General features: G+C 33.9%; 208 protein-coding genes, 4 pseudogenes and 1 riboswitch (2 of these 213 only partly in view). Of the genes and pseudogenes, 72 read left to right on the forward strand and 140 right to left on the reverse strand.

Annotated elements, in window-relative coordinates; all coding sequences use genetic code 11:
* The 3 genes from ACJJVJ_RS00595 to ACJJVJ_RS00605 all read right to left on the reverse strand — a co-directional run.
* Positions 1-405, reverse strand: partial view of a Fur family transcriptional regulator gene (locus ACJJVJ_RS00595; protein ID WP_104515920.1) — the 5' portion only. The gene continues 60 nt to the left of window position 1, outside the view; the window shows 405 of its 465 coding nt (coding positions 1-405); it begins with the start codon at positions 403-405; its stop codon lies off the left edge, out of view.
* A gap of 3 nt (positions 406-408) precedes the next feature.
* Positions 409-2,610, reverse strand: coding sequence for a bifunctional (p)ppGpp synthetase/guanosine-3',5'-bis(diphosphate) 3'-pyrophosphohydrolase (locus ACJJVJ_RS00600; RefSeq protein ID WP_104515921.1), 2,202 nt, complete (start codon positions 2,608-2,610; stop codon positions 409-411).
* Positions 2,611-2,717: 107 nt separating this feature from the next.
* On the reverse strand, positions 2,718-3,443 hold the full coding sequence (locus ACJJVJ_RS00605; RefSeq protein WP_405368206.1) for a phosphodiester glycosidase family protein: 726 nt from the start codon (positions 3,441-3,443) through the stop codon (positions 2,718-2,720).
* Positions 3,444-3,589: 146 nt separating this feature from the next.
* Between ACJJVJ_RS00605 and ACJJVJ_RS00610 the strand changes: the two genes are divergently transcribed.
* Positions 3,590-6,034, forward strand: coding sequence for a zinc-dependent metalloprotease (locus ACJJVJ_RS00610; RefSeq protein WP_405368208.1), 2,445 nt, complete (start codon positions 3,590-3,592; stop codon positions 6,032-6,034).
* Between the two features lie 91 nt (positions 6,035-6,125).
* On the opposite strand, the gene ACJJVJ_RS00615 is transcribed toward ACJJVJ_RS00610, so the two are convergent.
* From ACJJVJ_RS00615 to ACJJVJ_RS00625, 3 genes are all read right to left on the reverse strand, one after another.
* Positions 6,126-7,424, reverse strand: a complete 1,299-nt coding sequence (locus ACJJVJ_RS00615; protein WP_405371220.1) for a nitrate/nitrite transporter — start codon at positions 7,422-7,424, stop codon at positions 6,126-6,128.
* Between the two features lie 77 nt (positions 7,425-7,501).
* Positions 7,502-8,062: a hypothetical protein gene (locus ACJJVJ_RS00620; RefSeq protein WP_405368210.1), complete on the reverse strand. Its 561-nt coding sequence runs from the start codon at positions 8,060-8,062 to the stop codon at positions 7,502-7,504.
* A 563-nt stretch (positions 8,063-8,625) separates the two neighbouring features.
* Positions 8,626-9,186, reverse strand: coding sequence for a DUF3244 domain-containing protein (locus ACJJVJ_RS00625; protein ID WP_170034608.1), 561 nt, complete (start codon positions 9,184-9,186; stop codon positions 8,626-8,628).
* 208 nt (positions 9,187-9,394) lie between these two features.
* On the opposite strand from ACJJVJ_RS00625, the gene ACJJVJ_RS00630 reads away from it, so the two are divergent.
* The gene (locus tag ACJJVJ_RS00630) at positions 9,395-10,264 is read left to right on the forward strand and encodes an AraC family transcriptional regulator (protein ID WP_104515927.1); all 870 of its coding nucleotides are present in this window, start codon (positions 9,395-9,397) and stop codon (positions 10,262-10,264) included.
* Between the two features lie 61 nt (positions 10,265-10,325).
* Here ACJJVJ_RS00630 and ACJJVJ_RS00635 read toward each other — a convergent pair whose 3' ends face one another.
* Positions 10,326-11,375: a hypothetical protein gene (locus ACJJVJ_RS00635; RefSeq protein ID WP_405368213.1), complete on the reverse strand. Its 1,050-nt coding sequence runs from the start codon at positions 11,373-11,375 to the stop codon at positions 10,326-10,328.
* A 223-nt stretch (positions 11,376-11,598) separates the two neighbouring features.
* On the opposite strand from ACJJVJ_RS00635, the gene ACJJVJ_RS00640 reads away from it, so the two are divergent.
* Positions 11,599-12,978, forward strand: coding sequence for an NAD-dependent succinate-semialdehyde dehydrogenase (locus tag ACJJVJ_RS00640; RefSeq protein WP_405368214.1), 1,380 nt, complete (start codon positions 11,599-11,601; stop codon positions 12,976-12,978).
* A gap of 185 nt (positions 12,979-13,163) precedes the next feature.
* Here the strand turns inward: ACJJVJ_RS00640 and ACJJVJ_RS00645 are convergent, their stop codons facing one another.
* From ACJJVJ_RS00645 to ACJJVJ_RS00700, 12 genes are all read right to left on the reverse strand, one after another.
* Positions 13,164-14,162: an NAD-dependent epimerase/dehydratase family protein gene (locus ACJJVJ_RS00645; protein ID WP_405368216.1), complete on the reverse strand. Its 999-nt coding sequence runs from the start codon at positions 14,160-14,162 to the stop codon at positions 13,164-13,166.
* A gap of 61 nt (positions 14,163-14,223) precedes the next feature.
* On the reverse strand, positions 14,224-14,793 hold the full coding sequence (locus ACJJVJ_RS00650) for a Crp/Fnr family transcriptional regulator (protein ID WP_405368218.1): 570 nt from the start codon (positions 14,791-14,793) through the stop codon (positions 14,224-14,226).
* A 268-nt stretch (positions 14,794-15,061) separates the two neighbouring features.
* A complete protein-coding gene (locus tag ACJJVJ_RS00655; protein WP_405368220.1) occupies positions 15,062-15,955 on the reverse strand; it encodes a restriction endonuclease in 894 nt (297 codons plus the stop codon).
* Positions 15,956-16,300, reverse strand: a complete 345-nt coding sequence (locus ACJJVJ_RS00660; RefSeq protein WP_405368222.1) for a hypothetical protein — start codon at positions 16,298-16,300, stop codon at positions 15,956-15,958.
* A gap of 90 nt (positions 16,301-16,390) precedes the next feature.
* Entirely contained in the window at positions 16,391-17,029 is a 639-nt protein-coding gene (locus ACJJVJ_RS00665) for a hypothetical protein (RefSeq protein WP_405368224.1), read from the reverse strand.
* 124 nt (positions 17,030-17,153) lie between these two features.
* Positions 17,154-20,795, reverse strand: coding sequence for a phosphoribosylformylglycinamidine synthase (purL, locus tag ACJJVJ_RS00670; protein WP_405368226.1), 3,642 nt, complete (start codon positions 20,793-20,795; stop codon positions 17,154-17,156).
* 117 nt (positions 20,796-20,912) lie between these two features.
* Positions 20,913-22,145, reverse strand: coding sequence for an acyloxyacyl hydrolase (locus ACJJVJ_RS00675; protein WP_405368227.1), 1,233 nt, complete (start codon positions 22,143-22,145; stop codon positions 20,913-20,915).
* Positions 22,146-22,304: 159 nt separating this feature from the next.
* Positions 22,305-22,766, reverse strand: a complete 462-nt coding sequence (locus ACJJVJ_RS00680; protein ID WP_405368229.1) for a response regulator — start codon at positions 22,764-22,766, stop codon at positions 22,305-22,307.
* A 163-nt stretch (positions 22,767-22,929) separates the two neighbouring features.
* Entirely contained in the window at positions 22,930-26,913 is a 3,984-nt protein-coding gene (locus ACJJVJ_RS00685) for a chemotaxis protein CheB (protein WP_405368231.1), read from the reverse strand.
* Between the two features lie 190 nt (positions 26,914-27,103).
* Positions 27,104-27,421, reverse strand: coding sequence for a hypothetical protein (locus ACJJVJ_RS00690; RefSeq protein ID WP_405368233.1), 318 nt, complete (start codon positions 27,419-27,421; stop codon positions 27,104-27,106).
* A 199-nt stretch (positions 27,422-27,620) separates the two neighbouring features.
* Positions 27,621-28,712, reverse strand: coding sequence for an endonuclease (locus ACJJVJ_RS00695; protein ID WP_405368235.1), 1,092 nt, complete (start codon positions 28,710-28,712; stop codon positions 27,621-27,623).
* A 60-nt stretch (positions 28,713-28,772) separates the two neighbouring features.
* On the reverse strand, positions 28,773-29,981 hold the full coding sequence (locus ACJJVJ_RS00700) for an RsmB/NOP family class I SAM-dependent RNA methyltransferase (protein ID WP_405368237.1): 1,209 nt from the start codon (positions 29,979-29,981) through the stop codon (positions 28,773-28,775).
* A 137-nt stretch (positions 29,982-30,118) separates the two neighbouring features.
* Here ACJJVJ_RS00700 and ACJJVJ_RS00705 point away from each other — a divergent pair, with 137 nt between their 5' ends.
* Positions 30,119-31,201: an oxidoreductase gene (locus tag ACJJVJ_RS00705; protein ID WP_104515938.1), complete on the forward strand. Its 1,083-nt coding sequence runs from the start codon at positions 30,119-30,121 to the stop codon at positions 31,199-31,201.
* A 311-nt stretch (positions 31,202-31,512) separates the two neighbouring features.
* Here ACJJVJ_RS00705 and ACJJVJ_RS00710 read toward each other — a convergent pair whose 3' ends face one another.
* From ACJJVJ_RS00710 to ppk1, 4 genes are all read right to left on the reverse strand, one after another.
* Positions 31,513-33,714 (reverse strand): B12-binding domain-containing radical SAM protein, encoded by a 2,202-nt coding sequence (locus tag ACJJVJ_RS00710; protein ID WP_405368239.1) that lies wholly within the window; start codon positions 33,712-33,714, stop codon positions 31,513-31,515.
* Positions 33,715-33,797: 83 nt separating this feature from the next.
* A complete protein-coding gene (locus tag ACJJVJ_RS00715) occupies positions 33,798-34,745 on the reverse strand; it encodes a tRNA-dihydrouridine synthase (RefSeq protein WP_104515940.1) in 948 nt (315 codons plus the stop codon).
* 104 nt (positions 34,746-34,849) lie between these two features.
* On the reverse strand, positions 34,850-35,731 hold the full coding sequence (locus tag ACJJVJ_RS00720) for a substrate-binding domain-containing protein (RefSeq protein ID WP_104515941.1): 882 nt from the start codon (positions 35,729-35,731) through the stop codon (positions 34,850-34,852).
* Positions 35,732-35,756: 25 nt separating this feature from the next.
* Complete coding sequence (gene ppk1, locus ACJJVJ_RS00725) at positions 35,757-37,808, reverse strand: polyphosphate kinase 1 (RefSeq protein WP_104515942.1); 2,052 nt, start codon at positions 37,806-37,808, stop codon at positions 35,757-35,759.
* A gap of 102 nt (positions 37,809-37,910) precedes the next feature.
* On the opposite strand from ppk1, the gene ACJJVJ_RS00730 reads away from it, so the two are divergent.
* Positions 37,911-38,276: a hypothetical protein gene (locus ACJJVJ_RS00730; RefSeq protein WP_405368242.1), complete on the forward strand. Its 366-nt coding sequence runs from the start codon at positions 37,911-37,913 to the stop codon at positions 38,274-38,276.
* A gap of 5 nt (positions 38,277-38,281) precedes the next feature.
* On the opposite strand, the gene ACJJVJ_RS00735 is transcribed toward ACJJVJ_RS00730, so the two are convergent.
* From ACJJVJ_RS00735 to ACJJVJ_RS00755, 5 genes are all read right to left on the reverse strand, one after another.
* The gene (locus ACJJVJ_RS00735; protein WP_405368244.1) at positions 38,282-39,148 is read right to left on the reverse strand and encodes a nucleoside phosphorylase; all 867 of its coding nucleotides are present in this window, start codon (positions 39,146-39,148) and stop codon (positions 38,282-38,284) included.
* Position 39,149: 1 nt separating this feature from the next.
* A complete protein-coding gene (locus tag ACJJVJ_RS00740) occupies positions 39,150-39,548 on the reverse strand; it encodes a Rid family detoxifying hydrolase (protein ID WP_104515945.1) in 399 nt (132 codons plus the stop codon).
* A gap of 138 nt (positions 39,549-39,686) precedes the next feature.
* Entirely contained in the window at positions 39,687-40,823 is a 1,137-nt protein-coding gene (locus tag ACJJVJ_RS00745) for a peptidylprolyl isomerase (protein ID WP_405368246.1), read from the reverse strand.
* 74 nt (positions 40,824-40,897) lie between these two features.
* Positions 40,898-41,449 carry a gliding motility-associated peptidyl-prolyl isomerase GldI gene (gene gldI / locus ACJJVJ_RS00750; RefSeq protein ID WP_104515947.1) on the reverse strand — a complete coding sequence of 184 codons (552 nt, stop codon included), beginning with the start codon at positions 41,447-41,449 and terminating at the stop codon, positions 40,898-40,900.
* Positions 41,433-42,458: a bifunctional oligoribonuclease/PAP phosphatase NrnA gene (locus ACJJVJ_RS00755; protein WP_405368248.1), complete on the reverse strand. Its 1,026-nt coding sequence runs from the start codon at positions 42,456-42,458 to the stop codon at positions 41,433-41,435. The genes gldI and ACJJVJ_RS00755 overlap by 17 nt, the downstream gene beginning before the upstream one ends.
* Positions 42,459-42,597: 139 nt before the next feature.
* Between ACJJVJ_RS00755 and ACJJVJ_RS00760 the strand changes: the two genes are divergently transcribed.
* Complete coding sequence (locus ACJJVJ_RS00760; protein WP_104515949.1) at positions 42,598-43,017, forward strand: nucleoside-diphosphate kinase; 420 nt, start codon at positions 42,598-42,600, stop codon at positions 43,015-43,017.
* A 111-nt stretch (positions 43,018-43,128) separates the two neighbouring features.
* Here the strand turns inward: ACJJVJ_RS00760 and ACJJVJ_RS00765 are convergent, their stop codons facing one another.
* From ACJJVJ_RS00765 to ACJJVJ_RS00780, 4 genes are all read right to left on the reverse strand, one after another.
* On the reverse strand, positions 43,129-43,710 hold the full coding sequence (locus ACJJVJ_RS00765) for a Maf family nucleotide pyrophosphatase (protein ID WP_405368251.1): 582 nt from the start codon (positions 43,708-43,710) through the stop codon (positions 43,129-43,131).
* 5 nt (positions 43,711-43,715) lie between these two features.
* The gene (locus ACJJVJ_RS00770) at positions 43,716-44,636 is read right to left on the reverse strand and encodes a geranylgeranylglycerol-phosphate geranylgeranyltransferase (RefSeq protein ID WP_405368253.1); all 921 of its coding nucleotides are present in this window, start codon (positions 44,634-44,636) and stop codon (positions 43,716-43,718) included.
* Positions 44,637-44,752: 116 nt separating this feature from the next.
* Positions 44,753-45,286 carry a KdsC family phosphatase gene (locus tag ACJJVJ_RS00775; protein WP_405368254.1) on the reverse strand — a complete coding sequence of 178 codons (534 nt, stop codon included), beginning with the start codon at positions 45,284-45,286 and terminating at the stop codon, positions 44,753-44,755.
* Positions 45,276-46,034, reverse strand: a complete 759-nt coding sequence (locus tag ACJJVJ_RS00780; RefSeq protein WP_405368256.1) for a Rossmann-like and DUF2520 domain-containing protein — start codon at positions 46,032-46,034, stop codon at positions 45,276-45,278. Before ACJJVJ_RS00780 ends, ACJJVJ_RS00775 begins: the two co-directional genes overlap by 11 nt.
* An 87-nt stretch (positions 46,035-46,121) precedes the next feature.
* Here ACJJVJ_RS00780 and ccsA point away from each other — a divergent pair, with 87 nt between their 5' ends.
* Entirely contained in the window at positions 46,122-49,451 is a 3,330-nt protein-coding gene (gene ccsA / locus ACJJVJ_RS00785; protein ID WP_405368258.1) for a cytochrome c biogenesis protein CcsA, read from the forward strand.
* Positions 49,452-49,489: 38 nt separating this feature from the next.
* Here ccsA and ACJJVJ_RS00790 read toward each other — a convergent pair whose 3' ends face one another.
* From ACJJVJ_RS00790 to ACJJVJ_RS00825, 8 genes are all read right to left on the reverse strand, one after another.
* Positions 49,490-50,209 (reverse strand): hypothetical protein, encoded by a 720-nt coding sequence (locus ACJJVJ_RS00790; RefSeq protein WP_405368260.1) that lies wholly within the window; start codon positions 50,207-50,209, stop codon positions 49,490-49,492.
* A gap of 29 nt (positions 50,210-50,238) precedes the next feature.
* Positions 50,239-50,736, reverse strand: a complete 498-nt coding sequence (locus ACJJVJ_RS00795) for a DUF1456 family protein (RefSeq protein WP_104515956.1) — start codon at positions 50,734-50,736, stop codon at positions 50,239-50,241.
* Positions 50,737-50,857: 121 nt separating this feature from the next.
* Entirely contained in the window at positions 50,858-51,361 is a 504-nt protein-coding gene (locus ACJJVJ_RS00800; RefSeq protein ID WP_405368262.1) for a DUF6787 family protein, read from the reverse strand.
* A 14-nt stretch (positions 51,362-51,375) separates the two neighbouring features.
* Complete coding sequence (locus tag ACJJVJ_RS00805; RefSeq protein WP_405368263.1) at positions 51,376-51,789, reverse strand: DUF6146 family protein; 414 nt, start codon at positions 51,787-51,789, stop codon at positions 51,376-51,378.
* 153 nt (positions 51,790-51,942) lie between these two features.
* On the reverse strand, positions 51,943-52,599 hold the full coding sequence (locus tag ACJJVJ_RS00810) for a DUF937 domain-containing protein (protein WP_405368264.1): 657 nt from the start codon (positions 52,597-52,599) through the stop codon (positions 51,943-51,945).
* A 394-nt stretch (positions 52,600-52,993) separates the two neighbouring features.
* Positions 52,994-53,947, reverse strand: coding sequence for a D-2-hydroxyacid dehydrogenase (locus ACJJVJ_RS00815; RefSeq protein WP_405368265.1), 954 nt, complete (start codon positions 53,945-53,947; stop codon positions 52,994-52,996).
* A 156-nt stretch (positions 53,948-54,103) separates the two neighbouring features.
* The gene (serC, locus tag ACJJVJ_RS00820) at positions 54,104-55,165 is read right to left on the reverse strand and encodes a 3-phosphoserine/phosphohydroxythreonine transaminase (RefSeq protein ID WP_405368266.1); all 1,062 of its coding nucleotides are present in this window, start codon (positions 55,163-55,165) and stop codon (positions 54,104-54,106) included.
* 75 nt (positions 55,166-55,240) lie between these two features.
* The gene (locus ACJJVJ_RS00825) at positions 55,241-56,359 is read right to left on the reverse strand and encodes an acyl-CoA reductase (RefSeq protein ID WP_405368268.1); all 1,119 of its coding nucleotides are present in this window, start codon (positions 56,357-56,359) and stop codon (positions 55,241-55,243) included.
* A 35-nt stretch (positions 56,360-56,394) separates the two neighbouring features.
* Here ACJJVJ_RS00825 and ACJJVJ_RS00830 point away from each other — a divergent pair, with 35 nt between their 5' ends.
* From ACJJVJ_RS00830 to ACJJVJ_RS00845, 4 genes are all read left to right on the forward strand, one after another.
* The gene (locus ACJJVJ_RS00830; RefSeq protein ID WP_104515965.1) at positions 56,395-56,745 is read left to right on the forward strand and encodes a 4Fe-4S dicluster domain-containing protein; all 351 of its coding nucleotides are present in this window, start codon (positions 56,395-56,397) and stop codon (positions 56,743-56,745) included.
* 124 nt (positions 56,746-56,869) lie between these two features.
* Positions 56,870-57,586 carry a DUF6503 family protein gene (locus ACJJVJ_RS00835; RefSeq protein WP_405368270.1) on the forward strand — a complete coding sequence of 239 codons (717 nt, stop codon included), beginning with the start codon at positions 56,870-56,872 and terminating at the stop codon, positions 57,584-57,586.
* A gap of 68 nt (positions 57,587-57,654) precedes the next feature.
* Positions 57,655-58,365, forward strand: coding sequence for a hypothetical protein (locus ACJJVJ_RS00840; RefSeq protein WP_405368272.1), 711 nt, complete (start codon positions 57,655-57,657; stop codon positions 58,363-58,365).
* The gene (locus ACJJVJ_RS00845) at positions 58,349-59,140 is read left to right on the forward strand and encodes a hypothetical protein (RefSeq protein ID WP_405368274.1); all 792 of its coding nucleotides are present in this window, start codon (positions 58,349-58,351) and stop codon (positions 59,138-59,140) included. Before ACJJVJ_RS00840 ends, ACJJVJ_RS00845 begins: the two co-directional genes overlap by 17 nt.
* Here ACJJVJ_RS00845 and ACJJVJ_RS00850 read toward each other — a convergent pair.
* The 5 genes from ACJJVJ_RS00850 to udk all read right to left on the reverse strand — a co-directional run bounded on the left by ACJJVJ_RS00850 (position 59,137) and on the right by udk (position 64,990).
* Positions 59,137-60,255, reverse strand: a complete 1,119-nt coding sequence (locus ACJJVJ_RS00850) for an OmpA family protein (RefSeq protein ID WP_405368276.1) — start codon at positions 60,253-60,255, stop codon at positions 59,137-59,139. The genes ACJJVJ_RS00845 and ACJJVJ_RS00850 overlap by 4 nt on opposite strands.
* Before the next feature lie 183 nt (positions 60,256-60,438).
* Positions 60,439-62,565 carry a methylmalonyl-CoA mutase gene (gene scpA, locus ACJJVJ_RS00855; RefSeq protein ID WP_405368278.1) on the reverse strand — a complete coding sequence of 709 codons (2,127 nt, stop codon included), beginning with the start codon at positions 62,563-62,565 and terminating at the stop codon, positions 60,439-60,441.
* Between the two features lie 90 nt (positions 62,566-62,655).
* Positions 62,656-64,035: a methylmalonyl-CoA mutase subunit beta gene (locus ACJJVJ_RS00860; RefSeq protein WP_405368280.1), complete on the reverse strand. Its 1,380-nt coding sequence runs from the start codon at positions 64,033-64,035 to the stop codon at positions 62,656-62,658.
* Positions 64,028-64,363, reverse strand: coding sequence for a septum formation initiator family protein (locus ACJJVJ_RS00865; protein ID WP_104515974.1), 336 nt, complete (start codon positions 64,361-64,363; stop codon positions 64,028-64,030). The genes ACJJVJ_RS00860 and ACJJVJ_RS00865 overlap by 8 nt, the downstream gene beginning before the upstream one ends.
* Before the next feature lie 18 nt (positions 64,364-64,381).
* On the reverse strand, positions 64,382-64,990 hold the full coding sequence (gene udk / locus ACJJVJ_RS00870; protein ID WP_104515975.1) for a uridine kinase: 609 nt from the start codon (positions 64,988-64,990) through the stop codon (positions 64,382-64,384).
* 172 nt (positions 64,991-65,162) lie between these two features.
* Here udk and ung point away from each other — a divergent pair, with 172 nt between their 5' ends.
* Together ung and ACJJVJ_RS00880 are read left to right on the forward strand one after the other, a co-directional pair.
* Positions 65,163-65,828 carry a uracil-DNA glycosylase gene (gene ung / locus ACJJVJ_RS00875; protein ID WP_405368283.1) on the forward strand — a complete coding sequence of 222 codons (666 nt, stop codon included), beginning with the start codon at positions 65,163-65,165 and terminating at the stop codon, positions 65,826-65,828.
* A gap of 199 nt (positions 65,829-66,027) precedes the next feature.
* On the forward strand, positions 66,028-67,095 hold the full coding sequence (locus ACJJVJ_RS00880; RefSeq protein WP_405368285.1) for a methyltransferase: 1,068 nt from the start codon (positions 66,028-66,030) through the stop codon (positions 67,093-67,095).
* A 19-nt stretch (positions 67,096-67,114) separates the two neighbouring features.
* On the opposite strand, the gene ACJJVJ_RS00885 is transcribed toward ACJJVJ_RS00880, so the two are convergent.
* Entirely contained in the window at positions 67,115-67,333 is a 219-nt protein-coding gene (locus ACJJVJ_RS00885) for a hypothetical protein (RefSeq protein ID WP_405368287.1), read from the reverse strand.
* Between the two features lie 310 nt (positions 67,334-67,643).
* Between ACJJVJ_RS00885 and ACJJVJ_RS00890 the strand changes: the two genes are divergently transcribed.
* Together ACJJVJ_RS00890 and ACJJVJ_RS00895 are read left to right on the forward strand one after the other, a co-directional pair.
* Positions 67,644-68,792 (forward strand): MFS transporter, encoded by a 1,149-nt coding sequence (locus tag ACJJVJ_RS00890; RefSeq protein WP_405368289.1) that lies wholly within the window; start codon positions 67,644-67,646, stop codon positions 68,790-68,792.
* A gap of 39 nt (positions 68,793-68,831) precedes the next feature.
* Positions 68,832-69,593, forward strand: coding sequence for a helix-turn-helix domain-containing protein (locus ACJJVJ_RS00895; protein WP_405368291.1), 762 nt, complete (start codon positions 68,832-68,834; stop codon positions 69,591-69,593).
* Between the two features lie 102 nt (positions 69,594-69,695).
* Here ACJJVJ_RS00895 and ACJJVJ_RS00900 read toward each other — a convergent pair whose 3' ends face one another.
* The gene (locus ACJJVJ_RS00900) at positions 69,696-70,559 is read right to left on the reverse strand and encodes an RNA polymerase sigma factor RpoD/SigA (protein WP_101014111.1); all 864 of its coding nucleotides are present in this window, start codon (positions 70,557-70,559) and stop codon (positions 69,696-69,698) included.
* Positions 70,560-70,888: 329 nt separating this feature from the next.
* On the opposite strand from ACJJVJ_RS00900, the gene ACJJVJ_RS00905 reads away from it, so the two are divergent.
* The 4 genes from ACJJVJ_RS00905 (at position 70,889) to ACJJVJ_RS00920 (ending at position 77,778) form a co-directional block, all read left to right on the forward strand.
* Positions 70,889-71,572 (forward strand): DUF2490 domain-containing protein, encoded by a 684-nt coding sequence (locus ACJJVJ_RS00905; RefSeq protein ID WP_405368293.1) that lies wholly within the window; start codon positions 70,889-70,891, stop codon positions 71,570-71,572.
* A gap of 216 nt (positions 71,573-71,788) precedes the next feature.
* The gene (locus tag ACJJVJ_RS00910; RefSeq protein WP_405368295.1) at positions 71,789-73,600 is read left to right on the forward strand and encodes a cytochrome-c peroxidase; all 1,812 of its coding nucleotides are present in this window, start codon (positions 71,789-71,791) and stop codon (positions 73,598-73,600) included.
* Positions 73,601-73,842: 242 nt separating this feature from the next.
* The gene (locus ACJJVJ_RS00915) at positions 73,843-76,779 is read left to right on the forward strand and encodes an alkaline phosphatase PhoX (RefSeq protein ID WP_405368296.1); all 2,937 of its coding nucleotides are present in this window, start codon (positions 73,843-73,845) and stop codon (positions 76,777-76,779) included.
* 75 nt (positions 76,780-76,854) lie between these two features.
* The gene (locus tag ACJJVJ_RS00920; RefSeq protein WP_405368298.1) at positions 76,855-77,778 is read left to right on the forward strand and encodes a leucine-rich repeat domain-containing protein; all 924 of its coding nucleotides are present in this window, start codon (positions 76,855-76,857) and stop codon (positions 77,776-77,778) included.
* Between the two features lie 75 nt (positions 77,779-77,853).
* Here ACJJVJ_RS00920 and ACJJVJ_RS00925 read toward each other — a convergent pair whose 3' ends face one another.
* From ACJJVJ_RS00925 to ACJJVJ_RS00945, 5 genes are all read right to left on the reverse strand, one after another.
* Positions 77,854-78,285: a hypothetical protein gene (locus ACJJVJ_RS00925; protein WP_405368300.1), complete on the reverse strand. Its 432-nt coding sequence runs from the start codon at positions 78,283-78,285 to the stop codon at positions 77,854-77,856.
* Positions 78,282-78,662: a MauE/DoxX family redox-associated membrane protein gene (locus ACJJVJ_RS00930; protein WP_405368302.1), complete on the reverse strand. Its 381-nt coding sequence runs from the start codon at positions 78,660-78,662 to the stop codon at positions 78,282-78,284. The genes ACJJVJ_RS00925 and ACJJVJ_RS00930 overlap by 4 nt, the downstream gene beginning before the upstream one ends.
* Entirely contained in the window at positions 78,647-79,030 is a 384-nt protein-coding gene (locus ACJJVJ_RS00935; protein WP_405368304.1) for an alkyl hydroperoxide reductase, read from the reverse strand. The genes ACJJVJ_RS00930 and ACJJVJ_RS00935 overlap by 16 nt, the downstream gene beginning before the upstream one ends.
* A 119-nt stretch (positions 79,031-79,149) precedes the next feature.
* The gene (locus tag ACJJVJ_RS00940) at positions 79,150-80,268 is read right to left on the reverse strand and encodes a GNAT family N-acetyltransferase (RefSeq protein ID WP_104515983.1); all 1,119 of its coding nucleotides are present in this window, start codon (positions 80,266-80,268) and stop codon (positions 79,150-79,152) included.
* A gap of 3 nt (positions 80,269-80,271) precedes the next feature.
* Positions 80,272-81,252, reverse strand: a complete 981-nt coding sequence (locus tag ACJJVJ_RS00945; RefSeq protein WP_170034612.1) for a transporter — start codon at positions 81,250-81,252, stop codon at positions 80,272-80,274.
* An 83-nt stretch (positions 81,253-81,335) separates the two neighbouring features.
* On the opposite strand from ACJJVJ_RS00945, the gene ACJJVJ_RS00950 reads away from it, so the two are divergent.
* From ACJJVJ_RS00950 to ACJJVJ_RS00965, 4 genes are read left to right on the forward strand one after another with little or no spacing between them, the layout of a single operon-like run.
* A complete protein-coding gene (locus tag ACJJVJ_RS00950) occupies positions 81,336-81,605 on the forward strand; it encodes a DUF4834 family protein (RefSeq protein ID WP_170034614.1) in 270 nt (89 codons plus the stop codon).
* A gap of 29 nt (positions 81,606-81,634) precedes the next feature.
* Positions 81,635-84,103, forward strand: coding sequence for a YfhO family protein (locus ACJJVJ_RS00955; RefSeq protein ID WP_405368307.1), 2,469 nt, complete (start codon positions 81,635-81,637; stop codon positions 84,101-84,103).
* A gap of 4 nt (positions 84,104-84,107) precedes the next feature.
* A complete protein-coding gene (locus tag ACJJVJ_RS00960; RefSeq protein WP_405368309.1) occupies positions 84,108-85,403 on the forward strand; it encodes a glycosyl transferase family 1 in 1,296 nt (431 codons plus the stop codon).
* Positions 85,394-86,845: a polysaccharide biosynthesis C-terminal domain-containing protein gene (locus ACJJVJ_RS00965; RefSeq protein ID WP_405368310.1), complete on the forward strand. Its 1,452-nt coding sequence runs from the start codon at positions 85,394-85,396 to the stop codon at positions 86,843-86,845. The genes ACJJVJ_RS00960 and ACJJVJ_RS00965 overlap by 10 nt, the downstream gene beginning before the upstream one ends.
* A 48-nt stretch (positions 86,846-86,893) precedes the next feature.
* Here the strand turns inward: ACJJVJ_RS00965 and ACJJVJ_RS00970 are convergent, their stop codons facing one another.
* The 13 genes from ACJJVJ_RS00970 to ACJJVJ_RS01030 all read right to left on the reverse strand — a co-directional run bounded on the left by ACJJVJ_RS00970 (position 86,894) and on the right by ACJJVJ_RS01030 (position 98,353).
* The gene (locus tag ACJJVJ_RS00970) at positions 86,894-88,123 is read right to left on the reverse strand and encodes a hypothetical protein (protein ID WP_405368312.1); all 1,230 of its coding nucleotides are present in this window, start codon (positions 88,121-88,123) and stop codon (positions 86,894-86,896) included.
* A gap of 225 nt (positions 88,124-88,348) precedes the next feature.
* Positions 88,349-88,999 (reverse strand): hypothetical protein, encoded by a 651-nt coding sequence (locus ACJJVJ_RS00975; RefSeq protein WP_405368314.1) that lies wholly within the window; start codon positions 88,997-88,999, stop codon positions 88,349-88,351.
* Between the two features lie 76 nt (positions 89,000-89,075).
* Positions 89,076-90,539: an FAD-dependent oxidoreductase gene (locus tag ACJJVJ_RS00980; protein WP_405368316.1), complete on the reverse strand. Its 1,464-nt coding sequence runs from the start codon at positions 90,537-90,539 to the stop codon at positions 89,076-89,078.
* A gap of 139 nt (positions 90,540-90,678) precedes the next feature.
* Positions 90,679-91,152, reverse strand: a complete 474-nt coding sequence (locus tag ACJJVJ_RS00985; protein WP_405368317.1) for a hypothetical protein — start codon at positions 91,150-91,152, stop codon at positions 90,679-90,681.
* A gap of 89 nt (positions 91,153-91,241) precedes the next feature.
* Entirely contained in the window at positions 91,242-91,616 is a 375-nt protein-coding gene (locus tag ACJJVJ_RS00990) for a hypothetical protein (protein WP_405368319.1), read from the reverse strand.
* A 268-nt stretch (positions 91,617-91,884) separates the two neighbouring features.
* On the reverse strand, positions 91,885-92,799 hold the full coding sequence (locus tag ACJJVJ_RS00995; RefSeq protein WP_405368320.1) for a glutaminase: 915 nt from the start codon (positions 92,797-92,799) through the stop codon (positions 91,885-91,887).
* A 334-nt stretch (positions 92,800-93,133) separates the two neighbouring features.
* Positions 93,134-93,553 carry a DNA-binding protein gene (locus ACJJVJ_RS01000; RefSeq protein WP_405368322.1) on the reverse strand — a complete coding sequence of 140 codons (420 nt, stop codon included), beginning with the start codon at positions 93,551-93,553 and terminating at the stop codon, positions 93,134-93,136.
* A gap of 148 nt (positions 93,554-93,701) precedes the next feature.
* Entirely contained in the window at positions 93,702-94,670 is a 969-nt protein-coding gene (locus ACJJVJ_RS01005; protein ID WP_405368324.1) for an alpha/beta fold hydrolase, read from the reverse strand.
* A 9-nt stretch (positions 94,671-94,679) separates the two neighbouring features.
* A complete protein-coding gene (locus tag ACJJVJ_RS01010) occupies positions 94,680-95,660 on the reverse strand; it encodes an alpha/beta fold hydrolase (RefSeq protein WP_405368325.1) in 981 nt (326 codons plus the stop codon).
* Between the two features lie 89 nt (positions 95,661-95,749).
* The gene (locus ACJJVJ_RS01015; protein ID WP_405368327.1) at positions 95,750-96,496 is read right to left on the reverse strand and encodes an SDR family NAD(P)-dependent oxidoreductase; all 747 of its coding nucleotides are present in this window, start codon (positions 96,494-96,496) and stop codon (positions 95,750-95,752) included.
* Positions 96,497-96,558: 62 nt separating this feature from the next.
* Positions 96,559-97,122, reverse strand: a complete 564-nt coding sequence (locus tag ACJJVJ_RS01020; RefSeq protein WP_405368329.1) for a TetR/AcrR family transcriptional regulator — start codon at positions 97,120-97,122, stop codon at positions 96,559-96,561.
* Between the two features lie 183 nt (positions 97,123-97,305).
* Positions 97,306-97,887 (reverse strand): hypothetical protein, encoded by a 582-nt coding sequence (locus tag ACJJVJ_RS01025; RefSeq protein ID WP_405368331.1) that lies wholly within the window; start codon positions 97,885-97,887, stop codon positions 97,306-97,308.
* 76 nt (positions 97,888-97,963) lie between these two features.
* Positions 97,964-98,353, reverse strand: coding sequence for a hypothetical protein (locus ACJJVJ_RS01030; RefSeq protein WP_405368333.1), 390 nt, complete (start codon positions 98,351-98,353; stop codon positions 97,964-97,966).
* A gap of 168 nt (positions 98,354-98,521) precedes the next feature.
* Here ACJJVJ_RS01030 and ACJJVJ_RS01035 point away from each other — a divergent pair.
* Together ACJJVJ_RS01035 and ACJJVJ_RS01040 are read left to right on the forward strand one after the other, a co-directional pair.
* Positions 98,522-98,827, forward strand: a pseudogene (locus ACJJVJ_RS01035) (transposase); the annotation flags it as partial.
* Positions 98,828-98,993: 166 nt separating this feature from the next.
* Entirely contained in the window at positions 98,994-99,638 is a 645-nt protein-coding gene (locus ACJJVJ_RS01040) for a hypothetical protein (RefSeq protein WP_405368335.1), read from the forward strand.
* Positions 99,639-99,901: 263 nt separating this feature from the next.
* On the opposite strand, the gene ACJJVJ_RS01045 is transcribed toward ACJJVJ_RS01040, so the two are convergent.
* A complete protein-coding gene (locus ACJJVJ_RS01045; RefSeq protein ID WP_405368337.1) occupies positions 99,902-100,594 on the reverse strand; it encodes a hypothetical protein in 693 nt (230 codons plus the stop codon).
* A gap of 225 nt (positions 100,595-100,819) precedes the next feature.
* Positions 100,820-101,368: a hypothetical protein gene (locus ACJJVJ_RS01050; RefSeq protein WP_405368338.1), complete on the reverse strand. Its 549-nt coding sequence runs from the start codon at positions 101,366-101,368 to the stop codon at positions 100,820-100,822.
* A 134-nt stretch (positions 101,369-101,502) separates the two neighbouring features.
* Here ACJJVJ_RS01050 and ACJJVJ_RS01055 point away from each other — a divergent pair.
* Positions 101,503-101,757 (forward strand): annotated as a pseudogene (locus ACJJVJ_RS01055) (IS110 family transposase); the annotation flags it as partial.
* 45 nt (positions 101,758-101,802) lie between these two features.
* Here ACJJVJ_RS01055 and ACJJVJ_RS01060 read toward each other — a convergent pair.
* The 4 genes from ACJJVJ_RS01060 to ACJJVJ_RS01075 all read right to left on the reverse strand — a co-directional run bounded on the left by ACJJVJ_RS01060 (position 101,803) and on the right by ACJJVJ_RS01075 (position 105,473).
* Positions 101,803-102,459: a hypothetical protein gene (locus tag ACJJVJ_RS01060; RefSeq protein WP_405368339.1), complete on the reverse strand. Its 657-nt coding sequence runs from the start codon at positions 102,457-102,459 to the stop codon at positions 101,803-101,805.
* Between the two features lie 240 nt (positions 102,460-102,699).
* Positions 102,700-103,434, reverse strand: coding sequence for a hypothetical protein (locus tag ACJJVJ_RS01065; RefSeq protein ID WP_405368340.1), 735 nt, complete (start codon positions 103,432-103,434; stop codon positions 102,700-102,702).
* Between the two features lie 152 nt (positions 103,435-103,586).
* Entirely contained in the window at positions 103,587-104,555 is a 969-nt protein-coding gene (locus ACJJVJ_RS01070; protein ID WP_405368341.1) for a hypothetical protein, read from the reverse strand.
* A gap of 534 nt (positions 104,556-105,089) precedes the next feature.
* Positions 105,090-105,473, reverse strand: a complete 384-nt coding sequence (locus tag ACJJVJ_RS01075; protein WP_405368342.1) for a hypothetical protein — start codon at positions 105,471-105,473, stop codon at positions 105,090-105,092.
* A 683-nt stretch (positions 105,474-106,156) separates the two neighbouring features.
* On the opposite strand from ACJJVJ_RS01075, the pseudogene ACJJVJ_RS01080 reads away from it, so the two are divergent.
* A pseudogene (locus tag ACJJVJ_RS01080) lies at positions 106,157-107,170 on the forward strand (IS110 family transposase).
* A gap of 18 nt (positions 107,171-107,188) precedes the next feature.
* Here ACJJVJ_RS01080 and ACJJVJ_RS01085 read toward each other — a convergent pair.
* Entirely contained in the window at positions 107,189-107,854 is a 666-nt protein-coding gene (locus ACJJVJ_RS01085; RefSeq protein ID WP_405368343.1) for a HEAT repeat domain-containing protein, read from the reverse strand.
* Positions 107,855-108,074: 220 nt separating this feature from the next.
* The gene (locus tag ACJJVJ_RS01090) at positions 108,075-109,040 is read right to left on the reverse strand and encodes a hypothetical protein (RefSeq protein ID WP_405368345.1); all 966 of its coding nucleotides are present in this window, start codon (positions 109,038-109,040) and stop codon (positions 108,075-108,077) included.
* Between the two features lie 366 nt (positions 109,041-109,406).
* Here ACJJVJ_RS01090 and ACJJVJ_RS01095 point away from each other — a divergent pair, with 366 nt between their 5' ends.
* Complete coding sequence (locus ACJJVJ_RS01095) at positions 109,407-110,378, forward strand: IS110 family transposase (RefSeq protein ID WP_405368347.1); 972 nt, start codon at positions 109,407-109,409, stop codon at positions 110,376-110,378.
* A 52-nt stretch (positions 110,379-110,430) separates the two neighbouring features.
* Here ACJJVJ_RS01095 and ACJJVJ_RS01100 read toward each other — a convergent pair whose 3' ends face one another.
* The 10 genes from ACJJVJ_RS01100 to ACJJVJ_RS01145 form a co-directional block, all read right to left on the reverse strand.
* Positions 110,431-110,850 carry a DUF3592 domain-containing protein gene (locus ACJJVJ_RS01100; RefSeq protein ID WP_405368349.1) on the reverse strand — a complete coding sequence of 140 codons (420 nt, stop codon included), beginning with the start codon at positions 110,848-110,850 and terminating at the stop codon, positions 110,431-110,433.
* Positions 110,851-111,056: 206 nt separating this feature from the next.
* Entirely contained in the window at positions 111,057-111,536 is a 480-nt protein-coding gene (locus ACJJVJ_RS01105; RefSeq protein ID WP_405368351.1) for a hypothetical protein, read from the reverse strand.
* Between the two features lie 602 nt (positions 111,537-112,138).
* Positions 112,139-112,858 carry a DUF2071 domain-containing protein gene (locus ACJJVJ_RS01110; RefSeq protein WP_405368353.1) on the reverse strand — a complete coding sequence of 240 codons (720 nt, stop codon included), beginning with the start codon at positions 112,856-112,858 and terminating at the stop codon, positions 112,139-112,141.
* Between the two features lie 226 nt (positions 112,859-113,084).
* Positions 113,085-113,846 (reverse strand): hypothetical protein, encoded by a 762-nt coding sequence (locus ACJJVJ_RS01115; protein WP_405368355.1) that lies wholly within the window; start codon positions 113,844-113,846, stop codon positions 113,085-113,087.
* Between the two features lie 190 nt (positions 113,847-114,036).
* Entirely contained in the window at positions 114,037-114,576 is a 540-nt protein-coding gene (locus tag ACJJVJ_RS01120; RefSeq protein WP_405368357.1) for a hypothetical protein, read from the reverse strand.
* A gap of 220 nt (positions 114,577-114,796) precedes the next feature.
* Positions 114,797-115,507, reverse strand: coding sequence for a class I SAM-dependent methyltransferase (locus ACJJVJ_RS01125; protein WP_405368359.1), 711 nt, complete (start codon positions 115,505-115,507; stop codon positions 114,797-114,799).
* Between the two features lie 317 nt (positions 115,508-115,824).
* Positions 115,825-117,150 carry a cryptochrome/photolyase family protein gene (locus ACJJVJ_RS01130; RefSeq protein ID WP_405368361.1) on the reverse strand — a complete coding sequence of 442 codons (1,326 nt, stop codon included), beginning with the start codon at positions 117,148-117,150 and terminating at the stop codon, positions 115,825-115,827.
* A gap of 7 nt (positions 117,151-117,157) precedes the next feature.
* Positions 117,158-117,853, reverse strand: a complete 696-nt coding sequence (locus ACJJVJ_RS01135; protein ID WP_405368363.1) for an SDR family NAD(P)-dependent oxidoreductase — start codon at positions 117,851-117,853, stop codon at positions 117,158-117,160.
* Positions 117,854-117,905: 52 nt separating this feature from the next.
* A complete protein-coding gene (locus ACJJVJ_RS01140; protein WP_405368365.1) occupies positions 117,906-118,373 on the reverse strand; it encodes a cell division inhibitor in 468 nt (155 codons plus the stop codon).
* A 258-nt stretch (positions 118,374-118,631) separates the two neighbouring features.
* Positions 118,632-119,384 carry a hypothetical protein gene (locus ACJJVJ_RS01145; protein ID WP_104514767.1) on the reverse strand — a complete coding sequence of 251 codons (753 nt, stop codon included), beginning with the start codon at positions 119,382-119,384 and terminating at the stop codon, positions 118,632-118,634.
* A 121-nt stretch (positions 119,385-119,505) separates the two neighbouring features.
* Here ACJJVJ_RS01145 and ACJJVJ_RS01150 point away from each other — a divergent pair, with 121 nt between their 5' ends.
* Positions 119,506-119,691: a CsbD family protein gene (locus tag ACJJVJ_RS01150; RefSeq protein ID WP_405368367.1), complete on the forward strand. Its 186-nt coding sequence runs from the start codon at positions 119,506-119,508 to the stop codon at positions 119,689-119,691.
* A 7-nt stretch (positions 119,692-119,698) separates the two neighbouring features.
* On the forward strand, positions 119,699-119,986 hold the full coding sequence (locus ACJJVJ_RS01155) for a 4a-hydroxytetrahydrobiopterin dehydratase (protein WP_104514769.1): 288 nt from the start codon (positions 119,699-119,701) through the stop codon (positions 119,984-119,986).
* 72 nt (positions 119,987-120,058) lie between these two features.
* On the opposite strand, the gene ACJJVJ_RS01160 is transcribed toward ACJJVJ_RS01155, so the two are convergent.
* The 7 genes from ACJJVJ_RS01160 to ACJJVJ_RS01190 form a co-directional block, all read right to left on the reverse strand.
* Complete coding sequence (locus ACJJVJ_RS01160; RefSeq protein ID WP_405368369.1) at positions 120,059-120,658, reverse strand: hypothetical protein; 600 nt, start codon at positions 120,656-120,658, stop codon at positions 120,059-120,061.
* A gap of 23 nt (positions 120,659-120,681) precedes the next feature.
* Complete coding sequence (locus ACJJVJ_RS01165; protein ID WP_405368371.1) at positions 120,682-121,005, reverse strand: translation initiation factor; 324 nt, start codon at positions 121,003-121,005, stop codon at positions 120,682-120,684.
* Positions 121,006-121,045: 40 nt separating this feature from the next.
* The gene (locus tag ACJJVJ_RS01170; RefSeq protein ID WP_104514772.1) at positions 121,046-121,597 is read right to left on the reverse strand and encodes a mechanosensitive ion channel family protein; all 552 of its coding nucleotides are present in this window, start codon (positions 121,595-121,597) and stop codon (positions 121,046-121,048) included.
* A complete protein-coding gene (locus ACJJVJ_RS01175) occupies positions 121,594-122,511 on the reverse strand; it encodes a septum formation inhibitor Maf (protein ID WP_405368373.1) in 918 nt (305 codons plus the stop codon). The genes ACJJVJ_RS01170 and ACJJVJ_RS01175 overlap by 4 nt, the downstream gene beginning before the upstream one ends.
* A 102-nt stretch (positions 122,512-122,613) precedes the next feature.
* Positions 122,614-124,614: an excinuclease ABC subunit UvrB gene (gene uvrB, locus ACJJVJ_RS01180; RefSeq protein ID WP_104514773.1), complete on the reverse strand. Its 2,001-nt coding sequence runs from the start codon at positions 124,612-124,614 to the stop codon at positions 122,614-122,616.
* A 71-nt stretch (positions 124,615-124,685) separates the two neighbouring features.
* On the reverse strand, positions 124,686-127,676 hold the full coding sequence (locus ACJJVJ_RS01185; protein WP_405368375.1) for a T9SS type B sorting domain-containing protein: 2,991 nt from the start codon (positions 127,674-127,676) through the stop codon (positions 124,686-124,688).
* 146 nt (positions 127,677-127,822) lie between these two features.
* A complete protein-coding gene (locus ACJJVJ_RS01190) occupies positions 127,823-128,884 on the reverse strand; it encodes a branched-chain amino acid aminotransferase (protein WP_405368377.1) in 1,062 nt (353 codons plus the stop codon).
* A 245-nt stretch (positions 128,885-129,129) separates the two neighbouring features.
* Here ACJJVJ_RS01190 and ACJJVJ_RS01195 point away from each other — a divergent pair, with 245 nt between their 5' ends.
* The 3 genes from ACJJVJ_RS01195 to ACJJVJ_RS01205 all read left to right on the forward strand — a co-directional run bounded on the left by ACJJVJ_RS01195 (position 129,130) and on the right by ACJJVJ_RS01205 (position 131,922).
* Positions 129,130-129,684, forward strand: coding sequence for a DUF4920 domain-containing protein (locus ACJJVJ_RS01195; RefSeq protein WP_405368379.1), 555 nt, complete (start codon positions 129,130-129,132; stop codon positions 129,682-129,684).
* Complete coding sequence (gene mnmD, locus ACJJVJ_RS01200; protein ID WP_405368380.1) at positions 129,685-130,368, forward strand: tRNA (5-methylaminomethyl-2-thiouridine)(34)-methyltransferase MnmD; 684 nt, start codon at positions 129,685-129,687, stop codon at positions 130,366-130,368.
* 96 nt (positions 130,369-130,464) lie between these two features.
* Positions 130,465-131,922 carry an aminoacyl-histidine dipeptidase gene (locus ACJJVJ_RS01205; protein ID WP_405368382.1) on the forward strand — a complete coding sequence of 486 codons (1,458 nt, stop codon included), beginning with the start codon at positions 130,465-130,467 and terminating at the stop codon, positions 131,920-131,922.
* Positions 131,923-132,092: 170 nt separating this feature from the next.
* Here the strand turns inward: ACJJVJ_RS01205 and folE are convergent, their stop codons facing one another.
* Both folE and ACJJVJ_RS01215 read right to left on the reverse strand, forming a co-directional pair.
* Positions 132,093-132,755 (reverse strand): GTP cyclohydrolase I FolE, encoded by a 663-nt coding sequence (gene folE, locus ACJJVJ_RS01210; RefSeq protein ID WP_405368384.1) that lies wholly within the window; start codon positions 132,753-132,755, stop codon positions 132,093-132,095.
* Positions 132,748-133,152 carry a MerC domain-containing protein gene (locus ACJJVJ_RS01215; RefSeq protein WP_405368385.1) on the reverse strand — a complete coding sequence of 135 codons (405 nt, stop codon included), beginning with the start codon at positions 133,150-133,152 and terminating at the stop codon, positions 132,748-132,750. The genes folE and ACJJVJ_RS01215 overlap by 8 nt, the downstream gene beginning before the upstream one ends.
* 83 nt (positions 133,153-133,235) lie before the next feature.
* Here ACJJVJ_RS01215 and ACJJVJ_RS01220 point away from each other — a divergent pair, with 83 nt between their 5' ends.
* Positions 133,236-133,616: a Fur family transcriptional regulator gene (locus ACJJVJ_RS01220; protein WP_405368387.1), complete on the forward strand. Its 381-nt coding sequence runs from the start codon at positions 133,236-133,238 to the stop codon at positions 133,614-133,616.
* 26 nt (positions 133,617-133,642) lie between these two features.
* On the opposite strand, the gene ACJJVJ_RS01225 is transcribed toward ACJJVJ_RS01220, so the two are convergent.
* The 3 genes from ACJJVJ_RS01225 to ACJJVJ_RS01235 are packed head-to-tail and all read right to left on the reverse strand — an operon-like array spanning position 133,643 to position 136,517.
* Positions 133,643-134,404, reverse strand: a complete 762-nt coding sequence (locus tag ACJJVJ_RS01225) for an ABC transporter ATP-binding protein (RefSeq protein ID WP_405368389.1) — start codon at positions 134,402-134,404, stop codon at positions 133,643-133,645.
* The gene (locus ACJJVJ_RS01230; protein ID WP_405368391.1) at positions 134,404-135,411 is read right to left on the reverse strand and encodes an iron chelate uptake ABC transporter family permease subunit; all 1,008 of its coding nucleotides are present in this window, start codon (positions 135,409-135,411) and stop codon (positions 134,404-134,406) included. The genes ACJJVJ_RS01225 and ACJJVJ_RS01230 overlap by 1 nt, the downstream gene beginning before the upstream one ends.
* Before the next feature lie 17 nt (positions 135,412-135,428).
* The gene (locus tag ACJJVJ_RS01235) at positions 135,429-136,517 is read right to left on the reverse strand and encodes an ABC transporter substrate-binding protein (RefSeq protein ID WP_405368393.1); all 1,089 of its coding nucleotides are present in this window, start codon (positions 136,515-136,517) and stop codon (positions 135,429-135,431) included.
* A gap of 189 nt (positions 136,518-136,706) precedes the next feature.
* A riboswitch (cobalamin riboswitch) is annotated at positions 136,707-136,920 on the forward strand.
* 133 nt (positions 136,921-137,053) lie between these two features.
* Here ACJJVJ_RS01235 and ACJJVJ_RS01240 point away from each other — a divergent pair.
* Complete coding sequence (locus ACJJVJ_RS01240) at positions 137,054-139,012, forward strand: TonB-dependent receptor plug domain-containing protein (protein WP_405368394.1); 1,959 nt, start codon at positions 137,054-137,056, stop codon at positions 139,010-139,012.
* A 76-nt stretch (positions 139,013-139,088) separates the two neighbouring features.
* Here ACJJVJ_RS01240 and ACJJVJ_RS01245 read toward each other — a convergent pair whose 3' ends face one another.
* Genes ACJJVJ_RS01245 through ACJJVJ_RS01255 form a run of 3 tightly spaced genes read right to left on the reverse strand, consistent with a single transcriptional unit; the run spans position 139,089 to position 142,429 of the window.
* Positions 139,089-140,036 carry an alpha/beta hydrolase gene (locus ACJJVJ_RS01245; protein ID WP_405368396.1) on the reverse strand — a complete coding sequence of 316 codons (948 nt, stop codon included), beginning with the start codon at positions 140,034-140,036 and terminating at the stop codon, positions 139,089-139,091.
* A 6-nt stretch (positions 140,037-140,042) separates the two neighbouring features.
* Entirely contained in the window at positions 140,043-140,669 is a 627-nt protein-coding gene (locus ACJJVJ_RS01250) for a response regulator (RefSeq protein ID WP_405368398.1), read from the reverse strand.
* Entirely contained in the window at positions 140,666-142,429 is a 1,764-nt protein-coding gene (locus ACJJVJ_RS01255; protein ID WP_405368400.1) for a sensor histidine kinase, read from the reverse strand. Before ACJJVJ_RS01255 ends, ACJJVJ_RS01250 begins: the two co-directional genes overlap by 4 nt.
* Positions 142,430-142,606: 177 nt before the next feature.
* Here ACJJVJ_RS01255 and ACJJVJ_RS01260 point away from each other — a divergent pair, with 177 nt between their 5' ends.
* Positions 142,607-144,628 carry a dipeptidyl-peptidase 3 family protein gene (locus ACJJVJ_RS01260; protein ID WP_405368402.1) on the forward strand — a complete coding sequence of 674 codons (2,022 nt, stop codon included), beginning with the start codon at positions 142,607-142,609 and terminating at the stop codon, positions 144,626-144,628.
* A 69-nt stretch (positions 144,629-144,697) separates the two neighbouring features.
* On the opposite strand, the gene ACJJVJ_RS01265 is transcribed toward ACJJVJ_RS01260, so the two are convergent.
* The gene (locus ACJJVJ_RS01265) at positions 144,698-144,919 is read right to left on the reverse strand and encodes a hypothetical protein (protein ID WP_317044685.1); all 222 of its coding nucleotides are present in this window, start codon (positions 144,917-144,919) and stop codon (positions 144,698-144,700) included.
* 54 nt (positions 144,920-144,973) lie between these two features.
* Here ACJJVJ_RS01265 and ACJJVJ_RS01270 point away from each other — a divergent pair, with 54 nt between their 5' ends.
* Entirely contained in the window at positions 144,974-145,366 is a 393-nt protein-coding gene (locus ACJJVJ_RS01270) for a nucleoside triphosphate pyrophosphohydrolase family protein (RefSeq protein ID WP_104514787.1), read from the forward strand.
* A 108-nt stretch (positions 145,367-145,474) separates the two neighbouring features.
* Here the strand turns inward: ACJJVJ_RS01270 and ACJJVJ_RS01275 are convergent, their stop codons facing one another.
* The 5 genes from ACJJVJ_RS01275 to clpB form a co-directional block, all read right to left on the reverse strand.
* Positions 145,475-150,211 carry a T9SS type B sorting domain-containing protein gene (locus ACJJVJ_RS01275; protein WP_405368405.1) on the reverse strand — a complete coding sequence of 1,579 codons (4,737 nt, stop codon included), beginning with the start codon at positions 150,209-150,211 and terminating at the stop codon, positions 145,475-145,477.
* Between the two features lie 118 nt (positions 150,212-150,329).
* Positions 150,330-151,040 (reverse strand): SAM-dependent methyltransferase, encoded by a 711-nt coding sequence (locus tag ACJJVJ_RS01280; RefSeq protein ID WP_405368406.1) that lies wholly within the window; start codon positions 151,038-151,040, stop codon positions 150,330-150,332.
* Between the two features lie 57 nt (positions 151,041-151,097).
* Positions 151,098-152,441 carry an exonuclease domain-containing protein gene (locus ACJJVJ_RS01285; RefSeq protein WP_405368408.1) on the reverse strand — a complete coding sequence of 448 codons (1,344 nt, stop codon included), beginning with the start codon at positions 152,439-152,441 and terminating at the stop codon, positions 151,098-151,100.
* Positions 152,442-152,546: 105 nt separating this feature from the next.
* Complete coding sequence (locus tag ACJJVJ_RS01290) at positions 152,547-154,325, reverse strand: AMP-dependent synthetase/ligase (protein WP_405368410.1); 1,779 nt, start codon at positions 154,323-154,325, stop codon at positions 152,547-152,549.
* A gap of 646 nt (positions 154,326-154,971) precedes the next feature.
* Positions 154,972-157,578, reverse strand: a complete 2,607-nt coding sequence (gene clpB, locus ACJJVJ_RS01295; protein WP_405368412.1) for an ATP-dependent chaperone ClpB — start codon at positions 157,576-157,578, stop codon at positions 154,972-154,974.
* Between the two features lie 241 nt (positions 157,579-157,819).
* On the opposite strand from clpB, the gene ytxJ reads away from it, so the two are divergent.
* The 4 genes from ytxJ to katG all read left to right on the forward strand — a co-directional run bounded on the left by ytxJ (position 157,820) and on the right by katG (position 162,847).
* On the forward strand, positions 157,820-158,218 hold the full coding sequence (gene ytxJ, locus ACJJVJ_RS01300) for a bacillithiol system redox-active protein YtxJ (RefSeq protein ID WP_405368414.1): 399 nt from the start codon (positions 157,820-157,822) through the stop codon (positions 158,216-158,218).
* 4 nt (positions 158,219-158,222) lie between these two features.
* Positions 158,223-159,050, forward strand: a complete 828-nt coding sequence (locus tag ACJJVJ_RS01305; RefSeq protein WP_104514793.1) for a M48 family metallopeptidase — start codon at positions 158,223-158,225, stop codon at positions 159,048-159,050.
* Positions 159,051-159,127: 77 nt separating this feature from the next.
* Positions 159,128-160,477 carry an MFS transporter gene (locus ACJJVJ_RS01310; protein ID WP_405368416.1) on the forward strand — a complete coding sequence of 450 codons (1,350 nt, stop codon included), beginning with the start codon at positions 159,128-159,130 and terminating at the stop codon, positions 160,475-160,477.
* A gap of 132 nt (positions 160,478-160,609) precedes the next feature.
* Positions 160,610-162,847: a catalase/peroxidase HPI gene (gene katG / locus ACJJVJ_RS01315; RefSeq protein WP_405368417.1), complete on the forward strand. Its 2,238-nt coding sequence runs from the start codon at positions 160,610-160,612 to the stop codon at positions 162,845-162,847.
* Positions 162,848-162,931: 84 nt separating this feature from the next.
* Here katG and ACJJVJ_RS01320 read toward each other — a convergent pair whose 3' ends face one another.
* The 4 genes from ACJJVJ_RS01320 to ACJJVJ_RS01335 are packed head-to-tail and all read right to left on the reverse strand — an operon-like array spanning position 162,932 to position 165,937.
* Positions 162,932-163,660, reverse strand: a complete 729-nt coding sequence (locus ACJJVJ_RS01320; RefSeq protein WP_405368419.1) for a head GIN domain-containing protein — start codon at positions 163,658-163,660, stop codon at positions 162,932-162,934.
* A 33-nt stretch (positions 163,661-163,693) separates the two neighbouring features.
* Positions 163,694-164,797 carry a hypothetical protein gene (locus ACJJVJ_RS01325; RefSeq protein WP_405368421.1) on the reverse strand — a complete coding sequence of 368 codons (1,104 nt, stop codon included), beginning with the start codon at positions 164,795-164,797 and terminating at the stop codon, positions 163,694-163,696.
* Positions 164,781-165,392: a hypothetical protein gene (locus tag ACJJVJ_RS01330; RefSeq protein ID WP_405368422.1), complete on the reverse strand. Its 612-nt coding sequence runs from the start codon at positions 165,390-165,392 to the stop codon at positions 164,781-164,783. Before ACJJVJ_RS01330 ends, ACJJVJ_RS01325 begins: the two co-directional genes overlap by 17 nt.
* On the reverse strand, positions 165,389-165,937 hold the full coding sequence (locus ACJJVJ_RS01335) for an RNA polymerase sigma factor (RefSeq protein ID WP_405368424.1): 549 nt from the start codon (positions 165,935-165,937) through the stop codon (positions 165,389-165,391). Before ACJJVJ_RS01335 ends, ACJJVJ_RS01330 begins: the two co-directional genes overlap by 4 nt.
* Before the next feature lie 274 nt (positions 165,938-166,211).
* Here ACJJVJ_RS01335 and lon point away from each other — a divergent pair, with 274 nt between their 5' ends.
* On the forward strand, positions 166,212-168,668 hold the full coding sequence (gene lon, locus ACJJVJ_RS01340) for an endopeptidase La (protein ID WP_104515193.1): 2,457 nt from the start codon (positions 166,212-166,214) through the stop codon (positions 168,666-168,668).
* A 160-nt stretch (positions 168,669-168,828) separates the two neighbouring features.
* Here lon and ACJJVJ_RS01345 read toward each other — a convergent pair whose 3' ends face one another.
* From ACJJVJ_RS01345 to ACJJVJ_RS01385, 9 genes and pseudogenes are all read right to left on the reverse strand, one after another.
* Positions 168,829-169,533 carry a hypothetical protein gene (locus ACJJVJ_RS01345; protein WP_405368426.1) on the reverse strand — a complete coding sequence of 235 codons (705 nt, stop codon included), beginning with the start codon at positions 169,531-169,533 and terminating at the stop codon, positions 168,829-168,831.
* A 98-nt stretch (positions 169,534-169,631) separates the two neighbouring features.
* Positions 169,632-170,066, reverse strand: a complete 435-nt coding sequence (locus tag ACJJVJ_RS01350) for a hypothetical protein (RefSeq protein ID WP_405368428.1) — start codon at positions 170,064-170,066, stop codon at positions 169,632-169,634.
* Between the two features lie 146 nt (positions 170,067-170,212).
* Positions 170,213-172,048, reverse strand: a complete 1,836-nt coding sequence (locus ACJJVJ_RS01355) for an ABC transporter ATP-binding protein (protein WP_405368430.1) — start codon at positions 172,046-172,048, stop codon at positions 170,213-170,215.
* Between the two features lie 87 nt (positions 172,049-172,135).
* A pseudogene (locus ACJJVJ_RS01360) lies at positions 172,136-173,035 on the reverse strand (aldo/keto reductase family oxidoreductase).
* Positions 173,036-173,131: 96 nt separating this feature from the next.
* Positions 173,132-173,740 (reverse strand): hypothetical protein, encoded by a 609-nt coding sequence (locus ACJJVJ_RS01365; RefSeq protein WP_405368432.1) that lies wholly within the window; start codon positions 173,738-173,740, stop codon positions 173,132-173,134.
* A 70-nt stretch (positions 173,741-173,810) separates the two neighbouring features.
* Complete coding sequence (locus ACJJVJ_RS01370; RefSeq protein ID WP_405368433.1) at positions 173,811-174,347, reverse strand: hypothetical protein; 537 nt, start codon at positions 174,345-174,347, stop codon at positions 173,811-173,813.
* A 121-nt stretch (positions 174,348-174,468) separates the two neighbouring features.
* Complete coding sequence (locus tag ACJJVJ_RS01375) at positions 174,469-175,188, reverse strand: 3-ketoacyl-ACP reductase (protein WP_104514806.1); 720 nt, start codon at positions 175,186-175,188, stop codon at positions 174,469-174,471.
* A gap of 260 nt (positions 175,189-175,448) precedes the next feature.
* On the reverse strand, positions 175,449-175,829 hold the full coding sequence (locus tag ACJJVJ_RS01380; RefSeq protein ID WP_104514808.1) for a DUF6122 family protein: 381 nt from the start codon (positions 175,827-175,829) through the stop codon (positions 175,449-175,451).
* A 47-nt stretch (positions 175,830-175,876) separates the two neighbouring features.
* Positions 175,877-176,398 (reverse strand): hypothetical protein, encoded by a 522-nt coding sequence (locus ACJJVJ_RS01385; protein WP_405368435.1) that lies wholly within the window; start codon positions 176,396-176,398, stop codon positions 175,877-175,879.
* A gap of 349 nt (positions 176,399-176,747) precedes the next feature.
* Here ACJJVJ_RS01385 and ACJJVJ_RS01390 point away from each other — a divergent pair, with 349 nt between their 5' ends.
* The 7 genes from ACJJVJ_RS01390 to ACJJVJ_RS01420 all read left to right on the forward strand — a co-directional run bounded on the left by ACJJVJ_RS01390 (position 176,748) and on the right by ACJJVJ_RS01420 (position 184,256).
* The gene (locus tag ACJJVJ_RS01390) at positions 176,748-178,601 is read left to right on the forward strand and encodes a tetratricopeptide repeat protein (RefSeq protein WP_405368437.1); all 1,854 of its coding nucleotides are present in this window, start codon (positions 176,748-176,750) and stop codon (positions 178,599-178,601) included.
* The gene (locus tag ACJJVJ_RS01395) at positions 178,598-179,335 is read left to right on the forward strand and encodes a LytR/AlgR family response regulator transcription factor (RefSeq protein ID WP_405368438.1); all 738 of its coding nucleotides are present in this window, start codon (positions 178,598-178,600) and stop codon (positions 179,333-179,335) included. Before ACJJVJ_RS01390 ends, ACJJVJ_RS01395 begins: the two co-directional genes overlap by 4 nt.
* Before the next feature lie 107 nt (positions 179,336-179,442).
* Entirely contained in the window at positions 179,443-179,853 is a 411-nt protein-coding gene (locus tag ACJJVJ_RS01400) for a hypothetical protein (RefSeq protein WP_405368440.1), read from the forward strand.
* A gap of 41 nt (positions 179,854-179,894) precedes the next feature.
* A complete protein-coding gene (locus ACJJVJ_RS01405) occupies positions 179,895-180,866 on the forward strand; it encodes a hypothetical protein (RefSeq protein WP_405368442.1) in 972 nt (323 codons plus the stop codon).
* A 13-nt stretch (positions 180,867-180,879) separates the two neighbouring features.
* Complete coding sequence (locus tag ACJJVJ_RS01410; RefSeq protein ID WP_405368443.1) at positions 180,880-181,536, forward strand: hypothetical protein; 657 nt, start codon at positions 180,880-180,882, stop codon at positions 181,534-181,536.
* Positions 181,537-181,588: 52 nt separating this feature from the next.
* The gene (locus ACJJVJ_RS01415; protein ID WP_405368444.1) at positions 181,589-182,761 is read left to right on the forward strand and encodes a DUF6882 domain-containing protein; all 1,173 of its coding nucleotides are present in this window, start codon (positions 181,589-181,591) and stop codon (positions 182,759-182,761) included.
* Between the two features lie 4 nt (positions 182,762-182,765).
* On the forward strand, positions 182,766-184,256 hold the full coding sequence (locus ACJJVJ_RS01420; RefSeq protein WP_405368446.1) for a M48 family metalloprotease: 1,491 nt from the start codon (positions 182,766-182,768) through the stop codon (positions 184,254-184,256).
* A gap of 137 nt (positions 184,257-184,393) precedes the next feature.
* Here the strand turns inward: ACJJVJ_RS01420 and ACJJVJ_RS01425 are convergent, their stop codons facing one another.
* Positions 184,394-185,002, reverse strand: a complete 609-nt coding sequence (locus ACJJVJ_RS01425; protein WP_405368448.1) for a hypothetical protein — start codon at positions 185,000-185,002, stop codon at positions 184,394-184,396.
* Between the two features lie 323 nt (positions 185,003-185,325).
* On the opposite strand from ACJJVJ_RS01425, the gene ACJJVJ_RS01430 reads away from it, so the two are divergent.
* The 3 genes from ACJJVJ_RS01430 (at position 185,326) to ACJJVJ_RS01440 (ending at position 188,237) form a co-directional block, all read left to right on the forward strand.
* A complete protein-coding gene (locus tag ACJJVJ_RS01430; RefSeq protein WP_104514810.1) occupies positions 185,326-186,165 on the forward strand; it encodes an oxidoreductase in 840 nt (279 codons plus the stop codon).
* 89 nt (positions 186,166-186,254) lie between these two features.
* On the forward strand, positions 186,255-187,232 hold the full coding sequence (locus ACJJVJ_RS01435) for a polysaccharide lyase family 7 protein (protein WP_405368450.1): 978 nt from the start codon (positions 186,255-186,257) through the stop codon (positions 187,230-187,232).
* Between the two features lie 843 nt (positions 187,233-188,075).
* Positions 188,076-188,237: a hypothetical protein gene (locus tag ACJJVJ_RS01440; RefSeq protein WP_405368452.1), complete on the forward strand. Its 162-nt coding sequence runs from the start codon at positions 188,076-188,078 to the stop codon at positions 188,235-188,237.
* 299 nt (positions 188,238-188,536) lie between these two features.
* Here ACJJVJ_RS01440 and dnaK read toward each other — a convergent pair whose 3' ends face one another.
* Positions 188,537-190,426: a molecular chaperone DnaK gene (gene dnaK, locus ACJJVJ_RS01445; RefSeq protein WP_104514813.1), complete on the reverse strand. Its 1,890-nt coding sequence runs from the start codon at positions 190,424-190,426 to the stop codon at positions 188,537-188,539.
* A 338-nt stretch (positions 190,427-190,764) separates the two neighbouring features.
* Here dnaK and ACJJVJ_RS01450 point away from each other — a divergent pair, with 338 nt between their 5' ends.
* The 7 genes from ACJJVJ_RS01450 (at position 190,765) to ACJJVJ_RS01480 (ending at position 200,239) form a co-directional block, all read left to right on the forward strand.
* Positions 190,765-192,213 carry an L-serine ammonia-lyase gene (locus ACJJVJ_RS01450; protein ID WP_405368454.1) on the forward strand — a complete coding sequence of 483 codons (1,449 nt, stop codon included), beginning with the start codon at positions 190,765-190,767 and terminating at the stop codon, positions 192,211-192,213.
* 87 nt (positions 192,214-192,300) lie between these two features.
* The gene (locus ACJJVJ_RS01455) at positions 192,301-195,975 is read left to right on the forward strand and encodes a metallophosphoesterase (protein WP_405368456.1); all 3,675 of its coding nucleotides are present in this window, start codon (positions 192,301-192,303) and stop codon (positions 195,973-195,975) included.
* Between the two features lie 85 nt (positions 195,976-196,060).
* Positions 196,061-196,567, forward strand: coding sequence for a PH domain-containing protein (locus ACJJVJ_RS01460; RefSeq protein WP_405368458.1), 507 nt, complete (start codon positions 196,061-196,063; stop codon positions 196,565-196,567).
* Entirely contained in the window at positions 196,560-198,128 is a 1,569-nt protein-coding gene (locus tag ACJJVJ_RS01465) for a PH domain-containing protein (RefSeq protein WP_405368460.1), read from the forward strand. Before ACJJVJ_RS01460 ends, ACJJVJ_RS01465 begins: the two co-directional genes overlap by 8 nt.
* A gap of 194 nt (positions 198,129-198,322) precedes the next feature.
* Positions 198,323-198,787, forward strand: a complete 465-nt coding sequence (locus ACJJVJ_RS01470; protein WP_405368462.1) for a MarR family winged helix-turn-helix transcriptional regulator — start codon at positions 198,323-198,325, stop codon at positions 198,785-198,787.
* A gap of 6 nt (positions 198,788-198,793) precedes the next feature.
* Positions 198,794-199,426 (forward strand): NAD(P)H-dependent oxidoreductase, encoded by a 633-nt coding sequence (locus tag ACJJVJ_RS01475; RefSeq protein WP_104514819.1) that lies wholly within the window; start codon positions 198,794-198,796, stop codon positions 199,424-199,426.
* A gap of 6 nt (positions 199,427-199,432) precedes the next feature.
* Complete coding sequence (locus ACJJVJ_RS01480) at positions 199,433-200,239, forward strand: type 1 glutamine amidotransferase domain-containing protein (RefSeq protein ID WP_405368464.1); 807 nt, start codon at positions 199,433-199,435, stop codon at positions 200,237-200,239.
* 72 nt (positions 200,240-200,311) lie between these two features.
* On the opposite strand, the gene ACJJVJ_RS01485 is transcribed toward ACJJVJ_RS01480, so the two are convergent.
* The 5 genes from ACJJVJ_RS01485 to ACJJVJ_RS01505 all read right to left on the reverse strand — a co-directional run bounded on the left by ACJJVJ_RS01485 (position 200,312) and on the right by ACJJVJ_RS01505 (position 203,796).
* Positions 200,312-200,938 (reverse strand): hypothetical protein, encoded by a 627-nt coding sequence (locus ACJJVJ_RS01485; RefSeq protein ID WP_405368466.1) that lies wholly within the window; start codon positions 200,936-200,938, stop codon positions 200,312-200,314.
* Between the two features lie 34 nt (positions 200,939-200,972).
* Positions 200,973-201,425 carry a hypothetical protein gene (locus ACJJVJ_RS01490; RefSeq protein ID WP_405368467.1) on the reverse strand — a complete coding sequence of 151 codons (453 nt, stop codon included), beginning with the start codon at positions 201,423-201,425 and terminating at the stop codon, positions 200,973-200,975.
* Positions 201,422-201,985 carry a hypothetical protein gene (locus ACJJVJ_RS01495; protein ID WP_104514822.1) on the reverse strand — a complete coding sequence of 188 codons (564 nt, stop codon included), beginning with the start codon at positions 201,983-201,985 and terminating at the stop codon, positions 201,422-201,424. Before ACJJVJ_RS01495 ends, ACJJVJ_RS01490 begins: the two co-directional genes overlap by 4 nt.
* A gap of 190 nt (positions 201,986-202,175) precedes the next feature.
* Entirely contained in the window at positions 202,176-203,258 is a 1,083-nt protein-coding gene (locus tag ACJJVJ_RS01500) for an L-dopachrome tautomerase-related protein (protein ID WP_405368469.1), read from the reverse strand.
* 25 nt (positions 203,259-203,283) lie between these two features.
* Positions 203,284-203,796 (reverse strand): VOC family protein, encoded by a 513-nt coding sequence (locus ACJJVJ_RS01505; RefSeq protein ID WP_405368471.1) that lies wholly within the window; start codon positions 203,794-203,796, stop codon positions 203,284-203,286.
* A gap of 158 nt (positions 203,797-203,954) precedes the next feature.
* Here ACJJVJ_RS01505 and ACJJVJ_RS01510 point away from each other — a divergent pair, with 158 nt between their 5' ends.
* On the forward strand, positions 203,955-204,248 hold the full coding sequence (locus ACJJVJ_RS01510) for a winged helix-turn-helix transcriptional regulator (protein WP_405371221.1): 294 nt from the start codon (positions 203,955-203,957) through the stop codon (positions 204,246-204,248).
* 189 nt (positions 204,249-204,437) lie between these two features.
* Here the strand turns inward: ACJJVJ_RS01510 and ACJJVJ_RS01515 are convergent, their stop codons facing one another.
* The 8 genes from ACJJVJ_RS01515 to ACJJVJ_RS01550 form a co-directional block, all read right to left on the reverse strand.
* Complete coding sequence (locus ACJJVJ_RS01515; protein WP_405368473.1) at positions 204,438-205,004, reverse strand: PsbP-related protein; 567 nt, start codon at positions 205,002-205,004, stop codon at positions 204,438-204,440.
* 90 nt (positions 205,005-205,094) lie between these two features.
* Entirely contained in the window at positions 205,095-206,282 is a 1,188-nt protein-coding gene (locus ACJJVJ_RS01520; protein WP_405368474.1) for an NAD(P)/FAD-dependent oxidoreductase, read from the reverse strand.
* A gap of 29 nt (positions 206,283-206,311) precedes the next feature.
* Complete coding sequence (locus tag ACJJVJ_RS01525) at positions 206,312-206,536, reverse strand: hypothetical protein (RefSeq protein ID WP_104514825.1); 225 nt, start codon at positions 206,534-206,536, stop codon at positions 206,312-206,314.
* Positions 206,537-206,593: 57 nt separating this feature from the next.
* On the reverse strand, positions 206,594-207,265 hold the full coding sequence (locus ACJJVJ_RS01530) for an RluA family pseudouridine synthase (RefSeq protein ID WP_405368476.1): 672 nt from the start codon (positions 207,263-207,265) through the stop codon (positions 206,594-206,596).
* Between the two features lie 66 nt (positions 207,266-207,331).
* Positions 207,332-207,778, reverse strand: coding sequence for an RDD family protein (locus ACJJVJ_RS01535; protein WP_405368477.1), 447 nt, complete (start codon positions 207,776-207,778; stop codon positions 207,332-207,334).
* Between the two features lie 27 nt (positions 207,779-207,805).
* Positions 207,806-208,372, reverse strand: a complete 567-nt coding sequence (locus ACJJVJ_RS01540) for an RDD family protein (RefSeq protein WP_405368479.1) — start codon at positions 208,370-208,372, stop codon at positions 207,806-207,808.
* A 186-nt stretch (positions 208,373-208,558) separates the two neighbouring features.
* Entirely contained in the window at positions 208,559-209,509 is a 951-nt protein-coding gene (locus tag ACJJVJ_RS01545; RefSeq protein WP_104514827.1) for an isopenicillin N synthase family oxygenase, read from the reverse strand.
* A 24-nt stretch (positions 209,510-209,533) separates the two neighbouring features.
* Entirely contained in the window at positions 209,534-210,292 is a 759-nt protein-coding gene (locus ACJJVJ_RS01550; RefSeq protein ID WP_405368480.1) for a phosphatase PAP2 family protein, read from the reverse strand.
* Positions 210,293-210,399: 107 nt separating this feature from the next.
* Between ACJJVJ_RS01550 and ACJJVJ_RS01555 the strand changes: the two genes are divergently transcribed.
* From ACJJVJ_RS01555 to ACJJVJ_RS01590, 8 genes are read left to right on the forward strand one after another with little or no spacing between them, the layout of a single operon-like run.
* Complete coding sequence (locus ACJJVJ_RS01555) at positions 210,400-212,400, forward strand: thiamine pyrophosphate-dependent enzyme (protein ID WP_405368481.1); 2,001 nt, start codon at positions 210,400-210,402, stop codon at positions 212,398-212,400.
* A 25-nt stretch (positions 212,401-212,425) separates the two neighbouring features.
* Positions 212,426-212,677, forward strand: coding sequence for a hypothetical protein (locus ACJJVJ_RS01560; RefSeq protein ID WP_146080369.1), 252 nt, complete (start codon positions 212,426-212,428; stop codon positions 212,675-212,677).
* A gap of 34 nt (positions 212,678-212,711) precedes the next feature.
* Positions 212,712-213,821: an NAD(P)/FAD-dependent oxidoreductase gene (locus tag ACJJVJ_RS01565; RefSeq protein ID WP_405368483.1), complete on the forward strand. Its 1,110-nt coding sequence runs from the start codon at positions 212,712-212,714 to the stop codon at positions 213,819-213,821.
* Positions 213,805-214,524: a methyltransferase domain-containing protein gene (locus ACJJVJ_RS01570; protein WP_405368485.1), complete on the forward strand. Its 720-nt coding sequence runs from the start codon at positions 213,805-213,807 to the stop codon at positions 214,522-214,524. The genes ACJJVJ_RS01565 and ACJJVJ_RS01570 overlap by 17 nt, the downstream gene beginning before the upstream one ends.
* Positions 214,525-215,577, forward strand: a complete 1,053-nt coding sequence (locus ACJJVJ_RS01575; RefSeq protein WP_405368486.1) for a type III polyketide synthase — start codon at positions 214,525-214,527, stop codon at positions 215,575-215,577.
* Positions 215,571-216,353 (forward strand): SDR family oxidoreductase, encoded by a 783-nt coding sequence (locus ACJJVJ_RS01580; protein ID WP_405368488.1) that lies wholly within the window; start codon positions 215,571-215,573, stop codon positions 216,351-216,353. Before ACJJVJ_RS01575 ends, ACJJVJ_RS01580 begins: the two co-directional genes overlap by 7 nt.
* Before the next feature lie 22 nt (positions 216,354-216,375).
* Positions 216,376-216,966 (forward strand): DUF6985 domain-containing protein, encoded by a 591-nt coding sequence (locus ACJJVJ_RS01585; RefSeq protein ID WP_405368489.1) that lies wholly within the window; start codon positions 216,376-216,378, stop codon positions 216,964-216,966.
* Positions 216,967-217,001: 35 nt separating this feature from the next.
* On the forward strand, positions 217,002-217,442 hold the full coding sequence (locus ACJJVJ_RS01590) for a 3-hydroxyacyl-ACP dehydratase FabZ family protein (RefSeq protein WP_405368491.1): 441 nt from the start codon (positions 217,002-217,004) through the stop codon (positions 217,440-217,442).
* Between the two features lie 51 nt (positions 217,443-217,493).
* Here the strand turns inward: ACJJVJ_RS01590 and ACJJVJ_RS01595 are convergent, their stop codons facing one another.
* The gene (locus ACJJVJ_RS01595) at positions 217,494-218,420 is read right to left on the reverse strand and encodes a DUF547 domain-containing protein (protein ID WP_405368492.1); all 927 of its coding nucleotides are present in this window, start codon (positions 218,418-218,420) and stop codon (positions 217,494-217,496) included.
* Positions 218,421-218,431: 11 nt separating this feature from the next.
* On the reverse strand, positions 218,432-219,697 hold the full coding sequence (locus ACJJVJ_RS01600) for a POTRA domain-containing protein (protein ID WP_405368493.1): 1,266 nt from the start codon (positions 219,695-219,697) through the stop codon (positions 218,432-218,434).
* A gap of 184 nt (positions 219,698-219,881) precedes the next feature.
* Between ACJJVJ_RS01600 and ACJJVJ_RS01605 the strand changes: the two genes are divergently transcribed.
* The 3 genes from ACJJVJ_RS01605 (at position 219,882) to ACJJVJ_RS01615 (ending at position 224,141) form a co-directional block, all read left to right on the forward strand.
* Complete coding sequence (locus ACJJVJ_RS01605; RefSeq protein ID WP_405368495.1) at positions 219,882-221,165, forward strand: beta-ketoacyl-[acyl-carrier-protein] synthase family protein; 1,284 nt, start codon at positions 219,882-219,884, stop codon at positions 221,163-221,165.
* Between the two features lie 135 nt (positions 221,166-221,300).
* Positions 221,301-221,549 (forward strand): acyl carrier protein, encoded by a 249-nt coding sequence (locus ACJJVJ_RS01610; RefSeq protein WP_104514838.1) that lies wholly within the window; start codon positions 221,301-221,303, stop codon positions 221,547-221,549.
* A gap of 27 nt (positions 221,550-221,576) precedes the next feature.
* Positions 221,577-224,141 (forward strand): phosphoenolpyruvate carboxylase, encoded by a 2,565-nt coding sequence (locus ACJJVJ_RS01615; protein ID WP_405368497.1) that lies wholly within the window; start codon positions 221,577-221,579, stop codon positions 224,139-224,141.
* Positions 224,142-224,273: 132 nt separating this feature from the next.
* Here the strand turns inward: ACJJVJ_RS01615 and ACJJVJ_RS01620 are convergent, their stop codons facing one another.
* The 4 genes from ACJJVJ_RS01620 to ACJJVJ_RS01635 form a co-directional block, all read right to left on the reverse strand.
* The gene (locus ACJJVJ_RS01620; RefSeq protein ID WP_405368499.1) at positions 224,274-224,567 is read right to left on the reverse strand and encodes a hypothetical protein; all 294 of its coding nucleotides are present in this window, start codon (positions 224,565-224,567) and stop codon (positions 224,274-224,276) included.
* A 95-nt stretch (positions 224,568-224,662) separates the two neighbouring features.
* Positions 224,663-225,643 (reverse strand): TerC family protein, encoded by a 981-nt coding sequence (locus tag ACJJVJ_RS01625; RefSeq protein WP_405368501.1) that lies wholly within the window; start codon positions 225,641-225,643, stop codon positions 224,663-224,665.
* Between the two features lie 75 nt (positions 225,644-225,718).
* The gene (locus tag ACJJVJ_RS01630) at positions 225,719-226,120 is read right to left on the reverse strand and encodes a hypothetical protein (protein WP_405368502.1); all 402 of its coding nucleotides are present in this window, start codon (positions 226,118-226,120) and stop codon (positions 225,719-225,721) included.
* Between the two features lies 1 nt (position 226,121).
* Positions 226,122-226,427: an HPF/RaiA family ribosome-associated protein gene (locus ACJJVJ_RS01635; RefSeq protein WP_104514843.1), complete on the reverse strand. Its 306-nt coding sequence runs from the start codon at positions 226,425-226,427 to the stop codon at positions 226,122-226,124.
* A gap of 233 nt (positions 226,428-226,660) precedes the next feature.
* Here ACJJVJ_RS01635 and ACJJVJ_RS01640 point away from each other — a divergent pair, with 233 nt between their 5' ends.
* Positions 226,661-227,215 carry a DUF4251 domain-containing protein gene (locus tag ACJJVJ_RS01640; RefSeq protein WP_405368503.1) on the forward strand — a complete coding sequence of 185 codons (555 nt, stop codon included), beginning with the start codon at positions 226,661-226,663 and terminating at the stop codon, positions 227,213-227,215.
* A gap of 15 nt (positions 227,216-227,230) precedes the next feature.
* Here the strand turns inward: ACJJVJ_RS01640 and ACJJVJ_RS01645 are convergent, their stop codons facing one another.
* Both ACJJVJ_RS01645 and ACJJVJ_RS01650 read right to left on the reverse strand, forming a co-directional pair.
* Positions 227,231-228,964: an efflux RND transporter periplasmic adaptor subunit gene (locus ACJJVJ_RS01645; RefSeq protein ID WP_405368504.1), complete on the reverse strand. Its 1,734-nt coding sequence runs from the start codon at positions 228,962-228,964 to the stop codon at positions 227,231-227,233.
* A 5-nt stretch (positions 228,965-228,969) separates the two neighbouring features.
* A protein-coding gene (locus tag ACJJVJ_RS01650; protein WP_405368506.1) for a heavy metal translocating P-type ATPase crosses the window boundary here: on the reverse strand, positions 228,970-230,686 show its 3' portion. It continues 788 nt past the right edge of the window; the window shows 1,717 of its 2,505 coding nt (coding positions 789-2,505); the start codon falls outside the window, past its right edge — the gene reads right to left on this strand; the stop codon is at positions 228,970-228,972.

The raw sequence follows: 230,686 nt of genomic DNA on the forward strand, positions 1-230,686 counted from the left end.
TACATTAAATACCTCTTCAATTGTCTTTTTTATCGACTCTATTCTTGGATCGCAAAATTCGATCACTTCACTAGTATCTGTAAGAATTAAATGATCGTGCTGTCTGTCAAAATATGACTTCTCATAATGAGATTGATTTTGACCAAATTGATGCCTTCTTACCAGTTTACTCTCTAATAATAATTCTATGGTATTGTAAAGAGTAGCGCGGCTTACACGGTAGTTTTGTTCTTTCATTTTACCGTATAATGACTCTACATCAAAGTGCTCTTCACTAGCATAAATCTCGTCTAGAATCGCATAACGTTCTGGTGTCTTGCGATGCTTGTTTTCACTTAGAAATTGAGTAAAAACATTCCTTACTATTTCCTGTTCTTTTTCCAGTGTGTTAATAATTTCACTCATATTTTATGATCTGGTTACCTTATCGATACCATTTATTTTATTTATGTTTTGTATAAGAGACGTAAGTAAATTCTTGTTAGGAACTACTACGGTGATTTCTCCTGTAAATATGCCATGATTACTATTAAAAGAAATGTTTCTAATATTTACATGCATACTCTCTGAGATGAGCTTGGTAATTTCTTGTACCAGTCCCATTCTATCTATACCTGTTAATTTTAACTCTGCTTTATATTCTCTTTGAGTAGAATCTATCCATTTTGCACTGATAATTCTGTAAGCAAATTTACTTTGCAAACTTATAGCATTAGGACAGTTATTCTTATGTACTTTTATCCCTTCACTTACTGTTGTGAAACCAAAAACAGAATCGCCAGGAATAGGGTTACAACACTTTGATAAGGTGTAATCTAGTGTAGCACCTTCTTTCCCAAAGACTAGAGCATCATAATTCTCTGTTACTTCTTCTTTATTAAGGTCAGGATTTTCTTTTGGTTTTCTAATCTTATTTTTAAGAAAGGAGTAAAGAGCATTGCTGCGGCTACTCGCATATTCTTTGATAGCTTTGTTATCTATCGTTCCATTTCCAACTCTGTAAAAAAGATCGTGACTGGTTTTTAACTTAAAGAAAGTAACCATCTGGTTCACACTAGTCTCATCTAGGTTGATTTTCTGAGATTTTAATTTTCTTGCTAAAATCTCTTTACCATCTGCCGCGATAAGCTTTTGATCTTCTTTAAGAGCACCTTTTATTTTTGCCCTAGCTCTTGCTGTTGTGGCATAGTCTAGCCAGTTCTTTGTAGGTTTTTGATTTTCGGACGTGATAATATCTACTTGATCACCACTCTTTAATTCATGCGATAGTGGAACTAATTTACCATTAACACGTGCACCACGAGTGTGCAAGCCTACTTCTGTGTGTATAGAAAAAGCAAAGTCTAGTGGTGTAGAATTTTTAGGTAATGACTTTAATTCTCCCTTTGGGGTAAAGACAAATATCTCTTTACTGTAAAGATTCAATTTAAATTGTTCTACAAAATCTACTGCATTGCCATCTTGATTTTCTAGAGCTTCTTGCAGTCTGTTTAACCACTCTTCTAGACCGTCTTCTTTACTACCTTGTTTATATTTATAATGTGCAGCATAACCTTTTTCGGCTATTTCATGCATGCGCTCAGATCTTATTTGTACTTCTACCCATCTTCCATCAGGTCCCATTACAGTGATGTGTAATGCCTCATAACCTGTAGATTTAGGAGAACTTATCCAGTCTCTTAATCGTACCGGATTAGGTGTAAAGTGGTCTGTAACTACAGAGTATATTTTCCATGCAAGAAACTTCTCGTTTGCACGATCACTTCTAAAAATGATACGTACCGCAAACTTATCGTACACCTCGTCAAAGGTGACTCCTTGTTTCAACATCTTACGACGTATGGAAAAAACAGATTTAGGTCTACCAGAAATACGGTATTCTAGACCTTCTCTTTGTAAACTGTCATCTATAACGTGACTAAAATCTTCTATATATGCTTTTTGTTCTTCTTTACTCTCTACTATCGATTTTTGAATATCATTAAAAACCTCTGGTTCTGTATATTTTAAACCTAGATCTTCTAATTCTGTTTTAATATTATATAAACCTAGTCTGTGAGCAATAGGAGCGTAGATGTATAAAGTCTCACTAGCTATTTTAACCTGTTTATAATCAGGCATGCTGTCCATAGTCTGCATGTTGTGCAGCCTGTCAGCTATCTTAATAATAATAACACGTATGTCATCATTAAGAGTAAGCAACATCTTACGGAAATTTTCTGCCTGTTGCGATATATCTGCATCTTTCTTAAGGTGCGCTATTTTAGTAAGTCCGTCTACTATACGTGCTATGGTCTCACCAAATAGTTGTTCAATATCAGATAACGTGTACTTTGTATCTTCTACAACGTCGTGTAGTAACGCTGCAGCGATAGCAGTGGCATCTAGACCTATCTGTTTTGCAACTATTTTTGCAACCGCAATAGGGTGAAAGATATAGGCCTCTCCAGATTTACGGCGCTGTGGTGCGTGTGCTTCCACCGCGATGTCAAAAGCCTTTCTAATCAGCTTTTTATCTTCATCGGTGAGCATTTGATAACTTATCTTTAATAGGTCTTTATAACCTTTAGCTATCTGCTTGTTTTCTTCTTTAATCTCGACATCAGTCATATATAGTAAAGTTAAGCTACTTTGTGGATATGAGCAATTATTTTATGCTTTCTAGATAGGTATTTTTATTCCGCTTTCGCGAAAGCGGAACCGACATACTATTTATCTTATTTATAAACAGCTATCAGCACACCAAAATTACCATCCATTTGTTTTATGTTGTTATCTAAGTCGTAAACTCGTGACACATATCCATCTAGATACAAAGCATTTTTACAATTTTGTTTTTTAAAAAATGTAGCCAGGTCATAAAAGTTTATTTTTTCCTTAGAAAGAGCAAAAAGCAATTTGCCATCTGGTAAAATACCTACTGCATTGCGTATATGAACATTTTTTGAACCTTCATTAAATGCGTCATGTATTTTTCCATCTATCACAAGCATGGGACCAGATTGTGTGGCATATTTTAAATCTTCTATTTGAATAGCGGTGCTGCTTTGTATAATTGCCTTACCATTTTTTTGAATCCCAAAAACTCCATTAGGTTGAAGATAAAAGTTACCAAAGGCTTTTTGAACAGTGTCGAGTGCTTTAATAATGCGACCGTTTTCAATGTACAAACCTTGCGGTGAGTGGTCTTTTAGGTACATACCGCCATTCATGGCATAATTGAGTTTTTGATCTTTAAGTTTTAAGTGCTTTTCAAGATTGGTAAAAGTGTTGATCTTGTTTCCATTATCATCTTTCCAGTAAAAGGCTAGATTTTCATTATCTGGGTCTACTGTTTTTAAATGGAATCTAGGATCTTTTATGGTTAGCTCTTCTTTTTCTTGGGCACAAGAGTGTAATAGTAGGGTAAGACTTAGAATTAAAATGAAGTAGTTCGTTTTCATATCACAAGATCGAGGTTCTAAATTTATAAGAAAAATCTGCCAAATGGTAGAGCATTTCTTAGATTTTTGTTAAGCTTTTAACATGTCAAATTATAGATGAGATTTATGCTCTATTTTGTCATCCAATTAAACTTTACCCTATACAAATGAAAAGAACTATTATTACTAGTATGTTGCTATCGCTCGTTTTATTATCGAGTAGTTGTAAAACGACTAGAGATGCTGTTGCTGCAAAAAGTAAACCATCTACCGAAAAAAGTAGTAAGAAGAAGCCTAAGTTTAAATCGTATTCTAAAGTTATTACGAGCGATGCCATTACTGATGACGGTTTATTTAAAACGCACCAAGTAGATGAAGATTTTTTCTATGAGATCCCAACTGACTTATTAGAAAAAGACATGTTATGGGTTACTCGTATTGCACAAATTCCTTCTAACTTAGGTGGTGGTTATATGAATGCCGGTAGTAAAACTAACCAGCAGGTGGTGTCATGGCAGCGTTTTCAAGATAAGATTTTACTTAAAGTCAAGTCTTATTCTGAAGTTGCACTAGATGAAACTGCGGCGATTAACAACTCGGTTAAGGTTAATAATTATGAGCCTACTATGTATGCGTTTGATATACAGGCTTTCAGTAAAGATTCTACAGCTGTAGTAGTTAATGTGACTAAGTTTTTCAATTCTGATGTGCCATCTATAAGTGGTTTAAGTCCTAGATTGAGAAAACAATATAAAGTAAGAAGCCTGGATAAGAGCAGGAGTTTTATTAATTCGGTTAAATCATTTCCAGAAAATATAGAGGTAAAGCAAGATTTTACATTCACAGCTTCAGAGCCGCCATCTAATGGATCTGTAGGTTCTATAAGTATGCAAGTAAATCAATCTATGATTTTATTGCCAGAAGTAGCAATGCAGCCTAGATTATATGATCCTAGGGTAGGTTTCTTTACGGTAGGGCAAATAGATTACTCTAGCAAGGCTCTTAAAGCAGACGAGAAAACATACATACGTAGATGGAGACTAGAACCTAAAGACCCAGAGGCTTATGCTCGTGGTGAGTTAGTAGAACCTATTAAACCTATCGTTTATTATCTAGATCCTGGTACTCCAGAGAATCTTAAGGAATATATTAAACAAGGTATTGAAGACTGGCAGAAACCATTTGAAACTGCAGGATTTAAGAATGCTATTATAGCAAAAGATGCACCTACACTTGAGGAAGATCCTGAATTTAGCCCAGAAGACATACGTTACTCTGTAGTGCGTTATGTAGCAAGTACAACGCGTAATGCGGTAGGACCATCTGTAAGTGACCCACGTAGTGGTGAGATAATAGAGAGTGATATTATATGGTACCACAACCATTTAAGATCTTATAGAAATAGATATTTACTAGAAACTGGTGCTGCAAACCCAAGTGCAAGAACACTGGATACAGATGCTAAGGAAATAGGAGAGATGATGCGCCAGGTAATAGCGCATGAAGTAGGTCACGCACTAGGTTTTCCTCATAACATGGCAGCTAGTTATGCTTATGATGTAGAAGACTATAGAGATGGTGAGTTTACTCAAAAGAACGGTATCGCAGCAAGTCTTATGGATTATGCACGTTATAATTATATCGCACAACCAGGTGATAAGAACATAAGATTTGTGCGCCAGATGGGACCTTATGATCATTATGCAGCAAACTGGGGTTATAGAGTTATACCTAACGCAACGTCTCCAGAACAAGAAACGGCAACGTTAAATAGCTGGATTATGGAAAAGGCAAACGATCCTGTGTATAAATTTGGTCGTCAGAGCAGTAGATTTGATCCACAATCACAGACTGAAGCTATAGGTAATGATCCTATTAAAGCGAGTACTTATGGTGTGAAAAACTTAAAATATGTAGCTTTAAATTTACCGCAATGGACATCACAAAAAACTGATAACTATGACGACCTGGAAGAGCTTTACAGAGAGCTTTTAGGTGTGTACTCTAGATATGTGGGGCATGTTGTGACTAATGTAGGTGGTGTAAATGAAGATCTTAAAAAACCTACACAATCAGGTGCAGTGTACAGCACAGTAGATAAGAAAACTCAAAAAGAGTCTGTAGAGTGGATTAAAAATAATGTGATAGAAACACCTACGTGGTTAGTAGATAAGAAAATCGTTCAAAACATAAATCCAGATGGATATTTTGATGTACTTAGGTCTGTACAAGTAAGACATTTAAATAGTCTTTTGAGCCATGATCGTATAGGTAGATTGATCAACTCTGAGACTGTAGATACAGATTATTACAGCGCACTAGATATGTTACAAGATGTAAGAAAAGCAGTGTTTTCTAGTTCTAAAGTAGATATTTATAAGAGAAATATTCAAAGAGCATACGTAGATAGACTGAACTATTTAATGACAGAAACGCCTAGACGTTCTACGTATAATGTAGCGCAAAGCGATGTGAGAGCGCTAGTAAGAGGAGAGCTTAAAGCATTACAGTCTACATTGCGTAGCAAAAGAAATGCTTCGTCGAGCAAGGTAAACCGTTACCACTATGAAGATTTATTAGCTCGTGTAGATTTAATTTTGAATCCTAGATAGAGATAAAAACTTATTTTATTATTTAAAAAGCAATCTGAGAAGGTTGCTTTTTTTTGTGTTCCGCTTTCGCGAAAGCGGAATAAATATCTATTTAACGAGATACTTTTTTAGTATTGATATAATGAAAAGCATAAGAGGCTATAAAACCAATGAGTGCAAATATGGAAAGCATTAAAAAAACCTTTTGAAAACCGAGTTCTCCAGGAGAATTATCTATTAAAATCCCCATGATAGGGCCCATAAATATATCTGGAGTAAATCCTACTATAGACATTAAACCTACTGCAGTACCTGTGACTGCCATAGGTATCTTACCTTCTTGTATAGCAGAGAAATATAGGGTTCTAAAGGCATAAACACCGGTTGCAACGGTGATAATGGTAAAACCAAATAGGAGCGTGGTATGAGGTTCTATCTGACCAGAAGCAAATATTAAAGCGCCTAAAATGGTTATGGCAAAGCTTATTATCATCATAAAGGAAGAACGAGTTTTATCTGCCAGTAAACCTATGATAATTCCTATAATAATACGTATACCTAAGAGGTTACTACCTATAGCAGCAGACTCTGTTTCACTATATCCCATGACCTCGTTTGCATATTGTGAGTATATGTCGGTAATTTTATAACCTGTGTAAGCACATAGAATAATGACCATTAATAACCATACCGATGGGATTTTTAATACGGCTATATAATTTTTAAGAATTTGTCTATTAGATATCTTAGGAGATCGTGCGGTATCGCTATCATTATCTTTTAAAATAATCATTAATAAAATAGCTATTAGTGCGACAATTATAGAAGTTATAATGACTACATATTGATATGCGCTTTTACGTTCTAATAGACTTGCGGTTTCTGTTCCATCTATAAAAAGAATGGAGAATATAATTATACCTAGCCAGCCGAATGCAAAGGAGACTAAACCACGACCACCATCTAGCAGTCCAAAAGCTAGTCCTTGTCTAGATGTACCACCCCAGACTCTAGTTGCTTTAATCATAGCTGCCCAGAATAAAAATATAGTGGTAAATCCCCAATATCCATAAAGTATGCTGAGTCCTAAATAGGAAGGATAAGTAGACATATAAATACCGCCTAGTGAGGTAAGGAGTAAAGAAATAGCCATGAGATAACGCGGCTGGTACTTATCTGCAAGGCTACCACCTATAAGATAGGATACAAATGCTACTATACCGTATATAGAGAAACAGGCTCCTAGTTCTAGGTTAGTGAGTTCAAAAACATCTAAGACGGTAGGCCTAAAAATACGTGCTAGTACAAAAGGAAGTATAAAGTTAGCTTCTCCTGCTAGAATGAGGAGAATGATATTAATTAATTTTTGTCCTTTACTTAAAATATGAATTCTATTTAGGGTAAATGTAATAAATAGTTATCACAGAAAATAGGGCACAAAAAAGGCTACTCATTACAAGTAGCCTTTTTTAAATGGATAATGTGTTCTTATAAAGTAAATGACTTATAAAAAGTATTTCCTGAAGATTTCATTATGATAAAGTAATCTCCTTTTTTATCTGGAGATAATTGAAATATACGCTTTAAATTAGAAGAGTTAGAAATCGCTTCTTGATGTATCAACTCATCGTTGTAATATATGTTTACATCAAGGACTTCGTCATTAGAGGCTAGTTGAGATATAAATAATTGATTTTCTCTAGCAACTGCTACAGGCTTATAAAAAGTGTTTTCTACAGAGAATTTTACAATACCATTTGTTACATTAAAAGATTTAGTAAGGATCTCACAGTCTTTATTTAATTCAATACTATAAGTACCGTTTTCTAAAGTAGTTAAATCAAACTGTTGTGTGTAATTACCGTTTTCTTTAATCTTCTCACTATATAAAGTAATATCAGCTGCATCTTTAATAGTCAGTTGATGTCCTTTTTTCACGTCGTTAAATTGTACTACAGTAACACTTTTAGGTGGTACGATAGATGTTGCGTTTGCTGCATAGCCTGTTAACACGGTTAACATAAGTGCTATAAATAATAGGTTTTTCATTGCTTTCATCTTGTTAATATTTTAATGATGATTTACATGACAAATGTAGAACAGTATGCAAGTTTAGAAAACATCGTATTTGATCTAATTATATGCTATATTAACTTTATTAAAATATCTATAACGATATAGTGTGAATATAGTGTAATTATGGAACTGAAATCCATTTTTTTTAATGTTTAAATTGATAGTTTTATTCATTATTTTCTTAGAAAAAATCTTAATTATTTACGGTAAGATTAAGGTGTGTTTCTATTTAATAATGGAGAAATAAGGAAGGTGGATAAAGTGAAAGATGAACTATTATATATATAGCTAAAAGAGCTAGCTCATTTACTATATTAATTAGAGAAAAGAGTCGAGAAGAAAAGAAGGTGGGAAAGAGAGGTGTTAAATACAAATAGATGCTCAGTGAATAAAGAAGGTACAGTAAACTATTACTTATTTTCTATATGAAGTAGGTAATTACTCTATAAGGTGGTAATAAATTTTAAACTCAAAAATATAGGCATAAAAAAAGGCTACTTAAAAAAGTAGCCTTCACCTAAAATTTTTATTATTTCCTATAAAGTAAATGTCTTATAAAATGATTTCCCAGCAGATTTCATTATAATAAAGTATTCACCTTTTTTGTCTGGAGATAATTGAAATACACGTTTTAGATCAGATGAGTCCGAAATAGCTTCTTTATGCACTAATTCATTATTATAGTAAATCAATACATCAAGAACTTCGTCATTAGAGCTTAATTGAGAAACAAATAATTGATTATTTCTTTTAGTTGCTACAGGCTTGTAAAATGTCATTTCTGTAGACAGGTTTACAATTCCGTTTTCTACATTAAAAGATCGAGTTAATACCTCACTATCTTTATTTAATTCAATAGTATAACTACCATTTTCTAGAGTAGTTAAGTCAAATTGTTTTGTATAGTTACCAGTAGACTTAATAGTCTCATTATATAAAGTAACGTTTTCTGTATCCTTAATAGTTAATTGATGACCTTTCTTTACGTTGTCAAATTGTACTACAGTAACACTTTTAGGTGGTACGATAGATGTTACGTCTGTTGCATAGCCTGTTAACGCGGTTAACATAAGTGCTATAAATAATAGGTTTTTCATTGCTTTCATCTTTTTATTATTTACTGATGATTTACATGACAAATTTAGAGCAGGAGTAAGGTTTAGAAAACAACATTTTTGTCCTAATTGTATACTATATTAACTTTATGAAAACAACTATAACGTTATAGTGTGAATATAACATAATTATAAAATTAAAAAACGATATTTGCAGTGGTATAATTGATCGTTTTAATCTAGATTTTACATGTTATATAAGAAAGCTACCTTAAAAAAAATACAACCAGAATTCGGTGGTTCTGTGTTTGTACAAAAAAGTACAACAGAAAGAGGTGAGAACAAGCCTTTCTGGCATTTTCATCCAGAGATAGAGCTGGTTTATGTAAACGAGGGAAAAGGAAAACGACATATAGGAAACCATATGTCCTATTATAATGACAGCCAGTTATTACTTATAGGCTCTATGTTACCACATATAGGTTATACAGATAGACCTAATCATGGATCTGAATTACTGGTGCAGTTTCTTCCTGATTTTCTAGGAGAAGGTTTTTTCACCGTGCCAGAAATGATGCCAATTAAACAATTATTTGAACGTGCAAAGAATGGGTTGCTATTTAAAAAGGAAACAATAGAACGATTAGGATCTCAAATACACGATTTAAACGAGGTTCATGGTTTTGAAAGAACTATTCTGTTATTGAAAATCTTACATGATCTCGCTACTACTGATGATTATGAAATATTAAATGCAGAAACCTTCACTTTTGAAACAGAGCTACAAGACAATTCTAAGACAGAAGTCATATATAAATACATCAACCAGAATTATAAAGAGCAAATACCACTAGAAGAGATAGCAAGTAAGGTAAGTATGACAGTTCCTGCTTTCTGTAGGTACTTTAAAAAGACATCTGGTAAGACCTTTACTAAAATAGTAAATGAATATAGAGTAGTGCACGCCACAAAGTTATTATCTGAATCTCAAATGAGTATAACAGATATTTGTTTTGAATGTGGTTTTAATAACTTCTCGCACTTTAATAAAATATTTAAAGAGATAACTGGTAAGAGTGCTAGTAAATACCGCAAAGAATTAAAGCAGATTTTAAATTAATAAAAAAGCATGCTCAGTCTGTAGACCGAGCATGCTAATAATCGTTTACGTTTTAATTTAATTAAGGACAGGTTTCTACAGTAACACTTATTTCTACAACATAAAAGGTGTTTTCTACAGTATCATAAACTCTTACATAGAAGATTTCTGTTTCTATACTGTTCATAAAAGGAACAGTACTATCTATTGGGTTGGTTTCCATATCAGCATCTGCCTCAGAACTGTAGTAGGTAATATCTATTAAGTTATCGTCTTCTTGTAAAATTTCATAGATACAGTTATCGTATTCACTCAAAGTCAATTCTGTAAAACCTGGTGTAGCAACATCTTCACACGCTGTAAAATTAAAGTCATAACAATCATCATTAGGTACGTTACAGTATTTGTGTATAATCAGTTCATCCAGTCCGTCAGTAAGCCTCATGGAATCTGAATCTAGAATTTCAGCTTTCCAGTTGCGGTTAAATTGTGTTTCTGTATCCACATCGCCATTTAAGCTTATGTTTACGTGTAATTGACTTTCTATCATGATAGATGTCCATGACCCTATAGCGGTTTCAGAGTAGTAACTAAAGTTCATCACTCCATTATCTACAAAGAATGAGCCGCCTAGGTAGTCGTTAGAAGAGATTTTAGAATATCCTACTTCCCAAACACATTCATCTAGTAAGCCCTGACAGTAACGTATAAGTTCTAACTCTTCTTCAATACAATTATCTATACTTTCTTTTAATTGCTCGTTAGTGGTTATGTCTATAGAGCTTCCATCTGTTAATGTAGCAGCGATAGGGTAGCTTATACTTATAGAGTTGGTACTAGGTAGAACATCTAAAAAATCACGGAAGGCTTGATTTCCTATAATAAAGGTATTAGCGATTTCAATATCGTTAGAATCGTAGGTAAATATATTGATAGGATAAATAACCTGTATACAAGATATCGTATCCTCATCAGTTTCAGGATCACTGGCAACATCTGTTAGCAATTCATATAAATCAGAGTCTACTGCTATTAAATCTTTTGATATAGAGTCGTCATAATCTTCATAAGTACAGGAAACGATACTTAATACAGTTATGAGTAAAAGGATAATTTTTTTAAGGTTTTTCATAGCTTATAATTTAGGTTACATCTTATAGTATAAAACTCATTGTAATGGTTGCGTCCCATTACACACGATTGTATAAAATGAATTCTTAAAACCATTAACGATTCACATCACCTTTGTTAATAGTCTTTTAATAGCTTGTTAATTAAAGACTATAATAAGAAGTCTTGATTTTTTATTAACGCTATTACCGCAATTCCACCCATACCTTTAAATAAAAAACAACATGAGTACTAACGTAACAACAATAAACCCAGCAACAGGAAAAGAGATTAAAACATATGAATTAATGACAGAAGAACAGACTTTAAAAGCTGTGGAAAAATGTCATGATGCTTTTACTAAGTGGAAAGCTACTCCTATAGAAGAAAGAGGTAAAATTATTCAGAAAATCGGAGAAAAATTCAAAGAACATAAAGAAGAGTTTGCACAATTAATGACCGAAGAAATGGGTAAGATTATAGCCCATGGAAATGATGAGTTAGATCTATGTGCAGCAATTTGTGAATATACCGCAGCAACAGGAGCAGAAGAACTTGCAGATGAAGAAAAGGAACTTGCCGGCGGTGGTAAAGGAATTGTTTCTTACTCACCTCTAGGTGTTATCTATGGTATACAACCTTGGAATTTTCCAGCTTATCAAGTTGTGAGATATTCTATCGTTAATTTAATGGCAGGTAACGGTATACTACTTAAGCATGCAGCAAATGTTACTGGTAGTGCATTGAAACTGAAAGAGATTTATGAAGAAGCAGGATTACCTAAAGATCTATTTACCGTACTAATTATTGATCATGATGTAAGTGAAAAAATAATTGAGCATGATCTAGTGAGAGGTGTGACCTTCACTGGTAGTGCAGGTGCTGGTCGTAAAATAGGGGAGCAAGCTGGTAAAAATATTAAGAAGACCGTATTAGAGTTAGGTAGTAACGATGCTTATATAGTATTAGAAGATGCAGACGTAGAGCTAGCTATTAAAACATGTACAGAAGGTCGTATCTATAACAACGGAGAAACCTGTGTCGCAGCAAAAAGATTTATTGTAGTAGATGCTGTGTATGATCAGTTTAAAAAAGGCTTTGTAGAAAGCATGAATAATATAAAGTTAGGTGATCCAACAGACGAGAACACGCAGTTAGGTCCTATGGCAAGAAAAGACTTGAGAGAGAAAATTCACAATCAAGTTAAAGAAAGTATAGAAAACGGCGCTGAGGTATTGTGCGGTGGTGAAATACCTGAAGGTGATGGATATTATTACCCATCTACAGTTTTAGGAAATGTAAAACCAGGACAACCAGCTTATGATGACGAGCTATTCGGTCCTGTAGCTTCACTAATTAAAGCAAAAGACCAAGATGATGCCATGCGCATAGCAAATGACAGTCGTTTTGGACTAGGTGGCGGAATATTCAGTAAAGATGAAGATAAAGCAATAGAGTTAGCTCAAAATCACTTTGACACTGGTATGGTGTTTATCAATTCATTCGGTATCGCTCAAGTTGATATGCCATTCGGTGGAGTGAAAAATTCAGGTTTTGGTAGAGAACACGGAGGATTCGGTATTAAAGAATTTGTTAATGCAAAAGGAATCAGTATTTTAAAATAATGATTGCACATCAGTAATAGAAAAAACCACTGTGAGAGCAGTGGTTTTTTTTGTGTTTATAATTTCGCTTTCGCGAAAGCGTAATCCGGTTATTTTATCACGACAGTATAGACACTATCTATTCCAGTACCTAATAGATAATTAAAACCATACCAGAAGTCTCTGTGATAATTACATTCCTAACTTTATTTCCAATCGGTTTTCAAATATTTCAAAGCATCTTCCAAAGCTTCTCTTGATGATTTTGGGTTGTAACCTAATTCTTTTCTAGATTTACTAATATCATAATCTTGTTTTAAGCCATAAAACATATCTACGTAATGTCTCATTAGTAAAGGTTCTTTTCCTGTCAACTTACTGCTAAATTCCATTAATCCAGCAACAGAATACAGTAGACATTTTGGTACTTTTTTAGGTGTTTTTAGTTTTAGTTCAGGGTATAATTCTGATGCTATTTTTACTGTTTCTTGCATCGTAGTGTGATGTTCGTTGGATAAAATATAACGTTCTCTATTTCTACCTTTTAGCATTGCTTGATAAGCACCAAAAGCAACGTCTTTTACATCCACCCAATTTAAAGTCATGTTTGTATCCACAGGAATCTCTCCATTTAAAGCTTGGTGTACTAAATTATTACTATAACTTAATTTATGAGCTTCACTTCCTATCATAGCAGAAGGCAAAATTACAACGGTTCTGATTCCGTATTTTTCACTCAATTCTAATGCTAATTTATCTGAATCATTTTTAGAGTTGTAATACCAGTTTCTTCTGTCTTTGTTATATCCATTGTCCACATTTGCTGGTAATTTTGTAAAATCCAAGCTAGCTACTGAACTTACATAAACAATGTTTTTAACACCACATTCTTTTGCCATTTCAAACACATTTTGTGTTCCTTGCATGTTGTTATTATAAATTTCCTCTTTTGGATTCTTAGCCCACATACTAAAGTTAGCAGCTACTGCGTATAAGTTGGTAACTCCTTGAAATGCTTTTTTAAGTGATGTTCTATCCATAAGATCTGCCTGTACCACTTCACAGTCTAACCCATTAAAAGGGTCAGTGTTATTTATGTTTCTTACAGTAGTTCTTACTTTTTGGTTTTCGGAAAGTAAAAGTCTAATTAGGTTGTTTCCTAAATGTCCATTTCCACCAGTTACTAATGAAATTTCTTCGCTCATAATTCTTGAATTTTGTTTAAACAAATTTCAATACCTCTCATGAGATTAAAAATAACATTTGTTAGAAAGTGATTTGTTTTCTTATACGGCTTAAAGATTGAGGTTCCATTCCTAGAAAAGAAGCGATATTATCAATAGATACATTCAAAGCTAATTTAGGAAACTGATTTACAAATTTTAGATAACGTTCTTTACCAGTTAAGGTTTGAAAATCTTTAACACGTTCTAATTTGCAACTTAAATGTTCGTTGGTTATTTCTTTGACAAAGATTGCCCAAAAATTTGTTTCCTTTTGTAAAATATCAAAATCAGGTTTCGATATTTTTAAAATTCTGGACTCGGTAATAGTTTCATAATAATCTAATGACGGTGTTTCTGTCATAAAACTATCTAAAGAGGTGAAAAAATCTTGTTCTGCTACAAGATGCTGCACAATTATCTTTCCATCAATATTTTGATATCCTTTTACAATTCCGGTGTCTAAGAAATAGATATACCGTTCCACTTTTCCTGCCTCTAATAGATTAGTTTTAGCTGAGACTTCTTCTGAAACAAAATATTTTTTGATTAGATCAATATCTTTTTGAGTTAAAAGAACTCTCGATTGTATGTAATTAATTAGATTTTCCATTTTGTTTTGTAATGGTATTTAACGGCAATAGCACAAGGTGAGTGAGTCGTTTTAGCCGGTGCATGTAGACCCTTTAGGTAATATTCTTTAAAGAAGTAAAGTTACAGAAATTAACATACATATAAGTAGCGCTATAATTTCAAATTTATGTTAGGAAATTAAAAAAGGCTCTAGAATTAATGAATCGATTCTATGAGCCTAGGATATAATTGTACATAATAAGTGAATTAGTACTGATGCTTTTAACTACGTTATTTATTGTAGTTAGTTACTCTCCTTCGAAGAAGTCATTGTCAAGTTCTTTAACCTCGTAAGTTATTTTTACTTGAACCCCAACATTATACTGATGCATTAAGTTAACTAGTTTTGAACCATCGATTAATATTATTGAATGATGAGCTTCTCTTGCTTTCTTTATTGCAGCCTCATCAAAAGTCGAAGTCGTTATAAATACTCCTTTTGTGGTATCGCCACTCATTGCTCCAATAAAATTTCTTATATCTTTTTCTCTAACTTTATTTTCTGTATACCTTTTAGCTTGAGTATATATTTTTTCAAGACCAAGTTTGTCCTCATTTATAATTCCATCAATTCCTCCATCTCCTGATTTTGAGGTTTCAATAAAATCTCCGTACCCCATTTTTTTTAATAGTATTAAAATTACCTTTTCAAAAAAATATGGGTCAATTTCTTTTAATTTATCTAGTAACTCCGTTTTTACTTCAGTTTCTATGGTAGAAAATCCGTTGTCAATTAAGTCTTGTGGAGATGAGTTGTCAACATCGATTGTTTCCATTTTTATCTCATCCTTTTTACTTTGTACCGCAGAACGATGGCTAATAAAATCTGGATCATTTTGAAGGTCTGATAATAAAAGTTTTCCGCTAATTAGGGTTTGTTTCCCTTTATCTGCTAATTGAACTACACCTCTCTTTGGGTAAGAAACAAATTTACCCATTTTCAGATAAGATTTCCCCCAAAGTATTCTATCAATCAATACATTTGCTCCCGAACTTGTCTTTTTATCTAAAAGTTCTTTTGGAAGTTCTGAATAGTAATTATCTCTAACTTTTCTGGCTAATTCTCTGCTGCTTATGACTTTAACAGTATTCAGTATTTCCAGAATTGGCATAAAAGTTTCATGATATTTTGGTAATTCCATTTAGTTTGAATATTTAGTATCTATTAAACGAGCTTCTTCCTCCAAAATGAATAATAAATATTTTTCTAATGATTTATTCCTTTTAGATTTGATGGTTTGATAAAACGAAGATCGAATAAATTTTCCTTGATTCATTTTTAACTCTTCTTTTGTGTTTAAGTCATTCCACATTTCACGCCAATAGTGTTTTATTTCATTTGGGACTCCATCTGATAAGGAGGCCATGTAAGCAGATTCAAATTGGTGTTCACATTCGATAAACCTACTTCTGGCGTCACCAGTTTCAATAAAAATTTTATTAAATAAACTGTATAGTTTACTACTATAATAAAGAGATTCTTTCAAAGTTTTTTCAAATTAGATACACACGTTTGGCTATGGTTTTATTTGCGACTAAATCCGTGAAGATTTTCAGGAGTAAGTGAGTACAAGTAATCATTCATAGCAATTCTTATGCGTTTGTATTTTTATTCGGTTCATAATTTCAAAACCCAAATACTCCTTTAGTTTCGGAAATTGATATCTATAATACGCATTCCAATAGCTTATCATTCTACTCTCTGTCTGTTGCCAATATCTAGGGTTTTCATCTCTAAATTGAGCGTAATAATCCAAAGTGTTCTCGTTTATTTTTTTGTCAATAATAGGAAGCAATTCATAGACGTATTCACCAACTAACTGAATTATGAATGGAACAGTCCAGTTTTCTGAACTAGCGGATATTAAATTCAGTCGTTTTTCTCTCAAATACCCATTGTGATGACGCAAATAAATACAATTTAAGATGTCTTTTTGTTTATCGGTCAAAGACTTTTCCAATTCTGGATTTGGTTCGTTAAAGTATAGTCTATAAGGAATTATTAGGTTTTCGTTATTAAACTTAATATTCAATTCCGATTCGTGAATCAGATTGTCAACTTTGTGAGTTTGTCCATCACGTAATCTAACTTGATTATTATCGAATGGTAATATTTTGAAAACTTCATTCAAGTCTGAATACAATTCTTTTGGAAAAGATTTTTTTAATCTTTCCTGATACTTAGACTTAATATTTCGCTTAAATATTTTTAGCATTTTGTTTTTCTCAAATAACACGCAATTAGTTACATCAGTACGAATATAAAACAAATAAGGCCAAAAAAAACGGACAAGCCCTTACTTAAAAGCGACTTATCCGTTTCTCAAAAAGCTTAAAATATTACTTTTTACCCAACCACACACGAGCATTTACAAATGCTTCTAGCCATGGTGTTACTTCGTCGTTCTTGCGGTCAGTAGGGTAGTGTGCCCAGTTCCATGAGAATGTAGATCGCTCTAGGTGTGGCATCATTACTAGGTGACGTCCATCTTCACTATTCAACATTGCTGCGTTATAGTCAGATCCATTAGGATTTGCTGGATAACCTTCATAAGCATAGGTTGCAGGGATTTGGTAATCGCTGCGGTCCATTGGCAACTGGAATTTACCTTCTCCGTGTGCTGCCCATATTCCTAGTTTGCTACCTTCTAGAGATTGTAGCATAATAGAATTGTTTTTGGCAATCTCTACACTTGTAAAGTTACACTCAAACTTACCAGAATCATTATGTAACATCTTAGGCTTTTCGTCATGGTCTGGATTGATTAATCCTAGCTCTACAAATAGCTGGCAACCATTACAAACACCTATACTCATGGTATCTGGTCTAGCAAAGAAGTTCTTTAAAGCCGTATTTGCTTTTTCATTATATAAGAATGCTCCGGCCCAACCTTTGGCACTTCCTAGTACATCACTGTTAGAGAATCCTCCTACTGCGGCTATAAATTGAACATCTTCTAGCGTTTCACGACCAGCGATAAGGTCTGTCATGTGTACGTCTACAACTTCAAATCCTGCGAGGTACATGGCACGTGCCATTTCTCTTTCAGAATTACTTCCTTTTTCACGTATTACAGCAGCTTTTACTCGTTTTTGAGGTAATTCTGGTAATTCACCTGTGAAATGTGTAGGGAATTTAAATTCTAACGGCTGGTTTTTATAGTTTGCAAAACGCTCGTCTGCTTTACCATTAAAAGATTGTTTTCTATCTAATAAGTGAGAAGTTTGATACCACTCATCTCTCAATGCATTGATATCTAGTTCTAAGTCATTAATCGTTAAAAATGGTTGATCTGTAGCTTCACCTAGGTGGTAGTATTCAACATCTGCGGCTAGTAAGGCGCTTTCTACAGAGGTGTCTGTTACTTGTAAGATAACACCTGCATTTTCTGAAAATAATACTTTTACAAGATCTTCATTTACGTTTTCTAGATCAATGTCCATTCCCACATTTTTAGAAGGGAAACACATTTCTAATAAACTAGTAATAAGTCCACCACTAGCAATATCATGTCCTGCAAGTACCTTTCCTTCTTTTATTAGATTTTGGATGGTTGTCCACGCTTTCGCGAAAGCGAAACTATCAACAATATCTGGACACTCTGTACCTATTTTATTTTGAGTTTGAGCAAAGCTAGAACCACCTAATTTATGGTCGTCACCACTCAAATTAATGTAATAAATAGGCGCTGAGGTGTTGCGCTGTAAAACAGGCTCTACTATATTACTGATGTTATCGCAAGAACCTACAGTACTTATAATCACCGTTCCAGGTGCAAGAACATCCATATCTGGATATTTTTGTTTCATAGAAAGACTGTCTTTACCTGTAGGAATATTGATGCCTAGGTCTATGGCAAATTTACTTACCGCTTCTACAGCAGCGTATAAACGAGCGTCTTCTCCAGGGTTATTGCAAGGCCACATCCAGTTGGCACTTAAACTAACACCTTTAAGCCCTTTTTCTAAAGGAGCAAAAACGAGGTTAGTTAGCGACTCTGCAATAGCGTTGCGAGAACCAGCCTCTGCATCTATTAATGCAGCAACAGGAGCGTGACCGATAGTGGTTGCTACTCCATTTTTACCGTTATAATCCATGGCCATTACACCTACGTTATTTAACGGTAGTTGCAACTCTCCACAGGTCTGTTGTTTTGCAACGCGACCAGTAACGCATCGATCTACTTTATTTGTTAACCAGTCTTTACAGGCTACGGCTTCTAGCTGTAATACTTGAGAAATGTATGTTTTAATATCACTTGCGTTATAAGTAACGGCGGCATACTTGCGTTCTATGGTTTTATCGTCCATGATAGTTTTAGGACTAGAACCGAACATATCTTCTAGAGCAAGATCCATAGGACTGCGTCCATCTTTCTCGCTGAAGGTGAATTTATTATCGCCAGTTACTTTACCGACTTTATATAATGGTGAGCGCTCACGAGCTGCTATTTCTTCTAGGATAGGAGTGTCTTTTGCATCCATAACTAGTCCCATACGTTCTTGTGACTCGTTACCTATCAACTCTTTACGAGATAGAGTAGGGTCTCCAGAAGGAAGTTTATCGGTATCGATAATACCACCAGTTTCTTCTACCAGTTCTGACAGGCAGTTTAAGTGTCCACCTGCACCATGATCATGAATAGATTTTATAGGGTTGTGCTCACTTTCTACTAGTCCACGTATGGCATTTGCAGCACGTTTTTGCATTTCTGGATTAGAACGTTGCACGGCATTTAATTCTAGACCAGAGTCTAGTGCGCCAGTGTCTGCACTACTTACGGCAGCACCACCCATTCCTATTCTATAATTATCTCCACCCATAACGATGATGTCATCGCCAGCGTCTGGAGTTTTCTTTAAAGCTTGTTCTTTTTTTCCATAACCTATACCGCCGGCTTGCATGATCACTTTATCAAAACCTAGATTTTGATCACCTTCTTGATGCTCAAATGTCAATACAGATCCTGTGATTAATGGCTGTCCAAATTTATTTCCAAAATCACTCGCACCGTTGGATGCTTTGATAAGAATATCCATAGGTGTCTGATACAACCACTTACGTGCGTCAAAACCATTTTCCCATGGGCGTTCTTCATTTAATCTAGAGTAACTAGTCATGTAAACAGCTGTACCTGCTAGAGGTAGAGAACCCTGTCCACCTGCAAGTCTATCACGTATTTCTCCTCCAGATCCTGTTGCAGCACCATTAAATGGCTCTACGGTAGTAGGGAAGTTGTGAGTTTCTGCCTTAAGAGATATTACAGAATCGAATAAACTCGTCTGATAGACATCTGGCTTGTTTGCTGTTTTAGGGGCAAATTGCTCTGCCTTAGGACCTTCTACAAATGCTACGTTATCAGAATAAGCACTTACTATATCGTTAGGGTTTTGTTTTGAAGTTTCCTTAATTAATTTAAATAAGGAAGTAGGCATCTCCTCACCATCGATAATAAAAGTACCGTTGAATATTTTATGACGACAGTGCTCAGAATTTACTTGTGAGAAACCAAATACCTCACTGTCAGTTAATTTACGATCTAGTTTTTCTGAAAGAGCTATTAGATAATCGATTTCATCGTCGCTTAATGAGAGTCCTTCTTGCATATTATACGCAGCAATGTCATCTATTTCTAGAACACCTTGTGCTTGTACATTTACATCATATTGAGACTGGTCTAGTCCATCAAATTTTTGAAGTAACATTTTATCATAAGAAGAATCTTCTTCACATTTGTGAAATTCTTCAATACGTAAAATACCCTTAATTTCCATGTTTTGGGTAATTTCTACAGCATTTGTAGACCATGGAGTAATGGTAGTCGCACGAGGTCCTGTGAAATGACCAGATAAAGTACTGGCATCTAATTTAGGAGCATCGGCAAAAAGCCATTGTAATTTAAGATCATCTTCTGCAGAGATCGGTGCTTGGGTTTGAACTGCGTAAACTGACTTGGACGGATTTCCGTAAAAATGGATCATTTGAGCGCTTTTTTGGGCTGCCGCAAAGATACTTTTTTAGTATGATAATTGTAGCTCTTCCGCTTGCGCGAAAACGTATTTATTAACGGACTTATTTACAATTTTATGATATTAATTTTATCTGATAAATTCGTAAACATACCCCAATCGCAATTCGGTAAAATCTGCCTGACCATAGTTGGCATTAATATGTGCGCCTATATAGAAATTATGATTTTTAAAATCATTGGTTCCTAATGGATAATAATTGATACCTACACGAGAATTGATAAGATGCCTCATTTTGTATCTCGTATCTAGATCGGCAAATTGCCATCCATCAGGAAATTCTCTTGGTGGATTATCCCAACCTTCATTTATAGAATAATCTATTTTATAAGCTGGTTTATAAAGATTTGCACCTATAGCTAGTTCTATGCCTACATAGTTTAGTAATAATTCTCCTTTAACATAGACGCCTATGTTGGTTGCATTAGAAAAAGCTTTTCCATCCATATCAAAAAACCGCTGATTTTTTCTAACTAGATATTCATTATCATTTATGTAATCGTAATAATGCTGGTAGAATCTATAAAAAGCTCCTATTCCTAGTTTCCAATTTCTGTTATACGTTTTACCGTATTCTGCACCTAATGTATAGACTTCTTTCTTACGATTAAAATAAGGAAGATCACTGAAAACTTGAAGTCCTGTACCTTGGTAAACAGATAGATAAGATGTTTTTATACGTGATGAAGTAGTGGATTCTAGATGTAAGACATCTTCTTTAGGTAGGTAAGTAGCATTTATGGATACTAAGAAGGAATTAAATCCATTATTGGGTAATCTGGTATGACCGTTAGAATGATGCACGACACTTAAACCTGTGCTGTAATTCCATTTTTCAGTTTTAAGTAATTGATAATTAAGTTGAGCTCTAAATGTCCAAGTTACATCAGTACTTATGGCATGATTTAAAGGATTATCTACGGCATCATATTTCTTTGTAAAGTAAGAAGTCCCTAGACCTAAATAGGTTTTTAATCTGCTATTATTGAAGCTCTTAAATTTTATAAAAGGCAAAATAGAGTAAGAGCTACCTAGAATTTCGTTATTTCCATAATTAGAATAACCTAGACTTATTCCTGTTTCTGGAAACTGTAATTTTTGATGCCACTTAATTTCAGGATGGTTTTTCTGTTGTGAAACATGAAGCCATAATTGAGATTGCACACCTCTATCAGGAAAATCTTTGTTAGATGGTAGGCTTTGACCCAAAGCGATTTCTGCACTATAGGAATACTTTTGTGCCGTAGTTAAAAAGCAAGAGATACAGAAAATTAAAAATGTCAAATGTTGTACCTGGCTCATTAAATTTATTAAAGTCGCTAAAATACATTTTAATAGAATAGGGTAGGTTGAAATTCCGCTTTCGCGAAAGCGAGATCAAAAGCAATCCATAAAAAAAGCCGCTTATTACAGCGGCTTTAAAATCTTGTTTCTTCAATAAGTATTAATTCACAATTACTCTTAAATGTTTTGTAAAGAGACTAAACTAGGGTTAATGTCTAAATCTTCAAGTTGATCGTAATGAACGATAACTTTTTGTAGTTCTTTATTTGTTAGTGGTTTTTCAATAAATCCATAAATCAAATCATTTTCAATTGCTTTAATTTTATCCTTTGACCATGTACTTGTGGTTAAGAAAACAACAATAACGTCACATCTATTTTCCTTAGGAAGTTTTGAATATTCTTTTAAGAATTCAAACCCATCCATTTTGGGCATATTAATATCTAGAAAAATAATGTTAGGTTTTAAAATGTCCTGTCCTTCAAATTTATTTTGTTTTTTTAGAAAATCTAATGCTTCTAAGCCATTAAACACTTCAAATACCTCTGCTTTAATATTTGCTTTTTCTATTATTTTTTTATTATAAAAATTAGTAGACGGACTGTCGTCGATTAGTAAAATGCAATCGATTTTTCTCATAAAATTATAGCGGCATACATTTTTTAATCATAATTAAATAATCACAATTGTTTATGCTTTTTGATTAAGCAGTCAAAAATAAACGTTTTAAAACATTTTTAATAGTTTAAATAATAGATAATATTATTTAATTTAGAATTTTTATAAGTGATACATCAATTATTTAACCGTTGTTATTTACTTTTTTAGGTAATTGAAAAATAAAGTCAGAACCTTTATTGAGTTTTGATTTCACTTTAATTATTCCATTATGATTATCTATAATTCTTTTACAGTTAGCTAAACCTATACCAGTACCTTCATATTCTTCTTGACTATGAAGTCTTTTAAATACATCAAATATAATGTCCTGGTATTTATCATCTATCCCGATGCCATTATCACTTATAGTGAACTCATAGTTATCACCAGATGATTTGTGAGAAATATGAATCAATGGTGATTTTTCACCTCTATATTTAAGACCGTTAGCAATTAAATTTTGAAATAATTGTCTTATTTGTGATTTATCGCAAACCACTTCAGGGAGTTTATCAACATTAATTACAGCTTTATTATCATCAATAGCAGTTTTTAAATCTTTTAAAACATCGTGCACAATATCATTGAAGTTTACTTTTTCAAAATTTAATGATTTGTCATCTAGTTGAGAATAAATTAATAGATCATTAGTTAATGTAATCATTCTACTAGAAGCTTGTTCTATAAAATCTAAGTATTGAAAAGCATTTTGATCTAAAATATCACTATACTCTTCTTTGAAGAGGTCGGTAAAACTTGTAATTGTTCTTAATGGTTCTTTAAGATCATGAGAAGCTAAGTAAGCAAATCTTTCTAGCTCGATATTAAGATTTTCCATTTTCTTTTGAGAAACTTTATTGCTATCTATGTTGAGAATAGTTCCTATCATTTTAATCTTACCGTTTACTTCTTTTTGAACTTGGGCATTAATTTTAAACCATTTATCTCCATTATTTTTTGTTTTAAATAAAACTTCTTGTATGAAAGGTTGTTCATTATCAATATGTTCCTGAATTTTTTCTTGAAAATCAGATTGTTGATCAGGTTCAATTAATTGAACAAATGAACTGAAAGAAGGTTCGTACGTTTTTTTTGAAACCCCTATTTCATCATAAATTACATCAGACCACCATAACTTATCCTCTTTAATGTCCATCCATTCCCATAGGCCAGAATTAGTGCTCTCTAGTGCTAGTCTATAACGTTGCTCTCCATCTCTTACTTTTTGTTCCATTCTTTTAAGCTTGGTAGTTATAATAGCTACGCCTATAATGGAATTAACATTACCTTCTTCGTCTCGCTCGTGAACTTTATCTGTGCTTAGAACCCAAATGTTCTGTTTTGTATCCTTGTGAACAATTCTATATTCTATTTGAAGTTCTTCTTCATCTTTAAGAGATTTGATTTTATCATGATGGTCAATTACAGCAGGGAGATCTTCTGGATTAATTATTTCTGAAAGCACATTTGCTCCTAGATTAATAATTTGTTGTTCATTGTATCCAGCATAATTCCATATACTAGAACTGGAATATATATTTTGATTATTTATTACATCATAAATATATAATACTGCTGGGTTTGATTTATTTAGATATGTTAAGAATGTATTTAATTTTTCTTTTTCAAAAATTGCATTTTTTAAATTATGGATATTAATAAAATTAATTACTACACCTTGAATAGTATCTTCCTGATTGCGATAAGGAAAAATCTGTAAATGAAACCAGATTTCTTCTTTGTTTTTAATTTCACATTGAAAAGGCTGCAATGTTTTTATAACCTGTGTGGAGTGTTTAATTAAATCTTCTCCTCCTATGGTACCAGAAAAGTCAGTAATAGATCTACCTATATCTTCTTGCTGTAATTTAAAATGCTCTGTTACGGATGGTGTAAATTTTCTAATATGAAATCTTCTGTCTAGAAATATTGTTCCTACATTGATGTTTTGCATCAGGTTTTCAATATCTGCATTAAGTTCAAAAAGTTCTTCATTTTTTGATTGTAACTCGGCATTTACTGTATGTAACTCTTCATTTAAAGATTGTAATTCTTCATTAGTACTTTGTAATTCTTCATTTGAGGCTAGCATTTCTTCGTTAGTAGCTTGCATTTCTTCATTTGAAGTTTCTAATTCTTCAATGGTAGATTGTAAGTTTTCACGAGTTTCATTTAAGGCTTCTTTAAGTTCTAATACCTGGTCAATGTTAGAGACTATTTGTTTTTGCTCAATTAAGGTATTATCATTTTTCTTAGGTAAATTTTGTTCTATAATTGTAACCAAGAAACAGCGATTTTTAAGAGAAACCATATCAACACTGTTCACAACTAGCTTTATGTTGATCAGTTCTTCATCTTTCAGAAATTTAATGAGTTTTTCTATCTTTTTCTCTGAATTATGGCTTATCAATCTAATCGCAGAGTTTACCGGTATATTCAACTCATCTGGTAACATTTTAAGTAGATTATTAGAATAACCTTCTTCAGGATACTGAATGTATTTTTTAAGTTTTCCTGTAGCATGTAAAATTTCAAAATTATCATCAACACAAACACTAACGGCGTTCATTTCCGCCATAATGAATTTATTAATGGATTTTGATATTTTATCATCTAGTGAATTACCAGATGTTTTATATTGAAAATTATTTTTGTCTTTAGTATTAATTCTCCAGAAATCACTTGTCTTATTCTTAAGAATGAGTCGCTCTGGTTGTATATTTTTATAGATTTTAAATTTAGAACTTGTTTCTTCAAAGTTTCTACTGAGATTCCCTAAGTTTTCTGAACTACCTAAGAATAAATAGCCATTTTGATTTAGTGCATAATGAAGGCTAGATAATACTTCTTGTTGGATATCATTCTCCATATAAATAAGCATATTTCTACAAGAAATAAGATCCATCTTATTAAACGGCGGATTATGAAGAATATCATGTTTTGAAAATATGATGCTTTTCCTAATTTTAGGAATTACATGGTATTTGTTATCTTTTTTTATGAAGTAAGACTTTAAAAAATGTAGGGGTATTTCGGCCTCAATATTTTCTCCATAAATTCCTTTTGTAGCCACCTCTAATCCACGCTGATCTAAATCTGTTGCAAATATTTTAAATGCTACATTTAAATTATTTTCATCAATATAATTTTGTAATAAAATAGCCATAGAATAAGCCTCTTCTCCTGTAGAGCAGGCAACAGTCCATATTTTTAAGGTCTTTTTAGGATTATTATTTTCAAATAGATTTGGTATTATCTTACTTTTTATAATATCAAATGCACCTTGATCTCTAAAAAATTTAGTAACACCTATTAAATATTCATTGGCAAGTAAGAATTTTTCTTCTGGATTATTATGGAGGTAATCAATATAATCTTCAACAGTTTCATTTTTAGTGATGCTTATTCTTTTTGCTGTTCTCCTCAATAAAGTAGGCTTCTTATAGGAAATAAAATCATAGTTAGTATAATTTTTTATAAGTCTTAAAATCCTACCAAGAGATTCAAGATTATTTTGATCTCCTGTTGCTTTAGGATAAGGATAGTGTGGATTTGATACAAATTGGATTAATTCATTAACCATTTCATTAGGCGGTAGAATATAATCAGCAAGTCCTTCTGAGATAGCACTTTTAGGCATACCATCAAAGCTAGAAGATTCTGGACTTTGAACAAATACAGTTCCACCCACTTCTTTAATAGACTTTGCACCTTTAGTCCCGTCAGATCCAGTGCCTGAAAGAATAATGGCCAAAGCTCTTTCTTTTTGATCTAATGCAAGTGAGTTGAAAAATATGTCAATTGAAAAATTAATACGGTTAGAAGGCTGTCTATTCGTTAATTTTAGCTGGCCATTTTTTATTTGAATGTTTTGTGACCCAGGCATTAAGTATACGTTATTTGGTAAAACAACGTCACCATCAGAGGCTTCCTTAACATTTAACTCGGTATGCCTAGAAAGTAGTTCTGGCATTAAACTTTTATAATGTGGAGATAAATGCTGCACGATTACAAATGCAAATTTGGTATGATTTGGACAATTATCTAAAAATTGTTCTAAAGCTTTAAGCCCACCTGCTGAGCTACCTATACCTACAATAAAAAAAGAATCCTCTGTTTGACTCATGCAATGAACTAAATTAATGTTTAAAGGAATAACCCCAAAAAATCAAAGTTAAGTATTCACAAAAGTAAGTTTAAATATAAACTTAAAAATATCTTTATTGCGTTTAAGTTTACATTTCTAAGTTGAAATACACAGTTGTCATTTTATTTTATGATAGAAAAATTTATTACTAGCGATAAGATTTATACACTCAAAGAGCTTTAATTTGATACTGTCTAGGAATTATTGCACCTTTTAATCTGTTATTATTAAAGCTCTTAAATTTTATAAAAGGCAAAATAGAGTAAGAGCTACCTAGAATTTCGTTATTTCCATAATTAGAATAACCTAGACTTATCCCTGTTTCCGGAAACTGTAATCTTTGATGCCACTTAATTTCAGGATGGTTTTTCTGTTGTGAAACATGAAACCAAAGTTGAGATTGTAAAGCGCGATCAGGGAACTCTTTATTAGAAGGCAGGCTTTGACCCAAAGCGATTTCTGCACCATAGGAATATTTTTGTGCCATAGTTAAAAAGCAAGATATACAGAAAATTAAAAATGTAAAACGTTGTACCAGGCTCATTAAATTTATTAAAGTCGTTAAAATACATTTTAATAGAATAAGGTTGGTTAAAATTCCGCTTTCGCGAAAGCGAGATCAAAAACAATCCATAAAAAAAGCCGCTTATTACAGCGGCTTTAAAATCTTGTTTCTTCAATAAGCATTAATTCACAATTACTTTAAAAGACTTAGATTGATCACCGTTTCTTAAGCGAACTATAAATATTCCAGTAGAATTGATTCTAAACTGGTTGTTGTCTAGTTGTAGTTTTAACTGTCTTCCAGATATATCATAAACTGATATGTTTTCAATAGCTATTCCTGCATCTTTAATATAAAATGTACCAGTAGATGGGTTAGGATATATAGAGATGTTAGATAAAAGTAGGTCTTCATTACTAGCTGTAGTAGTCCATATCATATTCACATATTGTGGATTATCTACGTATGGATTTCTATTACCTTGATATACATAAATATCATTGTTACGGTCTATTTCTTTCTGACTTACAGGATCAGCATTGTGCCATGAAAGTAAAAGATCTACGTACCACTGCTCATAATACTGACCTTGAGAACCATCTCTAGGATCGTTTAATGCTGTGGGGCTGTCCCAAGAACTGTCATTATATTCATTTTCATATCTAGTGGCAAAATAAAGCAACATTCTTGCGATGTCTCCTTTAAACTCGTCTATAGGTTCAAATACAGTTGTTGAAAAACCAGCAGTTGTATTAGGGCCTACTTTACTACCATTGCGAGATGTAAATGTCGGGCTGTTTACTTCTCCAAAAGGAAAGCTACTTCTACGTCCATTTACCTGACCATCTGTAGGTATTACATGATGTGCATCGGTACGCATAGGAGTTCTACTATTAAATCTACCTTGTGGGAAAACGTGTTCACGATTATAACAAAAACCTTCATTACTACTTACATTACCACATCTATCGGTAAAAGTAAAGTTATAAGGATCTGTCCCTGTAGGATTTTCAGAATACATATCTACTATGGTTGTAGTCTGGTCAGTTATACCTTCTCCTTGATTAGGATAATAGGTATCGTTATCAGACGTGTCGTATAAATTAAAAAGTGCACTGTAACCTTGATCTGTATGACCATTTTCTATAATGTTGCGCAACTCAGACTTTAATGGATAGCCGGTAAGGCCACTAGCGCTATTGTAATAACCTGCAGGTATTTGTGCAAAACCCACTGCAGATAGTAATAGTAATAATAGGGTAAAGTTTTTCATATATAAAAATTCTGTACGGTAATAGTATAAGGGGATAACTGTCCTCTACAGTAAAATAATTTATTTCTTTTTCATTCTAGCCATAAAGAATCCGTCAAAACCGTCTCTATGTGCATAAAGTGTTTGAGAGTCTTCTAGCTCAAAATCTGCACCAGCTTCTGACTTTAAGAAAGTGTCTACTTGCACCTCGTTTTCTGAAGGAAAAATAGAACAAGTCGCATACACCATAGTACCTCCAGATTTTACCACACGGCTATAAGATTGTAAAATCTCTTGCTGTGTCGCTTTAATTTTATCAATAAATTCTGGTTGTAATTTCCATTTTGCATCTGGATTACGTCTTAAAACACCTAGACCGCTACATGGCGCATCGATAAGAAGACCGTCCATTTTACCAGCTAGTTTCTTAATGGTTTTAGTAGATTCTAATAAACGAGTTTCTATGTTGTGCACACCTGCGCGGCGTGTACGTCTTTTAAGTTCATTTAATTTGCTTTGATAAATATCAGTAGCGATAATTTGCCCTTTATTTTCCATCATAGCCGCTAGATGAAGTGTTTTACCACCTGCACCTGCACACGCATCCATGATACGCTGACCTGGTTTAGGATCTAAATAAGATGCGATTAATTGAGAACCAGCATCTTGCACTTCAAATAAACCGTCAGTGAATAATTTTGTACGGAAAACGTTTGCTCGCTCATTAAGAATTAAAGCATCAGGAAAACGCTCGTCAGTAGTAGTCATGACTTCTTCACCTACTAGTTTTTCTTTAAGAGAGGCTACATCAGTTTTAAGAGAGTTTGCTCTCAATACTACAGACGCTTGTTTGTTAAGCGCGGTAATTTCTTGATCCCATAGACTACCTAATTCTTTTACACCCATTTCATCCATCCAGTCAGGAATAGACTCACGCATCTTGCGATTTTTTCTTACTTCGTCCAGTTTACCTCTTATACGTCTTACTGGTGTGTTGTAATACTCATCCCATGCAGGAAGATCATAACCTTTTAAAACTATCCAGACACTGGTTAGTCTCCATAGGTCTTCTTGTTTAAATGGCTCATTTACATTTGCAATAGAAGCGTATAATCTCTTGTATCTTACGATGTCGTAAGTAGTTTCTGCAATGAATCCTCTATCTCTTGAACCCCAACGTGTATCACGCTTTAGGATTTTTTGAATAGCTTGGTCAGCATACTTGCCGTCGTTGAATATATTGTGCAAAGCATCTACAGTAGCTTGCACTAAGTTATGGTGAAATCTCATTTTGCAAAAGTACAGCTATTCCTCAGTAAGTTATAGAATAGGGGCCTGTTTTTTCAATGATTTTTAATTGTTATCTCGCTTTCGCGAAAGCGGAATTTTAAATATCTTATTTATTAATTCTGACTTATTTTTACAACATGAAAAAATTACTATTTATGGCTTTGATTTTATCGATCACAGCCTGTAAAAACGATTCCCAAAAGGAAGAAATTAAAGAAGTTAAAACCTTAACACGCACAGATGTAGAACTGCAGTTAGAAACCGTTTCTAATGATTCTATAAGTGTGAGAGCGCTAGATTATGGAGATGGAGAGTACTGGTTCTCTGGTAGTAATGGGCAGTACGGTAGGATAGATGCTGCTACAAATGTGGTGACAAATTCTAGGGTTACTTTAAATGAAGATGAGAAAATAGAATTTAGATCCATCGCGGTGACACCACAATACACCTATATATTAAGTGCTGGTAATCCTGCATTAATTTATAAAATCACTCAAGCAAATGACGAGGTGAAATTAGTTTACACAGAATTTGAAGAGCGTGTTTTTTATGATAGTATGAAATTCTGGAATGATGAAGAAGGAATAGCCTTTGGTGATGCTACAGAAGACTGTCTGTCGGTTATAAAGACATTTGACGGCGGTGAGACTTGGGCAAAATGTAAATGTACTTATCTACCAGAATTCATTAAAGACGAAGCGGCATTTGCAGCAAGTAATTCTAATATCGCTATTTATGAAGATAATGTATGGCTTGCAACTGGTGGTGCAGCAGCACGTATTTTACACAGTCCAGATAGAGGTTCTACCTGGGAAGAGTATTCTACACCTATGATAGCTGGTAGTGAGATGACAGGTATTTATGCTATAGATTTTATAGATGCACAACATGGTGTTATGATAGGTGGTGACTGGAATAAGAAAGAAGATAATATGTATAACAAAGCAATTACTCGCGATGGTGGTAAAAGCTGGAAACTTATGGATAATGGTAACGGTCCAGGTTATAGCAGTGACATCATTTTTGTTCCAGAAACAGATGGTAAAGAGATTCTTGCAGTAGGTTCTCAAGGAATATGGTGGAGTGGTACAGAAGGAGATTCTTGGAAAAAACTATCTAACGAAGGCTTCTATACCGTTAAGATGATTAATAAGACTCAAGGCTACCTAGCAGGTAATAATGAAATAGCTAGTTTTACTCTTTCAGTACCAGCTATATAGTGTCGAGAGACATAATTAATCGATGAAATACATGCTTTGTGTATTTGCAAAATATTGTTAATGAATCATTTAACTTTTAATCGATGAAAATATCGTTTAAAAGTGTTTTTATTTTTCTTAAACCTAGAAGTATGTACTACTTTTAACATGGTTTAAGTAAATAAGCAAGCAGTTATAAAGACAAGTTGTTTATTAAAAATAAAGCGGTGGAGACTGCTTAAAAAAGAGAGGAGGAGTCCTCTCTTTTTTTTGCACTAAACTTAAATGATGATTTATTTTCTAATTTATTTTTTGAATAGTCCTCTATAATTTTATAGAATTAATAATCCATTGGCTCTCAAAGTTTCTATTTCTTCTCCATACCAGAAAGGCTCAAAGGCATCAAATAAATTTTCATAAGAAGCTTTTACTTGAGAAAACGTTTGTATTTTAAGACTAGGATCCCATAATTCTAGTTGATCTAGTAGCCAGTTTGCGAGGTCTTCTGGCAGTTCTATATTAAAAGATGTCGATTTATCATGAAATATGAGATCTAGATAAGTAACTTCTATACCTTTTTTTACTTTGGTAAAAGAGCCTACTAGAGGAAAAGTACCCAACCACACTATTTTAGAATTGGACTTCATGGCTTTAAAGTTTTCTTTATTGAGGCAGTCTTCAATATAAAAAGGAGCGATAGAAGTACTAGGTATTTTAAAGTCAAACCATTCTTCTAAGGATAGATCAAAACCGATACCGTGCATGTAATTAAATAGCGATTTCTTTAAACCATCACTAAATTTACTGTGGTCTATACCGGTAGAATCGGCAAATTGCACATCGTTATTTGCAAACGAGATTTCTTTTAAATGAGGTGTTACTCCATAATCTTGGGTATTCATACCTACTGGACTGTGAGCAGTAAGTGCAAACTGATGCCAGAAACCACTTTGAATAATACCTAATTCAAACAACTGTCTAGTCATTTCTAGACTGTCTATAGTTTCTTGAATAGTTTGTGTAGGATAGCCATACATGAGATAGGAGTGAACCATGATTCCAGAAGCAGTAAAATTTCTAGTTACTTGGGCTACTTGTTCTACAGTTACACCTTTGTCAATAAGTTTTAATAATCGATCTGAAGCTACTTCTAGACCTCCAGAAACAGCTATACAACCAGATGCTTTTAATAAATGACACAGATCTTGAGTAAAGTTTTTCTCAAAACGTATGTTGGTCCACCAGGTTACGGTAAGTTTTCTTTTTAGAATTTCTAATGCTACAGAGCGCATTAAAGCTGGTGGTGCAGCCTCATCCACAAAATGAAAGCCACGTTCTCCTGTTTGCTCTATTAATTGCTCCATACGATCTACAAGAACGTTTGCCGCAACCGGTTCATAAAGCGCTATGTAATCTAGTGAGATGTCACAAAACGTGCATTTACCCCAGTAACAACCATGTGCCATCGTCAGTTTATTCCAGCGTCCATCGCTCCATAAACTGTGCATAGGGTTTGCTACTTCTATTACAGATATATATTTATCTAGTAATAAATCACTGTAATCTGGTGTACCTACTTGTAACTGTTTGTAATCTGCTTGAGTGGCATTATTTTTATAAACTACGGTATCATTTTCAAGAACAAAGGTTCTTTTTAATTCAATTTCTTGACTAGGTTTTGCAGGATGATTTAATACATAATCAGTTGCCAATTCTAGAGGTAACTCACCGTCATCGAGACATATAAAATCTACAAATTCAAAAACACGTGCATCTTTTAAAGATCTTAATTCTGTATTAGGAAAACCACCACCCATGGCTATTTTAATATCAGGGAAGTGTTTTTTAATATGCTGACAGGATCTTAAACCACTGTACAAATTACCAGGAAATGGTATGGAAACTACGACCAGTTTAGGCTGCGTTTCTTTTAATTGCGCGTCTAAAATAGCAACGGTTATCTTATCTATATATGATAAAGGCTGTTGTAGCGCTTTGTATAGCTGGTCAAAGCTATTGGCACTCATCCCTAAACGCTCTGCATAGCGGCTGAAACCAAAGTTGTCATCTATACATTCTTTTATAAAATCAGAAAGGTCTTCTAGGTATAAAGTGGCTAGATGTTTTGCCTTGTCCTGTAATCCCATATTACCAAAAGCCCAGTCTAAATCATCAACCTGATCAAAACGAGATGCTTGTGGTAAGAAATTATCAAGACATATCTGTCTCGCAAAGGTGTCGTTATTTCCCTGTAAAAAGGAAATAATTTCATCAAGTGGTTGTAAATAATGATCTTTTAATGCATAAATACGCTGGCTGTTCTCGCTTAGAATATTACCATTATCTATAGCATAATCAAATAATTGCGTCATTCCTTTTTTAGAAAAAAGCTCTAAAATGACCTCTATTCCTAAATCCATTTGAAATGATGTGATCTCTTTAGTATTTAAAAATCCTTTTATATAAGCCGTTGCTGGATACGGTGTATTCAGTTGAGTAAAAGGTGGCGTGAAAAGGAGTAGATCTTTTTGCATGGATATTTATGGAATGCAAATTTAAGGTTTGTGTTTGTTCCGCTTTCGCGAAAGCGGAATTCTTATTCTAAAACTTATAAAAGTTAAGACACTGTTTTCAGGTTATCATTAACTGCTTGTTGATAGGCGCGAGGGTTATTTGCTTTTTTAATGGCTTTAAAAGCTTTTTGCGGATTGGGAAATGTCAAAGCCCAATATTCCCAAAAACCTTGCATTTTCATCTTTATAGGTGTTGGACCTTGTAAAAAGTCATCATATTGCTGGTATATGGTGTCATGGAATTCTCTAAAGATCTCCCAACGATTTTCTGGATATACTTCAGTATCTGCCTTTATCATGCTGGGTAAAAAAGGATCGGCTATGAGGCCGCGACCTATCATCCAGTGATCTATTTTAGGAAATTGTTTTTGCATCGCTCTAAAACCGGCTACACTAGTTATGTCACCGTTGTAATACAGTTTGTGTTTTGAGGTGTCCAGACATTTTTGAAACGACTCGAGATCTACACCACCTTTATATAATTGTTTACCTATGCGTGCATGGATGGCGATGTTCTTAATAGGATATTTTTCTAGAATAGGGAAGGTACCTAAAATTTCTGTAGGTTCTAAATATCCCATTCTCATTTTCATCGAGACTACAACATCTGTCTCTGCATGAACACGTTCTAAAATATGATCTATCTTTTCTGGATCACAAATAAGTCCAGATCCCATACCTTTTTTAGTCACCATAGGATAAGGGCAACCTAGATTCCAATTTAATTCTTTGTAACCTAATGATCTTATGTACTCTACAGCGATAAGAAACTCGTCTGCACTGTTAGTCATAACCTGTGGTATCAAATCTGGCACCTCGTTATTTTCTAACTGCAAGTCACGCTGGTATTTACTACTTATAACTGGCTTATTATTAAACCGGATATAAGGAGCATAAAAAGTATCGATACCACCAAAGTATTTATGTACCGCATTACGGAATCTAAACTCTGTAAAGCCTTGTAGTGGAGAAGAAAGTAGGGTAAATGACATGTGTTATAATTGCAGTGCAAAGTTAATGCTTGCGTAAGTAGAAAATATAGCTTTCTACTATTATTAAATCAGCTCGCATTGCACAACTAAGATACTTATGTTATTTATTCCTCTTCGTCTATTTTGGGTAGGTTGTAGACTAAATCTTCTAGAGCAACCTTTTTTTCTATAATGCCTACTGCGGTAAATTCTTCTATAATCTTATCTACGGTACTTTCCCATAACTGGTCATCACTAAACTCTGTACGTAACAGCCATTGCTGTACATCACCTACTTGTAGGTCGTAATGTGATGCAATAGTGCGATCTATACTAGGTATGTGTTTAAAGTCTGATGTGTAGGTATTAATGATGTGAAGCATTTTTGCAAGTGCTTCTTCTTTTTCTGAAATACATTTTTCCGTTGCAGCGATTACAAAACTAGGCCATGGTGTGGCTATAGTTTCTAGGCGTTTAAAAACACCTTGATCTACTATGGGCTGTGTCATATAACGTTCCCATAGAAATAGTTGCGCTTTATTTGCACTTAAAGCTTCTACAGCGCCATCTAGTGTATTAATTAATTCAAATTCTATGTCTTCGGTATCCCAACCATGTCTTTTGGCTAGTAGATAACTCATTAAATGAGAGCCACTTCCATAGCGACTTATGGCTATTTTACCATCTTCTAGTTGCTCTGTTCTATCTGCTTCTATATTACCAGGTGCATGCACGCCCCATAGTAGAGGAGAGGATACATATACTTGTAAAATACGCGACTTATTCCCAGCGATAATATCTTTTACGATTCCATCGGTTAGAATACAGGCTACGTCTAGTTGCTCTTCACGCAATAGTTTGCTCATGCGACCAGTTCCTTCTGGTACGTCTTGCCATTGTAGATCTATTCCCGCTTTCGCGAAAGCGTTATCCTCAATTGCTAGGTGCCATGGCAAATTAAAATGCTCTGGTACACCGCCTATTTTTATGGTTATCTTTTTTTCCATAGCTTACAAATATAGCACAGAAGCGTTAACTATGCTTTTGTTCTAGGTATTTATAAATTTCTTCTTGTGAGCGAATTTTCTTCTCCCCATCCTTGGCTTGCACCATTGGGTTGTTTTCTTGTGGCGTATGTATGCGTGCTTTTACATTATCTCTCAATTGAAGGTCTAGAATATCATCGAGCTCTGCATATATATCTGGATCATTGATAGGTGTTAACACTTCTATTCTACGATCTAGGTTACGACTCATCCAGTCTGCGCTACCAGTGTACATGATAGGATCTCCTGCATTGTGAAATTTATAAATACGACCATGTTCAAGGAATCTGTCTACTATAGAAGTGATTTCTATATTTTCACTTATACCTTTAAGTTGCGGCACGAGACTAGAGAATCCTCGTACTATAAGACGTATATGTACACCAGCCTGACTGGCCTGGTACAATAGATGAATCATGCCACGATCTTCTAGCTGATTCATTTTTGCTGTGATGTAGCCACCTTTACCGTTTTTAGAATGTTCTATTTCTTGACGTATTAGTGATTCAAAAGTACTTCTGGTAGTAAATGGGCTTATAAGCAGGCTACTGGCGCGTGGTATAATTAAATCACCTTGCAAGACTTTAAAGGTTCTTAAAAGGTCTTTAGTTATTTTTTTATCTGCGGTAAATAATCCGTGATCACAATAGTTTTTAGAAGTTTTGGCATTAAAATTACCGGTACCTATGTAAGCATATCTTTTTTTCTTATCGTTTTCTCTACGTAAGATAAGCAGCACTTTGCTATGTACTTTTATACGTGGATAACTATAAATAACACGAGCGCCGTGTTTTTCAAATATGCGTCCCCATTTGATATTGTTTTCTTCGTCAAATCTAGCTTTTGCTTCTACAAATACGGTTACTTTTTTACCGTTTTTAAGTGCTCTTAATAATGCATCTGTAAGCGCAGATTCGTTTGCAACGCGATATAAAGATATTTTTATTTCTTCTACTTGCTCATCTTGTGATGCTTGGTCTATAAATCGTTGCACATAATCAAAGGACATAAAAGGAAAATGTACGAGCTGATCTTTTTTTGCAATTACTTCAAAGTAAGAACTTTCCTTTTCTAATACTTTATGCTTTATAGTCTTTAAAGGAGCTGCCTGTAGCTCTTTGTTTTTAGTTGGGTTAGGGAAACCAAAGAAGTCATGGAAGTTATGATACGTACCGCCAGCTACCATATCTATTTTACCTAAGCCTAGACTTTTTCTTACGTTTTTCCTAACATCTTTAGGCATGCTCTCATCATAGAGCAATCTAGTAGCTTGTCCTACCTCACGTTGCGATAAAGATTTGTGAATCAAGTCTGCCAGAGTGCCGTCTATCTCTTGATCTAGATATAATTCTGCATCTCTAGATAGTTTAATAGAGTAGGTGTTTGATATTATATTTTCAGGGAAAATATCTTCAATATTAGCTTTTATGATATCATCTAAAAAGGTTATAACATGTTGATCACCTTCTTTTTTAAGTTCTATAAAACGACTAGTTTCTGATGATGGGATATTTACAATACCGTATTTTTTTTCATCCTGAAAGGTTACTAACAAATAGAGGTGTTGGTTTTCTAAAAATATATCACTGGACTTTGAAGCCTCTACGATATCGGTATGTAATATCTTTTTGAGATGTGTTTTATAATATTCATTGGCTAGCTGTAGGTGGTTGTTTTTAAGAGTTTTGAGATCTAATAAGTGGATGTTGTTATCCTTTAATTCAGGGACTATATGATCAAAGAAAATCGTACCTAACTCTTCTTGTTGAGATTTTACTTTAACCAGTAATTGCTTTACAAACTTAGAAGGACGTAACGCTAGTTTTTTTCTAATGCTTTTATCAACTCTTTTAAGCTGACGCATTTGAGAAACTCTTACTCTAAAATACTCATCTAGATTTGATGAGAAAATAGCGATAAATTTAAGACGCTCATAAAGTGGATTGCTTTTATCTGCGGCTTCTTGTAGTACGCGGTCATTAAAACTTAACCAGTTAATGTCTCTATGCTGGTAAGGATATTTTTGATGTTTCTCCATCTGTTAAAATTAAGAGGTTCTAGGAGTTTTTTTTATCAAATTAAGGTTAAAAGTTCCTAATATGTTGTAGATTTAAAAACCAATCTACAATTCACTTAAACTATGAAAAAGTACTTTCCACTTATTGTCCTTTGTTTTTTGACCATTTCATGTTCTGATGAGTCCAATGATGATATCCAAGTAGAGAGAAATATGACCTTAAATATAAATGAAGAACATAACGAACTTCTAAGTCTTGAGAGAGATCAAAGAACTCATACTATAACGAGACAGGCTAACATATTTGAAACAAGTGAAATTAATCAAACTTTAAATGCCTCAGATGAGGAAATGTCATTTTTTACTTTCAAACCACAAGATTCGTTTACAGGCGAGGAAACAGTAATCATTACCACAATTGAAACCTCAAGCGAGAATGTAAATAACAGTCGTAAGATCACTACAACATATAACTTTACTATACAGTAATAGTTTTAAGTAACAATAGAATCTAAAGTGAATTTAATTAGTTTTTCTACTAACTCTTTAGGCTTTGTAGAAAATTCTCCAGTAGCTCTATTTGCAAGAATAGCATTTAAAGATACAGCTCTATGACCTAATAACTTTGACATGGCGTATATACCAGCGGTTTCCATTTCTAGATTAGTTATTTTATGTCCTTCAAAATTGAAGTCTGCAATGTGTTGATTCAAATCCTTTTCTGCAGGTTGTAATCTTATTTTACGACTTTGTGGCCCATAAAATCCTACGTTAGTAATGGTATTTCCATTAATCATCTCTACGGTCTGAAATTTCTTTGCAAGGTCTGCATCGCAGTTTACTATGTAAGGGGTAGAGTGTAATTTTGATCGTGGAATTTGTTGGGTAACCGCTTTCGCAAAAGCGAGATCACCACCATCACTTTTATACCAGTGCATTAAACTATCAAAACCTATCCCGCGTTGTGATAATAAAAAGCTGTCTATGGGAATATCACTTTGTACGGCACCACTTGTTCCAACACGTATGATATCTAGAGATTTAAGCTCTTCTTTAACTTCTCTAGTTTTAAAATCTACATTTACTAACGCATCTAACTCGTTAAAAACGATGTCTATATTATCCGTTCCTATACCGGTAGAAACCACGCTAATGCGTCTGTTTTTATAAACACCAGTATGGGTGTGAAACTCACGTTTTCCTACTTTTAACTCTATAACGTCAAAGTATTTTGAGACTTCACTGACACGCTCTGGATCACCTACTGTGATTACTGTGTCTGCCAGTTGATGTGGTTTCAGATTTAAGTGATAGATGCTACCATCTGGATTTATGATAAGCTCTGAATTTGCTATAGGCATATTAAAAATCGTGTTTTGCGATGAGTGAAATTTCTACATTCACATATTTAGGCAGGTTTGCTACCTCTACAGTTTCTCTAGCAGGAGCTGTTTCTTCTTTAAAGTAACTTCCATAAACTTCATTAACCGTAGCAAAGTTGCCCATGTCACTTAAAAAAATACTTGTTTTAAGTACGTTTTCAAAAGTCATGTCTACCTGTTTAAGAAGGCTCTCTAGGTGTTTCATTACTAGATGAGTCTCTTCTTTAAGATCGTCTATTTTAAGTTCTCCAGTGGCAGGATCTATCGCAATCTGACCGCTAGTGTATAATGTCTTTTCAAAATCATTGCTATAATATACAGCCTGATTGTAGGGACCTATAGGCTTAGGAGCAAGGTCTGTGTAGATAATTTTTTTCATGATACTAATTTAAGACTTATTAAAGAGCTTCTTGAAACTGTATAATAAGTTTTTATTTAAGATTATGTTAAATGAAAAAGCGCGTTGTGTAAAACAACGCGCTTTCTATTAAATATGGAACTTTAAGTTCTATATGATTTATTTTGTGATCTTCATTTCAAAAACAAGATCAGTGTTAGGAGGTATAACACCACCAGCGCCACGCTCACCATAAGCAAGGTCAGATGGTATAAATGCTACTATCTCGTCACCGTAATTCATAGATAACATAGCGTCTTTAAATCCTTGAACCATACCTACAGAAGAACTGTATTGAACTGGCATAGGGGCATAAGCATTCATTTGCGCTTTTCTCTCGTTTACGTTATCATATTTTTGAGCTATCTCTAATACAGAAGAGTCAAATAAAGTACCGTCCATAAAGAAACCACTATAATCCATCATTACAGAAACGCCATCAGCTGGTTTTTCACCGCTTCCTGCTTTCTTTACATAAACCATTACATCGCTATTAGGTAATTTAGTAGCTTTAAGTTTTAGAGCAGCAAGGTCAGTTGCTTTAGCCGCTTTATTTGCAGGTGCAGCAGCTTTTCTTTCGGCAGCAATCTTTTCTGCTTCTTCTCTTTTTGCTTTTGCAGCACTTAATGCGTCTTCAAATGTTTTAACAGCATCCCATTTTCTAGCTTCTTTACCTTTACGGATTATAGATATTTTTTGCATGATCATATCTTCTACAGGCTTCTGTCCGTTTACTGGAGTAGTAGCAATAGAATCAACAACTTCAAGACCTTTTACCACTTTACCGAATACGTTATAACGCATATCCAGTCCAGGGTTTTCTTTGTGCATGATAAAGAACTGGCTACCGTTAGTATCTGGTCCAGCATTTGCCATAGAAAGGATACCTTTAGAATCGTGCTTTAAAGAATCGCTTACTTCTTGATCAAATTTGTAACCTACATCACCACTTCCAGTACCAGTAATATCTCCACCTTGTATCATAAAGTCTTTAATAACTCTATGAAAAATAAGACCATCATAAAAAGGTTTACCTTTAAGAGAATCGTTCACTAATGGGTGTTTACCTTCAGCGAGAGCGACAAAGTTAGCACTAGACACAGGAGCATCCTTGTAATACAATTCTGCAAACATGGTTCCTTTATTCGTTTGAATTTCGGCATATACACCATCCTTAACGTCTGGATATTTGTCTTCACAAGAAGATGCCATAAATACTAGGGCAAGTATTGCAAGTAGTCCGTGGATTTTTTTCATTTTACTAATTTATTTTTTTTGTTTAAAATTATTTTGGATTTTGCTTTCGCGAAAGCGGAACACTTATCCCACTTTTAGTTTTCTACATTTATACCTAATAATCTTACACGACTTTTAAAAGGTGTGTTAGGTCCTATTAGATTTTGGTCTCCATAATAGCCATAAGCTGCATAAGATGGGAAAAATACGATCATCTCCTCATTGGTTTGCATTAACTTTAACGCTTCTCTCATACCTCTAAAAACACCATATTCTTGCTCTAGGCTCTTTGTGATAGGAGATAGGTCTTCTTTATTATAAATAACCTCTCCATTTAAAGAGGTAACATCATATTCAAAAGTAACTCGATCGCCAAATTTAGGCTGGATACCGCTTACAGAATCTTTTTTAGTAAACATGTAATAAAACCCAGTTGAACCGCGCTCAAACTGTTGATCTAGATCCTTAATAATGGTTTCTATCGCTTCCTCTTCGGCAGCGTATAGTTTTTTATTAATTTCAATAGATTCTTGTATGGTAGAACTAGTCGTGTTAGTAATAGGTTTTCTAGGTTCTACTTTTTTACTACAACCGTAAAAAGAAACTAGAATAACAACTACTAAAACCGTTTTATATAACCACTTCATGGAGCTCTTTTTCATAATAGGGCAAGATACTAATTAATTTTTTCACTGTATCGTCCATAGAAAGATCAGATTTACCACCGGCTGCATTTTTGTGGCCGCCACCTTCCCAGTTATCTCGTGCTAGTTGATTCACATCAAAGTCACCCTTAGATCTTAATGATGTTTTAATGATAGACTCGCTTTTTTTCTCGATTAATATTTGTGCAAATACAATACCGTCTAGACTTAATGCATAGTTTACAAAACCTTCTGTATCACCTTTTTTAAAGTTATTGTCATCCAGTTCTTTTTGAGTAAGAGTGATAAAAGCAGTGCGGTATTTTTCTAAAATAACCATGTTATTAAGTGCAACACCTAGTAACTTCATTCTAGAAGGTGTGTTTACATCATAAATCTTGCGATTTATACCTTCACTATTAGCACCTTTATCTACCAGATTTGCAGCAACACGTAGGGTAGTAGAAGTGGTAGAACGGTATTTAAAACTACCAGTATCTGTTAATATACCTGTGTACATAGCAGTAGCCATGGCAGGAGTTATTTTTTCAGTGTCGCCTAGCATTTCTAGAAAGTGATAAATCATCTCGCAGGTAGAACTCATTGCGGTGTCACTATACATATAGGTAGCAAAATCATCTGGTTGCTGGTGATGGTCTATCATTACAAAGGTAGATTTTACCTCGCTAAGAATAGTTTCCATATTTCCTGCGCGGTGAAAAGCGTTGTGATCTAGGTTAAAAATAAGATCGGCTTCATTGATAAGAGCATCTGCTTTTTTACTTTCTTGCTCGTAATTGACAAATAAATCACTGTAATCCATCCATTTTAAGAAGGTAGGAAAATCGTTAGGACTTATCATAGTTACCTTGTGACCTAGCTGGATTAAATAACCGTAAAGCGCAGTTACAGAACCTACAGCGTCACCATCTGGATTTTTATGTGGTACAATAACAATATTTCTAGGAGAGGAAAGCTCTTTTTTCAGGCCTTCAATTTGATCTTTATTCATAGGGTAACAAAAGTAAAGTTTTCTCAGGCTTTAACAAGTATAATGGTCATTAAGCTAGAGGACAGTTTTATTTTTTATTTAGGAGGTATAATTTTATGTCAAAGTATTACTTTTGCAGCGCATTTTAAAAAATATAAAAATGGCTACTAATAGAACATTTACAATGATTAAGCCTGATGGCGTTGAAGACGGTCACACAGGTGCTATACTTGATAAGATTACAGCAAGCGGTTTTAGAATCGTTGCTTTGAAAAAAACTCAAATGACTGTTGCAGATGCACAGGCATTTTATGAAGTACACAGTGAGCGTCCATTTTATGGTGAATTAGTAGAATTCATGAGCCGTGGTCCTATAGTAGCTGCAGTTCTTGAAAAAGAAAACGCTGTTGCAGATTTCCGTACTTTGATAGGTGCTACAAATCCTGCTGATGCTGCCGAAGGTACTATCAGAAAGATGTTTGCAAAGAGTATGGGTGAAAACGCTGTTCACGGTAGTGATAGTGATGAGAACGCTGCTATAGAGAGTGCATTCCACTTCTCTGGTCGTGAAATGTTCTAAGAAACAGACTTTTTATAGTAGTTTACTACTTTAAATTATATAGAAAAGCCACTTCATAAGAAGTGGCTTTTTTTATGGGTTGTTTATTCCGCTTTCGCGAAAGCGAAACAATTAAAATTCTTTTAAAAATTTATACACTTTAGGTAAGGGCAGTCCCATGACGTTATAATAGCAACCTTCTAAACGTGTAACGGCTGCATACCCTAACCAGTCTTGTACACCATAGGCGCCAGCTTTATCAAAGGGTTTGTAATTAGTAACGTAGTAATCTATTTCTTCTTCACTAAGAGGTGCAAAATGTACCTTAGTAACATCATTAATAACATGCTGACGTTGCGATGTGGTAAAGCAAACAGATGTGTAAACTTCATGAAAATCCCCACTCATAGAGTTTAACATCTCTCTAGCATGTGTAGCACTTTTAGGCTTTTCTAATGGAGCGTCATTAAACCATACTATGGTGTCGCTGGTTATTAATAGTTCGTTTTCCTTTAAATCATTCTTAAAAGCACTAGCTTTTAGAATAGAAAGATAGTCTGTGATTTCCTGACCTTTTAAACGGTCACTGTAAACCTCGTCTACAGGTCTGGTTTCTATTTTAAAATCTAGATCTAAACCTTTTAAAAGCTCTTGTCTACGTGGTGATTGAGACGCGAGAATGATCTCTGTATCTTTAAATTTATTTGCTAGCATAGCTGTTAATTGAAGTAATAATTGATTCTAAAAATTCCTATAGATAGTATTCCTAATAGTAAAACTACCTTGAGTATAGTAGACAGTATATGAAATTCTCTTTGAGACGCAGCTGTCCATAATTTGATCATGACATACATTAACGGTCCCATGATTAAGAATATGAAATAATAGGTAGCAATTTCATTTAAGTAAATATATTCATAAACGTACCAGCCTAATAGAACTAGAATAGCTATTATGAAAATAGAGGTAAACCTTGCTGCACGAGTTCTACCTAGAGCAATGGCTAGAGTGTTTCTACCGCCAGATTTGTCTCCGTTTACATCTTCACAATCCTTAACCCATTCTCTAACTAGATTGATTAAAAATGCCATTAAGGCAAATTCTAATAAGCGTGCCATGATAAATCTAAAAGCAACTTGTGTCTCTGGAGTGATGACAGGAAACATTTCAAATACTCCAGTGATTAATAGGACCAATGCAACTAATATAGAGATGATAATATTACCTACTAGTAGAATAGATTTAAGCGAGCTCGCATAAAGGTAAAGTACAAAAGCCACTGCAATAAATACACTAGAAAGCACAGGTTTCCCTAAACTGTTTGATAGAACAAATCCACAAATAACAGCAGTAATGGTAAGAGCAAAGTATAAATTATAAGCACTCTTTTCTGAGATGCTTTTTGTTACTAGTAGTTTTTCTGGTTTATTGACTCTGTCTATTTCTACGTCATGAATATCATTAATGACATTGCCACTTGCGGTGAGTAGGGCAGTCGCTGCTATTAATAGAAGCAATTGCCACCAGTTTAAAGCAGGTACCACATTAGATGGTATAAGCATGCCGTAAATAATGACTAGTTGCGTTATAATAGTCATTAATACGTTGGGCCAGCGTATAATTTTAAGGAAAACAGTCATTTTAAATAGAAGGAAAATTTTAAAGCTATTGAGGTAAAACTAAGTGATTCCGCTCTATAGCGGAATCACGATGTCAACTTATGTATTTGTGTTTGATCTTTTAAATTCTAAGTTTATTAAGTAGACTTAACGCTTTTACCATCTTGTACGTTCCATTTACCTTGTACTTTCATGACTTGTTCTATAATATCACGTACACAACTATCGCCACCGTTTTTATGAGATATATATTGACTTACCGCTTTTACTTCAGGAATTGCGTCTTGTGGACAACAGCCCACACCAGCAAATTCTAGTGCTGGAACATCGGGCATGTCGTCACCCATGTAAACTATGTTTTCAGGCTTTAAATTATGTTTTGCAACATATTCGTGCATTTGCACCATTTTATTGCTAGCATTAAGAAAAACGTCTGTAATGCCTAGACCTACTAGTCTAGATTTTACACCTTCATTTCTACCGCCTGTAATAATACATACGTTAAATCCATTATTAAGAGCTGTTTTCATAGCATAACCATCTCTTGCATTCATGGTACGTAAAAGTTCTCCAGATTCAGAAATAAGCATGCGACCATCGGTAAGAACGCCGTCTACGTCTAGAATAAAAGTTGTGATATCGTGTAGTAATTCTTTATAGCTAGTTGCCATGTGTTTTTTGTATGGAGTTAGTAATAGATCGGTACATATCGCGATCTTCATTATCAAGCATTTCTAAATGCTTTTCTATAGTTTTTATATCATTTCTCATCGCTGGACCAGTCTGTGCCTTTTGAGGAGATAAATCGATAGCTTTAGCAAGTGTTTCTTGCATTAATGCATTTAGCAACTGTGTGTCCATGGCTGCGTCTTGCATTATTTGGTCAGCTTTAGTATAACAGTGATTTACAAAGTTATTCATATAAACAGCTGCAAGATGGAGCTTTTTACGTTGATTAGAATTGATTTGTTCTCGCTTTCGCGAAAGCGTAACAGCCACCTGCTCTAACACATCATTTACAGCCTCACTGTTAGATTCTAAACATAAAGTGATGTCCCCAAAGTTAGGTTTTCTGGTCTTACTAAAGCTTTGTGGCATATAAAAAACGCCGTGACGCTCATGTTTTTCTAAGGCTGTAATAGATACACTACCGCTGGTATGTGCTATAATGGCTTGTGAGGTAGGTAATAGGTTTGCTGTTTTATTTACGGCATCATCTGGTACTGCAAGTATAATAAGATCGCAAGCGGGCAAATTTGCTATTTGAGAAAGTAAAGGGGCTTTTATATCTGATAGCTTTTTTTGAGCTCTATTATAATATCCTACAAGAGAAATTTTATTTGATAAAGTAGCTTTTTCAAAGGCATGACATAAGTGCATTCCTACATTACCGGTTCCTATAATAATAATCTTAATCATAATGTAAAAATACGTACTTCAAAGCGACTCACAATACATGGTGTTGCGGCTTTTGTGAAGTATCTTTGCAGCCTGTAAAAAAGTCCTATGAAAGATAGATTAATTGCCTTGCTTTTTGGTACTCGTACAATGACATTTTTGCTGCTAGCATTTGCAGCAAGTATGGCGGCGGGAACATTTATAGAAAACTCCTATGATACACCTACTTCTAAGCTTTGGGTATATAATGAGTGGTGGTTTTCATTAATCATGTTTTGGTTAATGATCAATTTTATAGGGAACATAAAACGTTATGATTTATTACAGTGGAAAAAGTGGGCGACGCTTACTTTACACTTGTCATGGGTTCTTATCATTATAGGAGCAGGAATAACACGTTATATTTCTTTTGAGGGAATGATGTTGATACGTGAAGGACAAACTGCAAATACTTTTTTGAGTGACGAGACTTATTTCAGTGCTATTATTCAAGGTGAGGATGAAAACGGTAATCCTATGCAACGTAGTGTAAAAGAAGGATTATTAGTCTCGCAATATGATTATAAGACTTCTAGAGATTTTGATTTCTATGATAAGAATATAAAAGTAACTATAGACAGCATGATTTACGATGCTGTAGAGGGCTTAAAACCTGGAGATGAAAATAGCGATCGTTATTTAAAGATCGTAGAAGCTGGTGAGGGAACGAGACATGATCATTTAATTAAAGATGGAGAAGAGGCGAGTATTCACAACGTACTTTTCGGTGTGAATATAGATCCTGAGGTGGCTGCTCAAAAAGGTCTTATTAATATCACAGAAAACTGGAACGGTTATACGATACAGACTCCATATGCTGGAAATTACTTGCGCATGGCAGACCAGCTAGAAGGAGAAGTTTTTGGAGATTCTATACAAGAATTAAAATTAAGATCATTGTATTCTCTTGCTGGAATGCAATTTGTGATTCCTGAGCCTGTTACCCAAGGTGAGGTAGGAATAATTAAAAGCCCTGAACCTACTAAGGCAAAGGCACACGGTATTCTCGCTACGGTAACTAGTGGTGAAGAATCTCAAAAAATAGAATTATTAGGCGGTAAAGGGATTATATCAAATTTTAAAGACATCGATATTAATGGCCTTAAGTTATATTTAAAGTATGGCTCTATTGCGAGAGAATTACCTTTTAGTATACAATTAAATGATTTTATAGCTAGTAAACAACCAGGAACAGAAAAGTCGTACTCTGCTTTTGCAAGTGAAGTTACTGTTATAGATTCTATGGGTAAAACACCAGAACGCATTTATATGAATCACGTATTAGACAAAGAAGGTTATCGTTTTTTTCAAGCAAGTTTTGATCCAGATGAATTAGGTACACACTTATCTGTTAATCACGATTTCTGGGGTAAAACGATTACCTACATAGGTTACTTTCTTCTTTATTTAGGTCTTATGGCATTGCTATTTGATCCTAATACTAGATTTGGTGAGTTGAGAAGATTAATTAACCGTGTTAAAAAACGCAAGGCAAAACAGCTAGTAATGATTGCTATGTTGTTTTCTATAAGTATAGCTGGTGCGCAAGTACAAGAAGAAGATCATACTGGGCATAATCATGCTGCAGGAGAGCATTCTACAGCTATAGAGAGTAGAGAAGGTGTAAGTACAAATCAGGATGACGCTGTTGTTGATACCACAGAACCTGAGATAGATGTCGCAGATACTAAATTGCCACCTATACCATTAAAACTAGCAGATAGTATTATAGTGGCTAATATGGTACCACTTGTACAAGCAGAACGTTTCGGTAGAATAGTAGTACAGGATAATGGACGTATGAAGCCTATGTCTACCTTATCTAGTGAGATATTACGTAAGATTTCCAAGAGAGATTTTTATGAAGCTAAAGTAGGGGATAGCGTTGTGAGGTTAACACCAGAGCAAACGATGATAAGTATGATTCAATTTAGAGATCTATGGTTTGACGTACCGTTGATTAAATTGAATTATAAGAATGATTCTTTAAAGACCATTATAGGTGTGGATAAAAGTACCAGTTATGCTCGTGGTATGGACTTTATAAGAAGAGAAGATAATACGATAGGTAGTTATAAAATAAGCCCATATTTAGACGAAGCAAATGCAGCAGATGTGAAGTCGAGCATACATCAAGGTTTTATAGATATTAATTATGCTGTTGGGTTATTAGACCAAGTCTTAACAGGTTCTATTTTTAAAATATTTCCTAAGTATCAAGCAGAGAATAACAAGTGGTATGCTTCTGTAGATGCAGAAGAAGCAGGTTTTAATGATGAGCAAAAACGTTTTGTAAGAGATTTCCTTGGGGCGTATAGTACATTATTAATACGAGGAAAAGCAGATGGCAATTATGTAAACGCAAATGCAGCTCTCAATAGTTTGATGGAGTTTCAAAAAGTTTATGGTGTTGATATAATTCCAAGCGAGGACAAGATCGAAGCAGAGATCCTTTATAATAAGTTCAATGTCTTTAAGAGCTTGTATAAATGGTATGCATGGTTCGGTGTGATGATGTTGATTCTTTTAATAGTAGAGATCATTAAACCGATGAAAGAGATAGGATGGACTATTCAATTTCATAAATGGGTCATTTTTGGATTATTCTTAGTACATACAGCTGCGTTAATCATGAGATGGTACTTAAGTGGTCATGCACCATGGTCAGATGCTTATGAGTCGTTAATTTATGTAGCATGGGCAACGATGTCCTTTGGACTCATGTTCGGTAGAAAGAGTCATATGACTATAGCTAGTACGGCATTTGTAGTGGCCATTATTCTATGGGTAGCACAGTTGAACTGGTTAGACCCATCGATAGGTAACTTACAACCTGTTCTAGATTCTTACTGGTTAATGATACATGTTTCTATAATCGTAGGTAGTTACGGTCCGTTTGCGTTAGGAATGATTTTAGGTCTAGTGACTATGATTCTTATGATATTCTCCACAAAAAAGAATAAGAAGATTATGGATCTTAATATCAAAGAGCTTACTTATATCAATGAAATAGCTCTTACTGTAGGTCTTATCATGCTTACTATAGGTAACTTCTTAGGAGGTATGTGGGCAAACGAATCTTGGGGACGTTACTGGGGTTGGGACCCTAAGGAAACATGGGCATTGATAACTATATTTATCTATGCATTTGTATTGCACTTAAGACTTGTTCCAGGTTTAAAGAGTAGATGGACTTTTAGTTTATGGTCAGTAATAGCATTTGCTAGTGTATTGATGACTTATTTTGGTGTAAACTTCTATTTATCAGGATTACACAGTTATGCCAGTGGAGATCAAATTATCTCTTACAAATTTGCAATGATATCGTTATCAGTGATTTTAGTTCTAGCGGCTATTGCTAGATACAGAGAGAATAAAATTTACGGTAAAAAGAAATAGTAGTACAACTGCCGTTTTCATTAAAGCTCTATATAGATTTATTTATCTGTATAGAGCTTTAATTTTTTGATAGAATCTTTGCTCATGCTATAGTTTGCTATTGCTTTAATTATCATACCGCAACCTACTATAATTGCACCATAAAATATTAATGAAATATTAGTAGCTAGAGTAGTAGATATACCTATTACAGCTAATAGAAAACCTAATAAGATCATTATATTTCTCCTAGATTTCATCTTTTTAAGGATCGAGTCTAATACTTCTATAACTTTAGCTTTGTAAGAAAGAGGAATTTGAAGATCACGATCATAAACACCTGCATATAGTGCTAGAAACTCTTCTTTAGAAAACTTATCTGTATTATGATGCTCATCTTTATTCTTTAAAAAGACATCAATTATAGAGGTGAATTGATTAAGTAAATCTTCATCATTTAAATGAAGTTGTTTTCTTGAGGTTTCTAAGCTGTGCTTTTTCTGTTGTTCAAAAGTAGATTCTTCTCTCAGTCTAGCTTGCTCGTCTGCATAGAGTTCGTCTAGGAGAGAGCTTTTCTCATCAACAGATTTGTGTTTAGGCGCATTGTCATACTCTCTTATTTCTTTCCATTGATTTACATCTATGGATCGTTTTTCTAAGGTAATTTGTGCGGCATTCCAGGCGACAGGAGTATATTTTTCTTTATCTATAGTAAGAATATGAATCAATTCTCGATCAGAAAAATCGGCATATAGTTTAAGAAGTTGCTCTTGATTCATTTAATTATTATGCTGATAGTTAGATAACTTTAGTCTTTAAATGAATTCCTGTAAGCTTCTTTCTCACGTTGTGTTTTACGTTGTATCTGGAAACCTTTTAAGAATTTACGTAAATACTGATCATTTAAATATTTGAATTTAGGATGTGTTCTTTTTCTGAAGAAGGCACTCAATTCTGTTTCACTTATCACAACATCTGCCTTTTTCCAGATATAGAGTAATTCTTTAGATGTAAAATTAAAGGCAATTTTAAGTTTACGTAGGATAATGGTATTATCTAGTTCTGTCTCTGCGACAGGAATTTGACCATCTTTTTTACCTCTATGGTTAACTATAAGTCCATTAAGAAAAACAGCTAGATTTTCATCTACGACTACATCAAAGTCTTCATCTTCTTCTTTTTTGAGCCAGTTGCTTATTTCTGCTCTAGAAACAGGTTCACCACCTTTGGCATATATATCTATCATCGCATCATCACTCAAGTTTAGAGTAAATCTCAATCTTCTTAATATATCGTTGTTATCCATTTCTTTTATTTATAGACTAGTTTAAGGCTACAAAGGTACGATTATGATTGCCTTTAAGAATATTTTATTGGGTTTGTTCCACTTTTGCGTAAGCAGAAATCAATTAATAATGCTTTTACTTTTATAATTTAATACCAAATCTAGAGAGCATCTTCTTTTCAAATTTCCAGAAAAAGTCAAATTGACCAAATAACCAGCCCATTGCTACTAATAAAATTTGATAAATAGGGAAGAGTATAAGTATACGCAACGGCCAGAATAGCCATCCAGACATAGATTCTCTGCTCAAGCCTATGTATTCCATAAATGGGCCTGATAAACGTGCAGATAAGGAACCAGTAATGGCAAATACTATAAACATGGCAATTAATTCCCATCTATAAGTAACTTCCCATCTGGTTTTTAATTTTGAAAACAACCACATGGTTATTTTGTAAAATATATAGGTTAAAATTAAAGTCACGATTATGGTAAAAGCATACTCGTAGGTAATGTCTTCAAATGTGGTAGGTAAAATGCGCACGGCTATAAAATAACCACTTGCTAGTAAACCTATTATTCCTAAAAGGATGTAAATGAATTGCCAGTTTTGGGTAATCTCCCAATTCTTTTTTAGTTTTTGCATATTGCAAAAATAAGTTACTTCAACTTCTGATTATATTTTTGTTCAAAGAAAAGGAAGTAGTTGTACAGTAAATAATTCACCTCATAGCCATAATCTGTTCTACGATTGTAATCTATGGCAAATGGGTAAAGATGACTGCCATATTTTATAGGGTTTCTAGATCTAATATTATAAGTAGTAACTTTTAAAGCATTACTTATTTCCATAGCAGATTGAGAATAATAACCTCTAGGTGGTTGTGTACCTAACCAAGAATTAAATCCAGGTTCAAAAATTATAATCTCGTATTCTAGACTATCGTTTACGATACGTATTGTGTCGTTTTTTACAGAACTATTAGAAGTCAGTTTTTTATTTTTTCCTGTATCCATGGTGCTGCATCCTACGATAGCTACTATCACAAAAATGCTGTATATAAATGTTTTCATAGGATAAAAATAGAGTGCTTGTTTCCTTAAATGAAGTAAGAATGAGTTAACGATGCAACTCGTTGAGTAAACAAGTAATTACTACATTAAAGGTACAAAAAAAGCGATCACTAAGGGAGTGATCGCTTTTATAATAATAAAGAGTTGGGATTCTTATTTGAATAAACCTCCTAAAATACCACCTATACCGCCACTTTGTTTTTTATCACCACCTAGAACCATTCCAGCAACGTCGTCTATAATGCTACCATCACCGTCTGCATCTAGAATTTTTTCAATAAAGCTTTGTTCTCCTGCTGCAGCACCAGACTGACCACCTAGAACAGAACCTATAAGGTCACCTATACCATTAGATCCAGAAGCAGTTGCTTGAGATTGATTTTGTTTTGCTAGTACACCCATAACTACAGGAGCAGCCATTTTAATAATTTGACTTACAGATCCCATGTCCATACCACTAGTTTGTGATAATGCACTTTCTACCTGAGTTTGTTTTGAACCTAAAACATGATTTAATATTCCAGCACCATCAGACTCTAATTGCTCTGGGCTACCTGCACCATCACCAAAAATACCACCCAACATATCCATTACACCACCACCGCTATGACGTGGGTCGTTTAATGCATTGTTAAGAGATTCTGCACCTTCAGGAGTAGCTGCATTACGTTGCATAGCTCCTAAAATAAGAGGCATTGCTTGAGATAATAGACCAGAAGTTTGGTCTGCTGATTGTCCTGTTTTTTGAGAAAGTCCTTGTATTAAAGTTTTTCCAGTATCAGATTGTAGTAAGTCTAGTATTGATGACATAAGTAGTTGTTTATTTTAATTATAGCACAATTTACATAATTTTATTGGTAGTATTAAAAAAGGCTAGATTTTAGTTTCGCTTTCGCGAAAGCGCAATTATTACCGACCAATAACCTTAATTAATCGGTATAATGCATTTTTATGGATTCTGTCATTTTGCGATTTCTGAGTACGGCACGATCAAAATCATGCATAAACATAGAGTTTTTCTAAGTTTCTTATCCATCTTAATTAGTTTTAAGTACGCTTATCTGAGCAGTATTAAGGTATTAAAGTCACATATTGGTCAGATTTAATATATCCCACTGACTGTTTGAAGATTTAATTTTTTAATCAAAAAAAACCGCAATCGGTTAAATTGCGGTTTTAAAAAGTATGATTTATCTAAGATTTGTTATCCCAGTATCTCAATAATCTGATCAGCCAGCTCAGTTCCTATACGGTCCTGTGCTTCATTAGTTGCAGCGCCTATATGTGGACTTAATGAAAGTTTATCATTCATTAACAAGACTATTTCTGGCTGTGGTTCTTTTTCAAAAACATCTAGTGCGGCAAAAGAAATATGTTCTGTTTCCAAAGCATTAACTAGAGCAACTTCGTCTAGAACACCACCACGAGCAGCATTTACTATAGCAGCTCCTTTTTTCATAAGGCTTAATTCTTCTTCACCTATCACATAATTCTTTTGAGCAGGAACGTGAATAGTAACGAAGTCTGCAGTTTTAAGCAATTCTTGTTTTTTTACAAGAGGAATTTCTACCTGTACTGTCTGTCCATCAAAAAGATCCCAAGATACAGTAGGAGCCTTATCGGCAAAACTATCATGAGCAACTACTTTCATACCTACACCTGCTGCGATTTTTGCAACTTCTTGCCCTATGCGACCTATACCTATAATTCCTAAAGTTTTACCACGTAATTCAGAACCTTTTGCATATGCTTTCTTTAAACCTTTGAAGTTACTATCTCCTTCTAGGGGCATGTTTCTGTTTGCGTCATATAAGAACCTTACACCACCGTAAAGGTGACCAAAAACTAACTCGGCCACACTGGCGCTACTTGCCGCAGGAGTGTTAATTACTTTAAGTCCTTTTTCACGTGCATAAGCCACATCTATATTATCCATACCAACACCACCGCGTCCTATAATCTTAAGACTTGGGCAGTTGTCAATTAACTCTTTACGAGCCGTAGTTGCAGATCTTACTAAAAGTACTGCTACTTCATTTTTATTTATATATTCTTCTAATTGTCCCTGTGCGACATTAGTAGTAATTACCTCGTGACCAGCTGCGGTTAATTTATCAATTCCGCTTTGTGAGACACCGTCGTTTGCTAGTATTTTCATTTTAGTTTCTTTTGTTTCCGTTTCCTAACCTTAAAAGGGTGCAGAAACAGTTGACTTATTATATTAAACTTTGAGTCAAATTTAAGTTCTAATGAAATCTCACCCTTTAGGGTTGGAGAAAAGATTTCGTTATTAAAAATCTATGATTATTAATTCTTAAGCATTTTTTTCTAACTGCTGCATTACATCTACAAGAGTTTGTACGCTCTCTAGAGTTAATGCGTTATACATGCTTGCACGATAACCACCTACAGATCTATGACCGTTTAAACCATTGATTCCTGCTTCTTTCCACATAGAATCAAATGCTGCAGTGTGTGCGCTATCATTTAAAACAAATGTAGCATTCATAGCAGATCTGTCTTCTTTCTCTTTTACAAAACCATTGAACAACTCATTGCGATCTATTTCATTATAGATTAATGCGGCTTTCTGGTTATTTAATTTTTCTATAGCATCTATACCGCCATTTTCTTTTAACCATTCTAGTGTAAGCATACTTACATAAATAGGAAATACTGGTGGAGTATTGAACATAGAATCTTTAGAGATATGAGTTCTATAATCTAACATAGAAGGTATTTGTCTAGAGACTTTACCTAAAATATCTTCTTTTACAACGATTAAAGTAGTTCCTGCTGGACCCATATTTTTTTGAGCACCTGCATAAATCAAATCGTATTTTTCAAAATCACGTTGTCTTGAAAATATATCACTACTCATATCACAAATTAATGGAACAGACACATCTGGAGTGTACTGCATTTGAGTACCAAAAATGGTATTATTAGTCTGAAAATGGAAATAATCTACATCTTCAGGAATTACATAACCTTTAGGAATATGGTTGTAATTATCTGCTTTTGAAGAAGCTACTTCTATAACCTCACCAAACATTTTTGCTTCTTTAATAGCCTTATCTGCCCAAGTACCAGTGTTTAAGTAAGCTGCTTTTTTCTCTAAAAGGTTATAAGCAACCATTAAAAACTGCATACTTGCTCCACCACCTAAGAATAATGCTTTATAACCTTTGCCAGTTAAACCTAAGTGTTCTAGCGCTAGGGATTGAGCTTTTTCCATGACCGAAACAAAATCTTTACTACGGTGGGAAATTTCTAGGATACTTAAATCGTTGAAATTAAGAACAGCTGCCGCTGCTTTTTTAAAAACTTCTTGTGGCAGTATGCATGGTCCTGCGCTAAAATTGTGCTTAAGCATTGTGTGTCATCTTTTGAATGAATTACAAAAATGCAAAATAGAACGCCAAATTATGTTATATAATCGATAAGGTTTTTAAGATAATGTCAACAAAAATTGAATAGTATCCACACCGTCTGCATAGTCCTGTAATCCAGGTGTTTGTGTAGTACCGAATTCTACTGTCTGTGGTGCAGTCATTTTTCCTAATAAATTACTTACAGTACTGGCTGCTGGTCCAGATGCTACAACGCATTGTAACTTATCTGCATTTTCTTGAAACTCTGTCGCCAGGTCTTCTAAATTATCGTAATAACTATAGCCTAAACTAGCAATAGGAGAGGAGTAGCTGTCATTTTCTTCTTTGATTAATAAGAACTCGTTATCTAATAAATCAAACTCGCTCATTAAATAAACGGCTTTGTTGTAGTCGTAGTTATTTAGGTATTTTTCATTTTTAATAAGTTCTTTTCTAACGAACATGCCATTAAAAAACAGATCAAAATTATATCCTTTGGGCACTTTTAAATGACTCACACTTCTGCAACCTAGACCAAAATAAAGAAACACATCTTTACTAAGCGCTTCCATTTGTTCTAGTGTTTCATTTCCTGTTAAAACGGCAACACTATTTCTATTTTTACGTATGATATTAGGCTTTTTACCAAAATAATGTTCAAAGTATCGAGCTGTATTATTACTTCCGGTAGCGATTACCGCGTCATAATTTTCTAATTTACCGTTTGCATAAGAGTAGGACGTAGCCAGTTCTGGACAGTAAGAAGTTGCTATTTCTAGTAATAAAGGAGTGAGTACGTCATCATTGCTAGAATTTTTAATCATCGCATGATGGCCTGAGATAATGACACATAATACATCATGAAAACCTACTAGAGGTAAGTTACCAGCGGTAATAAGTGCTACATTTTTAGAGCTCACATTATCTAGTTGATAAGCTTGTGTCCAGTTAGTTAGGTTCTCTACAGTTAAAGCATCTGCCCATTGCTGTACAGAAAAATGTAAAGTGTCTTCTGTAAACCATGAGTTCTTACGTTCTGCTAGTTCCAGTCTTTGTTTTATGATATCTTGCCAGCTTGCACCTGAGTCTGTGAGAGACTCTAGGGTACCTTTTAGGTAAGAAGATAGTTGAGATCCCGCTTTCGCGAAAGCGGAAATACGATCATTTAACGTGGTATTTATTGACAATGTGTTCACAAGGCACTATTTTTGCACAAAAGTAAAGAAAAGCTATGGCAATCATCATAACAGACGAATGTATTAATTGTGGAGCGTGTGAACCTGAGTGTCCTAACACGGCAATTTATGAAGCAGCAGATGACTGGCGCTATGCAGATGGTACAGATTTAGATGGAAATGTTGTTTTACCTAACGGTAAAGAAGTGGATTCTAATGAGACGCAAGAACCAGTAAGTGACGAGTTTTATTATATAGTCCCAGATAAATGTACCGAGTGTGTAGGTTTTCATGAAGAGCCACAATGTGCTGCGGTATGTCCGGTAGATTGTTGTGTGCCAGATGATGACGTCGTAGAGACTAAAGAAGTGCTGTTAGAAAAGCAGGCTTTTATGCATAAAGACTAAGTTATATTTAAACGATAATTACAATTTTCAAAACTCTCAAGAGCTATCGCTTTTGGGAGTTTTTTGTATTTATGATTTTATGGAGCAACTGGTTATTAGTTATATTAGCTTAAAATTTATAGCCATGAAATATCTTTTCTCACTTTTATTTATAGGAGCTTTTTTTAATGGAGTTGCGCAAGAAATTACAGGACAGCAACTACTGGATAAAGCAATCAAAGTTCATGACCCTAGTGGAAATTGGAATAGTTTTAAAGGAAATTTACAGGTTACGATGTCTACGCCAGATAAACCAGCTCGTGTGAGTGATATTTTGATAGACTTACCTGCTCAAAAATTTAGTGTAGCCGCAACTCGTGATAGTGTCATAACTATTTATGCGGTAGATAAAGAAAATACCTCTGTAGATAAAAAGGATTTGAGATCTCCTGAAACTAAAGCGGTGAGTTCTGATAAAGACAATGAAAGAGCTGTTTTTATGAAAAACTACTATACCTATTTGTACGGTTTACCGATGAAATTAAAGGATGAAGGAACTCATATAGATCCTAAAGTAGAACGTAAAACCTTTAAAGGCAAAGAATACTTAGTAGTAAAAGCTTCTTATAATGAAGCGGTAGGAAGCGATGTGTGGTTCTTTTATTTTGATCCAATTTCTTATAAAATGGAAATCTATCAATTTTTTAGAACAGATCAAAAAGGTAATATAAAACCTGATTCTGGAGAGTACATTTTATTATCTGACAGCCACTTAATCAATGGAATACACATGCCTAAAGTACGTAAATGGTATTATAACAAAGATGATAAATTTCTAGGCGCAGACGTGATTACAAAATAATTGAACTTTTCTTTATAATGATAAGCAACCTTTTTTAGAATTCTACATCTATCTATAAACCAACCTAGATGAAGAAGTTACTTTTTCTGTTACTACCCATTATTTTAATTTCTTGCGAGGCCAGATTAGACGACGATAAGCGTGCATTTTTTAAAACTAGAATTGTTGATTCTAGTGGTTTGCCACTTGTCAACGCATCGGTAGAGGTAACGACTTATAGATCTTATGATTTCTTTTTAATTAACGGACAGAATCTAACAAAAACTTCAGAGCCTGATAGAGATTTTTTATTAGGTAAAGGAACAACCGATGAGAATGGAGCCGTTTCTTTTACCATGTTATTTGATACTGCCTATAGATATTATGTTCATATAAAAGGAGTTGATGATTCTAGTAAAATACTAGCTGTAGCAAGTGATAGTTTTAATCAAGATCTTACTCTAGATATTCCATTAATTACTATGACAGATATTGCAAATGTGGAATTAGAGTTTATAAATACATCAGGTACTACAAGTGTTTATGATGTAACCATTAATTATTTTGCGATTTATTGTGACGAATTGTACGAGAATAACTCTTTTGTAAGAGATGAAAATTGTGAGTTTGAAGATGAGATCATCGATTTGGTAAATCAAACAACAGATGATGGTTTATTTGAATTTAGAGCCTTTTATCCATCTGTTATAGATGTGAATTATAGAGATGCTGCCGGAAATGAAGTAAACGAACAATTTACCATTAACAATCCTACAGAGCGTTATGAGATTAATTACTAGAAAAATACTTATAATAGCAACTGTTTTATCAAGTTACTATTCTTATAGTCAAGAAAATACAACAGAAAAGTCTCATAGCTTACCAGATCGTGTTTTTGCAATAGATTTTTATTTGCAACGTGCTTTGCCTAGCGGCGATAACTTCATAGGTAACGGATTATCTGACGGTACTGGCTACGGAATAAGAATGCAATTTGACATTTATAAAAACATTTATGTAGGAGGTGCACTGAGTCAAGACTTTTTCAGTGTAAAAAATACAGATGTGATAGGAGAGTTTAATAGAGCAACTAAGTTCAATGCTTATCTGTTTCTAGGTTATGATTATCAATTAAATGACGACTGGAATATCACTGCAGATCTAGGTTATGGATACAGTCAAAATAAGAATAGACAAAGTACAGAACAAGGTGGTGGTAAATTTAGAGATACTGGAAATGTATTTAGAATAACGACTAGCATAGAATACAACCTATCTAGTGCTACATCCATATATTTAAGTCCCAGTTATGAATCTATTTCTTATAATATAAATAGTGCTCCAGCATTAGAAGATACTTTTGATAAAGGTAAATTTATAAATCTAGCTTTAGGTATCCGTTTTAACGTTAGAGATTATAGAAATGTACCTCTTAAAGATGCCGATAATCAAGAACTTATTGATTTGCAAAATAGAGATCGTGATGATTTAAGTATTTCAGAGAAAAGAAAACTTTATTTTTTAAAGAAAAAAGAAGCTAGAAGATTGCGACGTGAGAGAAGAAGGAGTAATTAATTACTCAACACAAACTCCACACGTCTATTTTTTGCTTGCGCATCTTCTGGCTCGTTAGGATCGATGGGTTGTGATTCTCCATAGCCTCTGTAGTTGATTCTGTGTTTTGATATTCCTTTATTGATAAGGTAATTAGCAACACTTTTTGCTCTGTCTTCAGATAGTTTTTGATTGTATGCAGCGTTTCCTAAATAGTCGGTATGACCGTTTATAGTCACTTTTAAATCAAGATGTGATTTTAAATAAGTTACTAGTTCATCTAGTTCTTGAGTAGTTTTCTCAATCAATGTTGCTTTATCAAAATCAAAAAGCACTGATTTTAAGGTGTAGATGGAATTGAGTTTAAAAGTAGATTCTTCTAATTGCATTTCTTTAACTACAGTTTTCGGCTTTTCAATCTCTATCGGTGGATCTATTCTTATTAATTGAACATGATCTATATAATAATATGCTTTTCTGATTTTGGGAATGAACCGTTGTTTCTTGATATCAGTTTGTTTATTTGATCTAAAATTACCAATAGTTAGATGACTGGCGGCTTCTGTTGCAGTAAATTCTTTTGAGAGTTCTATCCAACTCTCTTTATCATTAAGATAATCGCCATTAGATAGTTCTATTTGGAATAGTTTAGTTTTTTTATTGCGTATTCGTTTACTGCTTATATGGAACGTTCCCCATGATTTAATTTTAGAATCTGAAAATAATATTTGAACGTCTTTTAACGCCATGTCAGAATTGTCAGCGAGAGATACTTGAAAGGAAATCTTATAAGTAGATCCTACAACCAGCGGTTCTGATAACTGTCCTTGAATATATTCTCTATAATCGTCAATACCATAAAAGTAGCAACCTGCGTAGTTTTCCCCTTCAAATGGTAACTGATTTCCCTGATAATTATTTGATGCTTGTACATCTTCAAAGTCGGCACAGGCATTAAAAAGATCACTAGAGCCACTCGTGGGAACGTTCCAAAACTTTACATTTTTATTGAATTGCTCGAGATCATTTGCACAGGTTACTGTTTCCTCAAAACTTCCATTTAAAACAAGGTTTTGTGAGAAGCAAATGTTAGTTATCAAAAAAACAAATAGGACAGATGCGAGGTTAGATTTCAAGAGATAAAGGTTGGTTACTTTTATAAAGTGGATTTTGAAAAAATATTGTTTAAAGCTACTATTTAATATTCAAAGTTTAATAATGCTGGCTATAAGAATGCAAAAAGCCAAGCTTAATACTTGGCTTTTCAATAATTTGATGATCTATTGGTCTAAAAATTTCAATGTTGTTTTTAATGAGAATTATTCTTCTGGCATCAATAATCCTAAAATATCAATTGCTGCCTCACTAATTTTAGTTCCAGGGCCGAAGACTGCGGCTACTCCAGCATCAAAGAGAAACTGATAATCTTTTCTCGGTATAACGCCACCTACTACTATCATGATGTCCTCACGGCCATATTTATTAAGCTCTTCCATTACTTGCGGCACAAGTGTTTTGTGACCTGCTGCAAGAGAAGAAACACCCAAAACGTGTACATCGTTTTCTACGGCTTGTTTAGCTGCTTCTGCTGGTGTTTGAAACAATGGACCTATATCTACGTCAAAACCTACATCTGCATAACCAGTAGCGACTACTTTGGCGCCTCGATCGTGTCCGTCTTGTCCCATTTTTGCGATCATTATTCTAGGTCTACGTCCTTCGATTTTGGCAAATTGGTCTGCTAGTTGTTGCGCTTTCGCGAAAGCGGAATCATTCATAATCTCTTTCTTATATACTCCTTGTACACTTTTTATAGTCGCTCTATAACGACCGTAAACCTCTTCTAAAGCATCTGAAATTTCGCCTAGTGTAGCTCGTTCTCTTGCCGCATTTACAGCAAGTTCTAGTAAATTACCTTCTTTAGTTCTAGCGCAATTTGTCAGCGCTTTTAAAGCTTTTTCTACTTTTTGAGTGTCTCTCGTGGCTTTAATATCGGTTAACCTATCGATTTGCTCAATACGTACTGCGGCGTTATCTACCTCTAGAGTGTCTATGTTATCCTCGTCTGGGCTAGGGTATTTATTCACTCCTACAATGGTATCTATTCCAGAATCTATACGTGCTTGTTTCTTTGCAGCGGCTTCTTCTATGCGCATTTTAGGAATTCCTGCCTCTATGGCTTTGGTCATTCCACCTAGTTCTTCTACTTCTTCAATAAGTTCCCAAGCCTTATCAGCAATTTGATCTGTAAGGGATTCTACATAATAAGAACCTGCCCATGGATCTACGGTTTTTGTAATTCCTGTTTCTTCTTGTAAAAATAACTGAGTATTTCTAGCTATACGTGCACTGAAATCCGTAGGTAAAGCAATAGCCTCGTCCAGCGCATTAGTGTGTAAACTTTGTGTACCACCGAATGCAGCAGCAGATGCCTCAATAGCAGTTCTAGCCACGTTGTTAAATGGATCTTGCTCTGTAAGTGACCAACCAGATGTCTGACAGTGTGTTCTTAATGCAAGAGATTTGGCATTTTTAGGCTTAAATTGTTTGATCATTTTTGCCCAAAGCATACGTGCTGCACGCATTTTGGCAATTTCCATGAAATGATTCATTCCTATTGCCCAAAAGAAAGATAGGCGAGGAGCAAAGGTATCGATGTCCATTCCTGCAGCTAGTCCTTTGCGTACATATTCCAGACCATCGGCCAGTGTGTAGGCTAGTTCTATATCACTAGTCGCGCCTGCTTCATACATGTGGTAACCAGATATAGAAATCGAGTTGAACTTAGGCATGTGCTGACTGGTGTACTCAAAAATATCTGAGATAATTTGCATACTAGGCGTAGGCGGATAGATATAGGTATTACGTACCATGAATTCTTTAAGAATATCATTTTGTATCGTACCACTCAACAGTTTTTGATCCACACCTTGTTCCATTGCTGCAACTATGTAGAATGCCATGATAGGTAAAACCGCACCATTCATGGTCATAGAAACCGACATTTTATCTAGCGGAATAGAGTCAAAAAGGATTTTCATATCCTCAACACTATCTATGGCAACACCTGCTTTTCCTACATCACCTACCACACGATCGTGGTCACTGTCATAACCTCTATGCGTTGCTAGGTCAAAGGCTACAGAAAGCCCTTTCTGTCCTGCGGCTAGATTGCGTTTATAAAAAGCATTAGACTCTGTCGCACTAGAAAAACCAGCATACTGTCTTACTGTCCATGGACGACGCACGTACATAGTAGAGTAGGGACCACGTAGATTAGGCGCTATACCAGCTACAAAATCTAGATGTTCTAAGCCCGCAACATCTTCTTTGGTGTATTCTTTTTTTATAGAAATCCCTTCAGATGTTTCATAAACAGCGGTTTCTGATCGCTTTGTATGAAAATCGTAATTGGGTTTTATGTTGGAGATGTCTTTTCTTTTCATGATACTAGTTTTTTAAAAGTAGATCCTATTGTTTCTAAAATGTAGAATTACATCTATTCTCTAGACAACGAGTTTCTGTGATTTTATAGATCACAATTTTGCTATTTCACTCTTCTCCAGCTCTTCAGTAATACGCTTGGTAATAATGGGCTGTATTAAAGTCTTGCGAGGTTCTATCTTTCTAAAAGGTAATATTTCGTACTCTTTTTGTAAAGGTAATGCCGCATTAGGATGCTTATTTGCTCCTATAAGAACACGCTTTCCTGTGTTGAAATCTTCTTGCTCTTGTTGTGCACTTTCCTTGATCTTACGCTGTATAGTGCCATCAAAAAGGGACTGTGTAAAACCACCTGCGTTCTCGATATCTTTAAAAATGTCAAGTGCTTTTTCTACCAGTTGCTTGGTAATGGTATCAATGTAGTAAGAACCGTCAGCTGCATTTCCTATTTGATTAAGATAAGCCTCATCTTTTAGAATTCTCAACTGATTGCGTGCTATGCGATCTCCAAATTCATTTTCTTTATTAAAAAATGTATCATATGGAATGTTGCATAAAGTGTCTGCACCACCTAAAATTGCGCTCATACACTCGGTAGTTGTGCGCAGCATGTTCACATTATAATCCATTAAGGATTTATTGCGCAGGCTAGGAGTTGCCGTAATATAACAACCTAAATCGATTGAGTAAACATCTCCCAAAGTTTTGGTTAAAATGCGATAGGCACGATATTTTGCGATTTCAAAAAAGTAATTACTACCTATAACCGTGTCTATGTTGATTCTTTTTCCCGCTTTCGCGAAAGCGGATAACGTACCACCTTCATTTAAATGATTTAAATACTCGTTAAGATGAGCTGTAAAATAAGCTAATTCTTGAGTAATGGTAGCACCAGCTTGTTGATAGGTAGATGTGTTAATAGTGATATTTGAGAAATAGCCATCAAACTTATCAAGAAATGAATCTAAGTTTTTATAATCATGATTTTTATTCTTAAACCAGTTTCCATCACTCGCTAATTGATGAATGATATCTATGTGAATATAAGCATGCGGTGCAATTTGATGAATGGATTTTATATAATCCAGATCAAAAAATTGAGTGTGAATCTGTACACCTACTTTAGGTAGATCTTTAAACAATAGAGTAGGATCTATGCTAGGATTAGGAATGATAAATATAATTCCTTCACCACCACGGTTTAAAATGTCTAGTGCTTTTTTATTTGCAGCTGCAGCATTACCAGCATATACTTTTTGAGATATATACCAGTCATTAGTCTGTGTAGAACGATTAGTGATATTAATATCTGGCGCACTCTCGCTATGATAAAAAGGCTTTATATGAATACCTTCTCTGGTAGCGGTAATAAGAGTTTCATTATAGTCTGCACCTTTAAGGTCCATCTGGATTTTCTGTTTCCACAGAGCTTCAGAAACAGCATCAAAATCTTTAAAAAGTTCTTTACTCATTTTCTTCAGTTTTTACAGAATCTGCGTGTTGAATGATGAATACTTCTTCATTTTCGCGCTTCATTAAATAACGTTCTCTAGCATATTTTTCTAGCCCCAAGCTATCTTGTAGTGAAGCTATTTTTGCCTTATCACGGGCAATACCTTTCCTATAGAAATCGGCATTTTCTTGTTTTTCGGCAAGTTGCTTGTCTATCTCTCTATGAGATGTCATCCATGCATTTGCATCTAGAAAACATATCCAGATGGCAAAGAAGATGGTGATGAGTGTGTATTTATTACTAAAAAACCTCCACCACGGATTAGCTTTTAATTTTTTTAATCCCATAAGTGGAAATTTAAGAAATTATCCTAGCTTTTGATCGATAATAGTACGCAAGATTTTAACACCTACGGTATTAAATCTATTTGTAGGTATAATCACGTCTGCATAGGCTTTAGTGATTTCTATAAACTGTTGGTGCATAGGTTTTAACGTCGTTTGGTAACGTTCTAAGACTTCATTAAGATCACGACCACGGTCTGCAATATCACGTTTTAATCTTCTAATCAATCGCTCATCGCTATCACAGTCTATGTATACTTTTATATCAAATAACTTGCGTATGCGCGGCATGGTAAGTATAAGAATACCTTCTACGATAACTACTTTACTAGGTGCTGTTTTTATGGTCTCACCAGTACGATTGTGCTCCACAAAGCTATAAACCGGTTGGTCTATAGTATTACCTTTTTTTAATTCTAGCAGGTGTTTTTCTAAAAGATCAAAGTCTATGCTTTCTGGATGATCAAAGTTGATTTGTGTGCGTTCTTCATATGTAAGATCGCTAGTATCTTTATAATAAGAATCTTGAGATATTACGGTTACTTCGTGATCAGGGTATTCATGTACCATTTGTTCTACCACTGTAGTTTTACCGCTACCTGTTCCACCGGCAATTCCTAATATAAGCATGAGATATTTTTGTTTTTGCAAAAGTACGGATTTAGGTTTGAGTTTCTAGCTTTTGATTTGTGCAGCTGTTGTTTTAGTTTCTTCTTTATGATCTATACTAAATGGAAAGTAATTGAATAGCACAGGTATAATTTATATTAGGTATTTCTAACTTTACAAAAAAAAAGAATTCATGAAAATGCAAATGGAGTCCACATGGAAAGAGGTATTGCTAGACGATTTAAGTCAACCTTATTATGAAGAATTGAAAAGCTTTGTTAGTGAGGCTTATAAGCGATATACTTGCTACCCACCAGAGGACAAAATTTTTGCCGCTCTTAATCGTACTCCGTTTGATAAGATAAAAGTGGTTATCATAGGTCAAGACCCATATCATGGTACTGGACAAGGAAATGGTCTTTGCTTTTCAGTTTCTGATGGGGTAAAACACCCACCTAGTTTGATCAATATTTTTAAGGAAATAGCAACAGATTTAGATAAGCCATATCCAGATTCTGGTAATCTAGAACGCTGGGCAGATCAAGGTGTGTTGCTTTTAAATGCAGTGCTTACTGTAGAAGAAGGTAAGGCTGGAAGCCACCAAAAAAAGGGTTGGGAGAAATTTACAGATGCTATTATAAAAAAAATATCTCAAGAAAGTAAAGATGTCGTGTTTCTATTATGGGGTGGATTTGCTAAAGGAAAAGCAAAACTCATAGATAAGAATGCGCATCTTATACTAGAAAGCGGTCATCCATCACCGTTAAGTGCAAACCGTGGGTACTGGTTTGGGAATAGACACTTTTCAAAGACTAATGAATATTTAAAAGAAAAAGGAATGGAACCAATTATATGGTAAAATCTTGTGCCCTAATTAATAGTAAATAGACTTTTATAAAGATCTTGTCCTACAGCTAGGAGAAACCACTATACAAGTTTTTAATAGACTACTTTTATCCTCATACATACGACTGAATAACAAAGTAATTTTTTACTCTTTTAATATGAGTTTCTTTGTTTTTTAAATGGTGTAAAACTTTAAAAATCAAAACTATATAATGATTAAAGATATTCAATTAAACAAGCCAGAAGCTATAGATGTAACAGAAAGACCTGCATTTTATAATGCAGATTCTAATCTAGTTACTACCATGAACAACTTAGAAGAAGGCAAAGTAGTTTTAATAAGGTCATTTTATAGTAACGGTTTACATTTACTTAAGGAATTGCATACGCATCTTAAAAAGAAGTTACCTAATAAAACATACCAAGAACAGCAAGTATATCGCGATACCTATCGTAAATTATCTAACCTTATTTTATTAGAAATAGTAGATAATAAGTTAGAAGTTGCAAAGGCGCCATCCATAGGTTGGTTAGAAAAACTGTACCCTGAGATTCAAAATTTTCATCTTACTTTACCACAAGTTCAAGGACTTAACAGTTCATGGCAGTGGTATAAAAAAGGAATTTCTATACCTGTATTGCGCAACAAAATACATCCTTTTTATGGTGTTTATTTTCCAACAAGATTTGAGCATCTAGAAGTTTTTGATAATTACTTAAAACGTTATGAAGGTCCTAAAAAAGCTGCTATAGATGTAGGAGTAGGCTCTGGAGTTTTATCATTACAAATGGTAAAGCACGGTTTTCAAAAAGTATATGGTACAGATGTTAATCCTAACGCTATAGTAGGTCTTACGGAGTTTATGGGAGAGACTAAACTATCACGTAAGATAGAATTAGACTACGCACCGCTTTTTGGTAAATTTGATATACCTGTAGAACTTATTGTTTTTAATCCGCCGTGGTTACCGGCAGATAAAGATGTCGATGGTATAGATGAAGCTATTTATTATCCTGAAGAAATGTTTCCAGCGTTTTTTGAGGCCGCAAAAGAACGTCTATTACCAGATGGTAAATTGGTTATTATATTTTCTAACCTGGCTCAAATTACTAATGTTACAACCGAGCATCCTATAGAGAATGAAATAGCAAATAATGATAGATTTGAACTAGAGAGAACTTTTAAAAAGAGAGTTAACTCTGCGTCAGAAAAAACAAAACGTAATCCACACTGGAGAGATTTAGAAGAAGTAGAGCTTTGGGAGCTGAAGCTTAAATAAATTCTCAAATTTTAAAAGGCTATTTAATCTTGCGTTGTTCATCTTCAGTGCGAGTAAAATACCAATAGATTACATAAAATATACTAAAAACGCCTGCTATAAATGCCCATAGTAGGCTTCTATTTCTGGTCCAAGAACAAACAACTGCCATAGAAGAGAAAATGGCTGTACCTGTAGATATTCCTGTAGAATAGTTAGTTGTTATGGTTTCTTGTATAGTTGTAAGTAACAATGTCATAATTATTTATTTTCTTTTTTATAGAAATGAAGTTACATCTTCGTGTTTAGATCGCTGATAGGGGACATGAGTCATTTCTATGGCAGCCTTATTTAAATATATTTCAATGGTTCCTATTAGAGCGAACTTATCAAGTTTTTGGTTTTAAAATTATAAATATAATCAAGATGGTTAAATGATTTAAGTTTTCGCAATAGCGATATATAAAGTACTGTTTTTAATTCAAGGAATATTTTATAGTTTCCATTTTTGCATAACATTTTAGAAAAAGGGAACAACAGTTGCTAATTAAAAGTTTGAATTTTGTAAAATGAATAATATATCTAAATTAGGAATTTTCACCATTCTTCTAGTCAGTAGCTTAACCATTATGGTAGGTACTGCTATAGCTCCATCTTTATCTGGAATTATTAAAAACACAGATTTTAGTTTTTCACCGAGTTGGTTAATTACATTACCATCCTTAGGAGTAGTAGTATTTGCACCGTTTATAGGCGGTATTTTAAAGAAAATAGGCAAATTCAATCTACTGACCATGGGATTAATACCGTATGCTGTATTAGGTGTAATAGGAGCATTTATAAAGAACGATTATTTGTTGATAGTTGATAGATTTCTTTTAGGAGGTGCAACGGTAATGGTACAAGTGTCCGTAACTGCATTTATTGCAGAGCTGTTTACTGGAGAAACACGGCTTAAAATGATTTCTTGGCAAGTGATGTCTATAGAGTTAGGTGGTGTTGTATTTCTTGCTTTAGGAGGTATTCTAGGTGAGATAAATTGGCAATTTCCGTTTTATATCTATCTATTAGGTTTAGTCTGTTTTTTACTAGTTACAAAGTTTTTACCTAAGTCCAAAGAAGTAACAGAAACAGAAGTGGATGAGAAAGTTACTAAAACCCAAAATAAACTAGAAGTAAACGTCATACTAATAGCCACGTTACTTGCGATGATGTTGTTTTTTATAGGTTTTGTAACGATACCATTATACTTACCTAAATTTTTCAATTTTGATCAATCAGAGACAGGTTATTTAATGGCTTTTATTTCTTTTCTAGCTATAATCACAGCTAGTCAAATGCCTAAAATGGTACGCGCTTTAGGAGATGGTAAGACGGTAGCTCTAGGATTTATCTTTTTCATGTTGGGATACTTAACTCTTTCTGGTGCGTTAAGCACACCTGTTTTAATTATTGCAGCATTATTGATAGGTATAGGTTTTGGTTTTACCATTCCATTATTAAGCAATATGATAATAGATGCAAGTGATAAAAGCAATCAAGGAAAAAATTTAAGTTTACTATCGATGGCGATATTTGGAGGACAGTTTTTATCCACGTTTATTGAATTCATCTCTGATGATTATAAATCGATTTATGGAATTACTGCAGCTCTTGCGTTTATGATAGCAGTGGTACTTTATAACCTTTTTCAGAAAATCGCCAAGAATAGATTGTAAAAGTTTTCTGCTTATTTTTGACTTATAGGTTGAGAGCAAATGAATAGCATACAACAGAAGAATAAATTTCAAATCATAGAAAATTTTAATATAGGGACTAGCATTCTATCTGACAACTCAATGGGGATTTATATCAAGTTGATCTCAAATCAAGAGATGGATATTCATTTTAAACCTTTAAATGAAACTTTCAAAAGTGAAGCTTTTAATGAGAACTCTGGTATTCTCATTAATTTTAAGCGTGATTTAATAGAGGAAGATGATATAGAGTATGCGCTAGATGTCATGTACCTTTTTAACAAATACCCACAATTTAAGCTTACTGCGATAGATGAAGTTTTAAAAGTAAAAAATCTCACAAACTTACTTAAGGAAGAATATAATAGAGATGGAGCATCTTATATTATGATTAAAACCTTGCTCAAAGTACTGATTTTACATTTTATACGTTATCAAAACAATGAATTTTTAAAACAAGACTTAAATCAAAAGCGTGTTTTCCAATTTCTAGAATTAATGGAAACACATTATCTAAATGAACAAAACCCAGATTATTATGCGGTGCGTTTAGGTATAAGTCTAAAACGATTAAATCAAATACTTCAAGAAAAACTGAGTTTAACAGCTAGGCAAGTTATACAACAACGTCTCATTACTGAGGCTAAAAGACTGTTGATCAAAGGAGAATTATCTATTAAGGAGATCTCTTACTTGCTTTCCTTTGAGTCTATAGGTAGTTTTTCAAGATTTTTTAAGAAGAATGTAGGTCATAGCCCTACTGCATTTAAAAGCGATAATTAAGCTGTGGAGAGTTGGTTATCTCGAGGTAAGAAGTAAATAATATTTCATAAAAAAAGCACCACTGTAAAGTGGTGCTTTTGATACTTATTCTAAGATAGAGGACTATCCTAAATATGATTTAAGGATCTTACTTCTTGAATTCTGACGTAATCTTTTGATACCTTTTTCTTTAATCTGGCGCACGCGCTCACGAGTTAAATCAAAAGTTTCACCGATTTCTTCCAGACTCATAGGTTGTTGATTACCGATACCGAAGTAAAGAGAAATCACGTCTGCTTCTTTTTGAGAAAGAGTTTCTAACGCACGAGTAATCTCTAGAGTAAGAGATTCATGCATTAATTCTCTATCAGGGTTAGGCGACTCACCACTACGTACCACGTCGTAAAGGTTAGAAGTTTCACCTTCTTTAAGAGGCGCATCCATCGATACGTGACGACCTGCATTCTTAAGAGATTGTTTCACATCACTTACCGTCATGTCCAGTTCTTTTGCAAGTTCTTCTGGAGATGGAGGACGCTCATGCAATTGCTCAAGATGAGAAAAAGCCTTATTAATCTTGTTAATGGATCCAATCTTATTTAATGGAAGACGCACGATACGTGACTGCTCTGCTAGTGCTTGTAAGATGGACTGTCTAATCCACCATACCGCGTAGGAGATGAATTTAAAACCACGAGTCTCATCAAATCTTTTTGCAGCCTTTACGAGTCCGGCATTACCTTCATTAATAAGATCTGGAAGCTTAAGCCCTTGATTTTGATACTGTTTTGCAACAGAAACCACAAAACGTAAATTTGCAGTGGTCAACTTCTCAAGAGCTCTCTGATCACCTTTCTTAATGCGCTGTGCTAGTTCTACTTCTTCCTCTGCAGTGATTAGATCAATTTTAGAGATATCTTGTAGGTACTTATCAAGCGATTTTGATTCACGGTTTGTAACCTGTTTGGTGATTTTGAGTTGTCTCATTTAGATAATAAAGATTAAAAAATTAATGACCTGACAGCTTTTGTCAGATGTTAATAGTATAGCAAAAATCATACCAAAAGCGTTTTTTATGACACCTTATCAGGCTAGTAATACTGTGACTTGTGCTACAATTTATTAGTCGTCACAAGTACATTTTTGTTACACTATTTATAGCTAGCTAGTAGTAAAATGTTGGGTTAATTGATCTTACTACTAGTGTAATAAGGAGGTGTGGAGATATGTTGTTTAAAAAATAAAGTATACTATTTGTTAAAATAGTCGTGATTTAATAAGTAAAATTATATTTTGTCCTAACTCAAAAAACTTTTATGAAATTATCATACGTCATTCTATTTTTTATTTTGTCATGTTTTTACTGTCAGTCACAGATAGGAGTTAGTGAAACCGGTTTATGGTCGCAGTACATTTATAAAAAAGCATTTAATGAAAAGTGGGCTATAGCTGGTGATTTTCAATACCGCACTTATGAAGTAGGTAACGATTTCCAGCAGTTTATCGCTCGAGCAGCAATTTCTTATCAGCCTGAAAACACGGCGATAGATTTTCAAGCTGGTTATGGTTATTTTACAGGACAGCCATTTGGCATAAGCGATACTTCTACGACAGAGCATAGATTACATCAAGATCTTTGGTTTTCTAGTAAGGTAAGTAACCGTTTTGAACTTAAACATCGCTTGAGAATAGAAGAACGTTTCATTGAAAATCAAGATTTTAGATCAAGATTGCGTTATACTTTATTTCTTAATGTTCCACTTAATAATAAAACCATAGTTGACAACACCTTTTACATTGCCTTATGGAATGAGATTTTCATTAATGGACAGACAGATACCGGTACTGGAACTGTAGAATATTTTGATAGAAACTGGACATTTGCTGGTTTGGGTTATAAATTAAACTCAGCTCTTAAATTTCAAGCAGGTTATATGCGAGAAGTAACGCCAGGAATAAGTAAGGGACAGGTAGTTCTTACCGTATTTCATAGTTTGTAATATATTATTTTTATGAATAGGTGTTCCGCTTTCGCGAAAGCGCAATTAACAACATCCTAGTGCTTGTAATATTTAATTTCATATCATTCCATAACGAATGAAATGTCGAATAATAATTGTCATTAAAATGAAGTTCATTAACATAAAATAGATATAATACTACCTTAACATACTCATGATGGTGTGGTCGTAGGTTTGGACTTCAAATACTAGTCCATGCGTTTTTTTACTTTTCTCTTATTATTTCTATTGGTTTTAAATACTGTTTCTTGTGATACAGATAATAATTATTCCATACCTAGAAAAGAGCTAAAACAAGATTTAGAGAAATTTAAAGTCGCAACTCAAAAATTACAAAAGGTGGCTCGTGCATACCAATTGCAGCAAGTAAATAAAGATAGTTTAAAACATACAGTCACCTCTACCAGGCTAGCTTATAAGCGTATAGAATTTATAGTAGCTTATAAATTCCCAGGTTATGCAAAATCACATTTTAATGGAGCACCTTTATTACAAGTAGATAAATCTGGCACAAGGGCAAACATAGTCCCTCCAGAAGGGTTGCAGGTATTAGACGAGCTTTCTTTTTCTAATGAGGCATTTGATAAACGTACTGAAATCTCTAGTCTTGCAACTAAATTGAATGCGAGTTATTCCATTATATATAAAGATTTACATACTGTTAACTTCAGTATAACAGATTATTGGAATGCTACTCGATTAGATCTGATACGCATATTCACTTTGGGAGTTACAGGATTTGATACTCCTGGTAGTTTAAATGGTATACGAGAAGCGAGAGAGTCTCTAGATGCTATACATAATAATTTAAAAGAGGCAGGGATTAAACATCATGATTTTCAAGATATAGACGCGCGACTTAAAGAATCGATTGAATTTTTATCAAATCAGAATGACTTCAACTCATTTGATAGACTTAGTTTTCTTACCAATTATATAGAACCTTTATATAAGGAGACTGCATTAATAGGTGAGAAGTATGGTTGGAATCTCAAGTTGTATAATTCGCCGTGGAATCCCAATAGTACTTCCATTTTTGCAGCAGATTTTATGGATCCATATTTTTTTACTGAACTTACAGCATCACAGGATAGTGAAGAGTTAAGAGAATTAGGGAAAGATCTTTTTAATGAAAAAGATCTAAGTTCTAGTGGTACCATAAATTGTGCTAGTTGTCATTTATCTGAAAAAGCTTTTACTGATGGTGAGACTAAATCATTGAGCTATATAGATGGTAAACGAGTACAAAGAAACTCACCTACACTTTTAAACGCTGTATATGCAGACCGTTATTTTTATGACTTAAGAGCCTATACCTTAGAACAACAAGTAGAACACGTTATTTTTAACGAAGCCGAATTTAATACCGCTTATACTGAAATTTTAGAAAGACTTAAAAAGAATGATAAGTACATCTCTAGGTTTGAATCTATTTTTGGTAAAGAACCATTTAAGAGAGAAAACCTGGCCAGTGCTCTTGCGTCCTATGTATTATCACTGCAATCACATAACAGTAGATTTGATGCCTATGTAAGAGGTGAAACAACAGAATACAGTGACATGGAAAAATTAGGCTTTAATCTATTTGCCGGTAAAGCAAATTGTGCTACATGTCATTTTACACCTACTTTTTCTGGATTAGTGCCGCCATTATTTAATGAAAGTGAAAGCGAGATACTAGGTGTTTTAAAGTCTGCTAATCATGATATTCCTGTTTTAGATACGGATATGGGAAGGATAGAGAACGGTAACTACAGAGAAGATGCATGGATTTATCAAAGATCATTTAAGACCACCACAACAAGAAATATAGCATTAAGTGCTCCTTACTTTCATAACGGGACATATGAAAACTTAGAACAAGTTATCGACTTTTATAATCGTGGTGGTGGTGCAGGTATGGGACTGAAGGTACCTAATCAAACGTTAAGTGATTCTTCTCTAGATCTTGATGATATAGAAATAGAAGCTTTAATAGCGTTTTTAAATTCACTTACCGAATACTAACCTTTTTTAGTTTTATTAGGATAAATCTTACTTTCTAGTTTCTTTTATATATTTTTTTAGCTGTTCAATTATTTAGTTTTCAGAATATTATGCTAAGCATAGTAACTTTAGTTTTACATGTGTAAGGTTAATTTAAAGCGGAAGCATAAATGCATTACATAGTAGTAATGAATGGTTAATAATTATGAAATCTGTTTAGGTTTTAGTTCAGATAGTTTTGTCTGAACTAAAACTCTCTAATAATGAAAAATAAATTACACTTACTGTTTGTTATCGGTTTATTCCTTACCGCAACAAATACAATTAAGGCACAAAATTTGCCTATCTCTACAGGAGATACGTGGTCATATAACGACAGTGGTACAGATTTAGGTACTGCTTGGACTTCTACCACATACGATGATACCGCATGGGCTACTGGTGCTTCAAAATTGGGATATGGAGATGGTAATGCTGCTACTACACTTAGTTATGGTACAGATTCTTCAAATAAATATCCTACTTATTATTTCAGAAAAACCTTAAATGTAACTGATGCAAGTCAAGTTGGTGACTTAATTTTTAATATACTATTTGATGACGGTGTAGCCGTTTATCTTAACGGCACAGAAGTATATAGAGCAAATCTTGCTGCCAATGCTACTTACAGCGACTTTGCTACAGGTACCGTGGCAGGTAGTGATGAAAATGATTACGATAACATTTTAGTATCTGGGCTACTAGTAGACGGTATTAATGTTATTGCTGTAGAGGTACATCAAACTAGTGGTAGTAGTTCTGATATGGGATTTGATTTAACCTTAGAAGATGCTAGTACTGTTGTAACACCTGCAATTTTCCCACTAACTCAAGGTAGTACTTGGTCTTATTTAGATAATGGTTCAGATCAAACTAATACATCGTGGAATCAGGCTGGTTTTGATTTTTCTTCATGGTCTAACGGTGCGGCACCATTAGGTTACAATAATCCAGTGGTAACTAATTTATCCTTTGGACCTGATGCAAATAATAAATTTATCACATCTTACTTTATTAAAGAGTTAGATGTAGACGTAAATACTATTACTGATGATGTAGTTTTTGGACTTCTAAGAGATGATGGAGCTATTGTTTATGTGAATGGACAAGAAGTTATAAGAGATAACATGCCAGCTGGTGTTATAGATTACCTAACACACTCTTCTACTATTGTAAGTGGAGCAGATGAAGGAGTTTATTACATTCATCGTGTGCCTAAATCATTTTTTCAAAACGGTATCAACACTATAGCTGTAGAATTACATAACCGTGACGGGCAAAGCTCTGACCTTTCATTTGATATGTTTATAGAAAACGATTCAGTTACAGTTACTCCTTATAATTGTCAACCTGGTGATATAGGCTGTTTTACTTCTATAGTACCTACAGGACAGACTTCAAATATGATTTATCCTACCGCACACCGTTTTCAAATGCTTTTTAAACAAGGAGAGCAGTACACAGATGGGTCAGGAACAGTGCCTGGTAATAATGATTTTACTGGTTATGTACCAGCAACTGCAGGAAGTAGTACAAATGGTTTTGTATCTGTAAATCATGAAACAACACCTGGTGGGGTTTCTATAGTAGATGTAACATTTGATGCTGCAAGTAATCTTTGGGTAAAAAACGCAACATCTAGAGTTGACTTATATAACAATGCATTAGTTACTACTACAAGAAACTGTTCTGGTGGGACTACACCATGGGGAACCATTATTACTGCCGAAGAATCTACTAATAGTGGAGATGTAAATGCAGATGGGTATCAAGATGTAGGATGGTTAGTAGAAATAGATCCTGTTACACGCATGGTTAAAGATTATGGAAATGGTCAAGAAAAACTATGGGCCATGGGAAGAATGAAACATGAAAATGTGGTTGTATCTAATGATATGGTAACTGCATACTATGGAGAAGATGGTGGGACAGATGCGGTATATAAGTTTGTTGCAAATACACCAGGAGATCTATCTTCAGGTACGGTATATGCTCTAGTACTAGATGCACCGTTAGTAGGAAATGACCCTACATCTACTACAGCTAGTTGGGTTCAAGTACCTAATACCACACCAGCAGAAAGAAATGATATAAGAAATGCCGCCGCCGCATTAGGAGCTACTAACTTTAATGGTGTAGAAGATTGTGAGATTAACCCAGTAACAGGAGAAATATTTTTTACTTCTAAAGGTAAAGGGCGTACTTATAAATTTACTGATAATGGGACTACTGTAAGCGGTTTTGAAACATATGTAGGTGGTAGATCTTATGATATTACTACGGCAAATGGTGTATTTACAGAAAATTGGGGTAGTGGAAACGATAATCTAACTTTTGACGATAAAGGAAATCTTTGGGTATTACAAGATGGAGGTAATAATTACATCTGGGTAGTACGTCCTGGACATACACAAGCAAACCCACAAGTTGAATTATTTGCTTCTATGCCAGTAGGCTCAGAACCGACAGGCTTAACATTTACACCAGATTTTAAATACGGTTTCTTTTCAGTACAGCACCCTAGTGGTAGTAACTCTCCACAAATAGATGCTACTTTTAATAATGTAGTCTTTGATAAGTCTTCTACCATCGTATTTGCCGTATCAGAGAATTTAGGCCTACAATCTCCCGTTGCAGACTTCACATCTGACACAACCATGGTAGGAACAAATGGTGTGATTACTTATACAGATTTGAGTACTAACACACCAGATTCTTGGAACTGGGTTTTTGAAGGAGGACAGCCAGCAACCTCTACAGATCAATCACCAGTTGTTACTTATCCTACTCCAGGAATTTATGACGTGAGTTTGACAACCTCAAATGTAGCAGGAAGTAGCGATCAAGAATTGAAAGCAGATTATGCAAATGTAGGAACAGCAAGTATAGACGATGCTTTACTAGGAGCGATACAATTGTACCCTAATCCTAATAAAGGTCAGTTAAACATTGATATCACAGGACATGAAGGAGAAAAGCTAAACGTAGAAGTTTATGATCTACAAGGTAGAAAAATAGCACATTTTAGTGATTTTGAAAATAATAGCTTAGTTCAACACTTAAGCTTAGATCTTACATCTGTTACAACTGTAAATCAGCTGTTTATTGTAAAGGTTAATGTAGGAGACCTTTCTGGAAGCTATAAAGTGGTTAGAAATTAATTGCAAGTATTTTATATAATTATTTAAAAGGACTGGTCTATTATGATCAGTCCTTTTTCTTTCAAATTACACATTATGAAATCACTATTATTAATTGCATTCTTAACATTAGGATTTATACCTTTTTTAAAGGCACAAAATATTAATCCTAATAAGGAACACATCTATTATACTGTTCAAGACGCTTTACAAGAACAAAAAGAAAAAGTTCATTTAAACCTGAGAGATCAATTCCTTTTCAAGCTACCTGATTCTATTGAAAAACTAAATAACGTAGTTTTCTTAAATGGAATGAAGAATAATTTTGAATATTGGGATAATAGGCTGTTTCAATTAAAACATTTAGAGGTACTTAATTTAAAAAATAATAAACTTAAATATATACCACATAATATAGCTTCACTTGATCAGTTAAAAAGTCTAGACCTAGCAGGGAATTCTATTAATCAGATTGATCCTGCTATTCATAAACTTAAAAGTTTAAATAGATTGTACCTTTCTAGCAATGAGCTTTCTTATTTACCTAATGAAATAACCAGTTGTACTTCTTTAAAGGTTTTAGAATTACAGCATAATCATTTAAGTTACCTGCCGCGGTCTATATATAATCTTAGAAACCTTCAAGTACTAGATTTAAGTCATAATCAATTTCATGATGTAGAGCCTTCTTACTTTAATTTACCATCATTAGAAATTTTAAAACTAGATAATAATAAACTTATCAACCTTCCAGAATCTATCGAGTTGTTAACTTCTTTAAAGCAGCTTAATTTAGAGAATAATTTACTTAAAAGTCTACCAGATAATATTTCAAAGTTATACAAACTAGAAACCTTAATCGTATCTAATAATCATTTATCAAGTTTCCCCAAAGATCTATCAGGTCTTAAACATCTAAGAACACTTATTATAACAAAAAATCCGGTTAGTGCTTCAGAGTTAGAGAGAATAACCCAAGCATTACCAGATTGTAAGATATATATGGATACTGTAGATTAATATGATCATGGTTTTTGTTCCGCTTTCGCGAAAGCGGAATTAACAACATTCCAGTGCTTAAATTAAGTATTCTAACTAGTTCAAATACTTACATATATGTATGACGTTGAATATAAATATAGAGCAGAATAGAATTACACGCACCCAGTTGTATCTAACAAGTTTAGTCTGGATATCACGATCTGTACTGTCGAGATCTATTTTTTCATGAAGAGAAATAAATACCAGCATAGTTAACAGCCAGTTGGTGGCTATTAACAATAAATCTATGATCTCAAAGAGGGAATAAGTCTGTTGAGTGACCATTATATAAACAGATAAGCTTAGTTGGGCAACCATTAAAGGAGCAACAATAGAAGTGATTTTACGAGTATATAAAGGATGCCATACAGATAGTTTCTCGCTTGTGTAGTGTAAAAAACTAGGGTAAATAATGATCTGTACCATCCAGATAAGTACGATTAGACCAAAATCTATCAGTAATTTAGTGAGAATTATAGCATTCATATTTTAGTAATTTTATAGGCCCAATAAATTAGAATAGGGTGAATGATTAGTAATCTAGACCAGCCTATCCATGAAGGTATGCATAAATCTCCAGCACAACTGCAATTAAGTAAAAAGTAAACGTGTGAAATAATGAAGGCTAGTAGCATAGCGATAGTTAAATAACCTGCCATTTTTCTAGTTTTAGAAAACACCGCCATGGAAGCCACTATTAATTCTACACTACCTGCTATGTAGTTAATAAGCAGTTTATTACCTAGCCAGTCAGGAATGACCTCTAGGTATATATCTGGCTTTATAAAATGCATGATTCCTGCAATTAGATAAACAGCTATAAATGTAAACAGTGATAGTTTATGTATTATTTGAGTTGCCATTTATAATCGGTATGAACTTTTTTAAGTATTAAGAAGAATGGTATCCACCATATAAAATCGTTAGTTATTAAGGTGTAAATAAACTCAAATGGTACAATGTCTTGCGCATAATTAAATATAAACCCTAACGGGCCAAATATTTTACCTAAGAATCCTACAGCTACTATAGGCCAGTGTTTCATAGGGTTATAACTAGCCCACCAGTAACCTAGTCCATAAACACCTATTACCATTCCCATGCCTTGCCACACCATAGGATGATTAAGCGGTTCCATACCTACTATTTCAAAGAAATGATTTGGGAATAATACAACCCAAGCTCCCCAAATAAGATTATAAACGGCAGCAAGTTTTAAGGTAAGTTTCATTTGTTCTTTATGTGGTAAGTCTGCAGTGATAGGATATCATTACAAACATTTTCTATCTATTAGAAATAGATTATTTAAAGAAACTTACCTATAAATAAATGGATGATTAAAAGTAGGTTTTACAAATTTTTACGATAGGTTCTTCTTCTTTTATGAAGAATAGGATTATAGTTTTTCCAAGATGCTTGGACCGCCATGTTATCTTCTAACTCTGGATTAGTCTCACATTTTGAAATACCATAATTCATGAAGTTCTGAGTGATGTTTCTAAACATCATGGCTGTAACTCCTTTACCTTGATATTCTGGATCGATACCTATTAGATAGAATGCCGCCTCTGTATTTTTCTTTTTAGCTTTTAATAAATGTAAAAAACCAAATGGGAATAATTTTCCATTTGCTTTTTGAAGTGCCTTAGAAAAAGAAGGCATCGTTATGGCAAATCCTACTAGCTTATCATCCTGATCTGTTACTAATTCTATGAAATCAGGATTTATAAAGGGTAAGTATTTATCTTTATAGAGCTCTATTTGATACTGTTGTATAGGTACAAATGTTACGAGATTACTGTATGTTTTATTAAGTAAATCAAACATCGCGTCTACATAGGGTAAAATCTCTTTAGTTGTTTTAAAACGTAAAGATTTAAGGTCATATTTACGCGCGATAATATCTGCAAAGCGGTTGATCTTATCGGGAATAGGGTTGGGTGGTTTAAATTTAAATTCCACCCATTCGGCAGCTTTTTCATAACCTAATTGTTCTAGATGCTCCATGTAATAAGAATGGTTGTACCAGGTAATCATGGTACTTACCTCATCAAAACCTTTGATAAGCATTCCAGCCTTATCCATATTAGAAAAGCCTACAGGACCTTCTGTAAATTCTAGTTTTTGTTCTCTACCTAACTCGTCCACTTTATTAAGAAGCGCTCTAGTAACTTCTATGTCGTCTATCATGTCCAGCCATCCAAAACGCATTTTAGATTTTTTCTGTTCATTAATTTCAATGTGATTAATTAATGCTGCAACGCGACCTACGATTTTATGGTCTTTATAAGCTAGAAACATCCAGCACTCTGCATTTTTGAAAACCTGATTTTTATCACGATCAAAAATATCAATTTCGTCTTTTATAATAGGTGGGACAAAATAGGCATTGTCCTTATAAAGGTCCAGTGGAAATTGGACAAACTTTTTTATGTCTTTCTTAGACTCAATTTTACGTACTTCAATCATAATTTATATTCCGCCTTCTTCTTCAAGATTGAGCTTATTCTTCTTTTTACCTTTTTTATTTTTCTTACCGCTACCTTGACCATTTGAAGTCTGCTTGATAGGAGAGTCCTTGTGAAAATCAAGTCGGTAAGACATTCCTACATTTACTTGAAAGACACTAGGTGTATCCTTAAAGTTTAACGTACCACTAGCATCTATTTGCCAGTCTTTGTTTACTAAATAAGCAACACCACCACGCGCAAGATCATCACTATAAAAGTCAGATTTGATCCCTTGATACTCTGCAAAGATCGCCCATTTATTATTTACACTGTGCGTCATGGTTAAGAACAACTGATAAGAAGGGAAGTCGGTACTTATTCTATCTGCTACTATATTAGTTACAAATACCCAACGACCCCAGTTATTTTGAGTTATTAATTCTATTCTTGGTGATACAGTAGGATCATTAGGCGGGACTAATGGGTTAGTAGTACTACCAAAATTTAAATTTGCTCCTGCATAAATAGATACAGCAGGAATAAGGTCTTTCCAGTTCAGTCTATTGTTTGCTTTCCAGCTTAATAAATTCACTTTTTTTTCACCAAAGAATTTAAGCGGATCAAAAACAAGGTATTTAGCACCTAACGTACTTCTAGAAAAATTAGAAAATGAGGTTTCTGAAGATACAGAACCATTAAAATCTGTTTGATCTACTGTCGCATAATTACCTATGTAAGAAAACTCAAGACGTTCAAGAAAAGCCCCATAGCGCAATTGAAAATTTGCTCCTATATGATCTCGGTCATAACGCTGTAAATCATGTTCTTCTGTTCTATAATATAAAGAGCCTTCAACTTGTGCAACACCTTTACCTACGGCAAATGCTCCCTGCGATCTTCCAGGACTATTTGTGTTTATTGTTTCTGTATATTGAGCATTTGCAAATTGAGTTGTAACAAAAAGCAATATGAGTAGACCAATACTTTTAAATGTGTGATTCATATATCATTATTCTAGATCAAATTTAATATTTCTTATAGAGTATCATGGATTAGACATATTATTTTTACATAAAAGATTATCATTTGGAATTTTTACAGACAGTATTAATCATATTAATAGTTCTAGTTGCCATAAGGTTATTATGGAAAGCATTTGGGAAAACGGTGCTTAAATGGCTAGGAATGAAAGCGATGCAGCGAGTTCAAAAGAGTTTTGAAAAACGTACTGGGTTCAATACGGGACAGAATCCTTTTCAGACGCAACAATCAACTTCTACTCAAAAATCAACACCGTTAAAATCAAATGAAAAGAAAAAGGTAGGTGAGTACATCGACTTTGAGGAAATTGATTAATTTTCCTAATTCATTTATTTAACGTCTTCATGAAGTTTGATTTTAAGAAATTATTGCCACATCTAGCTGTATTTGTGGTGTTTATTATTGCTGCACTTGCATATTTCCATCCTGTATTAAGTGGTAAAAAAGTGTATCAAAACGACATAGTTCAGTATAAAGGTAACGCTAGGCAGCTTATCGATCATCGAGCAGAGACTGGTGAAGAGCTTTATTGGACAGATGCTGTTTTTGGCGGGATGCCTACTTATCAGTTAGGAGCGCGTTATGATTATGATTTTATCGATAGTCTAGATAGAACGATAAGATTCTTACCTCGCCCAGCAGATTATCTATTTTTATACTTTGCGTCCTTTTATGTGCTTATGCTAGTAATGCGTGTAGATTGGAAAATAGGATTACTGGGAGCGCTTGCTTTTGGTTTTTCCACATACCTCATCATCATTCTCGGTGTAGGACATAATGCAAAAGCACATGCAATAGCCTATTTCCCGCTAGTGTTAAGTGGAATTATTTTAGTTTTTCAAAAACGTTACCTATTAGGTTTCATAGTTACCGCACTGGCTATGGCTCTAGAATTACAGGCTAACCATCCACAAATGACTTATTACTTGCTTCTTGCAGTAATTATTCTTGGTATCGCATATTTTATAGATGCCATTAATAAAAAAGTAGTGCCTCATTACTTTAAATCCATAGGTATCATGACCGCAGCTGTAGTTCTTGCACTGGGAACAAATGCTGGTAATTTACTTGCTACAAGTGAATATTCAAAAGAAAGTACTCGTGGAGCTTCAAATATTACGGTTAACGCTCAAGGCGAAAACGTGGAAGTTAAAGAAGGTCTGGACTATGATTATATCACTGATTACAGTTATGGACTGTCAGAAAGTTTTAACCTTATTCTGCCTCGTTTTGCAGGTGGTGGTAGTGGTGATGCTTATGAAGAAGATAGCAATAGCCGTCAACAGTTATTAAAAATAGATCCCTCTTCATTAAATGAAGAAGAAATGGGATACTTAAATCAGTTGGTATCTTTAAGTCAGCGCAAGTACTGGGGTGACCAGGCAATTGTAGAAGCTCCTGCCTATCTAGGTGTTAGCGTTGTTTTTCTTGCTTTACTTTCTTTATTTTTAATAAAAGGAAGATTAAAATGGTGGACACTTACCGCTATTGTTCTAACCTTACTACTTTCTTATGGTAAGAATTTAAGTTGGCTTACAGAGTTTTTTATCGATTACGTTCCATTTTACAATAAATTTAGAGCCGTTACATCTATTCAAGTAATTATAGAAATGTGCGTACCTATTCTAGCAGCTATAGGGTTGTGGCAATTCTTTAATGAGAAGACTGCTATTGATAAAAAACGCAAAGCTTTACTTTATGCAGGTGGTGGCTTTGCAGGTGTATTAGTTGTTATCGCTTTGTTAGGTTCTTTCTTATTTAACCTTACAGGACCTTATGACGAGTATTTACTAGATTTCCCACAATTAGGAGCTCGATATGTAGACGCTTTAAAAGCAGATCGTTTTGCTATGATCCAAAGCGATGCTTTAAAAGCATTACTTTATGTAGGTATTATTTGTGGTGCTTTATATTTATTACTGTCTGATAAAATAAAAGAAACCGTTGTATTAGTAATTTGTGGTGTGGTTATATTATTTGACCTGATCAGTTTTGATACACAATATGTAAATGATGAAGATTATGTGTCTGCTAGAGAGTATGCTTTACCTTTCTTAAAGACAGAGGCAGACGATTTAGTCCTTAAGGATAAATCACATTTTAGAGTTTACGACCAGTTAGCAGATCCTGTTAATAGTGGTAGGGCAGCTTACTTTCACAATGCAATGGGTGGATATCATGGTGCAAAGCCTCGCAGATTTCAAGATCTAATGAATTTTTATTTTGCCGGTCAGGAAGGAATTACTCGCGAGCAACTAGAAATCCTGGGTATGTTTAATACAAAGTATATTCTAGGCCAAAACGCAAATGGTACCGTAGCTCAACAAAATCCTATTTTATCAGGTAATGCATGGTTTGTTACAGATGTTAAAGTCGTAAAAGATCAAAATCAAGAGATCTTATCTATTAAAGAATTAAATGCAGATTCTCTTGCCATAATTACTGCAGATCAAAAAGAACTAATAGGACTTAAAACTATAAGTAAAGATTCTACAGCATCTATACAATTAACAAATTATAAAACTGAAGAGCTTACTTACACTAGTACGAACACTCAGGCTGGTCTTGCTGTGTTTTCAGAGATGTATTACCCTCATGGCTGGATAGCGACTATAGATGGAAAAGAAGCACCTATTGCACGTGTTAACTATGCATTGAGAGGACTGTCAGTTCCTGCAGGACAACATGAGATAGTTTTCAAGTTTGTACCTAGTGTAGTTAAAACAGGATCTACCATTATGTTGATCAGTAATATTCTATTATTACTCGTTATCTTAGGTGGATTATTTATCGCCTTAAAAAAGAAAATTTAAGTTGTTGAAAAAGCCTGTATTGATTATAAGTTATTACTGGCCTCCAGCAGGTGGACCAGGTGTGCAACGATGGTTAAAGTTTGCAAAATACCTACCTGAAAATGGGTATGACGTAACCGTTGTTGTTCCTGAAAATCCAGATTATCCTGTCTTGGACACTTCTCTTATGGAAGAAGTTCCAAAATCTATTCATCTCATAAAAGTTAAAATCAAAGAACCGAGTAGGATGGCAGGTAAGCTTTCGCGAAAGCGTACTAAAAACCTACAACGCGGTATTTTAAAGAAAGACGCTGGCATTTTAGAACGTGCTATGGTGTGGATGCGTGGTAATTTATTTGTTCCAGATGCACGAGTAGGATGGAAGCACCGTGTTCTAAAAGATATAGAGCCTTATTTAACAAATAATCCTACAGCTACTGTTATTACTACAGGACCGCCGCATTCTGTGCATTTAATAGGTTTAGAATTAAAGTCTCTTGTGCCTTCTGTAAAATGGCTGGCAGACTTCCGTGATCCATGGACCACTATAGGTTATCATAAAGATCTTAAACTAGGTAAACGTGCACAAAAACGTCATGTAGATTTAGAAAAAGAGGTGTTAAACACTGCAGATTTATTAATAGTAACTAGCCCGCATACAGGTAAAGAATTTAAAAGTAAAACATCACGACCTATACAGTTGATTACAAACGGATTTGATATATTACCTAATACACAGATGCGACAGCCAGAAGGTAAATTTGTACTATCTCACATAGGTACTTTATTATCAGATCGCAATCCGCAATTATTATGGGAATCATTACAGGAATTATGTAAAGAATCTACAGATTTTGCTGCAGATTTTCAATTACAATTGGCTGGTAATATAAGTGATGAAATTCTAGAGAGCCTTACTTATTTTAAATTAGATACTTATGTAGATAATAAAGGTTATGTGTCTCATGAAGAGTCTGTTGCGCTTATGTTTAAAGCTCAAGCCTTGTTGCTTATAGAAATAAACTCTGAAGAGACTAAAGCGATTTTACCTGGTAAGATATTTGAATATTTTGCGAGTCGCAGACCTATCATTGCAATAGGACCTAAAGAGGCAGATATAGAGCTGTTAATAACAGATACACATTCTGGGGAATTCTTTAATTACCAGCAAAAAACGGCTCTTAAGAAACACATTATCCATCTATATGATCTCTATAAAAAGGGAACTAATGATGGAAACTCTAACGATTTAATAGATCGATATAAAAGATCTTATTTAACTAAAATCCTTGCTAAAACCATAGACTACGTATGGGAATAGTCATTAAACAGTCAGGATGGAATCTCGTTATAACAGGCTTAGGCTTCGTGTTAGGTGCTTTGAATGTTTTAATTCTAGCACAGGTATATCTCTCTGACGATTATTATGGATTATGGAATTATGTACTGTCCTCGGCATTTTTGTATTTTCCATTAATGTCATTTGGTATTCATAATACCATTGTAAAATATTATTCTAGCTATTCTACAAAGCAGGAGCGCGATGCCTTTTTAACGCAAATGCTGTTGTGGCCATTATTTATCATTGTACCTGTTTTAGTTCTTATTTATATAGTACAAGAACCTATTGCAACATTTATTTCTGATAAAAATATCATTACCGGTAAATACTTGTGGTGCATACCGTTAGTGTCTATTTTTCAAGCTTATTTTGAGATCTTCTATGCTTGGGTAAAAGTACATATGAAGACTGTAGCAGGTAATTTTCTCAAAGAAGTATTCTATCGTGCTGCGGCAACGGTAACACTCTTATTACTCGCTACAGATGTTATTAATCAGCATCAGTTTATTTATAGTCTTGTTGTTATATATGCGTTGCGAGCGTTGTTAATGAAGATCATTGCGCTTAAAACCTATATGCCTCATTTTAGATTAAGTAAAATAGTCAATAGAGTTCAGGTTTTAAATTACTGTATTTATATGATTATCGCAGGTTCTATATCTACGGCTTTAATAGATCTAGATAAATTTATGCTGAATCAATATGTTGCTATCGATAAAATAGGGTTTTACGGCATAGCCGTTTTTATTGCTACGGTAATAGCTGTCCCAGCTCGTGGTATGGCGCAAATTACACATCCATTAACGGCAGGACATTTTAATAGAAATGAAATGAATCAGGTGCAAACTCTTTATAAAAGAAGTTCACTTAACCTGACCATTATAGCAGGATTTCTATTAGTGATTATTACTTGTAATCTTAATGAGTTTTATGAGTTAATGCAGCCAGAAACACGTGTTGCCATTCCAGTTGTTTTTTTAATTGCGATAACTAAGTTTTCTGAAAATGTTTTAGGTAGTAATAATGCGATTCTTTATAACAGTGACTTGTATAAAGTGACGCTTTGGATGGGACTGGTGTTAACCTTTGTGGCGATAGGACTGAATTGGATTCTTATTCCAGAATTTGGTTTAATAGGTGCTGCTATTGCTACTTGTGTGGCTTATTTGTGTTACGCTTTCGCGAAAGCGTACTACGTTTACTACAAATTAGACATGCATCCATGGACCGCAAAAACGTGGAGTTCTTTACTCATGATTGTAATAATTATTGGGTTGTTTTATTTTTGGGATTTTCCATGGAATCCGTATATAAATATTGCGGTTAAATCTATAATAATTGGGACCACATATTTGATAACTACTTATAAATTACATCTTTCTACAGAAATCAATCGTATTATAGAAAAATACATACCATAAAAAAATCCGATCATTATGATCGGATTTTTGTGTTTATATAAGTTTATTTTATCCTCTACGGGCGCTTCTAGAACTTGTACTGCGACTAGTTTTTTTATTAGAAGAGCTGGTAGATCTCGTACTTCTAGCTTGTGTGTTTCTAGAAGAAGTACCTCGTGAAGTAGCTCTACTATTTGTACTGCGAGTAGAACGTGTACTTACTGTATTTCTACTAGGTGTAGATCGAGTGGTAGTTGCTCTACTAGTTCGTGCAGGAGCAGTCGCTCTAACGGTACGGCTTCTATTACTAGTCGTTGCTGTTGTGCTGCGAGTAGTTCTATTACTTCTAGGAGTAGCAGTGGTAGACCTAGTCGTACTTCTGTTAGAAATAGCTCTAGTGTTTGCAGGTCTAGAAGTTCTAGTCGTTGCACTATTAGATCTACTGTTGCTTGTGGTATTGCGACGTGTAGCAACTCTAGTAGAAGTAGCAACATTTCTACCACGAGTGGTTCTAGTTACCTGACTTCTACCTGTAGAGATAGACTGTCTATTTCTATTTACTCTATTGTTTACAGCTACAGCTCTACCACGAGAATTGCGACGTCCTCTTTCAAAACTTCTATAAGTCACTCTATCATTAGGTCTGTAGAAACTTCTACGTGCGTTTGCTCTTCCATAACGACCATTATAATAGGTAGGCGTGTTCCAGTAATTTACATGATATGACCATGCATAACGAATAGGGAAATAAGATGCTCTATAAGGTGTGTTATAAATCACACATCTGTTTACCACCGGTACACGGTAATAATTGTGCCATGGTTGATACACATAACGTCTATTATAAGAGTTGATGTAACCGTCGTAGTAATTAATTACTCCTGGGCTACTATAATAAACTCTTAAATCACCTAGACGATTAATAAATCCATTGTTATAGTAAATATCTACAGTACCTATTTGATTTACGCGACCATAAGAATCATAGTAAATAGGGATTTCTTCTATTTGAATTACAGCTCCATAAGAATCGTACTGTACATAACGGTCATAATCATATCCTGAATTAAAAGAAACTTGAACGTTTCCTGTATTCACAAATACATTGACACCACTTCTATCTTGCAAATAATTGAAATCAAACTGACCGTCTGGAAAAACAGCAAACTCGATTCCATCTTGATTAAAAATAAAGTTCTTACTGTAATTACGGTAGCGTGTGTCGTCCTCTGAATTTTCGGCACTTGAGAATCCTAATCCTAGGATAAAAACAAGTGTTAGGGTAAATAGCTTTTTCATAATTTATAGTATTAATATCAGTAATTATGTCTACCGATGTTATATACTAATCAACCAGCGTGCCAAAAGTATAAACGCCTCGTTTTACCACCTATGTAATAAGTAGTATTTTATATTTAAACACTTTAAATTCAGTGTAATAAAAAACACCTGCTTTATAAAGCAGGTGTTGTATAAGTTAGTTTACATTAAAAAAATATGTTTAATTTATTGCTTTAAAATAAATTATTTAAAGCTCAGGTATTTTATTTTAGATGTTAATGGAGCATCATATACTTCGTTAATTCCATGATTTACATTTAGCGTAAAAACTACATTATCTACAGTTACTGTAACTCTAGATTCTACCTCGCTACCCATAGCTTTTGCATTGGGATAAACGCTTAATAATTCTGCATAAGTATTACCTATTCCTATCATTTTAGGTGGTGTAGCATTTTTATGAGTTAGTGCAATGTCGGTAACCTGGTCAGCAGTATAATAAATGTCTACCATAGGAAAACCACTTTTAGTAATCTGGTAAATAGGAATTTGCCCATCTCCAGATACTTTAATAGTCGGTTCCATATTCTGATTTGCTTTAATATTTACATTTTGCAATTCTTCTAGGTTCATTTCTGGTTTTAAACCTTCTAGCTCTATGTATTTCAAAGCTTCTAGGCCGTTAAAAGCAATTAAATCTTGTGCTATTGCTGGAGTAGATTTAGTTTTATCCACCACGGTTACGTTACCACTTGATTTTACACTAGTTTTTACATTGCGTGTATTTGATGGTATCATATGAGAAGAATCACCGGTAGTAGTAGGTGCTTTTGTATCTTCTTTACAACTAGAAATTGCAAAAATAACGGCTATTAAAACGATTAACTTTTTCATAATTGAGTATTAGTTAAGTCAAATCTACAATTAGTCCACGGTTATAACCTACACTTTAAGAAAGAAATAGCTAGTTCTATTCTTCCGTTTCTTTTCTTTTAAGAATACGTCCTCTAGGTTCATCTCCTTTGTGTAAAACTACATCAGAGTGTAAGAATTGAGCTGCCTGAGCAGAATCTTTTACTTTGCTAGCTGTGCGTTCTAACATAGCCTTTTCAAAATCATTAAGAACAGCATTTCTTAATCCTGTTTCTTTCCAGTTAGATTGTGGACGGCAGCCTATAGATATGGCACGTGCTAGTGATAATGCATCTAGTAACGCCTGGTTTGCTCCCTGACCCTTAAAAGGACTCATAGGGTGCGCTGCATCACCTATAAGTGTCGTGTCGTGATTATTTTTTAATTCTTCTGGATCGAGTAAAGATCTATCATAGACAGGATAACCAGAAATTTGTGATTCTTGTGTAGCATTCATTATTTCTGGGATAGGTGAGTGCCATTGTGTTCTTAATATAGCTTCCTTTTTAAGAGCTGCAGGACCTAATTTACTTAGTTTTTTAGCATTATTTTCTGACATTGGGAAACTAAGTTGCCACATGATCGTGTCAGATGAGAATGGCATCATATATATGCGTTCTTTTCCGTTTGCTGTTTGAAATACAGTAGCATTATCTAACAAATCATGTTCTAAACCATTAAGACTACTTAGTGGACAGATACCTAAAATAACAATACAATCTAGATAACGCAATGGAGTAGGAGCGTCACCTATTAACAGTTTGCGCGTGGTACTACGTATACCGTCTGCTCCCACGACTAAGTCGGCAGTTTTTATTATCTCTTCTCCATTTACTAGAAAGTTAAGATCTATAGCATCATTTTTATTTCTTTTAAAACCTATTAATTGGTGTCCCCAGGTGACCTTATCATCACCGCCCAATTGATCGAGTAATTCTTGACGTAAAGACTGTCGCGCGATATGTACGTTAGTCCGTTTTGAATAGGTGTTTTCTTTACTATCTAGCCATTTTCTGATTCCCCATTCTCCTATGACAGTGCCATCTGGTGTGTGTACTATATGTTTAGTAGACGTAATTCCTTCTATTAAACGAGTAATACCTAAGCCTTCTATAGCTTTACTAGCTTGTTGTAAAGTAAGGCCATAACCTTGTGAACGTTCATTAAAACTAGCATCACGTTCATACAGAGTAAAAGGAATACCACGATGCAAGCAGGCTACAGCAAGTGCTGTACCACCTATACCACCACCTATAATAGCGACATGTGGATAGTTATCTACAGCGGCAACAGGAAATGAGTCTGCGGGAAGGAGTCCTTTTCCTTCACAACTTAAACAGGTGTATTGGTGTGCTTTAGGTCTCTCAGGTGCAGGACCAGTATTATTTGATTTTTCAAATTGTTCTACGGCTCTTAGATAACTTAAACGCATTTTTTTGCGCAATCTTCTGCTTTTTTTTCCACGACCTAAACAGTCTGGACAGCTGGTCCATGCAGTGCTATTATGTTGCTCGTTTTTCAATTCTAATGATCATAAATGAGGTGTAAAGATAAAAAAGCTGATAGAATCAAGGGTTAGATTCTACCAGCTAGATCAACTGTAAGTTGTAAAAGAGTTCATACCACTCTTTTATTTAACTTATTTTATAAAGTCAAAGTTGTTATAACAAGTTACTTACCTTTTTTTTCCAGGTAGTAGCTAGAGCAATTTCTCCATTTAATTGAGAACTTATATCTTCATTATATAACTCAAACTCTTCTATTTTAGAACCTTGTCTAGGTGTAAAAACTAGCGCGACACGTTGCACTACCTCATAACTAGAGCTGTCGTTTTTAATACGATTAGTATTCTTTTTTACCTCACAAGATTTTATGTCGTTAAGATCTATTTGTTGAAATAACTCTTTGTCCTTTGTTTTATGATAGCAATATATTTTATTGAGGCTATCTAGTCCCAGAGCAAAGTCGTTGTGAACAGCATAATCTACTAGGGTTGCACGATTTTTTGCAATGTGTTGTTGCAAGGTTTCTTTAAGGTGTTTTTCTCTTTTTTTGGTTGTGCTGCTTATGATTACAAATGGTGTAATACAAACGATTAATAATATAGCGATAACCATAATCATTCCTGTATCCATGATATTTTTTTTGATAATGTGTATAGTAAGTTGACATGATTTTTTAAAAACCATGCGCATTTTAATTAAATAAGTAAATCACTAATTAATTACCAGAAAGAATGAAAGGGAAATATAATATCCTTAATAAAGGAATGATGAATAAATATGTAATCGTACTTTATAGTTTTACTACCTTGATTTAAAGTAAGGTAGCTACTTCTATTAAGTAATCCGGTGGTATGGAAATAATAATGATCAGTTGTTAATCGCGATCTTTCTGGAGCGGATAGGTGTACGATAGATGGCACATTTGCTCCTATAAATAGATGGTGATGGTAACTAGATGCAGCTTGTACTGTAGCGGTGTCCTCTATGGGATACTCGATTAAATGATCAGAAAACGTCACATTTCCAGCACTAACTGATACTACAAAGAGTACCGATAGGACGATGAAATTAATGAAATGTTGAATCGTTTTCAAAATAAAATAAATGCTTGATTTTAAACTTTGTACCTATAGAAAATGGTGTTTTCTAACAGCACAACAAATGAATAACAAAATCTGATATAGAAAATGGAATTTTAGTTAAATTATTCCCATGTTTCAAATTCTTTTGAGAATGAGATTGCTGGTTCTGGTATGTTTTATTTTTAAGATTCCGCTTTCGCGTAAGCGAGACCCATATCCATCTCCATATAATTTTATAAAGGTAATTCTAATGTTAAGGTAAGCGCACGTCCTACTAAATTTAAAAAATGGACACCTCAGATAATGTGGTAAATGCTTCTAGAAATTTCATACCTCTATAAGAATTCCCTTTTAAATTTAATTTGGGACTCCACACAGCTATGGTATATTCATTAGGGTAAATAGCAATAATCCCACCACCTACACCACTTTTACCAGGTAAACCTACTTTAAAAGCAAAATCTCCTGACTCATCATAAAAGCCGCAGGTAAGCAAGAGTGCATTAATTCTTTTAGTCTGACTTCTAGTGAGTATTTCTAGTTGATCATGTACCGTTTTTCCTTTATTGGATAAAAATAAAAACAGCTTAGATAAATCTTTACAACTTAATTCTAGAGAACAAATATCAAAGTAAAAATCCAGCACCTCATTAGGGTCATTTTTAATATTACCTAATGATTTTATAAAATTACATAGAGCGATATTGCGGTAACCTATCGTTTTTTCTGAAGATGATATTTTTGCACAATAATCTACCGTTTTATTAGGAGACATACTCCTTATAAATGCTAGTAGATCTTCTTTAGGATGGTCTAGATGGCTTATTAAAATGTCTGCAACAACTATAGCACCTGCATTTATGAATGGATTTCTAGGTATTCCATTATCGTTTTCTAATTGTATCAAAGAATTAAAACCGGTACCAGATGGTTCTACACCGACTCTATCCCATATACGCTCTCCCAGTATTTTATAGGCCAGACACAAGGACAGTACCTTTGCTATACTTTGTATAGAAAAATTTTCATCAAAGTCACCTATACCGTAGGATGCCCCAGAATTAGTGGCGATATGAACACCAAATTTTTCTGCATCTATGGTGGCTAGTTCTGGTATATAAGAGGCTAGATTACCTATGTTTTCCATCTTAGATACCTTCTCAAAGACCTTTTCTATCACCTCATTATTATCCATATACTCGACTTTATTTTCATTATTGTAGCAAAGATAATAGGGGAGCACCGCGTTTTAAGTCTCTATTACTATTTTTAAAAATGCCTTTCTATATTCTTGCTATTTATCTCACTGTAAGATAGTAGATTTTATAAGCTCGTTATTTAGGTAACATAACTTACTATTTATAATTGATTAATTGTGGTTTTAGTTCCGCTTTCGCGAAAGCGAGATAACAAAAAAAGCTCATAAATCAAAACACTCTTGATTCATAAGCTTTTAAATATTTAAGTTCTTTTCTAGAATTAATAGAGAACAAATCGTTTTCTATATCCATAAAATAGACTGTATAGAACTAGTTGATTAACTCTATTCTGTCTGAGGTAATGTTGATCAATTTCTCTTTATAAAGGTTACCGAGTGCTTTTTTATAAGACTTTTTACTCATGTTAAATTGAGCACGTATAGTCTCTGGCGCACTTTTATCAGTAACTAGTAAATAGCCATCTGGACTTTCTCTCAGCGCTTCTAGAACAATATTTGCGTCATGATCTATAACATTAAGATAGCCTTGAGGTCTAAGAGATACGTCTATCTTACCGTCTTCTCTTATGTTTTTAATAAAACCTATACCTTCCATGCCTTCTTCCATTTCAGAAAAAACATCACTTCTATAGAGTAATCCTTCTATCTCGCCCTCAATTAAAACATTATAACCTAGAGGTGTTTCTCTCTCTATGATTAATTTTACTTTATCACCTACCTGTAAATCCATTACTGTATAAATTTAAATACTCTTTTATTCTCTTATTTGTAAAAATGCAAAGGTAGGTCTTATATAAAGATTTAAAATTTGAGTAGTTAATATATATAATCACATCTTAAATCAAGAACGGAGTAGTGGAATAGGTGTTTTTAAAGTTCTATTCTATTTCATTTTTAGCTAAGAACTTTAGAATAAGCGTTGCAATTTCACTTGTTTTTTCTTCGGCCGCAAAATGACCAGCATCTAGAAGGTGCAACTCTGCATTAGGTAAATCTTTTAAATAAGCTCTGGCACCATTTGCATTAAATTTTAAATCCTTTTTACCCCAGGCTATTAAGGTTTTAGGTTGTTGCTCTTGTAGCATTTTTTGCCATTTAGGATATCTTATCAAGTTAGTATTATAATCTTTAAATAATTGTACCTGAATCTCTCTATCTTTCTTTGACGTTAAGAAGGCCAGATCATGTGTCCAAGCATCTGGACTTTGAATATTCCTATTTGTACTGTCTAGGTCAAATAAATACTGCTTATTTATGATAGCGTCTTTACCAGTTAGGCTGTATAAAAAATCATGCTTTGCTGTCGAGGTATCTGTTTGTGCTGTCCTAAAAAAGTCTTGTCGTTGAGGAGTAAGTCCTTCTAGATATGCATTTGCATTTTGAACGATTAAAGCATCCACACGTTTAGGGTTATTCATCATCATGCGATAACCTACAGGTGCGCCAAAGTCCTGCATATACATAACGTAATTCTCTATATCTAATTTATCGACCAGTTTTTCCATGTAAGAAGCCAGTAAATCAAACGTATAGTTAGTAGTGCTAGGGTCAAAATGTGTACTGTAACCAGATCCTAAATTATCTGGTGCAATAACATGATACCTAGTTGCTAGCATGGGAATTAAGTTTCTATAAGAATGTGAGGAAGAAGGGTAACCATGTAATAATACTATGGTGGGATTATGTTTATCTCCTGCCTCTCTATAAAAGAGTTTTGCACTATCCACTTCTACATAATTATAGATTGTTGCTGGTGGTAAATAGAATTCTTTTTCGGTGATTTTTGTGCTGTCCTGACATCCAAAAAATGCTGTGATCACCACTATAATTAGTGCAAATTTTCTCATCTTAAATTGCTATTTATTTTGATTTTTCATGAATTCTCTTATTTTTTTAATTATCGCATTACCATCTTCTTCAAGTGCAAAATGACCTGTATCATAAACATTATAATCTATTGTTTTAACGTCCTTTTTAAACGCTTGGGCACCACTTTCAGGGAAAAAGGCATCATTCTTACCCCAAACTATTAATAACGGCGGTTGATTATCTCTTAAATACTGTTGCCACTGTGGATATAGTTTTATATTATTTTGATAATCATAAAACAAATCTATGTTAACGGCATGTGCATTAGGTCTAGATAATCTTAAATAATCTAAATTATAACTATCAGGATCTACAGTTTCTACATCTCTAACTCCATGTGTGTATTGCCATTTTAAACCTTCTAAAGTAAATGCAGGTAATAAGGCATTTTCGGTTTCTTCGGTTCTGTTTTCCCAGAGAGCTCTTATTCCAGCCCAGGCTTCTCCTAGACCTTCTTCATAAGCATTTCCATTTTGATTTATGATAGCCGTAATTCTTTCTGGATGTGCTGTTGCAAGTCTAAAACCTATAGGGGCACCATAATCTTGAATCATGATGGCATAAGAATTAATTCCTTTTTTTTCTAAAAAGGAATCTACGACAGTCGCGATATTGTCAAATGTGTAATCAAATGCTTCTGATTCTGGAAAATCACTGTTACCAAAGCCAGGATAGTCAGGAGCGATTAAATGATACTCATCAGATAATTGTGTTAGTACTTTTCTGTACTGGTAAGATGACGCAGGAAAACCATGCAATAAAACGATGGTAGGATTATTAACATTACCTGCTTCTCTATAAGCTATGTTGATACCGTTAACTTCTAGTGTTTTATATGCTACGCTCGTTTCTTGATGTGGAGTATTAGATAATGTAGCGCTAGTTGCAGTGTCTGTTACTAATGGTGTTTCTTGTTTACAAGAGATAAGTAATAAAACAATACTTAATGATAGAATAATATTTTTCATGATTTTGATTTAAGTCTCCGTATAATTAAGGAGGTATGTAAAAAGTCATCACCGATACTTGTACCGGTGATGACTTTTATTCACATTATTTAGTTTCTACCAGCCATAACGCCACCATCTGTATCCCAAATAGCACCTGTTACCCAAGCAGCTTTGTCAGATAATAAAAACACTATACTGTTTGCTATATCTTGAGATTCTCCAAAACGACCTATAGGGTGAAAACCATTAAAACCTACTAAGGCTTCTTTTGCAGCTTCTTCACTTCCAAAAACGCTATGATAAACAGGTGTGTTTACTAAAGCTGGAGAAACAGCATTAACACGTATGTTATCATCTGCTAGTTCCATAGCTAGATGTTGTGTTAAGGAATGTAGTCCTGCTTTTTGCATAGAGTATGCGGTAGATGGTGTTGCTTTTACAGCTTGTTTTGCCCACATAGAACCTACGTTTACAATGGAACCTCCTTGTGTTGCTTTCATTTTTTTAGCTGCACTTTGTGTGATAAAGAAGAAACCTCTGTTTAAGTCTAAATAAGAGTTATAATCTTCCATAGTGTGATCTAAAAATGGTTTAGGTCCAAAAATACCTGAAGCATTTACTAAATAATCTAAGTTGTCTAAACCATCTATACTTTCAATAAGTGATGCTACTTCGGTAGTATTAGATATGTTAACTGTGTGTTTAATTAGATTATCAGCGTCGGCTATTTTATTAGTGTTTCTTCCTACTACGTGCACTGTAGCACCACCTTCTAATAAAGCATTTGTTGTTGCATTACCGATTCCACTTGTTCCACCTATTACTAAGGCTACTTTGTTTGCAAATTCTTTCATTTTGTTTACTTTAATTGTTGATTAAAGACAGACAGGTCTGTCTATTTGTTTATAAAATTTTTTTAAGCTATTATTTTTTCACACAAATTTTTTGACTCTATAATAGGCCAGTCTTGTTGATGTAGATGACTTTCTCCCACAGCACTTTCATAGAGTAAATAGATTTGTCTAGATAAGGAATTGACTTGTTCTCCATTAATACCTTCTATATTGTGTTTTACTAATTGAGTAATGATGTCAATAAAGCTATTTTTTTGAGATTGTATCTCGTTTCTTATAATTTCATTATCCTTAGGGATTTCTGAAACTGTTTTAATACACCAACAGCCATTAAAGTCTTTATCTTGATAGAATAATTTAAGAAAATCAAATATGGCGAGTATTTGGTCTTTGCCTTTCTTTCTAGACTGAGTAAAACTTTGAAAATCTGTCAAAAAGTTAATGTTTTTGAATTTAAGGTAAGCCAAACAAATTTCTTCTTTTGATTTAAAATGATTGTATAAAGTAGCCTTGGCAATTCCAGCTTCGTCAATTATTTGATTGATACCAGTAGAGTTATAGCCATTTTTATAAAATAAAAAGGAAGCTGTTTCTATAATTCTATTTTTTACTTCGGCATGTTTCATAATACAAATTTACTTTAAATTCACAAAAACAGACTAGTCTGTCTGTTTTTATATTAAAGTTAACATCATAGATTTTATAAAAGTATTGTTTTTGGGAAAACTAATAATATGTACCGTATTGTATTTGAATGAATTAAGTGAAATTCGCTTGTTTTTACCACAGTTCTTTGTTTCCAGTAGTTTTTATTCCGCTTTAAATTTTTCAAATTCCGATTTATCTATTTTCTGAATTATCGTTGACTTTCCCATTTTAAGTTTTCCAGATTCAGTTACCGAAACGATTTCATCATTCGGTTTCTCAATAAAATATTCGGAAGAATTATTTCCAAAATCATATTTCGACCACGCGAATGTACCTTTTCTATTATCGTTTTTATAATAATCAGTTTCAGATTCTGCATTTAGAATTCCGTATTCAATTATTTTTTTAAAGTGTCCGTCTGTTGATTCAGTTTTCCACCATTGGGTTTTGAATTGTTCTGATTGATATTCTCTATTTTCCCAATTATCTCCAATTTTTGGTATTCCGAGTTTTTCACGTTCTGAATTAAATTCAATCCCGTGATTCTTGTTTATCGGAATAACGAATAGGTAGATTGCGTTTAAACCAATTAGAATTCCCACGTAAACAAGCCCTTTGAGTATTCCTTTCCCCATTGTTTTAATTGAGAAAGTAAATTCTTTTGGGTCTTTTTTATAGTCATAATAATATGATATTCCAATCGGCACAATTATTATAATTATTATCAAAATTCCGTATATCATTCGTGTTTGTGTAAGGTTAGTTGCGTGTTTAAGAAATTAATTATACACGGCTTAAGTTTTTTATTTTCCATTTTTACTATAAACTTTTTATCCAATCTCTATAAAATAAATTTTGCTTTTCAGGACTTATACTTTCAGAAATATCTGTGTATTCATATATTTCCACAACAGAATCCATTTCCGCTTGTTTCCCAAGTTTTAGAGAATATGCTTTTGGAGCAAATTTCATCAATGGAGAAGGATAAACATTTATCAAAGCTCCTTTGCATTTCAAGTCAACATTATCTTCTATCAATTTCGTTCTGAATTTTTGAAGTGTTCCAAAATGAAATTCGTCTGACACTATTATTTTTTTTTCATTATATTCAGTAAAGATTGTAATTAAATCTTTGTTTTCGTCTTCTACGATTGAAACGTATAGTTCAAATTCTTTTTTTGTATTTATATCAAATGCTTTAAAAATCATTCTTTTTCAGGATTCTTAGATTCAGTTTTGTAATTACAGCCAACGTGTTTGTATATGGTTTGTTGCGTGGTTTAAGTACTAAATTTAGCAAATAAAAACCGAATAGAAAGTCCGCGAGGATTTTCGTAAGTAGGCGAGAACAAGCCATTAATTATACATGATTTACGTGAGCTATACAGTTATGCTGGATTAACACCTATAATAAGACAAAGCAGAACCAGCATAAATGGAAGAGCACGAATAAGTAAAATAGGTAACCAGAAGTTAAGAAACCTACTGTTTATGTGCAGTTTTAATGCTTGTAAACACAACAAAGCATGCAAGGCAATTTACGATCGAATAGTAGCCAAAGGAAAGAGTAAAAAACTAGCTTTAATAGCTGTCTGTAATAAGCTCTTAAAACAGGCTTTTGCTATAGCAAAATCAGGATTAATATACGATGACGGATATATAAGTGTACTGGTTAGAAATTAAGTGAAATTCGCTTGTTTTTTACCACAGTTCTTTGTTGTATGCAGTACTTTTTTCAGTTCGTTATAATAAAGTTTTTTTTTCTTCGTTTGTCAAATTGTGTCTAATCAAATAGCTAAATAATATAATACACAATTACATATACTATTAACTAATTAAATCAAATATTATGAAACGTTTATTGTTGTGTTTTTCCATTATTGCATTTACTTTTTCTTGTACTGAATCAGATAATTCTGAAAATCAAATTAATCAACCTGATGTTAATTTTTTCGCTTTAACAATTGGTAATTCTTGGGTTTACAAAAATTACAAATACAATGCTGGCACAGAAATGTATGATGATACTGGTGTAATAGACTCGATAAGTATTGTTGGTATTCAAGATTTTTCAGGTGAATCCTACTATAAATTTAGAAGATTAACAACAGGAAATGAAGAAGGAATCACTTTTTGTAATCCTAATGGTGAACATTTCGAGTTTTTGAGAGAATTTGAGGGAAGCTTAATAAACGAAGAAGGTTCTATAATATTCACAAATAGTAATAATGAAGAACGTTTATTACAAGAAAATGAATGGGGAAATATTTATGAGATTCTTGTAGAAGGTAATACCATAATTAGTGTTGAAGCGGGCGAGTTCGACTGCATAAATTCAGAACGATATGCTAAAAATTCAGATGGTGAGCAACTACCAGGTTTAGACCGTTTTTATTACGCAAGTGGTATAGGACTTATTTATGATTCTTCATCATTTGTTTCTAATTCTACACCAAGTATTATAAGACGTTTAGATTCTTATGAAGTTCAATAATCAAAAATAAATAAAATACAAAAAGAAACGTAATCTTAATTGAACGTTTCTTTTTGTCCGTATTGCTTGCAACGCTTGAGCTATGAACAGTACGGGAGCAAACTGGCGTTTGCTTTCCGCCACGCACATAGCAAAATCTTTTTGTTTTGTTTTTTCTTTTCCTTGTTTAAAGCAAAATCCCAAAGATTTTGCGGACATCATAAAAATACACAAACCTTTTGGTTAAGCCCGTATTGTTTATAGGTTTTGTTGTAACACGTTTTTTATGCCCAAAACTTCCACCAAACTCCTTTGTTTATGGATGATTCCGATATTGTTTGTTTTTGTTCTAGATTGGATTTTTTTAGTTCCTTTGTCCACAAACGATATACCTTTCCTTTCGGTTTATCTGAATCATCAATAGGATATTCAAGTCCTATTTTTTTCATAAAATCTACAATTTGCCAATCGATGTTTTCAAATTCATCATCCTGATAAGCTTTCGATTCATCATCTTCAAGATTCCATCTTACTAGATATTTGTTAATATCCTCTATTTTAACATCTGGTATCAATTCGGAAATCAATTTCGCATTTCCTTTTTGCTCGTCAATATCTACTTTGCTCAAATTATCATCCCAGTAATCAGGTATTGGATTAAACTGGTCAACTAGTTCTCCTTTGTTATAAAGTAAGTACATCCATAAATCTCCATCGTGGATGTGAAAAGAAAACACAGGACATTGTAATTCAGATGAAATGTAGATGGAAACATCATCCCATTCCATAAGTGCATATGGATAAAATATTGTTGTGCTATTTTGGTTTTCATTTATGACACAAAAATTATCATCTAAGTGCTCAAGTTCTTCTATTTCTAATCCTCCAGATTTTTTTTCAGCATAACTTCTTAGGCATTTTTCAACTTCGTATTCTGATTTTCCTATTATACCGGACATTGATAAAAATAATCCCATAGTTTATGATTTGGTCAAATGTGTTACAACGGTCTGGTATAAGAATAGTAGGGCTGAAAACAGTCGCAAACCATTCGGATGAAACACAAGCCCAATTTTTTAATTTTTCTTATTATCTTTTTTTCTCAATAAGCGAAATTTAAAAATTTGGCGACCTTGTAAATAGACAACAGTCTTTCGGTAAGGCACTAATCGCCCAATTTGCTATATATAGGTTACCACACGTTATCTTTCTTTCTGTATTTCAATCACTTGATTATATACTTTTCTAACATTTTGTATCAAATCAAGTTGTGGGTTTGCTTTCATTCCAGGCCACCAATTCATTCCATTTCCCCATATCATCATTGGATTTTTTGGTCCGATAGAGATAGTTCCGCTTCCATCATTTTTTTCGTTGTATTCAATATCAGATAAGGTTCTAATGTTTAACGATTTTATATTTTTAGAAAATACTCCGCTTTTTATAATTATTCTGTCTTTTGTCAATCCATAATAAGTGTTTTCTCGTTGTTTTGCATCAATTATAAATCTCCCGAACACAAATATTAATCCTATAATCACAAAAGGAATACCAAATAATGCAAAAATTCCGCCACCTTGTGAAGCCATAAACATCCAAAATATAGCAAATCCACACCATAATAGGCTGAAAGGTATTAGGAAAATATCAGCTGTTCTAAATACAATACCTTTTTTCGGTTGTCCTGTCCAAAGCAAAGTTTCGTTATTGTCTAAATGTTGTCTTAATTCCGATTGTATATCTCCTCTCATACAGATTTTTTTAATGTGTGGTAACAGCCAAAGGTATAATGCGAGTGAGGCATTCCATTGGTATGTTTATATTTTGGTTTTGGTTTTAGATGTGAAAGTACAAAACTATTATAGAATTTAGTCGCCTCACAGGTAGTATAAATGGAAGAGCACGAATAAGTAAAATATGTAACCAGAAGTTAAGAAACCTACTGTTTATGTGCAGTTTTAATGCTTGTAAATACAACAAAGCATGCAAGGCAATTTACGATCGAATAGTAGCCAAAGGAAAGAGTAAAAAACTAGCTTTAATAGCTGTCTGTAATAAGCTCTTAAAACAGGCCTTTGTCATAGCAAAATCAGGATTAATATACGATGACGGATATAGAAGTGTACTTGTTAGAAATTAAGTGAAACTCACTTGTTTTTTACCACAGTTCTTTGTTGGGCGTTCGTTATTTGTTCCCAATCAACAATTTTGAAATTTTATTTGCATTCTCAATTTCAAGTTCTACTAAAACTTTCCTAATTTGTTTTTCAAAAGCATTAATATCTTTTCTGCTTGATTTTATTTGAGAATTAAGTTCTTGTCTTGAGAAGTTATATTTTTCTGATAACTCCTTATAATCACCTAAGTTAACTTCTGTGTAATCAGATAAAATTATACTCTCATTAGTTTTTTTACAATAAACCCAAGGATGACCAATCCATAATTGTTCCCATTTATTTAATTCAAATTTTTCAATTTTTTCCCAATGATTTAGGTTTGCAATATCACCACAACAAGTTGGTTCGATAATTATTTTGTCATTTTCTGTAATTACTATTCCACCAAATAAAGGTTCAACATATTCTTCTGCATTAGATAAGTCTTTTCCTTTTAGTTCTTTTTGAAGAATAGTTTTTAATTCAGAATCACTAATATTTTTTATATCAATTAGATATGAACCAAGCTCTATAGGCTTTAAACTTTCTAAATTACTATCTGAAACACACTTATACCAGAAATCACTCCATGCTTTTGCGTTTTTTTCTTTTGAAGTATTTGGGAACTCATATTCATTCTCAGTATAATCCAAAGGTTCTATTTCAATAGTGTTTAATAATTTCATTAATGGTTCTGAAGTTTTTTTAATGACGCCCAACAACGTTCAGTATAAGAAACGTAGGGCAGGTGATAAGCACTTTCGTTTCGGTTTATTACTTAGCTAAATATAAATATTTTGCTTTTATCTTTTTTGTTCTAAACGCCAAATTTTATATTTAGAGGACTTTGTAAATAAGTACAAACTTTTCGGTTTAGCACCTAATTAGCTATGTTTTATAAACCGTGTTACCCAATGTTAATTCTTTTAAGGGTTTTTAATTATATTTATTTTATTAAGGGATGGAGGTGGAGATGCAGGAGCTGGTGGTCGACCACTAATACCTTCTTTAGTTGGAATTATTAATTTAAAATCTAGTTTTAAATCTTCAATCTCTTTTTCGTTTATTTGACAAAATGGTCTTTTAAATTTTCTAAAACTCAATGAATCGTAAGCTATAGAATATCCTCTTATAATTTCATCTAATATATCAGATACTTTTTTAGAATTGTCATTTTTTTTAAAATCAAAAACTACTTTAGAATATTTTTCCTCCTCTAAAAGATAATTTGATAAACTATCTCCAATAGAGCTTATTTGAATAAAATCATTTTCAACAAAAGGTAGCTTATCTCTGAGGGTTATAGTAAAATAACTACGGTAGTGTATACCTGGACATAATTTAGGAGTATTGTAAATTAATTTTAACTTTTTTAAATGCTTTATATCAGAGCTATATTTTATTAAATCGCCCCCACAATCATTTAAATTCAAGTTTAAATTTTCCTTTAAAAAGTTTAAATCGACGTCATTAAATACGGAATTAGGCGTTATGTATATACTTTTGTCAAGAGTAAAAATCTTTTTTTTTAGGTTATGGCAAACATCATATTTTATAGATGTATTCTCTTTTTTATTAACAATGAATAGTATAATCGCAATCAAAGGAATTATTGTCAAATAACCCAAAGAAGAATTAATAGATTGCCTTTTTATTTTCATCAGTTGGTAATATTGGGTAACGGTCTCGGCTATGAGTAGTTGCGTGGGTTAGCGATTAACTTTGCAAGTACACACCAAGTTGGAAATTCCGCAGGAATTTCCAAAGTAGGCGAGAACAAGCAATTACTTATAGCCAATGTTGTGTGCAGTTTTTATTTGTTTAATTTCTTGTAAAATTCAGACTCTCGAATTGATTTTTCTAATTCAGATTTTATTTTTTCACTATCACTTTCAAAACTTAAAGTCCAACTTGGCACTCCAATTTCAATATCAAAATATTTTATAAAATAGTTTGTCCATTCATCTTTCTCATCTTTTTCAATTTTTGAATAAATTTCACTAATTGATTTTTCAAAATCTTTTTTTATCAGAGATTGGTCAAAGTTTTTTTTCAACGATTCTATTGTTAAGTCGACTAAACCTGAATTATTTGCTAAACCATTATTGAATATATGAGGCAAAAGATAATTTAAAGCTTTTTTCTTTTCTCCAATTCCATTATAGATTTTAGCATACTGTTTTGCATTGTATATTTCATCTGCAGCAAAAGCATTCCCGCAAAAATGCTGTAAAGGATATTTTTCATTAAGCTTTTTATATTCTAAAGCAGTCTTATATTCTCTTTTATTAATATAAATTTCAGTTAGTCTTTTACTTGCTTCATTTTTAAAGTTTGCATATGGGTTTGACATTATTCCAATTCTACCACTATTTTCTTTATCGTTGGCATTACCGTTTAAAATAATTTTCAGGTATTTAATTTCATCTTCTTCATAGTCCAACAAAGAACTGATATGAGCAAGGTTGTAAAGAGATTTGTGATAAAGTTCAGAGTACGGAAAGTCTTGTGTTACTTTTCCAAATTGGTCAAGAGCTAACTCGAGAATTTCTTCTTTCTCGTTTTTTAAAATATCATACTTGACTTTTTCATCTTGTTTTAAAGTATCAAGTCTTTGTAATTCCCAATCAATACTTAATTCATCGACCATTTCAAAAATAGTGACACCTTTATTAAATGTAACTATATCTAATTTGTCATTTTTGTTAGAAGTCTTGTTCTTTAATGATGAACAAGAGGTTAAAACTAAAATAGTTAATATGTAGAGATAATATTTTTTCATTTTATGGATTTACTCATTTATATTCAAATCTATAAAGGTGTTTTGAGTTAAAAAAACTATAATGAGCAAAACATACTTTTCAATTAGTTAACTTGATTTTCTGACGTAGCTCTAAAATTGCACACAACGGTCTTGTATATGGCTCGTAGCGTGTAAATTAGAAAATTATTTTCGGATTGAGCACAAGCCAGATTTTTAAATTTTACTATTTATGTTTCTTTCTCAAATAGCCAAATTTAAAAATTTGGCGACCTTGCAAATGCGCCCGAACCTTTCGGTTTTGCTACAATTGCCCTATTGTTTTTATGCATTGTTAGTAACCGTATGTTCTTTACATTTATGATTATTGAATCGTATTTATAAATGCATTAAAGTGGTTTTATTAGTAATTTCACATATTCGTAGCGTATAGAAACCCACACTTTATTATTTGTGATATTAACTGTAATTTTTACACTCAGCATTTTAATTAACCAAATGAATCAGAATATGTTATTTTTTTTCGAATTAATTAATTTCTAAACAGCACTTTTATTATCCGTTAAAATCATGTGCAGTTACAAATGTTATGTTAGTACCGTCCTGCGATGAGCCATTAATATCTATTGTAAAGCTAATAGCGCCGCCTGTCACTATAACCATTCCATTATCTAAGATTGATTGCGAAACAACGACACCACTAGAATCAAAACTTGTATAAGAAACCGTTGCTTGATTCAGACCTGGCATTGAAGTATTAACTATTGGAAATGTGCCTGGAACAACATCTGAAATATAAGTTAAGACAAATTCTATTCTCACTGTGCAGTCGTTATTGACTGCCATAATAGTAAATTTTGATACATCTTCGTCACTGATGTACAAAACACTGTCTAAGAAGTATTCACCATCACTATTTACTATCGCTGTTGATGCCAATGGATTACAATTGGTTGCTGACCTATCGTTATCAGCATCATCGTTACTACATGAATTCAATAAAAGTAATAATAAAAGTAGGAGGTAAAAGTTGTTCTTTTTCATAATTTTTTTTTGTGTGTTAAAAAGATGAATTCACCGTTTTTTTTAATCAAAATTATAATTTACAGTGAATAGTTATAATTTTTAGTTTAATATGATCTGCAACAATGCTTTTCGTTCTTGTTTAAGTTTAGTTAATTTGTTCAATATAGATTTCTAAAATTTCATCATATATGTTTACTAACGGTCTTGTGTATGAAACGTAGCGTATAAAAAGACGCTAATTTTTCGGATTAACACAGAGCCGAATTTTTATATTTTGTTTTTAACCTATCAATCTTAAAAGCCAAATTTAAAAATTTGGCGAACTTTATAAATAGGTAAGATACTTCAATTAAGCAACTGCTAAGCTATGTTTTATACACGTCTTAAGTTTGAAATCACTAAATTAAAGGTTTATAAATAGAAAGAACAAAAGAGAGGAATAAGGTTATTATATACGTAGAGACTACAGATCTCGTCAACATTGAAAATCCCCTCTCTTTTCTACACAGATTTCGTACAGTTCTATGAGGCTTTTAAGACCTCGATTTTAAGTTGTTGAAACTCGCGTAGGTTGTCCTTTCCAAAAACATATTATAATGAATAAAGATATTAAATATTTCGGAATAGACATCAGTCATTTGGTATTTGATGTTACCGATTCCGATGGTAAATACTATCAGTTTAAAAATAGTATTTCGGGCTTTAAAAAGTTGGTAGAGTTGTTAGATGATAACAGCCATTGTGTAATGGAAGCTACCGGTTATTATCATTACCAACTGGCTTATTACCTATTAGAATCAGGTAAGAAAGTGTCGGTTGAGAATCCTTTATCTGTAAAACGATTTATACACTTGACTTTTACGAGTTCGCTTTCGCGAAAGCGGAATTATAGGAAGACATTTGTCTAAAATCAAGACAGACAAGAGTGATTCTAAATTGATTTGTGCTTATGCAAAACAGGTAGATTTAAAGCTATGGCAAGGTAATTCTAAACATCAAATAGAATGCCTTCAAATGACTAGACTGCTGTCAATGCTGACTAAACAAAGCATTATCTATAAAAATAAACTACATGGCGAGTCCGTTTTAGGTAATCCAAGTAAAGTAGTTGTCAGTTCTATAAAACGTAGTTTAAAACAAGTACAGAAAGAAATAAAATTAATAGAGGATAAGTTGCTAGCCTTAGTAAAACAGGTGCATCATGATGTCCTAACTCGTTTAAAAAGCATTACAGGAATAGGAGATAAGACTGCTTTAATGTTAGTTGTTTTAACCGATGGATTTGAGCGTTTTAAAAGTGGAAGTGAGCTATGCAGTTATGCTGGATTAACACCTATTATAAGGCAAAGCGGAACGAGCATAAATAGAAGAGCATGAATAAGTAAAATAGGTAGCAGAAGTTAAGAAACCTACTGTTTATGTGCAGTTATAATGCTTGTAAATACAACAAAGCATGCAAGGCAATTTACGATCGAATAGTAGCCAAAGGAAAGAGTAAAAAACTAGCCTTAATAGCTGTCTGTAATAAGCTCTTAAAACAGGCTTTTGCTATAGCAAAATCAGGATTAATATACGATGACGGATATAGAAGTGTACTGGTTAGAAATTAAGTGAAATTCGCTTGTTTTTTACCACAGTTCTTTGTTAGCTGTAGTGCTTTCTTCTTCAGCTCTTTTTTTTATTGATTCTATCGCAAATTTTGCTGAACCTTTTACATCCCTTTTTTTACTATTTAAATGCTTTTCTAAAAATGGAATTGCCTTTACCGTTCCCATATTATTCAATGTAGCATTTGCATATGTTAAATCATATTGGTCTTCTGAAACAGCCAAAATTCCAATTAATGCTTTTTCCGCAATTCTGTCTTCCGCATTTTTTAAAGATTGAATGGCACTTTGTCTAATTTGCCATTTATTATTTTCAATTGCATTTATTAAAGGTTGCAAATCAATTCCATTTGGTTTCTCTAGGTTAGAAATTCTGTTGAGAAGTGAAGAAACTATATATTTATCTGTTTCCTTTTCAACTCTTTTTATTAGATATTCCGTTGCTTTAGTATTGTTCGTGTTTTTTGCAATATGTCCAAGTAAGAAATACGCTTTATCCCTTTTCTTTTTATCCTTTTCAGAATCAATAAATTCAGTTAATTCAGGTATATAATTTTCATTATCAATCTTTTCCGCTTCTCTCAAAGCTTTCCAAGAAATTGTATCAGAACTGTTATAGCCAGATTCCAAAATTTGGTCGCTTTCATCATTCATCCGTGAAATTATGTCGGTTAAATATTGATTCATTATCGGATTTTTTTTCGCATTACAGCTAACGTTAAGTATAAGAAACGTAGGGCAGGTGATAAGCGATACGTTTCGGATTGGTACTAAGCCAAATATAATATTTTGCTTTTATCTTTTTTATTGAAAATGCCAAATTTTATATTTGGCGACTTTATAAATAAACACAGACCTTCCGGTTAAGCACAAACGCCCTATGTTTTTTATACCTTGTTACCACCAGTTATTTCAACTTTTTTATTTTATCTAAAGACTGTTTTATTTTATGAGCGAATGTTCGATATTGACATCTAACTTCCATAATCAGCATTCTTAAGTGGTTGTATTTTGTCGAATATAATTTACCTAATTCTCCAATTTTATTTCCAATCGGATGAGTGCGCATTAAATTATTGTCAAGGATGTATTTTTGTGTTGGTCTTACTATTTCTTTATAACACTCCACTAAATGTCTACCATTGGCAATCTCATCGTAATAGTGCTGAACTTTAGTTTCAAAAAAATCAGTATGTTGTGTCCTTCCGTTATTTCTATCGAATTCGCAGAAATCAGCAAGAAGTTTGATGTAATTATAGTCAATTTCGGCTAGAGGATTTCGAATCGATTCACTCCTTTGAAGTACAATTCTATGATAATCATTTATGTCAGTTAGAAGATTTGATAAAAAATCAATTTCTCCGAAGTATTGATTAAATTTTACTTTTTCATCTGAAGCAAAAGAGCTGAATAATTTTTCGGATTCCATTTTTAAAATCCTATCAAAGCTATTAGTTAGTAACTTTGGCGGTGTTGTTGGTATTCCGCTGTTTATGTTAATAGTTTCCTGATAAAACTTATTGTAGCCTTTTAAGAGTGGTGGACCAATAAAATTTAAAAGTTCGTCTACTTGATTTAGAAAGTACTCTTTAAGTTCTTTGAGTTCCTTTTTCTCTTGTTCTCTTTTTATATATCTGTCAATTAAAATACCAATAATAAAAATGAACAGTGTTATTGCAACTGTAAAAACAGTATCATATTTAGCACCCCAAAAAGTTGGCTCTGTTTTTTTTCCAATAGAGCTAATCTCTTCTTTTAGTTCAATTACAGAACCATTTATTCCTTCAAGTTGTTTGCTTTGAACGAATACAGTATCCTTTTTTACAATAAAAATCGTGTCAGTTTTTTGCTTTTTTAATTTCTGTTGATTCATTCTTAGTAACTAGGTTTTTCTAATTGGTGGTAACGTTTATGTATAAGGAAAGTTGCGTGTTTGTGTGCGAGGATTTTCCGAAGGAAAATCAGAAGCTAGCAAACAAGCAACTAACTTTGGTTTAGCTAAAACTAGCAATTTTTTTTATACGGCTTAAGTTTGAAATCACTAAATTAAAGACTTATAAATAGAAAGAACAAAAGAGAGGAATAAGGTTATTATATACGTAGAGACTTCAGATCTCGTCAACATTGAAAATCCCCTCTCTTTTCTACACAGATTTCGTACAGTTCTATGAGGCTTTTAAGACCTCGATTTTAAGTTGTTGAAACTCGCGTAGGTTGTCCTTTCCAAAAACATATTATAATGAATAAAGATATTAAATATTTCGGAATAGACATTAGTCATTTGGTATTTGATGTTACCGATTCCGATGGTAAATACTATCAGTTTAAGAATAACGTATCAGGCTTTAAAAAGTTGGTAAAGTTGTTAGATGATAACAGTCATTGTGTAATGGAAGCTACCGGATATTATCATTACCAACTGGCTTATTATCTATTAGAATCAGGTAAGAAAGTGTCGGTAGAGAATCCTTTATCTGTGAAGCGATTTATACAGATGAAACTGTCTAAAATAAAGACAGACAAAAGTGATTCTAAATTGATTTGTGCTTATGCAAAACAGGTAGAATTAAAGCTATGGCAAGGTAATTCTAAACATCAAATAGAATGCCTTCAAATGACTCGACTGCTGTCAATGCTGACCAAACAAAGCACTATGTATAAAAATAAACTACATGGCGAGTCTGTTTTAGGTAATCCAAGTAAAGTAGTTGTCAGTTCTATAAAACGCAGTTTAAAACAAGTACAGAAAGAAATAAAATTAATAGAGGATAAGTTGCTAGCCTTAGTAAAACAGGTACATCAAGATGTTCTAACACGTTTAAAAAGCATTCCAGGAATAGGAGATAAAACTGCTTTAATGTTAGTTGTTTTAACCGATGGATTTGAGCGTTTTAAAAGTGGAAGTGAACTATGCAGTTATGCTGGATTAACACCTATAATAAGGCAAAGCGGAACCAGCATAAATAGAAGAGCACGTATAAGTAAAATAGGTAACCAGAAGCTAAGAAACCTACTGTTTATGTGCAGTTTTAATGCTTGTGAATACAACAAAGCATGCAAGGCAATTTACGATCGAATAGTAGCCAAAGGAAAGAGTGAAAAACTAGCCTTAATAGCTGTCTGTAATAAGCTCTTAAAACAGGCTTTTGCTATAGCAAAATCAGGATTAATATACGATGACGGATATAGAAGTGTACTGGTTAGAAATTAAGTGAAACTCGCTTGTTTTTTACCACAGTTCTTTGTTGTAGGTAGTTTTTTATTCATATTTTATTAATCAACCATACAATTCCGATTCCAGAGAATAAAAATCCACCGACTATAAAAATCATTGGAAAATAGGTTTTCCAGAACTCACTGTTTATCATTATTTCGTATTCATTATTCTTTTTCAAGTAAATTATATCAATCGGTTCATTTATCCGTTTAGGATTCGCACTTGAATCCAACTTTTGGGTTGTTTCAATTCCGTTTTTGTCCGTAAATCGAACAACAGGAAAGTGATAGATATGTGAATCACCGTCAGCATCTTTGCTACGTTCCTCTATAAAGTCAATTATTTTAGCTTTAGTTTTAATTCCACTTGTTTGTATTCTACGATTTGAATTCCGAACGTTAAATCCAGCGTATAAAAATCCACCTCCAACTATTAAAAAGACAATTGCTCCAATTAAGTTTTCCATTCAGTTTCTTGAGTTGTCAAATTACCTACAACGTTAAGTATAAGAAATCGTAGGGCAGGTGATAAGCACTTTCGTTTCGATTTATTACTTAGCTAAATATAAATATTTTGCTTTTATCTTTTCTACTATAAACGCCAAATTTTATATTTAGCGGACTTTGTTAATATTCACAGGCCTTTCGGTTTAGCACAAACGTCCTATGTTTTTTATACCTTGTTGGCAACAGTATTTTTTAATTCAGTTGGTTTGTTATTTATTCGCTTTATTACGTATGCAATTAAAAGTCCGATTGTAAATGTTGTCAGAATGGTGCAAATAACAAATGCAATAATTGGCGGAATCATCATCAAAAACCTTTCTTCCGTTACAGTCAGTCCGACAATCAGACAAAAAGTTAACCAGATAATTAAATTCACAACAACAGAATATTTAAAAGAAGTCAGAATAAATGATTTTCCATCATTAATATTTTTATAAGCCAATATTCCGCCAATCCAAAGAGCAATCAGAAACGCAACAACAAGTCCAATCGTCGAAACACCATATGCACCAAGAATAGCGATTGTCAAAAGTCCTTCTCCAGTTAGTAATAATGGTATCCAAATCGTAGCAATGACAGTCAGAATTCCAATTGGTGTCCCAATGAGATAAGAAGTCAGAATACTTTGCTTTAATTTTTTTTCCATTTGTTTTGCGTTCAGTTTGGATATTGTTGCCAACGGGCAAAGGTATAAGGCGTGTGAGGCGTTTTGCTTTGTATCCCAATGTTAGAGATGTTAATTTAGGATTTTAAAGATAGACTAAATTTGAATTATACAGCCTCACAGGTAGCCTTTAAAACGCCTGATACGCTTTATGCTTTGTTCACGCCAGTTATTTGTGGCAGCATGACAAAAGCAAGTATGCACCGGATTTAAGACGAGGCGTTTTACACCTTTGCCCGTTCAGGCCAATTAGTAGTTTGGGAGTCTTAAAATTGTTAATTTGTTTAACCTAGTGATAGCTTTATGTTTTTCATGGATATGGAGTAGAGTAATTTTAGTTCGCAATAAGAACAAATTAAAATTTTATAGCGTAGAACTACGGCCGCAGGTAATTGGCCTGAACGTTAAATATATGGCATGTTGGGCAATAAATAAACGATTATTATCGGTTTAGCCACAAGCTAAATCTTTTTATTTTGTTTTAATTTTTGTTTTTTAATACCAAATCAAAAGATTTGGCGACTTTGCAAATAGACAACAACTTTTGGATTAAGCACTAATCGCCCAATTTGCTATATATATTGTTAGTGGTAGTTATTTATTTTTTTTAACTCAATCCATTCGTGTTCAATATCCTTCATCAAAAGAGCATTGTCAAATTTGACTGATCCCTTCGGAAAAATATCGGTATTCTCAAAAAAACTAGATCTAACTTTTTTCACATTTAAAAGGGATACTTTCCAGTTATAAGCTTTGAGTTCTAATCCGTCAAAGTCATTTTTGTCAGGAGAATATCCGATTGATCCATTTTCGAAAAAATCCGAAACACAATTTAGGTTTTCAAATACACTTTCCTCATTCCAATTGTCAGTTTCACTTGCCTCAATTGATAAAGAGGTTTCATCATCGCTAACAAATCCCACATTATAATTCCCGTCAGATTCATTAACCGTAAATTCTGCAAGGTGATGAATCCCTGGAAAAATAGTTCCTCCAGCTAAAGAGTTTAATTTCGAAGAAGTATCCCTTCTCGGAATATAAACACCTTCTTTTATTTGTCCATTTTCGTTCCATTCCACAGCAATTCTGTGAGCTCCGTTCTCGGAGGAAATTCCGATTTGTTTTGGTAATCCTTTAGGTCTGATTTCCTTTAATCTGATTAAACATATTCCAGCAATACCTTTTCCATTAACTAACTTAGGTTTAAATGGCTTTGGTAAATAATTTTCCAACACTTCTTTATCAACTTGATAGTTTACAAGAATTCGTCTGTCAATTATTCCTTTTATTTTCGGTATTTTCATTTTTTTTGTAATTACCACTAACGTCTCTGTATATGAGCAGTGCGAATGAAGAATGGCGAAAGCCATTCGGCAGGCACAAGCTGATTTTTACAAATTTCGATTATTATTTTTTCTGGGGAATAAGTCGAATTTGTTAAAATTCGGCGGTCTCCCAAATATACCCTAACTTTTAATGAAGCACAAACCCTCGCATTGCTTATATGCTTTGTTACCTACCGTTATTTTTTCAATCCAATATTTTCTCAATCCAATGCTCTTCAAATTCTTCTAGGATTGAATCTTTATTTCTATCTGGATAAATTTGAGGGTAAATATGTTTAAAACTAAAGCGTTTTTGTTTTTCTGTTTTAAATTCCGCAAATTTTCCTTTTTCGATTTGACTGTACATAATGAACTCTGTGGTGTCAATCATTTGTTCATTTCTACCATAAAAAGTTTTACTTAAAAAGTCAATTTTAGAATCTTGGTTAAAATCATATAATTCAAGTTCAAATCCAGTTCTAAATCTACCAAAGTAACTTTCACTCTTAGTACTTAAATCATAAATTAGTTGATAATTTACACTACATCCAAGTCCTGAGCAAGGTTCGTTAGTAAGTATAAAACCGATTAATGATTCAGATTCGTACAGTTTTATTTGTCTAACGTTATTAGCAAAATTTACACTATCAACACTATTTCCCCAATTGTTATTTAAAGTAACTTTATCAGACGTATTAATTTTATTTCCGTTGATTATTATTTCTAGCGCGTTATTTTTTTCAGACCAACTTATTTCGTTTCCTAAAAGTCTAATAATAGACTTTTTATTATTGTAGTTTGGATTATTGAAAACAACTGTTGGTTTATATTTTTCAGATTCAAGGTAGTCAGTTATTATTATACCGTATTCAATTTTTTTCGTAATAATTTTAGATTCAGTTGTCTTTTTTTTTGAACAACTAGATATTAAAATTAGTACTAATGTTAGTTTTATTACGGATTTCATTTAATGGTAGGTAACGGAATTGTATAAGAATAGTAGGGCGGAAAAAAGGCAACTACTATTCGGTTTAACACAAGCCGAATTTTTAAATTTTTCTTATTATCTTTTTTTCTCAATAAGCCAAATTTAAAAATTTGGCGACTTCGCAAAAGTGCCCAAGCCATTTAATTAAGCACTAATTGCCCTATTATTTTTATACGGTGTTACCTGCTGGCTTTTTTCGGAATCCAAAATATCCAGTTATTAGCGCAATTAACAAAATTATTCCATTTATAATCCAAAACACCCATTTATATTCACGTTCAATTAGTAAGTCATAAGAAGGACCAGGCACATCCACTTGAATTACTATTTTTAGTTTATTCGGTTTTGGGTTCGCATTTACAAATTTCAGTTTTAGTTCATATTCAGTATCTGATTTGCTTAAAAAACTATTGTTTTCATAAACTTCTATTGGTTTTCCTTTATGTAATATTTCGAGATTCGTTTCCATTGGAATCATAGAGTCAACCTCTTTGTACGAATTCGGATTATCTAAGCTAATTCCGATTTTGTATGATGATTCAAAGTCCGTTGAAAATTTTTCCGAAATATTAATTTCTTTTTCAAACGAGAACTTTTCATTAAATGCAGTTAATTTTCTGTTTGTTTTGTCAGGTATTAATGTTATGGTACAGTATATGGCAATTACTCCAAATATTATGCTAATTATTTTTGATGAAGTTCTTGTCATTCGCGATGTTTTTCAGCTTGCAGGTAACGTTAAATATATGGCAAGTTGGGCAGAAAATAAGCAATTACTTTCGGTTTAGCTACAAGCCAAATCTTTTGTATTTTGTTTTAATTTTTCTCTTTTAATACCAAATCAAAAGATTTGGCGACTTTGCAAATAGACAATGTACTTTCGGTTAAACACTAATCGCCCAATTTGCTATATATATTGTTGTAAATAGTTATTTTTTCACGCCCTTAATTCCGCTAGCACAACCGAAAAAATATTCAATGTACTCAACTTCAAAATTTACTCTCTTAAAAATCTCAAATACATTTTTAGAATTCCCGAACTCTTGTGTGTAAATACCTAACATTTTATAGGTCTCTGGACTTCCTAAAAAAACTTTTCCTAAAATCGGAATAACGTTCTTTAAGTAAAACATATAGAACGGTTTTAAAATTCCAATTTTTGGTATTGAAACATCAATTAATGAAAATTGCCCATTTCGTTTTAGAATTCGGTCAATTTCATTGGCAAGATTTAAAAGTTGTTCATCATTAAATGTCTTTAATCCAAAGCCAGATATTACATAATCAACAGATTCGTTTTCGATTGAATTATCAAATACATTTTCTTTTAGTAATTCTATTTTAGATTCGCTGAATTTTGCTTTTCTTTTTTCAGCTCGGTCAATCATTCCAGATGAAAAGTCAAGTCCAATTAATTTTGAGTTACTATCCGATTTCTTTAGGATATGTTTCCAACATTCTCCCATTCCAGTCATTAAATCCACAACAACTTTTCCACCTTCGATTTCAATTTCCTCTACACATTGTCTTCGCCATCTTTCACTAAATCCAAATGACGTTATGTAGTTCACTTTTGTATAAGAACTCGACATTTTATCAAATAACTTTTCTACAAATTTTGGTTCGTAAATTTCTTTCATTAAGTATGGTTGGTCATAATTATTTACAACGTTTATATATAAGCAATTTACTAAAAAACCATTAACTAACCCTACCATATAGGGTGTATATGAGAACTTTTTTGTTACATTTTATGTATTGCGGTTTTAGGTGTATATAAGAACTTTTTATTATTAAACGTTTAATAACGGCTAGAGTTTCTTTCATTTCTAGACGTAAAAAAGACCAACGCAACTGGTTGGTCTTATAGGTGTGTGTTATGGTATAATAGGGTGGTTTGCGATTTTGCTTTCGCGCAAGCGGTATTCTTATAATAGTGTATGGTGTGGTGATGGTCTTATTGAGAAACGGCTTCTTTATAGGTTTTTAAACAGCGCTCTCTAGCTTCTTTATGGTCTACCATCATCTCTGGATAACTATCGGTGCCGTACTCTGGTACGTATTCTTTTATGTAGTTGCGCTCTTTGTCAAATTTATCTTTTTGAGTAATGGGATTAAAGATTCTAAAATAGGGCGCAGCATCTACACCGCTGCCTGCTGCCCACTGCCAGTTGCCCACGTTACTGGAGAGGTCATAATCGAGTAGTTTTTCGGCAAAATAGGTCTCGCCCCAGCGCCAGTCTATTAAGAGGTGTTTTATTAAAAAACTTGCTACTAGCATGCGTACACGGTTGTGCATGTAGCCGGTGGTGTTTAATTCTCGCATACCTGCGTCTACTAGGGCATAACCTGTGGTGCCGGTTTTCCATTTTTCAAATTCGTCCTCATTATTGCGCCACTCGATGCGGTCGTATTTTGATTTAAAGGCTTGGTCTTTGGTATGTGGGAAATGGTAGAGTATCTGCATGAAGAATTCTCTCCATATCAACTCGCTTAGGAATGTCTTGTTGTCTGCATGGTCTGCCTTGCGCACCATTTTACGCACACTTACTATACCAAATCTTAGGTAAATACCCAGTCTAGAGGTTCCGTTTTCTATGGCTGGATAGTTTCTAGTATTCTCGTATTCTTCTATAAGTGTAGGTGTGACGGTATAGGCTGGTATTTCTATACTGGATTTTTTAAATCCTATGTCGCTAAGAGACAGGTTGGGCAACCTGCTGTTTTTGATACAGTTATCTAGGTAGTCGTGGGTGTAATAAAATTTTTGATGCTCGCCGCTGCCGTGGTCTTTTCTAAAATGTTCTAGCCACTTATTTTTATAAGGTGTGTAAACGACATAGGGATTACCGTCTGCCTTTGTGATCTCGTCTTTTTCATAAATAACTTGATCTTTAAAGGTTTTAAAATCTACATTATGTTGTGCCAGCAGTTGATCTATTTCTAGATCGCGTTCTAGAGCATAAGGCTCATAATCATGGTTAGTAAACACGGTGTCTACTTGATAGTCTTTAAGTAATTGCGTCCATATTTTTTTAGGTGTTCCATAGAGCATGGCTATAGAACTGTCGTGTTCTTCTTGCAGTTGTGAGCGCATGCGCTGCAGTTGCTCATGGATAAAGGTAACGCGTGCGTCGTCTTCTGGTAATTTATCTAGAATATCACTGTCAAATATGAATAGGGGCAGGACAGGAAGATCACTTTTAAGTGCTTCTAGAAGTCCTACATTATCATCGAGTCTTAAATCTCTACGCAGCCAAAATATGTTTACCTTTTTACTCATCGTTTATTTATCCTAAATTTAAAGACCCCTTACCGCCGTTAACACCTATCACCTGGCCGGTAATCCAGCCCTCGTTTTGATTCAATAAAAATACGGCAAGGCTTGCAATATCTTCTGGTGTACCGACACGTTTAAGTGGGTGCATGTCGCCCATTTTTTCTTTTTTGGCATCGTTATTTAAGAGTCGACCAGCGAGTGGTGTGTCTACTAGTGACGGTGCGATAACGTTTACTCTTACCGTAGGAGCATACTCTGCCGCTAGTGCGCGAGCATATCCTTCTATAGCACCTTTTGCAGCGGCTACACTGGTATGAAAAGGCATTCCTGTACTTACTGCAACGGTAGAGAAATAGACTATACTGCTGGTACCGTTTTTAGTCAATAAAGGTAAAACCGTTCTGGTGGCTTTTATTAAGGAGAAAAAATTGATCTCGATATCTTCTTCAAAATGTGATTGCTTCAACATTTTAAAGGGTTTTAGATTAATGCTACCAGGGCAGTACACAAAACCATCTAGAGATTCTGGCAGTAAACTGGTGTCTAATTCTTCTGTAAGTGCATCAAATGGAATGTGTGTCACACTATCTGGTAAATTTTCATTTTCTCTAGAGGCTACGTACACGTTATTTCCTTCATGAAGGTGTTGTACGATGGCGTTTCCTATTCCATGGCTACCGCCTATAAGTAGTATATTTTTTAACATTTTTGTACTTTTATGGTATTCTAATTATTCTAAGTAGAGACTTCAAAATCTCTTATTTTTCTTTAAATGCACCGAAGTGTTTGATGAGTGCGCTTTCGCGAAAGCGGAATATTTCTTCCAACTTTTTCTTAACTAATGGCGTCCCTAATTTACCTAGTACACCGAATGGCAAGCGGTAATGAATTAAATCTTCCATGAGTGTGCCGCCTTCTATCTCTGTAATAAAATGCTTGTGGTGCCAGGTGGCATAGGGACCGTACATTTGCTCGTCCACAAAAAACTTGCCTTCTTCTACTTGTGTGATGTGAGTCACCCAGTTGGTTTTATAAAAGGGTAGTGGTTTTATAGAGTATTCTATAAGCTGTCCAGGATACATACCTCTTTCTGTACCGTACTGCACGACCATATCCAGTTCTGGTGGTGTGAGTAGTTTCAGGTTATTTGCATCTGTTAGAAATTCCCATGCCTTATCTATGGAGATGGGTAATTTTTGCTGCGAAGAAAATTGGATTAATTTCAAGTTATTTTGTTTAAGGTATAAAGGTAACTCTTAAACAAAAGATTTAGAATAAAGACTTGTTAAATTCTGTGCCAACTTTAATAATGACTATAATAATAACCGTATTTCATGTTTTTATATAATTATAGAAAACGTAAAACCCTTTTAAAACCTAGTGTTATTAGGTAATAAAAGGGTTTAAAAAGAGTATTTAAAGAGTTTTTAAAAAGTGTAAAAAGAATATTTAAAGAGTTTTAAAAATAGGAGTAGCACCAGCGTCTAGTCGTCATCGCGCCACTCGCCACTGCTGTATTCTTTACCTATAGCTATTTTTACACCTACATTAAAGATAAGATTAGAGGCATTTAATTTTTTCAATAAATTGGGTTGTATAGGTGCGGTAGAACTGTCATCTCTATAAGAATAGGCGATAGGGTCACCTAGTGTTGTGTTGTACTGTGGCGAGAAGAATAGTTGCACACTGCGACGGAAATAGTAATTGAATCGCAAACCTCCTTCTAGATAAGCACTAGATGAGGACGAGTTCTCGCTGTCACTAGAAAATACTTGTGTATTACCTATACCTATTTGTGAGACGCTGTTCTCTGGACTGTTTAAAAAGGCAACTCCACCTTTTACAAAGGCATCAAATTGAAATCTGCCCTGAGTATAAGAATAGGTAGGACCTATGGCTATAGAAGTATTGGTCCAGTTGTTTGCCGTGGCTGCTGTACGATCGTCTGTCTGAAAATCTAGATAACCGAATTCATTGTACTGGTGTCTTAAAGAAATACCTAGTCCTAGATGCTTGTTAGTATAATACAGATATTCTGCTCCTATATTAAGTCCCGATCTAGCGACATCTCCATAATCTGAAAGAGGTTGTGTAACACCTAGATCTATGACTAGATTGTTTCTAGGGACTTCCCTTAAATGTACGGCATCTTTAAAGGGTTCTGTTTTAAGTGAGTCTACTTGTGCCACAGCAGTGGCAGCGACTAGTGATACTATTAATAGGCTGATCTTTTTCATGGTTTAAATATAAGAGTTATGTGGGTATTTAAGAATTCTTTAGTGCAGGATTAAGATATTTTTAGCGAGACGCTCAAGGATGTGTCTGTATCTTTAGATTAAATCAATAAAAAACAACGTTATGAGCGACAAGGAACTAGAAGGAAAATGGGATCAGACAAAAGGAAAAGCCAAAGAAGAATTCGGTAAACTCACTAACGATAAATCTACAGAGGCTGAAGGAAAGACTGATCAAATAAAAGGTAAAATAGAAGAAGGAATAGGTGAGGCTAAAAGGAAAATAAAAAATACCTTTGACGATAAATAATACAGCAATGGAAAAATTAACTGAAGCACAAGTAGAAAAGCATTTAGAGAACGTAGAAGGATGGGATTATTATGATGATGCGATCCACACTACCTTTGAATTTGACAATTTTATGGACTGCTTTTCTGTAATGACGCGCATCGCGCTAGAAGCAGAAAAAATGGAGCATCATCCAGACTGGCACAACACTTATGGTACCCTAGAGATTACTCTTAGTACTCATGATGTGAACGGTCTTACAGAAAATGACTTTAAACTTGCTGCTGCCATTGAGCACATAGTAGGTGATGAGTAAGGTATAACACCTTAAAAAATTAAAACTCCTTAATCGATCGTGATTAAGGAGTTTTTTTATGGGGTACTAAGTTTATAAGTATGGAATAATTAGTAAAACAATTGTTATTTTAGATTTAGGATAAAATAAAGTCCAACTGCAAGCATCGACATTTTTATAGTCATCAAAATGATGAAGCCATTTTTCTTCCCATTTATGAATAATAGGATTTTCTTGATCTAATAAATGGTATTTAGTCTCTAAAAAGACACTATTAATCTCTTTATTAGTCATACGAAGTGAACCATTTACCGTATACCAATCCAGAAAAGTACATGAATAGTGTGATTGATTGACAGTATCGATACTTTCTATATATTCTGATTTTTCAAAATAAGGGCTTGAAAAATAATTAGATTGATATCCTTTCTGTTTTCCTTCTAGATACAGGCAGTTAGAGCTAGCATTATATTTCCATCCAAGGAATTCCTGCTCAATTAAAAGGTTTCCTTTAATTTGATTTCTAATTAAATTTAATTCTTGGGACTCCATCTTATAAGCAAGCTCTTTACTGATAGCTTTTAGTAGATTTATTTTGCCTAATTCTTCGGTAGAAAATTTAGCGATATCCTCATCATTATTGTCAAAAGAAAAGAAGCAAATATCCATATCGTCTATTTGTTCTTTAAACAAATGATCTAACTTTTCAATATTTATCACCCACCGACACGTTTTACTTTAAAGCCTTTTTCTTTGAGCATTTCCATAATGCGATCGCGGTAATCACCCTGTATGATAATCTGGTCGTTTTTAAAACTACCGCCTACACCTAGCTGTGTTTTAAGTTCTTTGGCTAGAATTTTAAAGTCGGTAGTGGCGCCAGTATAACCAGCTATTACGGTATTTACTTTTCCTTTACGTTTTTCAAACTTACATTCTAAAGGATCTTCTTGTAACCAGATGTTGCTCTTTTCTGGTTTTTCTTCTTCTTTAAAATCGTGTTCTGGGAAAAGGTTTTTTAATTGATCGCTTAAATCCATAAGGGTACTTTATATAGCAAATTTAATAAGTAAATTCTATTTAAACAGTTCTATCTACACTATCATCAGTAATGTCAAAAACAGAACCTTTTTTATCTTGTAAGATAGAAACTCCTTTTTGTAACAATAAGTTATTAGGGTAGGTGATTAACTCGCCTTCATCGGTTTCTAATAAGGTGTAAAAACCTTTTATATCGCTTATTACTGCGGTAACTGGCAAGTCTTTATCATGTATGCGTATGCGATCTCCTATTCTATAAGGAAATGTAAAGTAAAGAATAAAACTGGCAGTTATGTTGCTCAAAATACTCCAGTTTGCAAAGAGTGCCACACCTACCACGGCAAATGTAGAACCTAGTGCGACAAAGAAGCCTTTTGTATTAAATCCCCATATGAGAATAATAGCAATTACACATATGGTCCAGATTATATAACCAGTATATCTTTTTAAATACTGCTTGCGCAATTCTGATCGATGAATTTTCTGAGATAGCTTTGCAGCACTCCATATAATCAACCGGTGAATTATAAACGTACCTATTAAGAAAGAAACGGTTAATATTACTTCTGGCTTTGAAAAATATTCTTTCATATTCCTAGACTATCTCTCAAAACAGCATCTTTGTTTGCGTTTTTACCCCAATAAGCAGATTTAATGGACTTCTTTAAAGTACCTGTAGAAACCATAGGTGTAGATCCATCTTTATAACGATCCATCCAGGATAGTATGCGGTAAGGAGATGTCTTTTCTGTTTTAAAAGCAATTGTTCTACCTAGATCTGTAAACTTAACACTGTATAAAAAGCCGTCTTCCATCTCGCTTAATTTTGCTACGGCGTCATATGGTTTAGTCTCCACATGTTTAAGTCTTAAAAATTCTGTACTAGGTATGATTTTAATTGCACCAGTAGGCATAGCCTGAGGATCTAGTCTTAACTGCGCAGCGATTTGATTTTCTGTCATGACGTTTTCTATCTCAAAATCATCATTTCCTTCACTTTGAAAATAGGAGTGAAGCATCACCTCATATTCATCACCATCTTGATTCATTTGCATATAAGTCTGTCCGCACCATTCTTGAATGCTACTGGCTACTTTAATAGCATTGTCTTTTTTATCTAGAGGTAAAAAAGTACTGCTCATAATGTGATAAGGATAGATACCAGTATTAAAATCACGAGTGGCATTGAATTTAAGAACAGGTCTGTTAGAGTCGTTTGCTTGGTCTGCCTTTACCTGGTCTTTTTTATCAAAAGATTCCGTTACAAAAATCATTACCGCAGTTCCTTCTCTCATCTCTCCATATCTAGCCTGACTAAGATCATAACTAGAAATCTCTGCTTCACCACTGTACCAATAATCCTTAAATTCTTGAGTAAGTTCTCTGTTTTCTAGAGTTTCTAGAGGGTCTTCACCTATAATAGTTTTTCCATTACTTTCTACATGGACCTTAGTATCACAAGAAAGTATAGTAAGAGCGACGGCACAAATTAAAAAATATTTCATAGCTATAATTTTATACAAATGTAATTTTTATGATTTTGATATGTATTATAAAATTCTCTAAACAAGGCAAATAAATAAGCAATAAATAGAAGAATCTAATGATTAGGCAGTTTTTACTTTCTCTTGCATCATTTTGATCTGATCTCTCAGTTTTGCAGCTTCCATAAAATCCAATTCTTTTGCCGCCTTTTCCATCATCTTACGAGTTTCTCTTATTTTCTTTTCTAGTTGTGCTTTAGAAAGGTATTCTGCTTCTTCCTCTGCCGCTTTAAGAGATAGCGTTTCTTCTATGGCATAGGTCGCAGCATTCTTGCGGTACAATGCTGTTTCTAGCTTTTTCTTTATCGCGGTAGGTTTTAAACCATTTGCCTCATTATATGCAATTTGCTTAGAACGACGGTATTCTGTCTGGTCTATGGTTTTTTGCATGCTCTCGGTAATTTTATCGGCATATAGAATAGCGAGTCCATTCACATTACGTGCTGCACGACCTATAGTTTGAGTAAGAGAACGTTGGTTACGTAAAAAACCTTCTTTATCTGCATCTAGAATAGCTACTAGAGATACTTCAGGTAAATCCAGTCCTTCTCTCAATAAGTTTACACCTATAAGGACATCAAAAACCCCACGACGCAAGTCAGATAATATCTCTACACGTTCTAATGTATCTACATCACTATGAATATAGCGACATCTTACATTAATGCGCGTTAGGTATTTGGTAAGTTCTTCGGCCATGCGTTTTGTAAGCGTTGTGATAAGAACACGTTCATCACGTTCTTCTCGCAATCTTATTTCTTCTACCAGGTCGTCTATTTGATTCTGGCTAGGACGTACTTCTATTATAGGATCTAATAAACCTGTAGGTCTTATAATTTGTTCTACGACTACACCATCACTTTGTGCCAATTCATAATCTGCAGGAGTAGCGCTTACATATACTACTTGATTTTGTAGAGCTTCAAATTCTTCAAATTTTAATGGACGGTTATCCATGGCTGCTGGTAATCTAAAACCATAATCGACTAGATTTTCTTTACGTGATCTATCACCACCATACATAGCGCCCACTTGTGGCACACTCACGTGACTCTCATCTATAATCATTAAATAATCATCTGGAAAGAAGTCTAATAAACAGAAAGGTCTCGTACCAGGTAAACGACCGTCTAGATAACGACTGTAGTTCTCAATACCAGAACAATAGCCTAGCTCTCTTATCATCTCTAGGTCAAATTCTGTACGTTCTTCTAGTCTTTTTGCTTCTAGAGGTTTTCCTATTTCTTTAAAATAGTCGGTCTGTTTTACCAGATCTTCTTGAATGGAATGTATGGCGCCTTGCAGTATGTCAGGAGAAGTCACAAACATGTTTGCCGGATAGATAGTAATTTGGTCAAATTTTTCAAGAACTCTACCATCTACAGGATTAAAACGTTCTATATCTTCTATCTCGTCTCCAAAAAAGTGGATTCTAAAACAAGTATCTGCATAACTAGGGTACACATCTAGTGTATCACCATTAATTCTAAAATTACCACGGTTAAACTCTGCAGTGGTTCTAGAATACAGCGACTGTACCAGTTTGTGCAACAATGCCGTTCTCGCAATAACCTCGTCTTTTTTTATTCTAACAACGTTTTTCTGGAATTCTACTGGGTTACCAATACCATAAAGACAAGAAACAGATGCCACAACTATAATGTCACGACGTCCAGAAAGTAGGGAAGAAGTAGTGCTTAATCGCATTTTTTCTATCTCTTCATTGATAGAAAGATCTTTCTCGATGTACGTACCACTAGAAGGAATAAAAGCCTCTGGCTGATAATAATCATAGTAGGATACAAAATATTCTACGGCATTATCTGGAAAAAAATCTTTAAACTCTGAATATAATTGAGCCGCCAGCGTTTTATTATGACATAAAACTAGGGTAGGTTTCCGTACTTCTTGAATCACGTTTGCAGCCGTAAACGTTTTACCACTACCGGTAACACCTAGTAGGGTTTGAAATTTCTCATTAGCCTCTATGCCTTCCACTAATTGTTTAATGGCTTGCGGTTGATCTCCCGTAGGAGAAAACTCTGATACAATATTAAAATCCATGAATTGTAAAAATAAGATTTTTGTAATTCCGCTTTCGCGAAAGCGAGGTTAAAATAACTACAATGATTAGTTTATCTTTTTAGAGAGAAATGTCCCTTAAAGCTGCGACCGTCGATAAGCTCCACACGATACCAGTAATCTGAACTAGGTAAAGGGTTGCCATTATAAGTTCCATCCCAACCAGGACCTACTGGGCTGAGTTGTTTGAGCAGTTTACCAAATCGATTAAAAATGAATATCTGTGCATCTGGCTCGGTGACTATAGCGGTTACCTGCCAGTAATCGTTAAAACCATCTTGATTAGGAGTGAAAAATGGTGGTGCTGCAATTATAGTCGCGGGCGCAGTTATTAAATCACAACCGTTTTTATCCCTTACATAAACGGTATAAAATCCAGGTAGTAAATCAGTAAAAACATTACTGTCTTGATAAAAGAAATTATCAATACTGTACTCAAAAGGACCGTCACCTATTGCCGTAATTTCTATACGGTTAGAACGTAAAGTGAATTGCTCTATCTCTACATCTATAATTTGCGTAAGTAAGTAGTTAGTAACCGTGGTAGAAGAGGTGTCGTCACAGCCATTACTATCGGTTGCAACAACCGTATAAACACCTTCTTCAGAGACGTTAATACTAGCTGTAGTCTCACCAGTATTCCATAAATAACTAGAAAATCCTGCTGTGGCAGTAATAGTCACTTGGTCAGAAATACATTTAAACAGATCTGGAGTGGTCTGGACAATAGGTTTAGGAAAAACCTCTATGTTTAAAGGTTGCACGTCATAACAGGTGATGAAATCGTTATTCTCTAAACGTACCCATAAAATCTCTTGAGGTAAATTGTTAATATAACTAGTATCCACTGGATTTACATCCATTTGAGCATCTAATTGAGAACTGTGAAAAGTGGTAGTAAGATTTCCCAATTGTGTGTTTTCTATGGTATTTACTAATGTGGATAGGTCAAATACCTCTATGAGATCTCTAGAAGAATCGTCACAAATAGTAAAGTCTTCTAAAACAGGAATACTAGGTTGTGATACAACTTGAAGATTAAAAGAAACGGTAGCGTCACAAGTAGTATTTGTATTATTTTCATATCGTATAAATATCTCTTCTCCATTTATAGTATTGTCATACGGCGAGTTGATGGGATTTTGATTAAGATCTGCATCATTTTGAGATAGAAAAAAGCTGTAGTTAAATAGGCTAGCATCCTGACTGCCTAAACCTTGAATAGCTGCTGCTTCTAGATCAAAAGACTCGGTACCATCGTTACTAAAATCGTCACACAAGATCAAATCATTTACTGTCGTAGGAACAGGTAGAGCTGCAATTCTCACTTGAAAAGGAGTGGTAACATAGCAACCATTTGAAACCTTATTATCGATACGGACATAATAATCTCCACTAGAAAGAATATCATTATCAGATAAAGCATTAAAATCTTCGTTTGCGTCTGCGATACTGGAATGAATGGTAACATCAAATGTGCTGAGACTTTGAGAGCCTATGGCTTGTGTTCTTACTGGTGTAAAATCTATGGGAGCAAAGTCGTCATTAGATATATCATCGCACAACTCTATATCGTTAACCGTTTGTATAACCGGAGTATCTACTATTATTACTGTTCTCGTAGCGTTAAAAACCTCTGCAGGTGTGGTGATAATTAGATTAACGGTATAACTGCCAGCTGTTGCATAAATATGTGTAGGGTTGATTTGTGTGGACGTATTATTAACTGCGCTAGCTGGATCACCAAAATCCCATAAAACAGAATTGTTAGGACAGGTAGCAATATCGTCTGCAATGAATTGAGTAGGAGCAGTGCTACAACCTTCTACTACCGAAAAAGAAGGATTAAAAAAGGCATTATAAAAAGGTGGTAGACCTTCATTTCCTGTGGTTCCTGGAGTTAAAGCAAGGCCATCGTAAACAAAATTGCTCGCAGCACCTATACTGTTAGGGTTATTAATTACCGCTAGCCATGGCTCTTCATCTCTAGTGTAATATATTTTTTTATCTGGTGCAATTTGTAGGGCGCCACGCATGGTGTCGTCCCTAGAGTCATTTATATTACTTTCATAAATAGTCACTGGGTTATCTTGAAAGTTAGCAGCAGTGGTATCGTATTGAAGTAGTAGTCTTTCTGCAGCTACTAATCCGTTTCCTAATGTGTTGAGATCTACATAGACTAGTCTAGAGTCTAGAGAGAATTCAGTTCCATAGGCTTGGTATCCTGCTGGGAAATTTAATCTAGTAGGATTAGTAACTCTTCCTGTAGCGTTATCAAAGTTAAAAAGCCAGGCACCAACACCAGATTCAAAAGTAATATTAGGATTTACATAATTTTGAGTCATCATAGCTACTTTACTACCATCTGGTGATACTCTTAAGTAACCACGCTTATCTGTAGTTCTAGTAGCAGTGCTTTGCGATAATACCGTTGCCGATAAGTCTATACCACTAGGAGTTAATTTAAATGCGTAAAACTGATCAAAACTACCGCTACCAGAAATACGCTCTGCATAGGTGACAATCCATGCGTCCAGACCATTTGAAGAAACAGCTGCAAATAATTTCTCTGATCCATCAGCTAATAAAGGAATGTTTTTTTGAGAAGCAATTACATCTCCAGATCCATTATCTAGATTCATATCTACAACAGAGTAATATAGACCTGTTCTTGAACTTCCAGCACTAAAATTGAGTATAGAGATGGTAAAGATGTAATAAAGGTCAGGACTATTGGGTAAAGGAATCACAATAGCAGACTGTGTACTGGATGGATCGCCAAACAATCCATTACCGTTAGGCATAACTGTATGATTGCTATTCCATACCGTAATACCGTCTGTATAGAATAATAGAGCACCACAAGCGTCTGATATGGCAGAGCAGCCTTCTATCGTATCCAATACACCAACATTGTTAGGAATGGCAGTACCGCCATTAAAATCAATACTTGCGTTAGATCCAAAGAACCACCAATTAGCCTGATTTTGAGAATAGCAAAGTGTCGTTATTAAAAGACTAATGAGAACAAGTAGTTTTTTCAACTTTATAATAATTAAACAGTTGGTGTATAGTAAAGTGAAAGATACAAAATCTTATTAGGTAGCATATTAAGCTCTAGTAAAATAATTACTAACAAAAAATGCTCACTTTTAAAAGTGAGCATTTAAGTAATGATGTAGTAAATTTATTAGATTTTTACTCTCCAGCCATGTTGATCTTCAGCACGGTTGTATTGTATATCTTTTAATGCACCCATTAATAAAGTTGCATAAGAACTTTCTAGTGTAGGAAGTTCAAATTTAAAGTCTTCATGTTTGTAACCTTTGATAGGTACAATTACAGCAGCTGTTCCAGTTCCAAAAATTTCTTTAAGGCTACCATCATTTGCAGCAGCAGTTAGTTCTTTTACAGACACTCTTCTTTCTTCAACGGTAATACCGTGGTCTTTTGCCATTTGCATAATGCTTCTACGCGTTACACCGTTAAGAATACGGTCATTGTTAGGAGCAGTGAGTAATTTGTCACCTATTCTTACAAAAATATTCATCGTACCAGCTTCTTCTAGATATTCATGAGAAGCAGCGTCTGTCCATATAATTTGTTGGTATCCTTCTTCTAGAGCAAGGTTGTTAGGATAGAAACTTGCTGCATAGTTACCAGCAGCCTTTGCATATCCCACACCACCGTCTGCAGCCCTAGAGAACTCTGAAGCGATTATAACACGCACATCACCTTTATAGTAAGCAAATGCAGGTGACATAATGATCATAAACTTATACTCTGTACCTGGTGCAGCAGCAACTCCGTTTTCACTAGCTATCATAAATGGTCTTAGGTATAAAGAAAGTCCTTCTCCATATCTTACCCATTCTTTATCTAGGTTTACAAGCTTTTTAAGCCCTTCCATGAATACCTCTTTAGGTACTTCTGGCATAGCAAGTCTCTTTGCACTTTCATTAAAACGTATCCAGTTATCTTCTGGTCTAAAAAGAAATACATCTCCATCACCATCTTTAAAGGCTTTCATACCTTCAAAAATAGCCTGACCGTAGTGAAATACTTTACAACTAGGCTCTACTTGAATAGGACCATAAGGTTTAATCTCAGCAGTATGCCATTCTCCATCGCGCCATGTACATTCCAGCATGTGGTCTGTAAAGGTTTTTCCAAAGGTTAAATTGCTAAAATCTATCGAGTTGATTTTAGATTCCTTTACCTTATCTATAACGATTTCGTGAGTCTTTGTCATGGTGGTTTTATTATTTTTGCAAATATACTTGAATAGTGCATCGATATTATGTCAATGAATTCTTAAATTTGTACTAATTGTAAACAATTTTATACAGATATCTGTATGATTTACTTAATTGTACGTTTAAGTATTTATAAAGATTTTTTTAAGTTGTCCTTATAAAGAAATTGAATTTTGATCTAATGGCTTGTATATTAGGTTGATAATCACAACCCAAACCTAACTGTTAAAACTATAACCACATGAAAAAGTTAATTATTGGAATTTTTGCATTGTCTCTATTAGTAGCATGTAAAGAACAAAAAAATGTAGAAGAAGACATGCCAGCTGTAAATGATGAGCAAGTTCAAGAAATGGCTTATCTCGATTATGGAGCAAAGATCACAGATAAAGATGTAATCGATACGATGGAGTTAAGAACCATTTATGATGGTATGACTGTAGGAGATACTACTGCTGTAAAGGTAAAAGGTATGATTGCAGACGTATGTGTAAAGAAGGGATGCTGGATTAAATTACCGGTAGGTGACCAGGCTGCGACAGTAAAATTTAAAGACTATAGTTTCTTTTTACCTAAAAATGGTAAAGGAAAAGAGGTGATCTTGAGTGGTAAGGCCTATAAGAACATCACACCAGTAGAAGAATTACGTCATTATGCTGAAGATGCTGGGAAATCTAAAGAAGAAATAGCAGCTATCACAGAAGAAGAAGTTACGTTAAGCTTTGTAGCAGATGGAGCACTTGTTGAGAAATTTGACAATCCAGATGTAGAAGAAGCAGCAAATACAGAAGAATAAATGAAACGTGAGATCATGACTACAGACGATGGATCAAAAACGATTCATATGCCCGATCTCAATGAACAATATCATTCTAGACATGGCGCCTTACAAGAGGCGCTTCATGTTTTTATAGATACTGGTTTAGAGCATTTTTTAGAGATCTCGCTTTCGCGAAAGCGTAATTTTCAACAAAATCCTATTAAGATTCTAGAATATGGTTTTGGAACTGGTCTTAATGCCATGGTCACTGCATTGCATGATTCTAAAACACCGATAGTGTATACAGCGGTAGAGGCATATCCAGTTAATGATGAAGAGGTAAAAGCCATGGACTATGGTAAATTACTAGGTAATGAAGAGATGTATGAAGATATACATCAATGCAGCTGGGAAGAACGTCATCAAATTAACAATCACTTTTCCTTAACAAAGCAGCAAAAAACTTTTGAGCATATAGCAGATCAAGATTCTTATGATTTGATCTATTTTGACGCCTTTGGACCTAGTACCCAACCAGAATTATGGACTGTAGAAATATTTACAGCCGCTTATAATGCTTTAAAAAGTAATGGAATTCTCACTACCTATTGTGCAGCAGGACAGGTGAGGCGCAACATGCAATCGGTAGGTTTTATAGTAGAACGTTTACCAGGACCGCCAGGAAAAAGAGAGATGTTAAGAGCTTCTAAGAGTCTATAATTCTAGTAGTAATTTATAAATCAACAATCATTTAGCAAATAGTTAGGGCAACAACTTCTTAAGTAGCTTTACATTTGCAAAAAATCATACATTTTTATGTCTAAAGAAGTAAGAGAACAAGAACCAAAGGTATTATGGAATCATTTTGCAGATTTAAATGCTGTACCGAGACCTTCTAAGAAGGAAGAGCGTGTACGTGCTTTTATGGTACATTTTGCAAAACAACATGACCTTATGGTTATGGAAGACGCTATAGGTAATGTGATCATTAAAAAAGCTGCTACTCCTGGTATGGAAGATCGCAAGAGTATCATCATGCAGTCGCATCTGGATATGGTACATCAAAAGAATAACGACACAGATTTTGATTTCTTAACAGAAGGAATAGACATGTTTGTAGATGGAGATATTATCAAAGCGCGTGGTACTACACTAGGTGCAGATAATGGTATAGGTGTCGCGGCAATTATGGCTGTACTTTCTTCTAGCGATATTGCACATCCTGCGATAGAGGCTTTGTTTACTATAGATGAAGAAACAGGAATGACCGGTGCTAAAGAATTAGATAAAAACATTCTTACTTCTAAAATATTATTAAATCTAGATACAGAAGAAGATGACGAGATAGACATAGGTTGTGCAGGTGGTGTAGACATTACTGCAACAAAGAGTTACTCTACTAGCGATGTAGATGCTTCTTACTTATCAAAGAAAATTACTGTAAAAGGTCTTAATGGTGGTCATAGTGGTATGGACATTATAAAAGGTTTAGGTAACGCAAATAAGATGATTGCGAGACTTCTAGATGCGATGCAAAAAAAGGGTGCTGTTCATTTTCAATCTATTAAAGGTGGTAGTTTGAGAAACGCTATTCCTAGAGAGGCAGTAACAGTAGTGAGTTTTTTAGAGAACGATTTAAACACAATGCTTAATGCATTTCAATCTTGTAAAGAAGCAATTCTAGACGAGTATAAATCTCTAGAAGCAAATATTACTATTTCTTTTGAAGACGCTCCTAATGCAGCTGTGTTAACTCAAGAAGATAGTCGCACACTAGTATATACACTATTAGGAATTCATAATGGTGTGTACCGCATGAGTCCAGATATAGACGGACTAGTAGAAACATCTAATAATCTAGCGCGTGTAACCTTAGAAGATTCAAAATTACAGATAGCCTGTCTTACAAGATCGTCTGTAGATAGTTCTAAGGAAGATCTTGCTAGTAGTATAGTTGCTGTAATGGAACTAGCACAAATGACGACTAAGCTATCTGGTCATTATCCAGGATGGCAGCCTAATGCAAACAGTGCGGTTTTAGATATCGCAAAAGCAAAATATAACGAGCTTTTTAATCATGAGCCTAGAGTAGTAGCCTGTCACGCAGGACTAGAATGTGGTCTTTTAGGAGAGCGTTACCCTGGTCTAGACATGATATCATTCGGTCCTAACATAAGAGGAGCACACAGTCCAGATGAGCGCGTAGAGATTAAATCTGTTCAAAAATTCTGGAAATTCCTTCTAGAAATTCTAAAAGAGATCCCAAAAGCATAATTTGCTTAGATAGTACTAAAAGCCCTTGAGAAATCAAGGGCTTTTTTCATGGATTGAATCTACCTAATTAAAGATTCAATTGGTAACTAGCACTTACAACAAGTGCTAGTTCACTTCTAGGGAGAAGTCATGATATTAAAAAAACAACAAAGTTTGGATAGATCTCGGTGTCAAGTAGATGGCTGATCAATGATATTTAAAAAATCAGCTCTATATTGTTTTTTTTCAAAACAACCGCCATATACTAGGGTAGTGGTGGTGCTATTTTTATCTTTAATTCCTCGAGAAGAAACGCATAAATGCTTTGCACTTATCATAACGATTACATCTTCTGTATCTAGAGATTCCTGTAAGTCCTTAAGGATTTGCATGGATAATCTTTCTTGTACTTGTGGACGTCTCGCATAATAATCTACCAGTCTATTAATTTTGGACAAGCCTATAACTTTATCCTTAGGAACATAAGCCACATGTGCAAATCCAGTTATGGGTAAAAAATGATGCTCACAAGCAGAATCAATATTAATGTTTTGATCTACAAGCATTTTATTATAGCCATATTTATTTTCAAAGACAGAGAGTTGAGGTTTATTTTCAGGGTTTAAACCAGAGAACAATTCCTTTACATACATTTTGGCAACTCGATAGGGTGTACCTGATAAACTATCATCAGATAAATCAAGACCCAGTTCTTTCATTATTTCGCTAAAATGATACTCTATGGTTTTTATCTTTTCCGCATCTGTTTTGTTAAATGCAGTAGGCAACATAGGTGTATCTGTATTATGCGATATATGATTATCACCTATTAATTCTATTTCTTTTTCATCCATTTTTAATACAACATTTATCATCCTGACATTGACAATATTTCAAATTATATATATGTAATACAGCCAGTACAGTAGCAGTTATGTAGGTTATAGTTTCTGGTATGGAGAATGCTTCTATTTTTTCATTACCTATAAGTAACAATAGAACACACCAATTTGCCCATAAAAGTGGTTTCATGATTTTTCTATTTGTATGTTTAGTAGCATGATATATAGAAAAAAAGGATATAATTATAAATATGTAGTCCAGGTTGGACCACCAGATAGGTTTAGAAATTTCCTGACTCATTGCAGCGGCATGTGATAAGAATAACAGTGGGGTAATAGCGCAATGTATAACACATAGCATACTCACTGCAGCACCTACTATGTCTGGCTTTGGTAATAATAATCTCATATAGTCATTCTTGTTAATGCAACCGAGTTGCAAATATAGAAGGTTTATTTGTTAAAGCAACTTAGTTGTAATAAATTTGTATTATGGGAATTATAAGAAAAACAGTATCTATAGATTTATTGCTTAATGAATTTGAGCAAGAATCTAATGCCATATCTACGGTAGATTTAATTAAACGTTTAGATAAACAGATTAATAAAACGACTATTTATAGAGTGTTAGATAAGTTAGAAGATGATGGTGTATTACACTCCTTTTTAGGTTTTGACGGTGTGAAATGGTATGCAAAATGTAAAGGTTGTACAAAATCTGTTCACAAAGATTTCCATCCTCATTTTCAATGTTTGAGTTGTGGTACAGTAGACTGTCTTAATATTCATGTAAATATTCCAGAAATACCTAATCGCGAGGTTTTATTCTCACAGTTATTAATTCAAGGTAAGTGTGAAGCGTGCGCTGCTTAAGATTATAAAAAATAATCTTCTTAAAATTAGCTGTCAAATTTAAATTGGACGATTCCGTTTTCAAAAGCCACATGTTTTGAGGGGAAAATTTCTTGTAGTTTATTAGATTTTACAAAGTCACTTATCGTCTCATGTGCGATAGATCCTTTATGTATACTAACGATCTCGTCGCACAAAGACATTGCTAGTTGTATCTCATGCGTGGCATAAATAATAGTTTTACCATGCTCATGACAGTAATCTCTCAATTGCAACAGTAAATCTGCCTTATGATTGATATCTAGATGGCTGGTAGGCTCGTCCATGAGAATGTAATCCGTATCTTGAACTATGGCACGCGCTATTAAAACTCGTTGTAGCTGTCCATCACTTAAAGTGCCTGCCTTGCGATTTTCCAATTGTTTTAAATCAAAACTTTCTAGAGCTTCATTGATTATTTCGTGATCTTGAGCGGCTAGTTTACCTATATAGTTGGTATAAGGAGCGCGACTTAATTCTAGCAACTCTCTGACACTTAAAAAATGACTGAACGATCGCTCTGTTAGTACTACAGATATGAATTTAGATCGTTCTACTGCCGTATAATCGTTCCAGTTTTTATTCTCAATAAAGACATTTCCATTGATGAGGTGTTGCCCACTTGCCATAGCTCTCAATAGGGTCGATTTACCAGAACCATTAGTTCCTATGATGGATATAAATTTCGCTTTCGCGAAAGCGAGATCGCCATCAAAAGCAACAACAACGCAATGACCATAACCTACCTGTATGTTTTCTAGTCTTATCATTAGAAGTGTAAATTACGTTTTCTCATGATTAACCAGATAATGAGTGGTGCTCCCAGTAATGATGTCACTGCATTGATAGGTAAGGAGTAATTTGAAAATGGCAATTGTGATACCAGATCGCAAAAAAGTAGGAGCGTAGCACCTAATAAAACAACCGTTGGGATTAATATTTTGTGATTTACCGTAGGTAAAATAAGTCTTGATAAATGCGGTACGGCTAGTCCTATAAAAGCGATGGGACCTGCATATGCGGTAATACTACCAGCAAGAATACTTGTGATGATTATAATTATCCATCTTGTTTTCTTGATGTTAATCCCTAAACTAAGTGCATAATTCTCACCTAATAAGAGCGCATTTAATGGTTTAATAATCCAGATTAATAATATTAAAGCAAGAAAAAACAATAAAATGATGATCCATAAATCGGCCCAATTGATATTACCTAGACTACCCATGGACCAGAATACATATCTTTTTAATTGTTCACTAGAACTAAAATAACTTAAAATACCTACCACAGCGCTGCTCAAACTTCCTACCATTAATCCTACGATTAATAATCCCATGGTATCTTTAATTCTTAGTGACATGAGAATGATTAACAATAGAACAACAAGACTTCCTACTACACTTGCAGTAATGATTCCAAAACCAGAAATTGCGCCTATTCCTAATGCCGTTGCTCCCATAATAACGATTGCCACACCTAGTCCTGCACCACTAGAAATACCGAGAACAAAAGGACCAGCCAGCGGATTCCTAAACAAGGTTTGCATCAATAAACCTGCGATAGCAAGACCTGCTCCAGTTAGTATAGCCATAACAGCTCTAGGTAATCGCAGTTCTGTAATGATGTATCTAACTGTCTTGCTAGTTTGTGGATTTTCTAGACCTAACAACGCATCCATCACTTGATGAGGTTTTATGTAAACGGTACCCAAGCATACGTCTGCAATAAAGAAGACTAGGAGTAGAATGGACAGTATGACGAATTGTTTCTTCAAGTAGGTATAGAGGTTATTTAATCTTCTAGCGGCTTAAAGAAATATAACTCGTGTTCTAATTGTAAATCGGGATGTAAAATCTTAACTAGATCTTTTAAAACTAGATCTGGTCGCATGCTAGCTTCTTCGTAATAGGTAACGCCACCTTTGGCACCTACGGTAAGCGCATGGGTATAAACTTGTTTGTTCTTAAAAGATTTAAAAAGGCCGTATGATTTATTATCTGCTAGCATTTTTGAATAACTAGAATACTGTCCAGGTGCAATCCAGTAGCTAGCCTCGCGGCCATCTGTAAGTACTTTTTCTAGTGGATAGGCTAGTGAGCCGCTTCCTGCTGTCTCTTTATATATGTAGTTTGCACCAGCATCATTTAAGATTTTTGCCTGCCAAGAATCTCCATATGGTAAATACCATTGATCTTTCCACGTTGCACCACTTAGCACATCAGGTTTATCTTCGGTTTTCACTAATTCTAGAGTCTTTAAATATTCTTTTTCTATAGAATTAAAAATACTGTCTGCCTCTTTTTCTTTACCGTATAAAACACCAAAAAGCTTGATCCACTCTGCTTTACCTAGTGGATGTTCTTCCACCCATTCTCCATTATACATAACTGGTACGCCAGCTTTTTGTATTTTTTGATACGTAGGATTACTGTCGTCTATACTAAATCCCATAACCATATCTGGCTCTAGAATTATAGTTGCCTCTACATTTATAAGTTGATTAGTACCTAATTCTTCTACATGACCGCTGTCTATTAAAGACCTAACTTCTGGCGAGCTTATATAATCACTAGATGGGAAACCTATAAGTGATTTTTCTTCTCCTAATAATACCAGTGGTGGTATGTGAGTGGTAGAGGTAAGGACTATTTTTTTTACAGGTATTTGAATAGTTCTAGGAATATCTGCTGGAGGAGTAGACTCTATAGTTTTTTTATTGACGAGTTTAAAAGTATAATTAACAGCACTTTCTGGCCATGGATTCATAATGGTTACATAATAACCAGAGCTGGTATTTTTAATTTGAAAACCATGAGCATATTTAATGTCTATTTGTTGATATTCAGTAATATCATCAATTGGTATTACCTTTTTTTCCACTTCTTTTTTACAAGATTGTAAAATAAAAACGAATAAAATTAAGTATATCAGTGGCTGTTTCATAGGTTTCAAAAGTACCAATTCTAATAGAACTAAGGTGAGATGTTTTCAATAAGGTATAAAAATATTGATCAATTCAATAATCTAACTTGATTAAAATAGTATTTTCGCGGCTTGAAATATGGTTTTTAAGCTGGAAGAAAGTTACGCTTTCGCGAAAGCAAAAAATTAAAAGGGAATCTAGTGCAATTCTAGAACTGTTCCCGCAACTGTAATCAAAACGTCTTTTTAAAAAGGCGTCTTATAAATTTTATAAGATAAAATCAATACAGTCACTGAGCAAGGCTTGGGAAGACGATTTTATTTTGGAGTCAGGAGACCTGCCATTTTTCAAATCAATTATTGTTCATCTTCGGGATAGAGATAGCGATGGGTTTTTTTATGTCAGGTCGAGCGCAGTCGAGACCTTTTGCGTGTGTTATATCGCGGTTTATAGAACTCTTCAAAATTCCTTTCCTGAGCCTAAAAACCTAAAAATGAAAAAACAAATCATCGCTCTAAGCGCAATGATCGCAGTAGCTGTGTCGGGAAATGCACAAGTAGATTCTACTGCAACAAAGCTGGATCAAGTTATTGTAACAGCATCTTCAAAATTTGATTTACAACGCAAAGACAGCGGTAAACCAGTAATTAAAATCACAAGAGCAGACATAGAAGCGCAACGTGCTGCTAACATCGCAGACCTTCTTAACCAGTATGCTGGTATAGAAATTAATGGTTCTAGAAGTAATGCTGGTCAGAACCAGAGTTACTTTGTAAGAGGTGGTAACAGCCGTCAGGTAGCTTTTTTAATTGATGGCGCTCAGGTTAATGATCCAAGTAATATTAATGGAGAATTTGACCTAAGACTAGTAGATATAGACCAAATAGAAGAAATTGAGATTTTAAAAGGTGCTGCAAGTACACTTTATGGTGCAAACGCAAGTACAGCGGTAATCAATATTAAATTACGTAAAGCACCAGAATCTGGTGTACGTGTGAGTGTTGCTTCTTTTATAGGAACAAATAAAAGTAGAGAACAAGCTAATAATGGACCTGATGAGTACAACAACAGTGTGCAACTACAAGGAAGTACTAAAAGTGGTTTTACTTACGGTGCTGGTTTAAATCATCAAAGTACAAACGGTCTTAGTGCAGCAGAAAGTGCTGATGATAATGTACAGTTTGAGGCAGACGAATTTAACCGCATCAACCTGATAGGTAGAGTAGGTTATGATAATAACAAGAACTTAAAAGTGAGTAGTTACCTATCATTTGATGAGTACGTTGCAGAATTTGACAACGGTGCTTTTACCGATGGAGATAACGAGACGTACAGCCGCCAGGTAAGATGGGGAACTAATGCCAACTGGAAATATTCTGATAAAGGAGAGATCGTTTATAACGGTGTAACTACTGCAACTCGCAGAGATACTAGAAGTGGTTTTCCTTCTTTATATAATGCAAATGGAATCTCAATAGACTTATATAACAAGTATACGTTTCAATTAACAGAAGAATCTAGCTTAAAAACTATTTTAGGTTTTAACTTTAAGAATGAGACGTATGAAGATTTCAGTATCCCATTCGGTAGTACAGAATTTGCACAAAATGCGGATAAGGATAATGTAAACTTCCAGATTTATGATCCTTATTTTAACGTGGTTTATTTAAGCGGTACTGGATTTAACGTTAACGCAGGTGCACGTTATAATTCACATAGTAACTATGATGGAAAGTTAGTTTATAACATTAACCCATCGTATAGATTTAATCTAGGTGAGAATACCTTGAAAGCTTATGCTAGTTATAGTACTGCTTACATCACACCATCTTTGTTCCAACTGTATGCTAACGGATTCGGTAATGAAGAGTTAGAGCCAGAAGAAAACAAAACTCTAGAAGCAGGAATTTCTTGGAGTAAGAATTCTTCTAGTTTAGGTGTTACTGTTTTTCAACGTGAAGAAGATAATCTAGTACAATTTGTAACTGTAGATCCAGTTAACTTTATCTCTCAATACCAGAATGTAGAAGAAGAACTTACTGCAAGAGGTGTAGAGGTTATGGGACAAACGGTTTTATTTGATAAAGTAAATCTTACAGCAAACTATACATTTACAGAAAGAGAAAACGTACCACAATTGAGACGTATTCCTAAGCATAAGGTAAATGCTAGTGCTAGAGTAGAGGTGTTAAAACGTGCGTTCTTAACAGCAAGATACCAGTACAATCACCAGCGTGCAGATGCATTCTTTGATCTGAATACTTTTAGTACTCAAAATGTAGAATTAAAAAGTTATCAATTAGTGGATCTAGACGCTACTTATAAATTGAACAGTAAAGATGTTACTTTCTTTGCAGGTGTTTCTAATTTACTAGATGAGGATTATCAAGAAGCAGTAGGATTCCAGACTAGAGGTAGAACTTATAAAGTAGGTGTACGTTTAGGATTCTAAAAATTCAATACTTATAAATTGAAAAGGCTGCTCGATAGAGCAGCCTTTTTTGTTTTATTATATTTTCACAAGCATTTTATTTCAATAAAAATACCAATGGAATAGCGGCACGACGCTGCCAGTCTTTTTCGTTATGTATGTGACCTTCAAATTTCCTGTAAAGTAAGTCCTTGTCTGTATAACCTAGATCTTTAAACATATCATTTACTCGTAGTTGATAAGGCTCATAATTATAATCTAGCGTTTTAGTACCGTGATCAAAATAGATTTTATGGCTACCAGCTTGCGGAACAGATGTAGGTAATTCCTTGATAAAAGCTTCTCCTAGAAGTGGTACAGGCCAGTGTGTACTTACACAACCTATTTTTCCATATACTTCTGGATATTTAATCATGGCATAAAGAGATATCAATCCACCCATAGAGCTACCCATTATGGCGGTATCCTCTGGTTTTGTAGAGGTTTGAAAATTCTCGTTTACAAATGGTCTTAGCTCATTGGTTAAGAATTTTAAATAATCATCACTGTATAATTTATCATATCCAGTGTTCTTTTTTAGTTCCGCTTTCGCGAAAGCGGACTCTGTCAACTCACCAGGTAACTGTGGCATGTATTCACTAAAACGTTTTTTATTGGTATTCCATGCAGTAACCACGATAGTAGGTTGTATAGCCTGTGCCGTAGTTAGAGAATCCATTTTTTGATCCATTTCCCAAGCAACACCGGTGTAAGCAGTTTCTTTGTTAAAGACGTTCTGTCCATCGTGCATATAGAGAACTTGGTATTTGATACCTTTTTGTGGATAACCTTCAGGAAGCCATATTTCTACATTGCGATTATCTACAAAGTTGGATTTAAAATCGTTGTAATATAAAATGGTATCGTTTTGTATTGCTGTGTCAAAACGAGTCATTTGAACTGTTTGCTTTGCAGTAGGTTCAAAAACATTAGTTGGAGAATTGTTTTTACAACTTAAAAATAAGGCGACAGTGGTTAGAATAGAAATAAAAAAAGTTGTTTTCATAAATGGTTAATTTGAGTGGCCGTGTTGCTCTTGTGCATACTGTTGTAATTCTCCCTTACCAGATAATCCTAATTTCTGGATCATGTTTTTTCTATGCTTGTTCACTGTACTTATGGCTGTACCGCGTTCTTCGGCTATGTCCTGACTGGATAGTCCTTTGGCTATGGAAATAAGTATGTCTCGTTCACTTCTAGAGAGTATGTTCTTTTTTACCTTAAAAGATTTGATTTCTTCTAGCTGTGCGGTCATGTGCTCATCAAAGTAAACTTTACCTTCATAAACGTCTTTTACAGCCTGTCTTAAATGTATTAACGGACTGCTTTTAAGTGCATACCCATCTGCACCAGCGTCTAGCATGTCTTTTATAGCACCAGTATTGTCAAACATGCTTAGGGCTATAACCTTAGTAGACGGTCTTAATTTTTTGATGGCTTTACACAATTCTATACCATTCATGTCTGGCATGCTTATGTCAGTAAGGACCACGTCTGGTAATGAATTTTCTATGCGCTGCATCATCTCTACACCATTACTAGCAGCGTATAAAACTCTAATTATAGGATCTTGTTCTAAAAATAATTTAAGACCATCACTTAGGGAAATGTGATCTTCGGCAATAGCTACTGTAATCATACCAGGGGAATTTCTATACTTATGGTGCAACCACCTTTTTCTATGTTAGAGTCTACTGTAAATGTACCATTCATGTCATTTACTCTCTTTTTTATGTTATCAAGACCCATACCATTTTTTAAGACTTTATTAGGGTCAAAACCTTTACCGTTATCTTCTACCATGATATCCAGTATGTTATCATAACCAGTAATATTTATACTAGCCTCTGTAGCATGAGCATGTTTCATGATGTTGTTAATCAATTCTTGAATAATTCTGAATAAATAGAGTTCTGTAGAGTTGCTTAGCCTGCCTTTTAACCCACTGTGAATTACTTCTACATCTAGATCACCAGATTTATTGATTTTATGAGCTAGATCTTTTAAACTACTTATCCAGCCGTCTTCACTTAATACCCTACTGTTTTGCGTGTGAGATAGGGTACGTACTTTTAAATAAGTATCATTAAGAATGTGATGAGCATTTTCAAGTATAGATCTAGAGTCATTATCTAGCGTGCGTTCTTTTACATTTTCAATAGAAACTCTTATGGCAGTAAGAGAGCTGCCTAGGTCGTCATGTAAATCTGACGCTATTTTGAGACGTTCTTTTTCTTGTCCAGCGATCATAGCATCTATACTAGCCAGTTCTTGATCTCTCATTAATTTAAGTTCTTTTTGTTCTTGAGCTAGTTTTCTAGCTACCATTATCTTTTTAGTCTTATAAAAATTTAAAAGAAAATATCCTGCGGTACCTAATGCCATGGTGAGTAGGAATAGCAACATATATATGCGCGATTCACTTTTAGAATTTTCAGCTTCTAATTCGGCATTGAGTAATTCTTTTTCGGCAGTTTCATATTTAGTTTGTAATTCATTGAGTTGTTGTGCATTTTGAGAAGCAGACAGTGTATCATTCATGTCTAGATGCTGGTAATAAAAATCTGTGGCAGCTTCAAACTTTTGATTATAAGTAAGAATATCTGCTTTATTGCGTAAAATAGTTAACAGTAATTGATGATCGGATTGAGAACGTGCTAGTTCCTCGGCCTCATTAATATTGTCTAGTGCCGCTGGGTATTCTCCTATAGCAGTTTTTAACATGGCCATATTGTTAACACGTTGTGCTATGGATAATGTATCCTTGGTTTTGCGAGATCTTTTTAAGTTACGTTCAAAATAAAACAGAGCAGAATCGTTTCTACCTTGAAAATAGTGGATGGTTCCCATGTTATTTTCAATGTCTAACAACTCTTTTTGCAAGTCGTTTTCCTCAGCAATGCGCTGCATTTGATAATTATACTTTAAGGCTAGCTGATAATCTTCACCCACAAGTTCAGAATAAAAAGAATTGAATATGCAGTCTATTTTAAGTTTGGGATCATTTAATTCTTCGGCGATGTTACAATTTTCTTCTATAAGAGATGGTGCTGCTGTACTGTATTCAAATACAGCGTTTGCAATATCGATCATATAATCGTTTGCATTATAGATAACCATTTTTCTAGCAAAATTTTTCAGGTTCTTAACCTTTAGTAAGGTCTTATATGCAACAACAAAATCGTTTTCTTTGTATTCTATTATACCTTCATTGAGCAAATAACTAGCTTGATCCTCTTTGGATAATGAAGAGAAATCGTATTGTTCTAATGCAAGCTTAGTTTTTGCTATCTCACCTTTATCGAGCATGGTAAGCATGTCGTTAAAAGGGACTAATTCTTGTGCAAATAATGATGTACAACTCCATAATAGAGTTAGTAAAAGCAGGGGAAATCTCATATCAGGTATTAGGGTAGGTACAATATAATCTTTTTGTATCAAAGGTTAAAAATACGGATACTATTATAGCAAACTGTTAGTAAAGGTGTAGTTTTTCATCGATAGAGTAAAAAAATAATCATTACCAAATTCGTATTTTTGAGATAAACATATAAAACCTTTAAACTCACTATATTCATGAAATATCTTAAAATTGCTGGTTGCATATTTGCTGCCTCTCTTACGTTTTCTTGTCAAGAGAAAATAGAAAAGAAACAAGAAACGGTTGAAACTGAAAAAGTAATAGATTTCAATTACAATGTCACAGAATTTGCTGACATAGGTGTTTTACGTTATCAAATTCCAGGTTGGGAAGAACTGACTTTAAAACAACAAAAATTAGTCTATTACCTAACCCAAGCAGGTTTAAGTGGTAGAGATATCACTTGGGATCAAAATTATCGTAACAATTTAGTTATAAGAAAAGGTTTAGAAAGTATCTATACCAATTATAAAGGTGATAAAACAACTGAAGAATGGCAACAATTTGAAACCTACTTAAAACGCATATGGTTTGCAAATGGTATTCATCACCATTATAGTATGGATAAGATGAAACCAGAATTTTCTAAAGAATTTTTAGTTACTTTATTGAGGGATCAAAGTCTAATTATGCCATCTGAAGCAGTAGATGTCATGTTTAACGATAAGGATTCTAAAAAAGTAGTTCTTGATAAAGACAAAGATATTGTACTCGAGAGTGCGGTTAATTTTTATGAACCAGGAATTACAACTGAAGAGGCTATAGCATTTTATAAAAGCCTACCGGTTAATAAAGAGACACCAGTAGAAATAGGATTAAATTCTAGATTGATTAGAAAAGATGGCAAATTAATGTCAGACGTTTACAAGAGTGGTGGTCTGTACGGTGCTGCAATTGATCAAATCATTCACTACCTAAAACTAGCACAAGGCGTTGCAGAAACTGAGCAACAAGAAAAAGCTCTAGGTTTATTAATTGAATATTATCAAACTGGTGATCTAGAAAAGTGGGACGAATATTCTATTGCATGGAGCACAAGCACAGAAGGTGCTGTGGACTGGATCAACGGTTTTATAGAAGTCTATAACGACCCTATCGCTTATAAAGGTAGTTATGAAACAATCGTACAGATTAAGGATTTTGAAATGTCACGCCAGATGAATGTCTTGAGTGAAAACGCACAATGGTTTGAAGATAATTCAACACTTATGCAAGAGCATAAAAAACCTAAAGTAACTGGAGTAAGCTATAAAACGGTAAATGTAGCAGGTGAGGCAGGAGACGCTAGTCCAGCGACACCTATAGGAGTGAATTTACCTAATAATACGTGGATACGATCTGTACACGGTAGTAAATCAGTTTCTCTTGGTAATATTATTGGTGCTTATGGTAACGCAGGTGGTTCTGGCAGATTAGATGAGTTTGCACACGATGAGAAAGAAATAGAACTTGAGAAAAAATACGGTGCCAAAGCTGATAAATTACACACAGCTCTTCATGAAGTGGTAGGGCATGCAAGTGGTCAGATTAACCCTGGAGTAGGAACGCCTAAAGAAACATTAGGTAGTTATAAATCTACAATAGAAGAAGGTCGTGCAGATCTTTTTGGGCTTTATTACCTTATGGACCCTAAGTTAGAGGAACTAGGCCTTGTCGACGACTGGAAAAATTACGGTATGGCTGCTTATGACGGTTATATAAGAAACGGTATGTTATCTCAGCTCATACGTTTAGAATTAGGGCAGGATGTAGAAGAAGCCCACATGCGTAACAGACAATGGGTGAGTGCCTGGGTTTATGAAAAAGGTAAAGAGGATAATGTAATTGAAAAAGTGGTAAAGGACGGTAAAACTTATTATGATATTAAGGATTACGATAAATTGAGAGAGCTTTTTGGCCAACTTTTAAAAGAAACACAACGCATTACTAGCGAGGGTGATTTTAAAGCTGGACAGGCACTAGTAGAGAACTATGGTGTAAAAGTAGATCAAGATATTCATAAAGAAGTGCTGGAGAGAAACAGTAAGTTCAAAGCTCCAGCTTATAGAGGTTTTGTAAACCCTGTTATCGTTCCTACTATGGATGGTGATTCTATATCAGGTTTTTCTATTGAACAACCTAAAAGCTTTGAAGAACAAATGCTTATGTACTCAAAGAATTATGGTCATTTAGATTAAGAAATTTATAATTCCGCTTTCGCGAAAGCGAGATCAAAAAAAGCACTAGAAGAGATTCTGGTGCTTTTTTTATTTCTGTAAACCAAATTTTATGGCAACGAGAAGTAAAATAAAAGCTATAAAGCCTATAAGTATCCAAAATACACCTTTGTAATTTTTCTTATGTAATTTTTTATCTTTTAAGTACATAAAGGAAATAATGACTACAAAAACTAAGAAAAAACCTATTCCAAAATTAATCTGTCCACTACTGAACATAGGATCTTTTAAAACTAATGGCAATGCACTCATAGAAAACTTATTTTTACAAAATTACAAACCAATACTAGCAAATACACCATAGATATGAAGAAACAAATAGAAAGTGTCCATAAATTTCACACCGCTTTTAAATTAGGTAAGAATAGTAAACCGGTTGCTCACATCACAGAACGCAGAAATAAGTTGCGATATGAGTTGATGAAAGAAGAAAATGAGGAATATCTAGAAGCAGCACAAAATGATGATCTCGTAGAGGTTGCAGACGCTTTAGGAGACATGCTTTATATTCTATGCGGTACAATTATAGAACATGGAATGCAAGATGTCATAGAAGACGTGTTTGATGAAATACAACGATCTAATATGTCTAAGTTAGGAGAAAATGGTTTGCCTATTTATCGAGAAGATGGTAAGGTTCTAAAAGGGCCCACTTATTCAAAGCCTAATTTTGATAAGATTTTAAAGAATTTTATGTAAAAAATTTAAAATAGAGTAGTGTAAGTGGCTTCTTATTTTGAGAAACCATTATAAATAAAAAGCGAGCTATTTTAAATAGCTCGCTTTTGTAATTTATGATAAGTGTGTTTATCGTTTCAGGGCAAAATGGCCTTTAAAACTACGTCCATCACTTAATTCTACTAAGTACCAGTAATCACTAGATGGCATAGGAGTACCATTATAATTACCATCCCATCCTGCACCGGTAGGGCTTACTTGTTTTAATAATTTACCGTATCGGTCAAATATATAGATAGTAGCATCTGGTATAGTTTCTACAGCTATTACTTGCCATGTGTCGTGGTATCCATCTTGGTTAGGAGTAAAGTAAGGTGGTCCACCTATGATTACGGCATCCATCGATACTGTTCCACAACCGTTTTTATCTCTTACAAAAATGGTATAGAAACCAGGATAAAGGTTATTAAATCGCTGACTGTCTTGATATACAAAGTTGTCTAGAGAGAATTCATAATCGCCACTTCCTGTTACAATAGCAGTAAGAGTGTTAGTGTTTACCTCAAACTGTCCTACATCTATACGCTCTATTACAGCTACATCAGACTCTACTACTGTAATTGTTGCTGTACTATCACATCCATCTGCATTAGTTACCGTCACTGTATAATCACCACCACTAGCAACGTCTATAGTTCTAGATGTAGCTCCAGTAGACCATAAGTAACTAGAGAATCCTGCACCTGCATCTATATTTTCTGCAACACCAGCACAAATAGTATAAGGACCTTGATCTGCAATAACTGGTCTAGCAAATACTTCTATTAAGAAACTAGAAACGTCATAACAATCAGTATTTGATGTGTTTTCTATTCTTGCATATATAGTTTGTGCTCTTGTTGTATTAGTATAAGGAAAGGATAATGCGTTCACATCGTTGTCAGCATCTGCCTGACTAACGTGGTATGTAACATCAAAGTCGGTAGTACTTTGTCCATTATAAATGGCAGCATCTTGAGAGCTGAAATCAAACTCTTCAAAGCCATCATTACTCACGTCATCACAACCTACTATATCTGCACCGATTCCGGCTGTAGGCTCCACACTTACTGTAAGAGTAAAGCTTGTGAAATCAGCACAAACTGGGTTTATAGCAGACTCTATTCTTACAAAAATAGTTTCTGGTGTAGTAGTGCTACTAGCATACATAGTAGGTAGCGCAGCAGTATTCATATCTGCATCGTTTTGTGATGGGTGGAAAGTGATATTGAAATCATTTGGATTCTGACCATCTAATACTTGACTATTTGCAAGACTTAGGTCAAATACTTCACTACCATCATTACCTGGATCATCACAAGTAATCATATCTGCAACAGTATTAGCTGTTGGAGTAGGGCTTATAACAAATTGGAATGTCGTTGTACTGTAACACATGTCATTATCTGCATTATCTACCCTAGCAAATAAGTTAGGTGTAGAGCTGGTCACAGCATAAGGACTTGCTAGAGGTGAAACATTATTATCGGCATCTGCTTGAGTTGCGTGATAAGTTACATTAAAACTAGTGTTGGTCTGTCCGTTTAAAATTTCTGCATCAAACTGAGATAGGTTAACGTCTTCAGTTCCATCATTAGAAATGTCATCACATACTATTATGTCTGCAGGTGTACCAGCTAGTGGTAATGGATCTACAAAAATGTCAAACATTTCTGTATCATAACATCCGGTATTACTGTTAGTTTGTATTCTCACAAATAAAGTAGTAGAACCACTATTGTAAATAGTAGTTAATGGTGTGGCACCACCTACACTTCCTAAATCAGCATCTGCTTGAGATGTAAAGTACTCTATTGTAAAGTTAGTAGCAGTTTGTGTACCTAATACTTCAGCATCTTTAGTACTAAGATCAAAGTCTTCTAATCCATCGTTAGTCATATCATCACATAATCTGTATTCAGTTACAGGGTTTGCTATAGCTTGCGCGTCTAGAATAATATTGATAGGTGTTGTGCTAGCACAAGTCATGTTATCACTATTATCAACTCTTACAAAAACAGTTGTTGTTCCTAAATTTACGGTGTAAGCTGTGGTGATTTCTGCAGTGTCATTATCAGCATCTGCTTGAGTTGGGTGATAAGAAATTACAAAGTTAGGAGAGGTCTGTCCATTTAATACCGCGGTATCAAATTGTGTAAGATCTATATCTTCAGTACCGTCGTTAGTTACATCATCACAAAGAACTAAATCTGCAACTGTGTTTGCCACTGGTAAATCATCTACAATAAGATCAAATGTTGTTGTATCATAACAGCTTGTGTTTATTACGTTCTCAATACGTACATACATCGTCTGGCCAGCACTACTGTACATGTCATTAACTGCAGTTGCTCCTCCCACAGTACCTAAATCAGCATCTGCTTGGGAAGTAAAGTATTCTATGTTGAAATCTGCAGCTGCTTGAGTTAACAGTATTTCAGGGTTTCTAGTAACAAGGTCAAATACTTCAGAATTGTTATTTGAAATGTCATCACATAATCTATAAGTAGCTATAGGATTTGCTACAGGTTGTGCATCTAGTCTTAATTCAAACGACGTTGTATCAAAACAAGGTTCATTATTTAAATTATCTATCCTTACAAACAAAGTAGTTGTAGCAGTCAGGTCATATGAATTAGGTAGATCATTAGCACCTGTATCAGCATCTGCTTGTGAGATGTGGTACGTTATTACATAATCAGGATCTGTTTGAGTTCCTAAAACTTCGGCATCAAAATCTGAAAGTGTTATAATCTCAGAGTTATCATTTGCAGTATCACACACTGCGACATCCATTACAGCGTTTGCAGTAGGAGTAGACCATATAAATAGATCTACTTCTGTGGTAGATGTACAACCACCTGGGCTGTTGTCTTGCAACCTTATAAAAATAGTCTCCATATCAGGAGTTGTGTTAGTATAAGAAGTTGGGTTCATAATAGGATTTGAAGCAGTACTTGCATCTGCAGCAGTCACATGATAAGAGATAGTAAATGCAGTTGCTGGTAATCCATTAAGTACTTCAGTTTCTGTAGTTGTTAAATCAAATGTTGATATACCATCATTATCGTCATCACAAACGACTAAATCTGTAGGTCTAGTAGCACCAGATCCAGAAGCTACTATAACATCAAAGAATCCTGTATCAAAGCAAAGACTTGAAGTAGCATTTTCTTCATTTGTGATCCTTACATAAACTGTTGTAGTACCGACAGGGAAATCATATGGCATTGTAATGCTCGATACATTATTATCTGCAGCATTTTGTGATAAGAAATACTCGATCATAAAATTAGGATCTATCTGGGTATCTAATACTTGTGGAGATTCTGCAATTGTTAAATCTCTAGTTTCGATACCGTCACCATCACTATCACATAAAAATACATCTGCTACAGGATTTGCTATAGGATTTGCATAAATAGTTATGTCTTGAGAGGCTGTAAATCTAAAACCACCATTACGTACAATTAAAGTAACTGTATAAACTCCTGGAGCAGGAAAAGTATGAATAGGGTTAAGAACTGTACTGGTCGGTGAACCATCACCAAAATTCCAAGTTACTGTAGAAGTAGGACAAAAGTCGGCTGTAGATGCTTCAAACTGAATAGGTGTCTGATCACAAAAGTTAACCTGATTGATAGAGGCGCCGCCACTACCACCACCAGCAACAGATTCATATGAGTTAAAAGAAGGTTCAAAGAAGGAAGTTATAAAAGGAGGTAACCCTTCTCTTGAATTATTATTTAAAGGAATTCCATCGTCAATATAATTTGCAGCAGCACCAACTGAATCTGGAGATCTTATCACACCTAACCAAGGTTGACAAGCACGAGCATGATAAATTTTACCATCTATACCTAATTGTAATGCTCCTCTTTCACTATTAATTGCTCCATTTGCAGCAAAAACGAATGGAGTAGAGTTCCATCCACCTCCACTATTTATATTATATTGAAGAATTTCTCTATTAACGGATGTACTACATCCATTTCCTCCAGAAGCAGAATTAGCATTTAGATAAATTAATTGAGAATCAGGTGAAAACTCTGCACCATAAAAATGATCAATAATATTGTTAGAAGTGGTAAGAGCAACAGGATTACTAACTACACCAGTTGCTGTGTCAAAATCAGTAAGATATGCTGTTCCAGCTGGTTCTACAGATGTGTTTGCAATTTTACTTCCATCTGGTGATAATCTTATATAACCACGAGCATCTGTAAGTGAAGATGTTGCTGGAAGGGTTGAATCCACACCTCTAGAAGCAAGTATAATACCACCGGCGGCAGGATAAGCACTATATTCTCCACCGTTTTCAAATGTCACGATCCAATAGAAAGTCCCATTATCACTTAATGTTGCGGTTACTTTTTCTTGAGTATTTGCTTGTATAAGTATATCTCTACGACCTGCGATAACGTCACCTAGTCCGCCGTTTAATGTCATATCTACAATACTGTACCTTAATCCAGCAAAAGAACTTATAGTAATAACAAAATAACGGTCTGCAACACCCAAATCGGGAATAATTATGGCAGACTGTGCACTAGATCCACTTCCAGATAGTCCAGTACCATTAGCCATTGCTACACCGTTTCTATTCCATATAGTCTGCCCATCTGAATACATTTGAAGAATTCCACATGGGTCGGAAATGGTACTACAACCTTCGGCTGTGGCAAGGCTACCGGCAGGAGCTGCTACAGGTGCTCCAGAATTAAAATCTACACTAGCATTATCTCCAAAAAACCACCAGGCGGCTTCTAACTGTCCAAATGACAATATGGGAATCGATAAAAAGAATAAGAGGAAAAGTTTTTTCATGGCTTTATAGTTTTGAGAGCCGTAAAATAGTCATTTTTTTCCAATTCTATAAAATCACAATAAAATAGTTAAATTGATAAATATTTAACATTAAATTTTTAAAGGAAAAGTAATTTTCCTATCCTTGTATTATAAAGATGGCCGGTCTCTTATGTAGATCTGGAATTTGTTTTTTCCATAAATCTACAGTTAATGTCTTAATGAACTCTGTAGGTAAACTTATATCACATGCTATGCATATTTTAGTCCTACTATTTAAAGAGACTAAAAGTTCTTCAATCATTTTATTATTGCGATAAGGAGTTTCTATAAAAGATTGCGATTGATTATTTTTAATAGAAAAATTTTCTAAATCTTTTAATTTTTTACGTCTTTCTTGCTTATCAATAGGTAAGTAGCCGTTAAAGGCAAAATTTTGACCATTTAGACCACTAGACATCATAGCCATAAGTATAGAACTAGGTCCTACTAGAGGTTGTACTCGTATACCTTTTTCATGAGCTATTGCAATCACGTCTGCACCTGGGTCTGCAATTCCTGGAACACCAGCTTCACTCATTAACCCCATATCTTTACCTTCTAGGCAGGGTTGTAAGAATGCTGGTAACTCGCTAGACTCCGTAAACTTGTTGATAGTAGAAAAACTCAAAGTAGGTTGCGCCTTTGCTGGATGTATACTTTTTATAAATCTTCTTGCCGTTTTTTCATTTTCAACTATATAATCATCCACCATTTCAACTACTTTTTTTACTGATAATGGTAGTACCTCTAGAGGGCTTATGTCGCCTAATGTTACTGGGATAAGAAACAATCTTCCTTTTGCTTGCATGGCTTTTAATTGTATTGTGTTATTGTTGTGGATCTCGCTTTCGCGAAAGCGTAACTATTATAAATCTATAATTTGATATATCTTTTTATGGCGTATGTAACTAGCTACAAGATGTAAAACCTGGCCATGATCTTCTATAGGAGTCAAGAGACTTTTTAACATTTTAATATCCGTCATTTGTATTCTTAAGTTTACAAACGCATAACCAGTGACTCTACCATTTTCTATCAGTATGACACTGCGCTCACTAGCTTCACGACCTTTATCAACTAATATTTTATTGGTAGCTTTAAGACTATAGGTTGTGATAATTTCATTTACTGTTTCATTAAGTAGGTCTAGGGACTCTGTAACTGCAGTATTTTGATGAATGCTTAGACTAGCATCATTATGTGGTAATTTTCTAAATTTTACTGATGTACCGTATTTTTTTTCTAATTTTTCTAAAAAACTATAACCAGATCTAGAAGAAGAAAAGGTGATGATGTGATTAGGATCTTTAACAACTGATTTTACAAAAAAACGAGGTGTTTGATTTGTATCGTAATATATATAAAGACCGTGAGAAAAGTTATTTCTTTTAATTCTTCCATTGAGTGCAGGCGTGTGTTTTCTTATCTCAATATGTTCTTTTAAGATAGAGACCATCTCGCTACCGGTTTTTTCAAAAGTAATTTCGGCAACCTTTTTTTGAATCTCTTTTGATTTTTTATTAGAACCAGTAAATAGTTGAGTGACGCGCTTTTTTATGTTTTTGCTCTTGCTGATAAATAGTATAGTACCGTTTACATCATACACATAGAATACACCTGTAGCTGCTGGTAATTGGTCTACTATTGCTTTAAGGTTAGGTTCTATTTTTAAAGGCTTAAAATGTTTTAAGCTTTTTGAAATAATTTCTTTATTAATATCCTTTTGTAATAACAACTTGAACAGTTTTACTGTTGCTAGTGCATCACCAGTAGCACGATGTCTATCTGTTAATGGTATACCTAATGATCTGGTTAGCTTACCTAAGTTATAACTATCCTGGTCTGGCAATAGGCTTTGTGCCAACTCTACAGTGCAAAGTGTAGGGCGTTCAAATTCATAACCTAATCTATCAAATTCTAACCTGAGCATGCGGTGATCAAATCCTGCATTATGTGCAACTAGGGTAGTACCTTCTGTAATTTCTATGATTCTTTTTGCAACTTCATAAAACTTAGGCGCACGTTTTAACATGGCATTATTGATACCAGTTAATTTTACTACAAAGGGTTGTATTTCTTTTTCTGGATTAACTAGACTAGCAAATTGATCAATAATTTCATGACCATCAAATTTATAGATGGCTACTTCTGTAATGCCTTCTTCATTATATTTTCCTCCAGTGGTTTCTACATCTACTATTGCGTACAAATATTCTGTTTTAAAAGATAGAATTATCTAGTTATTTGAGTGTGTAAGCTAATAAAAAAAGCCATGTAACAAACATGGCTTTTACTTTTTTTATAATAAGATTTATTAAATCTTAGAGCCGTAGATTTTTGTGTAAAGATCTTGATAGCGTGCTTTAATATTTCTACGTTTTAATTTTAAAGTAGGGGTAAGGTGCTCTGCCTCGATAGTCCATTCTTCTGGAGTTAACTCAAAGGTTTTTACACGTTCCCATTTTCCAAACTGTTCATTATGGTGCTCTATTTCTCTTTGATACCTAGCAATTACTTGTTCATTTTTACAAAGGTCTTCTATGCTAGTAAATGAAATGTTTTTGCGCTTTGCCCAGTCTTTAAGGAAATCAAAATTAGGCTGTATGAAGGCCGCAGGCATTTTTTCACCTTCACCTATTACCATAATTTGTTCTATAAAACGGCTTTGTTTCATGGTATTTTCTATAACCTGTGGTGCGACATATTTACCACCAGATGTTTTAAACATCTCTTTTTTACGGTCTGTTATTTTAAGGAATCCTTCAGCGTCTATTTCTCCTATATCACCAGTACAGAAATAACCATCATCATCAATAGCTTCTTTAGTTTTCTCATCGTCCTTATAATAACCTAGCATGCGCTGTGGTCCGTTGATGATTATCTCACCATCTTCGGCAATTTTAACATCGGTATTAGGCAGCATTTTACCTACGGTCCCTATTTTAAAACCTCCATTACGTAAATCGTTTACTGATATTACAGGACTGGTTTCTGTTAATCCATATCCTTCCATAACTGGCACGCCAGCAGCATTAAATACTCTTGCTAGTCTAGGTTGCAAAGCAGCACTACCACTAGCTATGGCTAGTAGGTTACCACCTAGTGCTTCTTTCCATTTTGAGAAGATTAATTTTTTTGCAAGACCTAATTTACGTTCATACCACCATCCATTTGCTCCGTAAGGCTCCCATTCTAGACCTAAATCTACAGCCCAAAAGAACAATTTCTTTTTAATCCCTGTTAAATCCGTACCCTTTGCGATAATCTTGTCATATACCTTTTCTAATAATCGAGGTACAGCACTCATTACTTCTGGTTTTACTTCTTTAAGATTATCAGATATCTTATCAATAGATTCTGCAAAATAGATTCCTGTACCGGTATAGATATACATATATTGTAACATGCGTTCATATATATGACAAACCGGTAGGAAGCTCAAAGATTTTGAAATTCCGATTTCTATAGGTAAACGACTAGAACTGTGCATCGCATTACTAGCAATGTTCTCATGAGATAACATAACACCTTTAGGACGTCCAGTTGTACCAGATGTATATATTAAGGTAGCTAGATCTTCTATCTTAATAGTTGCCATTATTTCTTCTAGCTCTGACTGATTGCTGTCATCTTTACCTAATTCTTTTATTTCTTTCCAACTTTTACAACCAGGGATGTCGTCAAATGAATATACTTCTATTAAAGAAGCAACTTCATTTTTAATGTTCATGACTTTATCATAAACTTCTTTATCAGAAACAAATACGTATTTTGATTCACTATGATTTAACACATAAGCATAATCTGTTTCTGAAATAGTAGGATACACTGGTACGTCTTGCGCACCTGTTTGCATAATACCTATATCCATAATATTCCACTCGGTTCTATTTGTAGTAGAAATAAGTGCAATTTTATCATTCTTTTGTATTCCTAACCTTAATAAACCTCTTGAAATCGAGTTAGCTTGCTCGACAAAAGATGCCGTTGAAGTTTTAACCCATACACCATTAACTTTAGAAACTAGAGAATCTTCACGTGGATATAATTCTAGTTGATAATGGGGGAAATCGAAAAGTCTTTTATATTGCATGTTGTCCATTTAGATTTTTATACGGCTTAAATATAAGAAATAGGCTGCTTATTAAAATGATAAAAAAACAAATAAATTATCACGATTAATGTAATTATAGGCTCTTAGGGCTAGTCTTTTTAGTGAGTTTGTGAATTTTCCACATGTTTGTAGTCTCAATTAATAATATGGTCTAGACATAAGTTGTATCCTTAAAATATTTTTAAATTATTCCTCTAATCTATAGTTTTAATAAGCTGTAGAAGGTAAATAGTGATTTTTAATACCTTGATTAACAATAATGAAGGTGATAATTTTCAATGTACTATTTTATATTAAATAGGTAACTGATTATTTAATAAAATTAATTTTAATTATAGAATTATTTCCTAAAAATACCGATGAACAACAAATATTTTATGATGAACTATCTATGAAAGAAGCATGGTACGATAGATTAAAAAAATTAATTTGAATCACTCAATAATAACACTAATTAACCATATTGCCTGGTTCATTTCTCACTACAGGCGACAAATTTATTATGTTAAGAATAGTTTTCCTGGCCTAAAAATTCACTCTTTTAATTAACATCTCCATAAAAAAAACCACCTAAATCTTTCATTTAAGAATAGGTGGCCATTATTATAAAATGCACTATCGAATTTTATACTTCTACAGAATCTGTTTGATTCCTGAAGACCAATTCCTTCTCAAAAGCATCTACCAAAACGATACTGTCTGAAGCTATTTTTCCAGATAAAATCTCCTTAGAAAGTTCATTAAGCACTTCTTTTTGGATGACACGTTTTACCGGTCTTGCACCATACTGTGGATCATAACCTTTTTTAGCTAGCAGTTCGATCGCTTGATCTGTGGCATCAATTATAATTCCTTGTTGTGCAAGAAGTTTGCTGACGCCTTTAAATTGTAAGCCTACAATTTCCTTTATTTCTTCCTTATTTAAAGGTGTAAACATGACAATATCATCGATACGGTTTATAAATTCTGGACGTACACGTTGTTTAAGAACAGCGAGTACCTCGTTTTTTGTAGAATCTATTAAGCTTTCTATTTCTCCATTAAAATTCTCAAATTTTTGTTGGATAATATCAGCACCCATGTTAGATGTCATGATAATAATCGTGTTTTTAAAATCTGCAACACGTCCTTTATTATCAGTTAATCTACCTTCATCTAGTACTTGTAATAAAATATTAAAAGTATCTGGATGTGCTTTTTCTATCTCATCTAGTAATACCACACTATAAGGTTTTCTTCTTACAGCTTCAGTAAGTTGTCCACCCTCGTCATAACCTACATATCCTGGAGGTGCACCTACTAGACGGCTCACACTATGTCGTTCTTGATATTCACTCATATCGATACGAGTCATAGAATTCTCATCGTTAAATAAATACTCTGCAAGTGCTTTGGCTAGTTCTGTTTTTCCTACTCCTGTAGTACCTAAAAATAAAAAGGACCCTACCGGTTTTTTCTGATCTTGTAGACCAGCGCGACTTCTTCTTACAGCGTCACTTACCGCTTGTATAGCCTCACTTTGTCCTACTACACGTTCATGAAGTTCTTCTTCTAGCTTGAGAAGTTTCTCTCTATCACTTTGTAACATTTTAGTTACAGGAATACCAGTCCACTTGGCTATTACTTCAGCAATATCTTCATAAGTAACCTCTTCTTGTATGAGGTTATTAGAATTGTCATTTGCTTCCATTGCAGCTTGTAATCGGTCTAATTCTTCTTGAGCTTGTTTGATTTTACCATATCGCAACTCTGCCACTTTACCATAGTCGCCATCACGTTCTGCACGATCTGCTTCTAATTTAAAGTTTTCAATGTCAGTTTTTGTATTTTGAATATTATCAACGACACTTTTTTCGTTCTCCCATTGCGCATTAAGTTCGTTACGAGATTCTTTAAGGTTTGCCACCTCAGAGCGTAAGTTCTTCAATTTTGCTTCATCATTTTCCCTCTTAATAGCTTCGATTTCTATCTCTAGTTGCATGATTTTACGATCGAGTACATCCAGTTCTTCTGGCTTAGAGTTAATTTCCATGCGCAGTTTTGCTGCAGCCTCATCCATTAAATCAATGGCCTTATCTGGTAAGAACCTGTTGGTTATATAACGCTGGGATAATTCTACTGCGCCTATAATAGCCTCGTCCTTAATCTGTACTTTGTGGTGTGTTTCATACTTATCTTTAATACCACGTAGTATAGAAATAGCACTTTCTGTATCAGGCTCATCTACCACAACTTTTTGGAAGCGTCTTTCTAGTGCTTTATCCTTTTCAAAATATTTTTGATATTCGTCTAGGGTAGTGGCACCTATTGCACGCAGCTCACCACGAGCTAGGGCAGGTTTTAAAATGTTTGCGGCATCCATAGCACCTTCACCGCCACCAGCACCTACAAGTGTGTGAATTTCGTCTATAAATAATACTACATTTCCAGCACTGCTAGTTACTTCTTTAACTACCGCTTTTAATCGTTCTTCAAATTCTCCTTTATACTTGGCACCAGCGATAAGCGCCCCCATATCTAGAGAAAATATTTGCTTATCCTTAAGGTTATCTGGTACATCACCAGCCACTATACGGTGTGCGAGACCTTCGGCTATTGCGGTTTTACCTACACCAGGTTCTCCTACTAGCATAGGGTTGTTTTTTGTACGTCTGGATAATATTTGAAGAATGCGACGTATTTCTTCATCACGACCTATGACTGGATCTAGTTTCCCTTGATCTGCTAGTTGATTTAAGTTTTTTGCATACTTATTAAGGCTATTGTACGTTTCTTCGGCACTTTGTGAATCTACCTTATTACCATTTCTTAATTCTTCAATAGCCATTTCTAGATTCTTTTTAGAAATACCTTGGTCTTTAAGAATTTGTGCAGTCTTTGATTTACCATCAAACATGGAGATCAATAAGTGTTCTATACTTACATAATCGTCTCCCATTTTTGTGGCCAGCGTCATAGATGCATTTAAAACTCTATTAGTCTCTCTAGATAGTTGTAGTTCTCCGCCTTCTACTTTAGGTAACGATGTAATTTGACTTTTAAGTAGTTGTATAATTAGGTCTAAATTCACATTCAGTTTTTTGAATAAAAACGGCAAGACATTCTCGTCTACCATAGTTATCGCAAGTAATAAATGTACGTTCTCAATTTGTTGTTGTCCGTACTCTTGTACAAGTTGCTGTGCTTGCTGCAAAGCCTCTTGGGATTTTATAGTTAATTTATTTGGATTCATATATATTGTTTTAGATGTATTATGTTATGTTGGGTAGTAGTCAATTCTTATACCTTTTTCATAAATTGACATTTAGACAGATTTATATTACATTTTAACAGACATTATGACGTGTTTATAAAAGCATTGTGAGATTTTATGACGCTATAACCTATCTTTGTATCTTAGATTATAATAAGGAGTAGAGCAGGTCTTTATTCCGCTTTCGCGAAAGCGATAAAATCAATAGCATATGGGATTTATGGACAAGCTGTTTAAATCACAGCGAGATATAGCAAAAGAAGAGATGGATGGTATTCAATGGGATACATTAGAATCCATTGATCAGTTGGATAATATTATCAAAAATTCTAGTATCAAACCCAAAGTAATCTTTAAGCACAGCACAAGATGTGGTATTTCTAGAATGGTTTTTAACCAGTTTCAAAAAGGGTATGAAAGTAACGATGACAATGTGACTTATTACTTGCTAGACCTATTATCGTATAGAGATGTAAGCAACGCCGTAGCTCAAAAATTAAATGTGGTACATCAATCACCGCAAGTAATTATTATTTTTAATAAAGAAGTGGTGCATACGGAATCTCACCATGGTATTGATATTAAAAAAGTTCAACAAATTGTAAGTAGTAAAAATTAGAAATATGAAAAAGACTACCATTATTTTAGCACTCACTGCGACATTGTTCCTTTCTTCTTGTGCTACAAATGTATTCACTGGTAAAAAGACATTAAAGCCTATAGGAAATGATCGTCTTTTCCCGATGGCATTTTCTCAATATGATGAATTCCTTGATGAAAATAAGGTAATTACAGGTACATCAGATTCTAAAATGATCGCAACCGTAGGTAGTAAAATTAAAACTGCTGCCCAAAGATGGTTAAATGCAATAGGTCATCCTGAGTATTTAGATGGTTATGAATGGGAATATAATCTGGTTAATGATCCTGCAGTAAATGCATGGGCTATGCCAGGTGGAAAAATAGTTTTTTACACAGGTATTTTACCTATCTGTCAAGATGAAACAGGTGTTGCTATAGTCATGGGGCATGAAGTAGCACACGCACTAGCTAACCATGGTGGACAACGTATGAGTGCTGCTCAATGGCAATCCATCATAGGTACAGGAGTAGCTGTTGGATCACAAGCCGCAGGTCTAGAGTCGGGAACTCAGAATTTAATTAATCAAGCTTATGGTGTAGGATCTCAAGTGGGTGGTATGTTACCATTTTCTAGATCTCATGAGACAGAGGCGGATAAAATAGGACTGTATCTAGCTGCGATGGCTGGTTATAACCCAGATGAAGGTGCTCTTTTATGGGAACGTATGAAAGCAAATAGTGGAGGACAGTCTACTCCTCAAATATTAAGTACACATCCATCTAACGATAGTCGTATTGCTAACCTTAGAGAACTTGCTCCACTTGCAAAAGCAGAGGCAGCAAAATATGGTGTAACTTCATTTAAATAATAAGTTTAATCTATACATAATGTATAGTTAATTTAATAATCATACTTTTAAAGGGTTCTTAATAGAACCCTTTTTTTATGAAACAAATTTTACCTCGAGGCTCTAAAAAATTATTAAATGCATGGGCATTTTATGATTGGGCTAACTCTGTTTATTCTCTAGTAATCAATAGTGCTATCTTTCCTATATTCTATGCTTACATAAGTATGAAAGCATATGAAGAAGGAAAAGTCCCAGAAATACTCAAGGACGTTAATAATGAGTCTATAATAATAGTTACTACAGCTATTGCTTTTTTAATAGTTAGCATTATATCACCCATTTTATCTGGTATTGCAGACTATTCTGGTAAGAAGAAACGATTTCTACAGTTCTTTTGCTATTTAGGAGCTTTAAGTTGCATAGGTCTTTCTCTTTTTAGTTTTGATTATTTGTGGCTCAGTTTACTTATCTATATGCTCGCCTTGATAGGTTTTTGGGGTAGTTTGGTATTTTATAATTCTTACTTACCAGACATAGCTTTTCCAGAACAGCAAGATTCTATAAGTGCCAAAGGTTTTTCTATGGGATACATAGGTAGCGTCATACTCCTTATTATATGTCTTGTTTTAATAGAAGGTGGTTTTTATCCAAAAGACGGATTACTGTGTGAAACTTCCTTAGAAAATTATGTTTTCAATTTAGATCCTGTGCAACTATCTTTTATTCTAGTAGGATTATGGTGGATGGGGTTTGCGCAATATACCTATAGATATTTGCCTTTAGGAACTAAAAAGGATAGTACCCAAGTAAAGAACATTTTTACTAATGGTTTTCAAGAATTAAGAAAAATATGGAACAACCTTTCTGAAGATCTACAAATGAAACGCTATCTGGGAGCATTTTTTATCTACAGCATGGCAGTACAAACAGTAATGCTAGTCGCTACTTATTTTGGTACAGAAGAAGTAGAGTGGGAAGAAGATGGGGCAACCATGGGATTAATAATCAGTATACTTCTCATACAGTTAGTGGCTATATTAGGAGCATGGTTAGCTAGTAAGCTTTCGCGAAAGCTAGGTAACATCAAAACTCTAATCGTCATTAATATCTTATGGGCGGTTATCTGTATTTATGGTTATTTTGTGGTATCACCTTTACAGTTTTATATAACGGCTGGTTTTGTAGGTCTTGTAATGGGGTCTATACAATCCTTATCTAGAAGTACGTATTCAAAAATGATTCCTGATGGTAATCCTGATACGGCTTCTTATTTTAGTTTTTACGACGTCGCAGAAAAAATAGGTATCGTTATAGGGATGCTCATATTTGCTATAGTAGGTGAATTAAGCGGTTCTATGAGAGAACCTATATTATTCTTAATAGTTTTCTTTATATTGGGAATCATATTACTAGCTAGAGTACCTAAAATCAAAATTAAACAATAGATTTAAATTACTATAAAATAATACATAATAAGTTTTTCTTATAGTAGATTTGATTTTAACAGTTGTAATCTTAATAAACACTTTTAGAATTAAAATATATTTGAACCATCTAATTAATAAAACACGGTAGTTATGAGTGATAAAAATTCAAAAGTCTGGGATATAAACGATTCTCAAGATATTTCAAAATGTCCATTTATGGGCGGTGGTGCAACTAGTACTGCTGGACAAGGAACAAAAAATAATGATTGGTGGCCTAACCAATTAAGATTAAATGTTCTGCGTCAAAGCGCTACAAAATCAGATCCTATGGATCCAGATTTTGATTATGCCACAGCATTTAAAAGCCTAGATATAGATGCATTGAGAAAAGATTTGACGCATTTAATGACTGATTCTCAAGACTGGTGGCCTGCAGATTATGGACACTACGGTGGATTATTCGTTAGAATGGCATGGCACAGTGCTGGTACTTATAGAGTAGGTGATGGTCGTGGTGGTGCAAGTATAGGTAATCAACGTTTTGCTCCTTTAAATAGCTGGCCAGATAACGGTAACCTAGATAAAGCAAGATTATTATTATGGCCACTTAAACAGAAATACGGTAAAAGTATCTCATGGGCAGACCTTATGATCCTTGCAGGTAATGTTGCTATGGAATCTATGGGGTTAAAGAAATTAGGTTTTGCAGGTGGTCGTGTAGATGCATTTGAACCAGAACAAGATGTCTACTGGGGTAGTGAGACTACATGGTTAGGTAATGAAGAGAGATATGAAGATGGTGAGTTAGAAGGATTATTAGGAGCCTCTCACATGGGATTGATCTATGTGAATCCAGAAGGACCTAATGGGAATCCTGATGCGGTAGGTAGCGCACATGATATAAGAGAAACTTTTGGCCGTATGGCAATGAATGATTATGAAACTGTAGCACTTGTTGCAGGTGGTCATACATTTGGAAAAGCACACGGTGCAGCAGATCCAGAAAAATACACTGGAGCAGAACCTGCTGGTGCTAAGATTGAAGAAATGAGTACGGGATGGAACAGTAGTTATGGTACTGGTCATGGAGATGATACCATTACTAGTGGTCTAGAAGGAGCATGGACACCTAATCCAGATAAGTGGGATCACGATTATTTCAGAGTTTTATTAGATTACGATTGGGAATTAACTAAAAGTCCTGCAGGTGCTCACCAATGGAAACCTACTGCTGCTTCTAATGCAGACCAGGCTCCTATGGCTGGTGACGCTTCAAAACGTCAGGATCTTATGATGTCTACAGCAGATATTGCTCTTAAGACTGATCCAGAATACTTGAGAATTTCCAAGCACTTTAGAGATAATCCAGAAGAATTTGAAGATGCTTTTGCAAAAGCGTGGTTTAAATTAACTCACAGAGATATGGGACCTGCTTCTAGATATTTAGGAGATCATGTACCAGAAAAAGAAGAATTATGGCAAGATCCTATTCCTGCTGTAAATCATGAATTAGTAAATGAAGAAGATCTTTCATCCTTAAAAGATCAAATTCTTAGTTCTGGACTATCGGTTAACGAGATGGTTGCAACAGCATGGGCTAGTGCATCTACTTATAGAGATAGTGATAAACGTGGTGGAGCAAATGGTGGTCGTATAAGATTATCACCACAAAATCAGTGGGAATCAAACAACCCAGTAAGATTAAGAAAAGTACTAGATGTTCTTGCTGGTATTCAAGAAGCGTTTAATGCAGCGCAAAGTGGAGATAAACAAGTTTCCATGGCAGACTTGATCGTACTTGCTGGAAATGCAAGTGTAGAAAAAGCTGCAAAAGATGCTGGGCACGATATCATTGTACCATTTACAGCTGGTAGAGGAGACGCTACACAAGAACAAACAGATGTAGAATCTTTCACTTATTTAGAACCTCGTGCAGACGGTTTTAGAAATTACATCAATAGCTCACAGAAAATAGCTGGTGAAGATTTACTAGTGGACAAAGCTAGTTTGTTAGGACTATCTGTTCCAGAAATGACTGTTTTAATAGGTGGTTTAAGAGCAATGGATGCTAATTATGATCAGTCTAACTACGGTGTGTTTACCGATACACCTGGACAGTTAACAAACGATTACTTTGTGAATGTGTTAGATCTTAGTACGACATGGAAGTCTAAGTCATCTTCAGATTTATTATTTGAAGGTCGCAATCGCAAGACTGGTGATTTAAAATGGACTGGTACTCGTGTAGATCTTATATTCGGTTCTAACACAGAATTAAGAGCTATTGCAGAGGTTTATGCAAGTAGTGATAGTAAAACAAAAATGGTTCATGACTTTGTAAAAGCATGGAATAAAGTAATGAATGCAGATCGTTTTGATGTAAAATAAACATCAGTATTTATATAAAATAAAAATCCCCAAATCATTAATTTGATTTGGGGATTTTTATTTTATATAATTTAATCTATAGTATTAGATCTTTGTAATATCACCGCTACCCAACACACTTTTTTTAACTGAGCTAGTAGAGCCTTTATACATTAAATCACCAGAACCTACTATGGACGCTTTAAGTTCACCACCTGTACAGTAAACAGATACGTCACCGCTACCAGCAATAGAGGCATCTACATTATTAGCTTTTAAATTTAATGCGTCGATATCACCGCTACCAGCAACATTAGCATCTAGGTATTCTGCACGGCCTTTTAATGTAACATCACCACTACCAGCTATATTTACTTCTAAATTTTCTGATTCTACTTGTGCAGTGATATCACCGCTACCTGCCACTGAAATATCTAGATTTCTAGATTTTAAATTCATATGGCTCGTGATATCTCCACTTCCAGCCATACTTAATGCGTTGATGGACTCTACATTTACAGTCACATTAATGCCTTTACGTGTACTGTAGTTAGTACCATCTTTAAGACCTATTTCTAGTTTATTACCTTTCACCTCGATCTCTATATATTCCATAATATTAGATTCGGCCTCTACGGTTATGGTACCTTCTTTTCCTTCTACAAGGATAATATCGATACTACTTTTACCAGATATCTTATCATAGTCAGAAGTATTAAAGGTTTTTGTAATTACTTCTCCGTTTCCTTTAATTCGTTTATTGCTTCCCCACCATTGAGCATTTGCACTATTAAATCCTAAAATGGCTACTAGAAGTATGATGATATGTTTCATGTTATTGTTATTAAGTTAGTTGTTGTTTTATTTTTAGTTTTTTCTAAGACTTACACCACCAAAGCTTGATCTTATATTGATTACAGACGTAGCGTTTTTATCTTTATGATAACCAGATTTTTGCTTTTCGGTGCTATTATTTTCTGAGTCGGTAACCGTTAAATCGTCTGATAGTTTAATACTCGCAAACTCTGTGTCTATGTCAAATTTAAAAGCTGCCTCTGGATGAAAATTGACTTTAATGTTTGTGTATTCACTTTTAATGACCGCATCTTTAAAATTAGGACTCAATTCTTCAATAGTTATAGATCCAAAATCAGTTACCAGGTTAACACTTTCTTTAATATGTCCTAATTTGATGGTAGAATAATCGCCTCTACCTACTAGCTTTATAACATCTTGAGACTGTATAGTTGAGAAATCACCATTAAATTTAATGTTTTTAACATTATCAAACTTTGCTTTAGTATAATCACCGCTATAATCTACTCTTTCAGCACCATGTAGTTCAAAACCGCTGAAGTCAGCTCTAATCGTTCCCGATTTCATGTAATCGATATGAGAGTTTTTAGTATAGTCAAAGCTAAGTTCGTTATCACTCGCTAGTAGCTGTCCTATATCAAGTCTACCAAAATCGCACTGTATTTTTGCATGACCTAGCAATCTATCTATGGAAACAGAACCATAATCGTTGCTTATATCTACCGCGGCAGTCACTGGCATTCTAATGATATAATCTATTTTCATATTAGAGCTACTCTTAGAATTATTGCTTCCCATAAGCGTGCTCCATAAACTACTACTGTTGTTATTCTTCTTACGACTTGCATCAGTTCTTGCACTCACGATGGACGATGTTGCACTAAAATCAACATCTATACCTTTAAGCTGTTCTATAACTTTTTGCTCATTATTACCACTTACTTCCACATTAATATCTATGGAAACAGTGGGCTTGTCCCATGTAGTAATGGTTATGTTACCAAACTCGTTTTGAATATCTACCATACAGTTTTTATTAACTGTAAAGGTTTTACTCAATTTTTTAGTCTTGGTGTATTTTCCATAGCCAGGACCGGCTATAAGCATCGCTGGTAATAAAAACAGCAGTACACTAAGTTTATATATATGTTTCATCTTCTTGTTCTTTTAAATTTTTCAGTTGTTCTATTTGCTCCAGAGCAGTTTCTAATAAATCGATTCTATTTTGAAAATTCTGTATCATAGCAGCGATAACGGTTTTACTATCATTGTTAGTAGCAAAGTCTGCTTCTATCGTTTTATAATCCAGTTCTAATCTTGCCAGTGCTGTTTTAGTTGCTGTAACAATACGAGCAGCTTCTGGCGATTGTTCTTTATTTAATCTTTCTAGTTCTTCATTTATAGTACTCGTAAAAAAGTCTTGCGCTTGTGCCATTTCTGGTGACACGCTAGAGAGTCCATTATCTACAGGGCTAGAAGGAACCAGATTTAAACCTGTAAAACCTAATAAAATTGCTAGTCCTGCAACTAGCGACCATTTAAACCAAGAGTTCATTCTTATAACCTTGTTACCTTCATGATCACCATCACTATCTTCAGTAGCAATAGGTATAATAGAATCGTCTACTTCTTCATGATTATCGTTGCAAGCTTCTTCTAGCTTATCAAAAAATCTATTTCTATGGCCGCTAGGCAGTGATTCTGTATTAAAATCTTGATCTGCAAACCATTCTTCCATGTTCTTTTTCATATCAGTTGCATTTTATTTCTCAGGCTTTCTTTTGCTCTAGAGATGGTAGTTCTACACATCGCATTAGAAATTCCCATAATCTCACTTATCTCTTCATTATCCATTCCTTCTATAAGGCTTAGGGTTAGAACCTGTCTGTAATTATCCTTTAAAAGTTTCATTACTTCCAGTACTTTTTTGGCAGTCATACCAGCAGCTTCCATATCTATTTGTTCGTCTGCTTTATTTTCCATTTCATAGGCAACATCGTCATAATCTACTTTAGGCATTTTACTTTCCTTTTTCAATTGTGTAAGGCTGTTGTTCACTACTATTCTTTTTAACCAGCTGCCAAAGGTTGCCTCTCGGTTCCATTGTTTCATCTTAGCAAACGCAGTTATCATGCTATCTTGCATAATATCTTCGGCAAGTGCGGTGTCTTTTACGATTCTCAATGCGACATGATACATACCATTTGCATACTGATCATAAACGCGCATTTGTGCCTTGCGATCGCCTCGTTCACAGAGGTTATAAAGTTCTATTTCGGTTGTTTTTAAGATCACTTGGTTAGTGTTACGCTTTAAAGATGCAATTTATTCTAGCATGTTACACTTCATGGCAAGGATTTTGAAAAATTATTCATCCAGCACTTGGTGTAAAATGAGTAAAGCCATCATTCTAGATACTATAATAGTAGTTTAATAGTTTGATAATCTGTTTTTTAAAGGTTGTAATTCCGCTTTCGCGAAAGCGAATTTATAATAAACATCGTGCTCAAATTAATTTTAAAAAATAAAAGCCAACAGTCTATATGACATTGTGGCGACTGAAAAAGATATGTTCAAACCAAAGAAATTTTCGATAGACAACTTGTCACTTCAAGAATTTGATCAAGATGCGGAATTTATTCCCCTATTGAGCAGCGAGGACGAGGAAGAAATGAATAAGGAAAGCGTGCCAGAGACCTTACCTATATTACCATTGCGTAATATGGTTCTGTTTCCAGGTGTAGTAATTCCTATTACAGCAGGGCGCGATCGCTCTATTAAATTATTACAGGACGCAAACAAAAAAGGTATTGCGATAGGTGTAGTTGCACAAAAGAATGAAGAGATAGAAGAGCCTTCTTTTGAAGACTTGCATAAAACAGGTGTAGTGGCAAAAATCTTAAAGACTTTTAAGATGCCAGACGGTAATACTACAGTTATTATTCAAGGTAAAAAACGCTTTGAAATGGGCGAGATCGTCACAGAGCAGCCTTTTATAACTGCTATAGCAAACGATGTACCTGATGTAAGACCGGTAAAGGAAGATGTTGAGTTTAGGGCAATTATTGAAAAGATAAAAGAACTAGCCTTAGAGATTATTAAAGAAAGTCCTAACATACCTACAGAGGCGTCGTTTGCGATTAAGAATATCGAGTCAGATTCTTTCTTAGTGAATTTTGTGTCTTCTAACATGAATCTTAAGGTAGAGGAGAAGCAAAAAATTCTAGAGATCAATGATCTTAAAGAAAGAGCGCTAGAGACTTTACGTTTTATGAATATAGAACGTCAGAAATTAGAGCTTAAAAACGATATACAGTCTAAAGTACAGACAGATATCAATAAGCAACAACGTGAGTATTTCTTGCACCAGCAAATGAAAACCATTCAGGACGAATTAGGTGGTGGTGTTTCTTCACATCAAGAGGTAGATGAAATGCGCCAGCGTGCTAAGAAAAAGAAATGGGACGATAAGGTAAAGGAACATTTTGAGAAAGAACTAGCAAAGATGCAACGTATGAATCCGCAAGTGGCGGAATATTCTATACAGCGCAATTATCTAGATCTTATTCTTGATTTACCATGGAACGTGTTTTCAAAGGACAACTTTGACCTTAAACGCGCCATGAAAATTTTAGATCGTGATCATTATGGTCTTGAAGAGGTGAAAAAACGTATTATAGAATATCTAGCGGTTTTAAAACTGCGTAATGATATGAAATCTCCTATTCTATGTCTTTATGGACCTCCAGGTGTAGGTAAAACGTCTCTAGGTAAATCTGTTGCAGAGGCACTAGGACGTGAGTATGTACGTATCTCACTAGGTGGATTGCGTGATGAGGCAGAAATACGCGGACATCGTAAAACCTATATAGGAGCGATGCCAGGACGTATTATTCAATCTATAAAGAAGGCAAAAACCTCTAATCCTGTTTTTGTACTGGACGAGATTGATAAATTAAGTAACTCACATAATGGAGATCCTTCTAGTGCGATGCTAGAAGTACTGGACCCAGAGCAAAACAGTGCTTTTTATGACAACTTCCTAGAAATGGGATTTGATTTAAGTAAGGTTATGTTTATAGCAACGAGTAACAGTTTAAATACCATACAGCCTGCATTGCGCGACCGTATGGAGATTATAAATGTTACTGGTTATACGATAGAAGAAAAGGTAGAAATAGGAAAGCAACACTTACTACCTAAGCAATTAAAAGAACACGGACTGGATAAGTCGCATCTTAAAATCGCAAAACCACAAATAGAAAAAGTAGTAGAAGGTTATACTCGTGAAAGTGGTGTAAGATCGCTCGATAAACAACTTGCAAAAATGGTGCGTTATGCTGCCAAAAGTATTGCAATGGAAGAAGAGTACGACCTTAAAGTTACTAATGAAACGGTTATTAAAGTATTAGGCGCTCCTAAAATGGAACGTGATAAATACGAGAATAATGATGTGGCTGGTGTGGTAACTGGACTGGCATGGACTAGAGTAGGTGGTGACATTCTATTTATCGAGTCTATACTATCTAAAGGAAAAGGAAACTTAACCATTACTGGTAATATAGGTAAGGTGATGAAGGAAAGTGCTACTATAGCAATGGAATACATCAAAGCAAATGCAGATGAACTAGGTATAGACAGTTCTATATTTAACAACTATAATGTACACATACACGTTCCAGAAGGTGCTACTCCTAAAGATGGACCTAGTGCAGGTGTAACCATGTTAACCTCTCTAGTATCTTTATTTACACAGCGCAAAGTAAAGAAAAGTCTTGCGATGACTGGAGAGATCACTTTAAGAGGTAAAGTACTGCCAGTAGGTGGTATTAAAGAAAAGATTCTTGCTGCAAAGCGTGCTAGAATTAAAGAAATCCTTCTTTGTGAGCAAAACCGTAGAGACATAGAAGAAATTAATGCTGATTACTTAAAAGGCCTTACTTTCCATTATGTAAGCGATATGAGTAATGTTCTAGAACTGGCTCTTACTAAGCAAAAAGTAAAAAATGCAAAGAAGTTGAGTTAGAACTCAAAATCTAAATATCAAAAAGCTCGAGATGTTGTTCTCGAGCTTTTTTTTGTTTTAATTTATAATAGTATAAGATCATTATCTAGATTCATAAAAAAAGGAACAGTTCAACCTGTTCCTTTTTTCTATTAATATTAGTTCAATAACTAAGTACGGTTTACTTCACTTTTTCAATACTAAAACTTGTAGATATAGAAGAACCTGTCCCACCAGTATTAGAACGTAATAGAATTCCATCATAGTCAGATGAGGATACCGATGAATCATAAGTACCTATTATTCTAAACCTATATACATGTGTGCTATCTAAATCTAGGTAATTTGCTATACCATAACTTTCTTGTCTAGCACTAGCAAACTCATCTGACTGTATATCTCTATGTTTAAACGTACGTCTTAAAACCCATCGATTATCGGTATTATCCCACATGCCTATTAAAATATCAAGATCTGTAGATGTGCCAGTAAATCCACCTATGTCAAAATCCATTTCGACTTTATAAGTTCCGTTAGATACTGGTGTATATAAACTAGTAGAAGTATCATATTCATCAAAAAGATCTACTAATTCTTGATTTAGGTTGATATCATAAAAAGTCTGATCTTGATCTAGCTCGAGATTAGAACCTAAAAAACCGATAAATCTCAAACCAGGCGTATCGTTATCTATGGCTACATTTACTAAGGTTCCATCAGGTAAAGAATGAACTGGTAAAGTGAGTGACTTTGTATTTGTTAACTCTCTTACCCTTAAACCACCATCTATATCAACTTCTTTAGTAGGTGATGTTGTATTGATTCCTACTTGTGCAAAAACAGGTATTATAAATAAAAGAAGTGCTACGGTAATGAAATTCTTCATGCTTTGAGATAATTCTAAGGTTACTAATTACAGTTACAATAGTAAAATTCAATCAACACAGAATTATCACGATAATATAAATTTATCGTCCTCTGTTGTTATAGCTTACTATAATCCACCACTAACTTAGTATACCATTTGGCTAGATCTCTAGCAATAGCTTTATGATTGTTCACTAATTCTGTAGCGAGTCTAGAATTTGATTTTTCTTTTAAGGAAGGATTTGCAGTTAAATATCCCTGAAATTTACCAGCATCATCTACAATTTTAGGTGCTTTATTAGAAACCGTATTCCATGGAGATAGTGGGTTATTATCGTCTCCATAATTATTTAAATCGTTCCAGATAGATGTATTGCTAAAACTACTTCCATAATCTCCAAAGGCATTCCAAATAGATTTACTATCAAAACGAGAACAGTCCAGACAGCCTAAATAAACGGTATAATCGCTACCACCATATAAATGTAGATTTTGTGATGTAGCGTAAGAGCTTGTTGCAATAAGAGTTATTATAAAAAGTAATTTTTTCATCTAAGTAGTGTTTAAGATTTGAAGTTTTTAGAATTATGTCCATATCAACTCACATATCCCAAATATGTTTTCATTTATTAATCTTCATTCAAAATTAATCGAAATAAGCACAATCATTCCTAATTTTCTCATAACTCATAACTCTTCTACTGATATCCTGCGGCTTGTAAATTAAACAGTTTTTCATATAAATGGGGTTGTGCCATCAGTTCTTCATGGGTACCTATTTCTGCAACCACACCATCTTCTAGAACTAGTATTCTATCTGCCATTCTAACGGTAGAAAAACGGTGAGATATAATGATACTGGTCTTTCCTTTAGTAAGTCCTATAAAGCGTTCAAAAACGTCGTATTCAGCTTGTGCGTCTAGTGCGCTAGTAGGCTCGTCGAGTACGATAACATCTGCATCTTTCATATAGGCACGGGCTAGTGCTACTTTTTGCCATTGTCCGCCGCTTAGTTCTTGTCCTTTGGCAAATCTACGTCCTAGCTGTTGATCAATTCCACCCTTCATAACTGCCACTACCTGGTTTGCAAGACTGCGCTGTGCGGCGTCAGTAATCATAACATCGTTATTTAACTCGTCGATATTACCTACGGCGATATTCTCACGCAAACTGAATTCATATTTAAAGAAGTCTTGAAAAATGACACCAAAGCGTTTTCTAAACTCTTGTTTATTAAACTTAGAAATATTAATTCCATCTAATAAAATCTCTCCTTGGGTAGGCTCGTAAAACCTCAATATCAATTTAATAAGTGTTGTTTTACCGGCACCATTCTGACCTACAAAGGCTATTTTTTCACCTACTTTAATCTTAAAACTTATTCCTTTAAGAACTTCTATATCACTACCAGCATAACCAAAATGTACATTTCTAATCTCAAACCCTTCTTTAATGACCTCTGGAATAGGAGTGTAGCTAGTTGCCTCGTCAGTGATTTCTATATCTAGAAAGTCAAAGTAGTCTCTCAAATAAAGCGAACTCTCTGATATAGCAGTAAAACGAGAGAAGAAACCTTGTAAATTATTACGCAATCTGTTAAAAGATCCAGATAAGAAGGTAAGTTCTCCAATACTTAGTACTCCTGTGATTACTTTAAAAATGATGAATATATAAGCTCCATAATAAGATAGAATACCTATAATATTAAACAGTGATCCATAGATACTTTGCTTAATGGATAGCTTTTTATTGATCTCATAATAATCACCAGATAATCTATTAAACCTAGCTGCGATATAATCGGTAAGCCCAAAGAGTTTTACCTCTTTTGCTGTTTGATTATTAGCTCCTATAAAACGTAAGTAATCCAGTTCACGACGCTCGGCAGTCCAACTGCGTGCTACAGAGTATCTATGCGAGCTGTATTTTGCCTCATTAATAAATGAAGGTATAATACTTAGGACCAATAAGATAATCAATAACGGCTCAAAGTAAATCAAACCAGCAATTAAGGATGTTATAGAGATAATACTTTGTACCTGACTCAAAGAAGCACTCATTAAACCTACACGACCGCTAGTTTGCTGTCTTGCACGTTCTAACTTGTCATAAAAATCTGGATCTTCTAACTGTTCTAGAGTCAGCTCGTTAGTTTTTCTTATAATTTTTTCTGACGAAGCGTTAGAATATAAATCACCTATTAATCCATCGGTTAAGTTAATTAATCTATTGAGCAAGTCTGCTGCTATGGCAACTACTAGCTCTATAATCACATATTTCCAGAGCAAGTCTAGATTTTGATCTTCTAAGGATATTTGTAAAATAACCTCGTCTATAATCAATTTACCTACCCATAATAGCACTACCGGACTAATTGCGGTGAGTAATCTAGCGGTAAAGTTGGTTATAAACAGTTTAGGACTCACTCTCCAGATTTCTTTAAAAAATCTAGGTAGTGTCTTCAATGCACTGAAGGAGAATGTTTTTCCTTTTTTACTTTGTTCTTTTATGGATACAGGTGCTCTTCTCGCCACGATGTAGTTTTAGAACACAAAGGTACGTTACAAGGATTTGTTTTGTGGTGTTCTCGCTTTCGCGAAAGCGGAATTATTAACCGTTTATTATGGTAATTCTTTTCCTAAAGCAGCTATATAAATCTGGAACCATTGCTCTAAAGTCATCTCCATATCTAATGAACTTACAGCTGTTTTAATACGCTCGATTTTACCAGTTCCTATAACAGGAATTATGTTAGAAGGATGTTTTAATAACCACTGATAGATGACTTTATCTAGATTAGCCTCATCTAATTCTTTAGCTACTTTTTTAATAGCGTTAAGAACACGAGTTCCTTTTTCTGTCTTCGGAAATAGTAATTCACCACCGGCAAGTGGTGACCAGGACATAGGTTTTATCTTTTTAGAGATAAGATAATCGAGATTTTGATTTTCAAAATGCTCTAGACAATAGGGCGATATTTCTATCTGGTTAGTTACTAGAGGAGCAGTCGTGTAGGCCTATAATGATTCTAGTTGTTGGGGCAAGAAATTAGAAACTCCATAATGTAAAACCTTACCACTAGATGTTAAATGGTCAAAAGCTCTTGCGACTTCTTCTGGATTAAAAAATGGTGATGGTCTATGTAATAAAAGCACATCTATGTAGTCTGTATTTAGATTTTTAAGAGATTGTTCTACCTGAGAGATGATGTAACTAGCGCTATAATCATAATATTTTACCTCACGATCTGGAAACTTATCAGATGTTAATTTGATCCCACATTTAGTAATCAACTGCATACTATCACGCATTGATGGTTCTAGCCGTAATGCTTTACCAAAGGCAGCCTCACATTCATAATTTCCATAAACATCTGCATGATCAAATGTGGTGACTCCTGTTTCTATAGATTCTTTAAGAAAAGACAGTAATTCTTGATCGCTTTTATTCCAATCTAGAAGTCTCCATATCCCTAAAACTATTCTTGATATTTCTAAATCGCTATTTAAGGATGCTTTCATGTGATTTTATTTCAAAGTTATGGTTATATATGATGTAGTTCAATTTTGAGAAATTACAATTTAAGTAAGACTATCGTACTCCTTTTATTTTAAGATCTATGTAAACTTCTTATTCTCTATTAATTTCAGTAAATTTTCTTTCCAATCTTTTGAAATTGAGCCGCCGTTATCATTTTCTATAGAATCTGTAATGACTCCGTTTAGAAGATATTCAATTGAAGCAATAACTTTTTTATTATCAACAGTTATACCAACAGGTCCTCTAGAAGAATGATGTTCGTGCATAGGCATTTCAGAATAAGTAATCTTAAAACCTTTTTTAGATATTTCATTCGCTTGAATGTCAAATTCAGAATCGATGATGGAAAGAATAACTAGTATTTGAGGACTCACCCAAGAACCAGATTTAAGACGATTCCATAAATCCTTTATCACGTCGTGCTGATGTTTTTTATCAATTTTAAGTGTTGCTAATGAAGCTACAAGATGTGGTCTCCAATCTTGACTTTTTAGCAATAATTTGATTCCATCTACAACTTCTTTACCTGAATTTTCAGATACTATACAATCTAGTATATCAATACTCTTGTTAAGATTCCATTCTTTAGGTGGATTAGGGATTTCATATAAATTCAAAAAAGGTAAATGATTAGGATGTCCATTCCAAAAATCATTAAAAATTCCAAAATTAAGTCTTTCACTCATTTTTTTTATTTAAGTCAATTAACTATTTAAAGTTATTATAATAAGCGAAGAAATTACAATTTAAGTAAGATTATCGTACTCCTTTTACTTTAAGATCTATGTAAACTTCTTGTGTACCGTGAAATTCTTTTTGGTAATCCATATCTATCGCATACTTGATGTTGTATAGTGCTAATACCTTATCTAGATCTTCTTTTTTACTTTTTGCCACTTTTATATGCTGTAAATAATTAATTAAAGTCGATACTGCAATACCCAGAGGAGCTAAGCTTACAGAAAATATTATTAAAGGATAAGTGTATAACCTTATAGATGTTCTATTAGAAATATTATAAATATAAGTACCAAAATAATATGCAACGAACATGACTATTAAACCTATGAATATGAAAACAACTGTATAAGAATAAGTGAGTAAACGTTTTCTTTTTAATTGATCGTATTCTAGATTTATTTGCTTCAGTTTTTCTTCAAAATTATCTCTAAGTAGAATTTGAGAGCATGTTTTATTAAAAGCAGGCTTGCGAGAGGTAAGACCACATACTAAGCCTAGTTTAAAATCACTTTGTTTATGCTCGCATAGATCGCAATGTCTGGTTAGTTCCATAGATATAGATAGGTTTATTTAAGCCTGAAGTAATTAAGAAGTAAATCCAAATGCATATAATTAATAAAGCCAGTTAAATTACAACATAATGTAAATCTAACTGGCTATTTCTATATTAAAATTATGGATTTGTAGACCATAGTGCTGCACTTTTAAGCATGGCTCTTCTAGGTAGTTTTAATCCTGCGATAATTAACTCTGCAAAGTCCTCTGGTTGTAAAACACTGTCCTCAGAATCTTTAGTAGCGATTCCTAAATCTATAGACATGTCAGACGCGATAGTACTAGGTGTTAACGTACAAACTCTAATGTTGTTTTTACGTACTTCTTTCATTAATGATTCTGACATACCGATTACAGCAAACTTTGATGCAGAATATGCAGACGTAGTTGCATTACCATTTAACCCTGCAGTAGAAGATACATTGATAATTTCTCCTTCATTTTGATCGATTAAATAAGGTAGTACTTCTTTAGTAACGTAATACATTCCCATCACGTTAGTTTGCATAATTTGTGTCCATTGATCTACAGGCATATCGTTTAATGTACCAAATGCCGCTATACCAGCATTATTTACTAATATATCTATAGAACCTAGAGTATCAACTAGTGTTTTTACACTCGTTTTAACCTCTTCATAATTGCTCACATCAAAAACGGCATATGTCGCTTTTACTCCTAATTTTTCAATCTCGGCAACAGTTGCCTTTAAAGCCTCTTCATTTCTACCAGTGATCGCAACATCTACACCTTCTTGTGCAAACGCTAGTGCTGTAGCTTTTCCTAGACCACGGCTTCCACCTGTTATGATTGCTTTTTTACCTTTTAAATCTTGCATTTATTTAGTTTTTGAATATGTGTTTATGTGGTGATAGCTAGACTAAATAGAATTTGTAAATCATTCCTTACATATCTCTAAATCGTATAACTTCAAGTAGCTAAATTATAGATTTTGAATGAATCTTTTGCCCTTTTTTACGCTAATGATTTGTAAAATTTAGGTGAAATATTTATGCTACCTCTAGGGCAAAGATTTTAGTCAGGCTGTTAGATTTAAATTCCGCTTTCGCGAAAGCGGAACAGACAATAGAAAATAATTTATAACCAGCTAGAGATGCCTTTTAAAAGCTCTATTGCTGGTGATGCTGCCATACAGTCTGCACAATGGTTATACATGAAAAGGCAATCTATTAAATCTGTCACCATGTGAAATAATAATCCTATACCTATGATTTTAAATGGTTTCTTGAAAAAAAGTAAGCCTATGTAAATTAAAATGGCATAATAGGAGTGTAGTGGATGGTAGTTAATACTGCATCTGTGGGCTTCAAATACTGGTGAGGCTAGCAAATGGTCTAGATCTACTAACATAGTGGCTAGTAGAATTATATAGGTTTTTTTCCATTCTTTTTTAAAAAACACAATAGCTATGGCTAGTGGAAAGAAGATGTGTAAAAAGTAATGGACAAAGGTTTGCATTAAGATAGATGTATGGATAACTTAAGGTAGTACTTAGTTATAATTATTTATTTTAATTCTTTCTTAAGATCGTCCATTTCTAGAACGTATGGATCTGTACCTAGCATGATAAAATCTACTCTTAGGGTGAAAAGGATGTCTTTTTGAGTCTTATCTTCTAATACTAATAATCCCTCAAAACCTGGCTGGCCTAGTTTAAAAACAGTTTTTGATTTATACAGTAACTCTACGTATTTAACTTTTTTCCAATTGATGTTATATGATTTTGCGCTAGTGATTATAGCGTCATAATCTTCTTTAAGTAATTTGTTGTACCCTTCTCTTTTTAGTGATTTTACTATGGCCTTATTTTTATCTGACATGCGCAACTCTGGAGCATCGGCAGCTTTTCTTAATAGTTCTATGGCTACCATATGTTCTTTAAAGATGGTATATGTAAAAGCATCTTTTTTGGCAATTTGTTTTGTCATTTCTTCCATTTGCGCTTTCATCGCAGTAATGGTCTCATTTTGAGCAATGCTTAATTGAAAAAAAAGAAAAAGGAGTAGTGTGGCTGTTAATTTGTTCATGTGCTATGCTTAGAATAATCTATTACAGTTTCAAAGATATACATACTATCATTTTAAATGGGTATAATATCGTTTTTTGAATAGGTAGTAGATTTTCAAATTTTAATAAAACTAGTGTAGTTAGTGATAGCTTATGGATGATTATTTAAAGTAACTCATTAGTATTAGTATACTTATTTAAAACGAAGTCGTGAATAATAGCTTTAAAATCAATATTTTCTGTTTATACTTTTAGTCATTTAATTTAAAAATATTTAAACATAATAACACAAAATAATACTAAACTCATACTATAAATATGAGTCGTGTCTTACTTTAGCTTTATTAACCGATAGTGAGTATTGATTCTATGATTTTAAGAAACAAGAACAACTGGCAATTGAGTATTGCTATTTTATTATTCCTAATATTTACTGCATGTTCAAAACAGGACACTATACGACCTGAAATAGAAAATTATTTAGTAAAGTTAGATAGTACCCTACAATCAAATACAGATGAGTCTATAATAGAATTAGATAGCTTACTTAATAATACAGATGATTTAAGTACGCTAGAAAATGCCATGTTGCTTTTTAATAAAGGAGAGGCACAGTATTTAGATTTTAAATATGAAGATGCTTTTAATACCCAACTTAAAAGCTATGAGCTATTTACAGCTTTAAATGATAAGTATAATGAAGGTCGCTGTTTAATCACACTTAGTGGCGCATCTTTACATATGGGTGATCTAGAGGCATCACAGGTATATGCATTAAAGGCATTAAGTTTATCACAGTTAATCGGTAACAAACGTACTGAGGGAAAGGCTTATAATCAGCTTTTTAAGCTTCATTATGAGTTAAAAGATTATGATAAAGCGTTATCATATATAGAAAAAACGGACAGTTTATATTCTCAACAAGCAGATACATTATCTATTATAGCAATAAAGAATAACAAGGCTAGTATTTATGTAGAGCAAAAAGAATATAACAAGGCTTTAACCACCTATTCTGAAGCAATGACGTTAAGTCAATCTAAGCGTGATCCTAAAATACTGGTTAGTGTTCTTAATAATATAGGTTATACGTATATAGAAGCAGGAAAATATGATGATGCTGAAAGGTTTTTAAGGGGTGCCGTGACTTTGAATAAAAATATCAATTCTATAAATGCAGCACCATACAAAGGGTTGGGTAATTTATTTTTATTGACTTCTAGAATAGACTCGTCTTTGGTTAATTATAATAAAGCTCTAGACATCTATAAGTCTAATAAAAATATTAATGAAGAGATAAGAGTAAGGGATAAGCTGGTTGCTGTTTCTTTATTTTATGGGGACTATGCCAAAGCATTAAATAATCAGATAGTTAGAGATAGCTTGCAACTAGATTTAAGTCGTATGGAACAAGAAAATCTTTTAGATTTTGCCAATGTTAAATACGAAGTGAAGCAAAAAGAAACAGAAATTAACCATCAAAGAGAGATTAATTCTACAAATCGATTGCTTACCATAAGTATGATTTTATTATTTGTATCTCTAGCAGTGGTGACAGCGGTTTTTGTTTACAACGGTAGATTGAGAGCAGCAAATAAGTCTTCAAAATTAGAACAGAGTTTATTGAGGGTACAAATGAATCCTCATTTTATTTTTAATACCCTTGCGGCTATTCAGAACATTACCTTAGAAGGCGATGCTATTAAATCTTCAAATTATATAGCAAAGTTTTCTAAGCTCATAAGGCAAAACTTTGATTATGTAAGAAAGGAATCTATAACTCTAGAAAAAGAGATTTCTATGATTTCTAATTATATTGAAACCCAGCAATTACGTTTTAACAATGTGTTTTCTTATCATATAGAATTGGCAGATACTATAGATAAGTCTGCAGTTAAAGTGCCGCCTATGCTATTGCAACCTTTTGTAGAAAATGCAATAGAATATGGACTTAAAGAGAAAAAAAGCGGTGGGAACTTAGAAATTAAAATATTGCAAGATAATGACGAAGTGTTATTTATCGTTTCAGATAACGGATTGGGAAGATCTGCAAAGGCAAAACAAGAAAAGGTCTCTGAAGAATTACACGCAACATCTATTTTTAAAGAACGTTTAAAAATGAGAAAGAAAGGTGAAGAAAAAACCTTTACTATAGAAGATTTATTTGATGAAGATAAGAATCCAATAGGTACTAGAGTATCTTTTAAATTGAAACTTTCATGATAAAAGCTGTTATAATTGAAGATGAGTTTAATGCATTAAACACGCTGGATAAACTTATCAAGTACACACAAAAAGACATTGAAATTATTGCAAAAATTGATAATGTTAAAGAAGCTATTTCTTTTTTAAAAAAGCAAAGTCCAGATCTCGTATTTCTAGATATAGAATTGATAGGTGGTAATGCTTTTCAAATTCTAGAGGCACTAGATACTATTGATTTTAAAATCATTTTTACAACTGCATATGATGAGTTTGCTATAAAAGCAATCAAATTTGATACTATAGATTATTTACTTAAACCTATAGATAGTGATGAATTGACAGAATGTATAGATAGATTTAGAAAAGGTTACCAGAAAGAACAAATTTATAAGGATGCGGTAGATCAAGTTTCTGAAATTAATCAAAAAGAAATAGAAAAAACCTTATTAATAAAAACAGTCGATGCACAATATTTCTTGCAAACCAAAGATATAGTACGATGTCAGTCTGATGGTGCTTATACCATTTTTCATACCGTAGATAAAAAGATAATGAGCGCTCGCAATCTTAAATACTACGAGAATATTCTTAGTGAGCATACTTTTGTACGTGTACATCAATCACATTTAGTAAATGTGAAATACATCAAAACGATCAACTCTAATAATACGGTCTGTTTGACAAATGATGAGAGTATACCTGTTGCTACACGCAAAAAATCGTATTTAAAACAAATTCTAGCCGCCTTATAAGGGCAAATACAAAACAGAAAACGGCGTTTGTAAAACGCTTACTAGTTTCCCTTTATTCCCGACTTAATTTTGAGGTAAATAAAAAAATAACCTTAAAATATAATATCATGGGATTAAAAGAAAATAGATTTACAAAGACATTTCAAGAAGAACAATTTCCTGCTTTAAAAGCTCAAATAATTGAAGCAGCTGGTTTTGATATAGTATTCAATATAGAGTGGTCTACTTTATTTGAAGATCGTTTTCTACACCTTTATAATGAATCTTATCCTCAAATTTATTTCTTACCTATAATTGAGGCTTTCAAGTCTATTTGCAGTGATGAGATGGGTAAAGAGGCTCTAGCAGATAGTCTAAAGGAAATACATATCACAAATACCAAAGATCACCACAATCCTGCAAATGCATATTCATTTACGGATGGTGTTTTAACGATGGATCACAGTCCTATTCTTAATGCTAAGGATGTAGAAGATAGGACAAATGTCTTAACAGATTTATTAGAGAATAATTTATAGATACCCATTAAAATTTAGTGTAAAACTTAATAGGTAGTATTATGTACAGATTCTTTGTTTTTGTCATTCTGTTTGTGATTCTTTTATTATTTGTTAGTTGTGGTGTTTCTAACGTAAATGCTAGAAAAGGTTTTGTAGCATTTTTAAACACGCATCATAACAACAAATATGAAATTATAACTTTCAAAAGTCATTTTAATACGGCTAATATGAATCCCAATATATATTGGGTAGAATTAGCTCTTAAAGAGAACCCTGAAATCGTTATCAATTTTGAATGGGATGCAAAAAATAAAGAATTGTATGTACCTAATTATTCAAATAAACAAAATAGCATTACGGCTTTAACAGACTATCAACTGCAGGCGATCGTATTGAGAAGAAAGTTGCATGAAGTTCTCGATAAAGATGTCTTATATATGGATGTAAGTGTCTTTAATCATACGATAAGTATAACAACTGCAAGCGATCCAACACTTGAGGATTTAAAATATTTCTCTACAAAAATATGTAGCGTTCTTGATAACTATCCTGATACCTGGACTAGTGAAGCTCACGTAGATTTTAAATTAATTACAGAGGTCAAAGGTTTTTACGAACTTATTGTAAAACCTAATACCTATGATGATACTAATGATTCATACAAATATTATCCTGATGCTGTAGTAATTAATAACTATGGGTCTGAAAAGGCTCAAAGGATTGATAATCTCATACAAGAGGAATTTGCCACTGCCAGTTCTTCCATTTATTTAAAGGCTATATGGGTAGATCAAAAAAACCTCAAGTCATTAATTATTTCTTTTGAAAAGCACGTACCTCTCAAGAACAAAAATGAAAAGAGTCATTTAACGGAAGGAGTAGGTAGGTATCAAATACATATGCATTATCCTAATCTAGTAATGGAAAGTTTAACCTATACAGATTATAACACAATAGATAGGGAACATATGAATTCCTATTTCCTAGATCAATTACCAGAAGATTTTACCTTTTTAATAGAGCACTCATAACAATTTTTTAAACATGGATAATTCAAATTATTATAAGGCATTTGTTGCCCAGACTACAGAAGAAATTCTGCATGCTATTTTTAAAAAAGAAGAAGATATTCTTATTGGCGTTTCATTAACTAACGGTGCTTATATAGAGGGTACTGTTCTAGATATAACGACTGATAGCAATCAAAACAAATCGGTTTGTATGATTACTAGAGGTGAAGAGATTTCTTTTTTTAATCTATATAACATTGCTTTAGTAACTATAAAGCAACCTAAGAAAATGGTGGTGGAATTATCTAAAGGAAAGATAAGCAGGCCATTCTCCTCAACAGATAAAAATCTTACCGTTTTACAACTTAAAATCTGGTTGAGAAATGAGAAACATTTATTGGGTGAACAAATTCAAAATTTTAATGTAGATCGCCTCTCGTTGGATAAATTAAACAATAGATTAAATGTTAAAGACTTCTTTGAAGCATTAGTACCAGCTATTGATTTAATAACAGCAGACGCACTAGGTAAAGATGCCTGGTCAGGTGTAGAAACAATTGTATTAGAAGAAGCAGAAACCTTACAGCTTCAATTACAGACAGGAGTATTAACTATCTCAGTAGCTATACATAAAGCCCTTCCTGCAAACCTTTCTAAAATATTAGAAGAAAAATTACTTCAATTATTATAAAGGATAATTGAAAATCAAAAACTCAAAAAATTAATTCTAAAAATAAAATATTATGGGACTTAAAGAAAAAAGAATAATTCAAGCATTTCAAAATGATGTTTTTCCAGGATTAGAGACAGAAATTAATAGAGCTGCAGGCTACACTGTACCACTAGAAATTTCTTGGAATACACTCATGGAAGATAGATTCTCACATTTATATAATGAGACCTTTCCAAAAGTATACTTTATACCACTAATAGAAGCTTTCAAAGTAATAGGTAGCGATTCTATGGGCGTTGAGTTATTAAAATCAGGTTTAAAAAATGTAATAATCATAAATGAAAATGATGAACACAATTCAGATCGTGCCATTACATTTGAAGATGGTGTTTTAAAAATTAACCACAGTCCGGTAGTAAATGCAGATAGAGTTGAGGAAAGAACAGCACGCATTACTTCTTTACTAGAAGATAAATTAGAGGAATTTGCAGAATCTCCTGCAGAGAATACTACTGATTCTACAGCTACTGCAACAAATGAAGGATCACAAGAATCAGAAAATCAAGAAAAAACAGTAACTATTCAAGAACTGTATAATCAATCCAATGTTTTATCTCATGAAAAGCAAGAGATTTTTAGTGAGATAGTAGCAGGTCTAGACTGGAATTGTGATATGCTAGAGGGAAAAGTAACCTTTGGAGAAGATAAAGTATTTGACATCCAGGTATTAGGTACTTATTCTCAAAATGAAAAAAGCTGGTTATGGGCTTGGGCAAATAATCAAAGTGGTATCCCAGAAAAGTTTTTACAGACATCACAAGCAGTAAAAGCACTAGGAGAGATCTATAAAATAGATGATTTAATAGCTCCTAAAATGCAAGCAGAAACAGATCCAGGTGTTTACTTTGCAACTATTGCATCTGTAATGGCTAAGGAGAGCTGTTATCTGCCTTTAGATTTTAAAGGGTTAACCGTCTATGTAACGATAACTTCTGAAGAAGTAGAAAGTAAAGTAAGAACAGAGCCAGCTTTATTATGTTCTCACTTCTCTTATGTCGCAGCAAATTATAATTTCCCTCATAAATATAGCTTGTATTTCTACCTTAAGAATAAAGGTTATGAGATCGATCTACCAGGTAATAACATTATTGCAAAAAAGGGAGAAGATCAAATTCTTGGAATCTTTGACCTTAAGGGTAGATTAATGAAAATCACTAATTCTAAAATAACAGTTCAAGCCTAGGATTATGTCGTACACTTCAGAAACACTCACAGAATTAGAAAAAGAACATCAACTAGCATTAACAAATGCACAAGAAAAGATGTTAAGTGAATTGAGCGATGCACAAGCATCTGGTAATCATGCAAAATTACAAGAAGCAAGTATAGATTTTCAAAATCTAACCACAGAGCTCGCTGCAGAATATGCTAAGCGCATAGAAGAAATAAATGCTTTAAATCTTAAAGCAATAGTAGATAAAGAGCCAGAAATATATACTAATAAAAGAGCAGATGTGGATCTAAATCTATTAGTTTATGATGGAGATAGAGATTACGTTATTGCTTTTAAAGAAGATGAGTTAATACAGAAAACTCTAGAAAAAGTAAATGAAGGTAGTAAATTTAAGTCTAGAAAACATTTATTAAAATCTAGTTTAAGACTTACTAAAACTCTTGCACCTATGTTACATGACATAGGAGAGCATTGTAAAAAAACGCTTAAACTAAAAGCAGACATTGAATTCTTTGTATACCAAAGCGATATTTTTAACGCCTCTTGTTATCCTCCAGACGATAATAAACTATACATTATTTTATCTTCTGGAATACTAGAACGTTTTTCAAAAGAAGAATTAACCTTTGTTGTAGGACATGAAATAGGTCACGTACTTTTTGAACATTTTGATTACCCAGTAAGACAGATTCTTGATCATGGAGAGAATGATCTTGCACCTATTCACGCTATGAAATTATACGCTTGGAATAGAAATGCAGAGATAAGCGCAGATAGAGCAGGGTTATTATGTTGTCAGGATTTTGAAGCCGTAGGACGTACTTTCTTTAAATTATCATCTGGTGTAACTACAGACTCATTAGACTTTCAACTAAATGCTTATATCGAGCAATTTGTAGATCTAGAAGAAGTTTTAAATGATTCTAACCATGATCCATCAGACTGGTATAGCAGCCATCCATTCAGTCCATTAAGAATTAAAGCGTTAGAGTTATTTAACAAAAGTGAAACTTACGCCGTTTTTAATGATTCTATAAAAGGTGAAATTACAGAAGAGGCCATGGAGTTAGAGATTAAACGCATCATGTCTTTAATGGAACCAGAAAATCTTGAAGATCAATCAGAACATTCTGAAAAGATACAGCGATTAATGTTTTTAGGTGGTTACCTTATTTCAAATGCAGACGGAGTTGTGGACGATTCAGAAATACAGGCTCTAAGCAGTATTGTGGCTCCTAAAATATTTGCAAACTGTATGATGACCATCAAAGGACTTACAGAAGATGAGATGATAAGCGAGGTACAACAACTCACTCGTGAATTACATATCGTACTCTCTGTAATGCAAAAATTAAATATTCTACGCGATTTGTCTATTATCTCATATGCAGACGGACATATAGATGAAAGCGAGGTAGTCGTCTTATACAATCTAGCGAGACTATTACATATCAATACTGACTTTATAGATCGTGTTATCAGTGATGCACAAGGAATAGATTAGATTAATAGTTGGTATAATTCCGCTTTCGCGAAAGCGGAGTTTATTTAAGGTTATAGGGAACCTTTAAGAAGGAGAAGGTAGCAATTTAAGTATTGCTACCTTTTTATCGTTCTAATTTAATACAGTTTCTAGATTCTTTAAAATCCCAGTGCTTCCAAAACTACAATTTTAGGTAATTCTTTAGTTAAAATACTGTCTATGAAAATCCCTGATTTATACGTGCCATCTACAAAATAAATCACTCCGTAGCCACTCCATATACCATCTTTATATTCTCCTACATATTTGATGACATCTTTATAATTTTCGTTACTAAATGATTTATAATTGGACCATTTAGTAATCCCAAAACCGTTTTTTGCATCATCCTTATACGTTCCTATAAAACTATATCCAGGATCTTGAAAAAGCGTCAGACCATTAGGTTTTGTATCTTTCCAATTACTGAAAATGTAACTGTTACTCTTTAATTTGTACTGTACTCCATAACCTGTATAAGTATCATTTTTTCCAATACCAGTGTACCATCCACCATCTTCTAATTCCCAAGCTACTGTATTATTACGATTTGTTTTATAAGAGTCATCCTCTGTGCCGAATAGCCAGTACCAGTTGTTTATGTATTTATATTTTGATTGATTTGCCTTGTGATAAACCTCTGCTTTTTCTTTTGGTGTTGCTGTCTGCGCATTTATGGAATAGGAACAAGCAAGAAATAATACTAGGATTGCAAATTGATTTTTCATGTAATATTTTGTCAAATTTTGAAATATAAAATTAAGGTTTTGAATCTCTAATCAATAAATTTTAAGCTGCGTATTTTAATTTTTATGACAAGTTTATGGTATACATAAAGCTAGTGAAATAGATAGATTTCTTTTCTATTGTGGATAATGGGAAGGTTTTCAAAGTGTATTATAATTCAAAAAAGGGACAAATAATTTAAACCATCTATTTTAAAGGTTATGTAAACTTTAAAAGGGTACGAACAACCAGATTTTCAGATTATGTTTTAGTAAATTTGCAGATAGAGAATGTATAGTTTTCATTATTTCATTAAAATAAATTTATGAGTACAGAGAAAAAAGTATGGTTTATTACTGGTGTATCATCAGGGTTAGGTAAACAATTAGCTAAAGAAGTATTATCACAAGGACAAATAGTAGTAGGGACTTTTAGAAAGCAAGAACAAGTTGAAGCTTTTAATAATGAAAACCCAGGTAACTCTTTTGGTGTACTTGTAGATGTAGCTTCTACACAAATGATCGTGGACGGTGTTAAAACTATACTTGATAAATTTGGTAAGATCGATGTTGTTGTAAATAATGCTGGTTATGGTATTATGGGTAGTATCGAAGAAATTTCTGACGAAGAAGTAAGAAGACAATTTGAGGTTAACGTTTTTGGTGTATTAACTACTATTAGAGAAATATTACCGGCTATGCGTAAACAACGTTCTGGTCATATTATTAACGTTACTTCTATTGCAGGACGTATAGGTTCTCAAGGTTTAGGTATCTACAACGGTTCTAAATTTGCACTAGAAGGAATAGGAGAGGCGCTTGCAGCAGAATTAAAGCCACTCAACATCAAAGTAACAAACGTAGAGCCAGGTCCATTTAGAACAGAGTGGGCAGGAAGTTCTGCAGCTTATGATAATACAAAAATCGAAGATTACGAAAGCACAGTAGGTGAGCGTATCAGAAGTTTACAAGAATTAAGCGGTAACCAGCCTGGTGATCCTGCAAAAGCTGCAAACGCGATCTATAAACTAGCACAACTAGAAGAAGCTCCAGTGCATTTACCATTAGGTAAAATAGCTTATGAAGTTTTTGGAAAAGTAAACAATGGATTAATCGAAGAGCTAGCTAAATTTGAAGATTTAGGTAAGCCATGTGATTTTGAATAAGTTTATGTAATTCATTTATATCATATAAAAACCGCCTCTTAGGCGGTTTTTTTGTTTACAATTGTAATATTTTAATTAATTCTTCTTTTATGATGTCTCTTTTTAATAGAAAAAATATAATCAACTGTATATCTATTAGCTTTTGTGCGGCATTGATTTATGGATGTTCTACTGGAAAAAGTTCAGTGAACAATAATGAAAGCACAACAGCATCTTACAATTTAAATCCAAATCTCACTCCTTCAGAAAACTTTGATTTATCTCATTGGAAAATTACTTTATCATCAGGAGAAGAGAAAAGCGTAGAAGAAATTAATAATGGATTTACATTAGATAATCAATTCTATACAGACTCTAAAGATGGTGGTATGGTCTTTAAAAATTATCCTAAAGGAGCAGGGACAACGGTAAATTCTACTTATTCTAGAGTGGAATTACGCGAGATGTTGCGTGGAAAAAATTCTAGTATCGATACCAAAGGTATTAATAGTAATAATTGGGTTTTTAGTTCTTCTACCATAGAAAATCAAGAAATAGCTGGCGCTGTAGATGGTGTTTTAAAAGCTACTTTAAAAATCAATAGAGTTACAGAAACTTCTGGTAGTCCAGATCAAGTGGGTAGGATTATCATAGGACAAATTCATGCCAGTGATGACGAGCCTATCCGTCTATATTATCACAAACAGCCAGATCATAGAAAAGGAGCTATTTATTTTGCTCACGAACCACGTAATAGACCAGATATTTATGAAAATATGTTAGGTAATTATGTGAGTGAAAAAGGAAGTACCGCTGGAAAATACAACGGTTCTAGTAGCCCTAGTAATGGAATTGCTCTTAACGAAGAGTTTTCTTATAGAATAGAGGTAAAAGGTAATCTGTTAAAAGTAGATCTTTTTGATGAAAGTGGTAAAAACATATCTTCTAAAGAAATAGACATGTCTACAAGCGGTTTTGCAAATGACTGGTTGTACTTTAAAGCAGGTATCTACTCTGCAAATAAAAAAGTATTGAGTTCTTCTGACTATGAGCAGGCTACTTTTTACAAGTTAGAGGTTTCTCATTAAATAGACACAGCCTCTAATTATTCATTAGAAGAAATAAAAACAGTTTTTGCAATTATCTATGCGCATCTTAATTAAAACTGATTGTTAAATGTTACCGTTGCAAAGGGATAAGCTATTATTCAAAGCCAATAAAAACTTATAAAAACATAACATGTCATCCAGCTATTTAAACTGTTTGTGAGTAAAAATAATAATGTCTGTATAGTACGGTAAATCATTAAATTCATCTACCTTTAAGAGTCATTTAAATTTATGTCCATTTTTAAATCGTTTACCGAGCAGTCTATCAAGAAGCAAATGTTGTTTCTTGCGGTACTGTTTATAATCATAAACTGTGTAAGCAATTTATTTTTTGATATAACTATTTTTAGATTGGTTAGACTATTGTCTTCCTTAGCTGTTTTAACTTATTTCCTGGTAAAAATAGGTCATCAAAGCAAATGGATTTATATCATATTCATTTCACAATGCGTGTCTGATGTAGGTTTTCTCTTTTATGATTACAACTTTGGGCCCTACTTATTCCTTTTAACCTCTATCATCACATACCTTATCTATGTAATTAGAATTTTCAAAGATATTGAATGGAGTAAGTTTTTATGGTATGAAATTATCGCCTATATCGCGATGGCCACTTTTAATTGTCTTTCTTTTAATTACTTACTAAACAATCTAGTAGACTTATTTGAATCCCAAGTCCTGTTTTGCATTGTACATATTACTGGCTTTGTAGGTATAACATCATGTCTTATTTGTGGTTTAAATAATTCTACAAAAATCAGTAACAAAACATCTTATTACTTGTACGCATGTATAGCTTTTGTATTCGCAGATTTCTGTGCTATGATCGCTCATTACTACGAGTTTCATCCACAATTTTTTTATTTATTTGAACGAGGTAATTATTTATTTGGTTTGTTTATACTTTCTAAATATGCCTTAATGGATTTTAGAGATTATAATTCACTTCATGAAGCGAGAGTAGGTGATACCGCTACTATATGATAAGTTGATATAAATCATTCATTTAATAATGTCTTATTTAGGAGTATTCACCCATTTCAGTAATTTTTATTCTGATTTAAAGTCTCAGACCTAATAATGTTATCTAAATAGCTTTCCCTTTCTAATGGCACATGATGCAGTAATGATCGTAAGCGTTACATTTATTTTCTAACAGGTTTAATTTTTAATTATCAAAAAAATATAACTCCCCAAAACAAAAAATCCCTAAACCAACGGTTTAGGGATTTTAAATATTAATCGTTTACTGTCACTGCGACTGTAAACTAAATAAGCATTGCTTACTTCACTTCTTCAAAGTCTACGTCTTCTACATCACTTGTGTCATCAGCAGCTGCGCCAGCGTCACCTGCAGGTTGTCCACCTTCTTGTTGCGCTTTAGCCATTTCTTCACTAACACCAGCCCAAACTTGGTTTAATTTTTCCATAGCAGGATCAATTACAGTAAGTTCTTTAGTTTCAAAAGCTACTTTTAATTCGTTAAGAGCTTCTTCAATTGGAGCTTTTTTATCAGCTGGAATCTTCTCACCAAATTCCTCAAGTTGAGTTTCCGTTTGGAAAATCAATTGATCTGCAGCGTTAAGTTTGTCAGCTGTTTCTTTTGCTTTTGCATCAGCATCAGCATTTGCAGCAGCATCTTGCTTCATTTTCTCGATTTCTTCTTCAGACAGTCCAGAAGAAGCCTCGATACGGATATCTTGTTTCTTACCAGTTGCTTTATCTTCAGCACTTACTTTAATAATACCGTTTGCATCGATGTCAAAGGTTACTTCAATTTGTGGAGTACCTCTTCTCGCTGGTGCGATATCCGATAAGTGGAATCTACCGATAGTATTGTTATCGTTTGCCATAGCACGCTCACCTTGGATTACGTGAATCTCAACACTTGGTTGATTATCTGCAGCAGTAGAGAATACCTGAGATTTTTTAGTTGGGATAGTTGTGTTAGACTCAATTAATTTAGTCATAACACCACCCATAGTCTCGATACCTAAAGAAAGTGGAGTAACATCAAGTAAAAGAACGTCTTTTACATCACCAGTTAATACACCACCTTGGATAGCAGCACCTACAGCAACAACTTCATCAGGATTTACTCCTTTTGATGGCTTCTTACCGAAAAATTTCTCTACAGCTTCTTGCACAGCAGGAATACGAGTAGAACCACCTACAAGAATAATCTCATCGATATCACCTGTAGAAAGACCTGCGTTTTTCAATGCAGTTTTACATGGCTCGATAGTTCTTTTTACTAAGTCAGAAATTAATTGCTCAAAAGCAGACTTTGTAAGAGTTTTTACAAGGTGCTTAGGTCCTGAAGCAGTAGCAGTTACATAAGGTAAGTTAACCTCAGTTTGCGCACTAGAAGAAAGCTCAATTTTAGCTTTTTCTGCAGCTTCTTTAAGACGTTGTAAAGCCATTGGGTCCTGACGTAAATCAATACCTTCAGCAGCGTTAAAATCGTCAGCTAACCAGTTAATGATTTTTTGATCAACATCATCACCACCTAGGTGAGTATCACCATCTGTAGCAAGTACTTCAAATACACCGTCACCTAATTCTAGGATAGATACATCATGTGTACCACCACCAAAATCAAATACTACGATTTTTTGATCTGTATCTTTTTTATCTAATCCATAAGCTAGTGCCGCAGCAGTAGGCTCATTAATAATACGCTCAACTTTAAGACCAGCGATCTCACCAGCTTCTTTAGTTGCCTGACGTTGAGAATCGTTAAAGTATGCAGGTACAGTAATTACTGCTCCAGTTACTTCTTGTCCTAAATAATCTTCAGCAGTTTTCTTCATTTTTTGAAGAATCATTGCACTTAATTCTTGTGGAGTATAAAGACGACCATCGATATCAACACGTGGTGTATCATTGTCTCCTTTTACTACAGAGTAAGGTACATATCCAGTTTCTTTAGAAGATTCACTGAATTTGTTACCCATAAAACGCTTGATAGATGCAACCGTTTTAGTTGGGTTAGTTACTGCTTGTCTTTTTGCAGGATCTCCTACTTTAATTTCACCACCTTCTACAAAGGCGATTACAGATGGAGTTGTTCTTTTTCCTTCTGCATTAGGTATTACTACAGGCTCGCTTCCTTCCATTACGGATACACAACTGTTAGTTGTACCTAAGTCTATTCCTATTATTTTACTCATTATAAATGTATTTTAATTTTTAGTTTCAATTTTTATTATGCTTTCCTTAAGTCAATGTTTGTGCCATGACATAAGTAGTGACATGATGTCATTTCTATATGACATATTGATTTAAATTATGTTTTATAAAATGTGTTATGTGTGTTACGCTTTCGCGAAAGCGGACAAAACCAAAGTTCTCCTTATTTATTGAGCTTAATATGGCAGTAAAATACTGTCTTACAATGGCAGTCGTACTAATGAATTATTAATTTTAAAGTGTTGTAATCACTATTTAATAATTAAAGTGTCTATAACCTACATTATGTTTACTTTTACCCAGCAAATTTGGAAAAAGAATGTCACAAAGTACCCCAGTAAAAATAGAAGCTATAAGTGTATTTGATATGCTCAAAATAGGTGTAGGGCCTTCCAGTTCTCACACGCTAGGACCATGGAGAGCGGCACGTAACTTTTTAGGAAAACTGAAGGATAAAAATAGATTGCATCTAGTTAAAGAAATAGAAGTAGACTTGTACGGTTCTCTATCTCTTACTGGTAAGGGTCATGCTACTGACCTAGCTTGTATTTTAGGATTAACAAATGCAGACCCTCAAACTTGTGACATAGATGAGATACCACAAATAGTAGATTATATTACAAATCAAAAATTATTGCAACTGGACGGTGTGCACTTAATTAATTTTGATCCTAAGACTCAAATACATTTTCACCGTAAATTTTTACCATATCATCCCAACGGTTTTAGATTTAAGGCTACCTTAAATACCGGCAAAGTCGTTTTTGAAACTTACTATAGTATAGGTGGCGGTTTCTTTGTTCAAAAAGAACGTAAAAGATCTGCTCGTAAAGTAGCCCTTTTTGAATGTTTTCCTAGACCTATTTCTAAGGCGACAGAATTACTAGCATATTGCGAGCGAGAAAACAAATCTGTTTCTCAAATAGTTCTTGAAAACGAAGAATACCTACACGATCCAGTAGACATCGATCAAAGACTTAAAGAAATTTGGGACGTGATGCTCGATTCTATGTACACAGGTTGTCATACAGAAGGTGTTTTACCAGGTGGTCTTAATGTGAGAAGAAGAGCATATGACACCCATGATCGATTACAGAAAGGAAAACCGTATTCTAATAAAGAAGAATGGATAGAAGCTATACGTAATACTGAGGTTAAATTTAGAGAAATTTTAAAATGGGTTTCTTGCTTTGCACTAGCTGTAAATGAAGTAAATGCATCGTTAGGTCGTGTGGTAACTGCTCCTACTAATGGTAGTGCCGGTGTTATACCTGCTGTAATCATGTATTACATGACCATAGAAAATCACGATGCAGATTTTAACGACGTAAAGAAATTCTTATTAGTCGCAGGAGAAATAGGAGCGTTGTTTAAAAAAGGAGCGACCATAAGTGCTGCAATGGGTGGCTGTCAGGCAGAAATAGGTGTAAGTAGTGCCATGGCTGCAGGTGCTTTAACAGAGCTTATGGGTGGTACACCAGCCCAAGTTCTTATGGCGAGTGAAATAGCAATGGAGCATCATTTAGGTTTAACATGTGATCCTATAGGTGGACTGGTACAAATACCTTGTATAGAACGTAACGCAATGGGAGCAATAAAAGCTATTAATGCTTGTGAAATGGCTCTCGATGCCGATGCTAAAAACGCCAAAGTACCTCTAGACAAAGTGATAGAGACCATGTGGCAAACAGCACTAGACATGAATACAAAGTATAAAGAAACTAGTGAAGGTGGTCTTGCAGTAAATGTAGCACTGTCTGATTGTTAAAATCGCGGTTTATTTATCTAGATTTTATGAAAATGCTGGCAATTATACAAATTGTTTGTTGATACCTTTGAGGTCTACTTAAATTACATGATCAGAAAAATTCATTTTAACATTGTCGTCGTATTTATACTTCTGGCACTATCTTCTTGTGCTGTAAAATCATTACAATTTGTAAATAATGAAAATACAACACTTAAAACTACATACTCTGAATATAGGAGCTTCTTTCTACTAGGTAATCTTAATTCAAAAACATCTCCTAATGATGACTTTAAAGCTATAATTAATGATATAAAGTCTAAAACAACAGACACAGATTACACCTTAATATTAGGTGATAATGTAAACTCAGAAAACTTTAATAAAAAGGACAAAGATGTAGCAGATAAAAATGCTTTTAAAGAACGACTGCAACTTATTAAAGGAATTGAGAATAACATTTATGTATTGCCAGGTAACCAAGACTGGAATGATGAGGGACTTGAAGGACTCAAGAACATAGAAAAAATGGTAGAAGCCCAACTGGGTAACGACGAGGCTTTTCAACCAGAAAATGGCTGTCCTATGGAAGAAATAGACATATCTGACACCATGCACTTAATTATAGTAGATTCTCAATGGTACATAGAAGATTGGGATCAAAATCCTAAGTTTAACGACGAGTGCGAGATCAATACCAGAGAAAAATTCATTGCAGCATTATCTGACGAGATGCGCAAACAGCGACACAAGACTGTTATTATTGCGATGCACCATCCTTTATATTCTAATGGAACTTATGGCGGCCAGATGGGACCATCTACTGTATTTAAACCAAGCGTAGATAATTTATATGTACCGGTGTTAGGTAGCGCATGGAGTTTTATACGATCGCAAGGTGGTGTTTCTAGACAGGACCGTTATAATCCATTGATGAATGAGTTAATGGAAGAAATAAAAGCTGCATGCAGTGATCTGGATCGTGTCTTCTTTTTAAGCGCTCATGAGAAGTCATTGCAATACATGGATCATGGAAACATAAAGCAGATTATTTCTGGTTCTACTGTGCATACCGGAATTGCCAGTTTAGGAGATAAAGGAGTTTTGAGTAGCGGTGTTAATGGTTATGCTGAGTTGCGAGTTTTTAAGGATAAATCTTCTCAAGTGTTTTTCTATCAAGTAAAAGATGGAAATGTGGTAGAGGTTTATGGCGGTTCCGCTTTCGCGAAAGCGGAAAAGTTCCATCTAGATTCTTTAAAACCTATTACAGATAGATTTAAGAAAGCATCTGTATACTCACAGGAAGAAGTAGATAAAGATGACGATTATGAGAAATTTTATGGACGTCATTACCGCTATTTATATGGTAAGAAAGTAAAAGCTCCAGTAGTAATGCTGGACACTTTATATGGAGGTGTTAAAGTAGAACGCGCTGGTGGTGGTAACCAGACTCAAGGATTGCGACTGGTAGATAGTCTCGATAGAGAATATAACATGAGAGCGCTAGAAAAAGATGCGATACAATTCTTAAAAAGTGCTGGTTATGGAACTGTGGATGTAGAAGAATATTTTGGTGGGACATTTTCACAAGAACTTATAAGAGATTTTTATACAGCAGCACATCCTTATGGAGCGTTTGCTGTACCTAGACTGGCAGGAGCTATTGATTTAAATCACACACATCCTGTTTTATACTACGTGCCTAAACAAGAGACCTTGGGTGATTTTAATGAAATACATGGTGACCGCTTATACATGATCGTAGAAAAGCCGGACAAATCCTTTGATAACCGTCACATGTTCGGTAATAATCAAGATGTAGAAAGCACGCCAGACTTATTTGAAAAAATACGAGAAGATGAGAAAAACCGTGTGGATGAAAAGCTATTTATAAGAGCTCGTATTTTTGATATGCTATTAGGTGATTGGGACAGACATGAAGATCAATGGAGATGGGCAGAGATAGTAGGTACAGAAGATGAGAATAAGAAATCTTATATAGCTGTGCCTCGAGATAGAGATCAGGTGTTTGCAAGATTTGATGGTAATTTATTAGATTTTATGCGCAAGTATGTCAAAGGAGCTAGACAATTTGGTGTTTATGGTCCAGACATTCCTCATATTAAAGAATTTAGTCAGAGTGCTATTAAATTAGATCGCGCTGTTATACAACGCAGTGGTTTTGACTTATGGTTAAAAGAAGTTCAATACATACAGGACCATCTAACACCTGATATAGTTGCTAAGGCATTTAATGAAATGCCCATAGAAGTTAGAGATGACTTATGGCAGCAAACTCAAGATGATCTTATCGCTCGTAAAGCAAATTTAAAAGATATAGTAACTCGCTATTACGATCATTTTCTAGAATTTCAGACCTTAAAAGGAACTGATAAAGATGATTTATTTGAGATAAATAGATTGCCTAATGGAATTACTGACATAAAAGCATATCGCATTAAAGATGGAGAAAAAGGTACCGTATTATTCTCAAGGTCTTTTGATAACCAGAAGACTAAGGAAATCTGGATTTATGGATTAGATGACGATGATGTGTTTAAAGTAAGTGGTAGAGGAGATAACTTAATTAAAATAGTCATTTCTGGAGGTAAAGGAAATGATATTTATGACATAGATAAAGGACGTAAAATAGAAGTCTACGATTACAAGTCAGAGAAGAATAAATTAGAATCAAATAAAGGTGCTAAAGTTGTTTTTAGAGATGATTATGATATCAACCATTATGATACAGAAAGAGTCCCTAGTACAAGCGGTAAAGTAGATTTTATATTAGATTATAACCCAGATTATGGTTTTAGTCCTACCATAGGATTTGAAAAAATAAAAATAGGTTATGAGCGCAATCCATATTCTAGTATGTATGGTTTTAAAGCTCAATATTATTCACTCACACAATCTGCAAAATTTGATTTTAACGCAGGTTTAGGAAATGCCTTAGGACACTGGAATCTAGAGTTTAATGCAACAGTTACTACTAATAATTATACTGAGAATTTCTTCGGATATGGCAATCTATCCACATTTGATAAAGACACTGACTATGACACAAATCGTGTCCAGTTTCAAAGACAAGAAGCTGACTTGCACATTAAAAAGATAGGTGGTTATGGTAGTACTTTTGATTTAGGTATAGGCTATAAAGCAGTTGAGTTTAACAGTGATTATCCTGATGAAATAGAGATCAATTCGCAACGTGAAGATTATTTAAATTTTCATGCTGATTATACTTATCAGAGTCTAGATAATGAACGTTTCCCTACCAGAGGAATGCTTTTTACAGCAAATATTTCATTTACCGACGATTTATCTAACGAGCGTAATTTCTTTTCTATAGATCCAGATCTTTCCTTCTGGAATGCGATAGATGATAATAGAACCATCGTTTTAAAAACTAATCTAGGTGCACAAACTAGAATAGGAGATAGGCCTCATTTTTATCAAGCTGCAATGCTAGATAACAACAGCGGATTAAGAAGCTATAGAAATGAACGTTTTATAGGTGATTACTCCATATATGCAAGTGGTGATGTTTTATTAGATTTAAAACCTATTAAAACAAGATTGTTACCTATACGTATTACACCATACGTAGGTTTTGATATAGGTCAGGTAGGTATAGAAAATCAAAAAAGCTCTAAATTTTATAACAGTTATGGAGGTGGATTTAATCTAGGAATGTCTGGACTTTTTACCTCTAAGGTTTCTTATTTCCATGGTGCAGAAGGTGGTAGATTACAATTAGGACTTATACTTTCTAAATAGTTATGGAATAATTTACTGCTTTTATATTCCGTAATATTGACGGTAAACGTAACAAACAGTACATTTATACCACTAATAAAGTATGATGACTAACGACCAAGTTCTAGCCGCTGGCTTACCTAATGTAGAAGAAACTGATTTTCAAAAACACCCTAAGAGGTTTTTGAACAAAAAACTAATCGCAACTTTGCTCATTTTTGTACCATCTCTATCAGGTGTAATTATACCTTACTTTACTGCTAGTGAACATCCATGGGTATGGCAAACCACTGGTAGTATATGGTTAGTAACATTGATTATTACTATTTTTCTTGCGTATAAAGGCTACTTCGTAAGAGGTTATGTACTTAGAGAACAAGATATTACTTATAAAAAAGGCTGGGTGTTTCATAGTCAGATTACGGTACCATTTAATAGAATACAACATACCGAGATCAATCATGGTCCTATAGACCGCATGTTTAAATTGTGTCAACTGGATATTTTTACTGCTGGTGGTAGCTCTAGTGATTTAAGTATAAGTGGTCTAGACCCAGAAGATGCTGCAAAATTAAAGGAGTATATCTCAGGTAAATTATCGCACTATGCTTAATTTATCAACACCACAAAGACAAAGTAAGAAGATCATAGCCTTTTACCTTTTTAAAAGTATAAAAGGACTTTTATTTTATTTCTTATTTGCAGCCATAGGTACTAGGTCTATGGGAGAAGAAGCGTGGTACATCATCGCATTAATTTCTTTTGTAGTGATTATGTCACTAGTATCTCCTGTAATTAAGTATATCTATTTTACTTTTCACCTAGAGAGTGACGAGTTGATTATACAAAAAGGACTTATTCAAAAAGAGCGCAAAGCAATACCTCTAGAACGTATACAATCCATTAATATCACACAAAATGTTGTGCAACGTATTCTAGGTATCGTTTCTCTAGAAGTAGATACAGCAGGATCTAAAGCCAAAGAATTAGAGATACCTGGATTAGATCGAGAATTTGCAAGCCAATTTAAAGAGCTATTACAAGAACGTAAAGAAGAAATAGTAGAAGTTTTTAATGTAGAAACAGAATCTGCCATTGTTAACAATGATCTAGAATCTAATACGGAATTTAATGATACAACCGAAGATACAAGTAAAAAAGAAACAACCTATAAAAAGCTAAAGGAACAGATAGAAACACCTATTCTTAAACTAGGTTTAATGGACCTTCTCAAAGTAGGTATAACACAAAATCATTTAAAAAGTGGAGGCCTAGCCATAGGGGTTGTATTCGGTAGTTGGTATAATATTAAGGAGATTCTAGAAGAGTATTTTGGCGACTGGTTAGAGCAGTTTTCTTTTGAAAATGTTATTTCTGGAACGAGTATAGGTCTGGCAGTTGCTGCCATTGTTGCATTTTTGTTTTTCTCTGTAATTATAAGTTTGATACTAGCAATTAATAAGTATTGGAATTTTAGCATGGTAAAAAAAGGTGCGGATCTAGAAATTGAAATGGGGTTATTAAATAAAAAGGAGATCAAAATACCATTAAGTAAAGTTCAGATCTTAGAGTTTCATTCTAATCCGTTGAGGAAATTATTAAGTTTTCAAACGGCACAAATATTTCAAGCACAGTCTACTAATGATAAACTAAGCCATGTGTCTGTTCCTGCATGTACGGTGGCACATCAAAAGGTTCTACAGCACTTAATATTTAAAGAACCGGTCGAAGAAACTGAAATTGAGTTGATTTGCAATCCATGGTCTCATGCGCGGCTACGTTTTTATATACTCTCCATTTTTATAATACCTGGCGTAGGAACTGCCATTTATTTTGAGCAATACTTAGCTATCATTCCTTTGTTATTATTCATGATTCTATTGATCTGTATGGCATTTATGTACGGTAAAAAAAGCAAGATTGTTAAGGACGATGATTTTGTGGTATTTAAAAAAGGATGGCTTTTCCCTAAAACTATTATCTCACCTATTTTTAAAACACAGGCTGTAGAAAAATGGCGCAGTGTATTTCTTAAACGTAGGAGAGAGGCTCATTTTAAATTACATACAGCAGCTGGTACAAGAGGATTACGTTATTTCAAAGAAGATCAATTAAATACATTGATTAATACTGTTAACAATCAGGTGATTTGCAGTGAACAGAAATGGATGTAGATATATAATTCCTTTCTTAGATTATAATTTTTATAATTCCGCTTTCGCGAAAGCGGAACTCCTATATGCATTTTTAATAGTAATTAGATTTGAGGTGTTTTCAAATTTTATCTTCTCAAAACTTTCACATTTATTAAACATTTGTATCTACAAACATATAGTACCTTTGTATCGTGCACGACACAAATTACAAAATGAACAAAGAAGAGCAATTGAAATTGAGCAGTCAGGTATGTTTCCCGATATATTCTGTGTCGAGACTACTGACTAAGGCTTACAAACCGTACTTAGATAGAATGGGGATTACTTATCCTCAATATCTTGTATTACTCGTTCTTTGGGAAAATGATAGTGTGACTGTAAATGAAATTACATCAAAATTATATCTCAATACAAACACGGTATCTCCTCTATTAAAGAGGATGGAAGCAGCACATTTAATAGAACGTAAACGATCTAAAAGTGACGAGCGTAGTGTTCTTATTGAGTTGACATTAAAAGGTAAAGAACTTAAAACCGTCGCCAGTGAGGTGCCAGATAAATTATTGCAAGTGTTACTAACGACTAATGTGCAATTACCAGATATTATGACTTTAAAAGAAACTCTAGAAGAGTGGATAGAAGTTTTAAGTGAACAAAAAAATAAACAAAATAAATAAATTAATATGGAATTATTAGAACGTCTACAGTGGAGATATGCTGCAAAAGCTATGAATGGTAAAAAAGTACCACAGGACAAAATGGATAGAATTCTAGAAGCAGCTAGACTAGCAGCTACTTCTAGTGGTTTACAACCTTTTGAGATTTTTGTGATAAAAAGTCAAGAGATAAAGGAAAAAATACGCCCTATCGCATGGAATCAGTCTGTGGTAACAGATTGTTCTGATTTATTAGTGTTTGCTGCATGGGATAAGTATACAGAAGATCGTATCAACTACATGTTTGACCTAGTGAATGAAAAGAGAGGTTTTAAAAATGAAGGTTGGGAAAATTACCGCCAACAATTGTTAGGTATTTATCCACAACAAGCTGACGAGGTTAGTTTTAACCATGCTGCAAAACAAGCTTATATTGCTTTTACGCACGCTATGATTGCTGCTGCATTTGAAGAAGTAGATGCGACACCTATGGAAGGTTTTGATGCAGATGCTGTAGACGAAATTTTAGGATTGAGAGAAAAAGGATTGAGAAGTACGGTATTACTACCTATAGGTTACAGAAACGAGTCTGAAGACTGGTTAGTTAATCTTGAGAAAGTAAGAAGAAGTACAGAGGAATTAGTCACAGTAATTGATTAAGGAAAATTGAAGAAATTTAAAAATATAGCTATCGCTTTTGTTCTATTTGCAGCATTAGGTTGTAGTGAGAAGAAAGAAAATAAGGCTGAAACAGCTGAATTAGAAAATAATAGTAAAATTAAAAAAGAAAATAAGATGAAAGTATTATTTGTTTTAACATCGCACGATAAATTAGGAGATACAGGAAAGAAAACCGGTTTCTGGGTAGAAGAGTTTGCAGGACCATATTATACTTTAAAAGATAAAGGAGTAGAAATTACTCTTGCTACACCTAATGGTGGACAAGCGCCTATCGACCCTTCTAGTGCATCACCAGATGCTGCTACTGAGTTTACAGAAAGATTTGATAAGGATGAGGAAGCTCAAAAACTTATCAATACAACACACAAATTAACTGACGTTAATGCTGCTGATTATGACGCAGTATTCTATCCAGGTGGACATGGTCCATTATGGGATCTTGCAAACGATGCAACTTCTATAAGTTTAATTGAGACGTTTAATAGTCAGGATAAACCAGTAGGATTTGTATGTCACGCACCTGCAGCATTGAAAAGTGTTAAGGGAACTGATGGTAATCCGCTAGTTAAAGGTAGAAAAGTTACAGGATTTACAAATTCTGAAGAAGATGCGGTACAATTAACTGATGTAGTGCCTTTCTTAGTAGAAGATATGCTTCAAGAAAATGGCGGTATTTATTCTAAAGGAGATGACTGGTCTGAGTATGCATTACAAGATGGTAATTTAATTACAGGTCAAAACCCTGCATCATCTGTACTAGTTGCAGAAAAATTATTTGCTGCGGTTAAATAATTCTATTTATATAAATTTAAAAAGGGCTTATTTCTATTAAGAGGTAAGCCCTTTTTTTATATCTTAAATTCTCTATAAATCAATGTAGTAAACAGATTCTAGAAATAACTTTTCAGCGATTTCTTGATTTTTATCGTCCTTTAATTCTTTTAGAACACCAGCTATTTTAACTCGATTTTCTGGTAGTTTTTGAGATCCTTTTATATGAGCGATTAAGAAAGTAATATCAGATTCTTGATCTCTTATTTCATACACATCATATCGGTCCATAATAGGTATCATGGTAAATGTAGTCACGCTGCCGGTCATAATAGGTACCATTATAAAACCGTTAAAATCATTTTTAGACTCCGTTAATTTTGGGATACCAGTGATGATGGTGTTTGCAGCTTTAATACCAGTAGATTGTACCTGTGATGGTAGAAATTCCTGTGGCTTATACTTTAAATATGTTTCTTTAAGATTCTCATCTAGTTTAGAAAGAACTTCAGCTTTTTGTGTCTTGTCCAGTTGTGCTAGTGATAATTCTAAAAATAGAATCATTTGTTGTTGGTCATTAAAAAGCCCACCTACTTTTCCTAGTTCGGCTTTAGAAATAATACCGTCGTCTGCTCTAGTGAGTATGTTATAAAATCGACCACCATTATCAAGTATAGAAATAGCATCATTTGGGTTTTTAAAAGGTTCTATTTTTTTCATAATACTGTTGATTTTATAGGTTAGAAAGAACTATTTATTGTGAGTTTTTATTCTTTTTAAATACCTTTTCTTTAATAGATTTTATTTTCTTTTTGGCCTTTTTTCTCTTAGAAAAAGCATTTGAAATAACCATAGTTGTTAATAACGCGATAAAAGCAATAGTACCTAACGCACCACCATAACCATTAAAGAAATTTCCTTTATTGAGGTATATCACACTGAAGAGAATACCGGCAAGAGCGAGACGTAAATAACTACCTTTAGAATGTGAGGCAACCATACCTATAAATGAAGTACCTATAAAAACTATAGGTATACTCTTTGATAAATATTCATTTAAAACATCAGGAAAAATATAAAAAAACAAACCTACTATTAATGCTAACAGTGCAGATGCTCTTACTGCGCCTTGTTTTAAATGTTCATTTACATAATAGGTAAGAACAGATCCTAATATACCGACTAGTACTATGATTACATAATTCATATCGATAACCAGTTTAATAAATATATGACTACCACACCCAAAAAGGCAATCGAACCTAGTTTGCCACCTATACCTAAGAATAGATTCTTAGAAAGCATAAAAAAGACACCTGTTAGTACACCAGCAGTAACTATAAAACCTACAGATGGTGATATTTCTACACTGGACATACCTACAAATGCACCACAATAAATAGCTGCAGGTAATTTTTTTAAGTAATCTGATTTTTTGTTTAATGCAGGTATAAACGATGCTGTGGTTCCTGTAATTCCTGCTGCAAGTACACTGCCTAAATCTCCATAAACATTAAGGGAATAACAAATTAGCGCACCTATAGGGACCCAAATAACTACAGATATTTTTTCATAAGAATGATCTTCATGATGCAAGTCTAAATACCGGTACCCAAAGAATATAGTGAGAGCGATAAGAAGTACAGAGGTAACTATTAGAAAATTATTAGATTCATAATTCTCTTTTAAGGTCATTAACAAGAAGGTAATCTGCATTATAAAAACAGTTATTACCATAAAGAATCTAATGGCCTTATGTCTCTTCATGAGCTGTATTTAGTTTAAATTCTAAACAAATTTAAAGCAAAATAGGAGAGAAGCCGGCAGAATAGAAGACTAGTTCTAGACTTTTTTAAAAAGCTCAACAAAAACAAATCTTTCCAATTGTATAAATCAAAAAAGGCTAATTGTTTTTTAATTTACAATTAGCCTTAAAATGTAATGTGAGACTTACCTACTAATCAATAGGTAATAGAACTTTGTTTACCGTAAAACTCATTTCAGAAATATCTGGTGTAACCTCATTAATTCTAGAATTAGTAAAATATAAGTAGTTATTATAGATACTAAAAGTGTCTGCCCATTTTACTTTATCACCTTCTACAAGCGTGCGAATAGAACCATCTGGCTTTCTGTATTGTATTTTATTACTCTCCAAATCTGCGTAGTATAGATTTCCTGATTGGTCAAAGATCATTCCGTCAGGAGCAGCAGTTTTTGCTTCTAGTTTTACGTTTTTTTCTATCTCACTAGATAAAACTAATGAATCTGTACTTACAGAATATAAACTGTAACCAGTAAGTGCATGATAATAAAGGCGGTCGTTTTTTGTATCCAGAGCTATTCCGTCAGAATGTACAGTGTTGTTCCATACCTTATTATTAAAAGTTAAGCTAGAAACTTCAGCAGTAGTAGATGTATGATCTGTTAGAACTCTCGTTGATTTCTTAGTTTTTAAATCAACAATCACTAATCCTGCATGTCCAGAATCTGTTAAATAGATTTTGTTATTTTCCTTATCTACTCTTAAATCGTTGATATAAGAATCTTTAAAATAACTATCTGAATTTAGAAATATAGTCTCTACCAGCTCATCTGTATTAAAATCAAACACATAAACACGTGGAGCGTCCAGTACATTTTTAAATAAAGGACTTCTAGTATCCACTACATATAAAAGGTTTTCAAAAGCTACAACAGATTGCACACCTACGAATTGTGTATCACTTATTGGTAGGTCTATTTCCCATGAATTCCACTCATTATTAGGATAACTCGCTTGCTGCCCATCTTCTTTTATTTCCATTACAGAATTGGTAACCCCTTTTCTCCATCTAGGAAAATTCACAAAAATACGTCCAGAATCAGATAAGGTTACACCGGTAACTTGCTGTCCTTTAAACTCTGTCACCACATCTATTTGTGGTTCTATAATTTCTATTGATTCAGAAACTTTGATATCTACGATATCTCTAGTTTTATCTTTACAAGAACTAAAGATTGCTAAACAAATAGATAGAATTGCTATATTTTTTTTCATGATGTAAAGTTAGATAAATATTCAATTATTTAGCATACGCACCAGAAGAATAGGTCAACTCATAACTATGAGTATATATCTCAAACACAATACCAAATGGGTCTTCTACATAACACATTTTGAATGGTTTTTCCTTAGGGTAATACTCTCTAATAGGCATTCTTTGTTTACCTCCATAAGCCACTATTTTCCCTATTAATTCTTCAATATTAGGATCTTGAACAGAGTAATGAAATAATCCTGTGTTAAACGGATTAAACTCTGGTGCTTTCTTCACTCCATGAGGGAAAGAAAATAACTCGATTCCAATACCGTCAGACGTAGATAAATGAGCAATTTCAAATTCTGTCCATTCCTCGCCAAAAACGTCAATACACATTTGACCTATCGCGGTTCCTTTTTCTTTTTTAACCGTTGCAGGTTCCATAATAACATACCACCCCATTACTTCAGAGTAAAATTTAACGGCCTCGTTAATATTAGGTACAGTAAGTCCTATATGAGAGAATGACTTAGGGTAATCTTTATTAGTATCCATAATATTTATTTTAGATTTCAAAATTACTCTATATTTGCCTTATTAGAAATAACTTACCTAAAAGTAGTATAGTTACCTAAAAGAGTAAATTGCACATTATTAAATATTTAATAAAATTAATTTTGAAAAAAAATAACATTTGCCCATTAAATTACACCATGGGATTGATAGGTACTAAGTGGAAACCATTAGTATTATTTCATTTATTAGAAGGCGGTTTAAGATCTGGAGTTCTTCAAAAACACATCCCTGGAATCTCTAATAAGATGTTTACTCAAACGGTTAGAGAACTTGAAAAAGACGGTTTAATTTCAAGAAAAGTTTACCCTGTAGTGCCTCCCAAAGTAGAGTATCAACTAAGCGATAGAGGACAGTCGTTAGAGCCTATTTTGAGAGCTCTGGATCAATGGGGTTTAAAGGATGTTACCACTATTGATATGCCACAAGTATAGAATATAGAGATTGTCATATTTGTTAGAATATATACAGTCTTTTGTACGAGTGTTTTTTTCTATTCCGCTTTCGCGAAAGCGGAATCTTAAATACCACTTTTAAAAACTATGAACTTTAAAACAATAAAAGCTCTCTTAACCTATTATAGTCAGAGAGCCTTTATAATTATAACGGACGTAATATAAAGATTAATCGATGTTAAAACTATTTTCTATAATTCTAAATCCCTGAGAATTCTTTTGATGATCTTCTAAAGCCTCTTGAGTTAATATTGCGTAAGAACTACCTTGATTAGTAAACGCTATAATCTTACCTTGATGTTTTAAACCCATTGTGGTAAATTCAAAGGATGAAGTACGTGATTTAATAGTGCTAAATTCATCGTCTGCTATAGGATCAAAATTTAAATTGTTTATAAAACTATTCAATTTTAATTCTTCTATATTCATATCTATCATAAGGTCATGGTCTAGTATGTAATCAAAAGAAACTATAGTCATCAGTCCGCTAGAATTAAGGCCTTTTTTTTCTACTGCCATATAATAAATACCTTCTTCAATAAGCTCTTCATCGGTTACATGCCAGTCTTCTGGATAACTGAAAGAGAAACCATTACCTTGATATTTACTTTTATTTACACTACCGTCATCTGTACTAGTGGTCGCGTGGTTTTCAATATTTACTGTAGTATCGGTTGCATTTTTACAAGAGGTTATTAAAAGAAACGCAAGTAAAAAAGTCAGGGAAGTTTTCATAAGGTTGGTTTAGGTTAGTTATAAATAAAGTTATTGTATTTTAAGATTTAAAAATAAAGGAAACTATGATTAATTACCTAGTTATTGCTTCTAATTGATTTGATTAAGATGTCTAGCTAGAAAAACACCTGCACTAGAACATGCCTGCAGTAGATAGCCACCAGTAGGGGCGTCCCAATCTATCATCTCACCTATACAATATTGATTAGGTAGGATTTTAAGTTCATAATTTTCTGTTAGGGCGTCTCTATCGACACCACCTACGGTAGATATAGATTCTTCTATAGATGCGGTATTGATTATCTCTAAAGGAAATTGTTTTATATGACTAGCTAGAATTTCTTTATTAAGGTACGATTCTTTTGATAGATAGAATTTTAATAGATCTATTTGTGGAAGACTTAATTTGAGCTCTTTCTTTAATATGTCCTTTGTCGTTCTATAATTTGACAATTTAATTTTTGAAATTACTTTTTCTAAGGATAAGGAAGGTTTAAAATCTATAAATATAGTAGCTGTAGAATGAGTTATCAATTGCTGTCTAATTTGAGGGCTAAGACCATAAATGGCGTTACCTTCTAGACCAAATTTAGTAATAACAGCTTCTCCTTTCTGGACTACATCATTACAGCAAATAGCTATATTTTTTAAAGGTGTACCTTCATTTAATTCTATAAATTTAGAATTCCAATTAATGTTAAAACCACAGTTAGACGCCTGAAAAGATTGAATGTCTATCGATTGACCTTGAAATGTAGATAGCCAATCACCAGTAGAGCCAGTTACACTCCAGCTGGCACCACCTAGAGCAAACACCGTATAATCTGATTTTACTGCATGATCATTAATAATGGGATAATTATGAGTATCCCAACCGCTGAAGGTATGTTCATATTTAAACAAGACACCTTTCTTTTTAAGATGATTTAATATAGAATTCAGAACTTGAATAGGCTTTATTCCATCTTCAGGATAGACTCTTTTACTACTGCCTACATAAGTAGGAATACCTATTTGTTCGAGCCAGTTTCTAAAATCTTGATTTGTAAAATGAAGTAGGGCAGTTGATAGAAAATTATTAGGTGTGTATCTATTGATTAATTTTTCTATAGATTCTGAATGCGTTAAGTTAAAACCACCTTTTCCGGCAACTAAAAATTTGCGGCCAGAGGTTTTGTTTTTCTCATAGATAGTAGTAGAAAACTTTTCCTCATCTAGAAAAGCAGCCAGCAAAAATGCTGATGGACCACCACCTATAATAGCAACTGATTTTTTCATGAAACAAAAGTAATTATAAGAATCTTGTATTATTCTATGATTTCATAATCAATACTTAGTTTGCGCAACGCTCGCAATGCCGATCCTGAATTCTTATCACTAACCTCAATATCTACCGCATCACCTTCTAACAATATATCAGTAAGCTCATTTGCAAGAGATTCACTTATACCTGAAGAAATTTCTACTATACACCTAGCTATATCTCTTTTATTAGGTCGTTGATCGTCGCAAGAGAGTAAGTTCAATTTCATAATTAGTATTTAGTATTGTAATATACTAGAGTTTATCTCACTCTATGCTAGAATTGATTATTTAATAGTTTTAAAATCCCAAAAAGCATTTTTAGGCATGGAGGCTTCTACCGTTTTATTCTCTTTTGTATTTAAATCTTGATAGGTTAATTTCCAGGCGTGTAAACACACTGATAGGTCCTCATATTTTTGATCAGATCCATATTTTTCATCTCCTATAATAGGGCAACCTATATGTGATAACTGTGCTCGTATTTGATGGAATCTACCTGTTCTAGGCTTTACCTCTAATAGGTAACCATATTTATTCTGTCCTAGAATTTGATAAGATAGAGTAGCGTCTTGAGCGTTTTTAGTTTTAGTAGGTACTATATCTGCTCTTTTTTCTAGCCGATTCTTTACTAAAAAGTGTTGTAAGTTTTGTTTGGTTTTAGGTGGTTTATTACTGACTATAGCTAGGTATGTTTTTTGAACTCTACGACTACTAAAAAGCTCATTAAAAGCAACTAACACACTCTTTTTCTTAGCAAAAACAAGTACACCACTAGTCACGCGGTCTAATCTGTGAACGACACCCACATAAGGTTTCTTCTTTTTCTTAGCTATATAATCATGTACTTGATTTTCTACAGTAAGAGATTCAAAAGGACTTTTTTCGGTTATCAGCCCTGCAGCCTTATTTACAACTATAAAGTCGTTGTTTTCATGTACGATTTCTAAAAGAGCCATGCGGTCATTTTATTTTCAACGTTTAGTGTAGTGATAATGCTATCTTAGAATACAATTATGGATAGCCTAGATAGGGTTTTCTATAAAATGTTTTTCCGATACAACTATAGTTTTGGCCCAGATATCACCTACACGTTGATTATTTAATGTGTTATTGATAGTAATTATACCTATAATGCTCAAAGGGAACATATCTAGTGGATCTAACAGGTGGCGTTTAAGTGACTCTATAAAAGTGAGTTTTCTTTGATGACCAGTTGAAGGTATAGGCATTATTCCTACAAGAGAGTTACCTAAAGTAGCTCCTAGTGTTATTTCTAAAATTACTGTGAGAACTAACCATAAAGCTATTGGAATCAAAGCTGGGAATCCATTTAAAGAATAAGTTCCATATTCATCTCGAGTTCCTAATCCAAAAATCAACATAAAAGTAAAGCCGTAAATAATGGTGTAATCTATTAAACCTGCAAAGAATCTTTTTCCTGTATTAGGTTTGGTTTTTAAGGACTTCATAGATAGAGAATTTGTGATAAGTTGTTTTTAAAATGATGGTAAAAATAAAGAAAAGCCATAGATGTAGATACCACCTAAAATTAAAATCACTAAATAATCAATTTTCAATTTTACCTCTTTTAAATCAATTATAATAGATTTTAAATTTTGCTTCTCAGAAGGAACAACTTTAGTATTTGCTATATAATCACCTATGCGTCTTTTTGGATTAATGAAAGAAATAATAACCTCTATAGGCCAAGCAATACAAATGGTTAGATTACGAATAAAACACTGTAATTCTGTAGCTTGTAGACCTGTTTTGCGATTTATTATTTGATATCCTAATATTCTTTTTGCAGGACTTTTACCTTTCAAAAAATCCTTATTTGAATAGATAAAAATGATAAAGAAAAAAGGTATGAGATCCATACGATATACTAAGTTCCTAAATATCATCATAAGTACTATAGCTATAGGAATAGTAATACCGCAAAGGATAAAGTGATCTAAAAACATACTAGATATTCTGTGAAATCTATGTGAGCGATTAGAAAAACTATTAAATCGTTCAGTAATAGTTTCTTCTTGGTATTGATCAACGTTCTTATTCATCTTTCAGTAGTTAGAAACACATCTATATAAACATAATGAGAATGTAATATAAATTTTAATCTATTTCTATTAATAGTTTTGTTTAGTAGTACATTTAAATTCCGCTTTCGCGAAAGCGAGAACATCACATAAAAAAGTCCATTAAAATTTACGTTTAATGGACTTCTATTATAAAATTAAAAGAATTTATTTCTTAATCAAACCTATCTCTACAAGACGCTGGTGCAAGAAATCTCCTGCAGTAATGTCATCGTATTGTTTAGGATTATCCTCACTCACACACTCTTCTAGACAGTCCAGTTTCATATCGCTACGTGGATGTAAGAAAAACGGAATAGAGTAGCGGCTAGTGTGCCATAAATCACGAGGCGGATTTACCACACGGTGAATAGTAGAACGCAATTTGTTATTAGTATGACGTTGCAACATGTCACCTACATTAATAACTAGCTCGTCTTCCTTTGCAATAGCATCGATCCACTCACCATCACGACTTTGTACTTGTAAACCTGGTGCACTAGCACCCATTAATAAAGTAATAAGGTTGATATCTCCATGTGCACCAGCTCTTACCGCATTTTCTGGCTCGCTGGTAATAGGTGGATAATGAATAGGTCTAAGAATAGAATTTCCATTACTTGCCCAGTGGTCAAAGTATTTTTCATCCAGACCTATGTGTAAAGAAAGTGCTCTTAAAACATAAATACCAGTTTTTTCTAGCATTCTATAAGCATCCATTCCTGTTTTATTAAAGTCAGGAAGTTCTTCTACGATCACGTTATCAGGATAATTATCTTCTATATCTACATCTGGAGCAACCTCTTGTCCAAAATGCCAGAATTCTTTTAAATCTCCTTCTTTTTTGCCTTTGGCATGTTCCTTACCGAAAGATACATAACCACGCTGTCCACCTAATTCTTCACGCTCATAACCTAATTTAGTAGGTTTAGGTAGTTGAAAAAATTTCTCTACCTCTTTATAAAGTTGTTCAACAAGCTCGTCAGATAAAAAATGGTTCTTAAGTGCGACAAAACCTATTTCTTCATAGGCATTACCTATTTCTTTAATAAATTTTTCTTTTCTCTTAGGATCTTCACTTAGAAAATCTGCTAGATCTACGCTAGGGATATTAATCATGGTACTAATTATATTTATTATTTTCTAAAATCTCAATGATGTAGCCAGTAATAACTCATTACGAGTGTACAAAGGTGCAATATTTAATTGCACTTGAGATTCATTCAATTTACTTTTATTTTTAAAGATAACACTCTTTATCAAAGGATGCAGCCAGTAAGCTATTTTTGTTGATAAAATTCCTATTCCAGCTCCTGCTGCCACGTCGCTCAGCCAGTGTTTATCATTATAAATTCTCAAAAAACCAGTACTTGCAGCTATAGTATAACCGGCAATACTGTACCAGGGTGATACATGTCCATATTCTTGGTGTAAAAACTCTGCAGCCATGAATGATATAGCAGTATGCCCAGATGGAAAACTACTTTGTGACTTACCGCTAGGTCGTCTTATATTAGTATTATTCTTAATAAGATTTACAGACGAATATAAAAATAGAGTAGACGTACCTAGAATAACCGTTTTATCTAACATGTTGTTACGCCCTTTAATACCAGCTAGATCAAGACCATAAACTGCTGCAATAGGCACAAAAAGAGTATAATCATCTATGTCTATCTTGGTACCATCTGGTTGAAGAGTTGTTCTTAAATCTTGATCCCACTTTTTAATAGGATCGTTTTTAATGCCTATTACACCATAAGTAACAAGTCCTGCAGGTATAAATAGAGATTGGTACTTAAATTTCACATCTTTATTTATAGAAATAGAGTCAGCAGGCTGTTGTTGTCCATAACATATTATAGCACAAAATAGAACTAAGAATAAAAAAGGTAGCTTCATTAAAACAACAATTGTTAATACAAAGTTAGTAAATGAAAGCTTGTAACTAACTATAACGTTAAAGTAAGACGATAGATTATCTTACATTTGATTTACAGTCCACAATAATGATAGACACAAATCACACAAATTTAGATCAGCTTTATAAGAATACCCTAGATAAAGAGGTACTTATAGGTTTATATAAGAAAATGTTACTTCCTCGATTAATAGAAGAGAAGATGTTGATTCTATTACGTCAAGGTCGCATTTCAAAATGGTTTTCGGGCATAGGTCAGGAAGCTATTTCTATAGGTGTAACAGCTGCTATGCATAAAGAAGAATATATTTTACCTATGCATAGAAATCTTGGGGTTTTTACCACAAGAGAGATTCCGTTATGGAAACTCTTTGCGCAATGGCAAGGTAAAGCAGACGGTTTTACAAAAGGTCGTGACCGTAGTTTTCATTTTGGCACACAAGACTATAACATAGTCGGTATGATTTCACATCTAGGACCACAACTAGGTGTTGCAGACGGTATTGCACTAGCTCAAAAACTAAATAATACTGGTAGAGCAACAGCCGTTTTTACTGGAGAAGGCGGTACGAGTGAAGGTGATTTTCACGAAGCACTTAATGTGGCCAGTGTATGGAATTTACCAGTTCTTTTCTGTATAGAAAATAACGGCTATGGTCTTAGTACACCTACTACAGAACAGTACAATTGTGAAAACCTAGCAGACCGTGCATTGGGTTATGGAATGGAATCTCATATTATAGACGGTAATAATATTATAGAGGTCTACACAAAAATAGCTGCTATTCTTAAGGATATTCGTGAAAATCCGCATCCTGTATTGATAGAATTTAAAACTTTTAGAAGACGTGGTCATGAAGAGGCTAGTGGTACTAAATATGTACCAGATGAATTATTAAAATATTGGGAACAACGTGATCCATTAACACGTTTTGAGCAGTATTTGTTAGAAAACAACATCATCACTAGCGATAATGTGTTAGAATGGAGTGAAGAAATTAAAAAAGATATTAATGATGGTTTAGATACCGCTTCCGCGAAAGCGTTACCTAAAACAACACCAGAACAAGAACTGTCAGACGTTTTTAAATCCCACCATTTTGAATCTGTAGCACCTGATAATTCTACTCAAAATTTACGATTAGTAGACGCTATAAAAGATGGACTTGATGCTTCAATGGCAAAGTATGACAACTTAGTCATCATGGGACAAGATGTTGCAGAATATGGAGGTGTCTTTAAAATAACTGATGGTTTTGTAGCAAAATATGGTCGTGAGCGAGTGAGAAATACGCCTATATGTGAAAGTGCCATTGTTGAGGCTGGTATGGGACTAAGTATAGCAGGAATGAAGGCTGTGGTAGAAATGCAGTTTGCCGATTTTGTAAGTAGTGGATTTAATCCTATTGTTAACTACTTAGCAAAATCATATTACCGCTGGAATCAGCAGGCAGATGTAGTAGTAAGAATGCCATGTGGAGCAGGTGTAGGAGCAGGACCTTTTCACTCTCAATCTAATGAAGCATGGTTTTACACTGTACCAGGTCTTAAAATAGTATATCCATCTTCTCCTGCAGATGCTAAGGGATTATTAATAGCATCTATAGAAGATCCTAATCCGGTTTTATTCTTTGAACATAAAGCACTTTACAGATCGGTATATGATGACGTCCCAAATGGATATTATAATATAGAGTTAGGAAAAGCGTTAACTATACGAAGTGGAGAACAAGCAACTATCATAACATTTGGTGCAGGAGTACATTGGGCAAAGCAGTTAATCGATGAAGAAAAATTAGATATAGATCTTATAGATCTTAGAACATTACTACCTATTGATAATGAAAGTATTATAACCTCTGTAAAGAAAACAGGTAAAGTTCTCGTTCTTACCGAAGATAACCTGACAGGTAGTGTAGCGAGTGACATTGCTGCATTTATTAGTGAAGAATGTTTTGAGTTTTTAGACGCTCCAGTCATGAGATTAGGTAGTATAGATACACCGATACCATTTGAAAAAGGACTTGAAGATAATTACCTACCTAAAAATAAATTGAAAGAAAAATTAAAAAAACTGTTAAATTATTAACTTTAGGCTAATAAAAATTATATTTTTGAATGCCCCTTACGAACCTAATCAACAACATATTATGAAATTTATGGATGAGGCGGACAACTTCCGCTATGTACTATGGGCACTTACGATCATATTTGCCTTTTTAGTGTTTTTTGGACCTAACCCAGAAGGTGGTAGTTTAATGCCGACAGCGGTTACTTTATTTTCTTTATTCTCTTCTTTATTGGTTATTTATTTAATCTTAAAGTTTGTACAGAAAAGAAGATACAGAGATAATGATTCAAATTAACATTTGATTTACTTCTAGCCGTTATCTTTGGATAGTGGATAAAGAATACGATATTATAATTGCCGGTGGTGGACTTTCAGGTCTGACAGCGGCAATTTTGTTTTCTAAAAACTATAAAGTTCTATGTATTGATCCAGATAGTTACCCTAGACACAAGATGTGTGGTGAATATTTGAGTAATGAAGTAATGGATTTTTTACGTACTCTAGATATAGATCTAGATCAAGAAACATCTATTAACCTAGAACAATTAAATTTTACCACCACAGATTCTAAACAAATTAAATGCAATTTACCGCAAGGTGGCAAAGGCATTTCTAGGTATCACTTAGATCATTTACTTTTTAAAAAAGCGAGTCTTAAAGCTACTTTTATTGAAGATAAAGTGCTTGATAGTAATATTAATAAGGATACATTTACCGTATACACTTCTAGAGATCAATTTACTTGTAAACAGTTTATCATGGCTACTGGTAAACGCTCTATACTAGATAAAAAGCTAGAACGCGATTTTATGAAATATAAATCGCCATGGTTAGCTGTAAAAATGCACTATCAATATGATATGCCAGATAATCTAGTAGAACTACATAACTTTAAAGGTGGCTATGCAGGTATTTCAAAGGTTGAAAATCGTCATGTAAATCTTTGCTATTTAGCAAGTTATAAGTCTTTTAAAGAACATAAAAATGTAGCAGATTTTAATACTGCAGTGTTATCAAAGAATAAACATTTGGCCTCATTTTTAGACAATGCGACTCCTGTTTGGGAACAACCTATAACTATATCCCAAATATCTTTTGAAAAAAAACTAGCCGTAGAGCGTCACATACTTATGTTAGGAGATACTGCTGGTTTAATACATCCGCTTTGTGGTAATGGAATGGCTATGGCCATACATAGTGCACAAATAGCATTTAAAAGTCTAGAACCATTTCTTCGTAATCAAATATCGAGAGATCAATCATTATCAGATTATTCACAAGAATGGAATAAAACATTCCGTAAGCGATTATGGATAGGACGACTATTGCAAGGTATTCTTTTAAATAAAACGTATACATCGCTAGGACTCTGGTTTCTAAGTAAACTGCCTTTTTTACTGCCTATAATTATTAAAAAAACACATGGGAAACCTATCTAATATAAAATACAGATCTAACCATCGCAATACAGATACAGAATGGATGGATAACCCTAATCTAGATCAGGTCACATTACAACATGCGGTAGATGATATTAATACAGTAAATCGATTACTCAATGGCTTTAATTTTACTTTAAAAGCAATTAAAAAAGAACTACAAAAATACCCTAACAAAGCACTAACCATTGTAGACGCAGGCTGTGGTGACGGTGAGATGTTGCGATTTTTAGAAAAGAATTTGAAACAAGAAAATATCTCTTTTCTAGGTCTCGATTTTGCAGCTCGTTCTATTGAAAAAGCTAGATTGAAGAGTGAAGGTTTATCAAGATTACGCTTTCGCGAAAGCGATATTCTCAAAATAAATCCAGCTGATTTAAAGTGTGATATTTTAATAAGCTCCTTAACGATGCATCATTTTGATGATAATGAGATTGTTACCTTCTTGACTAAATTTAAAGAAATTACAAGTAAATCAATTATAATCAACGACTTGCATAGACATAAACTTGCATTTCTATTTTTTAAATATTTAAGCCCTATTTTTATAAGGCATGAGATTTCAAAACATGATGGCCTAATAAGTATCGCATCTGGTTTTAAGGTTAGAGACTTTAAAAAATATGCTAAAGCTATAGGCGTTAAAAATGACCGATTGACATGGAAGTGGTCGTTCCGATATATATGGATTATTCCAGTGTAGATGAGTGTAAAAATAAAAAGTGTAGCAACGGTAACACCGCAGTATTATAAAGAAACTAAGGATATTTTACCATTTGTAGAAGAATGGCTTTCTGGTCAGGAGGAGCGTTTAAGACGTAAAACTATTAAGATTTTTGAAGGTGCTGGTGTTGATAAACGTTATTCTATCATGGATCCTATAGAGGTATTTACAAGTACTTCTTTTCAAGATCGCAATGATATTTATAAAAGAGAAGTGGTACCACTAGCACAAAAAGCGGTAGAAAAAGCACTAGAAAAAGCATCGTGGAAAGCTCAAGAGCTGGATTATATCATAACTGTAAGTTGTACAGGTATAATGATACCGTCTATAGATGCTTATTTGATTAACTCTATGGGAATGCGACAAGATATTGTGCGTTTACCAGTAACAGAAATGGGATGTGTTGCAGGAATATCTGGTTTAATCTATGCAGAGAATTTTTTAAGAGCAAATCCTGGTAAAAAAGCTGCAGTGATAGCAGTAGAAGCACCTACGGCTACGTTTCAATTAGGAGATTTTTCTATGGCAAACATGGTTAGTGCGGCCATATTTGGCGATGGATGTGCCTGTGTTTTACTATCTTCTTGTGATGAGGATAGTGGACCAGTGATAAAAGGACATGAAATGTACCATTTTCCAGATGCTACACATATGATGGGTTTTGACCTTGTGAATAGTGGTTTACAAATGGTGCTCGATAAATCTGTACCGGATACTATTGCGAGCCATTTCCCAAAAATCATACATCCGTTTTTAGAGAAAAACGGATTAGAAATAAAAGATATAGATCATTTAATTTTTCACCCTGGTGGTAAAAAGATAGTACAAACTGTTGAAGGATTGTTCTCTGATTTAGGAAAGAATATCGACGACACAAAAGAGGTTTTACGTCTTTATGGAAACATGAGTAGTGCAACGGTACTATTTGTTTTAGAACGCTTTATGAGTCGTGATATAAAGAAAGACTCTAAGGGATTAATGTTAAGCTTCGGACCTGGGTTTACGGCACAAAGAATACTTTTAGAATGGTAAAAGACTTTGAAAATAAATACGGTTTGATACTAGGCGGCAGTAGTGGTTTAGGATATGCCAGCGCTTTAAAACTTGCCCAACATGGAATGAATCTCATCATATTTTATCGTGCTTCTAGAATGCAGGCAGTAGCTATTGAAGCCAAATTTGAAACATTAAGATCTTACGGTATCGAGTTACTTACAGTAAATAGTGATGCCACAAGAGAAGATAAATTAGAAGAGAATACAGCAAAAATTATTGAGTTTCTCAAAGGACAAAAAATTAGTGTCTTGTTACACAGTATCTCTAAAGGCAATTTAAAACCTCTTACTGGTGAGCAAACGTTAACTACTAGTGACTTTCAGCAAACCATCCATTCTATGGGAATAAGTCTCTACAGCTGGACCAAAGCTTTATTTGATGCGCAATTATTTGCACAACCTGCAAAAATTTTAAGTTTTACTAGTGAAGGTAGCACAAGACCCATGAAATCATATGCAGCTGTTAGTGCTGCAAAAGCAACCCTAGAAGCTATAAATAGGAGTATAGCTATAGAATTTGCTCCATTTAAAATCTCTTCTAATTGCATACAAGCTGGTGTTACAGATACTTTAAGTCTAAGTATGATACCGATGTATGAAGAACTTAAGAAAGAAAGCTTAAAAAGGAATCCGCATCAAGAATTAACTACTCCAGAGCGTGTTGCAAATGTGGTGTATTTGATGAGTAGAGAAGAGGCGAGCTGGATAACTGGTACAATTGTAAAAGTGGATGGCGGTGAGAGTTTACAGTGATTTTAATTAAAATCTATATTGAATGACAACGATCAAAAGTGAAATAATAGGTGTTTTAAGACAGAATGATGAGTTTGATGATTGGTGGGAAAGTGAATTAATTGAGATTCCATTTTTTGACAATAAGAAACTAAAAATTACATTCACTGATCTAAATCCTAGTCAAGATCTTACTTTCATACAAGATGCAGATATTGCGCTTCGTAGTTTTTTAGAAAAACGAGTTACAAATCGTTTAACTATTAGCAACGCGATATTCAAAAATTGTATGGATTTTTTAAAAGCAGTCGAATATGATGAAGCAGATAAAATGCTTTGGGATATTCAATATAAAGAGGAGATATGGAATTTCGTTTATCCAGAGAATATTTATGTCTCTAGAAGTGATGCAGATATTTATATTAACGCTATCTGTGAATGTGAGTGGGAACATGAACATGGACTTCAACTAGTATTCTTTAAAGGTATAAAACTAACTAGAGTGAGTAGTCAAGACGGTCACTTAACTGAATCAGAAGCCTACAATATTAATGAAAACGAATTAATAGGCCCAAATTCTAAAACAAAGGGTGTTTCGAAACCAAATACCTGGTGGAAAAAATTTTGGACATAAATTATTTAAATCACTTGTAATTTTAATTAATAATAATGCTTCTCAACCCTTTAGAAAAAATAGTAGCCAATTTACCCTATGGTGATGGGTTCAAATTTGTAGATCAATTACTTGAATTAGATGAGGATAGTGTGATTGGTATTTACCGCTTTCGCGAAAGCGAGTACTTCTATAAACATCATTTTGAGCACCAACCAGTAACGCCAGGTGTAATACTTATAGAATGTATGGCTCAAATAGGACTAGCCTGTTTAGGTAGTTATTTGATGCGTGATAAGGATAGTAAACCACAGTTTGTGTTTACAGAAAATCACATTAACTTTTTAAACACTGTTTTACCAGAAACTACGGTTATTGTAAGTGCAAAAAAAGACTACTTTCGATTCGGAAAACTGAAAGTAGTCGTTCAAATGATGGACGAAAATGAAAATAAAATCGCCGAAGGATGGATGAGTGGTATGATGTTGACAGAATAAACATTCTTTAATTAATGTTCTAATAATCTATTTCATAGCTCATATCCAAGCTTACTTATTCAAATTCCAGTTATAATCCATATAACGCACACGAGCATCTGCATTAATTTTTACTTTGCTGTACTTATTAAGAAAGTCTATGATGTCACCTTCTTGTGTAAAATCTTTTTTAAACCATTTAAAGATATTTGATATCTCAACACGATCTGCTGTAATAGAATTACGTTTAGAATCATTAACAAATTGAACAGCTAGTTGATGGAGCTGACTATCTACTTTATCTGCAACAAAAGCCTCATTCATTAGAGGTGGACAAGAGAACGATGCACAATTAATACCGAAATGAATACGAGGATCATCCATTTTTCTTAATATTTGATGTTCTATCTCTTCTAGATTGATCCATTTATCACCTATTTGCCAGAAACGTTGTTCCCATGGGTTTTTAATATCCTTGATACTTTCTGTAGGATAATTTCTTAGGATTAAATCTATAGTCATTGCATTATAAGCATTCATATAATAAGCTAGTAGATCATTTTTAGTCCATGAATCTTCTGGCGCGTTGTTTTTAATAAGAACTATGTAAGAGCTTAATTTTTTACGTTCTTTTTTTAAACCTGCATAATCTACGTGACCATCGTTAGTAACATATTTTTTAAGTAATTGATCAAAGCTACTATGATCTATAGTTGTACTAGTTTCAATAACTGGAACAGGTGCTTGAATTACTGTTTCTTCCATAGATTTCTCTTCCTTAGTCTTTTGCAGACTATTTTCAGTTATTTTAGGAACTTCAAGATTAATGGATGGCGTTTTTTTAACAGCTTCCATCAAAGCAGGTTGTGATACAGCAACCTCATTAGACATCGGTACTGACACCTCCTTAGACTTAGGATGTTCTTCAGCTATTTTTTTTTGTGAATTACATGATGTTATAAATAGAACAACGGTAAGTAATGCAAATAAATTTCTCATAATTGTAATTTTTAAAAGTATTGACCTATTCCGAATACGAAACCGTTAGTAGCGTTATTACCTACACCAAAGCCGTAATCAAAACGTATGACAGCGTTAAAGATACGTTTATGAATAAAACGTATTCCCAAACCTGGGTTAATTTTGAGCGTACTTCCATCGACTAGGTCATCAAGACCACCATTAGGCTTGCGCCAGGTTCCAGCATCTATAAAAGTGTTACTTTGTAGTACAAACCAGTCTTTTTCATATAGCGTGTGACGGTATTCTGTATTAAGAGTAATTTCTGCTGTACCACGACCTGAGCTATTTCCTGCGCCTCTTATATTAATTTGATTATCTAGTGCAAAAGGAGCAAACCTTGACTCATTAAAAGAAGCGTAGGCTAGCTTTAATCTATTTGCCCAGTTTCCTTTCTTTCCCACTTTTTGAAAGTATTGGAAATCGGTTTGCGCTATAAGTTCATCTTTTAATAAACCTTCTCCACCAGTAATTAACTCTAGGCTTGTAAAGTTCCTATAACCAGATGTGTATTGATAATCTATCTCAAGGTGGTTGTTCTCATACTCTCCTAAAACGCTCCATTTTTTGGCACTAAGTTCTTGTGGTACCTCGCTAGTAATGATACCATCTAGGTAACTATATTCTTGGTCAGAATATCGTACACCTAATTGAAAATTATTATGAAAATCTAATTCATATAAGGCATAAACTTCAGCACTTTGATTATCAAATCTATAATTTACGGTATTATCATTATCAAAGAATATAGGCTCTCTTAAAACGTTATTTTGATAATTTACACCTATCCCTAATTTATTGGTAAACAAGTAAGGAGCTTCCCAAAAGACTCCATAAGAATCAAAAATGTTACGCCCATAATAACCACCTATCAATTGATTTTCTCCAAATAAGTTGAACTCAAATAATGATAATCTAAAAGCAAAACTCTCGTCATTTGCTTGTGACGCACGTACACCAGGGATAATGGTAAAATTCTCTACTATTTCATAAGTAAGAATATATGCCGTAGAATCGCTTTTATCTAGCGTGAATGTAGCCTTTGCCACACCAGGTAATCTATTCAGTCGTTCTACATCTGTAGCGACCTGAAAAGGATCATAAATATTACCTGCTTTTACTTTGACTAATCTTTTAAGAAAAGACTCTTTAGTCCTTTTTAAACCAGTAAATTCTATACTTTTTACAATTATATCTTGAGCATTTAAAACACCGGAAAGTAAAATAAAAAGGAAAAATGTAATTTTTTTAAACATCTAACTACTTGTTGATTGATATAGCAAAATTACCTTGTTACTTGGATATAAAGTTCAAAAGAATCATAATTATCATCACAGAAGTATAAAACTAACGGGATAAAATTGTGAACTATTGACCATTTGCATTGCTATTGTTAAAATGCTTATTCATAACTAATAGATTATGTAATTTAGTAAAACGATGAATGCACATAAGAATAGAGTAGTAATAACAGGAATGGGAATTGTAGCACCTAATGCTGTTGGGGTTCCCGCTTTCGCGAAAGCGTTACAAGAACAAACCTCAGGAATACGATTTGATCCACAACTAGCCGATTTAAACTTTGGGTGTCAAGTATCAGGAACACCACAAATTACAGAAGAATTATTAGCTGAAAACTTTACAAACTTACAATTGAGAGGCTTAAAAGCAACCGGATTAGTCTATGGTGTGATAGCTGGTAAAGAAGCTTTTAAAGATGCAGGTCTAGTAATAGCTGGTCCTGATGTCGCCATGAAGGATATGGGAATCATATTCGGTACTGGGCAAAGTGGAGGCGAGAAATTTAGAGAAGCCATACTATTAATAGATCAAAAGAAAGTGCGTAGGTTAGGAAGTACCAGTGTTATACAGACCATGACTAGCGGTATAAGCGCCTGGCTTGCCGGAGAATTAGGCTGCGGTAACCTAGTAACAAGCAACTCGAGTGCGTGTTGTACTGGTACCGAAGCTTTTTTAATGGGATATGAGCGCATAGCAGCTGGTAAAGCAACACAAATGTTAGTCGGTTCTACCAGTGATTCTGGACCTTATATCTGGGGTGGTTTTGATGCCATGCGTATTTTACCTACTAAGTATAATGAAACTCCAGAAAAGGCGAGTAGACCCATATCTTGCGATGCTGCTGGATTTGTACCAGGATCAGGAGCAGGTGCGTTTATTTTAGAAAGTCTAGAGAGTGCCTTAAAACGTGGTGCAAAAATATACGGAGAAGTTCTAGGAGGTGCTTTAAATTCTGGTGGACATCGTGGAGACGGCTCTATGACAGCGCCTAATGGACAGGCAGTTCAAGACTGTATAAAATTAGCTTTAAAAGATGCCCAAATTAAACCGCAAGAAATAGATGCTATCAATGGGCACCTTACTGCAACCTCTAAAGATGCTTTTGAAGTGAAAAATTGGTCTGTAGCTTTAAATAGAAAAGGAGAAAACTTTCCTCTTATTAATACCTTTAAATCTTATGTAGGTCACTGTCTTGCTGCAGCTGGTAGTATAGAACTGGTGGGTACAGTATTACAATTAAAGAATAACGTAGTTTATGGAAACAGTAATATCACCTCTTTGCATCCCGATATAACGGATGTAGTAGATTCTAATTGTATACCTAATCAAATGGTAAATAGAGATTTAAAAATTGTTGCCAAAGCTAGTTTTGGTTTCGGAGATGTAAATGCTTGTGTTATTCTCAAAGAATACAGCGATTAACTACATTATCCTCACAAAAAATATCAGTTTTCAGTTTCCTTATGTAATCTCATTATATATAGTTAAACTGACCAATATAGACTTCTTTAATTCAACTTTTGATAGTATTTTTAGAGAAGTTATGAAAATATAAACATGCAAGAGAAAGAAATTGAACAACAGCTTTTTAAAATAGTAAAAGTGTATTTACCACAAGATGTAGAATCTACTGCCATAGAGCTAGATAGTCATTTAATGCAAGATCTAGGAATTAACAGTGCGCATCTAGTAGATATAGCGCTAGATGTGGAAGACGCTTTTGATATTATGCTAGATGAAAAAGATATGGAAGAAATGCAAACGGTTAAGGACGCCATACAAATAGTCAAAGCAAAAACAGCTTAATCAATTTTCTCATTAAAAATAAGACCTATGTCTAGATTACCTAAAATAGAAAGATTTAAAAACGAAGTAGAATCTAAATACCAGATTTTCAATGGTATTTTCATGACACTACCATTTGATCAAATCTCTAATACGGGAGGTTTATTGCCTCTTTTTCATGAATTATGTGTAAAGGGATATGAAAAAGGAAAAAACCCAACAGAAATAGTTCAGTATTTCTTTAATAAATATTTAAGAGATAGTAGTGATGAAGAGCGACAGTCTATGCTCTTTAAGTTTATACAGTACATAGAACGACAGGTTGTACTATTCGATGCGATAGAAGATGCTGCATTTGGTAAAGTAAATAATCTGGATGGTCGCGGTTCTCTACGTAGTGTAAAGGACGAGGCCGTTGCCTTAAACAAGACCGAAGAACTTGCAGCCTATCTTAAAGAGTTTAAAGTAAGACCGGTATTAACAGCGCACCCTACACAGTTTTATCCTGGTTCTGTATTAGGTATTATTAACGATCTAGGTGTCGCTATTAAGGCAAATGAGATTCAAGAAGTAAAATTATTACTTTCTCAATTAGGTAAAACACCGTTCTTTAAAACAGAAAAGCCAACACCTTTTGACGAGGCGATAAGTTTAATATGGTACCTAGAAAATGTATTTTATCATGCTATGGGGAATATTTACGACTACCTAAAAACGCATATTAAAAATCCACAAGAATTTAAAAATCAAATAGTTGAAATAGGTTTCTGGCCAGGTGGTGATAGGGATGGTAATCCATTTGTAACCACAGATATTACACTAGATGTAGCAAAGAGGCTACGTGCAACTATTTTTAGAAACTATTACCGCGATGTAAGAAAACTGCGTAGAAGACTAACTTTTAAAGGTGTAGAAGAGCAACTTACTTCCATAGAAGGAATGTGCTATCGAGCTATTTTTGATATAGAAATTTTAGATTTTACAGCTTCAGATCTTATTGAGAAACTTAACAGTATCAGAACTATTGTTATAGAGCGTCATAACTCGCTGTTTTTAGATCAGATAGATAGTTTTATTCATAAAGTAGAGCTATTTGGTTTCCATTTTGCAACCTTAGACATAAGACAAGATAGTAGTGCACATGACGCGGTTTTTGATGAGATTCTCGCTTTCGCGAAAGCGGAACTACCATCCAACTATAACGACTTATCTGAGGTAGAAAAGATCAACGTACTTGTAGAGGTAGAAGGAGCTCTAGATCCTAACGAATTTAAGGACGAGTACACCCAACGCACATTGAGTAGTATATATGCCATAAAACATATACAAAAACGCAATGGTGAAAAAGGCTGTAATCGCTACATCATTTCTAATACGCAAATGGCTTCTCATATTATGGAAGTCTATGCAATGTTGCGACTTTGTGATATGAAAGAGCCTAATATAGATGTGGTACCGTTATTTGAAACCGTACCTGATCTAGTAAATGCACCTCATGTCATGAAATCGCTTTATGAAAACGAGAAATACCGTTCTCATGTTAAGAGACGTGGTGATACACAACATATTATGCTAGGTTTTAGTGATGGGACTAAAGATGGTGGTTATTTAATGGCAAATTGGGCCATCTATAAAGCAAAAGAAGAGCTTACCAGAGTATCTAGAATGTATGGAGTATCGATAGTATTCTTTGATGGTAGAGGTGGACCGCCAGCCCGTGGTGGTGGACAGACACATCAATTTTATGCTTCTATGGGAACAAAGATTGAAGCAAAGCACATACAGTTAACCGTACAAGGACAAACCATTAGTTCAAAATTTGGTACACTAGAAAGTTGTCAATACAACCTAGAACAAATGATAAGTAGTGGTGTGAGCAATGCAGTTTATGCTAGTGATGCAAATGACTTCTCTGCTACAGACCAAGCTACAATGGATCAACTAGCAGAAACTAGTTATAAAACCTATACCGACTTTAAGGCGCACCCTCAATTTCTATCTTATTTAGAAAAAATGAGTACCTTAAAATATTACGCAAAAACTAATATAGGTAGTAGACCTAGTAAAAGAGCAGGTAGTACAGAATTAAGATTTAAGGATTTAAGAGCTATACCTTTTGTAGGATCTTGGAGTCAATTAAAACAAAACGTTCCTGGATTTTATGGAGTAGGTACAGCACTAGAAACTATGGAAAAAGCAGGCAATTGGGACGCTGCTCAATCTTTATATAATAACAATAAGTTTTTCCGTACATTATTGGATAATAGTATGATGAGTCTTACTAAATCATTCTTTGGTTTAACTGCTTATATGGAGCATGATCCTGTTTATGGAGAATTCTGGAAACTGATTTATGCAGAGTATGAACGTTCTAAAAAGTACATGCTTAAGATTTCTGGAATGACTGCTCTTATGGATAATGAAGTAGCAGGAAGAGCAAGTATACAGGCTAGAGAAAAAATAGTTTTACCGCTATTAACGATACAACAATACGCACTTAAAATGGTCCAAGATATACAGAATAATGAAGCATCTGGTAGTCTAGAGATTTATGAGCAAATGGTGACTAGATCTCTTTATGGGAATATAAACGCAAGTCGTAATTCTGCTTAAGGAACTGGTTGCATTCTAAATTATATAAATAAAATAGGAAGTCTTTCTTTAATTAAGATAGACTTCCTATTAGATACAATATCATATATATAGTACACTTAAAAATCCTTGAATTCACTTCAAGGATTTTTTTCATGCTGATAGTAAATTATGTTCCTCTACAAGTTCATTCATAAGCGTATCTACAGCGATACTTACCGACTTTTTAAAATTTAGAGATTCTATCTCACAAAACACGTTTTTGTCTGATAACGATACTTGAATCATCGCAACTTCTCTCGTTCTATTCTTGATATCAAACATTTTTTTATAGGTGATATCTATCCTACGTATTTTAGACTCTTCGTGTAGTACTTGTAATTTTTCGGTTGTAAATTTTTCTAACTTCTTGTTAGTAGGGACATGAACGTAGTTAAAATGAATCATTTTTCTTGGCTTTTATAATACCTACGTAAGAATTACAATCGCGGTTTTAAAAAAATAAGAAAAATAAGTGAACGACATGAAAAATAACAGTACGTCTACTTTTCTGTATTCAAGGATTCTTTTTGTTTTTCTTTTTCTTGAGGAGTCGCAGGGTAGTAGATAGAAAACAAAGCCCCTACCAGTAACGACACAAATATTACTACAAGAGAGATCCATTCTGGTAAATGAATATAGTGAACAAATAACATTTTAAGTCCTACAAAGGCAAGTATAGCCACTAGACTGTAATGAATGTATTGAAATTTATCTAAAAGATTTGATAAGAAAAAGTACATACTACGTAATCCCATAATAGCAAGTATATTACTAGAAAAGACTAAAAAAGGATCCTTAGTGATGGCTAGAATAGCAGGAATAGAATCTAGGGCAAAAAGAATATCGGTAATTTCTATAACCACTAGCGCCAGAAATAATGGTGTCGCTATACGCTTACCCATTTTCTTAATAAAGAGCTGTTGTCCCTCTATACGATCTGTAACAGGGAAAAGTTTTTTAGCAAATTTATAGATCTTGGAAGTCTTAGGGTCAAATTCTTCTTCTTTACTACTCAACATAGAATAAGCAGTGTAGAGTAGAAAACCACCAAAAATGTAGGTCATCCAGCTTATCTCGTTAATTAACGCAATACCGAATAGAATCATCAATGCTCTGAAAACTAATGCTCCTACAATTCCCCAAAATAACACACGATGCTGGTATTTTGTACTTATAGAAAATGATTTGAAAATTACCGCTATTACAAATATGTTATCTATACTCAGTGATAATTCTATAAGATAACCGGTTAGGTATTTAAGAGCGGCGTCTGCACCGCTTAATTGGTCAGGATTAGCGAGATAGCCAGCGTCATAAATAAAATAAATGACTGCTGTAAAAGCTAGTGCGATACCTACCCAAAGAGCCGTGAATTTTGACGCTTCTTTGGTACTTATAACATGTGCATTTCTATTAAATACAAATAGATCCAGTCCTAAAAAGATAGTTACTAAAACAATGAATGAAATCCAGACAATCATGTGGTGAGGTTTACGTAAACATAAAAAAATCCAGCTATAAAAGCTGGATTTTAAAAAGTAATTATATCTTAAAATTTAAGGAATATGGATGGATGAAGTATCTACATCAAAGAATTCTAAAATTTCATTATATAATTTGATTTCCTTTGCTCTCTTGCCTTCTATTGCTATAGGAAAGATAAGCATTTCTGGATCTTTTTGTAATACTTTAATAGCACCATCACAATCTATATTGTTATCGGTTCCATATTTATTCTCAAAGGTAGCATGATCAGTATGTATCAAATCTCTAACTCTTAGATTCATTACATCAGCAATTTCTGTCCACGTTGTACCTGCCACTTTATCCTTACTGACATCTATAGCCAGTAAATCCTTACCTGCAGAGCTTGCATAAGCAAAAATCTCTTTATGATTTTTCTGATTAGAATTATAAAACAATACTATTTGTTTAGGGCTTGTGGCTAGTGAGATCATATTAGGGATGTGTAATTATGGTTGCTTTTCTTTTTTCGCATTGTGTTTTAAGTTGGTTTACAACTTTATTTACCGACTCATGAAACGTTGCATGACTTTCTTCGGCAAAGAGTCGTGGGCCAGGAGCACTTAATCTTATCTCAGTGATCATTCCTGTCTCATCACTTGACGTGTTTTCTGTCTTATAAAAAACATCTGCTCGAGTAATCCAGTTGTATCGATCAAAAATGGTTTGTAATTTCTCTTTAGTATATTCTTCAAGTTCTGTACTTCCTGAAACGTGCTGGTAATTAAATTGAATGTTCATAATGTTGATTTTTAGATAAAGTTAATTCACAAATCTGCTATTACTTGGGGTTTTAATTAAATCTTAGTAAAGCTTTAATAAAGTATTAAGCTTTGAAGAATTAACTGTTAATCTATAATTAATATTAATTAATCTAGTATATTAACTTAATAACTTTAACTATTCTTAAATAGATTCTTTAGGTTCTCGCTTTCGCGAAAGCGGAATTAAAAGCAACTTTATACACTATAAAAATGAAAAAATATAAATATTTAATCCTCATTAGTATTTTAGTATTGATACTTTCTTCATGTAAATCTAGTTTTACAGAAGCAGATCGCGCCAAACTTAAAGATCTACAAAACGAATTAATAAACAACAATCTCGTTTTTAAAGCAGATGCTGCCTTACCTTTTAACTCGCAGGCAGTTAATAATGCCATTAACGATATTCTTATACGTAATGGAAATAGTGCTAGCCGTATCAGTTTAAGTGGTGATAATTACACTCTTAAAATAGTAGGAGAGAAGGCTGTCTTTAATTTACCTTTTTATGGAGAACGTAGAACAGGTGGTGGTTATAATGATAACAATTCATTTGACTTTACTGGTGAAATAAAAAATGTGAGTCAATCCATAGTGGCAGACTCTAACTATATTTCTTATGAATTTGATGTAAGAAACGACACAGAAAGCCTAAATGTAGAGCTTAAAATATTCTCTAGAGAGACAGCTCTTTTAATTATCAATAGTTCACAACGTTCTTACATAAAGTACGATGGTCATTTAAACATCGAGCCGATAGAATAAAGATCGCCTCAGTTTTTATTCATTTATTGTATAAATGACATCACCACAGGTTAACATATCTATACCATGATAAGGATTTTGCACAGCCGGTTCCATACTTAACCATATCGCCCCTTTATCTCCATTTACCATAGGACATTTTTGAATATAAAGAGGTTCACTTAGATCTTCTAGTTTCATGAAATATGTGATAAGATTCTGATTAAGAATAATGTACATATTTCTTTGCTCTTCTATATCTTTTATATCTATAATAGATGATAAGGTCTCAATAGCCTCTTTTACAGAGGTAGATTCTTCCTTATTCAGGTCATTTAATGAAATTGAACTCAATTTGCTTTGTATAGCTATAGCATGGGTGACTATTTTCTGACTATCTACTTTTATAAAAGCATTTTTAAGTTTTAAGTATTGTGGTAAAATGCTTTTTAGCGTTGTTTCCAATTCTTTGGTAATATTTGGTTGATCAGTATTGGCACTAAAGTTTTTATCTTTATTCATCATGGAATTCTTGCCTTGTAATTGTGCAGCTGCATCTACTGTAAATGCGCCATTAGTTACTATCGAATCACCATTTTCTAGACCATCAACCACCTGATAATTATCTCCAGATCTATTGCCTAGAGTAATTTCTCTCATTTCAAAAACAGGCTGGTTGGGACTCATTTTTACATAAACTATCGATCGCTTTCCAGTCCATAAAACAGCACTAGCAGGAATCGTTACAGATTTAGACACCGCAGGAGTAGAAGAGGTTTTAATCTTACCAGTTACAAACATGCCCGGTTTAAAAAAGCCTTCTTTATTTGCAATAGTAGCTCTTATAGTAACAGTTCTAGTATTAGTGTTTAAAATAGGATCTATAAAAGAAACTGTCGCATCATAATTCTTATTAGGGTTAGCATTTGTAGTAACAGCTATTTTTTGCCCTATCTTAAATTGCATAATTTGATTTTCATAAGCATCAAAATCTGCCCAGACACTATTCAAATTGCTTACTTTTAGAATAGGTTGCCCTTGTTTTACATAATCACCTTCGTTTGCCATAACCTGAGCAACTGTACCTGATACCGTTGCATAAACAGGAAAGTTTTCTCTGACCTTTCTAGAAGTTTCAATGGCAGTGATTTGCTTTTCTGATAACTTCCAGTTTTTCAACTTATTTCTTACGGCATTATAAAGTGCCGGCTGACTTTCTTTTAAGGAGGCTGTTGTAATTAATTCTTGTTGCGCTGCTACTAGGTTAGGAGCATAAATAGTAGCTAGTAACTGTCCACGACTTACTTGCTGTCCTTCATAACTTACATTTAAGCGTTCTATACGTCCATCAAAATAACTGGCCTGTACTGTATTGTTCTCTTCGTTAGTAGCAATTTTACCAGATAAGGAAATGGAACTATCATCCATACTACTAGAGCTGTTGCCTATTATTGTAGTTTGAATATTTGCCAGCGCCATTGCATTCTCTGTCATTTTAATCTCATTCATGGCTAGACCATCTTGGCTAGAGCTGGCTGGTATAAGATCCATAGCACAAATAGGACAATCACCAGGTTCTGAAAGCATAATTTGAGGATGCATGGAACAGGTCCACATTTCTGTACCGTCATTTTCATGATTGTGTTGCTCTACTTGAGAAGTGTTGCTAACCTTATTTACGGACGCTACACTATCATTACCAAAAATGAGCCAACCTGCAAGTAATCCTACTATTGCAGCTATAATTATATATATAATGTTCTTGTTCATAATTCTTAATTTATAGTCTTAGAACGTAATCTAAGAGCGTTTGCAATAACAGACACAGAGCTAAAACTCATCGCTAGAGCTGCAATCATAGGTGATAATAGTAAACCGAAAAAAGGAAATAATACCCCAGCAGCAATAGGAATACCTAATGTATTATACAATAATGCAAAAAACAGATTTTGTTTAATGTTGCGCATTACTGCAGCACTAAGATTTTTTGCTTTTACAATACCGTGAAGATCTCCTTTTACTAGAGTTATCATCGCGCTTTCTATTGCTACATCAGTACCAGTTCCCATCGCAATACCTACATTACTTTTTGCTAGTGCTGGTGCGTCGTTGATACCATCACCTGCCATGGCAACTATATAGCCTTGCTGCTGTAGTTTTTCAACCTCTTTTAATTTATCTTCTGGTAGCATACCTGCCTTAAACTGTGCTAGATGTAACTCTGTAGCAACAGCTTGTGCCGTGTCTTGATTATCACCAGTTAACATAACAACATCTATTCCCTTATCTTGAAGTTTTTTTATGGCTTTGGCGCTCGATTCTTTGATCTTATCGGCTATCACAACATAGCCTTGTACTTCTTTATCTATAGCCAGATAGGAAACCGTTTTACCTTGTTTTTGAAATTGTTGCACCTCGTTTTTCATTTCTGCAGAAACAGAAACTTGTGCATATTCCATCATTTTAAAGTTACCCAGGGAAACTTGTTTTCCATCTACTATTCCTTCCACACCTTTACCAGTAACTGCACTGAAATCTTCCGTAGGGAATACATCTATTTCTTGCTGCTTTGCATATTTTACTGTCGCCGCAGCTAGTGGATGCTCACTAGAATTATTAATAGAAGCGATGATTTTTGTTAATTCGCTTTCGCGAAAGCGAGATCCAAAAACACCTATTTTCTCTACCGTAGGTTTACCTTCAGTAATAGTACCTGTTTTATCAACGATTAAGATATTTACCTTATCCATGATTTCAAGGGCTTCGGCATTTTTAATAAGTACTCCATTTTGTGCTCCTTTACCTATACCTACCATAATAGACATAGGTGTTGCTAATCCTAACGCACATGGACAGGCGATTATTAAAACCGCAATAGCATTTACTAATGCAAAAACATAAGCTGGCTCTGGACCCCAAATGCTCCATACCACAAATGTGATTATGGATACTGCCACAACTATAGGTACAAAATAACTAGAAATAGTATCTGCTAATTTTTGAATAGGAGCACGGCTACGACTCGCATCGTTTACCATATGCACTATCTGTGATAGAAGCGTGTCTTTTCCTACCTTCTCGGCTTTTAATAAAAACGACTGATTTCCGTTAATCGTACCGCTATTTACTTGATCACCTACCGTTTTACTTACAGGAACAGGTTCTCCAGATATCATCGATTCATCTACGGTGGTATTACCTTCTATAATACTACCGTCCACTGGAATTTTATCGCCTGGTTTAACACGTAAAACATCTCCTTTTTCAATTTTATCTATAGAGACTTCTTGTTCTTTACCATCTATTACTCGTACTGCTTTATTAGGTGCAAGTTTGAGTAATTCTTTTACAGCAGTATTAGTTTTTCCATGAGCACGAGATTCTAATAATTGGCCCATCAATACAAGGGTAAGAATAACCGTTGCAGCCTCAAAATAAACATGGACTGCACCTGATTCTGTCTTAAATTGAGCAGGAAAAAAATCTGGAATC

Source organism: Nonlabens sp. Asnod2-A12, from assembly GCF_045063745.1.
Lineage (GTDB): Bacteria > Bacteroidota > Bacteroidia > Flavobacteriales > Flavobacteriaceae > Nonlabens > Nonlabens xylanidelens.

Coding starts and splice junctions, on each gene's coding strand:
- ACJJVJ_RS01505 (WP_405368471.1), bottom strand. CDS start 203,796: ATGGATACTAATAAAGATTACCCTAAGTCATTCTCTCATATAGGACTT.
- dnaK (WP_104514813.1), bottom strand. CDS start 190,426: ATGAGTAAAATAATAGGAATAGACTTAGGTACAACTAACAGTTGTGTA.
- katG (WP_405368417.1), top strand. CDS start 160,610: ATGAGTGATAAAAATTCAAAAGTCTGGGATATAAACGATTCTCAAGAT.
- ACJJVJ_RS01040 (WP_405368335.1), top strand. CDS start 98,994: ATGAAACGTTTATTGTTGTGTTTTTCCATTATTGCATTTACTTTTTCT.
- ACJJVJ_RS01570 (WP_405368485.1), top strand. CDS start 213,805: ATGGGAAACCTATCTAATATAAAATACAGATCTAACCATCGCAATACA.
- ACJJVJ_RS01390 (WP_405368437.1), top strand. CDS start 176,748: ATGATTTTAAGAAACAAGAACAACTGGCAATTGAGTATTGCTATTTTA.
- ACJJVJ_RS00815 (WP_405368265.1), bottom strand. CDS start 53,947: ATGAAAATACTAGCAAACGACGGTGTCTCACAAAGCGGAATTGATAAA.
- ACJJVJ_RS00965 (WP_405368310.1), top strand. CDS start 85,394: ATGGGAATAGTCATTAAACAGTCAGGATGGAATCTCGTTATAACAGGC.
- ACJJVJ_RS00620 (WP_405368210.1), bottom strand. CDS start 8,062: ATGAAAAACCTATTATTTATAGCACTTATGTTAACCGTGTTAACAGGC.
- ACJJVJ_RS01005 (WP_405368324.1), bottom strand. CDS start 94,670: ATGAGAAAATTTGCACTAATTATAGTGGTGATCACAGCATTTTTTGGA.
- ACJJVJ_RS01495 (WP_104514822.1), bottom strand. CDS start 201,985: ATGAAGAGACATAAGGCCATTAGATTCTTTATGGTAATAACTGTTTTT.
- ACJJVJ_RS00890 (WP_405368289.1), top strand. CDS start 67,644: ATGAATAATATATCTAAATTAGGAATTTTCACCATTCTTCTAGTCAGT.
- ACJJVJ_RS01605 (WP_405368495.1), top strand. CDS start 219,882: ATGAATGCACATAAGAATAGAGTAGTAATAACAGGAATGGGAATTGTA.
- ACJJVJ_RS01305 (WP_104514793.1), top strand. CDS start 158,223: ATGAAAAAGACTACCATTATTTTAGCACTCACTGCGACATTGTTCCTT.
- ACJJVJ_RS01350 (WP_405368428.1), bottom strand. CDS start 170,066: ATGAAAAAATTACTTTTTATAATAACTCTTATTGCAACAAGCTCTTAC.
- ACJJVJ_RS00800 (WP_405368262.1), bottom strand. CDS start 51,361: ATGCAAAAACTAAAAAAGAATTGGGAGATTACCCAAAACTGGCAATTC.
- ACJJVJ_RS01600 (WP_405368493.1), bottom strand. CDS start 219,697: ATGTTTAAAAAAATTACATTTTTCCTTTTTATTTTACTTTCCGGTGTT.
- ACJJVJ_RS01260 (WP_405368402.1), top strand. CDS start 142,607: ATGAAATATCTTAAAATTGCTGGTTGCATATTTGCTGCCTCTCTTACG.
- ACJJVJ_RS00845 (WP_405368274.1), top strand. CDS start 58,349: ATGAGATTAATTACTAGAAAAATACTTATAATAGCAACTGTTTTATCA.
- ACJJVJ_RS00900 (WP_101014111.1), bottom strand. CDS start 70,559: ATGAGACAACTCAAAATCACCAAACAGGTTACAAACCGTGAATCAAAA.
- ACJJVJ_RS01515 (WP_405368473.1), bottom strand. CDS start 205,004: ATGAAAACTTCCCTGACTTTTTTACTTGCGTTTCTTTTAATAACCTCT.
- ACJJVJ_RS01395 (WP_405368438.1), top strand. CDS start 178,598: ATGATAAAAGCTGTTATAATTGAAGATGAGTTTAATGCATTAAACACG.
- ACJJVJ_RS00995 (WP_405368320.1), bottom strand. CDS start 92,799: ATGGATAATAATGAGGTGATAGAAAAGGTCTTTGAGAAGGTATCTAAG.
- ACJJVJ_RS00910 (WP_405368295.1), top strand. CDS start 71,789: ATGCGTTTTTTTACTTTTCTCTTATTATTTCTATTGGTTTTAAATACT.
- ACJJVJ_RS01110 (WP_405368353.1), bottom strand. CDS start 112,858: ATGAAAATACCGAAAATAAAAGGAATAATTGACAGACGAATTCTTGTA.
- ACJJVJ_RS00735 (WP_405368244.1), bottom strand. CDS start 39,148: ATGCCTATAGCAAATTCAGAGCTTATCATAAATCCAGATGGTAGCATC.
- ACJJVJ_RS01275 (WP_405368405.1), bottom strand. CDS start 150,211: ATGAAAAAACTTTTCCTCTTATTCTTTTTATCGATTCCCATATTGTCA.
- ACJJVJ_RS01145 (WP_104514767.1), bottom strand. CDS start 119,384: ATGAAAAAGATCAGCCTATTAATAGTATCACTAGTCGCTGCCACTGCT.
- ACJJVJ_RS01090 (WP_405368345.1), bottom strand. CDS start 109,040: ATGAATCAACAGAAATTAAAAAAGCAAAAAACTGACACGATTTTTATT.
- ACJJVJ_RS01535 (WP_405368477.1), bottom strand. CDS start 207,778: ATGAAGTCCTTAAAAACCAAACCTAATACAGGAAAAAGATTCTTTGCA.
- ACJJVJ_RS00835 (WP_405368270.1), top strand. CDS start 56,870: ATGAAATATCTTTTCTCACTTTTATTTATAGGAGCTTTTTTTAATGGA.
- ACJJVJ_RS01465 (WP_405368460.1), top strand. CDS start 196,560: ATGCTTAATTTATCAACACCACAAAGACAAAGTAAGAAGATCATAGCC.
- ACJJVJ_RS01510 (WP_405371221.1), top strand. CDS start 203,955: ATGGGATTGATAGGTACTAAGTGGAAACCATTAGTATTATTTCATTTA.
- ACJJVJ_RS00755 (WP_405368248.1), bottom strand. CDS start 42,458: ATGAATAAAGATCAAATTGAAGGCCTGAAAAAAGAGCTTTCCTCTCCT.
- ppk1 (WP_104515942.1), bottom strand. CDS start 37,808: ATGGAGAAACATCAAAAATATCCTTACCAGCATAGAGACATTAACTGG.
- ACJJVJ_RS00940 (WP_104515983.1), bottom strand. CDS start 80,268: ATGATTGAAGTACGTAAAATTGAGTCTAAGAAAGACATAAAAAAGTTT.
- ACJJVJ_RS00775 (WP_405368254.1), bottom strand. CDS start 45,286: ATGGCAACTAGCTATAAAGAATTACTACACGATATCACAACTTTTATT.
- ACJJVJ_RS00760 (WP_104515949.1), top strand. CDS start 42,598: ATGGCTACTAATAGAACATTTACAATGATTAAGCCTGATGGCGTTGAA.
- purL (WP_405368226.1), bottom strand. CDS start 20,795: ATGATCCATTTTTACGGAAATCCGTCCAAGTCAGTTTACGCAGTTCAA.
- ACJJVJ_RS00780 (WP_405368256.1), bottom strand. CDS start 46,034: ATGATTAAGATTATTATTATAGGAACCGGTAATGTAGGAATGCACTTA.
- ACJJVJ_RS01190 (WP_405368377.1), bottom strand. CDS start 128,884: ATGACAAAGACTCACGAAATCGTTATAGATAAGGTAAAGGAATCTAAA.
- ACJJVJ_RS01165 (WP_405368371.1), bottom strand. CDS start 121,005: ATGGATTTAAGCGATCAATTAAAAAACCTTTTCCCAGAACACGATTTT.
- gldI (WP_104515947.1), bottom strand. CDS start 41,449: ATGAAGTGGTTATATAAAACGGTTTTAGTAGTTGTTATTCTAGTTTCT.
- ACJJVJ_RS00710 (WP_405368239.1), bottom strand. CDS start 33,714: ATGCAAAAAGATCTACTCCTTTTCACGCCACCTTTTACTCAACTGAAT.
- ACJJVJ_RS01010 (WP_405368325.1), bottom strand. CDS start 95,660: ATGAAAAATATTATTCTATCATTAAGTATTGTTTTATTACTTATCTCT.
- ACJJVJ_RS00655 (WP_405368220.1), bottom strand. CDS start 15,955: ATGGAATTACCAAAATATCATGAAACTTTTATGCCAATTCTGGAAATA.
- ACJJVJ_RS00860 (WP_405368280.1), bottom strand. CDS start 64,035: ATGAGTAAAGAACTTTTTAAAGATTTTGATGCTGTTTCTGAAGCTCTG.
- ACJJVJ_RS01410 (WP_405368443.1), top strand. CDS start 180,880: ATGGATAATTCAAATTATTATAAGGCATTTGTTGCCCAGACTACAGAA.
- ACJJVJ_RS01220 (WP_405368387.1), top strand. CDS start 133,236: ATGGGAATTATAAGAAAAACAGTATCTATAGATTTATTGCTTAATGAA.
- ACJJVJ_RS00640 (WP_405368214.1), top strand. CDS start 11,599: ATGAGTACTAACGTAACAACAATAAACCCAGCAACAGGAAAAGAGATT.
- lon (WP_104515193.1), top strand. CDS start 166,212: ATGTTCAAACCAAAGAAATTTTCGATAGACAACTTGTCACTTCAAGAA.
- ACJJVJ_RS00665 (WP_405368224.1), bottom strand. CDS start 17,029: ATGCTAAAAATATTTAAGCGAAATATTAAGTCTAAGTATCAGGAAAGA.
- ACJJVJ_RS01015 (WP_405368327.1), bottom strand. CDS start 96,496: ATGAAAGAATTTGCAAACAAAGTAGCCTTAGTAATAGGTGGAACAAGT.
- ACJJVJ_RS01635 (WP_104514843.1), bottom strand. CDS start 226,427: ATGAACATTCAATTTAATTACCAGCACGTTTCAGGAAGTACAGAACTT.
- ACJJVJ_RS01320 (WP_405368419.1), bottom strand. CDS start 163,660: ATGAAACATATCATCATACTTCTAGTAGCCATTTTAGGATTTAATAGT.
- ACJJVJ_RS01030 (WP_405368333.1), bottom strand. CDS start 98,353: ATGATTTTTAAAGCATTTGATATAAATACAAAAAAAGAATTTGAACTA.
- ACJJVJ_RS01625 (WP_405368501.1), bottom strand. CDS start 225,643: ATGATTGTCTGGATTTCATTCATTGTTTTAGTAACTATCTTTTTAGGA.
- clpB (WP_405368412.1), bottom strand. CDS start 157,578: ATGAATCCAAATAAATTAACTATAAAATCCCAAGAGGCTTTGCAGCAA.
- ACJJVJ_RS01440 (WP_405368452.1), top strand. CDS start 188,076: ATGATCGCTCATTACTACGAGTTTCATCCACAATTTTTTTATTTATTT.
- ACJJVJ_RS01330 (WP_405368422.1), bottom strand. CDS start 165,392: ATGAAAAAGAACATGGAAGAATGGTTTGCAGATCAAGATTTTAATACA.
- ccsA (WP_405368258.1), top strand. CDS start 46,122: ATGAAAGATAGATTAATTGCCTTGCTTTTTGGTACTCGTACAATGACA.
- ACJJVJ_RS00895 (WP_405368291.1), top strand. CDS start 68,832: ATGAATAGCATACAACAGAAGAATAAATTTCAAATCATAGAAAATTTT.
- ACJJVJ_RS01630 (WP_405368502.1), bottom strand. CDS start 226,120: ATGATCTCACTAGCCACAAGCCCTAAACAAATAGTATTGTTTTATAAT.
- ACJJVJ_RS00955 (WP_405368307.1), top strand. CDS start 81,635: ATGAAGTTTGATTTTAAGAAATTATTGCCACATCTAGCTGTATTTGTG.
- ACJJVJ_RS00705 (WP_104515938.1), top strand. CDS start 30,119: ATGAAAAAATTACTATTTATGGCTTTGATTTTATCGATCACAGCCTGT.
- ACJJVJ_RS01205 (WP_405368382.1), top strand. CDS start 130,465: ATGTCTAAAGAAGTAAGAGAACAAGAACCAAAGGTATTATGGAATCAT.
- ACJJVJ_RS01280 (WP_405368406.1), bottom strand. CDS start 151,040: ATGCAAGCAAAAGGAAGATTGTTTCTTATCCCAGTAACATTAGGCGAC.
- ACJJVJ_RS00930 (WP_405368302.1), bottom strand. CDS start 78,662: ATGGCAACTCAAATAATACATAAACTATCACTGTTTACATTTATAGCT.
- ACJJVJ_RS01475 (WP_104514819.1), top strand. CDS start 198,794: ATGGAATTATTAGAACGTCTACAGTGGAGATATGCTGCAAAAGCTATG.
- ACJJVJ_RS01155 (WP_104514769.1), top strand. CDS start 119,699: ATGGAAAAATTAACTGAAGCACAAGTAGAAAAGCATTTAGAGAACGTA.
- ACJJVJ_RS01175 (WP_405368373.1), bottom strand. CDS start 122,511: ATGAAATATTTTTTAATTTGTGCCGTCGCTCTTACTATACTTTCTTGT.
- ACJJVJ_RS01385 (WP_405368435.1), bottom strand. CDS start 176,398: ATGAACAAATTAACAGCCACACTACTCCTTTTTCTTTTTTTTCAATTA.
- ACJJVJ_RS01460 (WP_405368458.1), top strand. CDS start 196,061: ATGACTAACGACCAAGTTCTAGCCGCTGGCTTACCTAATGTAGAAGAA.
- ACJJVJ_RS01100 (WP_405368349.1), bottom strand. CDS start 110,850: ATGGAAAACTTAATTGGAGCAATTGTCTTTTTAATAGTTGGAGGTGGA.
- ACJJVJ_RS00685 (WP_405368231.1), bottom strand. CDS start 26,913: ATGAGTCAAACAGAGGATTCTTTTTTTATTGTAGGTATAGGTAGCTCA.
- ACJJVJ_RS00915 (WP_405368296.1), top strand. CDS start 73,843: ATGAAAAATAAATTACACTTACTGTTTGTTATCGGTTTATTCCTTACC.
- ACJJVJ_RS01365 (WP_405368432.1), bottom strand. CDS start 173,740: ATGAGTGAAAGACTTAATTTTGGAATTTTTAATGATTTTTGGAATGGA.
- ACJJVJ_RS01640 (WP_405368503.1), top strand. CDS start 226,661: ATGAAAAAATATAAATATTTAATCCTCATTAGTATTTTAGTATTGATA.
- uvrB (WP_104514773.1), bottom strand. CDS start 124,614: ATGGATTTTAATATTGTATCAGAGTTTTCTCCTACGGGAGATCAACCG.
- ACJJVJ_RS00945 (WP_170034612.1), bottom strand. CDS start 81,252: ATGAATCACACATTTAAAAGTATTGGTCTACTCATATTGCTTTTTGTT.
- ACJJVJ_RS01620 (WP_405368499.1), bottom strand. CDS start 224,567: ATGATTCATTTTAACTACGTTCATGTCCCTACTAACAAGAAGTTAGAA.
- ACJJVJ_RS01115 (WP_405368355.1), bottom strand. CDS start 113,846: ATGAAATCCGTAATAAAACTAACATTAGTACTAATTTTAATATCTAGT.
- ACJJVJ_RS00770 (WP_405368253.1), bottom strand. CDS start 44,636: ATGACTGTTTTCCTTAAAATTATACGCTGGCCCAACGTATTAATGACT.
- ACJJVJ_RS01540 (WP_405368479.1), bottom strand. CDS start 208,372: ATGAATAAGAACGTTGATCAATACCAAGAAGAAACTATTACTGAACGA.
- ACJJVJ_RS00690 (WP_405368233.1), bottom strand. CDS start 27,421: ATGGCACAAAAATATTCCTATGGTGCAGAAATCGCTTTGGGTCAAAGC.
- ACJJVJ_RS01470 (WP_405368462.1), top strand. CDS start 198,323: ATGAACAAAGAAGAGCAATTGAAATTGAGCAGTCAGGTATGTTTCCCG.
- ACJJVJ_RS01585 (WP_405368489.1), top strand. CDS start 216,376: ATGACAACGATCAAAAGTGAAATAATAGGTGTTTTAAGACAGAATGAT.
- ACJJVJ_RS01130 (WP_405368361.1), bottom strand. CDS start 117,150: ATGAGTAAAAAGGTAAACATATTTTGGCTGCGTAGAGATTTAAGACTC.
- ACJJVJ_RS01545 (WP_104514827.1), bottom strand. CDS start 209,509: ATGATTAATATCCCTAGCGTAGATCTAGCAGATTTTCTAAGTGAAGAT.
- ACJJVJ_RS01095 (WP_405368347.1), top strand. CDS start 109,407: ATGAATAAAGATATTAAATATTTCGGAATAGACATTAGTCATTTGGTA.
- ACJJVJ_RS00700 (WP_405368237.1), bottom strand. CDS start 29,981: ATGAGATTTCACCATAACTTAGTGCAAGCTACTGTAGATGCTTTGCAC.
- ACJJVJ_RS00885 (WP_405368287.1), bottom strand. CDS start 67,333: ATGACATTGTTACTTACAACTATACAAGAAACCATAACAACTAACTAT.
- ACJJVJ_RS00920 (WP_405368298.1), top strand. CDS start 76,855: ATGAAATCACTATTATTAATTGCATTCTTAACATTAGGATTTATACCT.
- ACJJVJ_RS01485 (WP_405368466.1), bottom strand. CDS start 200,938: ATGAAAAAAATAGAACCTTTTAAAAACCCAAATGATGCTATTTCTATA.
- ACJJVJ_RS01530 (WP_405368476.1), bottom strand. CDS start 207,265: ATGGCTCTTTTAGAAATCGTACATGAAAACAACGACTTTATAGTTGTA.
- ACJJVJ_RS00880 (WP_405368285.1), top strand. CDS start 66,028: ATGATTAAAGATATTCAATTAAACAAGCCAGAAGCTATAGATGTAACA.
- ACJJVJ_RS01265 (WP_317044685.1), bottom strand. CDS start 144,919: ATGAGTGCATTGCCATTAGTTTTAAAAGATCCTATGTTCAGTAGTGGA.
- ACJJVJ_RS01345 (WP_405368426.1), bottom strand. CDS start 169,533: ATGAAGAATTTCATTACCGTAGCACTTCTTTTATTTATAATACCTGTT.
- ACJJVJ_RS01550 (WP_405368480.1), bottom strand. CDS start 210,292: ATGAAGCTACCTTTTTTATTCTTAGTTCTATTTTGTGCTATAATATGT.
- ACJJVJ_RS01380 (WP_104514808.1), bottom strand. CDS start 175,829: ATGCAAACCTTTGTCCATTACTTTTTACACATCTTCTTTCCACTAGCC.
- ACJJVJ_RS00745 (WP_405368246.1), bottom strand. CDS start 40,823: ATGAAAAAAATCCACGGACTACTTGCAATACTTGCCCTAGTATTTATG.
- ung (WP_405368283.1), top strand. CDS start 65,163: ATGAAAATGCAAATGGAGTCCACATGGAAAGAGGTATTGCTAGACGAT.
- ACJJVJ_RS01415 (WP_405368444.1), top strand. CDS start 181,589: ATGGGACTTAAAGAAAAAAGAATAATTCAAGCATTTCAAAATGATGTT.
- ACJJVJ_RS01215 (WP_405368385.1), bottom strand. CDS start 133,152: ATGAGATTATTATTACCAAAGCCAGACATAGTAGGTGCTGCAGTGAGT.
- ACJJVJ_RS01610 (WP_104514838.1), top strand. CDS start 221,301: ATGCAAGAGAAAGAAATTGAACAACAGCTTTTTAAAATAGTAAAAGTG.
- ACJJVJ_RS01195 (WP_405368379.1), top strand. CDS start 129,130: ATGAAAAAGTTAATTATTGGAATTTTTGCATTGTCTCTATTAGTAGCA.
- ACJJVJ_RS01520 (WP_405368474.1), bottom strand. CDS start 206,282: ATGAAAAAATCAGTTGCTATTATAGGTGGTGGTCCATCAGCATTTTTG.
- ACJJVJ_RS01455 (WP_405368456.1), top strand. CDS start 192,301: ATGATCAGAAAAATTCATTTTAACATTGTCGTCGTATTTATACTTCTG.
- ACJJVJ_RS01645 (WP_405368504.1), bottom strand. CDS start 228,964: ATGAACAAGAACATTATATATATAATTATAGCTGCAATAGTAGGATTA.
- udk (WP_104515975.1), bottom strand. CDS start 64,990: ATGCTTATATTAGGAATTGCCGGTGGAACAGGTAGCGGTAAAACTACA.
- ACJJVJ_RS00635 (WP_405368213.1), bottom strand. CDS start 11,375: ATGAAAAACCTTAAAAAAATTATCCTTTTACTCATAACTGTATTAAGT.
- ACJJVJ_RS00925 (WP_405368300.1), bottom strand. CDS start 78,285: ATGAATGCTATAATTCTCACTAAATTACTGATAGATTTTGGTCTAATC.
- ACJJVJ_RS00810 (WP_405368264.1), bottom strand. CDS start 52,599: ATGTCATCAATACTAGACTTACTACAATCTGATACTGGAAAAACTTTA.
- ACJJVJ_RS01120 (WP_405368357.1), bottom strand. CDS start 114,576: ATGACAAGAACTTCATCAAAAATAATTAGCATAATATTTGGAGTAATT.
- ACJJVJ_RS00865 (WP_104515974.1), bottom strand. CDS start 64,363: ATGGGATTAAAAAAATTAAAAGCTAATCCGTGGTGGAGGTTTTTTAGT.
- ACJJVJ_RS01225 (WP_405368389.1), bottom strand. CDS start 134,404: ATGATAAGACTAGAAAACATACAGGTAGGTTATGGTCATTGCGTTGTT.
- ACJJVJ_RS00675 (WP_405368227.1), bottom strand. CDS start 22,145: ATGAGCCAGGTACAACATTTGACATTTTTAATTTTCTGTATCTCTTGC.
- ACJJVJ_RS01170 (WP_104514772.1), bottom strand. CDS start 121,597: ATGAAAGAATATTTTTCAAAGCCAGAAGTAATATTAACCGTTTCTTTC.
- folE (WP_405368384.1), bottom strand. CDS start 132,755: ATGGATGAAAAAGAAATAGAATTAATAGGTGATAATCATATATCGCAT.
- serC (WP_405368266.1), bottom strand. CDS start 55,165: ATGCTTAAGCACAATTTTAGCGCAGGACCATGCATACTGCCACAAGAA.
- ACJJVJ_RS01045 (WP_405368337.1), bottom strand. CDS start 100,594: ATGGGATTATTTTTATCAATGTCCGGTATAATAGGAAAATCAGAATAC.
- ACJJVJ_RS00805 (WP_405368263.1), bottom strand. CDS start 51,789: ATGAAAACATTTATATACAGCATTTTTGTGATAGTAGCTATCGTAGGA.
- ACJJVJ_RS00695 (WP_405368235.1), bottom strand. CDS start 28,712: ATGAAAAACTTTACCCTATTATTACTATTACTATCTGCAGTGGGTTTT.
- ACJJVJ_RS00830 (WP_104515965.1), top strand. CDS start 56,395: ATGGCAATCATCATAACAGACGAATGTATTAATTGTGGAGCGTGTGAA.
- ACJJVJ_RS00645 (WP_405368216.1), bottom strand. CDS start 14,162: ATGAGCGAAGAAATTTCATTAGTAACTGGTGGAAATGGACATTTAGGA.
- ACJJVJ_RS01255 (WP_405368400.1), bottom strand. CDS start 142,429: ATGAGATTTCCCCTGCTTTTACTAACTCTATTATGGAGTTGTACATCA.
- ACJJVJ_RS01250 (WP_405368398.1), bottom strand. CDS start 140,669: ATGATTACAGTAGCTATTGCCGAAGATCACATTTCCCTAAGTGATGGT.
- ytxJ (WP_405368414.1), top strand. CDS start 157,820: ATGGACAAGCTGTTTAAATCACAGCGAGATATAGCAAAAGAAGAGATG.
- ACJJVJ_RS00740 (WP_104515945.1), bottom strand. CDS start 39,548: ATGAAAAAAATTATCTACACAGACCTTGCTCCTAAGCCTATAGGTCCC.
- ACJJVJ_RS00730 (WP_405368242.1), top strand. CDS start 37,911: ATGAAAAAGTACTTTCCACTTATTGTCCTTTGTTTTTTGACCATTTCA.
- ACJJVJ_RS01525 (WP_104514825.1), bottom strand. CDS start 206,536: ATGAAATTGAACTTACTCTCTTGCGACGATCAACGACCTAATAAAAGA.
- ACJJVJ_RS00720 (WP_104515941.1), bottom strand. CDS start 35,731: ATGGAAAAAAAGATAACCATAAAAATAGGCGGTGTACCAGAGCATTTT.
- ACJJVJ_RS00610 (WP_405368208.1), top strand. CDS start 3,590: ATGAAAAGAACTATTATTACTAGTATGTTGCTATCGCTCGTTTTATTA.
- ACJJVJ_RS00905 (WP_405368293.1), top strand. CDS start 70,889: ATGAAATTATCATACGTCATTCTATTTTTTATTTTGTCATGTTTTTAC.
- ACJJVJ_RS01020 (WP_405368329.1), bottom strand. CDS start 97,122: ATGAAACATGCCGAAGTAAAAAATAGAATTATAGAAACAGCTTCCTTT.
- ACJJVJ_RS01370 (WP_405368433.1), bottom strand. CDS start 174,347: ATGGAACTAACCAGACATTGCGATCTATGCGAGCATAAACAAAGTGAT.
- ACJJVJ_RS00630 (WP_104515927.1), top strand. CDS start 9,395: ATGTTATATAAGAAAGCTACCTTAAAAAAAATACAACCAGAATTCGGT.
- ACJJVJ_RS01310 (WP_405368416.1), top strand. CDS start 159,128: ATGAAACAAATTTTACCTCGAGGCTCTAAAAAATTATTAAATGCATGG.
- ACJJVJ_RS00975 (WP_405368314.1), bottom strand. CDS start 88,999: ATGAAAAAGTTAATCGTTTTAATAGCCGTTATTTTTGCAATTTCTAGT.
- ACJJVJ_RS00650 (WP_405368218.1), bottom strand. CDS start 14,793: ATGGAAAATCTAATTAATTACATACAATCGAGAGTTCTTTTAACTCAA.
- ACJJVJ_RS01430 (WP_104514810.1), top strand. CDS start 185,326: ATGAGTACAGAGAAAAAAGTATGGTTTATTACTGGTGTATCATCAGGG.
- ACJJVJ_RS01580 (WP_405368488.1), top strand. CDS start 215,571: ATGGTAAAAGACTTTGAAAATAAATACGGTTTGATACTAGGCGGCAGT.
- ACJJVJ_RS01105 (WP_405368351.1), bottom strand. CDS start 111,536: ATGGAAAAAAAATTAAAGCAAAGTATTCTGACTTCTTATCTCATTGGG.
- ACJJVJ_RS01050 (WP_405368338.1), bottom strand. CDS start 101,368: ATGAGAGGAGATATACAATCGGAATTAAGACAACATTTAGACAATAAC.
- ACJJVJ_RS01575 (WP_405368486.1), top strand. CDS start 214,525: ATGAGTGTAAAAATAAAAAGTGTAGCAACGGTAACACCGCAGTATTAT.
- ACJJVJ_RS01245 (WP_405368396.1), bottom strand. CDS start 140,036: ATGAAAACAACTTTTTTTATTTCTATTCTAACCACTGTCGCCTTATTT.
- ACJJVJ_RS01425 (WP_405368448.1), bottom strand. CDS start 185,002: ATGAAAAATCAATTTGCAATCCTAGTATTATTTCTTGCTTGTTCCTAT.
- ACJJVJ_RS01070 (WP_405368341.1), bottom strand. CDS start 104,555: ATGAAAAAATATTATCTCTACATATTAACTATTTTAGTTTTAACCTCT.
- ACJJVJ_RS01060 (WP_405368339.1), bottom strand. CDS start 102,459: ATGAAATTATTAAACACTATTGAAATAGAACCTTTGGATTATACTGAG.
- ACJJVJ_RS00840 (WP_405368272.1), top strand. CDS start 57,655: ATGAAGAAGTTACTTTTTCTGTTACTACCCATTATTTTAATTTCTTGC.
- ACJJVJ_RS01290 (WP_405368410.1), bottom strand. CDS start 154,325: ATGCAATATAAAAGACTTTTCGATTTCCCCCATTATCAACTAGAATTA.
- ACJJVJ_RS00790 (WP_405368260.1), bottom strand. CDS start 50,209: ATGAATCAAGAGCAACTTCTTAAACTATATGCCGATTTTTCTGATCGA.
- ACJJVJ_RS01450 (WP_405368454.1), top strand. CDS start 190,765: ATGTCACAAAGTACCCCAGTAAAAATAGAAGCTATAAGTGTATTTGAT.
- ACJJVJ_RS01240 (WP_405368394.1), top strand. CDS start 137,054: ATGAAAAAACAAATCATCGCTCTAAGCGCAATGATCGCAGTAGCTGTG.
- ACJJVJ_RS00680 (WP_405368229.1), bottom strand. CDS start 22,766: ATGAGAAAAATCGATTGCATTTTACTAATCGACGACAGTCCGTCTACT.
- ACJJVJ_RS01555 (WP_405368481.1), top strand. CDS start 210,400: ATGATAGACACAAATCACACAAATTTAGATCAGCTTTATAAGAATACC.
- ACJJVJ_RS01405 (WP_405368442.1), top strand. CDS start 179,895: ATGTACAGATTCTTTGTTTTTGTCATTCTGTTTGTGATTCTTTTATTA.
- ACJJVJ_RS00715 (WP_104515940.1), bottom strand. CDS start 34,745: ATGTCATTTACCCTACTTTCTTCTCCACTACAAGGCTTTACAGAGTTT.
- ACJJVJ_RS01270 (WP_104514787.1), top strand. CDS start 144,974: ATGAAGAAACAAATAGAAAGTGTCCATAAATTTCACACCGCTTTTAAA.
- ACJJVJ_RS00600 (WP_104515921.1), bottom strand. CDS start 2,610: ATGACTGATGTCGAGATTAAAGAAGAAAACAAGCAGATAGCTAAAGGT.
- ACJJVJ_RS01435 (WP_405368450.1), top strand. CDS start 186,255: ATGATGTCTCTTTTTAATAGAAAAAATATAATCAACTGTATATCTATT.
- ACJJVJ_RS01025 (WP_405368331.1), bottom strand. CDS start 97,887: ATGATATACGGAATTTTGATAATAATTATAATAATTGTGCCGATTGGA.
- ACJJVJ_RS01400 (WP_405368440.1), top strand. CDS start 179,443: ATGGGATTAAAAGAAAATAGATTTACAAAGACATTTCAAGAAGAACAA.
- ACJJVJ_RS00795 (WP_104515956.1), bottom strand. CDS start 50,736: ATGGATAACAACGATATATTAAGAAGATTGAGATTTACTCTAAACTTG.
- ACJJVJ_RS01375 (WP_104514806.1), bottom strand. CDS start 175,188: ATGCAAGATTTAAAAGGTAAAAAAGCAATCATAACAGGTGGAAGCCGT.
- ACJJVJ_RS00605 (WP_405368206.1), bottom strand. CDS start 3,443: ATGAAAACGAACTACTTCATTTTAATTCTAAGTCTTACCCTACTATTA.
- ACJJVJ_RS01135 (WP_405368363.1), bottom strand. CDS start 117,853: ATGTTAAAAAATATACTACTTATAGGCGGTAGCCATGGAATAGGAAAC.
- ACJJVJ_RS01065 (WP_405368340.1), bottom strand. CDS start 103,434: ATGAAAATAAAAAGGCAATCTATTAATTCTTCTTTGGGTTATTTGACA.
- ACJJVJ_RS01125 (WP_405368359.1), bottom strand. CDS start 115,507: ATGAAAGAAATTTACGAACCAAAATTTGTAGAAAAGTTATTTGATAAA.
- ACJJVJ_RS00970 (WP_405368312.1), bottom strand. CDS start 88,123: ATGAAAAAGCTATTTACCCTAACACTTGTTTTTATCCTAGGATTAGGA.
- ACJJVJ_RS01420 (WP_405368446.1), top strand. CDS start 182,766: ATGTCGTACACTTCAGAAACACTCACAGAATTAGAAAAAGAACATCAA.
- scpA (WP_405368278.1), bottom strand. CDS start 62,565: ATGAAAAGAAAAGACATCTCCAACATAAAACCCAATTACGATTTTCAT.
- ACJJVJ_RS01590 (WP_405368491.1), top strand. CDS start 217,002: ATGCTTCTCAACCCTTTAGAAAAAATAGTAGCCAATTTACCCTATGGT.
- ACJJVJ_RS00935 (WP_405368304.1), bottom strand. CDS start 79,030: ATGAAACTTACCTTAAAACTTGCTGCCGTTTATAATCTTATTTGGGGA.
- ACJJVJ_RS00985 (WP_405368317.1), bottom strand. CDS start 91,152: ATGGATACAGGAATGATTATGGTTATCGCTATATTATTAATCGTTTGT.
- ACJJVJ_RS01500 (WP_405368469.1), bottom strand. CDS start 203,258: ATGAAAAAAAATATAGCAATTCTATCTATTTGTTTAGCAATCTTTAGT.
- ACJJVJ_RS00765 (WP_405368251.1), bottom strand. CDS start 43,710: ATGCTAGCAAATAAATTTAAAGATACAGAGATCATTCTCGCGTCTCAA.
- ACJJVJ_RS01615 (WP_405368497.1), top strand. CDS start 221,577: ATGTCTAGATTACCTAAAATAGAAAGATTTAAAAACGAAGTAGAATCT.
- ACJJVJ_RS01085 (WP_405368343.1), bottom strand. CDS start 107,854: ATGAATCAATATTTAACCGACATAATTTCACGGATGAATGATGAAAGC.
- ACJJVJ_RS01325 (WP_405368421.1), bottom strand. CDS start 164,797: ATGAAACATATATATAAACTTAGTGTACTGCTGTTTTTATTACCAGCG.
- ACJJVJ_RS00625 (WP_170034608.1), bottom strand. CDS start 9,186: ATGAAAAACCTATTATTTATAGCACTTATGTTAACCGCGTTAACAGGC.
- mnmD (WP_405368380.1), top strand. CDS start 129,685: ATGAAACGTGAGATCATGACTACAGACGATGGATCAAAAACGATTCAT.
- ACJJVJ_RS01595 (WP_405368492.1), bottom strand. CDS start 218,420: ATGAGAAATTTATTTGCATTACTTACCGTTGTTCTATTTATAACATCA.
- ACJJVJ_RS01150 (WP_405368367.1), top strand. CDS start 119,506: ATGAGCGACAAGGAACTAGAAGGAAAATGGGATCAGACAAAAGGAAAA.
- ACJJVJ_RS01000 (WP_405368322.1), bottom strand. CDS start 93,553: ATGGATTTACAGGTAGGTGATAAAGTAAAATTAATCATAGAGAGAGAA.
- ACJJVJ_RS01490 (WP_405368467.1), bottom strand. CDS start 201,425: ATGAATTATGTAATCATAGTACTAGTCGGTATATTAGGATCTGTTCTT.